The following is a 230,686-nucleotide window of genomic DNA, read 5'->3' on the forward strand; positions in this document are numbered from 1 at the left end:
TGACGCCGCGCATGCCCCATGCGGCCGACGTCAGCACGCTCGCCGCCAGTCGGTGAAGGTCCATCCCCTCACCCTGACGTCCCGCCGCGCACCGGGAGGTCACGGGCACTCTCTTGTGAAGAGGCCCAGGCAGCGGTCTCCCTGGGGAGGACACGACGACCGTCGACCCCGGTGTCACCGAATCCACACTCTTCGAGCCGAATCCACATCCCCGCGCGGCGCGGAATGTGGACTCGTCACGTGAAGTGTGGACTCACCCCAGGCGCGGTGCCCGGGTGTGTGGATTCACGAGGCCGTGTGTGGATTCACGAGGCCGTGTGTGGATTCACGAGGCCGTGTGTGGATTCACGACACGGCGCGACGGCGCGCGGCCGCCCGAGGCCCTACTGGAAGAGCGTCGCGAGCTGGTCGGATGCCGGCAGGTCGGTGTTGTCGATGGCTTCGCCGTTGATCGCGATCGTGGGGGTCGCGATGCCCGCCTGGCTCGGCTGGATCGGCGTCTGCTCGGTCATGTCGGCCACGAACTTGCTGTAGGTGCCGTCGTTGACGCAGGCGTCGATGCCCGACACGCCCACGCTTCCGGCGATCTCGAGGATCTGCGCGTCGGTGAGACCGGTCGAGCTCTCCGCCGGCTGGTTCGCGAACATCGCCTGCATGAACGGCACCGATGCGTCGGCATCGGCGACCGCGACGCAGTACATCGCGTTGGCCGAGCGCGTGGAGTACTCGGTGCCCTGGGAGAGGTGGTCGAGGATCGCGATCGGGTGGATGCCGAGGGTGATGGTGCCGTCATCGACGAGCGCCTGGATCGGCTCTCCGTACACCTGCTCGAACTGGTTGCAGATCGGGCACATGAAGTCGATGTAGGTGTCCATCGTCTGGTCGCCGTCGCCGACGAGGATGGCACCGGTCGTGGCGTCGATGTTCGACGCCTGCGGCGGCTCGCCCGGAGCATCCGAGGAGTTGTTCAGCGACACGACCAGCACGGCGACGAGCACCAGGGCGACCACGACGGCCACGCTCACCCAGATCGCGAACCAGTTCGTCTTGCGTCCCTGTGCTGCCATGACTCTTCCTTCTGGTCCGGGATGCGGCGGCATCCCCCTTCACTTCCCGGTGATCGCGTCAGGCGATCGGCTGCGGCGTCACGCCGAACCGTGCCAGCTCGGCCGCGCCGCCGTCGGGCGCGGTGAGCACCCAGATCCCGCCTTCGTGCACGGCCACGCTGTGCTCCCAGTGGGAGCCCATCGAGCCGTCACGGGTCGAGACGGTCCAGTCGTCGTCCTCCACGAACGTCGCCTGATCGCCGATGACGACCATCGGCTCGATCGCGACCGCGAGACCCGGCCGGATGTCCGCTCCCCTCTCGGGGGTGCGGTAGTTGAAGATCGAGGGAGACTCGTGCATGCGGCGGCCGATGCCGTGTCCCACATAGTCACGCAGGATCCCGTAGCCGCCCGCGGGGGCGTTCTCCTCGATGTAGTCCTCGATCGCCGCGCCGACCTCACCGAGATGGGATGCCGTCGACAGCGCAGCGATGCCCGCCCACAGCGAGCCGCGGGTGACCTCCGACAGTCGCTCGCGCTCGGCGATCACCTCGGGCCGCGACGCGTCGGGGATGACCACGGTGAACGCGGAGTCGCCGTTCCAGCCCTTGAACTCGGCGCCGGCGTCGATCGAGACGATGTCGCCGGGCTCGAGCACCCGGTCACCCGGGATGCCGTGCACGACCTGCTCGTTCACCGACGCGCAGATCGTGTGGCGGTAGCCGCGCACCATCTGGAAGTTCGACTTCGCGCCGCGCGAGGTGATGACCGCCGACGCTGCGGCATCCAGCTCCGCCGTCGTGACCCCGGGGGCGATCAGCGCGCGCACGGCCTCGAGGGCCGCCGCGGTGATGAGGCCCGGCTCCACCATCGCCCGCAGCTGCGCGGGCGACTTGTAGATCGAACGGCGAAGACCGACCACGACGCCGCTCAGACCGCCGCAGCGCGCACGAGACCGCGCGCATTGAGCGCGGTCAGGATGCGTGCTTCGATCTCGTCGAGCGAACCGACACCGTCGACCTCCGCGACGATCCCGCGGGCACGGTAGACGTCGAGGATCGGCGCCGTCTCACGCTCGTAGATGGCGAGACGGTTCGCGATGACCTCTTCGGTGTCATCGGTGCGCCCCTGCTCCTTCGCGCGCAGCGCGATGCGCGAGATGCTCTCGTCGCGAGGGACGCTCAGTTCGATGACGGCGTCGAGCGACTCCTCGCGGCCCTCGAGGTACTCGTCGAGGTGGGCGACCTGCGCGATGTTGCGCGGGTACCCGTCGAGGAGGAAGCCCCCGGCCGCGTCATCCTGCGCGAGGCGATCGCGCACGACCGCGCTCGTCAGCTCGTCCGACACCAGGTCTCCGGCCTCGATGATCGCCTTGACCTGGTTGCCCAGGTCGCTGCCGGCGGCCACCGCGGCGCGGAACACGTCGCCGGTGGAGATCGCCGGGATGCCGTAGGCCTCAGCGATGCGCACGCCCTGCGTGCCCTTGCCGGAGCCCTGCGGTCCCACGATCAGAAGTCGAACGCCGTGCTGTTCTGCCGTCATCGGAGGAGCCCTTCGTAATGGCGCTGCTGCAGCTGCGCGTCGATCTGCTTCACGGTCTCAAGACCCACACCCACGATGATGAGGATGGATGCGCCGCCGAACGGGAAGTTCTGGTTGGCACCCACCGTCGCCAGCGCGATGAGCGGGATGAGGGCGATGAGGCCGAGGTAGATCGAGCCCGGCAGCGTGATGCGCGTCAGCACGTAGTCGAGATACTCGGCCGTGGGGCGACCCGCGCGGATGCCGGGGATGAAGCCGCCGTACTTCTTCATGTTGTCGGCCACGTCGACGGGGTTGAACGTGATCGCGACGTAGAAGTACGTGAAGCCGACGATGAGCAGGAAGTACAGCGCCATGTACAGCGGGTGGTCGCCCGTGACGAGGTAGATCTGGATCCACGCCACCCACGCAGGCACGGCCTCGCCGGCCTGCGGCTGGTTGAACTGCGCGATGAGGGCGGGGATGTACAGCAGCGAGGAGGCGAAGATGACGGGCACGACACCGGCCATGTTCACCTTGATCGGGATGTACGTGTTGGTGCCGCCATACGTGCGGCGGCCGACCATGCGCTTCGCGTACTGGACCGGGATGCGCCGCTGCGACTGCTCGACGAAGACGACCAGCGCGACGACGACGATGCCGACGGCGAGCACGAGGAGGAAGACCTCGAAGCCGCGCGACTGGGCGATCGCCCACATCGAGGCCGGGAAGGCCGCAGCGATCGACGTGAAGATCAGCAGCGACATGCCGTTGCCGATGCCGCGCTCGGTGATGAGCTCGGCGAACCACATGATGAGGCCGGTGCCGGCGGTCATCGTGATGATCATGAGGAGCTGCGCCCACCACACATCGTTGGTGAGGAGCTGCTCGCACTCGGGAACGCCGGTGATCCCGAAGAGCTGGCCGCTGCGGGCCACCGTCACCAGCGTCGTCGACTGCAGCAGTGCGAGCGCGATGGTCAGGTAACGGGTGTACTGCGTCAGCTTGGCCTGGCCCGCCTGGCCCTCCTTGTAGAGGGTCTCGAAGTGCGGGATGACGACGCGCAGCAGCTGCACGATGATCGTCGCGGTGATGTACGGCATGACACCGAGCGCGAAGATCGACAGCTGCAGCAGTGCGCCGCCGGAGAAGAGGTTGACCAGCGACAGCAGACCCTCGGTGCCGGCCGACTGCCGAAGGCAGGACTGCACGTTGGGGAAGTCGACGAAGGGCGCGGGCACATGGGCACCGAGCCGGTAGATGGCGATGATCGCCAGGGTGAATGCGATCTTCCGGCGGAGGTCGGGGGTACGGAAGACCCGCGCGATGGCGCTGAACAAGGGGATGCCTCCAAGGGATACCGGCGCGCTCGGGGGCACGCCGTCATCCAGGGTAACCCAACGGGGGCCGGAGAAAACTCCGGCCCCCGTGGACTGTGATTACTTGACGGTGCCGCCGGCGGCGACGATCTTCTGCTCTGCCGAGCCGGAGACCTTGTCGACCGCGACGTTGAGCTTCACCGAGATGTCGCCGGTGCCGAGCACCTTGACCTTCTCGTTCTTGCGCACCGCACCCTTGGCGACGAGGTCGCCCACGGTGACGTCGCCACCGCTCGGGTACAGCTCCGCGAGCTTGTCCAGGTTCACGACCTGGTACTCGACGCGGAACGGGTTCTTGAAGCCGCGGAGCTTCGGGGTGCGCATGTGCAGCGGCATCTGCCCACCCTCGAAGCCGACCTTGACCTGGTAGCGGGCCTTCGTGCCCTTGGTGCCACGGCCGGCGGTCTTGCCCTTGGAGCCCTCACCGCGACCCACGCGGGTCTTGGCGGTGTTGGCGCCGGGGACCGGACGCAGGTGGTGCACCTTCAGCACGCCGGGGCGCGCAGCCGCGACATCCTTCTTCTCGGCGGCCTTGGGGGCAGCCTTCTTCGCGGGAGCCTTCTTCGCCGGAGCCTTCTTGGGGGCCTCGGCCTCGACGGCCTCGTTCTTCTCGGCCTTGTCAGCCATCAGTCGATCTCCTCAACCTTCACGAGGTGCGCGACGGTCTTGACGTAGCCGCGCGTCTGCGCGTCGTCGGGGCGGACGACCGAGTCGCCGATCCGCTTGAGACCCAGCGAACGCAGCGTGTCGCGCTGGTTCTGCTTCTCGCTCACCTTGGACTTGACCTGGGTCACCTTCAGGCGCGCAGCCATCAGACACCTGCCTTCGCAGCAGCCGCGGCCTCGGCCTCGGCACGGACGAGACGGGCGGGGGCGACCTGGTCGAACTCGAGGCCACGGCGCGCGGCGACCGCACGCGGCTCCTCGAGCTGCTTCAGGGCCTCCACCGTCGCGTGGACGATGTTGATCGTGTTCGACGAGCCCAGCGACTTCGACAGCACGTCGTGGATGCCGGCGCACTCGAGCACGGCACGCACCGGGCCACCGGCGATGACACCGGTACCGGCAGCGGCCGGACGAAGCAGCACGACACCAGCGGCGGCCTCACCCTGCACGGGGTGCGGGATGCTGGAACCGACGCGCGGCACGCGGAAGAAGTTGCGCTTGGCCTCTTCGACGCCCTTCGAGATGGCCAGGGGCACCTCGCGGGCCTTGCCGTAGCCGACGCCCACGACACCGTTGCCGTCGCCGACGACGACGAGCGCGGTGAAGCTGAAGCGACGACCACCCTTGACGACCTTCGACACACGGTTGATGGTGACGACGCGCTCGAGGAACTGGCTCTCGTTGCGGTCGCGGCCACCGCGGTCGTTGCGCGGGTTGCGCTCGCGACCGCCGCGACGGGCCTCGCGGGGCTCGCGCTCGGTGGCGGCCTCGGCCGGAGCCTCGGCAGCAGCCTGCTCGGTCACGATGTTCTCCTTGTTCTCGCTCACAGGTTCAGACCCCCTTCGCGGGCGCCGTCGGCGATCGCCGCGACCCGTCCCGCGTAGCGGTTGCCGCCGCGGTCGAAGACCACGTCGGTGACACCGGCAGCCTTGGCACGCTCGGCGAGGAGCTCGCCGACCTTGCGGGCCTTGGCCGTCTTGTCGGCGTCAGAGGCGCGGAGATCGGTCTCGAGGGTCGACGCCGATGCCAGCGTGTAGCCCTTGCTGTCGTCGACGATCTGCACGAAGACGTGACGCGACGAGCGGGTGACGACCAGGCGCGGACGGTCGGGGGTGCCGACGACCTTCTTGCGAAGGCGGGCGTGGCGACGCGCGCGCGCGTCGGACTTCGACTTCACAGCCATGCTTACTTACCAGCCTTTCCGGCCTTGCGCCGAACGACCTCGCCGGCGTAGCGCACACCCTTGCCCTTGTACGGCTCGGGCTTGCGGATCTTGCGGATGTTCGCAGCCGCCTCGCCGACGGCCTGCTTGTCGATGCCGCTCACGGTGAGCTTGTTGTTGCCCTCCACCGTCAGCGTGATGCCGGCGGGCGGCTCGACGAGCACCGGGTGCGAGAAGCCGAGGGCGAACTCGACGGCCGTGCCCTTCTGGGCGACACGGTAACCCGTGCCGACGACCTCGAGGCCCTTGGTGTAGCCCTGGGTGACACCGATGATGTTGTTGTTGATCAGGGTGCGGGTCAGGCCGTGGAGCGAACGCGACTCGCGCTCGTCGTCGGGACGGGTCACGACGACCTGGCCCTCTTCGACCTTGACCTCGAGCGGGCGCGCGACGGTGAGCAGCAGCTCGCCCTTCGGGCCCTTGACGGCGACATCCTGGCCTTCGACCGAAACGGTCACACCGGCGGGGATGTCGATCGGGAGACGTCCAATACGCGACATGTCAGATCACCACACGTAGGCGAGGACTTCCCCACCCACGCCCTTCTGCTCGGCCTGGCGGTCGGTGAGAAGACCGGAGGAGGTGGACAGGATGGCGACGCCCAGGCCACCGAGGACCTTGGGGAGCTCGGTCGACTTCGCGTACACGCGCAGACCGGGCTTCGAGACGCGCTTGATGCCGGCGATCGACCGCTCGCGGTTCGGGCCGTACTTGAGCGTCATGGTGAGGGTCTGGCCGACGCGGGCGTCGGTGATCTCCCACGCCGCGATGTAGCCCTCCTGCTTGAGGATCTCGGCGATGTGCGACTTCAGCTTCGAGCTCGGCAGCGACACGGTGTCGTGGTGCGCGGAGTTCGCGTTGCGCAGACGGGTCAGCATGTCTGCGACCGGGTCTGTCATTGTCATTTCGTGTTTCCTTCGTTCACCAGGTTTCGTACGCCGTTACACGACGGCCGACCTGTGGTGGGTGTGGGCCCGGATGACCCGGGCCCACAGGTAGGTCAGGACTGAGCGTCCTCGCTGCGGAACGGGAAGCCCAGGTGGCGCAGGAGCGCGCGACCCTCGGCATCCGTCGACGCCGACGTCACCACGGTGATGTCGAAGCCGCGCACGCGGTCGATCTTGTCCTGGTCGATCTCGTGGAACACGGACTGCTCCTGGAGACCGAACGTGTAGTTGCCGTGGCCGTCGAACTGCTTGCCCGAGAGGCCGCGGAAGTCGCGGATTCGGGGCAGCGCGAGGTTCACGAGGCGGTCCAGGAACTCCCAGGCGCGGTCACCGCGAAGGGTGACGTGCGCGCCGATGGCCTGGCCCTCGCGCAGCTTGAACTGCGCGATCGACTTGCGAGCCTTGGTCACGAGCGGCTTCTGGCCGGTGATCTTGGTGAGGTCGTCGATGGCGCCCTCGATCACCTTGCTGTCGCGAGCAGCCTCGCCGACACCCGTGTTCACCACGACCTTGACGAGACCGGGGATCTGCATGACGTTCTCGTAGCCGAACTCGTCCTGCAGAGCCTTCTTGATCTCGCCGTTGTACTTCTGCTTGAGGCGGGGCTGGATCTTGCCAGCCTCCACGGCAGTGGTGCTCATATTCAGAGGTCCTTGCCTGACTTCTTCGCGTAGCGCACGCGAACGTTGCGCTTCACGCCGTCCTTCGTCTGCTCCTCGACGCGGTGGCCGACGCGGGTCGGCTTCTTGGTCGAGGGGTCGACGAGCTGGACGTTGGAAATGTGGATCGGGGCTTCCATCGTCTCGATGCCGCCCGTCTTGGTGCCGCGCTGCGACTGGCCGACGCGGTTGTGCTTGGTGACGTAGTTCACGCCCTCGACGATGACGCGGTTCTGCTCGGCGAGGACCTCGAGGACCTTGCCCTGCTTGCCGCGGTCGCCGCCGCGCTCGGGCTTGGCGCCCGAGATGACCTGAACCAGGTCGCCCTTCTTGATCTTGGCCATGAGGGTCAGATCACCTCCGGAGCGAGCGAGACGATCTTCATGAACTTCTTGTCACGAAGCTCACGGCCGACCGGTCCGAAGATGCGGGTGCCGCGGGGCTCCCCGTCGTTCTTCAGGATGACGGCGGCGTTCTCGTCGAACTTGATGTAGGAACCGTCGGGACGACGGGTCTGCTTGACGGTGCGGACGATGACCGCCTTGACGACGTCGCCCTTCTTGACGTTGCCGCCGGGGATCGCGTCCTTGACGGTGGCCACGATGGTGTCGCCGAGACCGGCGTAGCGGCGCTGCGACCCACCCAGAACACGGATGGTGAGCAGCTCCTTGGCACCGGTGTTGTCGGCGACCTTGAGGCGGGACTCCTGCTGAATCACTTGGCCTTCTCCAGAATCTCCACCAGACGCCAGCGCTTGGTGGCGCTCAGCGGGCGGGTCTCATTGATGAGGACGAGGTCGCCGATGCCGGCGGTGTTGCCCTCGTCGTGCGCCTTGACCTTCGACGTGCGACGGATGACCTTGCCGTAGAGGGGGTGCTTCACGCGGTCCTCAACCTCGACGACGATCGTCTTGTCCATCTTGTCGCTGACGACATAGCCGCGGCGGGCCTTGCGGTAACCGCGGGCGTCGGCGTCACGCACGTCGTTCTCGGCGTGCTCGTGGCCTGCGACGACCTCGGTCGCCTCGGCAGCAGCCTTCTTCGTGGTGGCCATCACTCAGCCTCTTCCTTCGCGGCCTCGGAGGCGTCGTCCGCCTTCTTGGCCTTGGTCTTCTTCGCCTTCGTCGCGGTCTCGACGGGAGCGGGCGTGGCACGGATGCCGAGCTCGCGCTCGCGGATCACGGTGTAGAGCCGCGCGATGTCGCGCTTGACCGCACGGATGCGGCCGTGGCTCTCGAGCTGGCCGGTGGCCGACTGGAAGCGCAGGTTGAACAGCTCTTCCTTGGCCTTGCGCAGCTCTTCGACCAGACGCTGGTCTTCGAACGTGTCGAGCTCGCTGGGAGCGAGCGTCTTGGTGCCGATCGCCATTACGCGTCGCCCTCCTCGCGCTTGATGATGCGTGCCTTGAGAGGCAGCTTGTGAATGGCACGGGTCAGGGCCTCACGAGCGAGTTCCTCGTTGACGCCGGCGACCTCGAAGAGGACGCGACCCGGCTTGACGTTTGCGACCCACCACTCCGGCGAACCCTTACCGGAACCCATGCGGGTCTCAGCGGGCTTCTTGGTGAGCGGACGGTCGGGGTAGATGTTGATCCACACCTTGCCACCACGCTTGATGTGACGGGTCATCGCGATACGAGCGGACTCGATCTGACGGTTGGTCACGTAAGCGGGGGTGAGGGCCTGGATGCCGAACTCGCCGAACGACACCTTGGTGCCGCCGGTGGCCTGGCCCGAGCGACCCGGGTGGTGCTGCTTGCGGTACTTGACCTTGCGGGGAATAAGCATTACGCCGACGCTCCTTCTGCCACGGGGGCCTCGTTGCGACGCTCGCCACGGTCGCCGCGCGGGCCACGACGGTCGTCACGACGACGGTCGGACTTCGGCGCGTTGGCCTGCTCGCGCGCGAGCTCCTTGTTGGTGAGGTCGCCCTTGTAGATCCAGACCTTCACGCCGATGCGGCCGAAGGTGGTCTTCGCCTCGTAGAAGCCGTAGTCGATGTTCGCGCGCAGCGTGTGCAGCGGCACACGACCCTCGCGGTAGAACTCCGAGCGGCTCATCTCGGCGCCGCCGAGGCGGCCGGAGACCTGGATGCGGATGCCCTTGGCGCCGGCGCGCTGAGCGCCCTGCAGACCCTTGCGCATCGCGCGACGGAACGCCACGCGAGCAGAAAGCTGCTCGGCGATGCCCTGCGCGACCAGCTGAGCGTCGGCCTCGGGGTTCTTGACCTCGAGGATGTTCAGCTGGATCTGCTTGCCGGTGAGCTTCTCGAGGTCGGCGCGGATGCGCTCGGCCTCGGCGCCGCGGCGGCCGATCACGATGCCCGGGCGGGCGGTGTGGATGTCGACGCGGACGCGGTCACGCGTGCGCTCGATCTCGATCCCGCTCACGCCGGCGCGGTCCAGCTGCGTCTGCAGGAGCTTGCGGATCTTGATGTCCTCGGCCACGTAGTCGGCGTAACGCTGGCCCGGCTTCGTCGAGTCCGAGAACCACCGCGACACGTGGTCCGTGGTGATGCCGAGGCGGAAGCCGTAGGGGTTTACCTTCTGTCCCATTACTTGCTCGCCTTCTTGGTCTTGGCAGCCGGTGCCGTCTCAGCGACCTCGGGGGTCGACAGCACGACCGTGATGTGGCTCGTGCGCTTCTTGATCTGGAAAGCGCGGCCCTGAGCGCGGGGCTGGAAACGCTTGAGCGTCGTGCCCTCGTCGACGTACGCGTTCTTCACGTACAGGTCGGACTCGTTCAGGAACTCGTTGTCCTTGTCGGCCTTCACGCGAGCGTTCGCGATCGCCGAAGCGACGAGCTTGTAGATCGGCTCGCTCGCACCCTGCGGTGCGAACTTGAGGATGGCCAGGGCCTCCTCAGCCTGCTTGCCCTTGATGAGCGCAACGACACGACGAGCCTTCTGAGGGGTCACGCGGATGTGTCGCACGCGTGCGATGGACTCCACCATTTCTCTCTCCTCTTGCGTCCCCGCGTCAGCGGCGACGGCCCTTCTTGTCGTCCTTCACGTGGCCGCGGAAGGTGCGGGTGGGCGCGAATTCGCCCAGCTTGTGGCCGACCATGGTCTCGGTCACGAACACGGGGATGTGCTTGCGACCGTCGTGCACGGCGATGGTGTGACCCAGCATGGCGGGGACGATCATCGAACGGCGCGACCAGGTCTTGATGACGTTCTTGGTGCCGGCTTCGTTCTGCACGACCACCTTGCGAAGCAGGTGCTCGTCGACGAAGGGGCCCTTCTTAAGGCTGCGAGGCATCTTCCTCTAACTCCTACTTGCGCTTCTTGCCGGCGGTGCGACGGCGGACGATGTACTTGTCGCTTTCCTTGTTGGCGTGACGGGTACGACCCTCAGCCTGGCCCCAAGGAGTGACGGGGTGACGTCCACCGGAGGTCTTGCCCTCACCACCACCGTGCGGGTGGTCGACCGGGTTCATGGCGACACCACGCACGGTCGGGCGGACGCCCTTCCAGCGCTTGCGGCCGGCCTTGCCCCAGTTGATGTTCGACTGCTCGGCGTTGCCGACCTCGCCGATCGTCGCGCGGCAGCGCGCGTCGACGTTGCGGATCTCGCCCGAGGGCAGACGCAGCTGCGCGTACGGGCCGTCCTTCGCCACGAGGCGAACCGACACACCGGCCGAGCGGGCCAGCTTCGCGCCGCCGCCGGGGCGGAGCTCGATCGCGTGGATCACGGTACCGGTGGGGATGTTCTTCAGCGGCAGGTTGTTGCCGGGCTTGATGTCAGCCGACGGGCCCGACTCGACGATGTCACCCTGCGACAGCTTGTTCGGGGCGAGGATGTAGCGCTTCTCGCCGTCGAAGTAGTGCAGCAGCGCGATGCGCGCGGTGCGGTTGGGGTCGTACTCGATGTGAGCGACCTTGGCGTTCACGCCGTCCTTGTCGTTGCGACGGAAGTCGATGACGCGGTACTGACGCTTGTGGCCACCACCGATGTGGCGGGTGGTGATGCGGCCCTGGTTGTTGCGGCCACCGGTCTTGCTCAGCGGGCGGAGGAGCGACTTCTCCGGCGTCGATCGGGTGATCTCGGCGAAGTCGGCCACCGACGAGCCGCGGCGACCCGGGGTCGTGGGCTTGTACTTGCGAATAGCCATATCTCTAGTCCTCTATCCCGACCGTCAGCCGACTGCCGTGAAGATGTCGATGGTGCCCGACTTCAGGGTCACGATGGCGCGCTTGGTGTCCTTGCGCTTGCCGATGCCGAAGCGGGTGCGGCGGGCCTTGCCGACGCGGTTGATCGTGTTGACCGCGGCCACCTTGACGCCGAAGATCTTCTCGATGGCGAGCTTGATCTCGGTCTTCGAAGCGCGGGGGTCCACGAGGAACGTGTACTTGCCCTCGTCGATGAGCGAGTAGCTCTTCTCGGAGACGACCGGCTTCAGGATGATGTCGCGCGGGTCCTTGTTCACGGCGGTCATGCCGAGACCTCCTCGGTGACCGTCTTCGACGCGACGAAGGCGTCGTAGGCGGCCTTGGTGAAGACGATGTCGTCGGAGACGATCACGTCGTAGGCGTTCAGCTGGTCGAAGGTCAGCACGTGGACGTACGCGAGGTTGCGCACGCTCAGGATGCTGAGGTCGTCGTCACGGTCGATGACCACGAGGACGTTCTTGGTGGCGCCGAGACCGGCGAGCACCGCAGCAGCGGCCTTGGTCGACGGAGCGCCCTCGATGCCGAAGGACTCCACGACGTGGAGACGCTCACCGCGAGCGCGGTCGCTGAGCGAGCCCAGCAGCGCGGCGGCGATCATCTTCTTGGGGGTGCGCTGCGAGTAGTCACGCGGCTTCGGGCCGTGGACGATGCCACCGCCGGTCATGTGCGGCGCGCGGATCGAGCCCTGGCGGGCGTTACCCGTGCCCTTCTGCTTGAAGGGCTTGCGGCCGGCGCCCGAGACCTCACCGCGACGCTTGGTCGAGTGGGTGCCCTGGCGAGCCGCCGCGCGCTGCGCGACGACGACCTGGTGGATGAGCGGGATGTTCGTCTTGACGTCGAACAGGGCGGCGGGCAGCTCGATCGAGCCGGCCTTCTTGCCGTCTGCCTTCACGACGTCGAGCGCGAGAGTCGAGTCAGCCATGAGTTCAGGCACCCTTCACTGCGTTGCGGACGTAGACGATGCGGCCACGCGCGCCGGGGACGGCGCCCTTGACGAGCATGAGTCCCTTCTCGGCGTCGATGGCGTGCACCGTGAGGTTGAGGACGGTCACGCGCTCGCCGCCCATGCGGCCGGCCATGCGCATTCCCTTGAAGACACGGCTCGGGGTCGACGAGGCGCCGATCGAACCGGGCTTGCGGTGGTTGCGGTGCGCACCGTGCGAAGCGGAGACGCCCTTGAAGTTGTGGCGCTTCATGACACCCGCGGTGCCCTTGCCCTTGCTCGTGCCGACGACGTCGACGAGCTGGCCGGCCTCGAACGTGCCGTCCACCGTCAGCTCCTGACCGAGTGAGTAGTCAGCAGCATCCGCGGTGCGGATCTCGGTGAGGTGGCGACGCGGGGTCACGCCAGCGGTCTCGAAGTGGACCGTGAGCGGCTTGGTGACCTTGCGGGGGTCGATCTGGCCGTAGGCGATCTGAACGGCCTTGTAGCCGTCCTTCTCGGGGGTGCGGACCTGGGTCACGACGTTCGGCGCGATCTCGATCACGGTGACGGGAACGAGCTTGCCGTTCTCGTCCCAGACCTGGGTCATGCCGAGCTTGGTGCCGAGGAGGCCCTTTGAAACCTTGTTGTTGATGTCAGCCATGTCGAACCTCAGAGCTTGATCTCGATGTTGACATCGGCCGGGAGGTCGAGGCGCATCAGCGAGTCGACGGCCTTGGGCGTCGGGTCGATGATGTCGATGAGGCGCTTGTGGGTGCGCATCTCGAAGTGCTCGCGGCTGTCCTTGTACTTGTGGGGCGACCGGATGACGCACACGACGTTCTTCTCGGTCGGAAGGGGCACGGGGCCCACAACGGTCGCGCCCGCACGGGTCACGGTGTCGACGATCTTGCGCGCCGACGAGTCAAGGCCGGCGTGGTCGTACGACTTCAGGCGAATGCGGATCTTCTGTCCCGCCATTGTCTGCTCACTCTCTTTCTCGCGTCTTACCTCTCGAGTTCCCCGAGGGCATTGGACGCACGGTGACGCTTTCGCGCCAGGGCACTTCCACCGACTCCTGTCGGTGATGCTGCACCGCTGTTCTGATGTCACACCGGAAGCTCGCGCTCCCGGCTTGCGACTCTCACCCCGGCACGCACGAAGGCGAACCCTTGCGGGATATTGGGGGAAGTGTCGTTGTTCTTCTGCCCGCGGCCTAGGACCCTGCGCACAAGGCATCCGAAGATGCTGTCTGCTTCGCAGACGAGGCGCCGCCTATGCACTGCCCTGGCAGTGATCCTGCGCATGCCCGTGGGCACGCCGGAATGTGGAACCTGTCTAGTTTGCCAGAGCCTCGGGCGTGTCGCAAACTCGGGCGTGTCGCGACGGCCTATGCTCGGCTGCTTCCCAGCGAAACGCCGAACGGGCGGCCGTGCCGGAGCACGACCGCCCGTTCGAGCGAAGGGGATGCCGCTGTTACGAGGCGTCTGCCTGACGGCGACGCAGCGCCATCAGCGTGAGCGCAGCTCCACCAAGGATGGCGGCGCCACCGACTCCGATGGCGACGACGGGGATCTCTCCACCGGTCGCCGGAAGCGGGGCGGGCGTAGGCGTAGGCGTCGGCGTCACCGTCGGCTCAGGAGTCGGGGTCGGCTCCGGAGTCGGCGCGGGCTCAGGCGTGGGCGTCGGCTCGGGAGTCGGCGCCGGCTGAGGAGTCGGCGTCGGGGTCGGCTCGGGCGTGGGCGCCGGCTGAGGAGTCGGCGTCGGCGTGGGCTCCGGCGTCGGCGTGGGCTCCGGCGTCGGGGTCGGCTCCGGCGTGGGGGTCGGCGTCGGCGTCGGCTCCGGCGTGGGGGTCGGCGTCGGCTCCGGCGTCGGGGTCGGCGTCGGCTCCGGCGTCGGGGTCGGCGTGGGCTCCGGCGTCGGGGTCGGCGTCGGGGTCGGCGTCGGGGTGGGCTCCGGCGCTTCGCCCTTGCAGACGATCCAGTGCGAGACGTTCGACTGCTGTCCGCTCGAGTTCAGCGGCGACGCGTACGCGACGCCCGCCACCGGGTTCTCGACGACATTGTTCGAGACACTGCCGCCCTTGACGACCAGCAGCACCCACTGGTTTCCGAACCACGACGGGTTGAACGCACTGAGCGTCACGGCCTTTCCGCCGTTGGTGACCGCGCCGTGAGCGGTGTGATCGGACGCGTCGTGCTCGTAGCACTTCGCGTCAAACTCTTCGTAAAGGTCTTCCCAGTACGACGCGTGGTTGGTTTCAGGCGTCCAGTCCTGGACATCCACCAGCGTCCCCACGACTTCGGAGTCGGCCGCGATGGCCGGGATGACCGGGGCGACTACCAGCGCCGCGGCAGCCAAAGCCCCCGTCAGGACCTTGTACTTCTTCTTGATGCGCGCCTCAGGCACGTGTGTCTTCCCCAAACTGGCGCACGTAGCGCCCCTCTCCCAGCGGCACGCGGTCGCGTGCCGTTCCGGCGCCTGCGTCACCCGCCGCACCGTTGCTTCGGGAACACCGTGCACACCCTTGAAGCGGATGGCGTCCTCCCGACGAGCGTCGAGGAGCACGCCGACCTGCTGTCGCCCTTCGGGTGGGCGGTGGATCGCAGCGAACCCTTGCTCGTGCATCTTAGCGGCATCCAGACTCGCCGCGACGCGCGTTACGGGAGACCTGTGTGCGGACGCCTCCGGGGACCACACGCCGAACGGGCGGCCGTGCCGTAGCACGACCGCCCGTTGGAGCGGATGGATGCCGCTTACGAGGCGTCTGCGCGACGGCGACGCAGCGCCATCAGCATGAACGCGGTTCCGGCCAGGATGGCTGCGCCACCTGCTCCGATCGCTGCAACAGGGATCTCCCCGCCGGTTGCCGGGAGCGAACCAGGCGTCGGGGTCGGAGTCGGCTGAGGCGTCGGCGCGGGCTGAGGAGTCGGCGTCGGCGTCGGTGCCGGCTGAGGTGTCGGCGTAGGCGTCGGCGTGGGCTCAGGAGTCGGCGCCGGCTGAGGAGTCGGCGTCGGCGTCGGCTCAGGAGTCGGCGTCGGCGTCGGGTTCGGCACCGGCGTCGGCGTTGGAGTCGGCTCAGGAGTCGGCGTTGGAGTCGGCTCAGGAGTCGGCGTCGGCGTCGGCTCAGGAGTCGGCGTCGGCGTCGGGTTCGGCACCGGCGTCGGCGTAGGCGTGGGCTCCGGAGTCGGCGTAGGCGTGGGCTCAGGAGTCGGCGTAGGCGTGGGCTCAGGAGTCGGCGTCGGCGTCGGATACGGCGTCGGCGTGGGCTCCGGAGTCGGCGTCGGCGTCGGATACGGCGTCGGCGTGGGCTCAGGAGTCGGCGTGGGATACGGCGTCGGAGTCGGCGTCGGGTTCGGCTCAGGAGTCGGCGTCGGCGTGGGATACGGCGTCGGAGTCGGAGTCGGATACGGCGTCGGCGTCGGAGTGGGCGTCGGGTTCGGCGCTGGAGTCGGCGTCGGCGTCGGCGTCGGCGTCGGCGTCGGCGCGGGGACGTAATGCACCGAGTAGTGCGAGATGTCCTTGCCGCCGGGGTAGGAGATCACAACGGAGGTCATCGTCGGGTTCACCGAAACGGACACCGGCCCGAAGCCCTGGTTGGCGGAACCCGCCTTCACGCAATAGGAGTCGATGACCATCCCCGGGGGCGCGTCGACGGTGATCGTCTGCACGTTCCCCATGACGTCGATCTTCCCCGACGATAGCGGCCCACAGACCTGATCCGGTGGCGGATCGTCTGCCAGTGCCGCGCCGGCTCCCCCGAACACGAGAGCAGCGGCCAAGAGACCACTGACCAGAGAGCTCCGTCGAATACGCATTGCGTCCCCGCCTTCCCCAACTCATCGAGGCGTGACTGCGATCAACCGCGATCACCGCCCGTGCGCGCCAGCGCGCTGGTTGCCCGGCCCCAGACCGGATTAGCACACAAGCTACACCTCTTTCGGCGCGCCGCAACACCCCCCACATGAACCATCGAAGGCGCCGCCGGACACGGGGGTGGGGCTCGCTGAGCGAGCCTCACCCCCCTCAGCAGACCTCCTCTGAGACGGCGAGACCCCCACGCCGGCGGCGGACCAGGATCGCCACCGTGCCGGCCAGCATCGTCAGCAGTGCGAACACGATCGGGCCGGTCAGCGGCGACGAGCCGGTCGCCGGCAATGCCGACAGCATCACCACCGCGTCGTCCGAATCACGCCCGGTGTCGGTCGGGTCGCCGAAGGTGTAGTAGTCCACCACGGCGACGTTCGTGATGACACTCGCGGTCGCGCTCGCCCGCACCATGGCGGTGAGCGTGATCGTCGGCGCCTCCGACGGAGAAGCATTCGCTCCGACCGGCTGCAGGGGTCCGAAGAGGCCGCACTCGAGCGTGCCCCCGTAGCCCGCGGCATCCTGCCCGCTCACCACGCACGAGTCCCAGGTCGGGAACGCATCCGCGTCGCTCTCACCGGCCCAGGACACGTCGGTGATCCGGAGGTCTGCCGGGATCTCGTCGGTCACGACGACCCCCTCGGCGGCAGCGTCGTCGCTCACGTTCGCGACCGAAAGGTCGTATGTGAACGTCGCGCCCGGATCAGTGCGCTCGGCGCTCGCCGTCTTCTCGATCTGCACGTCACTGTGGCGGGCGACCTCGCATCCCGGAGTCTCCGGCGGGTACTGCGCTGAGAACGTGAGCACGGGGTTCACGGTGAAGGTCATCGTCGACGCGCCGCGCCAGGCGAAGTCGAGCGCGCTCGGGTCGAGGATCAGACCGTTGAACACGAACTCCTCCTGCTGCTCGGGCGTCATGACCGAGGTGGTGCCGGGCAGGTAGAACTGGAGCGGGCTCGACCCCGGAACGACGTCCGCCCGCGTCAGCGGTCGCCAGCCCGGGTAGTCGATCGCGACTCCGCTGGGGGTGAACTCCGCACCGGGCCACGGCTCGATGTGCGACCACGTCGCCGATCCACCGGGCTCGGTGAGCTCGACACTCTGCGGCTCGGTCGTGGCGGTGCCCGCATCGGGCGTCCACGAGAACGAGATGGGCTCGTCGATGAGGGCACTCGACTTGGCGACGTTCCAGCCGACGGCGGCGACGTCGCTGATGCACGAGATATACACGACCGCGGTGACATCGCGCACCGGGATCTGCTCGTCGTCGCAGTTGTTGGTGTCGTCGGAGTCGAGATCGGCCGCCACACACGCGGTGTTGGTCAGCTCCTCGAGCGGCGTCGGCGCCGGAGTGACCGCTTCACCCGGCTGCACATAGCTCACGTCGGGGCTCGATCCGGGGAGCAGTTCAACCGTGATGGTGATCGTCGCCACCCCGCCGACCGGCAGGCTGTCGATCGTCAGGTCCACGTCGCTGCCGACGTAGCCGGGCGCCGCGCCCCAGGTGAGAGTTCCCGGTTCCACCGTGAGGCCCGTGATCTGCAGACGGTCGTCGAGGTCGTCATCGGTCACGCGAACATTCGTGGCAGCGCGTGACCCGTTGTTGGTGACGGTGAGCACGTAGTCGAACGTGTCGCCGGGCTCCACGGAGGTCTCTCCGTCCGGGAGGGCCGAGGTCTTCTCGATGCTGACGTCGTCGAATTCGACGGTGCCACAGGCCTCGGCATCCACCGTGTCCTCGCCGACGGTCAGCTCGGCGGTGTTGACCACGCCGAGTCCGTCGGATTCCACGCACGGTTGCGCGGCGGCGCTCGTCACCGCGACGTTCGCGACCACGGTGTAGACGTCGTCGGTCATCCCGTCGAAGGGAGCGAGCGCCCGGTCGGTCGCGAGCTCGCCCGACAGCGACGTGCCGAGGTCGAAGGCGCCGCTGGTCGGGCCCGTCCACGACGCCGAGAGGTACTCGACGCCCTCGGCCGCGACGAGCGTGTCGGTGAGGTCGTAGGTGACCGGCACGACCACGGAGTTGTTGTGCACCGTGATCTCGTAGGTGACCGTCCACGTGCCGTCGTCGTTGCGCACGGAGTCGACCGCCGTCTTGTCGAACGTGTACCCCTGGTCGATGTGGTGGTTCACCAGCATGCACACCACGTTCTCGCCTTTACCGAGACCGCGGAGGGATGCCGCGCCCGGCGTGCTGTCGGTCAGCATGATCGTGCCGTCGGCATCGGACACGCACGACCACTCCCCCGCTTCGAACTCCGCCGCACCGGCGAAGGCGACCCGCAGCGTCTCACTGAGCGCGAAGGGCACACCCGCCACGACCTCGGTGGCGGCGACGTCACCGCCCTCCGGGTCGGTGACCGCGTCCCCGGCCGAGGGCGTGGCGAACAGCTGCCAGTTCGTGTCGGGCACGTCGGCACCCGTCACGTCCACGAGCTTGGCGAGCGCGATCGTCGGCAGCTCAGCCTCGTTGCGGAACTCGCACCGCACCGGCTGCGCCGGCATCACGAACGAGGCGCTCCGGGCCGCGGCGTCCGCATAGGTGGTGCCGTCATCGCCGATGCACACCAGCGTGCTGGTGTAGTCCGCCGCAGAACCTGCGACGACCGCGATCGTCTCGGTGATGTTCACTGTCTCGCCGATCGTCGCGTTGGCGAAGATCGCCGCGGCGGTGTCGGTCCATGCCCCTCGGTCGCCGTTGGCGGTCGAGATGCCCGCGCCGGTGCCGGCGCCCGAGATGTCGAGGTCCGCCGAATCGCCGGCCTGGCCGTTGACCCATGTCTTCACGACGTGCACGCGCTCGATCTCGGACGCGTTCACGAACGTGCAGGTGATGCCGGAGGCGGTGACGGTGAGTGTGAAGTCGCGCCCGCTGCCGTCGCCGGTCACCTCACCCGCGGTGCACGTGTAGATCGATCCGTACACGCCGACGCCGGAGACCGTCTCCGACATCTGGACGGTGTCGCCCAGGCGCACGGTGACCGACACGGTGTTGACCTCGTCCCGCTGGTCGGCGGTGCCGTCGGCGGTCGAGGTCGCCGCGGCATCCCCGATCCGCAGCTCGGCGGTGTCACCGGCGACGCCGTCGATCCAGCGCTTCTCCAGAACCACGGGCACGAAGACGGCCGTGTTGGTGAAAGTGCACTCGACGTCGGCGTCGGGCGCCGTGAAGGTCATCGCGCGGCCCGTGGTCGATCCGCCCACCGGCGCGCAGGTGAGCGCGGTCGTGTAGGTGCCGGTGTTCTCGGCGCCGAGCGTCTCGGCGACCGTCACCGACTCGCCGATGCGCACGCTGGCCGTGACCACGTCGTCGTCCGTCTGCAGGGCCGCGCCGTTCGACGTGGAGGTGCCCGTCTGGCCGGCGACAGAGAGTTCGGCTGTGTCACCGGCGAACGGCGCCACCCAGGCCTTGTTCACCGTCACATCGACAGTGCGCGCGGTGTTCGTGATCGTGCAGACGATCGACTCGGTGACCGTGAAGGACGGGATGTCCTCGCCGGTGCCGCTCGTGCCGTCGTCGCAGCTCCAGGTGGCGTCGTAGCGACCGGTGTTGTCATCGGAGAGGTCCTCGGACAGAGTCACCGAGTCCCCGAGCCGCACGCTCGCGGTCGCGACGTCCATGGTGTCGAGCCCATCGCCCTCCGGAGCGGTCGAGGTGGCATCCGCCGTCTCGGCGCCCTCGATAGAGAGCTCGGCCTCGTCGCCCAGGAACGCGTCGATCCACTGCTTCTGCAGGGTGACGGTCGCCCGCTCCGCCGAGTTCTGGAAGGTGCAGGTGACGTTCTGGTCGGGCATCGTGAGCACGAAGCCCGTGCCCGAACCCGACGCCCCGTCGGTGCACGAGTACTCGGCGCCGTAGGTGCCGGCACCGCCGAGCGTCTCGGAGAGGCCGGCGGTATCACCGACGCGCACAGTCACCACCGCGGTGTTGACGGTGTCGGTCTCGTCGGCGGCGCCTGTCGCGGTGGATGTCTCCGTCGACGTCGCGGTCGATGTCGCCGCGGTCAGCGTCGCAGTGTCGCCGGCGATCGCATCGATCCACCGCTTCTGCAGCGTGAGGGTGCGCTCGACCGCCGTGTTGGTGATCGTGCACTGCACGCCGTCGGCCGATGCGGGCCAGGCGGGCACGGTGAATCGTCCGGACGTGCCGGTGTTGCCCTCGACCACCGCACCCTCGCACGAGAGCTGCGAGGTGTAGCGGCCGGTGTTCGCGGCGCCCAGCGTCTCCGCGACCGAGAGCGCGGAGCCGGGCGGCACCGAGACCTGGATCGCGGGTCCGCCGGCCGGCGCCGTCGACGTGCCCGACGCGGCAGCCGCACCGGCGATGAAGAGGTCAGCGGTGTCGCCGTCGAACGCGTTCACCCACACCTTGGTGAGCGACACCGTCGCGTACGGGGTGTTCACGAACGGCAGTGCGACGGTCGCGATCGGGGTCTGGTCGGAGATCGTGATGGCCTGCGCGGAGGAGTCGAGCACGTAGCCCGCCGGCGCCGCCGTCTCGACGACCGAGTAGGTGCCGGTCGGAAGACCGACGACGCGGAAGGAACCCGCCACCGGGTCGACGTCGCGCCCGCTGTACCCCGGCGCGCCGGTGTTGTCGGTGACGGTGATCGGCGCGGCATCCAGATCCCAGGGAGCCGACGCGGCATCGCCACCGGTGGCGGTGAGCTGGAACGTCGCTCCACCCAGGGGCGAGCCCGCGCGGTCGTTCTTGAGCCACGTCGCCGCACCCAGCGGGTCGACGAACGTCACGGTCTGCGACTGCTCGATGCCGATGGTCACCTGCTGGCTCGCAGCCGACGGGAGCAGGTAGCCGGGCGGGGCCTCGGTCTCGGTCACGGTGTACGTGCCCGGTTTGACGGTGTTCGAGAACGAGAACGTGCCGTCGGTCGCGGTCGTGACCTCGATGGAACCGGTGCCGGTCGTCGGGTTGGGCGTCACAGTGAAGTCGGCGCCGGCCAGCGGCGCGCCGTCCTCGTCTTCCTTGCGGATCGTCAAAGAGCCGCACGTCGAGGGCGGGTCGACCGTGAGGGGGCCGACGAAACCCTTCAGGTTCCCGGTCGGCCCGGGGTTCTGTCCCGTGAAGCTGCGCGCGTAGACCGTGGCGTTCGCCGCGGCGGGGCAGCCGGGGCTGACGGCTCCGTTGGTGAGCTCGGTGATGTTGAAGCCGACCTCGAAAAAGCCTCCCGCCGGCACGACGTCGCCGAAGGGGCTCGTCACCTCGGTGGTGCTCACGGCGGCGACGAAGCCCTGGGTGCCGGTGGTGCAGTTGCCCGGGTAGAGCTCACGGTTGGAGTAGACGCACGTCTGCTCGAGGACGGGCGGGTTGCCACCCTGCGCGGTGACGTAGAACACCACGCCGCCTCCCGACCGATCGGGCTGCGGAACGCCGTTTCCGACGGAGACGCCGGCGTTGGTCACCTCGATGACGTAGCCGCCGGTGCCGCTGACCTGCTCGCGCTCCCACGCCAGGTTGAGGTAGTAGTTCGCGCCGATCGTCTGGGAGTAGGAGTACACGCGGATGAAGTCGACCTTCGGCGGGGTTCCTCCCCCGGAGGTCCATGTCGCGGGGTTGGAGTTGTCCCGCACCACGTTGTAGGTGCCGATGACGTCGGTCGAGTCGTCTGCGACGGTGAGCCAGTCCTGACCGCCGCAGGTGCCGGCGTCGTAGTCGCCGTCGATCTCGAACGTGCCGTTGAGGTCGCACGTCGCGAGCGCGAGAAGCGCGGGCGGCGCGGGTGCGAGGGCCGGCGTCTGCGTCGGGCTCGGCGTCGGCGTGATCGTCGGAGTGGGCGCGGGCGTGGGCGTCACCTCCGGCGTGGGCGTCGGCGTCACCTCCGGCGTGGGCGTCGGCGTCACCTCCGGCGTCGGGGTGGGGGTCGGGTCCGCCGTGGCCTCGGTCGCGGCATCCACCGTCGTCGTTGACGTCGCATCGACCGGCGGCGCCGCCTCGTCGGCGACCGCCGGCGTCAGTCCGGTGAAGACGAGCGCGCCCGACAGAAGAGTGGCGACCCCGCCCGCGTACCAGCGATGGCGCAGCGTGAGGCGTCGCCGTTCCAGGCGCCTCGCCCCCAGCGTTCGCCGTGTCGCCTGCCGCTCACCCCCCGCGCCCAGCGCGCGCGAAATGTCGTTGCCGTTGCTGCCCATTGCACATCTCCCCGTCGACGTCGACAGAGAATCCCCCAGCCGGGGACCTCCCCAAAGAGGCCCGTCCCGCCGCACACGCGGACTTCCCCGAGCCCACACAGCAGGACGCGCGCCCCATCGCAAACTAGCCGGGAGGGTGGACGTGGGTCAAGGAGCGGTGGAAGCACCCACCCTCCGACCTCTCAACGCGCGCCATCAGGACGCGGCGCGCGCGCCGTGATTCACAGGCGTGACGCACTCTGCGCCGCGATGGCGCGGTAGCGGGCGATGACCTTCTCGTCTCGCGCGGCGACCACCGCGCGGAGGATCATCGTCAGAAGCACACCGATCGTCGCGCCGATCGAGTTCGCGATGACGTCGCCGAGCGTGGCGTAGCGCGCCTCCAGCAGCTGCCGCTGCGCGAGTTCGATGAGCACCGAGAGCACAGGCCCACCCAGCAGCGCCAGAGCGGACCACCGGAGCGGGAAGAGGAGCCCGAACAGCACGCCCACCGGGATGAACAGCCCGATGTTGGCGGTGAACTCGATGAACGAGTAGTCCACCGCCGCCGGCACGCCGCGCTCGTGCATCTCGGAGATCGCGCGGTCGAGCAGCCCCTCGACCGGCTGGTCGATGGGGCTCGGCCAGAAGACGACGAACGCGAGGAACGTGCCGTAGCCGATCGCCAGCAGCCAGATCAGCGCGTGCCGGGCGCCGCTGGTGCTCGGGAGGTGCCCCCGGCCGGTCAGGACGCCGCCTCGGCCGCGGCCGGCGCCGCCTCTTCGGGGAACAACGACGAGCAGGAGTCCGCGACGGTGACGGGGGTCTGGGTGACGGTCGGGGAGAAGCGGGTCTGGAGCGGCCCGAGCTCGCCCTCCGGGAGAGTGCTCGTGAACGACACCGACTTGGTCTCACCCATCGGCACGATCACCGAGATGCTCTTGCCGTCGCGGCCTGCTTCGGAGCCGGTACGGGTCCAGCTGGCGAAGTCGCCCGTCTCAGGAGACGAGACCAGCGTGCCACCGGGCACAGCGTAGGAGACGACGTCGAGGAGCATGTCGGTGCGCGGAACCCCCAGGCTCGGGTTGCGCCACGCGAGCGTGTACTCGCTGAGGTCCCAGCCCGGGACGCTGCTGGTCATCGTGAGAGTGCTCGTCACCGTGCGCGCCGTCGGGTCGCACGACACATCGAGTGAGGTCGTGAGGTAGTACTCGAGCTTGCTGTACGAGGCGTTGTTCACCCACACACCGACCTGCGTGCTCTCGGTGTTGTCAGTCGTGAGCGCTCCATCGAGGTGGAACTCGTCACTGAGCGCCTGCTCTCCGTCGCGTGAGAACCACATGTAGATGCGCTGCTCTTCGGCGGCCTTCATGAGCTGCTCGATCATCGTTCCCGGATCCCAGTCACCCGAAGAGACGGCCGAGAAGACACTCGCGGCCACATCATTGAAGTACGCGTCGGCGGCCTTGCCGTTGGTGCCGAACCGCTCGTACGAGTCGCTGAGCAGAAGCTGCACGGCGTTGTCCGCGTTGATCTCGCTTCCGTCGTCCAGCTCGATCGGCCCGGTCGCCTCGAGCATGTAGGAGAGTACGACGGGATCGATGGAGATCACACCGTCGACATCGCTGTCGTTCGTCGTCTGCCACAGCGACCGGAACATCGCGGCAGTGGTCGGGTAGTCGGGTGTACGGCTGTAGTTCTGGGCGTACTTTGCGAAATCCCACTCGTACATGGCCAGAGTGGTGTCAGGCATCTCGTAGTCGAGCCAGCCCTTCACTCCGGCGGTGTGGAAGTCCTCGGACTGTTCATCGTCGCGCATCTCGATCTTGCCGTTGTCGACGGAGATCACGGCCGACGTCGCGGCATTGCCCCCGGTGGCGCGGATCTCGGCGTTGTTCTGGAAGAGCACGATGTACGTGCGCGGCTCATCCGAGCCGGCGAGCTGAAGCAGCGTGGGCAGGTACTTGTCGACAAGCCCGAGGGCCGGCCCCGCCTGCGTCATCACGTCGAGAAGCTGCCCGAGCGCGTCATCGACGACCGGCATCAGCGCCGATCGATCGATCGAGCTCACGTGGGCCTCAGCATCGGCGAACGCCGCCGTCACCGCCGGCATGATGCCGATGGCGCCGCGGAACGGCTCGAGATTGAGGCCGCCGCCCTTCACCTTGAGCTTGTCGAGCTGCACCGTGCCGAGCAGCTGGAGGGCCGGGGGCATGGCATCGCGCACCAGGATGTGCGTCGCCTCGGTCGCGCTCTTGACCGCCGCGATGTTCACTCCCACGCCGGGAACAGCTGCCGCGAGGTCCCAGAGGGGCCCCTGCACGATCGCGTCCGATTCCGTGGTGAGGGCGAGGACTTCGTTCGCCACCGTTTCGATCTGCGCCTGATCGCCCTTCGTGGCCAGCGACGGCACCGATGTGAGCTTGTCCTTGGCTTCGAGCAGGTTGTCGCGGACCGTGAGTGCCTGCATCCCGAAGATCGCACCCACCCCGCCGATCAGCAGGACGAACGCGAGGCCCGCACCGACAACCCACGGCCAGCGGCGTCGCCGCTGCGGCGCCGGCGCGTGATTGCCGGCGCGGCCGATGCGGTATCGCCCTGCGGGTTGCTTACTGGACACCAGTGGATGCTATCGAGCGCGGCCTGTGATCCCGCCGAGAGACGCGCTCAATGCGCCGTGTCTCCGGGGACGACCACCGCGCGGATGGTACGGAACAGGATCTGGATGTCCTGGGTGAACGACCAGTTCTCGACGTAGTACAGGTCGAGGCGGATGGCATCCTCCCACGACAGCTTCGAGCGACCGCTCACCTGCCAGAGGCCGCTCATGCCGGGCTTCACGAGCAGCCGTCGGTGCGCGGCATCGTCGTACAGCGCGACCTCGGCGGGCCGCTGCGGTCGGGGTCCGACGAGGCTCATCTCGCCGCGCAAGACGTTGAACAGCTGCGGCAGTTCGTCGATCGAGTGCCTGCGCAGGAAGCGCCCGACCGGGGTGATGCGAGGATCGTCGACCACCTTGAACAGCGGCTGGCTCGCTCCTTCGAGATCGAGGAGGCTCGCCAGCTGATCGTCGGCACCGCGCACCATCGACCGGAACTTCAGCATGCCGAACCGGTGTCCGTTCCGGCCGATCCGCTCCTGGTGATAGAGCAGCGGGCCGGCGCTGGTCGTCTTCACCGCGACCGCTGCGCCGATGAAGAACGGCGAGAGCACGACGATGAGCAGCACCGCTCCCACGATGTCGAAGGCGCGCTTCAGCACGCGGGGCACACCCTCCAGGCGCGGGTAGGCGACGTGGACGAGCGGGAGGCCCGCGACCGGACGTGCGTGGTAGCGCGGACCGGCGATATCGGTCATGGCCGGGGCGACGATGAACTGGATGTCGCGCTCGGCGAGATCCCAGCCCAGAACGCGCATCGACTGGGGGTCGAGGTCGTCAGCGCCGGCAAGGATCACCGTGTCCGCCCCGACTCGATCGATCGCCTCGATCGCGTGCGCGTAGTCGCCGATGACATCGATGCTCCCCGCGATGCGACTCTGCGTGCCGCGACTCGTGATCGCTCCGACGATGGCATAGCCGGTGCCTTCGGTGCGCTCGATCACCTGCACGATGTGCGCGACCTTCGCGCGGTCGCCGATGACGACAGCGCTGTCGAGGAAGGCGCCCCGACGTTGGTTTCGGCGCAGCCACTGCCGCCAGAGCCACCGCGAGAAGACCAGCAACCCCAGTCCGATCGGCGCTGCCGTGATGAACAGGGCCCGCGACAGGTCGGCTCGCACGAAGAAGCCGAAGAGGGCAACCGCTGCGTAGACGCCGATCGTGGCGTTCACGATGCCGCGATACTCGATCGAGCCGCTCCCCACGATGCGCTCGTCACGGGTGTCGAGCACCTCGAGCGCAATCAGCCAGACCACGGCGAGGCCCCCCATGACGAGCGGGTATCCGAGATTAGGGCCGTCGGGCCAGCTCACCACGGTGCTTCCCGACAGCGCCAGCGACCATGTGAACACCCCGAGCGTCGCGAAGACCACCGCCGCGTCCGTATAGAACAAGCGCTGCGCGTACCGGCGCGGCCAGCGGGTCTCGCGGCGCGCGCGCTCGTTCGTGGGGGGCATGTCGGGATCCAAGTTTAGGCCCGACCGTCCAGCCGCCGTGACCGCCGGGAACCGGCATCCACTCCCCCGGGCACAGGCGCGGGGTCAGTCGCGGCCGTAGATGTCTCGCGTGTAGACCTTGTGCGCCACGTCGTCGAGCACCTCGGTCGCCCGATTGGCGATGATCACGTCGGCGCGGGCCTTGAAAGCATCCAGGTCGCGGACCACTTCGGAATGGTAGAAGTCGGGCTCATCGAGGGTCGGCTCGTAGACGATCACTTCCACGCCCTTGGCCTTGATGCGCTTCATGATCCCCTGGATCGACGAGGCACGGAAGTTGTCGGAGCCCGACTTCATCACGAGGCGGTGCACGCCGACCGTCGCGGGGTTGCGGGCGAGGATGTCGGCGGCCACGAAGTCCTTGCGGGTGCTGTTGGCGTCGACGATCGCGGCGATGAGGTTCTGCGGCACTTCGGAGTAGTTCGCGAGCAGCTGCTTCGTGTCCTTCGGCAGGCAGTACCCGCCGTAGCCGAAGGAAGGGTTGTTGTAGTGGGTGCCGATGCGGGGGTCCATGCCGACGCCCTCGATGATCTGCCTGGCGTCCAGGCCGTGCACCGCCGCGTACGTATCGAGCTCGTTGAAGTACGCCACGCGCAGCGCGAGGTAGGTGTTGGCGAAGAGCTTGATCGCCTCCGCCTCCGTCGAGTCCGTGAGCAGCACCGGCACGTCGGCGTCGAGAGCGCCTTCGAGCAGCAGCTGCGCGAACCGCTGCCCCGCCGGGCCGCGGTCGCCCACGACGATCCGCGAGGGATGCAGGTTGTCGTAGAGCGCGCGGCCCTCGCGCAGGAACTCCGGCGAGAAGATGATCGTCGCGCCCGGGTGCTCGGCCACCATGCGTGCCGTGAAACCGACGGGCACGGTGGATTTGATCACGATCGTCGCGTCCGGGTTGATCTCCGCGACGGCGTGGATCACCGACTCGACCGACGACGTGTCGAAGTAGTTCGTCACCTCGTCGTAGTTCGTCGGCGTCGCCACCACGACGAACGCCGCGTTCGCGTACGCCCCCTCGGCGTCCAACGTCGGGGTCAGGTCGAGCTCACGGGTGGCGAGGTACTCCTCGAGCTCGGCGTCGACGATCGGCGAGCGGCGGCTCCGCAGCAGCTCGACCTTGTGCGGGTCGATGTCGACGGCGAACACCTCGTGGTGCTGAGCGAGGACGACGGCGTTCGACAGGCCCACATAGCCCGTGCCGACGATGGCGATCTTCATGCAGAAGAGCGTATCCCGGGCGGTCGACGCTCTCTGTCGGCCGGGGCCGGTGCCGAGGTCGGCCGAGTCGACGGGCAGCGCGCGGATAGACTCGGAACCCATGACACCGGCGCCTCGCATCTCGATCGTCATCCCGGTCTACAACGACGAGGAGTCCGTCGCCGTCGCGATCGAGAGCGCGCTGCGGCAGAGCCTCACCGCGATCGAAGTGATCTGTGTCGACGATGCCTCGACCGACGGCACGCCTGCCGTGATCGAGCGGCTCAGCGCGCGCGATGCGCGCGTGCGTCTCATCCGCCATGACCGCAATCTGTCCGCGCTGCAGTCGCGACGCACCGGGGTGCTGGCTGCGCAGGGTGAGTATGTCTTCTTCCTCGACGGTGACGATGAACTCGTCGAGGAGGCCGCCGAGAAGGCGCTCGCGCAGGCTGAGGCGACCGGCGCTGATCTCGTCGGATTCGGGGTCACGGTCGTCGAGAAGGACGGCCGCGTCGGCGGCGCCTACGAGCGGCGCCTGCAGCCGGTCCATCGCGAACTCGAGGGCTCCGAGGTGCTGCGCGGGCTGTTCCCCATCGGCACGCCCGCGCGCGGACAGCTCTGGCGATACATGTTCCGCACCTCGCTGCTGCGAGACGCGTACGCCCTCCTGCCGGATGACCTCGTGCTCCCGCGCGTCAACGACCTTCCGCTGATGTTCCTCGTCGCAGCCCTCGCGACCCGCTACGTGTCCACCGACGCAAAGCTCTACCGCTACCACTTCGGCCGCGGCGGCAGCGGCCACCGCGTCGACAGTGTGGAGCGCGCGGAGTTCTACACGTCGGCGATCGATTCGATCACGTGCATCCGACCGGCGGTGGAGCACCTCGCACGAATGCACGCCGACCCGGCGCTCCTCCGGGAAACCTTCGAGTCGGCGCGACTGTCGATCGTCGGGTACGTGTGCTTCCAGCTCATCGACCAGAGCGACAGCACGGTGCTCGATGCGGCCCTCGCCCACCTGCACACCGTCGCGTCCGCGCACGACATCGTGCACGCGGCGGCCCGCTTCTACCCGGCCACGCTGTCGACCCTGAAGTTCCATACCGAATGGCAGGGCCTTCCCGATCGGCCGGTGCGCAGCATCCTGCTCTCGACCTCGACCGTGCGCACGGGCGGAGTCTCCGCAGTCGTCGCATCGCAAGCGCGGTACCTGACCGAGGCCGGCTACCGCGTGACGGTGGTCGCACGCAACGGCGGGAGCGATGTCACCGTGCTGCCCGACGGCACAACTTTCGTCGAGATGACCAGCCGCAGCCTCGTCGAGAAGCTCGAGGAGTGGGCGGCGATCTGCCGTACCCACGAGGTCGACGTCGTCATCGACCACCAGGTGCTGTATCTGAACCACTGGCCTGAGTTCGCCCTCATGGCCCGCGCCGAAGGTGCGGCGACGATCGGGTGGATGCACAACTTCGTCGGCCGTCCGATCTACGACGGCAACGCGCGCCTCACCCTCATCGAGCGGTGCAGCAGCGCCCTTGTCCAGCTCGTCGTGCTGTCGCCCCTGGATGTCGCCTACTTCAAGCTGCGCGGCGTCGAACACACCGCGTACATTCCCAACCCCCCGTCGCCGCTGCTGCTCGAAGCCGCCCGCCACCGCGTGGGCAAGGCTTCTCCGGAGGGCCGGATCGAACTCGTGTGGTGGGGCCGCCTCGAGCAGCACACGAAGCAGGTGAGCGAGCTCATCGAGGTGGGAGCGCAGCTGCGAAAACTCGCGGTCGACTTCCGGCTCACCGTCATCGGGCCGGACTGGGACGAGATGACCGCGAAGCGCTTCAACGCCGAAGCGAGGCGTCGACGGGTCGGCGATCAGGTCGTCGCCGTGGGTCCGTTGCGCGGCGAGCGGCTCGTCGCCGCCATAGACCAGGCGGACGCCTTCGTATCCACGAGCATCATCGAGGGGTACCAGCTGACGATCGCCGAGGCTCAGTCGCGCGGGCTTCCGGTCTTCATGTATGAGCTTCCGTGGCTCACGCTCGTGCAGGACAACGCCGGTATCGTCGCTGTCCCGCAGGGCGACGCAGCGGGCCTCGCCCAGCACGTCGTCGACATCTTCGCGAATCCCGAGCGCTACCTCCGTCTGTCGCGAGCCTCCGTGGATGCCGCACACCGCGCCGTCTCGCACGATTTCGCGCACCTCTACCGCGGGGTGGTCACCGGCGCGCTCCCCGACGAGTTCTCGCCCGAGCCGACCCTCGCCGACGCCGAGCAGCTCCTCGGTCTGATGGTGTTCTTCGCTGAGCGCTCGCGGCGCCGCGGACGGCCGACTTCGACGAATGGCTCACCGCTCGGCGCTCGACTGTGGGATTCGGCCGCGCCGATCGGGCGGGCCACGCTCAAGCGACTGCCCGGGCTGCGCCCCCTCGCGCACCGCGCGAAGAAGTGGCTCGGTTCGAGCTAAGGAATGAGCGAAACGAGCGCGATCCCCGCGCCGGCGCCGACGGCGAGAAGAAGCGCGGACGCCGTGACGCCCAGGGCGACGATCTCGCGGCGGCTGCGCTCGCGCACGGAGCGATAGAACCTCTTGCGGCGCTTGATGTCGCGTGGGCTGTCATGAGGCTCGGAGCGCGGCGCGGATGCCGGAGTCGATGCCGGCGCCGGGGCCACGTCCGCCTCGGCGGGTCGCGCGGCGACTGTCGCCTTCGGCGTCCGCTTGGTCGGTGCGGTCGCCGTCCGCTTGCTGGCGGCCCCCGCTGATGCTGCGCCGACTGTTCCACCGCCCGGCTGCTTGGTCCACTTGACGTATTCGTCGATCACGTCCTTCGACGGGCCGTCAGCACGGAGCTCACCCTGGTGGATCCAGAGGACCCGCTCGCAGGTGTCGCGGAGCGATCCCGCGGAGTGGCTCACGATCATCACGAGACCGGCGCTGTCGCGAAGCTCGCGGATGCGCTCCTCGCTCTTGAGCTTGAAGCGGCGGTCACCGACGGCCAGCGCCTCGTCGATCAGAAGCACCGAGTGGGCTCGCGCCGACGCGATGGCGAAGCGAAGGCGTGCTCCCATTCCCGACGAATACGTGCGCATGGGGTGATGGATGAAGTCATTGAGTTCGGCGAAGTCGGCGATCTCGTCGACGTGCGCGGCGGCCTCCTCCGGGGTGAATCCCATCGCGAGCAGGCCGAGCTTGATGTTGTTCTCGCCAGACAATTCGGGGACGAGTGCGGCATTGACGCCGAGCAGCACCGGTCGATCGGCCGCCCAGATCGTGCCCTGCGACGTCGGAAGGAGCCCGCTCATCGCGCGGAACAGAGTCGACTTGCCGGAGCCGTTGTGGCCGATGACGCCGATCGTCTCGCCCTCGGAGGCCGTGAAGGTGACCCCGCGCAACGCGGGAACGGTCTTCAAGCCTCGGCCACCGCGCAGCGCGTTCAGGCTGAAAAGGCTGTCGCGAGCGCTCATGCGCTTGCCTGAGGCGTACACGCGGTAAGTGACGTGAGCGTCGTCGACGACCATCATCGGACGGGGTGCCGCCGCCGCGGCACCCGCTTCGCCACCCGGCAGAATGAGCTCACTCACTGAGTCCATACCTCGCCTCGGCCCTCCAGAAGTACACGACGCCGAACCCGATCGCGAGCACGGTCCACACCGGGGCGAGGATGACCGCCAGCTCGGGCGCGGGATGGTTTTCGAGCATGACGGCGCGCACCAGCGCGATGAAGTCGTAGGTAGGGATGCTGTGCGCGATCGTCAGTAGTACGGGATTGTCCGCGAACACCAGATCGACCTGGAAGAAGATGCTGCTGGCGTAGAACAGCACGCGGTTGATCGTGGGGATGAACTGCTGCACATCCCGCACCCACACCGACATGCGGGCGACGATGAGCGCGACACCGAGATTGAAGACCGCCATCATCGCCAGGATCGGAATGACGAGCAGCCACGACCAGCTGATCGGGATGCCGAAGACGAGCAGCAGGATGCCCAGTAGAACGGTGATCGGGATCATCCGCATGGCCTGTTCGGCGACCACCGAGACCGGGAGGAGGATGCGGGGGAAGCCAAGGCTCTGCACGAGCCTTGAGTTCCCGGTGATCGCGCGCGATCCGCCGCCGAAACACCCCGTGAAGAACTCGAAGACGAACACGCCCGTGATGATGTACGGCGCGAAGTCCGCGGGGCGCGCATCGCTCGACAGCACCACGCCGAAGATCGTGCCGTAGATGATCGCGGTCAGCAGGGGCTTGAGGACGATCCACAGCACGCCGAGCCGGTTCTGCAACAGCCCGCCGACGAGCCGGTAACCGGCCAGCGTGAGCGCGAAGCTCCGGCGACGCCAGGCCTCGGCGAGATAGGCGCCGAACGGCGGCCGGCGGCCGACTTCGAACAGTCCGTCAGCCGGGGCATGAAGGCGTGCATCCACCAAAGGAACTCGCTACCTCTCTGACCACCACGTACTTTCGTGGGACAGTCCCGCGAGCGCACAAAACACATCCGATCATACCTTGGTACCTGAGGTGAACCTGAGTCGAGCGGAGTCACCCGGCCGCGCAACCTAAGATCATCGAAGGCACCCCGCACGCTGGCGGCGCACGACATCTGCGCCGATAAGCAGGTCCTGTCTCGCCCCCAGACCATGGAGCTCCCATGCCGCACGCGCCCCGCGTCACGATCGTGATCCCCCTGCACAATGATGAGCCCACCGCCGCTGCGGCGATCGAGAGCTGTCTCGCGCAGACGGTGACGGACCTCGAAGTGATCTGCGTGGACGATGCATCCACCGATGGCACGACGGAAATCATCGATCGATACATGGCTCGCGACGCCCGCGTCCGGATGATCAGACAGGAACGCAACAGCTCCGCTTTCCAGGCTCGCCGCCTCGGAGTCCTCGCAGCTGCCGGCGACCATGTGATCTTCGTTGATGGCGACGACGAGCTCCTTCATGACGCGGTCGAGAAGTCGCTCGCCGCCGCCGATCGACACGGAGCGGACCTGGTCGGTTTCGCCATCGAAGTGATCAATCCCGAGGGCAAGGTCGTCGGCGGCTATCAGAATCGCCTCGCTCCGAAGCACGAGTCGCTCGTCGGTGACGAGATCTTGAGCGGCCTGTTCCCCGTGGATCAGCCGGCGCAAGGACAGCTGTGGCGCTACCTGTTTCGCACGACGCTTCTGCGGGACGCGTACGCCCGCCTTCCCGAGGATCTCGTCCTCCCCCGCGTGAACGACCTCCCGCTGATGTTCCTGGTCGCCGCAACAGCGTCGAAGTACGTGTCGATCCCGGATCGGCTCTACCGCTATCACTACGGGCGCGGTGGCAGCGGACAGTCCGTCGAGACGATCGAGCAGGCGAAGTTCTACGCGGAGGCAATCCGATCGATCGACAGCGTCGCACCCGCGGTGCGGGGGATCGCACGCAGGATCGGCGACCCCGGCCCGTTGCTCGACAGCTACGAGTCCGTCCGCCTGTCGATCATCGGCTACGTGTGCGCCTACCTCCTGAAGCACACGACCAGCGAGATCGCGCCCGCTGTGTTCGATCACCTGTACACGTGCGCGGAGCCCGCGGACATCGTCGTCGCGGCCGTCCGCTTCTACCCGGAGTGCCTGCCCGCGCTGAAGGCCCACTCCACTCCGGTCGACCTCGACCAGCGCAGGGTCAAGAGCGTGCTCCTCACAACGCGCACGCTGACGACCGGCGGAGTCTCCGGAGTGCTGCTCGCACAAGCTGACTTCCTCAAGCGGGCGGGGTACCGCGTCACGATCGTCGCACGGCGCTACGGGAGCGACCGGGATGCGGTACCCGACGGAGCGCATTTCATCGAGATGGTTGGTCGAGGCCTGCCCGAGCGACTCGTCGAGTGGGCCGAGATCTGTCGCTCGAACGACGTCGATGTCGTCATCGACCACCAAGTGCTGTACAGCCGCGACTGGCCCGAGTATGCCCTGATGGCTCGCGCCCTCGGAGTGGCGACGATCGGATGGATCCACAACTTCGCGGGGCGGCCGATCTACGACCTCAATGGGCTGCATGCGCTGCTCAAGGCGAATGCGCCGTTGCTGGAAAAGCTTGTGACGCTGTCACCGTTGGATGTCGCCTTCTGGAAGCTGCGTGGAGTCCCGCATGCCGTCTATGTGCCGAACCCGCCCTCACCTCTGCTTCTTCAATCCGCTGGAGTGCCGCGCCCGAAGCGGTTGGGCGAGGGCCGGGTCGAGCTGATCTGGTGGGGCCGCCTCGACGAGCACACCAAGCAGGTCAGCCAACTCATCGACGTGGCCGACCACCTGCGCCAACTGTCGTTCGACTTCCATCTCACGGTGGTCGGACCCGACTGGGGGGATTGGACGGCGTCCCGATTCAACGCGGAGGTTCGGAAGCGACGCCTCGATGCCCACATCGAGGCTGTGGGTGAGCGACGCGGCGAGCGCCTCATCGAGGCGATCGATCGCGCGGACGCGTTCGTGACCACGAGCATCATCGAGGGCTACCAGCTCACGATCGCCGAAGCGCAGTCCCGTGGCCTCCCGGTGTTCATGTACGAGCTGCCGTGGCTCACCCTCGTGCAGGAGAACGACGGCGTGGTGGCCGTAGCGCAAGGCGACTCGGGAGCGCTCGCGCGCGAGATCGCGTCGACTTTCGCTTCTCCCGATCGCTACACCGCCCTGTCAGAGGCGTCTATCGTCGCGGCGGACCGTGAGCTGTCGCACGACTTCGGACTCCTCTATGAGCAGGTGATCACCGGCACCCTGCCGTCCGCGTTCTCCCCCGAGCCCACGCTCGCGGACGCACGACAACTCGTGGATCTGATCGTGTTCTACGCCGAGCAGAACGCCGGCCTTCGCACCGAGGTCTCGGATCTGCGCAAGCGCGCGAAGTCCGGGGCGAAGCAGCGAGAGCACGCAGTGGAGAAGCCCGTCGGAGCTTCGCTGAAGCGCCGAGCGTGGCGCGCCGCAACGCCTTTGGGTCGTACGCTTCTGCAGGTCTTCCCCGGGTTGCGACCGCTCGTGCACCGCGCGAAGCTGGCGCTTCACCGACGGTAGGTCGGGGCGCACCTCACGTCAGCCCGCAGCAGCATCCATCGCCGCGTGGATGCGTTCCGTGAGTCCACGGAGATCCCTGCGAGCCTGTCGAACTGCGCGCTGGAGATCCGGGAGCACGGCCTCGAGCTGCGAAGCACGGGAAGCGAGTCCATCGTGGTGCCCGGTCAATGCGCCGACCCCGGCTGCATCGAGCAATCGCTGGATCTTCTGAGGATCGGCGGCCGTTCCCAGCGGGTATGCCCCCTCCGTCGCACCCATGATGAGCGCGTGAGCCCGATCGCTCACAACGACGAGCGAGCGTGCATACACGGCGCGCACATGCTTGTCCAGGTCGTCGTGACGAGTGCTCGCTGCCACCAGGTACTCACCGCCCAGCCGCTCCGCGAGTAGCACCGCACGGGGCGCATCACGCGCCACCTGCGCAACGGTCACGATGCGCCTGTCGGTGCGCACAGCCAGACCGCGGAGTTCCGCGATCCAGTCGTCCGTCGGCCACGGGCGGTCGAACCGCAGGGTGATCGCGATCAGCGGCCGATCCTCTGCCGTCGCCCAGATGGAGGGATCGCTGCCGAGCGCGAAGGCCCAGTCCGGAGCCACACCTCCGAAGCCCGCAGCCGCCTGGGACTCCGCGTCGCGCCACGACATGACTGCCGCGTCGCGGAGGGCAGAATCGAACACCACCCGAGAGGCGATGGCGGGGTTCTTCAGCCCGAGCCCCGCCGCGATGACGATCCCCCCGCGATTCGTCACGCGGCGCATCTCACCGGCACGCCGTGCGTGCGGGAACGGCATCTCGGGCTGAGGGTTGATCTCGCCCGCGTTCACCACATACACCGGATGCGCCGCCATGTCGGATGCCGCGAGCCAGGCACGTCGCTCTGGATAGAACGCCTCGTCGCTACGGAGCGGCACACCAGGCAGGTAGTCCGAGGTCTGCCCCTCGAGGTGCACGTGAAGCCTGGCACCGTTGCCGCGAAGTGCACGAAGGAGTCCGTCACGCAGTGCGGAGTCACCGAGATTGTCGTCCTGCCCCGCGGGGTGAACGAAGACATCCTGCACGTGAATCGCCTCCTCCCGATCAACCTAATATGGGTGGGTGGCCCCTCCTAATCGGCCGACGGACTCGTCGGCGACATTGGTCGTCCACGAGACCCATCGCCCCCCAGCGCCGATTCTCCGCTACATCGACCAGGTCGTCGGCGACGATTCGGACATCGAGTTCCGGTTCTCGCAGGGAGTGCTGACACGATTCGACGTGGACGTCGTTCACGTCGTGGAGCCCAACCTGGATCAGCTGCTCGGTACCCGCGGCGCCAGCGGTCTCCAGCGGGTCCTCGCCACCCTCGCCTTGAGAAGGAATCTCCGGCGGCATCGCATCGCTCTCGTTCGAACGCTCCCCGGAGTCGGCGAGCGGGTCTCGCGCGGTCGAGGGGAACGGCTTGCGCGGCGCATCCTCGACGGCGCGACCAGTGCATTCATCACCTTCGACGAGACGACACCGACACCGGATGCCGCTCGCACCACCGTGATCCCCCACGCGCACTTCCGTGAGCGCTTCGTCGGCTACCCGAGGGCGGAACAGATTCCCGGCCGGATCCTTTGTGTCGTGTCTGGCGCTCTCCCGAACTCCGTTCGGAGCATGCTCACGATCGCCAACCTCTCAGACGCCGCAGGTGTGACGCTGCGAATCGCAGGCGACGCGCCTGACGAACTCGGAATCGCCGTTCATTCCGCCATAGCTCGGTGTGCAGGGCTTGTATCGGCACGCCTCGAGCGCCTCTCCGACGGCGCGCAGGTGCAGGAGCTCGACGCAGCCGAACTCGTTGCGGTGCCGCAGGTCACCTCTCTCGAGGATCTACAACTCGTCTTTCTCGCCCTGTCGCTCGACCGCCCGGTCCTGACGCCCCGCACTGACCAGATGGCGGAACTGGCCGCCGCGGTCGGCCCGGGGTGGGTGAATCTCTGCGACGGACCCATCACCGCCCAGGACCTGGACGATGCGCTCGAGTGCATTCGCGGAGGCACCCCCCCGACGCGCCCAGACCTCGACGGGCGGGATCTCACCCGCACTCAGCAACTCCATGAGGCGGTGCTTCAAGGAGCTTTACGCGCGCCCGGTGACTAGCGCACGGATGCGTCGAGCACGATTCCGCAGGCGGTGCACTACGGATCTCAGCCCGTATGCTCCGACGCCTGAGATTGAGGCGCGCCCCCTGGTTGCGCGGGTTGCCACGACCTGCAGGCCAGAGGTTCCCCAGACGCGGATCACGTGGATCGGTGCCTCATTTTCTTTCCCCGCGTCCTTCACCGCGTCGCGGGGGACCTGAACGGGGAACTCCACCAGCCCCAGAGGAGTACGGAAGGTTGCCATCAGCATCCACCGTCGGTTCAGGACGTCCCGCGCCTTCCTCGTCGCGCTCACCCGTCCATCTGACTCGGTTCGACAGGCGAACCCGCGAGACATGACAGACTCATTGACCTCGCGCCAAAAGCGGAGCGCGGTGATCGTTGACTCCCGCTCGGGGCGAACGGTGAGACGGAGCTCGTCACCGACGATCGTCGCTTCCGTCACACCGGCGGAGAGGTAATCGTGCATGAATCGCTTAGGATCGCCCCCGACAGAATCGTCGTCAGCGCGGACGGTGCACAGTTCGCCCAGGCGTGTCACGACGAAGAGTGGCCCCTCAGGTTCACTTGCTACGTGGGCGGCCTCGATGCGCACCTGCTCATACACCACGCCGAACTGCGTTTTGATGCTCGCGAACACGCTGACAGGCTCCGCACCGAGTCGAGCGACGGGGTACCGGGCCACCAGCTTGCCACCCTCACCGCGCTTGATCGCCAGCTCATCGCGATGGCCAGCGCGCGCGAGGCTCACGCCCAAGATCTCGGCAGGCTCACCCGTCACCGCCAAGTGCAACGTGACTTCCTCACCCGCGTTGAAGATCGCTTCCATCGCCACGTGCGGCAACGCCGGCGGCTCAAGTCCGATGGCGCCCTCCCGAAGCATCAGCGCGACCTGCTGTTGCTCGGCGGTGGCACCATAACCACCGTCGCCCACGAAGAGCTCGCCAATCGTGCTCATCGAGCGGGCGAGGGCGACGGACAACTCGATGGACTGCGGTTCGAGGCCGCTGCTGATCGGATCGAGAACATGCTCAGCAAGGCCGGCCCGCAGGACGTCTCGAGGCGCACAGTCCGCCTCGACCAGGCGCTCCGCTTGGGCGAGCCATACCTCAGGCCGCGGCCACTTTCGCTGCTTCGGAAGGTCCTGCAGAGCGCCGGCGATCCTCGCTGCGCCCTCCCAGTCACCCATGGCAACCAGCGACCAGGCCCAGCGAACATTCGTGTCTGCCCCCGCGATCGCTTTGGAACCCACGAGTTCGACAATGCGGCTGACCCAGGATTCGATCCGGTGGAGGCTGTCGGGATCGACGCCCACCCAGCCCGCGCCGAGCAGAAACTTGCGGAGGTGCACCCAACCGTCGCGTGCGATCACAAGATCGTCGTACTCATCGAGCAATGCTGATGATGGGACGGATTTCACGAGCGAACGACATTCGACCTCTTGGGAAAGATAGCTCTCAAGGCTCGCCGCGGCACCTGCGCGTGATGACATGGAAGTGTTGCCCGGCCGGTCGCGATAGATGTAGACGATGTCCGTTATGACATCGATCGATTGGGCGCTCGTCAGCGCTTTCGTCATCGGCACGATGTCATTGGAGCGAGGAACCGACGGAAATCGAATCGCTTCATCGATCCACCACTGACGCCGGAACAGGCGATTCCAGCACGCTCGGTTCGAAATCAGAGACGGCTCGTCCGACAAAGTGATTCCTTCGCGCGCCGCATCGAACGCGCGCCACTTCCTCGTCGGGTGCCAGGTCTTTCCCAAGTGGTACTTGAAGAATCGTCCGACGACGAGGTCGGATCCGCTCCGGCGCGCCGAACCGATCATGGCCCTGTAGGCATCGCGGGGCACGATGTCGTCGCCATCGACAAATGCAATGTACTCACCGCGAGCAAGCTCGACGCCCTGATCACGTGCCTGCGCCCCGCCGCTGCCCAGCGCGGCTACCAGTCTGACGCGGGCATCTCGGCGCGCGATGCCTTCGACGATCTGAACGGTATCGTCGGTCGATCCATCGTCGATCACCAGGACCTCGATCGAAGCCCCTTCCTGGCGAAGGATCGAATCGACGCATTCGCCAACCCATAGACCGACGTTGTGTGTGGGGACGATGACGGAAATGTCGGGCACAGCTGCGTTCCAATTCATCCGAGGGCCACCTGCGCAGACACAGCCCGTTCAAGTAGCTCCAGGTAGGCGCGCGACATCTCGTACGGGGCATGCCGTCGGGCGAATGCGTTCGCATCGTTCGACTCGGGGGATACCGTCGACACGAGCTCTACAAGCAGATCGGCCAGCGCACGATCCGGGTTCCGCGCGGTGGAGTACGCGCGAACCCAGGTCTCGTCGCGATACTCCCGAGCGAGCGCCGTGTCATCGGGGACGACACACGCTCTGTCGAAAGTCGCCGCCAGCGGAACACTGCCTGAGTTCAGCACCTTGCGGTACGGCAAGGCGATCACGTCCGAGGCACGGAACCACTTCCAAAGGTCCGACGGCTCGACGAATGACGGATGCAGGATGAGCCTGGCACGCTTGGGAACCTCAGCCATGAAATCCACCGCGTCACGCGGTGCGAGTTTTCCTGCCACAAGAAGCGTGAGGTCCGGAACGTCAGCAGCGGCCAGGTCAGCCGCTCGGAAGAGTGCGTCCACCCCCTTGTACGGTCTTAGCTGGCCGACGAACCCGACAGTGGGTGTGCCTGGTGACACCCCAAGCGATGCGCGTGCCGCACGCGCATCGCGACCATCCTCGTAGATGCCGAGATAGCTCGAGTGCGGGAGCGTGAAGATCTTCGCGGCCGGCAGTGCGAACGAATGCCTGACGAACTCCTCAGTGTGATCATGAAGCTGAATGATCACATCGGCGATCGCGGCAAGATCGTTGGCGACAGCACGATCCGCCTCCGGATAGCGAGCGTCGTGTGCGACCTCATTGTGCACAGTCCAAAGGATTGTCACCCCACGGGATCGGAATTGCATCAGGAGGTCGCGGAATTCGATCCGTCGCTCGTGAGCATCCGCCTCGGAGTGCGCTCCAGCCGTGATCGGTGACGTCCAGTGCACGTGGACCGCGTCACCCGGTCGCAGCCTGGGCAGTTCGGAAGCAAGGCCGGGGATCCCCTTGTGCCCCGCAATGCTCCAGCCCGCTGCCTCCGCAGCAAGACTCAGCATGCCTAGGTAAGGATTTCCCTCCCAGGCTGGAAAGGGAACGAGCGTGCCTGCGCGGCGGGTCATCGAACCTCAAATCCCTTCGTGATGGCTCCGACCGAAAGGATCACCTGCGATCCTCGCTCCGGTCGCGAGCCGGGATCGCTCAGAGGCCTCAGCGCGCCGATGGTCACAGGAATCACCACGTCTCCGACCACAACCGACAATCGCCACCTGTCCTGTTCGCTGAGCGCAGACAGCGGAATCAGAAAGTCGAGATCCAGCCTCCATTGGACACGTTGCTGATCGAAGAGACGGTAGTCGACGTCCACGCGAAGGGAGTTGCTCTCGGACTCCAACCGAAGCACCAGGGTTCTCGGCCATCCGGCATCGATCGATGGCCCGGACAAGCCGATTCCGAGCAGAACCTCATCTGCAAGACCGCGCGAGAATGTCAGACTCGCTCTCGCCTCGTCCCCGCGCGTCGCGAGCGCTGAAGCTACCAAACCAAGTTTGCGAGCGGCCACAGCCGAGAGAAGCCGAGCGTCGTCGCCCGCCGCTTCTGCAACCAGTTCGGGGTTGACGATCGACACGTACTCGGCGGCACGAGCGACCTCCTGCGCCAAGCCCAGATCTGAACTGGCGCGAGCGGAGTCGAGGCGGAGGCTGAGGTCTCGCGCGAAGGACGCGGGATCCGGCGATCCCTCTTGGCGATGGATCGTTTCCTGCCATCCCATGAGGAGATGCGCAGGCACCGTATACGCCTCGGCACTCACCGCGATCGACTCACGGGGTTCGCCCTCCGTCGAGATCTCGGCGGAAGGCTGAGGAAAAGTGCTGTCCAGCAGATCAAGATCGATCGTCGGCGGCGGGTAGGCCTCGTCGCCGAGCGCCCGAGCGGCAGAGCCAGAGATCTTGGCGAACGGACGTCCCGTGCCTGCGAGGTAGTCACGCTGCTCGAACCGATTCGCGACGACGGGATCCGCGAAGAGCCGCGCGGGAACGTTCAATGACTCCGCGATCGCTACCGCCGTGACGCTGGCCGAAACGACCATGCTGCTTTGGACGATTGCGTGCAGCGTCTCAGACAGAGGGCCGACGCCTGACACGACCCGGACGTGCTCCGAGAAGGTCGCGTCTACGGAACTGCTAGGGCCGAGAAGCATTGCGCCACCCGTACGCCCATGACCAGACGCGTCCGACAGCTCCGGAACATACCTCGGGAGCAGCATCGCCGCGTCGCCGAACACCTTGGGTACTTCAAGTCCCTGCAGTAGCAGAGCATTTGCCGTCAAAGGTCCGCGCACGGCTCGCACATCGAGCATCGCGATCGGCTCCGAAAGGCCGTCAAGCCCGAGTCCCCAGAAGATGTCGCCCTCTTGCGCCGTCCGCACCGTGGCAGGATTCAGCAACCCACGCACCGGGGCCCTCCGACGCCACCCGATTCGCTCTACGAGCAGGTCGAAAACGGCGGCAGCGAAATCTCGCTCGAACATCCTCAACTGCCGAGCTGTTCCTCGACTTCTGCCACAAGTCGATTGCGAAGCTCCTCCATGAACTTGGTCGAGCGGTTCCTCAGCATGGCGACCTGCTCCGGAGCGATCGGGGCCGGTCCGCGCTCGCCGAAAATCTCGATGAGTCGATCCGAATCGTGGCTGGCGACCAGGTCGGAGCGGCCGATACGAGCCATGAAGTTGCGGTTCTTGTTCGTAGGCACGAGAACGATGGAGGGAATTCCATACATTGTCGCGACAACCGTGCCGTGGAATTTCATGCTGGCCAGTACCGTGCACTCGCCGATGGCCCGACTGAGATCGTTGAGGTCCTCGGAGTACACGACCTCCTTGTCGCTGACGTTCAGCGCCGGGGCGTTGGCCACATCACGTTTGCCGACGGAACCAGTTCCGAGAATGATGTGGCGGATGCGGAACCCGCGACTCTTCGCGTGTTCAGCGAGTTCCTCGAGTCGTGAGTAGTCATCGGGAGTATCGACGCGTCGTTGACGTGTGACGATTCCCAGGATCGGCGCCCCGGCGGGTTTCGATGCTGCCGGCAGGTCAAGTGAGCAGACGATATCCGGCTCGCTGAGAACGGGTGCAGTGGGCTCCAGCTTGGTGCGCACCCAATCTGCGCTGAAGTCGTCCCGCATTCCGATCATCCTCACATTCGGGTTGTTGAAGTACCGCGTGAGACGGTGGATGATGTGCGGCTTCTCCTGATGCTTTTCGGAGTTCTGATAGACCGGTACTCCGACCCCCGCAAGGTAGAGGGGCTTGCGCAGGTAGGTGGGATCGAAGTAGCGCGGATCCATGCTCCAGCGTTGCACCAGATCTCCGCCACCCATGACGATCGCGTCGACCTCGGCAACCTTGTCCTCAACCGGCCGACTGAAGTACGGCTTCGCCTCGAGGTCCGGAATGATCCGAATGTCGAAGCGGGAGCCGAGGTGCTGCTGAAAAACGTCCACGAAAAGCTCATCGCCATAATTGCCATGTCCGAAGAAACCGACGAGCCCGAGGGGGCGTCGTGTCTCCCCCGCACGGAAGCGTCGCAACTCCTCCGTAGCACCCGGGTCTGTCACGGGCGTCTCGGCGACCGCCCTCGACGCCGTCGAGGACGCCGAGACAGCGCCCGAATCGCCCTTCAAGCTGCCGATCTCTCGCCTCATCGATGCCAGGTCGCGCCGCGCCGACGCAAGATCTTCCTCGAGTCGTCGGGCTGCTGACGCCGTCCGCTCCGCCGCACGCCGGGCCTCGAGTGCTTCCGCCTTCTGCTCCTGGATGCGCGAGCGGCGGCTCACGAATTGGACCCTGACAACGACGCCGATGAGACCGAGCAGGAGTCCGAGCGCTGCGATCGCCCAGTCCACCCGTCCTGCCAACCCGAGGGCTGCAATCACACCCCCACCCACGAGAAACGCCGCGCTGATTGCGAGGTCGCGGGTAGACAAACGTGACATATGAATGACTCCTTCAGGGCAGGTCCAGCGCAAGAGGGATCCGACTGGGCAGATGGGGCGCGAAGCGATGAGGTCGCGCGGCGCATGGACCGCGCCAATCTTACAGGGTCACCTGTCCGCGGCCGGTCAGCGGCGACCTCTCGGCAGCCGGGCAAGTCACATGGGTGCGCGGCATCCGCCCCGGCGATCGCAGCGCTTCGTGCCGGTCATTCCGGATGAAGCGAGGCAAGGCGTTCGGCCAGGACCGGTGCGATCTCGCGCGAGTACGTCGCGGTGATGTGGTGCAGATCACGGTAGATCATGACGTCTCCTGCTACGAGGGGACATGTTCCCTCCACGCAATAGAGATCGCCCAGGTCGATGATCTGCGCAAGCTGGCTCGACTCTGCCGCCTCCGCGAGAATGTCCCGTGGCGCGAGGGCTGCGTGTTGCTCGACAGCGCAACCCTGGGCTTCAACGGCATCCTGTCCCGATCGCAGCACGCAGTCGAACGCAACCTGATCGACACGGGGGTTGTCAGCGAGCACCAGAATACGTGCGCCGAGATCGATCTGCTCTTGCCATGCTTCCACGTACAGCGCTTCCGCCGCGGCGGACTCGGATGCCGCCATCCCGGGAGCGCGTCGGGCCGTCATCAAGATGATGTCGAACGGATCCTCACGAAGCGCGGCATCGACGGCGGCACGTCGCGCATCACACTCGTCGGGCTCCGTCCCCGGGGCGCGCCATACGCAACCGTTTCCCACCCACGTGGAGATCTGCCATCCCCGCTCGCGCGCCACTGTTCGCAATCCGGGGATGAGCATGGCGGCGTGCGAGTCTCCAACAAGGGCGATGCGGATCGCTTCAGGATCGCTGGAGCCGAAGGTACATGTCTCAGGATCGGCGACCTTGTCGTACTCATAGCAGTCGAAGGCGTCGCCTGTATCCTCCAATACCTTTGCGACATCGGGGCGCACCGCCCGGCCCGCTATGGCTGCCTCACAAGCTTCGGACTTGAAGGCGCTGGCCCCGACGCACGGTTCACCGGCCGCGATCACAACCCCGGCCGCTTCAGTTGAAGAAGTGCGGAGTGTGGTCGCCGCTGTCGCGCCGCCGCCTGCCACCATCGCCACGACCGCCATCGCCGCCGCCGTTCCAAGCAAGGCGGTCCGTGGGCGTGAAAGCGGTCCCGACTTCACGCGCCGCAGCGGGCTCTCGACCCATCGATACGTCCCTGCCGCGAGCAGTAGCGTTGCGATCAGCATCAGTATCTTCACGGCCCAGTCCGAGGGAGCACCGAGGGCATAGGGAACGATGATGATGAGCGGCCAATGCCACAGGTAAATCGAGTAGGACCAGTCGCCGACTCTCTGCACAGGCGCCAGCTCCAACGCTGCCGACGGCGCCCAGCGAGCGGAGGGCTCATCGGCGGCGAGCACCGCAAGGGTGCCTGCGACCGGCAATGCTGCTGCCGCTCCCGGGAACGGAGTTTCACCGGTGATCACCACCGCGGACAGTGCGATCGCGCCCCAACCCAGCCATGCCAGCCCGGCGGTTCTGATCCTGCCCCTTAGCGGCCGTCTCTGAATCAGGAGGGCGAGGAGACCACCCGCGCCGAACTCCCATGCACGAACCGGGGTGGCGAAATACGCAAGCGAGGGGTCGATCGCGGTCAATGCGATCGACAGGGCGAACGCGGCACTGACGACAACCGCCAGCATCCATCCCACGACGGCGAGACTCGATCGCCGCAGGAGCTTTGCCAAAACGGCACCGCCGAGGATCATGACAGGCCACAGCAAGTAGAACTGTTCCTCGGTCGACAGCGACCAGAAGTGCTGAACAGGTGATGGGACGTTCTCCGCAGCCAGATAGTCCGTGCTCGCGGCGACCAGGTACCAGTTCTCGACATAGAACGTCGAAGCGATGACTTCCCCGATGAACTGACGCCAATAGGCGGCAGGCACCCAGACGAGGACTGCAATCGACGTCGCAAGCAACACAAGGAGTGATGCGGGGATCAATCGACGCGCGCGCCGAGCCCAGAACGAAGCGAGACGGACTCCTCCGGTCGCCTCAAGCTCACGCAGCAGATGCCCGGTGATGAGAAACCCTGAGATAACGAAGAAGACGTCGACGCCGACGAATCCGCCAGGAAGGCGATGCGGCCAGAGGTGATAGATGACGACGAGCAGGACCGCCACCGCTCGCAGCGCCTGAATGTCGGTCCGCACGGAAACTGAGCGGGTTTGTGAAGTCACGAGCCACTACGCTAGTGCAGTCCTCCGCTCGGTCCCTGAGCTATCGCTGACGGGATGCACTTGGCGATACCCACTGTCACCTATGTGGCTTCCATCGCCCTTCTTCCCCTCAGCCGGTGGTCCCGGATCCCATCTGACCTTCCGCGAATTTCTCCCCTGCCGCGATCCGGTCATCGGTCTCTTGTGGGACGCTTCCCGACAACGGTGTCGACGGATCGCCGCCCGTCCACAGGTCGATGGGAAACGCGTCCTGGAGCCCCTTCAGATCGTACGTGCCGCGTTCCACGCCGCCGAGCGCGATCGCTTCGCTCACATCGGCTGCGAACTGGACGTCATAGCGTCCCGTGCCCGCGTAGTAATCGAAGTACTTCAGGTAGTGCTCGCTCCGAGATCGCACGACACGCGCAGGTCGGCCGAACGCCTCAGCGACGACGACGCCGTGCAGAGATGATCCCACGATGAGCCGGCTGCCGGCGATCGCTCTGAGGACTTCGGCAATTGGGCGACGCGGGTCAATCACTCGCGAGTCTTCACCGGCCGGCTCCACGTCGTGGAAATTGGGGATGATCGTCACGTCACGTGTCGGCTCCGCGCGTGCGATTTCGACGAGGTCAGGCATGAACAGGGGCAGCAGCAACGCCGGGTCGCCGAAGACCGGGGGAACGTCGATGCCCTGTGCACGCAGTCGGCGGCGGGTAGCCGGCCCGCGGACGGCCCGCACATCAATGGGAGGTAACGAGCTGGACGCGACCTTCTCTTTGCCATTGATACCTGATCCCCAGACGACGTCACCCTCTCGAGCGAAGTGAAGGACCGACCCGACGGACAACAGGCGACGTCTGACTGCGGCCGACGTCGTCACCGCCAGACGGTCGAGCATGCCTGCCACAACCAACGGACCGATGAGATCGCCGAAGTTGTCGACCGATCGCGCGGTGCCATCGGCATCGCGCCGGACGGGGTTCCAGTGCACCGCCGCGATGCCCTGAACGTCAGTGTCGACTGTGCCCGGTGCTGATCCACGGCCCATCACGGGAGTCTAGCCACCGGGTACGCCTACCTACACCGCGCATCTCCACCGACGTCCCAACTGTCGGCGAGAAGTAGGCTGATCCGATGGCTAATGCGGCGACCGGGGTAAGACAACGCGCACGCGGCTCCACCCGCACGTTCGTCTCGCTCACCGGCCCCGCCGGCAATCTCGGCGATGCACTGATCCGCCGGGGCGGGCTGGACTGGTCTCGCGATACGTCCGACGAACTCGTGGTCTACACGGGCGACGCACCCGATGTGTGGCTGCGGCAGCTCGGTGTGCCCGCCGACGCGATCGTCCTGCGGTCCAAGAGCAGCGTGCCGCGATGGCTGTGGCTGCTCGCGACGGCCCGCCGACGCCCCGTGCTCGTCTTCGAGGCCGGGGAGATCCCGCTCGACCGCGGCAATGGCTTTCGCGAGCTGGTGTTCCTCGCCGAAACACTCCTGGTGCGTCTCAAGCGCGGCGTCGTGGTGCGGCCGCCCCGCGGCATCCGCGCCCCGACGAATCCCTCGGCGTGGCTTCACGCACGCGCGGCGCGCCTTTCGCAGATCGCACTGTGGCGGGATGCCGCGAGTGCGGCGATCGTCGGTGGCGGTCGGCTCGCCCCCGACATCGGCTTCGCTGCGGGGGTGCGCGCGGGCAGGGTGTGGGCCGACCGTGAGGAGCTCATCGTGAGTCTTCGCGGCGCGCGACCGCATCCGGATGAGGCGTGGCTGGAGGCGGTGCGTGCGATCGCTGCCGCGGAAGGGCTGCGGATCCGCACCGTGGTGCAGGTGCGCGAAGACGAGTCTCGGGCGCGCGAGCTCGCCGAGCTCCTCGGCGGCGTGTTCGAGCCGTGGGGCGACACCGACCCCGTCGCGCAGGAAGAACGGCTCCGCGAACGGTACGACAACGCGCGCCTCGTCATCAGCGATCGCATGCACGTGCTCGTCCTCGGCGCGCTCAGCGGCGCGGTACCCGCCGAGCTGGTGCCGCATCCGACGCGCAAGATCGCCGAGGCCTTCGCCACCGTGGGACTCGACGAGATCACCGTCGACGCCGGCAACGCAGACGTTGACGCCATGGCGCAGTTCCTGCACGCTCAGCTCACGCGGTCTGTCGAAGTGCGCGAGCGTGTCAGCGCCGCGCACCGTCAGCTCGCCGAACTCGAGACGGAAGTGCGCGCCGCCATCCGGGGAGCACGTGCGTGACACCGCGCCGCTTCCTGTTCCTCTCCCACAGCCACGCCTTCGGCGCCTTCCGCGTCGGCAGCCATCACTACGCGCGCACGCTCGCCCGCGCCGGCGCGGAGGTCGTGCACCTGTCCACACCGATCTCCCTCGCGCATCGTGTCACCGGCCGCGTGAGCCGGGATGCCGCAGCCGCGGCACCGCGAGGGCCGTACCGCGACGCCGACGGGGTGACCCACATCGTGCCGCGCACCATCGCGCCGCGGCCGTATGGGCCCTTCCGGGTGGCACGTGAGCTGAGCCGCCACGGCATCCCGCCCTCGTTCAACGCCGTCCTGCTCGATCAGCCGCTCCTCTGGGACGACTCCGTACGCTCCCTCACCCCCAGGCTCGTCTACCGTCCGACCGATCTCTACCCGTCGGGAGTGAAGGAGCAACGACAGCGGCAGATCGTCGCCGCGGCCGATGGCATCGTCGCGACCTCGGCAGAAGTTCTCCGTGCACTCGGCGGGATCCGCATTCCGTCTCTGGTCCTCGAGAACGGTGTGGATGCCGCGCACTTCGCTCCCACTGGTGCTCCCGCCGACGACCGTCCCACCACCTGTGTGTACGTGGGAGCGCTCGACGGCCGCTTCGACTGGCAGCAGCTCGCCGCGTGGGCGCGTGCGCGCGGCGACGTGCGGTTCGCCATCGCGGGACCGAAGACGACGCCTCCGCTCGAACTGCCGCCGAACGTCGACCTGCTCGGAGCGGTGCCGTATGCCCAGGTGCCGGCTCTGCTCCACAGCGCGCGCGTCGGACTGCTTCCGCTGTCCGACGACCCGCTGAACGCGGGCCGCAGCCCCATGAAGCGGTACGAGTACCTCGCCGCGGGACTCTCGGTCCTCGCGCGGGAGACGCCGGTGATCCGCCCTGATGAGGCCGCGGGCCTCTACACCTACGCGAGCGCGGACGACGCCGGCGACCTGCTCGAGCGCGCGCTGGGGCATCCTTCCCCGAACACGGCCGGAATGCAGCGCGCCGACGCGGAGTCGTGGGAGGCGAAGGCCGAGGCTCTGACGACATTCATCGAGGAGCTGCCGGCCCCCTGAGTCTGCGCACAGGCGCACCCGGGCTCAGGCCCGCCCCAGCACCCCCGACACGACCGCCGCCGTGCGACCCCAGTCGTACGTCCCGGCTGCGGGCGGATCCACCCGCCGGACCTCTGCGGCCGCCATGAGCAGAGCGGCTGCCCACTCCTCGGCGTCGTGCGCGGCATCCAGTGCCCAGCCGCGGTCGCCGACGATCTCGGCCACGGCCTCGCACCCACGCCAGAAGAGCACGGGCACGCCGCAGGCGATCGACTCGAGGGCGGGGAGGCCGAAGCCCTCCAGGGTCGACGGCATCACCGTCGCGGCCGCGCCGCGGTACAGCTCCGCGAGGTGCGCGTCGTCGATGCCGTGCACCGCGGTGACGCGGTCGAGCACGCCCAGACCCGCGGCCCGCGACTGCACGATGGATGCCTCGACCTCGGGCACGACGGCCGTCAGCCGCACGCCCGGGGCCAGCGCGAGCGCGCGGAGCACGACGTCGAGGTTCTTGTGCGACCGCACATTGCCGACGAAAACGACGTACGGGTCGAGGCCCGGCGCGGCCGGCCCCGCCGTGGAGAACGCCTCCGAGCAGCCGTTGCCGGCGTTGACGATGCGCACCGCGTCGTCACGCACCCACTCCCGGATCTCGCGGGCAGAGGTCTCCGAGACCGTGAGCACCACGCCGGCCCGACGCACGACGGTGCGCACCGGTCCCGCGTAGTACGCGAGGAACTTCGCGCGGCCGGGCCAGGGCAGCTTCGTCTGGATCAGGTCGTGGATCGTGAGGATCTGGCGCGGCGCGCGCACGAACGCTCCGTAGCCGGGCGAATAGACCAGATCACCCGCGGCCGTGGCCGGCACGGACCGGAACGCGTCCAGCGGCGAGTGCGGGCTGCCGTCGAGGCCCAGCGACGTCCATTCGAGCTCCAGCCGCGGCAGCACTTCGCGCGCATAGCGGCCGATCCCGTGCGCACCGCGATAGCGGTCGTCGACGAGGATCGTCACGAGGCGCCCGGCATCGCTGCGGAGGGGCTGAGGGATGCCGCCACCCAGGTTCGCACCCGGTCGACGAAGACGGGGGTGTCGAACTCGAAGGCGCGTGCGACACAGGCCTCCCGCGAGGCGGCGGCGGCTGTGGAGATCGCCGCACCGAGCTCCGCTCGATCCCACTCGCGCACGAGGGCGCCGGTGACGCCGTCGACGACGCTCTCCGCGGTTCCGCCGATCGCGTTCGCCACGACGGGGGTGCCGGCGGCCATCGCCTCGACCGGGATGATGCCGAAGTCCTCGATGGCGGGGAAGACCAGCGCGAGCGCGCGGCGGTAGAGCTCCCGCAGCAGGTCGCGCGACGGATTGTGCACGAACGTCACGGGCACGCCGAGGTCTTCGGAGAGCACGCGCAGGCGGGGCTCCTCCGGCCCGCTGCCGGCGAGCACGACGGGAAGACCCGCCACCGCGCCCGCCTCGATCACGCGCTCGAGGCGCTTGTACGACACGAAGCGCGAGACGCCGAGGAGGAATTCGCCCGGCAGCGCGGTCACCACCGCACGCTCGGGCGCGGACAGCTCTCCGCCTGAGGCTGCGAAGGCGGCGGCATCGATCGGCGGGTGGATGACGGTCGCCTCGCGCTCCCACGTGTCGGCGATGCGCTGGGCGATGAAAGCGCTGTTGGCCGCGATGGCGACCGGCTCCGCGGCGCGCCTTCGGTCGAGGGGCTTCAGCGGCGCGGAGATGGCGCGGGCAAGGGCGCTCTCGCCGCGGCCGTCGAGCTCCGGGGTCCAGACGTAACGCGCGGGAGTATGCGCGTACACGAGCTTCGGAGCGTGGCGGGCGGGGCCGCGGAAGCGGGCGTGATGGGAGAAGAGATGCGTGCTGCACAGCATCCACTCGGCGTCCCGCCGGGGAAGATGACGCCACACGGCCGGCATGAACGGCAGCGCGGCGGCTTTGCTCCGGCGCATCGGAGTGCGGGCGAGCAGGGTCTCCTCGACACCCGTGAAGCGGCCGTCGCTGTCGTTCCAGAGGCAGAAGCGCTCGGCGTCGGGGAAGGCGTCTGAGAGCACCTCGAAGACGTTCTCCGAGCCGCCGTGGCGCGCGAGCCACTCATGGATCAGGATGCCGGGCAACGTCGTGCTCCTGTGTTGTGGGGACGGATCAGCGAAGGGCCGGGTTCCGAAGAACCCGGCCCTTGCAGAGATCTCGATACGCGCGCTTCGCGCGCTACTCGATCTGAGTCGATGGCGGGTCAACGCTGCTTCGCAGCATTGACCCGCCCCGACTCACTTCAGGATCTTGGTGACGGTACCGGCACCCACGGTGCGGCCACCCTCACGGATGGCGTAGCCGAGGCCCTCCTCCATGGCGATCGGCTGGATCAGCTCGACCGTCATGTCGGTGGTGTCGCCGGGCATGACCATCTCGGTGCCCTCGGGCAGCGTGATGACGCCGGTGACGTCGGTGGTGCGGAAGTAGAACTGCGGACGGTAGTTCGTGAAGAACGGGTTGTGACGGCCGCCCTCCTCCTTGGACAGGATGTACGCCGTGCCCTCGAAGTTGGTGTGCGGGGTGACCGAACCGGGCTTCACGACGACCTGGCCGCGCTCGACGTCGTCACGCTTGGTGCCGCGCAGGAGCAGACCACAGTTCTCGCCGGCCCAGGCCTCGTCGAGCTGCTTGTGGAACATCTCGATACCGGTGACGATCGTCTTCTGCGTCGGGCGCAGACCCACGATCTCGACCTCCGAGTTGATGGCCAGGGTGCCACGCTCGGCGCGGCCGGTGACGACGGTGCCACGGCCGGTGATGGTGAAGACGTCCTCGACGGGCATGAGGAACGGCTTGTCCTTGTCACGCACCGGGTCCGGGATCGACTCGTCGACGGCTTCCATGAGCTCGACGATCTTCTCGACCCACTCGGCGTCGCCCTCGAGAGCCTTCAGGCCCGAGACGCGCACGACGGGGGCGTTGTCGCCGTCGAAGTCCTGCGACGACAGCAGCTCGCGAACCTCGAGCTCGACGAGCTCCAGGATCTCCTCGTCGTCGACCATGTCCGACTTGTTCAGCGCGACGAGCAGGTAGGGAACGCCGACCTGCTTGGCGAGCAGAACGTGCTCACGGGTCTGAGCCATCGGGCCGTCGGTGGCGGCGACCACGAGGATCGCGCCGTCCATCTGAGCGGCACCGGTGATCATGTTCTTGATGTAGTCAGCGTGACCCGGGGCGTCGACGTGTGCGTAGTGACGCTTCGGGGTCTCGTACTCGACGTGCGAGATGTTGATCGTGATACCGCGCTGACGCTCCTCGGGAGCCGAGTCGATCGACGCGAAGTCGCGCTGCACGTTGGTGGCCGACGGGTACTTGTCAGCGAGCACCTTCGAGATTGCGGCGGTGAGCGTGGTCTTGCCGTGGTCGACGTGACCGATCGTTCCGATGTTCACGTGCGGCTTGGTGCGCTCGAACTTGGCCTTAGCCACTGGGTCCTCCTCAGGACGTTCGTGTAGAGATTCCGGGCGCTGGATTGCGACCGGTTCTCTACGGGGATTCCTCCACCTTAGTGGAGAGGATCTGATGGTTCTTTGTGTGTATTGAGTTGTGATCGGATGCCGGGGCGCTGCGCCCCGCTCGCTCGCGCGACGAGCGCCCCGGCCTCCGCAGGGCTTACTCGCCCTTGGTCTTCTGGATGATCTCGTCGGCGACGGCGCGAGGAACCTCGGCGTAGCTGTCGAACTCCATCGAGTACACGGCGCGGCCCGAGGTCTTCGAGCGCAGGTCGCCGATGTAGCCGAACATCTCCGACAGCGGGACAAGCGCGCGGACGATCTTGATGCCCGAGCCGTCCTCCATCGACTGGATCTGGCCACGACGCGAGTTCAGGTCGCCGATGACGTCACCCATGTACTCCTCAGGGGTGCGCACCTCGACGGCCATGAGCGGCTCGAGGATCGTGGGGCTGGCCTTGCGGACAGCCTCCTTGAAGCCCATCGAACCGGCGATCTTGAACGCCATCTCGGACGAGTCGACATCGTGCGACGCGCCGTCGAGCAGCGTGGCCTTGACGCCGACCATGGGGTAGCCCGCGAGGACACCCACCTGCATCGCGTCCTGGAAGCCCTGGTTGGTGGGCTCGATGTACTCGCGCGGGATGCGGCCACCGGTGACCTTGTTCTCGAACTCGTACGTCTTGTCGGCCGTGAGCTCGAGGGGCTCGATCGCGAACTGGATCTTCGCGAACTGACCCGATCCACCGGTCTGCTTCTTGTGGGTGTAGTCGTGACGCTCGACGGCCTTCTTGATCGTCTCGCGGTAGGCCACCTGGGGCTTTCCGACGTTCGCCTCGACGCGGAACTCGCGCTTCATGCGGTCGACGAGGATGTCGAGGTGCAGCTCGCCCATGCCCTTGATGGTCGTCTGACCGGTCTCGGGGTTGAGCTCGGTGCGGAACGTCGGGTCTTCCTCAGCGAGCTTCTGGATCGCGAGACCCAGCTTCTCCTGGTCGGCCTTGGTCTTGGGCTCGATCGCGACCTCGATGACGGGCTCGGGGAACGTCATCGACTCGAGGACGACCGGGGCGGCCGGGTCGGCGAGGGTGTCACCGGTGGTGGTGTCCTTCAGGCCGATGACGGCGTAGATGTTGCCCGCGGTGACCGAATCGACCGGGTTCTCCTTGTTGGCGTGCATCTGGAAGATCTTTCCGATGCGCTCCTTCTTGCCCTTGGTCGAGTTGATGACCTGAGCGCCCGAGTCGAGGTGACCCGAGTAGACGCGGATGTAGGTGAGGCGACCGAAGAACGGGTGCACCGCGACCTTGAACGCGAGAGCGGCGAAGGGGTCGTTGGCGTCGGGGTGACGCTCGATGACGATCTCCTCGTCCTTGGGGTCGTGCGCCTCGATGGCGGGCACGTCCAGGGGCGACGGGAGGAAGTCCACGACCGCGTCGAGCATGGGCTGCACACCGCGGTTCTTGAACGCCGAGCCGCAGAGCACGGGGTAGATCGCGCCGGCGACGGTCAGCTTGCGGATGGCACCCTTGATCTCGGCGACGGTGAGCTCGCTACCGCCGAAGTACTTCTCGAGCAGAGCGTCGTCGGTCTCGGCGACGGTCTCGAGCAGCTTCTCGCGGTACTCGGCGGCCTTGTCGGCGAGATCGGCCGGGATCTCCTGGATCTCGTACTTGGCACCCATGGTCACGTCACCCTTGGCGTCGCCGGGCCAGACCAGTGCGCGCATCTCGACGAGGTCGATGACGCCGATGAAATCGTTCTCGGCACCGATCGGCAGCTGGAGCACGAGGGGCTTCGCACCGAGGCGGTTGACGATGGTGTCGACGGTGAAGTAGAAGTCGGCGCCCAGCTTGTCCATCTTGTTGACGAAGCAGATGCGGGGCACGTCGTACTTGTCGGCCTGACGCCACACGGTCTCGGACTGGGGCTCGACGCCCTCCTTGCCGTCGAAGACGGCGACGGCGCCGTCGAGGACGCGCAGCGAACGCTCGACCTCGACCGTGAAGTCGACGTGGCCGGGGGTGTCGATGATGTTGACCTGGTTCTTGTTCCAGAAGCAGGTCACGGCGGCCGACGTGATCGTGATGCCGCGCTCCTTCTCCTGCTCCATCCAGTCGGTGGTCGACGCACCGTCGTGGGTCTCGCCCAGCTTGTGGTTCACGCCCGTGTAGAACAGGATGCGCTCGGTCGTCGTCGTCTTGCCGGCATCGATGTGCGCCATGATGCCGATGTTGCGGACCTTGTTGAGGTCGGTGAGCACTTCTTGTGCCACGGGGGTGTCCTTACTTTTTCGGTGATCCGGCAACGGTGGTGCCGTGGGCGGATCCGGGTGTCGTGGGGGCGGTCGGCCGGGGGTATCGGTTGGACGCTGGGCGGCTGCTCGATCTCCGGTTCCGGCCGACCGCCGGAACGCTGATTACCAGCGGTAGTGCGCGAAGGCGCGGTTCGACTCGGCCATCTTGTGGGTGTCCTCGCGGCGCTTGACCGCGGCACCGAGGCCGTTCGAGGCATCCAGGATCTCGTTCTGGAGGCGCTCGGTCATCGTCTTCTCACGACGGCCCTTGGCGTAGCTGACGAGCCAGCGGAGGGCGAGCGTGTTGGCGCGGTGAGGCTTGACCTCGACCGGCACCTGGTAGGTCGAGCCACCGACGCGGCGCGACTTGACCTCAAGGGTCGGGCGCACGTTGTCGAGGGCCTTCTTGAGGGTGGCGACGGCGTCCTGGCCGTTCTTCGCCTCGACGCCGCGGAGGGCGCCGTAGACGATCGACTCGGCGAGCGACTTCTTGCCGTCGACGAGGATCTTGTTCACGAGCTGCGTGACGACAGGTGCACCGTAGACCGGGTCGTTGACCACGGGGCGCTTCGGGGCGGGTCCCTTGCGAGGCATCTAACTCAACCCTTCTTCGCGCCGTAGCGGCTGCGAGCCTGCTTACGGTTCTTCACGGCCTGGGTGTCGAGCGCACCGCGGACGATCTTGTAGCGGACACCGGGGAGGTCCTTCACACGACCTCCGCGGACGAGCACCAGCGAGTGCTCCTGCAGGTTGTGGCCCTCACCCGGGATGTAGGCCGTGACCTCGGTCCCGTTGCGGAGCTTCACACGAGCGACCTTGCGCATCGCCGAGTTCGGCTTCTTGGGGGTGGTGGTGTACACACGGGTGCACACGCCGGCCTGCTGCGGGTTCGACTTCAGGGCGGGCGCCTTGGTCTTCGAGACCTTGGGCGCGCGACCCTTGCGAACCAACTGCTGAATGGTTGGCACGTTCTCTCCTTGTCATGCTGCGCGGGGCCTCGCGGTCCTGCACAGCTGCTGCACGGTGACAGCGTTCGTGGGTCTCCCCCGCGGCATCCTTCGTCTTTCGATTCATGACGCCCCGGGCTCACGTGGATCCACCCACGCGGCAGGATGGTGCTGCGTGTGTTGTCGGTGGATATGCCGTGGGGGTGGGCCTGTTCGCAGGCCTGTCCCTGAGATGCGGCGCCCGGTCGAACCGTTCGACACGCCGAGGCACGTCGGACGGCGCGCACGTGCGCACACCCGCTCTATGATACCCGGGCCACCGGACGCGGGCAAACGCGCCCGGTGGCGGTCACCGCGCGCGGCGCAGCTCGGCGCGAAGGCCCCCTTCGGCGGGGTCCTCGATCCACGCGGAGGCGGCGACCACCGCGTCGAAGAGATCGACCATCAGCGGCTCCAGCTCGGCGAGTCCCGTCGCGAAGGTGGAGAGCACCACCGCTGCCCGACCGGGGACGGTGAGCCAGTAGTCCACGATCACCGTCGGCACCTGCGCGTGGGCGTCGCCCGGATCGTCGCCGGCCACCGACCGCGTACGACGGAGCACCAGTCCGTCGTCCTTCGCGAACACCGCTCCGCCGGCGGCGGCGAACCGCTCCCAGGGGTCGTCGATGGATGCGTCGCCGGTCGCCTCGCGCGCGAAGGCGCCCACGAGCGCGTCGGCGACGGCCGCGGCATCCACCTGTCCGCCGAGCGGGAGCAGAGGCCGGTACTCGGCGAGGGTCGACGCCAGCGCGATGCCGGCTCCGTCGCGCAGCGACAGGTGGAACTGCGTCGCGCCGGCGGCGCGGGCGCGCTCGGCGGCATCGGTGAGCCGCGCGCGCTGGCGGGCACGCGCGGTCGCCTGATCGTCGCGCCGGCCGAGCGTCTGGCGCACGAGCGCGGCGATCGAGGCGGACGCGTCGTCGGCGGTGGTCATCGGCACCGACCACCACTCCCCCGGAAGCCGATACGCGAGGGCGGGGCCGCTCATGCGGCCGAGGCCGCCAGCTGCTCCGGGGTGAGGGTGAGTCCCGGCCCCAGGTACTCGCCCTCGATCGGGATGTCGTCGCGATAGGTGCGCAGCGTGATCACACGCCCGCCGCCCGGAGCGGCCGCATCGAGTGCGGCGACCCGGAAGCGATAGGCCGTGTAGCCCGAGGCGTGCGCGGCGACGGCATCGACCGCGTCGCTGAGCACCGCGCCGATCCCCGCCAGCGCCGATTCGTCGAGGCCGAGGGTCACCGACAACGCTGTGGAGCCGGGGACGCCGGTGTTGGAGACGCCGATCGTGGCCTCCTCGACGCCCTCGATCTGGAGGAGGGCCTGCTCGAGCGCCGCGTCGTCGACCGCGGGCTGCGAGCCCGTCCGTGCGCAGCCGCCCAGCGCCACCATCAGCACCGCCGCAACGACCGCCACTGCCCACCGCGTCATCAGTCACCCCTCGTGTAGGCGTAGTCGAACGCCTGGATCCGGTTGCCATTCTCGTCGACGCTCGCCGGCGTGCCGAAGTAGTGCGACACCTGCACCCCGTCGTGCGACGGGTCGTCGGCGAGGAAGCGCCGGCCGGCGTCGCTGCCACCGTCGTCGACCTGCGTCTGCACCGTCGACTGGTACTTGTCGGCATTGTGGCCGAGGTCGCCGCCGGCGCCCTGCGCGGCGGGCACGTCGATCTTGTACCGATTCGGGTCGCCGGAGTGGTCGCCTTCCCACGAGTTCTCGGTGCGCGGCACCGGATCTGTGGAGTGGGAGACGTCGAGCACCTTGGTGTGCAGCGGGATGTCGAGGTCGTCGACCGACGACCCCGCCACCGCGATCGCGTCGACCCGGTAGGTGCTGCCGAACTCGGGGTCAGCGGCGAGATTGCCGGCGGTGATGCCGCCGAGGCTCCAGCCGGTGAGCATCACGTGGTCGCCCGGCTGGACGCCGGCGCGCCGCATCGCGTCGATGACCATCTTCTCGAGCTGGGTGCGCTGGTCCGGATCCATCTTCGCGACCACGTCGCTCGTCACGTCATTGCCGCTCGTGCCGCCCGGGGTCCACTGCTGCGTGCTCGGGATGTGCACGCGGTAGATGATCTCGCCGTCGGGACCGACGAACGGGATGACGCGCACGACCGATTCGTGATTGACCGAAGGATCGTTCAGGTCGAGATGACCGGCTTCGTCGATCTCCTTGAGGTCTTCGAACAGGGTGCCCATGGTGAACTCGTCGGGCAGGCGCACCGGCGAGCGGTCCACGAAGTCGGGGGTGCCCTGCTCCTCGGCCGAGGCGAGCACGATCACCGCGAGCAGCTCCGGGAAGGCCGCCAGCAGCGACACGATCGCGGCCTGCGTGAGGGCCTCCACCGGGTCCATGCCGCGCAGCAGATTCACGACGAACAGCAGCGCGAGCGCATTGAGCAGCAGGAACAGCCCGACCAGCACCCGGGTGAGCACGGCGGCCAGCACGACCAGGGCGAGGGTCACCAGTCCCGCGACGACCAGCAGCGCCGTCGTGATCAGCACGACCGCCAGCGCGAGAACGACCGCGAGCGCGGCGAGCGCGATCACCACCGCGGCCACCGCAGCCAGGACCACCAGGCCCAGCACGAGCACCGCCGCCAGGAGCACGAGCACCGCGGCCAGAACAGCGACGATCGCCGCCACGGCGGCCTCGAGCACCGTCACGACCGCCGCGAGCACGTCGGCGATGAAGTCGCCGACGTCGCGCAGCACACCTCCGACGTCGTCCCAGAACGAGTCGTTCAGGGCGCTGCCCTCGACGACGTCGTGGATGCGGGCGATCGCCCGCCGGGCGGCACGATCGCGATCGTCGATCGCCGCCCGGTACCGTCCGGCTGCGGCGCTCGCGGCGGACTCGTGCGCGGCCGCCGAGGCGGCGGCGCGGCTGATGCTGCGATCGAGGGCGCCGAGTTCGGCTGCGGTCGCGTCGGCGGACACGAGCATGCGGTCGAAACGCAGATCCGCCTCCCGCGCCTCGGCTGCGGTCTGCGCATCGGCGGCCGCCTCGCGGTCGGCGATCGCCTGTCGCGCGTCGCTCTGGGCCGTCTCCAGGGCCGCGGCGTAGTCCACGAGCGCCTCGCCGGTCTCGCGATAGCGCTCTTCCGCGCCGGCGACCTCCCCCGCGAGTGCGGACGCGTCGCGGCGCACGCGATCGATCGCGACACTCACCATCGCACCCGGCCGCGCGATCTCTCGCAGGGTCTGCGCCGCCGCGCGGATCGCGTCGGCCGTGTCGTCGTAGCGCCGGCCGGTGCGACGCAGCACGACCGGATCGCCGAGGATCGGATCCATCCCGCTCAGACCCCGCTGCCGCCGAGCGACCGGTCCAGCTGCGAGAACGCATCGTGGATCTCATCGAGCACGCCCGCGAGGGTGCCCAGGCTGTCGGACATTCCGCGACGGCGATCGTCCCACGTGGACGCGAACCGCTCCACCGTGCCGGCGAGCTCGTCGTGGCCGCACGCTTCGGCCGCGCGTCGCGCACTGTCGTCGGACGTGTCGAAGACGGTCCGGATGCGGCGAGCGCGCCGCGCGGTGGCGCCGATGGCCGCCAGATCCAGCCGGATCATCCCCGTCATCCCGCTCCCGTCCCGAACGGTCCCGCCGACCGCCCGGTCAGGCTACCGGCAACCCGCAGGGCCGCCCCATGGGGAGGACTCCCCATGGGGCGTCCTCACTCGCCGGAGCCGAGGTTGCCGGTCAGGCGCCCGTGGAACGCAGCGGTCGCCTCGTTCATGCCGCGGATCTCGACCCGGGTGCCGTGGCGCTCGTACTTGGTCGCGATCGCGTCGAGGGCCGCGACCGTGGAGGCGTCCCAGATGTGGGAGCGCGACATGTCGATGACGACGTGCGCCGGGTCGGCGGCGTACTCGAACTGCGTCGTGAGGTCATTGCTCGACGCGAAGAAGAGCTCGCCGTCGACCGTGTAGTGCGCAGTCGACGTGTCGTCGGAGACGGTGCGCGAGACCGAGGTGAAGTGCGCGACACGGCGCGCGAACAGCACCATCGCGGCGACCACGCCGAGGGCGACGCCGATCGCGAGGTTGTGCGTCCAGACCGTGGCGACGACGGTGACGAGCATGACGCCGGTCTCGCTCCAGGGCATCCGCTTCAGGGTCGACGGGCGGATGCTGTGCCAGTCGAAGGTCGCCACCGACACCATGATCATCACCGCGACCAGGGCCGCCATGGGGATGATCGCCACGATGTCGCCGAGCACGACGACGAGGATCAGCAGGAAGACGCCCGCCAGGAACGTCGAGATGCGCGTGCGGGCGCCCGAGACCTTCACATTGATCATGGTCTGGCCGATCATGGCGCAGCCGCCCATGCCGCCGAAGGCGCCCGACAGGATGTTGGCGACGCCCTGCCCCCAGGCCTCGCGGGACTTCCGGGAGTGCGTGTCGGTGATGTCGTCGACGAGCTTGGCGGTGAGCAGCGACTCGATGAGCCCCACGGTGGCGACCCCGAGCGCGAACGGCGCGATGATCCCGAGCGTCTCGAGCGTGAACGGGATGTCGAGCAGGAACAGCTCCGGGAGGCTCTCGGGCAGCGCGCCCTGGTCGCCGACGGTGGGCACCGAGAGCCCGAACACGACGGCGGCGGCCGTGACGAGCACGATCGACACGAGCGGCGCGGGCACCGCCCTGGTGAGCCGCGGCAGCAGCACGATGATCACGAGCCCCACCGCCACCATCGGATAGACGAGCCAGGGCACATCGATCAGCTGGGGCAGCTGCGAGAGGAAGATGAGGATCGCCAGGGCGTTCACGAAACCGACCATGACGCTGCGCGGAATGAAACGCATGAGCTTGGCGACGCCGAGCAGTGCGAGGACGATCTGCAGGATGCCGCCGAGGATCACCGTGGCCACGAGGTAGTCCATGCCGTACTCGCGCGCAATCGGCGCGACCACCAGCGCGATGGCGCCCGTCGCGGCCGTGATCATCGCGGGGCGACCTCCCACGAACGCGATGGCGACCGCCATCACGAACGAGGAGAAGAGCCCCACGCGCGGGTCGACGCCGGCGATGATCGAGAACGCGATCGCCTCGGGGATGAGCGCGAGCGCCACGACGAGCCCGGCGAGCACCTCCCGGGTGAGGATGCGGGGGCTGCGCAGGGCCTGCAGGACGGTCGGCTCGATGCGGTATCGGGTGGCGCTGTCGGGCGGAGGGATCACGGCGGTCATGGCGGACTCTCGTTGTGTATGTGGATGCCGGTGAAGGGGCGCGAATGCGCGGGAGGCGTGTTCCAGCCTAGAGAAGGCCGGGGATGCCGGCGGCTAGAGTGACCGAGGAGGCGACCGATGACCACCACCGAACCCCGCCGCTCGCCGGCGCTGCTGCGGGGATTGTGGTGGGCCGCCGACTACCTCTACGCGGGCAGACGCCAGCTCGCGATCCTCGCCCCGCCGTGGACGATCGGGCGGCCGCGGCCGGTGCCCGCGGCATGGCGCCGCGGCGGCGACGACCTCCCCGAGGTCGTGCTGATTCCCGGTGTGTACGAGCACTGGACCTTCCTGATCCCGCTCGGCGACGCCCTGAGCGCGGCCGGCCACCGCGTGAGTGTCGTGCACGGACTCGGGATCAACCGCGGCACCGTGGCGAGCACCGCGCATCGCCTCGGGGGCGTGCTCGCGCAGCATCCCTCCCCCGACGCGGGGCGCGTGATCGTGGCGCACAGCAAGGGCGGGCTCATCGCCAAGCACCTCCTCGTCGACCTCGAATCCGGCGGCGATCAGCTCGGCGTGCGGGGCGTCGTGGCGGTGTGCACGCCCTTCGGAGGCTCCCGCCTGGCGTCGGTGCTCGCGTGGGACCGCAGCATCCGCGACTTCCTCCCCTCCGACGCGACCATCCTCGCGCTGGGGCGCGCGACCTCCGTGAACGCGCGCATCGTGTCGGTGTTCGGGCCGTACGACCCGCACATCCCCGAGGGCAGCGCGCTCGACGGCGCGACGAATGTGCTCGTGCGCGCACCCGGCCACTTCCGGGTGCTCGGCGCGGCGGGCACCCACGAGGCCGTCATCGCCGGCATCCGACTTCTGACAGAACGGGAATAGATACCCCCTGGGGGTATGTTCGGAACATCATGGACGCTCACCAGAAGCACGACACGCACGCAGACCACGCGATGCACGCGGGCCACTCTCCGGGCGGCAGCGACGCCCCCGGCGGGCACGAGAGCCACGGCGGGCACGGCGGCCACCAGGGCCACGGCGACCACGGTGACCCCGGCGGGCACGAGGCCCACGGCGCCCACGGCGGGCACGGCGGCCACCAGGGTCACGGCGACCACGTCGCGCGGTTCCGGCGACTGTTCTGGATCATGCTCGTGCTCGCCGTGCCGGTCGTCGCGTTCTCCCCGATGTTCGCGATGCTCCTGGGCTACCCGCTCCCCGATGCGCTGTGGGTGACGTGGATCTCGCCGGTGCTCGGCACCGTGATGTACCTGTGGGGAGGCAGCCCGTTCCTCACCGGCGCCGTCTCGGAGCTGCGCTCGCGGGCACCGGGCATGATGCTGCTGGTCGCCACCGCGATCACCGTCGCGTTCGTCGCCTCGTGGGGCGCGAGTCTCGGCATCCTCCATCACGAACTCGACTTCTGGTGGGAGCTGGCGCTGCTGATCGTGATCATGCTCCTCGGGCACTGGCTCGAGATGCGCTCGCTCGCCCAGACCACCTCCGCGCTGGACTCGCTCGCAGCCCTCCTGCCCGATGAGGCCGAGCGCGTGGAGGGCGACGCGGTCGTGACGGTGGCGCCCGCCGACCTCGGCGTCGGAGACGTCGTCGTCGTGCGACCGGGCGGGCGCGTGCCCGCCGACGGCACCATCACGCAGGGCCGGGCGCAGGTCGACGAATCGATGATCACGGGCGAGTCGCGCCCCGTCGAACGCGGCGAGGGCGACCAGGTCGTCGCCGGCACCGTCGCCACCGATTCGGGGCTGCGGGTGCGGGTGACCGCCACCGGCGAGCAGACGGCGCTCGCCGGCATCCAGCGACTCGTCGCCGACGCACAGGCCTCGACCTCGCGCGCGCAGCGGCTGGCCGACCGCGCCGCCGCCTGGCTGTTCTGGTTCGCGGTCTCGGCCGCCGTGCTCACCGCGATCGTGTGGACCGCGATCGGACTTCCCGGTGACGCGGTCGTGCGCACCATCACGGTGCTCGTGATCGCGTGCCCCCACGCGCTGGGTCTCGCGATCCCGCTCGTCGTCTCGATCGCCACCGAGCGCGCCGCGCGCGCCGGCGTGCTCGTCAAGGACCGTCTGGCCCTCGAGACCATGCGAACCGTCGACGCCGTGCTGTTCGACAAGACCGGCACGCTCACCGCGGGAGCCCCCGCGGTCACCGCGGTGAGCGCCGCCGACGGCTTCGAAGACGATGAGGTGCTGGCGCTGGCCGCCGCGGCGGAGACCGACTCGGAGCACCCGCTGGCCCGCGCGATCGTCACGGCCGCGCAGGAGCGCGCACTGCGCGTTCCGCCCGCGCACGACTTCTCCTCGTCACCCGCGGTCGGCGTGACGGCCCGGGTGCAGGAGCGCACCGTGCGCGTCGGCGGCCCCGCCCTCCTGGCCGACGAGCAGGCCGGCGAGCTGGATGCCGCGCAGCCGTGGCACGACGAGGGCGCGACCGTGCTCCACGTCGTGGTCGACGGCGCGGTGGCGGGCGCCCTGCGGCTGAGCGACGCGGTACGGCCGGAGTCGCACGACGCGGTGGCGGCCCTGCGCGCCCGCGGCATCGAGATCGTGATGATCACCGGAGACGCCGAGCCGGTCGCCGCCGCGGTCGCGGGCGAGCTCGGCATCGAACGCTGGTTCGCCGGGGTGCGCCCCGAAGACAAGGCCGACGCGGTCGCCTCGCTCCAGCGCGAGGGCCGACGGGTCGCGATGGTCGGCGACGGAGTGAACGACGCGCCCGCGCTCGCCCAGGCCGATGTCGGTCTCGCGATCGGCGCGGGCACCGATGTGGCGATCGGGTCGGCCGGGGTCATCCTCGCCGGATCCGACCCGCGCGCGGTGCTGTCGGTGATCGAGCTCTCCCACGCGAGCTACCGCAAGATGCGGCAGAACCTGTGGTGGGCCGCCGGCTACAACCTGCTCTCGGTGCCCCTCGCCGCGGGCGTGCTGGCGCCGATCGGGTTCGTGCTGCCGATGTCGGTCGGCGCGATCCTGATGTCGGTCTCGACCATCGTCGTGGCCCTCAACGCACAGCTGCTGCGCCGCATCGATCTCACCCCAGTGACCCTCGCGGCGGACGCGGCACAGACCCGCGAAACGGTCACGGAGTCGGCCCGGCTCTGACCGAATGTCCAGGTAAAGCCTGGGAACCGTCCAGAATCACCGGTCAGGGTGGAGACTTCGCGTCCGGCCCGAGGGCGCGTCGCGCCGCGCTCGCGGCTGCCTCGACCCGAAGGATCCACCCTGTGCCCCACCCCTCGATGACCCGCGTCCAGCGCGCCCGCGCGCGCCGGCGCAACCGCTCGTTCCTCACCGCGTCGGTCGCCGTCGGCGCCGCCCTCACCGTCGTGCTGACGACCGGATCGGCCGCCGCGACGATGCCGGTCACGACCGCGGCATCCATCGCCTCGGTCGCCGCCCCCGTCGCCGCCGCACTCCCGGCCGCCCCGCAGCCGGTGACGCTCGACTCCATCACGGCGGAGGCCGAAGCCTCGGTCGCCGACGCGCGCGCCGCGCTGCGCGACGCCGCGGCCGTGACCGGAGAGGTGAACACCTCAGGGCTCGATCTCGGCACCGAGAGCACCGACATCGACGTGGCCGACCTGCGTGAGGCGATCCACCGCCTCGACGACCTCGACGTGCTGCCTGTTCTGCTGCTCCCGCAGATCGCCGAGGAGATCGCGGCCGAGACCGACGCCGTCTCAGCACGCGTCGACGCCCTGACCGAGCGCCTCGACGCCGCCCTCGAGAAGAAGGCGGCCGAAGAGGCCGCTGCCAAGGCCGCCGCCGAGAAGGCCGCCGCCGAGAAGGCCGCGGCGGAGAAGAAGGCGGCCGAGGAGGCCGCGCGCGCGGCCGCGCTGGCCGCCGCCAACACGCCCGACGGCGCCCGCGCCACCGCCCGCAGCATCGCCGCGTCGGAATACGGCTGGGGCGACGGCGAGTTCGCGTGCCTCGACTCGCTGTGGAACAAGGAGTCGAACTGGAACTACCAGGCCTACAACGCCTCCAGCGGCGCGACCGGCATCCCGCAGTCGCTGCCCGGCAGCAAGATGGCGACGGCCGGCGCCGACTGGCAGACCAACGCCACCACCCAGATCCGCTGGGGCCTCGGCTACATCGCCGCCGCCTACGGCTCCCCCTGCAGCGCCTGGTCGCACTCGGTCGCCACGAACTGGTACTGATCCGGGCCGATGAGAAGAGTGGATGCCGCACCCGGCGCGCGGGCGCGGCATCCACTCTTCTCTTGTCGTTTGCGGTTCTCTCGTCGTTTCCGGCGCTGCCGCCTCAGGACTCGGCGCGACGGCGCTGGTCCTCGCGGCCGACGGCCTGGACGACGATCTCGGACCGGCCCTTGCCGACGGCGACCGCGATCTCGTGCTTGCCCTCGGACAGCGCGACCCACTCATCGAGCCCGCGCGCGACCGGCTCGCCGTCGATCGTCCACTCGGCGCCCTCGATGTCCTCGGCGGACGCATCGAGCACCGACGCCCACAGACGCACCTCGACACCGGCCTGGTAGGTGTAGCCGTCCTTCGGGTGCTGGATGGTGATCGCGGGCTCGCGCTCGCGAACCCACACGCGCACCGGCTCGGACTCCGCCGACGCGAAGCCGTCGTGCGCCACCACCTGCAGATACCCCTCGCCGACCGGAAGCGTGCCGGTCGGCAGGCTCACCTTCTGCTCGGTCACCTCGGTGGCCACCGACGACCATTCCTCGCCGTCGCGGGAGTAGCGGATCCAGTACTCCTCGGCCGGCGAGGACTCCCACCAGACGCTGATGCCCTCGCGGAACTCCTCGGGCTCGGCCACTCGCACCCAGGGCTCCTCGCCCGACGCCTCCCGACGCCACACGGTCTCGCCCCGGGCGACGATCTCGAGCGCCGCCCCCGGTGCGACGTCGGGCAGGAAGGCCTGCGCGACGTACGACGCTGGGGGGCGACCGCCGGGCTTGTCGCCGCAGCCCCCGCAGCCCCCGGCGCTCGTGGTCAGGCGCACGACCTCGCCCGTGGCGATCACCTCGCCCCCTTCGTCGAGCAGCCGCACGGTGAACGGCGTCGCGCCGGCCGCGGGGAGCTGGGGATGGGCGGCGACGCGCGCCACCTGCACGCGCTCGCCGATCGTGCCGCCGTCGACGTGCACGATGACCGAGATCACGCGCTTCTTGTCGAGTGGTGGGAACACGGGCAGCTCCAGGTCGAAGTCGAACGGAGGCGGGTCGGGGATCGGGATCTTCGGGATCCGCGGCAGCTCCTCCCACACCAGATCGTGCCACCACGGCTCGTCGATGCCCACCGTGCGTGGCGAGAACTGCGCGTTGTCGGTGAGCCGGCCGTAGTTGTAGGGCGAGATCCACTTCGGCGTCGCGTATCCCATGACGTCGCGGAACGTCGCCGGCGACTTCACCGCGGCGGCGCTCACGTCGATGCCGTACTCGCCCGTGCGCCCCTGGGCCACGCCCGCGGGATCGTACGGCTCGTACGGTGGGAAGTTCGGGTCGGGATTCGGCGCCCCACCCGACGGCGCGTGCGGAAGACCTGCGGCGTGACCGGCCTCGTGCGCCAGCGTCCACGGCTGGTTGATCGGCCCGACCGCCACACCCCCGCCGCCGCAGCCGCCGACCGGCCCCATCGGCGTGCCGCTGGGCAGGAGGCCGTAGTAGATCCATCCCGGCTGGTTGCCGTCGGCCGTGCGCACGTTCGCGACCCGGGCGTGCAGGGCGTTCCATTGGGTGCCGCAGCCGCTCGGCGGGAAGGACGAATCCTGCAGGTGATTGGTCTGCACGAGGTTGCCGGCCACGCGGAACTGCGCGGTCGATTCCACCGGGAACAGCGACAGCGACGTGCCCGACATGTTCTGCAGATCGGCGAGCGTGGGAGCCGCCAGCTGCAGGTTCGGCGCATTGGGCGCCATGCTCGCCGGCCCGTTGTACGAGATCATCACGCCGGCCAGCCGCAGCGTCTGGCGAAGCGTCACCGACACGTTGATCGTGCGCTCCGCGGTGCGGTTCGCGGTCTTCACGCGCGCGATGAGCCTGAGGTTGCCGTACATGTAGGCCGCCGGGATCACGAAGTTCAGCGTTTCGCCGAGATCGCCGCGGATGCCCGCATACGTCGTCGAGAACGACGAGGGCACCGAGGTCATCGACGAACCGTGCGGCGACCGGGTGGTGACCGGCTTGTACAGCCAGCCGAACATGCGCCGCTGCACCTCGAGAGTGCCCGTGACGCTCGAGGCGCCGAACAGGCTCCCGACGTAGACCCGCACGAACGCGGGTTTGTGGGCCACGAGCCGCTGCGCGTTGTCACCCTGCCTGTCCGCGGGATCGGTCAGATGCTTCTCGGAGTCGTAGAACTGGACGGATTGATTCACCTCGATCCCACCGATCGTGAGCCCCAGTCGGAACACCAGGGACTCGGAGATTTCGGCGTCGAACGGCACTCGGAAGTCGAGATCGCCCACGATGCCACCCCTTTCTTGTGCGACAGCTCCCCCGATGGAGGAGGGCGCGGCGGGGTGGTCAGATACCGTTCAGGGGCGATGTGACGGCTCCGGCGACGTGCGTCACCGCACCATTCGGACACCGGCGATCAGCGCCCTTCGTCACCGGACCATGCGGGCATCGGTGATCCACGGCGCACCCGGGTCGACGACCTCGACCCCGTCGAAGGCGAAGCCGTTGCGACGGTAGAAGGCGATCGCACGAGGATTCTGCGCGGCGACCCAGAGGAGGGCCGGCCCCGGGCCGACGACGTCGTCGAGCAGCGCCTGACCGACCCCGGTGCCGTAGTGCGCGGCGCGCACGTAGAGGGCGAACAGCTGGAGCTGTCTCGTGGGCTCCTTGCCCGCGACGGCGATCGCGGTGCCCGCCCACCCGAACCCGATGAGCTCGTCGCCCGCTTCGGCGAGGCGGATCCGCGCATCGTCACCCGGGTGTGCGAGCACGAGGTCCCACATGCGGCGCCGACCCGCGATGTACTCCGGGGTGAAGAACCCTTCCGGGAGCAGGTGCGCGTATGCCTCACGCCACGTCGCGACGTGCAGATCGACCAGCGCGCCGGCGTCGTCGGGAACCGGGGCGCGGAGGGTGAAGCTCACCCGAACATCGTCGCGCCTGGGCGTTGGCGATGACATCCCGAAGTTCCTGCCGAGAATCACGAAAAGATAACGAGAAACCCTTGCCCGCCGTTACCTGGCCGTTATAGAGTGCTCGCACGGTAGTTGTTTTGCTGTGGCAGCTACCGGCATGTGATTGCAGGACACTCTTGGTGCAAGGGACAAGGGCCGGCCGGAAGCCTCTCCGACCGGCCCTTACTCTTGCCCGCGCACGGGGCGTGGCGTGGTGTGGGCTGTGGGGCCTGGGGGCGCGGGGCGCGTCGCAGAGGCGCGGGGCGTGGGGCGTGGCCACACGTGCGCGCCACTGTGCGGCATCCGCGCCATCGATCGGCAGCGCGGATGCCGCAACCTGCCGCGCACCCGTGACGAGACCGCCGCAACCTGCCGCGGACGTCGCAACCTGCCGCGCACCCGTGACGAGACCGCCGCAACCTGCCGCGGACGTCGCAACCTGCCGCGCACACGGGACTCGCCGGTGCGGGCGACCGCGCCGCGGCTCAGTCGGCGGAACCGCCCCCGCGCTGGGCGATGAGGCTCTGCGCGATCGACAGCTCCGCGAGCGCGCGCACCGCCTCCCACGTTCCGGGCTTCAGCTTCGCTGCCGTATCGACCGCTAGCGCGGCGTACGCTTCAGCGCGCCGGGCGGCCTCGTGTTCTGTGCTCACGAATGTGAACATACATGCGCGTGTTCCGCGCGCCATGCGGCGGTTCATACCGACACGCCCGCGAAGCCCTACTCTGGTTCGCATGACCGACCGCCGCCTGGCCGTGGATGCGTGGGAGAGCCTCTTCCGCGCGCAGTACGAGGTGTTCGCCGAGATCAGCGCCGACTTCGACGGCAGCGACCTCACGCAGGCCGAGTACGACGTGCTCCTCACCGTCACGCGCGCGCCCGAGATGACGGCGCGACTGCGCGATGTCACGCGCAACATGCTCATCAGCCAGCCGAGCGTCTCGCGGCTGGTCGACCGCATGGCCGCGCGCGGACTGCTGTCGAAGTGCAGCGATCCCGACGACGGCCGCGGAGCACTGGTGACCGCCACCCCGATCGGCGCGTCGGCGTTCCACGCGCTCGCGCTCTCCCACGGGCGTTCGATCGCGCAGCGCATGTCCGTGCTGTCCGACTCGGAACTCGCGGAACTCCAGGCCCTCACCGCGAAGCTGCGCGGGCGAGGACTCCGCGACTGACATGCAGAGAAGTGGATGCTCCGCCCGGCGCCGGGCGAAGCATCCACTTCTCTGGTCTGGGGGTTACTGCTCGACGGGCTGAGGCTCGTCGGTGGACTCGTGGGCGCGCAGCACTTCACCCTCACGCTCGGTGGAGACGGAGATCTTGCGCGGCTTGGCCTTCTCGCTCACCGGGATCGTCACGCTCAGCACGCCGTGGGCGTACGCAGCCGAGATGCGGTCGGTGTCGACGCCCTGGCCGAGGTTGAGCTGACGCAGGAAGGTGGCGGCTTCGCGCTCGCGGGTGATCCACTTCACGCCCTCTCCGCTGGGGAGCGTGCGCTCGGCACGGATCGTGAGCAGCTGGCCGTCCACGTCGATGTCGACCGAGCCCGGGTCGATGCCGGGGAGGTCGGCGGTCAGCACGTAGTGGTCGCCGTCGCGATAGAGGTCCATCGGCATGCGGCGCGGGCCGCGGCGCACGTCGAAGATGCCCGCAGCGAGGCGGTCGAGGTCACGGAACGGGTCATACGTTGCCATGGTCATCTCCTTGATGTCATGTGGTCGTGAAAGTTGAGTCGAGGCGGCTCAACTGGCATCGAGATTAGCACTCTCAGTGGGTGAGTGCTAACGCTTTGCGGGCCGATTCGCGCACGGCGAACACCGCCTCGTTGGCCGCGGTCGCCACTCATGCTCGTGGGGCGGCTTCTGCGGCATCCTGAGCCTCGACGACGCAGAACGCGACCCACGAACCGGCGGGCACCGACGGCCACTCGACCGTGGGGTGCCTCCTGCGGCATCCACACCCCCGCCCCCGCACAACGCGACCCACGAACCGGCGGGGCACCAACGGCCACTTGACCATGGGGCGCCTCCTGCGGCACCCACACCCCCGCCCCCGCACAACGCGACCCACGACCCTTGCGACAGTGGACACCCCGCTGCACGTGGGGCGCTTCCGGCAGGGTGGCGCGCGCCTCCCCGACCCTCCCCAGGCGGGGTCTCGGGCGGATTCCTCCACACCGGCCCCCGGGCGGCGCGCCGGGCCGTCCGGGGCGCGAAGGTAGGTGGATGCCGCGCCCCCGTCCGCTCCCCGCATCCCTCGGCACGACGTTCACCGTCGTCGAAGCGGCCGCCGCTGGGGTGAGTGCGGGGCGACTGCGCGCCGCGGATCTGGATCGGCCGTTTCGCGGCGTGCGGATCGCGCCCGACCCGATCGTCACGACCGCCGACGAGCCGACACCCACCGCGGACGAAGTCGCGCGTGCCACGACGCTGCGCCTCGCCGGCGCCGCGGCGAAGGTCGTGAGTCATCGCGCGTTCTTCGGGGGTCGCACCGCCGCCGTGCTGCACGGTCTCCCCGTCGATCCGGGGTCGCATCTCGTCGTGGGTGTCGTGCGACCGCACCGGCCTCCGCGGCGGCCGGGCGTGCGCGGGGTCAAAGTCTCCGATTCGCTGGTGCACGTCGTCGAAGTCGAGGGTCTGCGCGTGTCGTCACCGGCGAGCACGTGGGCGATGCTCGCGACCGAGCTGACCACGCGGGAACTCGTGCACGTCGGCGACGCGATCGTGCGGATCCCGCGCGACGAGCACGGCCGCCTCCAGCCGGAGAGCCGGCTCGCCACACCCGCGCAGCTGAAGAGCGCGGTGCAGGCGGGTCGCCGCGCCGGTGCCGCACGACTGCGCGACGCGCTCACGCTGATCCGGGTGGGCAGCGCGTCGCCTCTCGAGTCGGACTTCAGAATGGATGCCGCGCACGCCGGCCTGCCTCACTTCGAGCTCGACGTCGAGATCCTCGACGGCCGCGGCAGGCGTCTCGGCATCAGCGAGTTCGCGCATCGCCCGACGAAGACGGTGGTGGAGGTCGAGGGCGACCATCACCGAGTGAGCCGCAAGCAGTGGAACCGAGACATCGACAAGTACGCCGATTACGCCGCGGCGGGGTGGGAAGTCGTCCGGCTGACGTCGGCGCACATCCGCAGCGATGCCCCGCGGGCGACCACGATCGTTCGCGACGCACTGCTCCGCCGCGGCTGGGCACCGTCACCGTAGATTCCCCGCCTCTTCGTGGGGCGCATCGCGCGGCATCCACGCCTCACCACCCACACAACGCGCCCCACGAGCCCCCGCCCACAATGCCCACGAGCTTCGTGGGGCGCCCGGCGCGGCATCCACACCCCCGACCTCGCAGAGACCGCCCCACCAACGCAGCCCCAGGCGCACCCCGCCGCTTCATGGGGCGCATCGCGCGGCATCCAACGCCACCAACCCACACAACGCGCCGCACGAACCACCCGCTCACAATGCCCACGAGCCGCCCGCCCACAATGCCCGCGAGCTTCGTGGGGCGCCCGGCGCGGCATCCACACCCCCGACCCCGCAGAGACCGCCCCACCAACGCAGCCCCAGGCGCACCCGGCCGCTTCATGGGGCGCGTCGCGCGGCATCCAACGCCACCAACCCACACAACGCGCCGCACGAACCACCCGCCGGCGAAGCCCGCAAGCTTCATGGGGCGCATAGCGAGCGCGGCATCCAACGCCACCAACCCACACAACGCGCCCCACGAACCACCCGCCGGCGAAGCCCGCGAGCTTCAGGGGGCGCATAGCGAGCGCGGCATCCAACGCCGCCACTCCACACCACGCGCCCCACCAGCCCGCCCCGCGAGCCGCCCGCGCCGGCGTCAGCACTCGATGACGTTGACCGCGAGGCCGCCCTCGCTCGTCTCCTTGTACTTCGTGGACATGTCGATGCCGGTCTGGCGCATCGTCTCGACGACGGCGTCGAGCGAGACGAAGTGCGAGCCATCGCCGCGCAGCGCGAGGCGCGCGGCGGTGACGGCTGTCGAGGCGGCAATGGCGTTGCGCTCGATGCACGGGATCTGCACGAGCCCGCCGACCGGGTCGCAGGTGAGTCCGAGGTGGTGCTCCATGGCGATCTCGGCGGCGTTCTCGATCTGGCGGTTGGTGCCGCCCATCACGGCCGTGAGCCCGCCCGCCGCCATGGCGCACGCCGAGCCCACTTCGGCCTGGCAGCCGCCTTCGGCGCCCGAGATCGAGGCGTTCGCCTTGAAGAGCGACCCGAGTGCCGCCGCCGTGAGGAGATACCGACGGATGCCGCGCCGGCGGTTCGCGTCGGCGACCTGCGACTCATCCCACGACGCCACCTCCGACGGGCCGGCGACGTGGCCGTCATAGCCGAGCAGGGCGCTGCCCACGAGCTCTCCGTACGGCGTGACCGCGTTGCCGGAGCCGAGCCCCGAGTCGGCGAGGAAGCGCCACCAGTACATCGCGACGGCGGGCACGATGCCGGCGGCGCCGTTGGTGGGGGCGGTCACGACGCGTCCGCCGGCGGCGTTCTCCTCGTTGACGGCGAGCGCGAACGCCCCGAGCCACTCACCGGGAAGCTCGCGGCGCCCCTCGGACTCGGCCGCGTCGAGCTGCGCGCGGATGGCCGCGGCCCGCCGCTTCACCCCGAGTGCACCGGGCAGCACCCCGCGCGCATGCAGGCCCGATTCCACGCAGGACGCCATGGCGTCCCAGATCGCGTCGAGTCCCGCGGCGATCTCCTCGTCGGAGCGCAGCGCCTCCTCGTTCAGGCGTGCGGCCTCGGCGATCGTGATGCCGCGCTCGTCGCACAGTTCGAGCAGCTGCTCGGCGCTGGCGAAGTCCAGCGGGTAGGGGTGCGCCTGCACGCGCGGCGACTCCCCCTCGCGCCTGATGAACCCGCCGCCCACCGAGTAGTACGTCTCGCGCAGCACGAGTCCCTCGTCGCTGCCGGGCGCCGGGATGCCGCGCGCGTAGCCCGGCCCGGTGAGACGCACCCGGTCTTCGGCCACGCGGGCGGGGCCGGCATCCACCCGGTCCCATGCCTCGAGCACCATGCCGTTGGAGTGCGCGGGCAGCCGCGTACGCGGGACGAAGCGCACGTCGTCGCGGTGGAAGCCGATCGAATGGCGCTCCAGCAGCGAGAGCGCACGCCCGTCGCGCCAGTGCAGCCACGCGCCCCGCACCGCATCGGGGTCGACGGTCTCGGGCTCGTGGCCCTGCCAGCCGGCGACGACCGCGTCGGGGGTGCCGTGGCCGATGCCGGTCGCTCCGAGCGAGCCGTACAGCGCGCACGTGACGCGCTCGACGCGGTCGAGGAGGCCCTGCTCGCGCAGGCGGACGACGAAGTCACGGGCGGCCCGCATGGGTCCGACCGTGTGGGAGCTCGAGGGTCCTACACCGATGGAGAACAGCTCGAACGCCGAGACGTAGGCGCTCACTCCCCCAGGCTACGCCCCGCCGCGCACGCCCTCCCGTCGCGCACGCCCGCGGCACCCCGCGCCGCCGCGGATCCTCCCGTCGCGCACGCCCGCGGCACACCGCGCCGCCGCGGATCCTCCCGCCGCGCACGCCCGCAGCACCGCGGGCGCAGCCCGCGCGTCACGGCCGCTGGAACGCCACCAGCCCGACGGTGTTGCCCTCGGAGTCGCGCACGAACGCCTGCCATTCCTCGTGTCCGGCGGGCCCGAGCGTGTCATCGTCGTGCGTGAAGATGACGTGCGGGTGCGACACCACCTCCACCACGCCGTCGAGGCGCTCGAGGGCCTCGTGCACGTTGTCGACCTGCAGGTAGATGAGCGCCGACGGCGCGTTGCGATCGAGCAGAAGCCGCACCCCGTCGAGCTCGAAGAACAGCAGACCGGGCGGGTCGAACTGCGCCGTCGGCTCGCGCTGCAGCAACACCGTGTAGAACGCGGCGGCGCGTTCGAGGTCGTCGGCGTGCTGTGCGATCTGAACGAGTCTCATCGGGGCCTCCGGGCTCAGTGTAGGCCTCGCCCGGCGCAGTGGGTGTGGCTAGAGTGACGCGGAGAGCCGCCGACGCCGACACCGGGGATGCCGCATGACGAGCAGGATCATCGAGATCGAGGGATTGATCAAGCACTTCGGGAAGGCGGTGGCCCTCGACGGCCTCGACCTCACCCTCGACGAGGGCGAGGTGCGCGGATTCCTCGGACCCAACGGCGCGGGCAAGTCCACGACGATCCGCATTCTGCTGGGTCTCGTGCGACGCACCGGCGGCGCCGTGCGCCTGTTCGGCGACGACCCGTGGAGGCACGCCGTCGCCCTGCACCGGCGGCTGAGCTATGTGCCGGGCGATGTGGCGCTGTGGCCCCAGCTCACCGGCGGCCAGTGCATCGACCTGCTGGGCTCTTCGGGCGCCCCACTCGACCAGACGCGGCGGGCCGAGCTCATCGAGCGCTACGACCTCGACCCCTCCAAGCGCGTGCGCGACTACTCCAAGGGCAACCGGCAGAAGGTCGCCCTGGTCGCCGCCTTCGCGTCGCAGGCCGACCTGCTCATCCTCGACGAGCCGACCTCCGGCCTCGACCCGCTCATGGAGGAGGTGTTCCGCGAGTGCGTGCGCGAGCGCGCCGACGCCGGCGCCTCCGTGCTGCTGTCGAGTCACATCCTCGGGGAGGTCGACGCACTGTGCGAGAACGTGACGATCATCCGGCACGGCAAGGTCGTCGAAGCCGGATCGGTGGCCGAGCTGCGACGACTCTCCCGCACGACGGTGCACGCCGTCACGCGGGGACCGGCGCCGACCCTCGCGCATCCGTCGATCGCCAATCTCCAGTCCACTCCCACCGGCACCGGCACCGGCACCGAGCTCGAATTCACCGTCGATCCCGCGGCACTCGACGACGTGCTGCCGCCGCTGCTGGCCACCGGGGTGACCGCGCTCACCGTGCGCCCGCCGAGCCTCGACGAGCTGTTCCTCACCGCGTACGAGGGCGCGCGGTGACCGCGACCGCCGCCACGACCTCGGCGCGCGCTGCGCGGGCCTCCCGCCCGGGCAACGGCTTCGGCGCGATCCTGCGCATCCAGCTGCGCACCGGCTGGAAGGCCCTGGCGATCTGGGTGGTGGCGCTGATCGGCGGGTACCTCGCCACCGTGGCATCCATCGACTCGCTCTACGACTCGCCCGAGGCACTGCAGGGCTACGACGACACGGTCGCGAGCGACCCCGCGATGGCCGCGATCAACGGCACACCCTACGGCGCGGACACGCTGGGCGGCGTGGTCTCGAACGAGTTCGGCTTCATCGCGGCGATCGCGATCCCGCTCATGGGTCTGCTCCTGGTGGTCCGCCAGACGCGCGCGCAGGAGGAGATCGGGATGCTGGAGCTGCTGCGCTCGCGCGGCGTCGGCGCCCGTGCGCCGTGGACCGCGGCGGTGCTCCTCGCGCTCGTCGCGCTCGCCCTCGTGGGCGGCGGCATGGCGACCGTGCTCGTCGCGTACGGCGAGCCCGCCGACGCCGCGCTGCTCTACGGCGCGTCGATCGCGGGCCTAGGGGCGGTGTTCGCGGGCATCGCGACGCTCGTGGGCCAGCTGCTGCGGCGCTCGGGATCGGTGACCGGCGTCGGGATCCTCGTGCTGGGCGTCGCGTACGTGACCCGGGCCGCCGGCGATGTGCGCGACAACGGCTGGAAGTGGCTGTCGCCGCTGGCCTGGCAGCAGGAGACCCGGCCGTTCGCCGACGATGCCCGGGTGTGGCCGCTGCTGCTCGCGCTGGGTGTGGCGGCCGTGCTGATCGCGGCGGGACTGACCCTCGTCGGGGGTCGCGACCTGGGGTCGGCGATGGTCGCCTCACGCCCTGGTCCCGCCCGCGCGGGCGGCCTCACCCGGTCGACGTGGGGCCTCGCGCTGCGGGCGCACGCCTCCGCGGGCGCGGCCTGGATCTCGGGCTCGATCGCGGTGGGCGTGATCTTCGGCGCGTTCACCGACGACATCGCCGAGGCGATCGCCGCCAACCCCGCACTGTCGGCCGTGATGGGCGACGGCCAGGCGACCGAGGCCTACGTGGGCATCACGCTGATGATGCTCGTGCTGATGGCGATCGGATGCCTCGGCCAGAGCCTGGGCCGCGTTCGCGGCGAGGAGACCGGCGGGCGTCTCGAGCCGACGCTGGCCCGCTCGGTGTCGCGCCCCGGGTGGCTCGCCACGCACGCCGTGTGGATGGTGGTCTTCCCGTTGCTGGCACTGCTCGCCGGAGCGGCGGGGCTCGCACTCACCGCCGACGGCGAGGTCGACGACATCGTGGTCTCGGCGGTGGCCTATGTGCCCGCAGTGCTGGTCGCCCTCGGGATCGCCGTCGCACTGTTCGGTCTGCTCCCCCGGCTGACAGGACTCATCTGGCTGGTGCTCGGGTACATCGCGTTCGTCGCGATCCTCGGCGGCACGCTCGATCTGCCCGACTGGGCGATGAACCTCTCGCCCGTCTCGGCGATTGGCACCCTGCCCGTCGATGAGGTGGATGCCACAGTCGAGTGGCTCCTCGTCGGCATCGCGGTCGTGCTGCTGGCGGCCGGCTTCGTCGGCCTTCGCCGCCGCGACATCCCGCGCTGACCGCCGGCCGGATCGGTCGGCGCGCGTCCGCGCACTGCGGCTCGTGGGTCACCCCCGACGGGTTCGGGCGCGTGGATGCCACACCACCCGCCCCACGAACACCCGCCACACCCGCGCGCTACGGCTCGTGGGTCACCTCCGACGGGTTCGGGCGCGTGGATGCCACGCCACGCGCCCCACGAACACCCGCCACACCCGCGCACTGCGGCTCGTGGGTCACCCCCGACGGGTTCGGGCGCGTGGATGCCACGCCACGCGCCCCACGAACACCCGCCACACCCGCGCGCTATGGCTCGTGGGTCACCCCCGACGGGTTCACGCACGCAGAACCCACCAGAACTGCCCCACGAACCAAGGCGAGCCCGCGCTCACTCGCCGAGGAAGAACTCCACCGCCGCGAGCGGCCCGTCGAGGTGCGCGGTGGTGCCGCCCATCACGCGGGGCTGGGTGTAGGTCGGGTTGGGAACCACGTGACCGCCGCCCGCGACCGCGAACAGCAACACCGGCGCCTCGCCGTCGTAGCGCGTCGTCGTGACATCGGTGTCGCCGGCCGCGTCGGTGTTCGCGTACGGCGCCGACTCGGGCAACGAGGCGTCGCCGTTGCGGTCCGCGAGGAACGCAGCGCTCTCCTCGGCCGACAGCACGGCGCCGAGGCTGCCGCCGAACGTGCCGGCCACCCCGCCCTCGAAGGGATTGATCGGATCGGCGTCGCCGAGCACGATCATGGTCGGTACGGGCGTGCCCTCCCACACGCAGACGTCGTTCTCCCGCGCCGGGTAGGCGGCGGCGAAGGCCGCGACGCCCCGTACGAGCTGCGGCGCCTCCGTGGCGAGGCGGTAGGCGAGATGACCACCGTTGGAGAGCCCTGTCGCGAACACCTCGCGCGTGCTGGTGCCCTGCTCGACCGACAGGTCGTCGATCATCGCCTCGACGAACGCGACGTCGTCGATGTCGTCCATCCGCGCCGGGTACGGAGTCTCGGCGCGGCAGTCGTGCCACGTCTGCTCATACCCCTGAGGGTACACCGCGACGAATCCGCGGTCGACGGCCAGCTCGTCGAAGCGATAGCCGGTCGCGGCGCGCATGCCGGCGGCATCCATCCGGGATCCGTGGAAGGCGAACACCACGGGGGCGTCCTCCGGCAGGGCGGCGGGGACGACCGCGAGGTACTCCCGCGTCATGCCGTCGACCTCGACCGAACCGGTCACCACCTGCGCGTCGAGCTCGGGCTCGGCCGGCGCGGGCGCCCACAGGAACCAGGCCGCGAGCGCGCCCGCGATCAGCGCGAGCGCGCCCAGCACGGAGCCCACGACGATGAGGGCGCGCCGCAGCCGCCGGCGGGGCCGGGGCTTCAGGGTGTTCTCAACGGGGGCAGGGGTGACGTCGATATCGGTCATGACGGATCACCTCGGATGGATGCCGCGCACGGCGTCAGTCGAACGAGTTCGTCTGCAGCACGGTGAGCAGCACGGCCTGCACGCGGTCGCGCAGCGCGCTGCCGACGCCCGCCGGGTCGTCCTCGGCCGCGCTCTTGATCGCGGACGCGGTGCCGCTCGGGTTGAGCGCGGACAGCATCAGGTCGTTGCCGCCGAGGGCAGCCTGCACCGGGTCCATCCAGCCGCCGAGCACGGCGTCGGTGGTCACGAATCCCTCGAAGCCCCACTCGCCGCGCAGGACCTCCTGCAGCAGCTGCTCGTCGCCGCCGGCCCACACGCCGCCGATGTTGATGAACGACGACATCGCGCCGGAGACCTGGGCCTGCTTGACCGTGATCTCGAAGGGGCGCAGGTACAGCTCGCGCAGCGCCTGCTCCGAGGCGAACACGTTGATGCCCGAGCGCGCGTTGACCTCCTGGTCGTTGAGCACGAAGTGCTTCATCGTGGTGGGCACGCCGTTCTGCTCGGCACCGGCGACCATCGCGGCGCCCATGGTGCCGCTGAGCAGCGGGTCTTCCGAGAAGTACTCGAAGTCGCGGCCGCCCATCGCGGTGCGGTGCAGGTTCATGCCCGGCGCGTACCAGACGTCGATGCCGTACGCCGTCGCCTCGGTCGCCACCGACTCGCCGACCGCGTACGCGAGCTCGTCGTTCCACGTCGAGGCGATGACGATCTCCGACGGGTAGAACGCGGAGTCCAGCGGGCTGAACAGCGAGTTGAGGCCAGCGGGGCTGTCGAGCATCGTGATGGAGGGGATGCCGAGGCGGTCGACCGATGCGGTGAGGTAGGCGCCGTACGAGAAGAGGTCGGCCTGTTCGTCGAGCGTGAGCTGGTCGAGGAAATCGTCCCAGCGCGGGTCGTCGGCGTCGAGCCCCTTCAGGTCTTCGAGCATCAGGCCGTTGTCGGCCCCGTAAGTGGGGGCGTCGCCCGATGCGGGCACGACCTCCGGGTCCATGAGCGCGAGCAGCCCCTCGGAGGCCACCGTGTCGTCGCCGGGCGCGGTCGGGTAGGTGTTCCCCCAGTCGTCGCGCGACAGGTAGGTGAGGTCGCTCTCGACGTAGTCGAAGCGGCTCTCGAGTGCCGCGCCGGTCACCTCATCGGTGTCGTAGACGACGTCTTCGGCGATCTCGGTCTCGAAGGTGACGAGCGGGCTGTGCACGTCGCTGCTCACGGCGATGCGGTAGGCGCCGCCTTCGAGCACGTAGGCCCCGGCCTCGGTGCTCCACGACGACATGTCTCGCGTGGCGAAGGCCACCGTGAGCGTCTCGGACGCGCCCGGCTCGAGGAGGGACGTCTTCGCGTAGCCGGCCAGTTCGATCGCCGACTTCTCGATGCCGCCGTCGATGTACGGGGCGGAGAAGTAGACCTGCACGACCTCCTTGCCGGCGACGTCACCCGTGTTGGTGACGGTCACATCGACCGAGATCTCCTCGTCGCCGATGACAGGCTGGGCGGGATCCTGCTCGAACGTGGTGTAGCTCAGGCCATAGCCGAAGGGGTACTGCACGATCTCGTCGTACGCCTCGTCATCCTCGTACCGCGTCTCGTAGTAGCGGTAGCCGACGTAGATGCCCTCTTCATAGTCGAGGAAGGCGCGTCCGACGTTCTCGTAGGAGTGGTTGCCGAGGTTCTCGGTCGCGGGTGCCGTCTCCACGTCATAGGCGTACGTGTCGGTCAGGCGACCGGACGGGTTGACCTCGCCGGTGAGCACCTTCGCGAGCGAGACCGCGCCCTGCGGTCCGGGGGTGCCCATCCAGACGGCGGCCTTGATCTCGGGGTACTCCTCGAGGAAGCCGAGCTCCATCTGGTTGCCCGAGTTGATGATGACGACCACGTTCGGGATGCTCGCGGTGACCGTGTCCAGAAGCGCGGTCTGCGCGGCGGACAGTCGCAGCGTCTCGGCAGTGAAGTCCGAGCCCTCGGATCCGGAGTTGCCGAACACCACGAGCGCGGTGTCGGAGAAGTCGGCGGCCTGCGCCATCACGTCGTCGGTGAGGTAATCGGGGGCGGGCTCACCCTCGTCGCCGCCGAGAAGAGCACCGGCGATCTGCACGAACGCGTTCGACGAGCCCGTCTCGTGCTTCGCGCCGGCATCCTCCATCGCCGCGTACAGGTCGTGGTTGTAGTCGACCCCCTGCGCCTCGAGCGCCTCGTACAGCGTCGGCGCGCCCTCGCCGGCTGCGCCGCCGGAGCCGCCGCCACCCAGGCGGAGATTGAACGAGGCGAACGAGAAGACGTTCACGGCTCCGCCGGCGAGCGGAAGCACACCGCCGCCGTTCTCCAGGAGCACGATGCCCTCGTCGGAGACGGCCTCGGCGACCGGAACCGCTGCGTCGCGAGCGGCTGCCGCAGCGGCCGTGTCGTCGGTGAACGTGATCGAGGTCACGCGTCCGATCCCCGCGGCATAGGGGGCGATCAGCGCGACGATGCCGACGACGGCGACGGCCGCGATGCCCCAGCCGATCAGCCGACGCGGGCGGTTCTTGACGCGGCGGTAGGTGCGCTCCCGGCGCTTCATCGCCCGGCGCTCGGCCCGCGTCATCGAGGCGCCCGCGGCCTTGCGGTCGGCCTTCGCCTGCTTCTTGGCCGCCCGCGCGGCGGTACGGTCGGCGGCCTTCGCCGTGCGGCGCTCCTCGGGCGACATCGCCTTCAGCTCGGTGCGACGTGCGCGCTTGGCGGCCTTCTCCTCGGCGACCCGCGCGCGGGCCCCGGCGCGGAGTTCCTTACGTGTTGCCATGTCTCTCTCGGTTCGTGGTGTTCTCGGTGCGCAGCACACGGACAGCACCGTGCGGTGTGCGCGGCTATCGGATGATTCGGTGATTCGGGTGTCAGGGGGTCGTCGTGGCGCGCTCATCGCGCCGCGACCTTCTGCGGGTGTGCCAGGCCGACGCCGCGTGGCGTGCACCGCGCCAGAAGCGTCCGTTGACCATCAGGAGCAGTCCGTCGAGCATGTAGGCGTCGACGCGTCCGCCCGACATGCGTTCGACGGAGCGGAACGGCAGATCGAGGACGAAGAGGGCGTTGTTCGCGGCGTGCGGACGGCCGAGCGCCAGGAGCACGCGGCTCGTCGTGACGATCAGCCCGTGCAGCAGGCTCGCGAAGCCGCCGCGCCCGCGCGTCTGGGCGATGATGTCGTCGCGCGTCAGCGGGCGGGTGGTCGGCCACGACGCCGGGGGAAGCGCGCGACCGAGCAGCCGGGCGAACTCCGCGGCATCCACCTTCTCGACGTGGCCCGTGGCGTAGTGCGGGAGGTCGGCCGGCGCCCGAAGCGCGACCGGAGCACCGGGGATCTCGAGCGGGACGCGCAGGCGGATGTCGCGCGACGACGCGCCGGCGAGCACCGTGTACGCCCCCGGCGCGAGAGCCCAGTCGTGGATGCCCACGTCGTACACGTGGAATGCGTGCTCGGCGAGCGCGATCTCCACGATCGCGCTCTCACCCGGATCGAGTCGCACCGTGGCGAACCCGGCGAGTTCGCGCACCGCGCGGATCTGGCCGCGGGCAGCCTCGGGAGCCTCGGGAGCCTCCGGCGCCTCGAGGTAGATCTGCACGACCTCATCGCCCGCACGCTCGCCCGTGTTGGTGACGGTCAGGCGCACCGACGTCGCGTCGGCCTCGAGTCCCGAGTACGCGAACGTGGTGTAGCTCAGGCCGTGGCCAAAGGGATAGCGCACGGGCGCGCCGACCTTGTCGTAGTAGCGGTAGCCGATGTAGATGCTGTCGCGGTGCTCGCTGGTCGCCTCGGTGCGGGCGAAGGATGCCGCGCTCGGCACGTCCGCGTAGCGCAGCGGGTACGTCTCGGCGAGCTTGCCGCCGGGAACGGCGCGCCCGGTGAGCACGTCGGCGAGCGCCGGGCCGAGGCCCTGGCCCCCGAGATAGCCGAGCACGACGGCATCCACCTGGTCGGCGAACGGGAGCTCGACCGGGGCGCCGCCGGCCAGCACCGCCACGATCGGCACGCCCAGCGCCAAGAGCCGGCCGGTGAGCTCGAGCTGGTTCTGCGCGAGGCGCATGTGCGTGCGGTCGACGCCCTCCGCCTCGGCCGACTCGTCGAGGCCGAGGAACAGCAGCACGACGTCGGCGCGGGTCGCGAGCTCCACCGCCTTTTTCTGCAGCCAGCGGGACGCGCTGTCCCGACGGCGGAACCCGGGCTCGTACCCCACGATGTCGAGGCCGGAACGACGCAGGGCGTCCAGCGGCGCATCCACCCGCGTCGGGTTCACCAGCGAGCTGCCGGCGCCCTGGTAGCGGGGGCGCGCGGCGAAATCGCCGATCACCGCCACGCGGCCCGAGTGCGGGCCGAGCGGCAGCGTGCCGCGGTCGTTGGCGGCCAGCACGATCGAGCGGCGCGCGGCCTCGATCGCGAGCTCGTGGTGGAGGTCATGGTCGGCGCGGGGCGCGTCGGCGGAGGCGGTGCGCTCGATGAGCGTGAGCACCTCGTCGACGCGCGCGTCGAGGTCGGCCTCGTCGAGGTCGCCCGCTTCGACCGCGCGCACGATCTCGCGGTCGGTCACGCCGTCGGTGGACGGCATCTCCAGAGCGCTTCCCGCGCGCACCGCCGCGATCCGGTCGTTGTTGCCGCCCCAGTCCGACACGACGAGGCCGTCGAAGCCCCACTTCTCGCGCAGGATGCCGGTCAGCAGCTCGCGGTTCTCGTTCGCGTAGGTGCCGTTGACCTTGTTGTAGGCGCTCATCACGGTCCACGCGCCGCCCGCGGTGATCGCGATGCGGAAGCCCTCCAGGTACAGCTCGTGCATGGCCCGCTCGTCGACGATCTCGTCGATCGACATGCGATGCGTCTCCTGGCTGTTCACCGCGAAGTGCTTGGCACTGGCAGCCACGCCGCGGGACTGGATGCCGCGGATGAGCGCCGCCGCCAGCGAGCCCGACAGCAGCGGGTCCTCCGAGAAGTACTCGAAGTTGCGCCCGGCCAGCGGATTGCGCTTGATGTTCAGGCCCGGCCCCAGCAGAACGCTGACCCGCTCGGCCGCCGCCTCGGCGCCGAGGGCTTCGCCGACGCGACCGATGAGCGCGGCATCCCAGCTGTTTGCCAGCGTGGCCGCGGTAGGAAAGCACGTGGCCGGGATGCTGGCATTCAAGCCCAGATGGTCCGCGGCGCCGCCCTGCTTGCGCAGTCCGTGCGGGCCGTCGGTGAGCATGATCGACGGCACACCGAGCCGTTCGATCGGCTTGGTGTTCCAGAAGTTGGCGCCCGACATGAGCGATGCCTTCTCTGCGAGCGTCATCGCCTGGCGGGGGCGACGGATTTTCGCAGTACCCACCCTTACACTGTAAACGAAGTTCCACCACGTGGTGGACATACAAGGAGCCACCGTGCCCGAGCGCCGCACCGCCTCAGCCCGTCCCGACGGCTACGCGACCGGCCGCGCCACCAAGAAGGCGATCGTCGCGAAGGCGGCCGAGGCCTTCGCCCAGAAGGGCTTCTACGGAACGTCGCTGCGCAGCATCGCGAGCGCCGCCGGCGTCGACCACTCGACGCTGCTGCACCACTTCGGCAACAAGACGAACCTCATGCTCGCCGTCATCGAGTGGCACGACCAGCAGCAGCTGCGCGCCGAGTTCCCGAAGCGGATCAGCGCCGAGGCGCTCGTCGACGCATTCGTCAACGCCGCCGTGAGCAACCGCGACACCCCCGGCCTCGTACAGCTGCTGTCGACCCTCACCGCCGAGGCCGGAGCGCACGACCATCCCGCACGCGAGGTGCTCCAGCGGCGCCACCGGCGCTTGATCACCCTGTTCGCCTGGATGATCAAGCGCCAGCGCCACAAGCTCGAGCTGCCCGACGACGGCCTGTCGCCCGAGCAGCGCGCGTCGCTGGTCATCGCCACCTGGGATGGCCTGCAGCTGTTCGACGCCCTGCACCCCGGCGCGATCGACGTGCCCGCGATGGTCGGCCGCACCCTGCGCGAGGCGTTCGGGCTCGACGAGCCCCGCTGACCGCCGCCGGCGTTCGGGGGTCAGTGGCGACGGGTTCGCGTGGGTGGATGCCGCACCAAGCGCCCCACGACCAGAACGGCGATTCGCGCCCCGCCGCCGACGCGGCTACGACAGAACATCCTTCGTGACGAACCGCGCGATCGCGGCGGCCCCGAACACGAGGATGTACGCGCCCTGCAGCAGCGCGTTCCCCGCGAAGGAGTCCCACACGATCGGCGAGCGCAACAGGTCGCCGAAGTCGAGCCAGCGGTCAGTGAACAGCCACGGGTGCACGGCGTCGAGCTGCGGGATCGCCCCCACGATCTGCGCCGTGACCGCCAGCAGCGCGGTGGCCGCCATCGCGCCGATCGGCACGGTGGTCACGGTCGACAGGAACAGCCCGATCGCGGCGAGGCCGCTGAGCGACACCGCCACGTAGGCACCGATCGCGAGCAGCCTCAGCACGCCCTCGCCCATCGACACCTGAGCCCCCGACAGCAGGGTGATCGGCCCCACCGGGAACAGGATCCACCCCACGATCAGGCCGACGACGATCACCGTGAGCGTGGCGGCGAGGCAGAATACGATCGCGGCGACGTACTTCACGAGGAGCAGGCGCACCCGTCCGGCCGGCGCCACCAGCAGGTACCTCAGGGTTCCGTGGCTCGCCTCACCGGCGACGGCATCGCCGGCGGCGACGCTCACCGTCAGGGGCAGGAACAGCGGGATGGCGACCACCAGCGACGCGAGCGCCACGAACAGCCCGTTGCCGGTGATCTGATCGAGGAAGGCCGGGCCGCGGCCGGCGCTCGGCCCGCCGACCAGCCGCGTCGCCACGCCGAGCAGGACCGGGATGAGCGCGAGCGCCGCCAGCATCGCCGCGGTGCGCCAGCGCCGGAACTGCGTGGCGAGCTCGTCGCCGATGAGACCGAGGGTGCCGGACCCCGCGCCGGCGCGGCGCGACTCCGGCACCGGCGCGACCACGGCATCAGGCGACGACATCGAATCCCTCCCCGGTCAGCTCGACGAACCGCTCCTCGAGGGTCTCGCCGACGACCTCGAACCCGCGCACGCGCACTCCCGCCGTCACCAGCGCCGCGACAACGGCTTCGGGAGGCACCCCGTCCGTCATCACCCCGGTGATCAGTTCGGGGTCGGATGCCGCACCCCGCGCATCGAGCGCGACGCCGTGGTCCGCCAGAACGGCGTGCGCGGCATCCACATCGGGCGTCCGCACGTGCACGCGGCGGTCGGCGCCCGCGCGGCGGAACTCCTCCAGCGTGCCCTGCGCGACCAGCCGCCCGCCGCTCATCACGCCGACGTGGGTGCACAGCTGCTCCACCTCGGCCAGCAGGTGACTGGATACGAACACCGTCGTGCCGTCGGCGGCCAGCGAGCGCACCAGGGCCCGCACCTCGCGCGTGCCCTGCGGGTCGAGCCCGTTCGTGGGCTCGTCGAGCACGAGGAGCTCGCGGGGCATGAGCAGCGCGTTCGCGAGTCCGAGTCGCTGCTTCATGCCGAGCGAATACGCGTGCGCCTTCTTGTTCGCGGCGTGCGTGAGGCCGACTCGGTCGAGCGCCGCGGCGACCCGCGCCACCCGAGTGCGGGCGGAGGAATGCCGGTCGGCCGCATCGAACCGGTGCAGGTTGCGCGCGCCGCTGAGGTACGGCAGGAACGCCGGTCCTTCGACGAGGGCGCCGACGTGCGGCAGCACCGTGTCGAGGGCCCGCGGCATCGGGGCGCCCAGCACGTGCGCCTCGCCCCCGGTGGCGCGGAGGAGCCCCAGCAGCATCCGGATCGTGGTCGTCTTGCCGGAGCCGTTGGGGCCCAGGAAGCCGTAGACCGCGCCCCGAGGCACCGCGAGATCGACGCCGTCGACCGCGGTCTGCGCGCGGAATCGCTTGGTGAGACCGTGCGTCTCGATCGCCAGCTCGCCCCGCCCCGACGGGCTCACCGAGGGCGGGTTCGTCACCGGCGGTCCGTCAGCGTCCGGTCTGGGCTGCGTCGACGAGACGGGATGCCGGCACCGCACCCACCAGCACGCGGCCGTCATCGGTGAGCAGCACGCTCACCAGCGCGGTCTCGATCGCGCGGCCGCCCTCGACCGGGGTGGTGAGGCTCTCGAGCATCGCCTGCTGGTCGGGCGCCGGTGCGGCGTCGCCGCCTGCCTCCGGCGCCGCGATCTCGACCACGGTCGACCAGCCTTCACCATAGACGGCGGGCGCGGCATCCTCTCCCGTGCCCCGTTCCGGGTGCTCCCCGTCGCCGCGATCGTGACCGGCGATCTCCTTCTCGGCCACCGTCATCGCGTCGCTCGGCTCGAAGGCGAACACCGCGGGATCGGGCGCCGCGAAATCGACCTGCGTGAACGCGATCTCGAACGCGGGCTCGCCCGCTCCGCGCGCGGTGATGGATGCCGCGAGCGCAGCCCCGGTCTCGCCGTCGATCGCGAAGCGCACCTCACCGACGAGCGTGTCGGCGGTGCGCGGCACCATGATGAGCTCGTACACGTCGCGCCCGGCGACGCGCGAGTCGGTGCCCACCGACACCTCGGTGGTCTCGTCGAGTCGCGCGAGGGCCTCGTCGAGCATCGCGTCGGGAGTGGGCAGCGCGTCCTGCGCGCGCGGCTCGGTCGGCGAATCGCCGGGGGTATGCGTGACGCGGGTCGCCGTCTGCGTCTCGCTGTCGACGTACCAGACCTGCTCGGCCGCCCCGTCGACGTACACGTTGCGCTCGCCGAGCTGGTCGAGCACCTGCAGGCGGGCCTGCTCGCCGTCGAGGTAGACCTTCGCGGTGTGCGATCCGGTGAGGAGGGCGACGAGGTCGTCGAGGTCGGCCTCCGACGGGCCGTCGCCGCGCGCGTCGCCGGCGTTCCCGAGCGCGCCGGTCAGAGCATCCAGGTCGGGCAGGCCGAGCTCCGACGTCTGCTCGATCGTGCCGCTGAGGGCATCGACGTCGCTCTCGTGGGCGAACGCGATCAGTTCCTCGACGGTCTTGTCGGGCAGATCCACCGCACCGCTTGCCGCGATCGGCACGAAGATCGCTGCGGCCACCACGGCCGGCACCGCGACCGCCGCGCCCCACAGCGCGGGGCGATCGAGCGGGCGACGGTGACGGCTCATGCCCCCAGGCTACGCCGGTCTCGGCATCCCGTCTCGGGTCCCGGCGAACGCACAGGATGCCGCGCGCGGCCCGTCAATGCCCGGCGCGCACCGTCCGAGTCGCGCGGGGGCGCGTAGCGTTGGTGGGGCCGCCTCTCGGCCACCCGCGACCAGATCTCGGCAGGAAGCATCGCAATGGAGACACTCACCCTCGCCGTCGATCTCGGCGGTACGAAGGTCGAGGCCGCCCTCGTCACCGAGGACGGCGCCATCGTGCCCGGGTCCCGCCACCGTGCGCCGACCGGCCCTGCCGCCGGTGCCGCCGAGGTGGACGCCGCCGTGCGCGAGGTCGTGGTGCGCGCGAAAACGTCTGCCGACCGGCCGATCGCGGCTGCGGGCATCGGCAGCGCGGGACCGATCGACCGCGACGCCGGCACCGTCTCGCCGCTGAATCTGCCGCTCGACCGGTTTCCGCTCGTCGCCAGTGTGCGCGCCGCGATCGTGGACGACGTGCCCGCACACCTGGCGCTCGACGGAACGTGCATCGCCCTCGCCGAGGCGCGATTCGGAGCGGCGAGGGGCATCGCCGACAGCATGTCGATGGTCGTCTCCACCGGTGTCGGCGGAGGCATCATCCTGGGTGGCCGCCCGGTGCCCGGCGCCACCGGGAACGCCGGCCACATCGGACAGCTGCGTCTCTCGCCGAACGCTCCCCGTCACGGTGCGCGCGAGGGCACCGTGGAGGAGCTCGCCTCCGGGCCGGCTTCGGTCGCCTGGGCGCGCGAGCACGGGTGGATCGGCGACTCGGGCGAGGATCTGGCCCACGACGCCGCCGCCGGCGACCCCACCGCCCGCGCCGCGATCGAGCGGTCGGCCGAAGCCGTCGGCCAGGCCGTCGCGGGCGTGAGCGCCCTCCTGGACATCCGGCTGTTCGTGATCGGCGGCGGCTTCTCGTTCGCGGCGCCCGACTACGTGGAGCTCGTCGAGGCGGCCGCCCGCGCCGCCGCCGTGCTGCCCGGCGGACGGCACGTGCGCGCTGTGCGCGCCGGTCTCGGGAACGAAGCCCCGCTCGTCGGTGCGGCGTGCCTGGCGCAGGCGGCTGGAATCCCCGGCTGAGGCTGCGCACCGCGGGCGGCCGACGACCGTGACGCCGCCCGCAGGCGCGGCCGCCCCGTCGAGGCGACCTCAGCGGGGGGAAGCGGCGGCCGCCTCCACGCGCGCGCCCAGAGTCGCAAGGAGAGCGCGTGCCCCCCGCGCGGCGATCGCGACGCTCATGAGGGTCGGGTTGACCGTGTTCGCCGTCGGGATCGTCCCGTTGCCGCCGACGTAGAGGCCGTCGACGCCCCACACGCGCGAATAGGGGTCGGCGACCGACGTGCCGTCATCGGTCTCGCCGATGCGGGTCGTGCCCATGTAGTGCAGGCTCGAGCCGTTCGGGAGCAGTCGCGGCTCGGCGACGAAGTGCCCGAGCGTTCCGCCGGTGCGGCGCAGGCGCTCGGTGGCTGCGTCGATCTCGGCGATCTCCGCGTCGGTCAGCGCGTACTCGATGGTGAAGTTCGGCATCCCCCGGTAGTCGAGTTCGTCGTCGGAGAAGATGGCCCCGTCCTCGACGCGGGGACGCTTGCGTATGCCGTAGCCCATGTTCACGTAGCCCCAGCGGTTGTCCGCGTAGGCGGCGCCGGCCGGCATGGGGAACGGGGTGCTCTCGGAGTACATCACCTGCAGCGAGTACGGGTGGTCGGGCTCGGAGAAGGGGATGCGGTTGACCGCGGCGACGGGGTCCGCCGGATTGACGGAGCGGCGGGCCTTCTCGGCGTCCAGGTCCTCCTCGGTCGCGAAGCGGCGCATCGTGTCGGCATCGAGCGCGACGGTGGAGATGACCATGGGGTGCTCGGTGAGGTAGCGCCCGAGCGCGGTGGGGCGGATGCCGGATGCCCACAGCAGCTGGGGCGTGCGGAAGGCGTCTGCCGCTACGACGACGACATCGGCGGCGACGAAGGACGTCTCGTGCGTGCGGAGGTCTTCGACGGTGACCCCGGTCACGCGGTCGCCGTCGCGCTCCACGCGGCGCACCAGGGTGAGGTCGCGCAGCTCGAAGCGCTCGGCCAGGGGGTGCCCCGCTTCGATGAGCGATCCGAGCACCGCGTCGGCGCCGGCCCACCGCATCGTGCCGTCGGGCTGCGGGTCGCCGGCGACGGGGAGCGTCGACGGGCCGTAGCCGGCGGGCAGCTGACCGGCGTACTCCTCCTCGAGGAGGGCCCGGATCGCCTCGCCCACGGCCGAGTCGGCGAAGGCCGCACTCTGCACGTGGAGCAGCCGCCCGGCCTCGGCGATGAGTCCGTCCCACTCCGCGTCGGGGATGAACGGGATCCGCTCGCTGAACGACGGTGCGGGCGTCGCGCAGGTCCAGTGGGCGCCCTGACCGCCGACATTGGTCGCCGCGGCCGCCGCGGGGAAGGCCTGCGCGTGCGCGGCTCCCTCTCCCCCGAAGTCGAGGAGGTGGGTGCCGCCGCGGGCGGTGAACATGCCCTCGACGACGACGCCCGCCGGGATGCCGAGGCTCTCGCGGAACGCGCCGGCCTGCGGCCCCTGCGACATCTCGCGCGCGCGCTCCTTGTCGGCGGGATCGGCGATGTTCCGCACGCTCTCGCCCGGGATCGCCGTCAGCTGCGGTCCCGCTTCGAACATCACGACGCGCGCGTCGGACGAACCCTCGACGATGAGTCGGGCGTAGGCCGATCCGATGGGGCCGGATCCGACGACGGCGACGACGGGGGTGGTGCTCATGATCTCTCCTTCGAGAAGGCGGTCCGGGTCGAGGTCGGGGTTCATGCGCGACTCGGCGCTGCGGTGGCGGTGGATGGCTCGGGTTCGAGGCGATCCGACAGGGTGCCGCCGGGCAGCATGAGCGCGGCGACGATGCCGAGTGCGTAGACGGCGGACAGCGCGAGGAAGACCGGCGCGAGCACGTCGTGGTATATCGCGGCGACGTCCGCCTGGACGGCTGCCGAGGAGCTGTGGACGACCGCCGGAGTCAGCGACGCGGCATCCAGACCGGCGGGCAGTCGCGCGGCGACACCGAAGCCGATGACGCTGCCGATGACCGCCGTCGCGGTGGTCGCGCCGATCTGGCGCACGAGGTTCGTGGTCGCCGTGATGGCACCGATCTCGCCGCGCGACACCGCGCTCTGCACCACCGCGAGCACCAGGCTCATGAAGCATCCGGTGCCGAGTCCGACGACCGCCATCCCCGCTGCCGGGACCCACAGCGGTGCACCGTCGGGCAGGAGAGCCATGACGAACAGCCCCGCCGCCCCGAGCGAGGTGCCGATGATCGGATAGACCCGATAGTGGCCGGTCCGGCTGGCGAGGTGGCCCGTGACGAGGTTCGAGACCAGCATGCCGAACACCGTCGCGATCGGCACGAGCCCGGAGACCGTCGCCGATGTGCCGTAGGCCATCTGGAAGTAGGTCGGGAGGTAGGCCACCACCGAGAACAGCCCCAGGCCGATGATCGCCGAGAGTGCGACGCCGGCGGCGATCGTGCGGTTGCGGAAGGCGCGGAGGGGGACGATGGGCTCGTCGACGCGCAGCTCGATGACGAGGAATGCGGCGAACGCGACAGCGGCGATCACGAAGGCCGCGCCAGCGGTGAGGGATGCCGCGGGATCGACGATCCAGGTCACGCCGAGCACCAGCCCGACCATGGCGATCGTGAAGGTCACCGCCCCGGCGATGTCGAATCGAGGGCGGGCACCGGGTGCGATGTGCGGGATCGCGAACACGGCGATCCCCAGAGCGGCGAGACCGACCGGAACGTTGATCCAGAAGACCCACGGCCAGCCCCAGAAGTCGGTGATGAGGCCCCCGAGCACGGGACCGACGACGATCGCCACCGGGAAGGCCGCGCCGACGATCGCGAGCAGACGCGGCCGGTCGCGAGGCGGAGCCACGTACGCGACGATCGTGTGCGACATCAGCTGGAGGCCGGCCGAGCTCATCCCCTGCAGCACACGGGCGATGACCAGCTGGACCATGTCCTGACTGAAGCCGCACATCAGCGACGCCGCGATGAAGATGGCCAGCGAGACCAGGAAGACCCGTCGCGGTCCGACGACGTCGCCGAGCTTTCCGATCACCGGCAGCAGCACGGTCGCGGCGAGCGTGAAGCCGACGACGACCCACGCCATCTGCTCGAGGGCGCCCAGTTCGCCCGCGACGGTGGCGAGCGAGGTCGAGACGACGGTGTGATCGAGCGCTCCGAGGAACGAGACGGTCAGGAGGGAGACGACGAGGATGCGAAGTCTGAGAGGAGAGAGTGGCATTCGGCTTCGCCCGAGAGATCGGGCCGTCGACGCGACCAGGTGTGCCTGACGCGGGCCTTCCCGCGGCAGAACGGGTCTGGACTCAGACCCCGACGTCATCGTCGACATTACACCTTCTTCTGCCTGAAATCCACATAAGAGGTCACCGCTCGACCGGAGATGCGGCCCTGGCGATGCGATCCGCCATGATCTTCGCGCCGGCCGACGACGTCGAGCCGCCGTCGATCGGGATCTCGGCACCCGAGACGTACGTCGCAGCGTCGGAGAGCAGGAACGCGACGCCGGATGCGACTTCGTCCGCGTGCCCCGTGCGCTCCAGGGGCGTCGCCGCCAGCTGCGCCTCGCGCATAGCCGGCCCCGCGCTCGCGGTCATCTCGGTCTCGATGAAACCGGGATGGATGATGTTGACCCGGATTCCCCGCGGACCCAGCTCAGTCGCGGCGACATGGGTCAACCCCCGCAGCGCCCACTTCGAGGTCGTGTAGGCGACCGGGTAGTGCCCGTTGAGCGCCGCCGAGGAGCCGACGTTCACGATCGACGAGCCGTCGCCCATGAGTGGCGTCAGTGCCTGGATGCCGAGCATGGCCCCCGTGACGTTGACGGCGAGGACGCGATCCCAGTCGGCGCGCTCGACGGCTCCCAGCCGCGCACGGTGGGTGATTCCGGCGTTGTTGACGAGGCCGCGCAGCCGCTCGTCACCGAGCCGTTCGCGCAGTTCGCCCGCGAGCCGCGCCCACGCGCTCTCGTCGGCGACGTTGAGCCGCCGGTACTCGATCGTCGTGTCGGCGAAGGCTGTGGGCGCGGCATCCACGATGTCGGTCGCCACCACCTGCGCGCCGCACTGCGCGAGGAGCAGGGCCTCGGCCAGGCCCTGACCCCGCGCGGCACCGGTGACGACGATCACGCGACCGTCGAGTCCGGGTAGCCTCATCGCGTCACTCGTGGGAGATCGCGATCTGCTCGGGCTCGAGCTGGACCGCCCAGCCCTCGATCGTGCCGGAGTTCTCGTACTCCTCGATCTGCAGGATCTGGCGACCGCGGTCGACCGAGTGCGGCAGCGACGAGGTGACGAAGGCGGCGACGGTGAGCCACGCGTTCTCCTCGAAGGCGATGCCCTCCAGCACCAGCACGTTCGCGTCGACGACCGCGCGGGTGCCGGCCGCGGCGCGGGGGGATGCCGCGCCCACCGCGCGTGCGCCGTTGACCTTGTTCGCCGCGACGATGCCCGCCGCACCTTCGTCGACGACGAGCACGCCGAAGGCGTCGACGCCGGCGTCCTGGTCGGTCACGACGGCCTGACCGACGCGGATCGCGTAGATCGGGTAGTCGTCGCCCGGGTCGATCTCGTCCGAGCCGTGCCAGACGACCTCGTGGCCGGCCGCGCGCGCGCGTGCCTCCAGCGACCGGCCGAGCTCGTAGCCGCTGCTGTCGGCGGCGAAGTGGATGCGTGTCATGATCCGTGTCCCTTCCGAAGGCTGCAGGTCACACCGGGGGCGCGACGTACAGGCCCTTGTCGATGTCGTTGAACGACTCGCGGGCGATCAGTTCGCTCATCGCCTGCGCGGTGCCCCACTGGTCCTGGCTGGAGACCTGGGTCATGTCGAGCCGGTGCGGCTCCCACGTCTCCTCGTCGAGCACGGCGAGTTCGGTCGTGTACTCGATCGTGTTGCCGGCGGGGCTCAGGAAGTACGCGAACGTGTTGTCGCCGGCGTTGTGGCGACCGGGGCCCCAGATCATGCGCGCGCCGGAGCGCAGGATCTTGCCGGCGCCGCGCATCCACTCCTCGATGCCGCGCATCTCGAATGACAGGTGGTGCAGCGAGTGGTGCGGGCCCTGCGCGATCGCGAGCGAGTGGTGCGTCGCATTGCAGCGCATGAAGTGCATCATGGGGCCGCCGTCGGGCCGCACGAGCGAGTCCGAGATCGAGAAGTCGAGATGCTCGATGTACCAGTCGGCCGACTGCTGGAGGTTGGCGGAGTTGAACACGACGTGGGAGAGCTTCGCCGGAATCGGCTCGCGCTCGCGGATCTTCCGGGCTTGGCGGGTCTGGTAGCCCACCGAGAACTCGAGCACGCGGCCGTCGCCGTCGAACACGCGGAAGCCGTAGCCGCCCTCGAAGCTCGCCAGGTCCTGAGGCTCGTGCACGAACTGCACACCCTCACCGCGGAGCTTGTCGGCGAGCTTGTGCAGGTCGTCGCGGCTCGCCACGGCGAACCCGACGAGATCGATGCGCTTCTCGCCGTCACGCAGGCGCAGGATGTAGGGCTCGTCGGAGCCTTCGGCGGCGAGATAGCTGAGACCGTCGCCGGAGTGGACCTCGGTGAGGCCCCAGTACTTCTTGAAGAAGTCGCGCTCCTCCTCGAAGTTCGGCACGGCCAATGCGGCGTAGCGCAGGTGGGAAACGAGTCGTTCCGTCATCGTCGATCCCTCTTTCTTGATTCAGTTCGTGATGCGGTGCCGATCGCGCGGGCGCGCGACGGCGGCAGGAAGCTCGGGAGCGGGCACGACGGCGCCGACCTTCGCGGTCAGATCTCCGATGCCCTCGATGCTCATCGAGACCTCGTCCCCCTCGACGAGCGGGGCCGGGGTGAGCGAGCCGTTGCGGCCCCACAGCTCGCCGAGGCACCCGCCGTTTCCGACGGTGCCGGATCCGAGGACGTCGCCGGGGACGACCCGGGAGTTGCGCGACGCGTAGGCGACGAGCACCGGGAACGGCCAGCCCATGTTCGAGACGAGGTCCTCGCCGATGAGGTCGCCGTTGATGCGCACCTCGGCGCGCACCGCGAGGAAGCCGTCGTCGTCGAGGTAGGGCTCGAACTCGTCGGCCGTGACGATCCACGGGCCCAGCGACGTGCCGAAGTCCTTGCCCTTGGCGGGGCCGAGCCGCACCTTCATCTCGCGGCCCTGCAGATCACGCGCCGACCAGTCGTTCATGATCGTGTAGCCGAAGACGTGGGATGCCGCGGCCGCGGCCGTCAGGTTGGCACCGTCCGATCCATCCACGCCGCCGATGACGGCGGCGAGCTCCAGTTCGAAGTCGAGACGCTGCGTGACCGGCGGGCGCACCGGCTCGCCGGGCCCGAGGATCGTGTGGGGGTTCGTGAAGTAGAAGGTGGGGGCCCGGTACCACTCGTCGGCGACGTGGCTCGTGCCCTCGACGCCGGCGGACACGCCCTCGACATGCTCCTCGAACGCGACGAAGTCGCGGACCGAGGCGGGGACGACGGGCGCGAGGAGCGTGACCTCGGCGAGCGGCACGGCCTCGGTCGGCGCCTGCTCGAGGGCCTGCGCACGGAGCGCGTGCGCGGCATCCAGTCCTCGCTGGAGCACGGCGGCGACCGTCAGCGACTCGGGGAACGACACGACCGAGTCGCCTTCGACGAACCCCTCGCCGACCTCGCCGGCGTGGATCCAGCGTGCGATCCTCATGCGCGGACCGCCGTCGGGAGCAGGGCGTCCGCATTGCGCGACAGGATCCGCTGCTGGATCTCGACGGGCAGGCCCGCGGCGCGCAGGAAGCCGACGGGGTCGTCGAGTCCCATGTCGAACGGGTAGTCGCTGCCCAGCACGATCTGCGACGCCCCGGCGTTCTCGATGAGGTGGCGCAGCGCCATCGGATCGTGCACCACCGTGTCGAACCAGATCTTCCTGAGGTACGAGGACGGCTCGTGCTCGCACTGCCGCGCGTCCGGTCGCACCCGCCACGCGTGGTCGCTGCGACCGATGGCGGTCGGGAGGTATCCGCCGCCGTGGGCGGCGACGACCTTCAGCGCCGGATGCCGGTCGAGCACACCCGAGAAGATGAGGTGCGACAGCGCCACCGCGTTCTCGGCCGGTTGGCCGACCGTATTGGCGAGGTAGTACCGGTCGAGTCGCTCGTCGAGCGAGCAGCCGAACGGGTGCAGGAAGACGATGGCGCCGAGCTCCGCCGCCCGCGCCCAGAACGGCTCGAGGCGTTCGTCGGACAGCTCGACGTCGCCGGCGAACGACGAGATCTCGACACCGGCGAGTCCGTGGCCGAGCACCGCGTCTTCGAGGGCCGCCACGGCGCGATCGGGATGCTGCAGCGGCACGACGCCGAGTCCGACGAGGCGCTCGGGGGCCAGCGCCACATGCTCGGCCACCAGGCGGTTGGTCTCCGCCGCGACCCACACCGCGAGGTCCTCGTCGGCCCACGGGTAGAAGTGGTTCGGCGACACCGACACCCACTGGCGGTCCACGCCCTGGCGATCCATCTCGGACAGTCGCACGTTCACGTCGGTGAGCCTCGGCACGCGCGCGCCCACCATCGGGCCGGAGACGGCGAGGCTCGCGGCCCCATTGCGGCGCAGTTCGAGCGCGCCGGCCTCCGCGACCTGCTGCGGTGCGCGACGCTCCACCTCGGCGTGGAGACCGGGGAGGAGCAGATGCGCGTGGACGTCGGTGATCATGCCGGCTGCGCCATCTGCTGGGAGATGCCGAAGATCAGGCCGCCGGCATCGGCGTCGCGGTTGTGCTCGATCTGCCACTGGCCGAGCTGCACCGACGCTTCGACCACGGCGGTCGCACGCGGCAGACGGCGGGCGTGGAAGACGTCCCACAGGCTCTGGTCGATGCCGTCGGCGGCGACCAGCAGCTCCGTCAGCACGAGCGCGTCTTCGAGCGCCTGCGCAGCACCCTGGGCGATCGTGGGCGGGCAGCTGTGCGCGGCATCCCCGATGATCACCACCCGGCCCCGGTTCCACGGCTCCTCGACGATGTGCTTCGTGAACCACGTGTAGTTCACGTGCGCGCCCGATGCGAGGCTCTCGCGGATCGACGCCCACGGGCCGTTGTACGCCCTCGACTCGTCGAGCATGATCTGCACGGCCTCCTCGTCGCTGACGCCGAAGCGATCCTGCGCCTCCTCGACGAGGAAGGCGTACATGGTGTCCTCTCCGGTCGGCGTGTAGCCAGCGATGTAGACGGGACCGCCGTAGTACAGCTCGCTCGTGGTGACCTCGGCGGGCCGGGCGACGAACGCACGCCAGATGCCCATGCCCGTCGACTCCGGCTTCGTCTCGATGCCGATGAGGTCGCGCACGGTCGAGTTGAGGCCATCCGCGCCGACGAGCAGGTCGTACGTGCCGGCGGACTCCTCGTTCACGAACACCTCGACGCCGTCCTCACCGTCGGCGAGACCGGTCACCCTCGCGCCGAAGCGAACGGTCGCACCGACCTCCGCGGCGCGCGCAACGAGGATCTGGGCGAGGTCGGGACGATACATGCCCCCGCACGCGGGGTAGTCGGGACCGCCCGTCTGCACCTCCGGCAGAGCGGCGACGACCTGCGCGTCGGGACCCGGCGCACGCAGGTTCAAGCCCTCGAAGAAGTAGCCCTTCTCCTTGACGGCGTCCCACACGCCCAGGGTGTCGAACGCACGGAGGGCGTTGCCCTGGAGGGTGATGCCGGAGCCGAGGGCGCTGAGCTCGGGCTTGGCCTCGAAGACGTCGACGGTCACCCCCGCCTTGGCGAGCTGGATGGCGGTGGCGAGTCCGGCGGCGCCCGTGCCGGCGACGGCGACCTTGGTGACTGCGGTCATGTCAGAACCTCTCTGTTCTTGCTGTGGCTGTGTTGCTGTGTGCGGGGGTCGGGTCAGAGGATGGCGACCGGGTTGATCGGCGACCCGACCGCGCCGGTGATCTTGAGCGGCGCCGCCGAGAGCAGGAACTCGTATCGTCCCTGCGCGGCGCACGCCTCGGCGAGTTCGTCGAGGTCCCACAGTTCGCCGACGGTGAGTCCCATGTTGGGGATGACGACCTGGTGCAGCGGCTGGAACGACGGCACGTCGAACTCGTTGGGGCGCACCTCGAAGCCCCATGTGTCGGTCGCGATCGCGGCGATCTCGGTGCGGTGCAGCCACGCGGCCGTCGTCAGCGACAGACCCGCCGAGGGGCCGCCGGCGTACTCGCCCCAGCCCTCGCGCCGCGCGCGCGTGAGGCGCCCCGTGCGCACCAGCACGATGTCGCCGCGGCCGACGGTGACTTCCGCGGCGGTGGCGGTCGCGTCGAGGTCGGCGGCGCTGATGGCGTAGCCGTCCTCGAGCTCACCCGCCTCGGGGCGGAGGTGGCGGGCGACGTCGAGCAGCACCCCGCGCGAGACGATCACATCGGCCGCGTGCTCGATTCCGGTGATCGCGTCGCCCAGGCTCGTGACGACCTCGCCCGCGCGTCGCCCGTTCCAGGCGAAGCCGTTGTCGAAGATGTGCCCGAGGCCGTCCCATTGCGTCGAGCACTGCAGCGGCATCGCGATCACATCGTCCGCTCCGCCGATGCCGTGCGGGAACCCCTGGGTGCCGCGCTCGGCGTCGGTGCCCGTGTCGAGCATGGTGTGCACCGGATTGGTGCGCCGGCGCCACCCCTTCTGCGGGCCGTCCATGTCGAACGACTGCGAGAGCGAGATCACCCGTCCTTCGCGGACGAGGGATGCCGCGGCCACCCGCTGCTCGCCGGTGATGAAGTTCAGCGTGCCGAGCACGTCGTCCTCACCCCAGCGCCCCCAGTTCCGGTAGGCCTCCGCGCGGGCGCGGATCTCGGCATCCGGATTCTGCCGATCGATCTCGGCAGGGATCTCGGACGGGTTCACGCCGCACCGCCGGGAGCGACGCAGCGGACGACCTGCGCGCCCAGCCCCGTGATCGAGCCGGTCATGACGTCGCCGTCGCGCAGGAACCGCTTCCAGTGCTGGCCGTTGCCGGCCGGGCTGCCGGTCAGCAGGATGTCGCCCGGGAGCAGGGGCATGGTCTGCGAGGCGCCGGAGACGAGCGCGGCGATGTCGAACAGCAGATCGTCGGTGCTGCCGTTCTGCATGACCTGCCCGTTGAGCTCGAGGGTGACGGTGACCGCTCCCCCGTCGACGAACGGCGCCGGCACGAGGAAGGGGCCCGTCGGCAGGAAGCCGGGGGCGTTCTTGGAGCGGTACCAGTCGGTGCCGATCTCCTTCATGTCCTTGCGGAAGACGAGGTCGCGGGTCGTGATGTCGTTCACGATCGTGTAGCCGGCGACATGTGCCATGGCATCGTCACGTGAGACCTGGAACGCTTCGGCGCCGATCACGATCGCCAGCTCCAGCTCCCAGTCGTGCACGTCGCTGTACGCGGGGAGCACGAGCGGCACGTCATCCCCGACGACGCAGGCCGGCAGCCCGATGAAGAAGTACGGCTCGCCGTTGGCGGCGCGGTCGTCCATCATCGTGGCAGCGAACGCGCGCGCCTCGTCCGGCGTGCGGTCGGTGTTGTTCGTGAGGCCGGCCGCGACCAGCTCGATGACGTGCTGCCGGTAGTTCGCTCCGGCCTGCAGCACCTGGCGCGGCTGGACCGGCGCGGTCAGTGTCACATCGGCGAGCGGCATCCAGTCGTCGCCCGGAGACGCGGCGACCGCGGCGAGGCGGTCCCAGTCGGGGGCGGCCAGGAAGTCGTTGAGCTCGACCGCTCCGAGCTGATCGGGCGTGAGGGGCCGGATGCGATCACCGGCCACGAGTCCGAGCTGCACGGAAGTGCCCTCGCGGTATCGCGCGAGGGCGAAGGGGGCTGCGGGCCCAGTCGACGTCATCGTCCGTCCTTTCCAGTACTCATCCACTATTCGTCGGGATTAGACATAAGGGAAGTGGATTGTGCCAATAGCAGGAATCAGCTTCACTGATACAGCTCGGCCGAGCTCGCCGCCCTGGCACGCTCGGCGAGGGCGGCGTCGTGCCGCCACTGCGAGAGGTCGTCGATGGCGGCGCCCTCCTCGAGGGCGGCCACCGCTCTGCGCAGCGCCAATCGCGCGGGCGCCTCCCATCGGCGCGGGAGCACGAGCTCTCCGGCCGGGGTGGCCCGTGTCACCGTCGCGGCGATCCCGTCCGTCACCACGTCGACCCGCTCGGGAGCCACGGAGGTGGCTCGCAGACGCAGGATGCCGCGCGCGTCGAGCCGCTCCGAGCCGATCAGCACCGCACCACCGCCGTCGTAGGCGAGGTCCACGAGCGCAGAACGATCGTCCCCGGCGGCCGCGTGCATCGCGAGGTCCGCCCCGGCGATGACGCGCGCCCAGCCGACGGCGTCCACCAGGGCCGCGCGCAGGCCGCCGCGCGGCGCCTGCAGCTGCACGGTCACGGCAGCCGGCCTACCGGAGGAAGCGGCATCCGCAGCCGCGTCGGCGCGCAGCCCCCGTCGGGAGAAGACGATCGGCGCCGCGCATCCGGCGAGCGCATCGAGGTCGCCGCTCGCGGAGTCCGGAGCGTCCACCACGACGGCGCGCGCGCCGGACGCCACCGCATGCAGGACGGTCCGCGCCCACCCCGCCGCGCCCCGGACCACGGCGATCGAGTCGGCGGCGTCGGAGAGCGCAGCCGTCGCGGGAAGTTCTGCGACGGCAGCCCGGTATTCGTCGAGGTCCGTGCGCACGCCGATCATGCGGACGCCCCGGCGAGGATCGCGGCTGCGGCGTCGTCCGCGATGTCGATGGCGAAGTGGGCGTCCGCGCGGAGGTCCTCGTGGTCGACGGGCGCCTGCCCGTCGATCGCGGATGCCAGCGCCCGCCACTCGGCGAGGTAGCCGTCCTCCGGGTGTGCGGCATAGACGGTCTCCCGGGTGCCGTCCCCGTAGGCGCGCACCCGCGCGCTGCCGCCATGGACGAACGACGGCGGGAAGTCGATCTCGAACTGGTCGGTGGTCGTCCCCACGGTCATGCGCCATTGCGCCTCCGCCCCGGCTGGGAGCAGCGCCGCCGTCAGCTGCACCAGCACCTCGCCCGCGCGCAGCCCGATCGCGCATCCGATCGGCGCAGGGACGAGGCGCGCGAAGACCACCTCGGGCTCATGCGGTGCGAGGTCGCGCACGAGAGGCAGATCGTGGATCAGCAGGCCGAGCACGAGCTGGCGCATGATGCCTGCGCGGACGTGGCGATCGGTCAGATCGCGGGCCGGTCGGGAAGCGGCGATCGGCGCGGGCTCCGTGACGAGCTCGTGGTAGCGGATGTTGGGCGGCAGGGCCGCGGTGACGGAGACGGTTCGGATGCGACCGCCCGCGGCGACGTGGTGCCTGGCGCTGCCCCACGCGGGATCGAAGAGGTGGTTCGTGCCCACGACGAGGGCGACGCCGGCGGCCTGTGCGGCATCCACGACGGCGTCGGTCTCGGCGTGCGTGAGCGCGAGGGGCTTCTCGCACAGGATCGCCCGCTTGCCGGCCGCGATGGCCGACAGCACCTGCTCGGCATGCCGGTGCGGAGGGCTGGCGACGACGACGACCTCGACACCGGGATCGGCCAGCAGGTCGTCGACGCCATGGGACCACGCGGCGCCGGCGCGCTGAGCGAGGGCCCGCGCGCGGCCGCTGCCCGCATCACTGACGTGCACGACGTCGAAGCGCCGGCCCAGGCGCGCCACCGTGGGCATGTGCAGAGCTGCCACACCTGGACCCGCCCCGATGATCCCGACTCCTGTCACCACAGCCTCCTCGCCGACACTCACGAGGTTACGTGGGAAGCTCACTAAAGTTGCCTCGGTTGTGGCGATAGTACGTATCAATGTGCGCGATAGTGTGCCTATGTTGTGTCAGAATCAACCATGGCCAGCGAGTCAACCCTGCGATTCGGCGCACAGACCGACGAAGTCACGAGTCTCCTTCGCATCGTCAACATGGTGCGGACAGGCGAGGCGTCGACGCGTCCCGAGATCGGACGCTTGACCGGCCTCGGCCGGGGGGTGGTGACGCAGCGGGTCGACCAGGCGATCGCCATGGGGTTCCTGGAGGACGGCGAGTTCGGCCCCTCCTCGGGCGGACGCGCTCCCCGCACGCTGCGGTTCCGCTCGAACGCCGGCCGCATCGTCGTCGCCGCTCTCGGCGCCCTGCACTTCCACATCGGCATCGCCCATCTCGACGGCGACGTCGTGGACCAGAAGCATCAGCAGTGGGACATCGCCCGCGGCCCCGCAGACACGCTCGACGAAGTCCTCGCGGCCGTCGACGAGCTGCTCGACCGCACCGGCGATGCCCCCGTCTGGGCGGTCGCCGTCGGCGTCCCCGGTCCGGTGGATTTCACCACGGGCCGCCCCGTGGCTCCGCCCATCATGCCGGGCTGGAACGGCTTCGACGTGCGACGTCGCTTCGAGCAGCATCTGAATGCACCGACCTGGGTCGACAACGATGTGAATCTTCTGGCGCTCGGCGAGCGCGCACGTCGCGGCGCGCACGACACGAACCTCATCTTCTGCAAGATCGGGTCGGGCATCGGGGCCGGACTCCTCTCGCAGGGCCACCTCCACCGGGGTACCAACGGTGCCGCGGGCGACATCGGCCACGTGCGCGTGCGCGACTCCAACGCCGCCTGCCGCTGCGGCAAGGTCGGATGCCTCGAGGCAGTCGCCGGCGGCTGGGCAATGGTCCGTGATGCCGAGCAGCGGGTCGCCGACGGCGCCTCGGGCCGTCTCGCACTCGAGGAGCAACCGCTCTCGCCGGAGATCATCGCGAAGCACGCCGAGCACGGCGACGCACTCTCGATCGCGCTGGTGCAGGAGTCCGCGCATGTCGTGGGTGAGGCGATCGCGACGCTCGTCAACGTCTTCAACCCGGGCGTGATCGTGATCGGCGGCGCCGTCGCATCGGCGGGCGAGATCTACCTGGCCGAGGTGAGGCAGCGCGTGTACGAGCTGTCCCTTCCGCTCGCGACGCGCGACCTCACGATCGCGCAGTCGCACAACGACCCGGCGGAACCGGTCCGCGGCGGGGCGGAGCTGGCGCGGGAGCAGCTGTTCGAGGTCACTTTCCCCCGCTGGTTCGCCGACGGGCGTCCGACGATCGACGCCGTGCGCGGAGCATCCTGACACTTCTTCCTTAAAGCGACATAAGCAGGTAGATTCCTGTCTTATGACGAATTCGACCCTGCGCGACGACGCGCTGAGGATCACCGACGACGGCTTCGAGTTGCGGGTCGGCCTGCCGTGGATCCGCTCACTGCCCATCGAGAGCCTGCGCGACGTGTCCCTCCGGATCGATGGCGAGAGCGTCGACGTGCACGTCGATGCCGCTGACGCGTCGTGGTGGCACGTGCAGGACCGCATCGCGCTGCACAGCGACGAGGCCATCCGCCCCGGCCCGCACGAAGTGACGGTGTCGTTCGCGCTCGCGATCCCCTACCTTCCGGCGGGACCGGACGGCCCGCTCGTCCTCCCGTTCCGGGACGCGCGTCGCCTCGTCGCGCGAGCCGGCGACGCACCCCCGGCCACACCGGCGCGCGCCGCCGATCGAGAGGAGCCCGCGTTCGCTCCCGCGGCAGGGCTCGCTCCGGGATGGACGCTCGCCGCCTCGGCGTTCAACTGGACACCCGAGGTGGCCCGCGCCGATCGCTCGGCGGCGGAGATCGCTGTCGATGTGGTCGCCGGCGGTACGGCCGACACCATCGAGATCGAGGCCGGGCAGGTGTGTCGCGAGTTCCCCACCCCGGGAGATCGGGAGATCGACGACCTCCGCGATGCGCTCGCCTCGCACGGCGGACGCGCCTCGATCGTGGGGGCGAGCATCGACGACTGGACCCCCGACGGGCGGCGGCGCACCGACGACGAGCGTCTCGCGTTCCTCGTGCCCCAGCTGGAGGCGGCCGCGCGCCTGGGTGCCGTCGGCGCGCGGGTCCCGCTCGGGCAGGCGGGACCGGCCCTGCTGCACCGGCTCCTCCCGATCCTCCACGACCTCGACATCACCCTCTTCGAAGAGGCCCAGGGACACCAGACGCCGGATGCCGCGGCATCCGGTTTCGCCGACATCGCCGAGCTGGATGATCCGCGCATCCGCGTGCTGATCGACATCAGCATGCTCATGCCCGCACTGCCGGTCACCTACCTGGAGCGCCTGCGGGCGCACGGACTGCCCGAGGACTTCGTCCGCCTGCTCGAGACGCAGTGGCGCGATCCGTCGACCCAGGGCGCCGTCGTCGAGCTGCTGCGCTCGGGCGCCGTGCCCGGTTCCGCGCACACGCTCTTCATGGACATGCTGGTGCGGTTCGGACGATCGGAGGCCGCAGACCTGCGTGGCGTGCTGCCGCTGGTGAGCGGCATCCATCTGAAGTTCTGGGACCTGGACGACGAGGACGGACGCGTGTCGACGCCGATCCGCCGCGTCGGCGAGGAGCTTCGCGCCGCGGGCTTCACCGGGACGCTCTGCAGCGAATGGGGCGGCCACGAGTGGCTCGATGAGCACCCGACCGAGATGACGCGTGCCCACCTCGCCCTCGCGCGCGGGGAGCTCGCGGCATCCTGACGCGATGATGCCCGGCCCCCGATCACGGGGAGCCGGGCATCATCTCGCGCAGGCTCAGCCCTGGCCGTTGTAGTACGGCCAGGGCAGGAACCGCCGCTCGCCCCGACGGTCGGGTCCGTCGAGGGAGACCTCGCCCGTGGCCGCCCATTCGACTCCACGCGGGAACATGCGGATGAACTCGATCCGGCGGAACGTGTCGATGTCGTGCCCGATGGTGATCGTGAACGACCGGCCCGCTCCGTACTCGTTGATCCACGCGATGGGCTGGTCGGTGTTCATGCCCGGCAGCGCCGCGATGCCCTCGGGCGGGATCGCCACGGGATAGTGCGACATCGGCCACATCGGCGCCTTCTCGTACGACTCGAGATCGTCGAACGTCGTCAGCAGCACCCGCGCACCGTCGAGGATCTCGACGCCGGTGAGGATGTCGTCGCCCGTCACGGTCCACCGCGCGCTGATGCCGTCGGTGATGGGATGCCGCGGCTCGACCGTGTCGAGCTGCGCCTCACCCCACGGCCGCGGCCGCAGGCCGCCCGCGACGGTGAGCCGCGAGCCCCGCATGACGTTGTATTCGTCGGGGTAGCCCCAGTCGTCCTCCTGCGCGGCCGAGCCGTGGAACCACACGATGCCCTTGCCGTCGTCGTGCACGAACTTCAGGAGCGCGGCATCCGTCTCGGCGCCGAACCCGACGGCCTTCTCGTGGTAGCCGTCGCGGCCCTCGAAGACGACGATCACGACGTCGTACTTGTCGATGATCTCCACCCCGAGGCCGCGCGGATCCTCGACGACGCGCACGCGGAAGCGTCCGGTGTCCTCGAGCAGCGTGGTCAGCCAGGTGTTGTGCTGGCGGAAGCTGCGGAACTCGTTGTCGTGCTCGCGGGTCATGTGGCCCGACAGGATGAGGACGTTCAGCACGTCCGTCATCACGCCGCCCTTCCACCCTCCACGATCGGCCGCAGCACCCGCTGCACGTACCAGCCGCTCACCATGGCACTCTCGGCGGGGTGCGGACTCTGGTCGGATTCGACCACGATCCACCCCGTGTAGCCCGACGCGGCGACCGCGTCGGCGAACGCCTCGAAGTCCACCAGTCCGCCCTCATCGCTGGGTTCGAAGAACCACCGCTCGATCTGGCGGGCTCCGCCTTCGGTGCGGACGAACTGCTCCGCGTGCGGGGTGAGCGCCTCGGCCTCGTCGACGACGTGACGTGCGTTCTTGAGCTGGATGTGCCGCACGCGGTCGGCGTGCGCGCGGAAGAAGGCGACGGGGTCGATCCCGGCGACCGCGAGCTCGGCGGTGTCCACCGCGAGGCCCACGAACTCCGGATCGGTGGCTGCCAGCAGGCGATCGATGCCGTCGGCGAGCCGCAGCGCCGAGAGGAAGTCGACGTGCAGCGCCAGGCGCACGTCATCCTCGGCGATCCGCCGACCCACCTCGTCCCACAGGCGCGCCAACGTCGCGATCTGCTCGTCGCTCAGGGCGCCGGTCTGCCAGGCAGAGCCGGCAGCGCGGACCACGAGCACCTCTCCGCCGAGCCGCTGCAGCGCGTCGGCGAACCACAGCGCGGTGGCGACGATCCGCTCGCGGGCGTCGGGGTCCAGCGGATCCGGCCCGCGCCCCATCTCCACATCGAAGCCGACCGAGGGGTCGTAGACGTAGCTGCTGACCGCCTCCAGAGCGCAGTCCCCCAGGAACGACCGCAGACCGTCGAGCGAGCCATACAGGTGGGTGATCTCATCGGGGCTTCCGAACGGCTCCCACGGCCCGAAGCTCACGGCCGTCAGCTCGACACCGCTGAAACCGCTGATCGAGATGGTCTTGAAGGCCCGTTCGTGGTCGCGCTTGCGCACGAACGCGTCGATGTTCGTGTCCCACTGATTGAGGGCGTACCCCCATCGGATGCCGGTCACTCCGCGCCCTCCTGGTAGATGCCGTCGAGCACGTTCTTCGCGTACCAGCGCGCGATCGCGGTGCTCTCGGCGTAGTCACCGCCCAGCTTGTCGGCCTTGTCGTGCTCGACGCTGATCCAGCCGGAGTATCCGTGATCGCGCACGGAGCGCATCATCGCCTCGAAGTCCACGAGACCCTCGGCCGTGCCCATCTCGTAGAACCACTTCTCGGTGGTGACGGCCGAGAGCTCGGCATCCGGCCAGAGACGGTAGTCCTCGTTCACGTCCTGGGTGCGCGTGTCCTTGAAGTGGAACCCCGTCACCCGTTTGTGGTGCGCCTCGTACACGTCGACCGGATCGACATCCGCGATGCAGTGCTGGGCGGTGTCGACGAAGAACTTCACGAATGCCGGGTCGGCATAGTCGTAGAACGTGTCGATCTGCGCGCGGGTGCGGATGCCGCCGTAGAACTCGTGGTGGCAGGTCAGGTTCACGCCGTACTGCTGCGTGATCTCGCCGACCTTGCCCCACACCTCGGCGGCGTGCTTGAGCCCGTCGTCGCTGACTCCGACCTCGTCGAAGAAGCGTGAACCCGGCATCACGATGATGTTGTCGAGCTGGATGCCGGACCACCGGTCCATCGTGACCTTGAAGTCCTCGAGGATCGTGTCATGCGTCGCCGGGACCTCGGGGGCATAGCGCTCGGGGCTGTAGTACACGCCGTGGAACGTGTTCACGATGCGCTCGAGGCCCTGCTCCTGGACGAACTCCTGGTAGTTCGCGACGGAGCCGTACTGCTCGAGGATCTGCCAGTACCGGAAGTCGAACGTGTCGATCGCGTCGAATCCGACGGCCGCGACCTGCCTCAGGAATCGGGTCATCGCGCGGCGCGACTGCCACTGATCGATGGGACCGGCGGGCCCCTGGCTGCGCCAGTGGTCCATGTAGCTCCACTTGACCCTCGGGGGGCCCGTCGGCGTGGACGACGTCATCGTGTAGCTGCTTTCTTGCGTGTCGGATGTGTAGGTGCGGGATCGCTACCTGGTCGAGAACGCGGCGTCGAAGGCGGCGTGAGGGGGCATGATCTCGGCGAGGTCGCGCACGAAGGCGATGGCCTGCTCGGCACCGACGAGGCGGTCCATGCCGGCGTCCTCCCATTCGACGCTCGTCGGGCCGTCGTAGCCGATGGCGTTGAGCGCACGGAACAGCGGATTCCACTGCACGGCGCCGTGGCCGGTCGAGACGAACGTCCACCCGCGCCGAGGGTTCGCCCACGGAAGGTGCGACCCGAGCACGCCGTTTCGGCCGTCGAGGTTCGTGACGGACTCCTTCACGTGCACGTGGAAGATGTGCTCGGCGTAGTCGAGGACGAACGCGACCGGGTCGAGCTGCTGCCAGATGAAGTGCGACGGGTCGAAGTTGAACCCGAACACTCCCGGGCGGCCGATCGCCTCGAGCGTCGCCTTCGACGTCCAGTAGTCGTAGGCGATCTCCGACGGGTGCACTTCGAGCGCGAACCGCACGCCGGCCTCCTCGAACACGTCGAGGATCGGGGTGAACCGGTCGGCGAAGTCCTGGTAGCCGGCTGCGATCATCTCGTCGGAGGCAGGCGGGAACAGCGCCACGTACTTCCAGATCGACGACCCGGTGAAGCCGGTGACCGTCTTCACCCCGAGCGCAGCGGCGAAGCGCGCCGTCATCTTCAGCTCCTCGGCCGCGCGCTGCCGCACGCCCTCCGGGTCGCCGTCGCCCCACACGCGGTCGTTCAGGATGTCGCGGTGGCGCTGATCGATCGGGTCGTCGCACACGGCTTGACCGGCGAGGTGGTTCGAGATCGTCCACACCTTCAGACCGTTGCGCTCGAGGATGTCGAGGCGCGACTGGACGTAGGCGGCGTCATCCCACCGCGACACGTCGATGTGGTCGCCCCAGCAGGCGATCTCGAGGCCGTCATAGCCCCACTCGCCGGCGAGGCGGGCGACCTCCTCGAACGGCAGGTCGGCCCACTGGCCGGTGAACAGCGTGATCGGTCGAACCATGGCTTCCTCCGTGGATCGTGTCAGACCGCCGGGACGACCGCGGCGCTGCGGGTCCAGGCGGAGTCGTTGGATGCGGAGCGCTCGACCGCGTCGAGCACGCGCTGCACCGAGAGTCCGTCGGCGAACGACGGGTGGGGCTCGGCGTCCTCGGCGATGGCTGCCACGAGGTCGACGACCTGGTGGCTGAACCCGTGCTCGTAGCCGAGCATGTGACCTGCGGGCCACCACGCCGAGACGTAGGGGTGCGAGGCCTCGGTGACGAGGATCTTCGTGAAGCCCTGACGATCGCCGGGCTCGGTGCGGTCGTAGAACTGGAGGGTGTTGAGGTCCTCCAGGTCGAATCGGAGCGCGCCCCGGTCGCCCGAGACCTCGATCGACAGCGCGTTCTTGCGGCCGGTCGCGAAGCGGGTCGCCTCGAACGAGACGAGCGCGCCTCCGGAGAGGCGGCCCGTGAACAGCGCCGCGTCGTCGACCGTGACGTCGCCGTACTCGGAGGTCGCGGTGCCGAGCAGGCCGACACGCTCGCCGAGGATCGGGCGGCGGGTGACGATCGTCTCGATCGTCCCCGAGACGGCGTCCACGGTCTGGCCGGTGACGAACTGGGTCATGTCGATGATGTGCGCACCGATGTCGCCGAGCGCCCCCGAACCGGCGGTCTCCTTCTTCAGACGCCAGGTCAGCGGTCCTTCCGGATCCACGAGCCAGTCCTGCCGGTACGCGGCACGCACCTGCTGCACCGTGCCCACGACACCTTCCGCGATGAGGTTGCGCATGTGCGTCACCGCGGGAACCCGGCGATAGGTGAACCCCACCATCGCCTTCACGCCGTTCTCGGCGGCGCGAGCCGCGGCATCCGCCATCGCCTCCGCCTCCTCGACCGTGTTGGCCAGCGGCTTCTCGCACAGCACGTGCTTGCCGGCCTCGAGAGCCGCGATCGCGATCTCCGCGTGAGAGTCACCCGGCGTCACGATGTCGACGATGTCGATGTCGGGGCGCGCGATGACCTCGCGCCAGTCGGTCGCCGACTCCGCCCAGCCCCACGTGTGAGCAGCCTCGGCCACCGCGTCGGCGTTGCGGCCGACGATCACGGCCATCTCGGCCTCGGCGGGCAGAGCGAACATGCGCGGCGCCTGGCGCCAGCCCACCGAGTGGGCCGACCCCATGAAGCCGTACCCGATCATGGCGACGCGGAGGGTCGTCATGCCAGCACCAGCTCGCGCTCGACCGGCACGCGGTTGGTGACGTAGCGACCGGGACCGCCGTCGACGCCGGGCATGATCTGCATGTACAGCAGACGCATCGTGAGCACCACCTCGACGGTGAGCTTCTCTCCCGCTTCCGGCGCACGGCCGAGATCGATGACGACCTCGGGCTTGTCGGCGACGAACCAGAGCGTCTCGGACTGCTCGGGCAGCTCCTCGATGCGGTACTCGCGCCCCTCGAGCACGAACCGCAGCTTCTCTGCGGGGATCTCGATGCCGTCGACCGTCGCGGCGACGCCATCGACAGCCGACAGCCACAGGCTCCGGTACCAGGGCAGCTGAACCGAGACGGCGATCCCGTCGCCGGTGCGACGGACGTCGCTCTCGGAGAAGAGGGAGTTGTGGGTGGCCATGGCCTGTCCTTACTTGAACGTGTCCTCGAACGTGTCGTGCGCAACCGGCGGCACGGGCTCGAGCTTCTGAACGGTGGTCGGGCTGTACGGGTGGTTCGTCGACGGCACCGGCTCGTCCGCCGGCGGCATGAAGACGGGCTTGCCGTCGTCGCCGAAGTACATGAGGTCGAGGTCGAAGGCGCCCTGGTTCTTCAGGCCGAAGCTCACCCAGTTCTCCTCGAACGGCGCGCGGGCCAGCTCGTAGCAGCGGAACTTCCAGAACTTCCACTCGCCGTCCTGCTTGAGGAAGTCGATCGCGTACTTGCACCACACCCAGTGCGCCCAGACCTTCTTGCCGAGCACCTCATCGGGCGAGTACATGTCGGGGAAGGCCTTGGCGACCTCGGGATCGGTGAGTCCCGATTCGGTGCCGGCCATGAGCCAGACCCCCTTCGCGGTCTGCCCGTCCGCGGCGACCTCGATCACCGGCGTGGTCGTCGCGTGCAGAATGAGCTTCCCCTCAGGGGTGGGCCGGCCGCGGTGATAGCGCGTGACGCTCTCCCACGTCGTGTACTGGCCGGCGTTGGTGTAGCGGGCCCGGATGCCGGGAGTCCCCTCCTTCACCCACAGCGGGATGATCTGCTCGTCCTGGAACGCGTTGTGCAGGTGCATGTAGCGGTTGAACAGGTTCTCGACCTGGCCGCGGTCCTCGGCGCGCTGCGCGAGGCGCTGGGCGTCGGCGACCTGCTCACGCAGGCGCGCGACCTCGGCTGCGAGCTCCTCGACGGTGCTCGTGACGGTGATGTCGGACATTCTCTCTCTCCCGGGATTTCAGACGGTCGCGGATGCCGCGGCCACGGTCTCTTCGATGGCACGGCGCATGAGCACGTGCTGCTTCTTGACGAGGTCGATCGGGTCGGCCTCGCCGAGGTCGCTGAACGCGTGCCCCTCCCACTCGCTCGAGAGATACCCGCGATAGCCGCCCTCGACGAACTGCCGCACGATGCGCGGGATGTCCATCGCCGGCTCGTCGCCGTTCTCGTCGATGTCGTAGAACTTGGCGTGCACGTGGAAGGTCTGCGGCATGATGTCGAGCCACTCCTCCGCCGGCACGAGACCGTGCATGTTGAAGGCGAGGCGCGTGAACGGTCCGAAGCGGAGGAAGTCGAATCCCTCGGAGGTGAGGAAGTCCTCGAACTCCTGGTTGCGCACGTGCATCGGCAGCGGCTTGCGCCAGATCTCGTCCATCACCGGGAAGTACGTCTCCGGCATCCCCATCTGACGCAGCGTGCCGAGCAGTCGGGGCGAGAGGCTGTGCATCGTCGACGAGAAGTCCGCCGTGAACCCGAGCCGGTCGGAGCCCAGCTCCGCATACAGTTCGCGGATCTGCATCACCTTGGGGCTGTTGGGTCCCTCGGGGGCGTGGATCTCGTACGCCAGGCGCTGGTCGTACTTCTCGGCGAGGGGCAGGAGGCTGCGCAGCAGCTCCTTGCCCGCCGAGCGGATCACGACGGTCTGGAACCCGAGCGTGTTCGCGGTCTTGAGCTGCCGGGCGAAGAAATCGTGCTCCTCCTCCGGCGTCATGTCGCGGTCCTTGCGGCGCCCCATGTCGAGGTTCGTGCCCACGGCGCTCGCCTCGAGGCCGTACTTCTCGAGGGAGTCGAACCACAGGGTGACGAAGTCGGCGTCGACGTCGGGGTAGGTGCGCAGCAGCTGCGCGATGTTGAACTCGACACCGGGCCCGATGCCGTTCTCCGCGACCGCGGCGATGAGCGTCTCGGGCGTGTACACGCCCGCGGCGAACTCGCTGGTCATCGAGTACAGCGTGGTTCCCAGCTGGATGCCGGTCCCGGCGATGCCGTCGGAGGTCATGCGTTCGTTCCCTTCAGAAGTGCGTGCGAGAGGTGGTGACCGAGCGCCGCACGGGCCTCGTCGGCATCCGTGATCATGCGCGATCCCGCGTTCCCGGCAGCCGAGCGCTGCACAGCCTGCTCAGCGGCGATGATCTCGAACGGCGACTCCCAGTGGTTCCAGTGCCAGCCCTCGTATTCGCTCGAGACGGCACCGGAGTACCCGTTCTCGACCAGCAGCGTGATGAGGTCGCGCACCGGCACGCTCGGCTCTTCGCCGTGCTCGTCGATGCCGAAGAACTTGCCGTGCACGTGGCGGATCCACGGCATGATCTCGAGCCAGTCGTCGACACGGGCGGGGCCGAACAGTCCCGTGCCGTTGATGCCGAAGTCGATGCCGAGGTCGGGGCGGCCGTTCTGCGCGGCGAGCCCGATGAACGAGCCGAAGCGCTTGCCGTGCTCGGCCTGGTCGGCCGGCGGGCCCTGCTCGTAGTAGGTGTTCCAGAGGTCGACGACCTTGCCGAGCAGCTCCTCCGACGCGCCGCGGCGACGGTAGGCCTCGATCAGCGACGGCGCGAAGCCCGAGACCGTCGCGCCCCAGTCCATCGTGAAGCCGAGGAACGGCGATCCGACCTTCTCGTAGCGGTCGCGCAGCGCCAGGATGCGCGGATGCGACGCGTACTGGTCGGCGTGCACCTCCAGGGCCAGAGTCACGCCGTGCTTCTCGGCGATCGGGGCGAGCTGCTCCATCGAGTCGGGCGTGATCGAGATCTGCACACGTGCGATCGGGAAGCCGAGCTTCGCGGCCGCCTCGATCTGCCGGGTCATGTACGCGATCAGCTCATCCTGGTTCAGCAGTCGATCGCGGTGGATGCCGATGTCGGCGTTGACCGCGAGGCTCGTCGTGACCAGGCCCGTCTCGGCGATCAGGTCGCGGAACTCCCCCGCGTACCGGTCGTCGATCTCGGGGAAGCCGCGGAAGCTCGAGAAGCCGATGATCTCCAGGCCCGGGCCGTACCCGTCGGCGGCGACCTTGCGGATGAGACCTTCGAGGTCGTACTCGCGGCCGTGGAAGGCGCGCGTGAAGCTGTAGAGGGTCACACCCTGGATCGGGGTTCCGAGCGCGGTCATGCCGCCACCGCCTTCTTGGCCGTCATCTTCTTGGTGTCGTGCTCCTCGATGTGGAGCGTCTCGGTGTCGGAGATGATGATGTACGGGATGTAGAGCGTCAGATCGACCGTCACCTCGTGCTCGGCATCCGGGTCGATCTCGAGGTCTCCCGAGAGCACCGCCGAATCCGCGGGGAACCACCACTCGTCGACGTTGGTCCTGAGCTCGTCGAACGTGAACTCGGATCCGTTCATCTGCCAGCGCAGCGACTCGACCGGTGCGGCGACGCCGTCGACCGTGAGGCCGGCGCCGGCGATGCAGGAGCCCGGAAGAGCCCGGTACCACGGGATGCGAACCTCTACTCGCGTGCGGGGGCCGTCTGCGCCGAGCGTGCCCTGCTCGATGATGCGATCGGGGATCATCCCAACCTCCTGACTACTTTGTCCTTGTTTCTACACTCTAATGTTGCTTTTTGACGTAAGTCAAGAAGCGATCTCGCGGGCGATGCGGCGTGCACCCCGCACCGCGAGCGCGACCGCGGTCAGCGTCGGGTTGCACGCCGTCGCCGTCGGGATGACGCCGTTGCCGGCGACGAAGACGCCCGGGGCCGCCCACACCTCGCTGTCGGGCGAGCACACGCTCGTGCCGTCGTCGGTGGGGCCCATGCGCACGCTCCCCTGGTAGTGGAGCGACGAGCCCAGGGGCATCGTGAAGGGCCGCTCGTCCAGCGGCTCGCCGACGGCGGTGCCGAGGCGCACGATCTCGGCGCGAGCGCGGGCGAGCACGTCGTGATCGCGCTCGGTGAGCGTGTAGTGGATGGTCATCGCCGGCATCCCGTACGCGTCGACCTCCGTGTCGCTGAAGTCGACCCGGTCGGCTTCCTGCAGATCCTTCGCGCAGAACAGGCCGAGTCCGACGATCGAGCCCGGAACCACCGGGTCGTCTTCGGCGAGCGGGACCGGAGACGCATCGAGCTGCATGATCTGACCGTGGAAGGGCATCGCGTCGGTGAACGGCACCCAGCTCACACCGCTCTGCTCGCTCAGCCCCGTCGAGCCGGTGCGCTGCGCGGCGTCGGCTGCCGCGGCATCCCGAACGCGCGACGCGAAGACCACCTGCGCCTGGTCGTTGAGATACCGGCCGAGGGCGGCGGGCCGGATGCCGGATGCCCACAGCAGCTGCGGAGTGCGGAGGGCGTCGGCGGCGACGACCACGAATCGAGCGGCCACCCGGTGGACCTCACCGGTCGCACGATCCGTGACCTGCACCCCGGCGGCACGACCGTCCGACACCAGCACCCGCGTGACGAGCGACTCGTCGAAGAGAGTGAAGTTCGGGTTCGAGCGGGTCGGCTCGCCGAGCACGATGTCAGAGCCCGACCAGACGAGGTTGCCGTCCTCCCGGCGGTGCACCGCCAGCGGCATCCGCTGCACGCGCGCCGTGGCGGGGCGGCCGTCGTCGACGGCGGCGGCGAGGCGGTCCCGCACGAGCGCGGCGTAGGGCGACGCGTCGAAGGCGTCGGTGGTGACGCCCAGAAGCCTCTCCCCCTCGCCGAGGATCTCGTCGAGGTCCTCGAGGAATCCGATCCGCTCGCTCTCGTTCGGGCGGGGGCAGGCGCCTGTCCAGTGGGCGCTCATGCCGCCCACGTTGCTCGACATGGCGGCGACCGGCAGACCGTCCTCGCCGTCGACCTGGTAGCCGCGATCGAGGAGGAAGGTTCCGGGGCGCGCCCGGCGCTGGCCGCTCTTGACGGCGCCCGGCCCGTTCACGGTCTCCGCACCGGCGCCGGGGCCTTCCGACAGCTCCTGCGCCCGCGCACGCGCCACGGGGTCGGCGATGTTCTTGACATGCGCCCCGGGCGGATCCGAGACGGTCGGGCCGACCTCGAACATCGCGATGACGGCATCCGGGGCCCGCTCACTCAGGATCCGTGCGAAGGCGGCCCCGGTCGGGCCGCTGCCGACGATCGCGACGTCGACCTGATCCGGGTAGCGGCGGGCGGTCATGCCGTCGCCGCCAGTTCGACGATGCGCGCCACGGATGCCGCGGACTCCTGCGTCGGGTAGTACTCGAGGCCGATCGGACCGTCGTAGCCGGAAGCGCGGAGGATGCCCAGCCGCTCGGCCCAGTCGAGCGATCCCGAACCGGGCTCACCACGGCCGGGGGTGTCGGCGAGCTGCACGTACGCGATGAGGTCACCGGCGTTCGCGAGCTCCGCGGCCATGTCCTCTCCTTCGACGGCGGAGTGGTAGATGTCGTAGAGCACGCCGAAGAACGGCGAATCGACACCTCGGGCGACGTATGCCGCCTCGGCCGTGCGGTCCAGCAGCGAGCCGGGGTGGTCGACACGGACGTTCACCGGCTCCAGCACGAGGGTGACGCCGGAGCCGTCGATCTGGGCGATCGCCTTCTGGTAGATCTCGATCAGCTTGTCGAGCTGCACCTGGCGCTTCCACCCGCCGAAGCCGGTGCCGCTGCCGACGACGATGCGGGGCGTGCCGAGGAACTGGGCGATCGCCACGCCCTCGTCGAGCTTGCGGAAGAACTCCGAGTGATCCCACGGCGGGATCATGAACTGCGTCCGCGGCTCGCTCAGCTGAGCGGTCAGCTGCGTGCCCGTCTCTTCGAGCGCCGCCTTCAGCGCGGGCAGATCCTTCGGCTGCGACGGAGCATCGACCCCGGTCGGCCCCCACATCTCGACCGCGGTGAAGCCGGCCGCCGCCGCGGCGCGCACACGGTCGTGATACTCACCCGCCTCCGTGAAGAGCAGTTCGATGTTGGGTGCGAGCTGAAACATGGACCCTCCAGGCCTCGATTCTGGGAATGTGTGGGCGACGTGCGGGGGAGGATGATCCGCCACCCGCTCGACGATCCGGCCGCCCCCGAATCGTTGGCTTCGCGTCAGCCCTTCAGACCGCCCGCGAACCCCTGGATGAACTGCTTCTGGGCGAACATGTAGAACGCCAGGATCGGGATCATCGAGATGATGACGACGGCGAAGATCTTGTTCCACGCCGACACGAGGCCGCCCACGTACGTGTACATCGCAACCGGAAGGGTCTGGGTCGTCGATCCGCCGAGGAAGATCAGCGAGTTGAAGAAGTCGTTCCAGACGATGAGGCCGGCGAGGATCGCCACGGTGCCCGTGGCGGGCGCCATCAGCGGCAGCACGACCCGGAAGAACGCCTGCGTGGGCGTGGCGCCGTCGATCACCGCGGCCTCCTCGTACTCGGTGGTGAGGCCGCGGAAGAAGCTGGCGTAGAGGAACACCGACAGCGGCAGCAGGATGCCGATCCAGAGGAGGATCATGCCGAGATGGTTTCCCGTGAGGCCCAGGGAGCGCGCCCCGATGTAGAGCGGCACCGTCCCCAGCTGCGCAGGCAGGATGATCGCGATGAGCACGAGGTAGAACGTGAAGTTCGTCCAGGTGCGCGTGCGTCGCGTGATCACGTACGCGGCGATCGATCCGAACAGCACGAGTCCCGCAACCGCACCGGCGGTGATGATCACGCTGTTGAGGATGCTCATCGGGATGCTGTTGCGCCCGGTGGAGGTCAGCACCTCGACGAACGCGCTGAAGTCGATCGACGTGGGCGGTGCGACGGCGCTCGACGTGAACGCCTCCTGGTCGGTCTTGAGCGAGGTGACGATCAGGATGTAGAAGGGGAGCAGCCCGATGAGCGTGATCAGCCAGATCAGGACTTCGCGAACCGCGGTGAGCTTGGTGTAGCGGAACATCGGGTCAGCTCCTTCCGACCGCGTCGCGGTCACGGGTCGCGTACTGCTGCAGGATGGCGAACGCCAGGATGATGACGGTCAGCACGAGCGCGAGCGCCGAGCCGAAGCCGAACTGACCGAGCGCGAAGGCCTGCTTGTAGACCTGGGTGGCGAGCGTCTCGGTGGCGCCGGCGGGACCGCCGCCGGTGAGCGCGAGGATCTGGTCGAAGATGCGCAGCCCCTGGATGATGCCGAGGGTGGTGGCGATCGCGATCGACGGACGGATGGCCGGAACCGTGACCGCCCAGAAGCGCTGCCAGAGGTTCGCCCCGTCGAGGGCGGCCGCTTCTTCGATCTCGATCGGCACCGAGGCGAGCCCCGCGAGGTAGATGACCATCGTGAAGCCCGTCTGCTGCCAGACGACCGTGATGAGGATGGCCCAGATCGACCAGGTCGGATCGGCGAGCCAGACCTTCTGGAACTCCTCGAGGCCGAGCGCGCCGAGGAAGCCGTTGAGCGGCCCGTTGAACTGGAAGATGAACTTCCACACGTACGCCACCGCCAGCGGGCTCAGCACAACGGGCATGAACAGCAGCGTGCGCAGGATGTACCGGGTCTTCAGCGTGCGGTTGATCGCGAGGGCGAACAGGAGTCCGATCACATTGGTGAGCAGCACCGATCCGATCGCGAGGAAGAGGGTGTTCCACACCGAACCCAGCAGCGTGGGGTCCTGGAAGATCCGGACGAAGTTGTCGAACCCGATGAGTTCCCAGTCCCCGAGCCCGGTCCAGTTCGTGAACGCGAAGAAGCCGCCCGTGAGCGTCGCGACGTAGTGCACGCCGATGACCAGCACGATCGCCGGCAGCGCCCACCACCAATGGCCGTAGCTGATCAGCGGTTTGCGTGCGCGGTCGTGCTTGCGCGGAGTGCGTCGCGCCTCCGGTGGGACGGTGAGTGTCCGCGTGGTGTCGTGGTCGATCGTCACTGTCATCTGCCCTCTGACCTCGTCGTCGCGCACCCCAGCCGCGGGGTGCCTGGAGCAACTATCACACACTTGTGTCAGAAGCACACATTAGTGATAGCGATATCGGATATAAGTGGGCGAGACATCCGTCCGGCCGCCGACCTCCTTCTCACGGGACCGCGCAGGCCCGCAGTGGTTCATCGGCGAGCGGATCACCGTGACTATGGGTGCATATAAGCACCACTAATGTCGAAATCATGCGTATGTGTGCAACGCTGGTCGTACGGCCGCTGAAGGCCGATGCCAGCCCCGCTGGCGACGACGACGTCACTGAAAGGGTCGACATGTCACAGCAAACATTCCCGCGACCGCTCCGCTGGTCGCTGCTCGCAGCTCCCGTCGCGGGCGCACTCGTCCTCGCCGGGTGCTCCGGCAGCGGCGACAGCGGCAGCTCGGACGAGCCGGAGGCAGGCGCCGGCTTCACCGTCATGGTCGCCCAGGCCAACGACGCCGACGACTTCTACGCGCAGACGCTGTCGAAGTTCTCGGAGGAGACCGGCATCGAGGTGGAGGTCATCCCCTACCCCTCCGACTCGTACAACACGCAGGTCACCACACAGCTCCAGGCAGGCAACGCCGCCGACATGATGATCCTCGCACCGGGCACCGGTCAGCCGATCTCCGTCGTGACCCTCGCCGAGGCCGGCTTCCTCGCCCCGCTCGGCGGCGCCTCGGCCGACGTGGTCCCCGCGGACTCGACCGCCCAGTACGAGGTCGACGGCGAACTCTACGCGCAGCCCACCGCGCTCATCCCGGTCGGTCTCGTCTACAACGACGGCGCCGCCGACGCCGCCGGAATCTCCGAGTACCCCGCCAGCTACGAGGACATGCTCGAGGCGTGCGCCACCGCCCGCGACGGCGGCCTCAGCTTCACCGTGCTGGCCGGCGCGATCCCCTTCAACACGGGTCTCATGTCGATGCTCATCTCGGCGACCCGCGTGTACGAGGGCACGCCCGACTGGAACGAGCAGCGTGCGGCCGGCGAGGTCACCTTCGCCGACAGCGACGGCTGGCAGGAGACGCTCGAGGACATCGTCGAGATGAACGAGTCCGGCTGCTTCCAGGACGGCGTCGCCGGCGGCACGTTCGACAACATCACCGCGGGCCTGGGGGGCGGCACGTCGCTCTCCGCGGCGGTCCCGGGCAACGCCGCCACCTCGATCGGCGAGGCCGCGGGCACGGACCTGACCGTGCGCTCGTTCCCGCCGGCGGACGGACAGAGCGACTACGTGCTCGCCTCGGCGAACTACGCGTGGGCCGTCAACGCCGAGGCGGATGAGGCCAAGCAGGAGTCGATGCAGCAGTTCCTCGACTGGGTCTCGACCCCCGAGCAGGCCGTCGCCTTCGCGGAGCTCTCGGGCGCCGTCCCGATCGTCGGCGGCACGCCCGACAACCTGCTCGCACCGTACGCCCCGATCGGCTCGCTGATCGAGTCCGGCGCCACCGCCGGCATCCCGAACGCGGCGTGGCCGAACCCGGCTGTCTACGACGCGCTCGGCGTCGGCGTTCAGGGCCTGCTGACCGGACAGAAGACGGTCGACCAGGTGCTCGAGGAGATGGATGCCGCGTGGGGCTGATCCGCGCATGACCCACAGCTGACCAGCTGAAGACCGCTGCCGCCCGGGACCCGTCCCGGGCGGCAGCCGTTCGCCTCGCTCCCTGTCCTTCCCCCACCCGCCCCGACCGGAGTCCGCCATGAACCCCAGCACCCGCGTCGAGCGCCTGCTTGCACGGATGACGCTGTCCGAGAAGCTCGGACAGCTCCAGATCGTCTTCCGCCCCCGGCTCTCCGACGCGGCGCAGCTCGTGCGCGACGGGATCGGCTCGGTCTTCTGGCCGCGATCGGCGGCGTCGGTCAACGCGCTCCAGCGCGTCGCGGTCGAAGAGACCCGGCTGAGGATCCCCGTGCTGGTCGGTCTCGACGTCGTCCACGGCCAGCGCACGATCAGTCCGGTGCCGCTCGCCCAGGCCGCATCGTTCGATGAGGCGCTGGTCGAGCAGCTCGCCGCACTCGCCGCCGCCGAGGCGCGCTCCGGCGGTGTGACGTGGACGTTCTCGCCCATGGTCGATGTCTCTGCGGACCCGCGCTGGGGACGGGTGGCGGAGGGCTTCGGCGAGGATCCGCACCTGACCTCGCGGCTGGGCGCGGCGATGGTGCGCGGATATCAGGGTTCCGCACTGTCGGAGCCGACCTCTATCGCGGCGACGGCCAAGCATTTCGTCGCGTACGGTCAGCCCGAGGGCGGGCGCGACTACAACGGCGCCGACGTCTCGGAGCGACGGCTCCACGCCACGTACCTGCCCCCGTTCCACGCGGCAGTCGATGCCGGGGTCGCCTCGGTCATGGCCTCGTTCAACACCGTCGCGGGGCGTCCCATGCACGCGCACCGCGGCCTTCTCACCGGCACCCTGAAGCAGGAGTGGGGCTTCGCAGGCGTCGTCGTCGGCGACGCCGACGGCGTGCGGAACCTCATCCCCCACGGCGTCGCCGCCGACAGCCCCGACGCGGTCACCATCAGCTTCGACGCCGGGCTCGACGTCGAGATGGGGGGCCTCGTCTCGGAGGTCGAGGCGGCCGTGCGCTCGCGACTGGACCATCGTCGGGTCGACGACGCCGTCACCCGCGTGCTCATGCTGAAGGAGTCGCTCGGCCTCTTCGACGATCCGTACGTCGACGCCGCCGCCGAGATCACCGCGCCCTCGGCGCCTGCGCGCGCGCTCGCACGTCGCGCCGCGGCGCGAGCGTGCGTGCTCCTGAAGAACGACGGCACCCTTCCACTCGCTCCGGCGCGGCGTGTGCTGCTGACCGGTCCCTATGCGGAGTCGACCGACCACCTCGGCGCGTGGACGCAGTCCTTCGGAGCCCCCGCGGGCCGCATCGCCGACGCCTTCCGCGCGCGTTACCCCGACTCCCTGGTCGACGTGGTGCCGGGCACCGGATTCTTCGACGGCGACGACGCCGACCTCGCCGAGGCGTCGCGGGCGGCACGCGCGGCCGACCTCGTGGTGGTCCTGGTGGGAGAGCCGAGCGCACTGTCGGGAGAGGCCGCGTCGCGCAGCGATCTGCGCCTCCCGGGGCGGCAGGAGGAGCTGATCGCCGCCATCGCGGCATCCGGAACCCCTTTCGTCGTGGTCCTCGAGAACGGCCGGCCGCTCGTCGTCGCGGACTGGATCGATCGGGCGCCCACGGTCGTCGAGGCCTGGCACGGCGGCACCGAGGCCGCGTGGGCGATCGTCGACGTGCTGTCAGGCGATGAGGAGCCGGCCGGCCGGCTGCCGATGTCGTTCCCGCGATCGGTGGGACAGATCCCGATCCCGTACGCGCATGAGAACACCGGTCGGCCCGCGACGGTGCGCGGCCGCATGGAGCTGCATTCGGCCGACATCGGCCTCCAGGGCCCCGACAACGTGCAGGAGAAGTACACCTCCAAGTACCTCGACCTGGACCTCGGGCCGCAGTTCGCATTCGGTCACGGATCGGGCTACACGACATTCGCCTATGAAGGCGCGCAGCTTTCCGCCGGCGCGATATCGACGGCAGCGCTCGCGGAGGGCGCGACCGTGCGTCTCGACATCGACGTGGTCAATACCGGTGAGCGCGACGGCGACGAGGTGGTGCAGGTGTACGTGCGCGACGTCCTCGCGAGCCTCGCCCAGCCCGTGCGTCGTCTCGTCGCCTTCGAGCGTCGTGCGGTCGCCCGAGGCGAGCGCGCCCGGTTCCGGTTTGAGATCGGTGCAGATGAGCTCGCCCTGTGGATGCCGGGCACGGGCTGGATCGTCGAACCCGGCGTGTTCGAACTCCATGTCGGCGGAGCTCTGGACCGCACCACGCGCGTCGATCTTCGCGTGGTGTGACGGCTCCTCCCACACTGCGGCGGATCACTCTCACGAAGCTCTCGGCTGTGTCCATCAGCCGGATTGATACGCTGGGTGCACGTGGGCGTCAGCAGCCCCGACGCCCTACCCGAGGAGCACACCGACGTGTCTGACCTGGCCCCGCTCTCGCGGCTCGACCTGAACCTTCTGGTGTCGCTCGACGCGCTGCTCACCGAGCGCAGCGTCACGCGGGCCGCCGAGCGACTCCACCTGAGCCAGCCGGCGCTGAGCGCCGCGCTGGCGCGGCTGCGCACCCACTTCAACGATCCGATCCTCGCCCGCCGCGGGAACACTTACGAACTCACCCCGTTCGCCGCGCGTCTGATCGAGCACACGGCCACCGCCCTGGAGGCCGCGCGACGCGTCTTCGACAGTCAGGCGACCTGGACCCCCACCGCATCGACCCGGGAGTTCTCGGTATACGGCTCGGACTACGCTTTCGCGACGATCGGCGCCGCGATCTCCAAGCTCGCCGCCGAGCGGGGACTCGGCATCACGTTCCGTTTCATGCTGCACTCGCCCACGATCGTCGAAGACGCACCCGTCCGGCTGCGATCGGCGGACGCGATGATCATGCCCCACGGATTCCTGAGCGACCTCGCGTACGTCGACCTCTGGAACGATGACTGGGTCGCGATCATCGCGAACGACCACCCCGACGTCGAGGACACGCTCACGATGGAGCACCTGGCGACATTGCCGTTCGTGATGACCTATCACGCGAGAAGCGCCTTCACTTCGGCGGGGAGGCAGATTCAGCAGCTCGGCGTCGAGATGCGGGTGGAAGCCGTGGTCGAGAGCTTCATCGCCATGCCGCTGTTCGTCGCGGGCACCCGACGCGTCGGCGTCGTCCAGCGCGCTCTCGCTCCGATCGCCGCGCGCATGGGCGGTGTGCGGATCGTGCCGCTTCCGTTCTCGGCCACACCGCTGGTCAATGCCCTCTGGTGGCATCCGGTGCACGCGCGCGATCCCGAGCACGCGTGGATGATCGAGCTGTTCACCGAGGCCGGACGCATCGTCGAGCGGGAGGCGCACGCACTCACCCCGGCGTGACGCCGGGAGTTCAGCCGAGGCTGCGGTAGCGCACGTCGCGGAACCGGGCCGCGCCCTCGCCTGCGGCATAGAGCGCGGGGCGCAGGCTCAGCAGGTCCCCCATGGTGTTGGCGTGGTAGCCGGATGCCTCGTACCGCACGCCATGGCGGATCCACTCGCCGCCGGGCACCCGGTACCAGCCGGTGACGATGTGCTCCTGGTTGGTCAGGCGCAGCGTGATGCGATCGGTCGCCGGCGCCGGTTCGCGCCAGTGTGTTCGGATGCCGCCCGAGTAGCTCAGCATTCCCTCGCCGTCGATCCCCATCCCGCAGAACAGGCGGCTGTTGAAGAAGAGGAGCAGGCCCGCCTCGAGCGCTCCGTCGTGTCGAGCGAGCTCGACGTCGACCTCGATCTCGTACGCGTGATCTCCAGCGAGGATGGCCAGCGGTGATGCGTCACCCGGCCCCGTGCCTTTGCCGCGCATCACGAGCCCGTCATCCAACGACGTGCGCTCGAGCTCACGAGGCGCGGGCGCATGGAACGACCACCGGTCGCCCAGCCGCAACGACGAGAAGTCGTCGTGGAAGCCGGTGTCGCGGCGCTGCAGCCCCGCTCCGATGGGCGCGGTCAGCTCGCCGCCCAGGTCGACGGCGGGAGCGACCGGCCAGGCGTCGTCGTTCCAGGTGATCGGCTCGAGCAGGATCTGGCGGCCGAGCGTGCGGTAACCGTTCTCGTAGCCGTGCGACACCATGAACCACTTGCCCGCCGGGCCCGGGACGATCGTCGCGTGTCCGCGCGACCACCAGGCCTCGTCGGCGGAGCGGGTGCGCGCGATCGGGTTGCCGGGATGGTTCTCCCACGGGCCGTGCACCGACCGCGAGCGCGCGACGATCACCATGTGGCCGGTCGCCGGGCCGGCGGTGCCGCCCACGGCGCTGATGAGATAGAACCAGTCGTCGCGGCGGAGCAGCTTCGGCCCCTCGAGCGCGTACGCCTCGGTCACCCAGTCGTCGGGGTGACGCCAGCCGTCGTAGACCTGCTCCACGTCCCCGACCGTCGACAGGCCGTCGTCGGCCAGGCGCACGCGCCGGACGCCGCTCATGAAGAGGTAGCGGTGGCCGTCCTCGCCGACGACGTGTCCGGGATCGATCGCCCACCGGATGCCGAGATCGATCGGATCGGACCACGGGCCTGCCATCGAGTCGGCGTGGATCACGAAGATCGCCGGCTCCGTGAGCTCCGACCAGGGCGCCGGGATGAACGGGATGTAGATGAAGTAGCGGCCGTCGTGCTCGGCGATGTCGACGGCGAAGGTGCTCCCGATCGGGTTCGGCAGCGCGGAGGTGACGTACTCCCAGTTGACGAGATCGGTGGAGCGATAGAGCAGCAGTCCCGGTGCCGCCTCGAACGACGAGTAGGTCATCCAGTACTCATCGCCGACCTTGATGATCGCCGGGTCGGGCCGGTCGCCGGGGAGGATCGGGTTCGTGAACGTCGTCATGCGCGGGAGATCCATTCTTCGACGACCGACGAACGCGCGAACCGGTCGGCGATCCGCAGATAACCCGCCGGGCTGGGGTGGAGGCCGTCGGGAAGCTCCGCGATGTCGTCGGGACCGAACAGCTCCAGTCCGTCGAGATAGAACAGGGCCGGATCCTCCACCGCGCGCGCCTCGACCACCTCGCGCAGGATCTCGCGGATCGAACGGAGGGTGAGCGGCGCGCCCATGAAGTCGGCCGGCGCGTCCGGAGTTCCGCGCCGCTCCCCCGTCTCGGGGTCGGTGACGGTGGGGCCGGGAGTGTCCTCGTGCATGGGGCAGAGGATCGGCGAGATGACCAGGATCGGCGCCGTCGGAGCGCCGTCGCGGATCGTGTCGAGGAATCCGTGCAGCGCGGGGATGAACGTGCGTCGCTTCATCGTGTCGGCGCCGACGATGTTGATGCCGATCTTCAGACTGAAGAGGTCGGCGCCGGAGTCGCGCATCGCCCGCGCCGTGAACGGGTCGAGGTGGGCGTTGGCGGCGAAGCCGAGGTTCGTCACGTCCAGATCGAGCTGCCCGGCCGCAGCCACCGGCCACACCCCGAGCGGCGTCTCCGCCTCGATGCAGTGGCTGATCGAGCTGCCGTGGTGCCACCAGCGGAGCTGGTCGAGTGGCTCCGCTGGATGAAGCGGAGCGTCGGCGCGCACGTCGCTGATCTCCACGGCTTCCGTCTGAGGAAGCCAGATCGCCACCCGGCGTTCGCGTCCGCCGCTGTCGCCCAGGTCGAAGCGGACCGTGGCGGCTGCGCCCTTGACGAACCGCCGACCGTCGGGGGCCAGATGCAGCTCGGAGCCGCCCGTCGTCCGGCCATCGCCGACGAACCGACCATCGACGGTCGCCGAGAAGACCGACCACCGCTCCTGCTCGGGCAGCCACGGCAGGTACAGCCCCGTGGTCTCCGCCGTGAGCTCGATCCACGTCGCCGCCGTGCGGAACTCGCAGCGCACCCCGGAGGCCTGCTCCGAGGCGATCCGCATCCAGTCCCCGTCGAACTGCGCTCGCGCGCTGAGGGGCAGGCGGATCGGCGTCAGTCCGGTCTCGCGCGCGTCGATGTCGACGGCTCCACGCAGGCTGCGGCTGACCAGTTCGGCGATGTCGTGATTCATCTCAGCGCATTCTCTGTAGATAGCGATGCGTGGCGTGTTCAGGGGGCGCGGAGCCAGTCCGCGATCGCGTCGATCGTGGGCAGCGCCGTCGGGTCGGCGGGCTCGTTGATGTGTCCGTGCTCGGCACCCGGCTCCAGATACAGGGAAACGGGCACCCCCACGTGCTCGAGCTGCTGCGCGAAGGCCTCCCCCGACGGCCGCAGATCGTCGCGCTCGCACACGAAGATCAACGTCTCGGGAAACCCGTGCCCGTCGCCGAGCCCGGCGAAGGCGTGCGGATCGGCGAGCGCCTCGGGCGAGCCCGCGTAGTTGAGCGTCAGCTGGCCGTGCGGCGACTCGGGGTCGACCTCCGCCGATGCTGCGGGCCCGTTGGGGTGCAGCACGGGGTAGACGAGCACGAGCCGTTCGGGCAGCGGGGCGGCGGCATCCCGCAGCCTCGTCGTGGCACCCGCGGTCAGCGCACCTCCCGCCGATGCACCGCCGAGGGCGAGGCGCTCGGGCGCGACCCCGATCAGCTCAGCGGAGTTCGCCCGCGCGAACGACCACGCGGCGATCACGTCATCGGACGGGACCGGGTGGTGAACGCCGGCAAGGCACTTCCGGTAGTCGACAGCGATGACCGGGATGCCTCGTGCCGCGAGCTCCAGGGCGACCCAGTTCGACTCGGGCATGTCGAGATGACCGCCGATGAACGCGCCGCCGTGCACCCAGACGAGGCCGGTGCCCGTAGGCGTCGCCGAGGCGTCGCGGTAGGTGCGCACCGGCACCGGACCGTGCGGACCCGCGATCTCGAGGTCGCGCATGACGACCGATCCCAAGTGCGGGAAGCGGCGGACGAGCGAGGCGGTGTCGATGTCGGGGCGCGGGTCGGCGGGTTCGCCGTGCTCCGCCAGCCACGCCAGCGCCTCGGGAACGGGGAGCCGGCGGAAGTCCGGGAGGGCGTCCTGCTCGGTGTCGGTCACGACTGGTCCTCTCCGGTGGATGACGGACGGAGCAGGCGGATGCGCACCGCTCCCACTGAATCGATCGGAAGGAGGCGAAGTCGTTCGTCGCCGTTGAGCTCCCGGCCTTCGCCGAGCCGGTCGTCTTCGAAGACCAGCTCGTGCACCGCGTCGATCTCGACCTGCCCGTCGACGTCGAAGTCCAGAGTCATCCCCTGACCGATCGCGATGAAGACGTCCTGCGTCTCGCGGACGATGAGAGCGAACGGCCGCTCCTCTGCCGGAGCGGGGATCAGCGCGTGCGGCGCAGTCTCCATCGGCAGATCGATCGTCGGCGGCGGCGCCTGGACTCCGGCATCCAGCAGCATCCGTCGAAGAAGAGCCAGCGACCCGCGGAAGGTGATCCCGACATCGCCGAGTTGGCGGCGCTCTTCCTCGACGTCGGGATCGATCACCGCCGCCGTGAGGGAACCCTGTGTCCGAGCGTGAGCGAGGAGCGGCTCGAAGGCGGCGAGGAAGCGCAGCGTCGTCGCGATCTGGCCGTGTTCGCGCACATCGTCGATACCGAACGCCGACCACCCGACGGCGCCATGGACGCCGACCGCGCGGACGAGTTCGGCCGCACTGAGTCGGCATTCCGGGACGAACAGTGTGTTCGCGTCGGCGTAGGCGCGCATCGCGGGTTCGGTGTCGGTGACGTAGATGTCTGGCGAAAGCATCGCCAGTGACGGGGCAGCTGCCTGCCACACATCGAGCACCCGCGCCCCGGGCCCTCCGCTGGGGTACTGACCAGCGCGGTCCTGCCCGGGCTGCGGGCCGAGCCAGGCATTGGCGTACGTGGGTGTCGCCAGGTGACGCCGCACGCGCTGGGAGAGCTCCTCCGCATGCGATGCGAACGCCCACGCCATGAACAGCTCCTCGGCCTGCCAGTCGTCGCCGAAGACCTCTGGCCAGGTCCCTCCCTCACGGGCGCCGGCCTCCCGCCAGAGACGGCCCGCATGGGACGTCGCGGGATCGGCGGCAACGGCGAGGCCCAGGAGCGCCTCAGGGACGGGAGACCGCCACGCGGCTTCAGCGCCCGAACTGCGGTCGCGACTGTCCGCCAGGATGCCGACCTCATTCTCGATCTGAAGCAAAGGCACCACATCCTGCGCGCCGAGCTCGGCGATGTGCTGCGCGAGCGCCTCGACCGCGGCCGCGTCGGCCGACGTGAGCGCGGGCGAGAACACCGACAGGACCGGCTTCGGAGTCGCGCCCTCATAGGTGAACGCAGTGGCGGCGCGCTCTTCGACCGCCGCACGAGGGAAGCGGGCGCGATCCGCTCGCACCCAGGTCGGCGCGTACGTCGAGGCCGCGTTCTTGTAGGCGCCGAACCACAGCAGCACAAGCCGCAGCCCGGCGCTGCGCGCACTCTCGACCAGGTGGTCGACGAGCGCGAAGTCGAAGATCCCTTCCTCGGGCTCGAGCTGGCCCCAGCTCACCGGGGCGATGACGGTGTTCGTATGAAGGCGTCGCACGTGCGCGAGCGCGTGCGTGATCGATGCGAGCGTCGATGCCGACGAGTTGTGCAGCTGTCCGCCGAGCAGCAAGCGTGACTCGTCACCCTGGACCAGCTCGCCGACGGCGTGGGTGCGGAAAGTCCAGGCCCCGGTCATGCCGGCTGCCACGCCCGCATCGCGGAGCGGATGAGGTCGTGCTGCCTGCGGACCAGCAGCAGCGGGTCGACCTCGCCGAGCTCGGCGAAGGCGTGGCCCTCCCACTCGCTCGACCAGTAGCCGCGATAGCCGTTCTCGACGAATACGCGCACGTGCTCCGGATAGTCGATCGCGGGCTCCTCGCCCGACTCGTCGATGTCGTAGAACTTCGCGTGGACGTGCTTGATCTGCGGCATGATGTCGGCCCACTCGCGGGGATCGACGTGGCCGTGCATGTTGAACGCGAGGTGCGCGAAGGCGCCCAGGCGACCGGGATCGAAGTCTCGACCCTTGAGGTAGCCGATGAACTCCTCCTGCCGCTCCCGCATGCTCGCATCGGTCGCCCAGATGCGCTGGAGTGTGTCGATCGCCTCGTCGTCGAGCCCGGCGCGCGCGACCGCACGCAGCAGTGTCGGCGACATCGCGTGCATCGTCGACGAGAAGTCGGCGACGAAGCCCAGGAGCGGCGAGTCGAGCTCGGCGTAGGTCTCCCGGACCTTCATGATCGGGTCGGCGTTCGGCCCCATCGGCGCGTGGATCTCGTAGGCGAGCGTGAGGTTGTCGCGTTCCGCGATCGGCAGCAGGCGGCGCAGCAGCTCGGGCTTGGCCGACTGGATGCGCACTAGCGGGAAGCCGAGCTTCTTCGCGCCCTCGAACATGAGCTTCGAGAACTCGAACTCCTCGTCGGGCGTCATGTCGCGGTCGCGGCGGCGGCCCATGTCGAGGTTGGCGCCGAACGAGCTCGCCGTGAACCCGTGCCGGTCGAACGCGGCGCGCCACTGCGCGACGAAATCGTCGCCGACGACCGGATAGGTCGGCACCACCTGCGACGCGACGATCTCGATGCCCGGCCCGATGCCGAGCTCTGCCACACGGTCGAGCAGACCGTCGAAATCGAACCATCCCGCGCGGAACTCCGCGGAGGCCGAATACAGCGTGAGACCCAGGTGGAACGGGTCCGCGTCGGTCGCCGGCGGCGGAGGAGAGACGTCCGACACCTGCACCGGAGGCGCGGCATCCCGATCCGTCGCCGTGAGCGCGAGGGTCTGACGCACCACGTTCGGCACGTACATCCCGGGCCCGCCGTCCTCACCCGGTGCGATCTGCATGTAGGGAAGACGGAGCATTCCGAAGATCGTGACCTCATGCGCGTCACCCAGCGTGATCGGCGTCTCGCGCGCCGCGACCAGCAGCGGATGCCGCTGCAGGAACCACAGTGTGTCGCTCTGCTCGGGCAGCTCGTCGAGGGCATACGACGTGCCGTCGAGCTCGAAGCGCAGGTCATCGGCGGGCACCTGCTCGCCGTCGATCCAGACCTGCAGGGTCGACACCGACGAGAGCCAGAGGCTGCGATACCAGGGCAGCGTCAGCGAGAGCGCGAAGCCGTCGGGATGCACCCGGAGGCTGTCTTCGGCGATGAGTCCGTTGGGCATGGTGCTGTGTCCTTGCGGGTCAGAGCTGCGACGCGATGCGGCGGATGAGGGAGTGCTGGCGTCGCACCTGCTCGATCGCACGCCACGGGTCGCGTTCGCCCTCGTACTCGCTGGAGAGGTACCCCGTGTAGCCGGCGTCCGTGAGCGCGCGCAGCACCGGCTCCCAGGGGATCTGCTGGTCTTCGAGGTTCTCGTCGATGTCGTGGAACTTCGCCTGGATGAACACGACGTACTCCGCGATCCCCGCGATGTCGGCGGGATCGACGGCGATGCCGTCGAGGAACGCCGGGCGACGGCCCGGGAGCTCGCCCGGCTTCATCGGAATCGGGCGGTCCTGGAAGATCCCGGTGTCGAGCAGGAGCCCGAAGTGCTTCGTGCCGGTGCGCTGGATGAGGTCGATGTAGTCGTCGACCACCTCGTGCTTGATCGGCGTCGGCGAGTGGATCTCGGGGCAGATGATGACGTCGAGCTCCGCGGCCAGATCGAGCGACCGCTCGACGGCCTCGGTCCACGCCGGGTGCGGCACGAGGTCGCTCGAGACGACGCCGATCTTGGGGCGGACGAACCGGAATCCGAGCCGCCGTGCCAGCTTCAGGTCGCGCTGCAGCATCCCGGCGGCTTCGAGGGCGGTGAGGTCCCTCGCGTTCGGTCCGCTCGAGTGCAGGCGGGTGTCGATCCACGAGCCGTAGTTGGTGGGTTCGAGCGAGTACTTCTCGAGGAGGCCGAACCAGGAGTCGATCCATGCGGTCGACGGGTTCGGGTAGTTCGCGACGTGGCCCTCGCCGAGGATTTCGACGCCGGTGGCTCCGACATCCGCCACGTGCGCGAGCGCCGTCTCGAGATCCATCACGGTGCCGAAGTCGTGCATGAAGCTGTAGAGGCTCACGCCGTACTGGAACGGGCCGCCGTCGCCCTCCGGCGAGAGGGTGATGCGACGCGTGATCCGGTAGGTCGACGGCTGGTGCTCGAGCGGGATGTACGACATCCGCAGGCGCAGCTCGACGGTAACTTCGTGGATGCCGGCCGGCAGGCCGCCCTCGAACGGAACGGTGATGATCGCGGCGTCTTCGAGGGGCCAGCGCACCCCCTCGGAGTCCCACAGCTGCTGGAGCGTGTAGGTGCGGCCCTGCAGCGTCCACAGCGGAACATCGTGGGCGACGTCGACGAGGCCGCCGACCTTGACGGAGACGCCATCGATGAGCGAGGCCGCCATGCCGCGATAGGACGGCATGCGCAGCCGCAGCTGGAAGCCGGTGACGCGGTCGCCCTCGCGGACGTTGCGGAAGCCGATGGACTGGAGGATCTCTCGTTCGAGAAGCATCGATGCCCTCTTCTGTGTGTTGCGGACCAGCACGACGGCGACGTCGGCACGAGGCCTCCACAGGCCTGGATCGAGGCTATCCCGTTTTCGCCTGATTCGCACATAAGTAGGCGCAATCAACACATAACGAGCGGTGATGCCAGCGCCTTGTGCGCTCCCCGGCGACCGATTAGATTTCAAATCCGAACAATAGTTTTGATTCTAAATCAGCCTCCCTGGTCCATCGACGGACGAGCCGGATGCTGCTCAGAGAGGATTACGCCATGGCAGAGCCGATGAAGATCCTGATCGTCGGTGCCGGTATCGGCGGTCTGACGACCGCCTCGGCCCTGGCCCGCATCGGTGCTCAGGTCGAGGTCATCGACATCAAGCCCGACAACAGCGTCGCCGGCGTCGGCTTCGGCCTCCGCATCAACGGCTTGCGGGCGCTGCGGGACATCGGCCTGCTCGAGAAGTGCCTCGAGATGGGCCACCCCGCACCGGGGATCGACAACTACGATTCCGACGGCAACTTCCTGAGCAACATGAGCTACGGCTCGCAGGACGAAGGCCTCCCGGGATGCGTGACGATGGCGCGAGTGGCCTTCCTCGAGATGGCCGCGCAGCACGCCCTCGACAACGGCTGCACGATCCGCATGAATACGACAGTCACCGACCTGAACCAGGACGACAGCACGGTCTCGGTGACCTTCAGCCGCGGCGACCGCGCCGATTTCGACCTGGTCCTCGGCTTCGACGGCATCAACTCGCAGATCCGGCGCGATCACTTCGGCGAGAAGTACGATCCCCGCCCCGTGGGCGGCGTGGCGTGGCGCGCGGCCCTTCCCAACCGGCGCAAGATCATGCAGCCGATCATCTGCCAGGGCTATGGGGGCAAGATCATGCTCACGCCCCTGTCAGAGGACACGATGTACATGGTGCTCACCGTGGCAGAGGAAGGCCGCCCTCGATACGACTCGACCAAGATGGCCGAGATCATGCACGATCGAGCGGTTGCGCTCACCCGTGGATCCGAGTTCCTGGCCGACGCGCTCGAAGACGTCCGTCACTCCGAGAATGTCGCGTACACGCCCTACTCGACGGTCTGGGTGCCGTACCCGTGGTTCCGGGGCCGCGTGATGATCATGGGCGACGCCGCACACGCCATGACGCCGTACCTCGGGTCGGGCGCCGCGATGAGCATCGAGGACGGAGTGGTCCTCGCCCAGGAGCTCGCGAAGGACCAGTCGCTGCTCGATGCGCAGCTGAACTTCATGAAGCGCCGTCTGCCGCGCGTGCGCGCGGTCCACGATCGCTCGATCGAGTCGATGCTCGAGGAGTTCGACTCCGTGACGCCGGAGACGTTCCGCGATCGCGTCGAGTATCTCCGCCACGACGAGCCGATCGCGAACGAGTACGCGAACCGCCTGCTGCGGATGCCCTACTGACCGGCCGAACCCGCCCCTTCGTCACTTAGGAGATCCTCGTGTCGCAAACCCACGAATCGTCCCCCGCCGCCGCTGCCGCGCCGGCTTCCTCCACGCGGGCGCTCATCGTCGACGCCGGTGACGAGAGCGCGTTCCGGCCACTGAACGGCGTGGGGGGCATCCCCGGTCCCGTCGACAGCTACCCGCAGTTCCCCGACATGACGCCGCTGTGGCGCGAAGCGGGGGTGACGGTGGTGCGCTCGTTCGACTGGGTCTCCCGTCTCGACACGCGCAACAACCCGACGAGCCTCTTCCCCGATTGGGGCGCCGACGTCGACGACCCCGCGAGCTACAACTTCGGCCCCACCGACCAGTGGGTCGAGGCGGTGCATTCCATCGGCGCCGAGGTCATGTTCACGGTGGCCAGTTCGATCCCCTCGAACAAGCTGCCGGCGGAGGATGTCGAGGTGTACGGGCGCGTCGTCGAGCACATCGTGCGCCATTACTCGCAGGGGTGGGCGGGAGGGCCGTCCCAGCCCATCCGGATCTACGAGTTCGGCGACCAGCCCGACTTCGGACCGCTGCACTTCGCGGGACGCCCCGAAGAGTTCTACGAGATGTACCGGGCGTTCTGCGAGGCAGTACACCGCGTCGACCCCTCGCTCACGGTCGGGGGCCCGGCCACCGCCTTCCCTCTGGAGGTGGACGCGCCGTACCGGGAGGGCTTCCTCGAGTTCGTGCGCGAGAACGACCTGCCCCTGGACTTCTTCTCCTTCCTCTGGTTCACAGACTCCAGCCGCGATCCACTCGACTACCGATACGTGTCCGAGAAGCTGCGCGCGCTGGTCGACCGCCACGGATTCACCGACACCGACCTGACGCTGTGCTACTGGAACTACCTCGGAGTTCCCAGCAACACCGCCCCGGCGGAGGAGAAGGGCGCGTTCCAGGCGGCAACCGCGATCTATATGCAGGACACCGTCATCGACCACGCCTTCTTCTTCCGCGCCGACAGCGGGCGCGATCCGCACTACGGCTTCGTCGACCCCGGAGGCGTCGGCGCGACGGACGGCACTCCCGACGAACGGTCCCAAGCGCTCGCCCTGGCCGGACGGGCGCTCACGGGTCGCCGACTGGCGGTCACCGGCGGGGACGAGTCGGGTCTCGCCTGTGCTGCCGGTCGCGACGGCGACGTGGTGCGCGTGCTCGTGGCGAACTACGTCGCCCCCGATACGGCGCTGACCGAACGGGCAGAGGATCGCTTCACCTTCCGCATCCCGATCGGCGAGCAGCGCATCGAACTCGGCTTCGACCTTCCGCCGCAGCGCCGTGATCTCGCGTCGGCGGGAGTGACGTCAGCCGGCATCCACATCCGCAACCTCCCCTGGGCGGGGCATTCTGTGAGCGTTACGCGCACCTCGTCGTCAGGAGTGGTGGACGGCCCCCATGAGGCACAGGTCTCCGACTCGGGCGAGATCCAGCTCGACCTCGAGCTCGCACCTCAATCGGTGTTCCTTCTCGAGCTTCGGGCCCGCTAGCCGGAGGACCGGCGAGCCTCGGTTGCGCAGGCGACAGCCCCGCTGTGAAAGCGACCCGCATGAGAACAATTGCTCCGGGCGATGGGTAGGCTCCGACGATGGACGGCGGGCGAAGCGGAGGGACGATGGCGAAGAGATCGACCGTGAACGGCGTGACGGAGCCCAAGCAGCAGCGCAGTCGCGACTCGTTCGCGAAAGTGCGCTCCGCCGTGCTGCAGCTGCTTCAGGAACGCGGCACCGGGCAGTTCTCCCTCGCCGAGGTGAGCGCCGTTGCCGGACTCTCCGTCGGGTCCATCTATGGCCGGGTTTCGAGCAAGGCGGAGTTGCTGAGGGCTGTGCAGAGCGAAGAGTTCGATCGGCTCGACGCCCACACCGAGAGTCACGTCAGCAGCGCTGCCGCCGGCGCGGAGACCTTCGAGCAGGCGACGAGCGCGATCGTGACCGTCTACGCGGAGATCCTGCGGAAGAACCGCGAGCTGCTGTCGCCGTTCTTCCTGCTCGGCATCGAGGATCGCGCGATCCTCGACCGAGGGCGGCAGTCCGGCGACGCAGGGCAGGCGGTCTTCGTCCGCGCTCTTCTCGCCGCAGCCGAGGAGCACGACGTGGAGCTGACGGAAGCGCGCGCGGACTGGGCGTTTGAGATCTTCTACAGCCTGTGCGTGCGCTATCTCGGCCTCGGCGTCGCGACGACGGCCAGCCCCGACAGCGATTACGACTGGAATGAACTCCTCAGGCGCCTCGCCGACACGGTCCACCTGATCCTTGCATCTGCCTGACGGCGAAGCCGGCGAGCGATCCGCGGATCATCCGCGTCGGTCGGCGCTGGCCGCGTGCAGCGCGGCCTCGAACGAGGCCACCGAGCCGCCGCACGTGTCGAGCGCCGCCGCGTCGAGCGCGAGCTCGAGCCCCGACGGGGTCCGCGCGAACACCGCCGGCGAGCCCGCCTCGGCGACCGCCGCACGCAGCTCGTCATCGAGCTCGTTCAGGTGCCGCAGCTCGAACGGCACTCCCAGCCGGGCGACCATGGCATCCCACTCCGGCTTGCGGCGCCACGAATGCGTGACATCGCACAAGCCGCAGTGGGCCGTGCCGAGCATGTGCCCGACGAGGTATCTGAGCTCGCCGATCGGACCGCCGTCGGCGTGATAGACCCCGACGTACCCGGATTCGCGCTCGCTGGTCACCGTGCCATTGTCCCCCGGGAGAGGGCGGGCGGGGGCCGCTCTCGGGCACCGGCTCACCGCGGCTCGCCGCCCGGCGGGTGCGGTCACGTCGCCTCGCGCGACATCCGCCACGAGCGCGCGCAGGATGGCGAGGACACCCGTGACCGAGATCGAGGGGATCGGCGCAATCACCCAGCGGTTCCACGCCTGACGGGCTCCCGGGAGCGCCGCGGCGGCTACGCCACGGTCACTTTCAGAACACGCCGTCGATCGCGCCGATGGCGGTCACCTGCACGCGCGGCCCGTCAGAGCCGAATATCGTCCGCGTCTTGTCCGTCCACGACGGCCACTCCCCCGTCGCTGACACGCGCACCGTGTACTCGCCGGGCGGAAGCTCGGGGCCGATGAACCGCACGCCTTCGTTCGGCTCGAGGCTGTACCAATCGATCAGCTGCGATACGTGCGTGGTGCCACCGGACATGATCTCGACCCGTGCATAGCCGCTGTGCCGGTCGGTGCGTCCGCTGACGATGACACGCCCGCCGCTCACCGCCGCCGCTACCGCCTCGCCGCCCTGCGCGAGCGGGCCGTCGATCCGGGCGTCCGCACTCTCGCTCACCGATGCGCGCGTGAAGGTCGCGGAGTCCCACGCCGGCCAGTACTCCGGCAGAAGCATGTCTCCGCCCCGCGCGACCGGCTGCCAGACGTACGTGGCAGCCGAGGCCTGGTGCGGGAAAGACCACCGATCACCCATGAAGAGATGCTCGATGCGCCCGTCGCGCTCGAGACGGAGCACGAACGTCGCCTGCGAGTTGTGCGTCAGCGTTCCGATCGGCGCAACCGTCCCGGACGGCACCCACGGACCGGAGAGTTCGTCCGCGGTCATCACGACGTTGTCGTTGCGTTCCCAGCTGGTCTTGCGGGAGAAGATCAGGTGGTAGCGGCCGTCGCGCGCGAACATCGCCGGAGACTCCCCGCCGGGGGCGATTCCGCTCGCGACCTTCTCGACCGCCGCACGATAGTCGCCGCGCAGCCGATAGATGTCGCCTTCGTGGACGAGGAGATACCCTTCACCGTCGTCGTCCTGGAACGTCCCGATGTCCCAGCGACGGATCGGCTGACCATCGAAGCGGAGCGGCCCCTCGAAGGAGTACTCCCCTGCGATCTCGTCGCTCGTCGCGATGCAGGTGTGGGGATCTGTGTAGCCGAGATCGTCGGCGTGCATGAACATCACGAACTGCCCGGTCGCCGGCGACCGCATGACCTTGACCCGCTCGCCGATCCGCCCGGGGCCGAGCAGCCCCGTCTGCTGCCGCGGCAGCACGATCCTCTCGAAGGTCCAGGTGGCGAGATCGGTCGACGAGTAGCAGGAGAAGCCGATGAAGGTGTTCTCGTCGTCGGTCTTGTACTCGCCGAAGAGATACCAGCGACCCTCGTGCTCGACGATGCAGCCGCCGTGCGCATTGACGGGCAGCCCCCGATCGTCGAACCAGGGGACACCGTTGACCACGAGGGGAGGCATGGCTCGAGCGTAGCGGGATGACGCTTTCCCTATGGCGGCGCTCCAGGTCGCCGGAAGTCGGGCCCGGTGGCATCCTTCTGCAGATCAGAGGGAATACGGACCTACCGTCGATGCCTCTGCGACGGTAAGCCAGCGGTCGTCCCGCGGTCACGGCAACCGAACCGAAGAAACACGAAAACCCGCGGAACTCCGCGGGTTTCTCGTTCAGTACTGTCTCAACACAGTGCGCGCCCGAAGGGACTCGAACCCCTAACCTTCTGATCCGTAGCAGTACGGTCACACCCCGTTCTCCCGCGGAATTCCGCGGATCTCGGCGTGTGGTGCACACATCGCCATGGCGAGCTGTGACGCGATGAGTGCGGCCGCGACCTGGCGCGTCCGCCATCAGAGGTCGTTGTCGAGGATCTCGCGAACACGACTCGAGAGGACGGGAAGGTCGTCGCGGATGGTTGCCCAGACGATGCCGAAGTCGACCGAGAAGTAGCCGTGCGCGACCGCATTGCGCATCTGGTACGCGGCCGCGAAAGGAATCTCGGGATGCTGCGCCACGAACTCGGGATACCCGACTTGGATCCGACGGCACGCTTCGCCAATCACCTCGATGTTCCTGATGACACCGTCCTGCACCAGCTCATCAGCCTCGAACTGAGACGCGTCCATGGCACGGGTGTACTGCTGGATCCTCTCCACCGCGACGACGATGTGGTCGAGGAAGTCCGCCAGCCTGGGCGCCGTCACACCGGAACCGCTTCAGCCACCACCACGTCACGGAACCGCTCCGGCAGGGCCCGCGGGGTCACGACGTCCACCTCAACTCCCAGCAGCTCGAGCAACTCATGCCTGATGGCGCCGATATCCATCAACGTCGTCTCCGCCGTCGGGTCGACGATGAGGTCAAGATCGCTCGACTCAGTATCCGCACCGCGGGATGCCGATCCGAAAACCCGAGGATTAGACGCCCGGTGCGCGGCGACGATCGCACGCACCGCGTCACGATTCGCATCCAACGCCATCGACGGCCTCATCACGCACCCCCTCGCGGCCAGTGTAGCCACCCGCCACAATCGACAGCACCCGAAACAGATGGCGACGGAGCCCGCAACGCGCACCCCCACCGCGCCGCACCCCGTCCGGGTCAAACGTGCAGCGAAGTCGGCATACTCCTCACACATTGCGGCATGACCCTGGCGCTCGCCGGCCGACCGTTCTGCGGGCACCGCCCGATAAGGGATCGGACCGCGCGCGGAGACGAAGCGTCCCGCGGTCTCGTTCGGATGGAGTCTGATAAACCGGCAACGCGGTCGAGAACGAACAAGATCGCGATGTCGCCGACAAGCTCCACACGCACACCACCGTGACCGAGCACGCCAGCATCCCGTGGGCGGTCTATGCCGAGGCCTCGGGCCACGCTTCGGGAGTCGTCAGAGATGTCCTGAGACATCACAAGCACATCGTGCTCCGGGCGGAGTTCTCGTGCACACATTGGTGCACACATGTGGGTGTCGTCCTGTGGCGCCACGGCGTGCGCGACCTCGTCGGGCACACACACCCAGTGACACGAAAACCCGCGGGCTGCCGGTCGATTCTTCGGGTTCGCCGTCAGGACGCGAATCGCTCAACCTTCTGACCGAAATCAGACGGATGCTGCGGTCCCCGCTGAATTCGTCCATCGAATCGATTCGGGCACCAATCGCAGGGACGAGCGGTCACCCCAGAAACACGAAAAACCCGCGGAACTCCGCGGGTTTTTCGTTCAGTACTGTCTCAACACAGTGCGCGCCCGAAGGGACTCGAACCCCTAACCTTCTGATCCGTAGTCAGATGCTCTATCCATTGAGCTACGGGCGCTTGCCGTCACGCTCTCGCGCAACAAGAGATTAGCTTACTCGACCGGCGCGCAGAGCGCGAATCGGCGCCAGGGCCCGGGCGCGTCGCCGCGCGTCGCCCGTCAGGAGTCCAATTCGCTGAGGTCGACGCCCGACTGCCGCTTCGCCTTGCCCTCGCCGTGCGAGGGGGTGGATGCCTTGCCCGGCGCGCCGGGTGCGGCATCCACTGCGTCGTCATGCGCCCGCCGATGGGCGGCGAGCCGCGGCAGGTCGATCAGTCGCAGGGACTGCATGCGCGCCGCCCGCATGGTGGCGTAGTCGGGGTCGAGGTCGGGGCGCATCGCCTCGACCTTGAGCCGCCGCTGCAGGTTGGACTCGACGTCGCCCCACGCGGCATCCCTCGACTGCTCGACGATGCCGCGGACCGCCTTCTCATCGCCGGCCAGGCGGCGCAGCTCCTTCGCGACGCCGCGGTACTGCCCCTGGCGCTTGCGCAGGTTGCGGGTGTCGCGGTCGCGGTAGTCGTGCGTGCCGTCGGGATCGCTGAACTTGCCCCACGCCTTCTTGCGTTGCCGGCGCGCCAGTTCGGCGGCGGCCTCCTGCTCGGCGGCGAGAGCCAGAAGCGTCTCGCGCGCGAGGGGCGCGAACCGCTCGATGTCGAACGGCGCATCGTGGGAGATCGTCTCGACGAGGATGTGGTTGCGCACCGCGAGGCGCGCCGCGGCAGACGCAATCGAGACGCCCTCGGCGATGGCATCCGCCGTCTTCACCATCCGCTCCTCCACAGTTGAGGCTACCGGTACGGGAAGGCCCTCCCGGTCAGCGACAATGGATGCCGGCCGCCGGCGCCCGACCGGCACGGCCGAATCTGGGAAAGAGGATGGACGTGGCACGAGCCCGACAGCTGGACGTGCGAGGGCGCACGACCGTGATCACCGGTGCGGCGAGCGGCATGGGAGCCGAGACCGCACGCGAACTCGATCGGCGCGGGGCGCGCCTCGCGCTGCTGGATCGCAACGCCGACGGCCTCGCCGCACTCGCCGAGACGCTCACGGGCACCGGCCATACCGTTCACGCGATCGACCTCACCGACGACGCCGCCGTGCTCGCCCTCGCCGGCGAGATCACCGCGGCGCACCCGCAGGTGCAGGCGCTCATCACGTGCGCGGGGTCGTCGATGCTCGGCGACATCACCCAGCTCACCATGGACGAGATGCGCTGGCTCATGGATGTCAACCTCTGGGGCACGGTCAACATCACCCAGGCGCTGCTTCCTGCGCTGCGCGCGCAGTCGGCCGCTCACATCACCCACCTCGTGTCGATCTACGGCCTCGCCGCCCCCGCGGGGCGGATTCCCTACGCGATGACGAAGTACGCGGTGCGCGGCTTCACGGAATCGCTGCGGCATGAGCTCGAGAACACGAACGTGACCGTCGGTGCGGTGTACCCAGCCGGGGTCAAGACCGGGATCATCCTGCACGGGCGCTACGCCGCGGCCCTCGACCCCGCGATCGCGCAGCGGGCGGCAGCCGCGCAGGCGGCGATGTACCACACCGAGCCCGCGACGGCCGGGCGCATGATCGCCGACGCGACCGTGCGCCGGCGCGTGCGCACCATGATCGGTCGCGAGGCGCGACTGGTCGACGTGCTCACCCGCCTCACACCGTCGCACTACTGGGGCGCGATGCGGCGGCCGCTGCGCGAGGCGATCGACACGACGACCCCGGTGGGCTGAGTCAGCGCCGCACCCGCGTTTAGCAACCCCGCGCACCCGACGCAACCCCCTGCTCGCACCGCCCGGGCCGACGTAGCGTGAAGTCGACGTCATTCCCCGAAAGGAGCGAATCATGGGTTTCATGGACGACGCCAAGGAGACCGCCGAGGCCGCAGGCCAGAAGATCAAGCGGACCTGGGAGGACACCACGGACCGCATCGGCGACAAGACCGATGAGCTGAAGGCCGACGCCGAGGTGAAGAAGGCAGAGGCAGAGCGCGACTCGGTGAAGGCGCGCAACGAAGCCAAGGAAGAGCTGCGCGACAACTGACGCACAAGACCCGCCGCGCACAGCGGCGCCATGCGGAGGGCCTCGGAGAGTACTCGGGGGCCTTCTGTCTTGCCCGCCGGGGCTCCGCCCGGCGGGCTCGTCTGTATCAGCCCTCGATCGCGGCGATCCGCCACGAGGCGCTCGTCGACGCCCCCGGCTCGAGCACGATGAGACCGGCGTCGTAGTCGTACCCGTCGGCGTTGAACGCGTCGGGGGCGCAGGTCATCGGCTCGACCGCGAGGCCGAGACGGCTCTGTGCGGCATCCGGCTTGTCGGCGGTGTGCACCTGCACCCACGGGCACGCGGTGTCCCACATCATCTCCACCCCGGCGCCATCGGCGCCGGTCACGCGCACCGCGGTCGTGCCGTCGGCGTCGCGCGCGAGTCCGGTGTAGGCGTGGTCGATCTCTGCGGTGCCGATCGCGCGCGCGGTGCGGAAGTCGAAGCGCGCCGGGTCGACGGCATCCACGGCCTGCAGGCCGGTGGGGATCAGCCGGTCGTCGGTGACGGCCAGCACCTGTGCGGCGGGCAGCTCGAGCGTCCACTCGTCGACCTTGCCGGGGCCGGCGACGAGGTACGGGTGGGGGCCGGTGCCGAACGGCGCCGGCTCGTCGCTCTCGTTGATGGCCGTCACGGTCTGCACGAGACCCTCCGAGTTCAGCGCGAAGGTCGTCTGCACCGTGATCCGCCAGGGGTACTGGGTCTGCGCGGGGATGGTCGCCGCCAGGGTCACGTGGCTCGGTCCCTTGTCGATCGCCTCGTAGTCCAGCCACACCGCCAGGCCGTGCAGGGCGTGCGCGCGGGCGGGCTCGGTCAGCGCGAGCTGACGGGCGACACCGCCGAAGGTGTAGCGGCCGTCCACGACGCGGTTGGGCCACGGCGCGAGCGTCACGCCGCGGTGCGCGGGACGCACCTCGTCGGCCTCGAACGGCACGACCAGGTCACGCCCGCCGAAGGTCAGCGTGCGCAGTGTCGCACCGACGCTGGCGATGCAGGCCTCGTAGTCTCCCGCGCGGAGCGCGTGCTGAGTGCCGGAGGTCGGGATTCGTGCCATGAGTGGGTGTCCTTGCCGTCGTGCCGGGCTCGGTGCCGGGAGCGGTCCCACCGAGCCGTCCCCCAGTATGCCTCCGGACGATGCTGTCCGCACATTCGGCCGTCATCCGGACAACCGATGAGTGGATGCTCCGCCCGGCCACGCGGCCGGGCGGAGCATCCACTCAGATGCCGCCCGCGAGGCGGTAGTAGGCCTGGTTCCACCGCAGCTCGCGCTGGAACCCACGGGTCGTGGTGTCCTCGTCGATGACGACGAGCTCGGTCTTCGCGATCTCGGCGAAATCGCGGAAGACCTCGATGCCGACCGCCGTCGTCATCACCGTGTGGTGCGCGGCGCCGGCGGCCAGCCAGCAGGCGGCGCTCGTCGCGAAATCGGGCGCGGGCTTCCACACCGCGCGGCCGACCGGGAGCTTCGGCAGATCGGGGGCGTCGACGTTCTCGACGACGTTGGCGACGAGCCGGAACCGGTCGCGCATGTCGCTCATCGCCACCACGAGCGCAGGTCCGGGGTCGGCGGTGAAGACCAGTCGCACCGGGTCTTCCTTGCCGCCGATGCCGAGCGCGTGCACCTCGAGGCGCGGCTTGGCCGTGGTGAGCGAGGGCGAGACCTCGAGCATGTGGGCACCGAGGATGCGCTCCGCACCGGGCACGAGGTCGTAGGTGTAGTCCTCCATGAGGCTCGCGCCGCCGGGGAGACCCGCGCCCATCACGTTGGCGACGCGCACGAGGATCGCGGTCTTCCAGTCGCCCTCGGCCCCGAAGCCGTAGCCCTCGGCCATGAGGCGCTGCACCGCGAGCCCCGGCAGCTGCTTCAGCGCGCCGAGGTCCTCGAACGAGGTGGTGAAGGCGCCGAACCCACCCTCCTCGAGGAAGGAGCGCAGGCCGATCTCGATCGCCGCGCCGTCGCGCAGCGACGAGGCCCGCTCGCCGCCCGGCAGCAGCTCGGGCGCCACGTCGTAGAGCTCGACGTACTCGGCGACCAGGGCGTCGATCTGCGCGTCGGTGGCCGCCTCGACGGCATCCACCAGTTCGTTCACACCCCAGGTGTTGACCTGCACGCCGAAACGGAGCTCGGCCTCGGTCTTGTCGCCCTCGGTGACGGCGACGTACCGCATGTTGTCGCCGAAGCGCGCGAGCTTGAGGGTGCGGGATGCCGCCCACCCCGCCGCAGCGCGCTGCCAGTCCTCGATCTGCCCGGTGACGGCCGGGTTCGAGACATGGCCGACGACGGTCTTGCGCGCCACCCCGAGGCGGGTCTGGATGTACCCGAACTCGCGGTCGCCGTGCGCGGCCTGGTTGAGGTTCATGAAGTCGAAGTCGATGTCGGCCCAAGGCAGCTCGACGTTGGCCTGCGTGTGCAGGTGCAGCAGCGGCTTCTGCAGGGCGTCGAGGCCGGAGATCCACATCTTGGCGGGACTGAAGGTGTGCATCCACGCGATCACGCCGATCACGTGGTCGAGCGCGTTCACCTCGAGGGCGAGACGGCGGATGCTCTCGGAGTCCTTGAGCACCGGCTTCCAGACCACCTTCACCGGCAGGCCCGAGAGGCCGTCGGCGACGGCCTGGGACTGCGCGGCGACCTGGCGGAGCGTCTCCTCGCCGTAGAGATTCTGGCTGCCGGTGACGAACCAGATCTCGTAGTGGTCGAGCGTCGTGGCGAGCGGGGTGCGGGTCATGGTTGTTCCTTCGGTGGATGCCGGCGGACGCCGGTCACGGTGATGTCAGAGGGATGCGACGGAGCCGTCAGAGGGATGCGATGGCGGCGCGCTCGACGGCGAGGCCGGCGCGATAGCGGTCGAGGTAGGCGGCGAAGCCGGCGACGTCTGCCGGATCGGGGTGCGCGGTGTCGACCGCAGCGCCCGCGAAGACGCGTTCGTCGAGATAGTCCGCGAGAGCGGTCGACTCCGCGTGCGCGAGGTAGGCGGCGAGCACCGCGATGCCCCACGCGCCGCCCTCGGAGGCGGTCTCCCCCACCGCGACGGGTGCGTCGAGGGCGCCCGCGAGGAAGCGCTGCGCGACCCCGGCCGTACGGAACATCCCGCCGTGCGCGAGCATGCGGTCGATCCCGACGCCCTCGCCCGCCAGCACCCGCATGCCGAGCGCGAGCGTGCCGAAGACGCCGTAGAGCTGCGCGCGCATCGCGTTCGCGAGCGTGAAGGAGCTGTCGGGCGTGCGCACGAACAGGGGCCGCCCCTCGGCGGTGCCGGCGATCGGCTCCCCCGCGAGGTGGTTGTAGGCCAGCAGACCGCCGGCGTCGGCATCGCCCGCCAGCGCCTCGCGGAACAGCACGTCGAACACCGCGTCGGCGTCCATCGGCGCGCCGGCGGCGTCGGCGAAGCGCGTGAACATCCCGGCCCACGCGGCCAGCTCGCTCGCGCCATTGTTGCAGTGCACCATGGCGACCGGGTCGCCCGCCGGGGTCGTCACGAGATCGAGCTCGTGGTGCTGCTCGGACAGCGGATGCTCGAGTACGACCATCGCGAAGATGCTCGTGCCCGCGCTGACGTTCCCCGTGCGCGGGGCGACGGCGCCGGTCGCGACCATGCCGGTTCCGGCGTCACCCTCGGGGGGACAGAACGGGATGCCGGCGCGCAGCGCCCCGCTCGGATCGAGCAGCGCCGCTCCGGCGTCGGTGAGGGTGCCGGCCGGCGCGCCGGCGGAGAGCACCTCGGGCAGCAGGTCGCGCAGCGGCGCGGTGAGGGCCGAGCCCTCGACGAGCTCGTCGTACTGCGCGAGCATCCGCTCGTCGTAGCCACCGGTCGCGGAGTCGATCGGGAACATCCCCGAGGCGTCACCCACGCCCAGCACGCGGCGCCCCGTGAGTCGCTCGTGCACGTAGCCGGCGAGCGTCGTGAACGACGCGATCCGCGACACGTGCGGCTCGTCGTCGAGCACCGCCTGGTGGAGATGGGCGATCGACCAGCGGAGCGGGATGTTCGTGCCGAACAGCTCGGAGAGGGTGGCCGCCGCCGGGCCGGTCGTGGTGTTGCGCCACGTGCGGAACGGCACGAGCAGCTCGCCGGCCGCATCGAAGGCGAGGTAGCCGTGCATCATCGCGGAGACGCCGATCGCCCCGGTCGTGGCCGGCGCGACGCCGTGGCGCGACACGGCGTCGGCGACGAGGTCGGCATACGCGGACTGGAGGCCGGACCAGACCGCGTCGAGCGGGTAGGTCCACATGCGGTCCTCGAAGGAGTTCTCCCAGTCGTGGCTGCCCACCGCGAGCACGATCGCCGGATCGTCGGCGTCGACCAGGCACGCCTTGATGCGGGTCGAGCCGAACTCGATGCCGAGCGCCGTGCGCCCCGCGGCGATCGCCTCAGCGCTCATCGCGCCTCCTCCCCGTCGCGGCGGTCATCCGAGGTCTGCCCGTAGACGTTCTGGTACCGATTGAACAGCGCGTCGATGCGGTCCTGCGGGATCGGGATCAGCGGCCCGGCCTCGCGCGCGAGGTGCACCGTGCGGGCGGCGTCTTCGCACATGACCGCCGCCTTGACGGCATCCTTCGCACTCACGCCGATGGCGAAGGGGCCGTGGTTCTGCATGAGCACGGCCCGGCTGCGATGCCCGCGGAGCGTCTCGACGATGCCACGGCCGATCGAGTCGTCGCCGATGATCGCGAACGGCCCGATGGGGATCGGGCCGCCGAACTCGTCGGCCATGCCGGTGATCACGCACGGGATCTCCTCGCCGCGCGCGGCCCACGCCACCGCGTAGGTCGAGTGGGTGTGCACGACGCCGCCGACCTCGGGCATGTTCCGGTAGACGTACGCGTGCGCGGCCGTGTCGCTCGAGGGGCTGCGATCGCTGCCGGGCGTGCCGGGGATCACGGCGCCGTCGAGATCGCACAGGATCATGTTCTCGGCAGCCAGATCGTCATAGCTCACGCCGCTCGGCTTGATCACGAACAGATCCGCACCCGGCACGCGCCCCGACACGTTGCCGCCGGTCCACACCACGAGGCCGTATCGCACGAGCTCCCCGTGCAGGCGCGCGACCTCGGCGCGCACATCGGCGATGGATGCCTCGATCTCGGGGCTGAAGCTCGTCACGGGGTCCTCCGTCGGTCTCGTGGATGCCGCGCGCTGCCGCGCGCTCGAGGATTGATGTTACCGGTAACACGCGCTTCGCGCACCCCACGATCGCGGCACCTTCCGGCATCCGCGCCACTTCACCGCACCCCACCCACGACCGCGGCACCTTCCGGCATCCGCGCCACTTCACCGCACCCCCACCCCACGACCGCGGCACCTTCCGGCATCCGCGCCACTTCACCGCACCCCCACCCCACGACCGCGGCACCTTCCGGCATCCGCGCCACCGATCAGTGCAGCGGATGCCGCATCCTGCCGCAGACGGGTGACCGAGCGCCGCGGCGCGGCCCGGGGCCGCGGCACCTCAGCGCGGCGCGGCCGTCGAGGCCCGCACGCGCAGCGCGGGAGCCGCGGGCGCGACGGAGTCGCCGCTCAGCACGGCGGCGACCACGCGGCGCGCCTCGCCGTCGAGATCGAGACCGACCGTCGTGAGCGCGGGCGTATAGAACGCCGCGTCGGGGGTGTCGTCGAATCCGGTGACGCTCACGTCGCGCGCGACCGACACCCCTGCCGCGCGCAGGCCCGCAGTGAGGCCGAGCGCCATCTGGTCGTTGGCGACCGCGACCGCGGTCGGCCCCTCGGGCGACGAGATCGCGGCCGCGACGTCGGCGGCGAGCGCGGCACCGGCTGCGGCCGTCCAGTCGCCGCTCCACCGCGGCCCCGGCATGACTCCGGCCGCCTCGAGCGCCCGATCGACGCCCGCGTCACGTGCGACCGCTTCGATCCAGTCGGCCGGGCCGGCGATGCGCGCGATGCGCCGATGCCCGAGGGCGAGCAGGTGCTCGACGGCGAGGGCCGCCCCCTCGGCCTGGCACGCAGCGCCCTCTCCCGCGTGCAGGGCCGCCAGCGGCACGTCCGGGTGGGCGGCCGCGAGCGCAGACAGGCTCCCGGCGTGCGGCGCGATCACGATGAGGCCGTCCACGCCCTGCGTGAGGAGCCGCCGGGCTGCGGCATCCACCGATACGGCGTCTCCGGCGTCGGCGTAGGCGGTCGCCGTCCAGCGCCCGGCCTCGCGCGCGGCCGCGTCGACGGCCGCGATGCCTGCGGAGGGTCCGTACAGCGTGGCGTCCGAGGCGATCACGCCGAGGGTCCGCGTCGTGCGCGTGCCGAGTGCGCGGGCCGCGTTGTTGACGCGGTAGTCGAGGGCGGCCATCGCTGCGCGCACCCGCTCCCGCGTCTCCGGGCGGATGTTCGGGTGATCGTTGATCACACGCGAGACCGTCTGCGTCGACACGCCTGCCAGGCGCGCCACCTCGCGCACGCCGACCCGTCGGGGCTCCGCCTCGCTCATGGCCCTCAGGCTAGTGCGCCGCGCGGCGCCGGATGCGCACCACGGCACGACGCCGGCGCACCTCGAGGCGGAATGTGATCCCTCACTTTCGGCGACCGCGCGGCATTCACGCCCGTGTCCTCAACGCCTGACATCCCGGCGTGTTATCGAACTGTTACCGCTCACATCCTGGCGCAAGGAGAAATGTTAGGGCTAACATCTGGGGTGTCCGGGCGGCATCGACGCCGTCCCGCGCATCACAGACTCCGGCGCTGAAGCCGGACCCGAACGAGGAGGTTGTGGGAGTGAAGCACAAGATTCTTGGTGGCATCGCACTGCTGGGAGCGATGGCACTGGCAGCGACAGGCTGCTCCAGCTCGAGCGGCGGCAGCGCCGACGGCAGCAGCGACGGCGAGATGATCACGGTCGGCTTCGCGCAGACCGGCTCGGAGTCGGGGTGGCGCAGCGCCAACACCGAATCGATGAAGGAGGCCTTCTCCGAGGAGAACGGGTTCGAGCTCATCTTCAACGCCGCCGACAACGACGCGGCCGCGCAGATCTCCGCGGTCCGCGACTTCATCAGCCGCGGCGTCGACGCGATCGTCATCGCGCCCATCGTCGAGGACGGATGGGACGACGTGCTCCAGGAAGCGAAGGATGCCGGCATCCCCGTCGTCCTCGAAGACCGCACCGTCAGCGCCTCCGACGACCTCTTCGCCAGCTGGGTCGGCCTCGACTTCAAGAAGGAAGGCGTGATGGCGGGCGAATGGGCCGCCGAGACCTTCGGCGACACCCCGACGAAGATGGTGGTGCTCGAGGGCACGACCGGCTCCGCGCCGGCGAACGACCGCGCCGAGGGCTTCGCCGAGGCCATCGAGGGAACCGGCATCGAGACCATCGACTCGCAGACCGGGGAATTCACCCGCGACGGCGGCAAGACCGTCATGGAGGGCTTCCTCCAGAAGTACGGCGTCGACGGCATCGACCTGCTGTACGCCCACAACGACGACATGGCGCTCGGTGCGATCGAGGCCATCGAGGCGGCCGGCGGCGTGCCCGGCGAGGACATCCAGATCGTCTCGATCGACGCCGTCAAGGACGGGATGCAGGCCCTCGTCGACGGCAAGATCAACTACATCGTGGAGTGCAACCCGCTGCTGGGCGAGCTCGCGGCGGGGCTGGTCACCGACGTGCTGGCCGGCGAAGAGGTCGAGAAGGAGGTCTTCGTCGAGGACCAGGTGTTCGACCGCGAGGCCGCCGAAGCCGTCATCGACTCGCGCCCGTACTGAGTGGACCGGGTTCGCCGGGGGCCGTCGTCGGCCCCCGGCGAACCCCGCGCCCAGCCCGGCGCACTCGCGCCGCGCCCTGCGAACCCGACACGAAAGCGAATCCATGACCGTCGCCTCCGACACCGCCGCCGACGCCGTCGTCGCGCTGCGCGGGATCACCATCCGCTTCCCCGGCGTGCTCGCGCTGGACGGCGTCGACTTCTTCCTGCGCCCCGGCGAGATCCACTCGCTCATGGGCGAGAACGGCGCCGGCAAATCCACGCTCATCAAGGCGCTCACCGGCGTCTACCCCGTCGATGCCGGCACGATCTCGGTCGGCGGCGTCGACCGCGTGTTCGGCGGCACCGCCGATGCTCAGGATGCCGGGATCTCGACCGTCTACCAGGAGGTCAACCTCTGCCCGAACCTGTCGGTCGGCGAGAACGTCATGCTCGGCCACGAGCCGCGCCGACGCGGTCGCATCGACTGGGCGGCCGCCCACCGGCTCGCCGCGGGTCATCTCGCGAGCCTCGGCCTGCACATCGACACCCGGTCCACCCTGGCGAGCCACTCCCTGGCCATCCAGCAGCTCATCGCGATCAGCCGGGCGATGGTGCTCGAAGCGAAGGTCCTGATCCTCGACGAGCCCACCTCCAGCCTCGATCGCGGCGAGGTGGAGCAGCTGTTCGCCGTCATGCGGAGCCTGCGCGATCAGGGAGTGGCGATCCTGTTCGTCAGCCATTTCCTGGATCAGGTCTACGAGGTCTCCGACCGCATCACGGTGCTGCGCAACGGGCGGCTGGTCGGCGAGTACGCCGTGCACGAGCTTCCCCGCGATCGCCTGGTGAGCCGGATGATCGGCCGCGAGCTCGACGAGCTCACGGCCCTCTCGCAGTCGGCGGGGCGCCCGATCGACCGGTCGGGCACCCCGGTGCTGCGCGCTGCGGGCATCGGGCGCCGGGGGTCCTCGCGGCCGCCGACCTCGACGTCCACCCGGGCGAGGTCGTGGGCCTGGCCGGTCTCCTCGGCTCGGGGCGCACCGAGCTGGTCCGCCTCCTGGCGGGCGCCGATCGCGCAGACGAGGGCGTGGTCGAGGTGCACGGGGAGGTGACCCGCATGACCTCGCCGCGCCACGCGATCGACCGCCGCATCGCCTATTCGTCCGAGGACCGACGGGGCGAGGGCATCGTCGCCGACCTGACGGTGGCCGAGAACATCGTGCTCGGCCTCCAGGCGAAACGCGGATGGATGCGACCCCTGCGCAAGCCCGAGAAGGATCAGCTCGTCTCCGAGTACATGACGGCGCTCGGCGTGCGCCCCGCCGATCCGGAGGCGCTCGTGCGGAACCTCTCCGGCGGCAACCAGCAGAAGGTGCTGCTCGCGCGGTGGCTGGCGACCGCGCCCGAGCTTCTCATCCTCGACGAACCCACGCGCGGCATCGATGTCGGCGCCAAGGCCGACATCCAGCGGAAGGTCGCCGAGCTCGCCGCAGGCGGACTGTCTGTCATCTTCATCTCATCGGAGCTCGAAGAGGTGCTTCGATTGGCTCAGCGCATCTCCGTCATGCGCGACCGCCGCAAGATCGGCGAACTCGACTCCGCCCAGGTCGACGTCGACCGCCTCATCGACTACATCGCCAACGAAGGCGAGAGGAGCACACCGTGAAGAAGATCGCGACGCACCGGCTGTTCTGGCCGGTCCTCGCCCTGCTCACGCTCATCGCGATCAACACCGCGGCCCGGCCGCAGTTCATCTCGATCACCGTGCGCGACGGGCAGCTGTACGGGCCGCTCATCGACATCCTGCGCAACAGCGCACCCCTCATGCTCGTCGCGCTCGGGATGACGGTGGTGATCGCCACCCGCGGGATCGACCTGTCGGTCGGCGCGATCATGGCCGTCTCGGGCGCCGTCGCCCTGACCGTGATCGACACCTCCGGCTCACCGGGCGCGCTCGGCACCGTCTTCGTGGCGCTGCTCGTCGCGCTCCTGGTGGCCCTCGTGCTCGGCGCGTGGAACGGGTTCCTGGTGTCGGTGCTCGGCATCCAGCCCATCATCGCGACCCTCGTGCTGATGCTCGCCGGGCGCGGGGTGGCGCTGCTCATCACCGACGGCTTCATCACGACGGTGACCAGCGCGCCCTACAAGTTCATCGCCACGGGGTACGTTCTCGGCCTTCCCTTCGCGCTCTTCATCTCCGCCGCAGCGGTGGCGGTCATCGCCCTCGTCGAGCGGCGCACGGCGCTGGGCATGCTCACCGAGGCGGTCGGCATCAACCCGGCCGCCAGCCGCCTCGCCGGCGTGCGAGCTCGCGGCATCGTGTTCGGCGCCTACGCGGCCAGCGGCCTGTTCGCCGGCATGGCGGGGGTGCTCTACAGCTCGAACATCATGGCGGCCGACGCGAACGCCACGGGGCTGTACATCGAGCTGTACGCGATCCTCGCCGTCGTGCTCGGAGGGACCTCGCTGATGGGCGGCAAGTTCACGATCGCGGGCACCGTGGTCGGCGTCTTCACCATCCAGACGCTCGAGTCGACCATCCTCTTCCTCGGCGTTCCGTCGGCGCAGGCGCCGGTCTTCTTCGCCGTCGTGGTCATCATCGTGGTGCTCGTGCAGTCCCCGCGGCTGCACCGGCTGGTGCGCGGCGCGTTCGCGCGGCGGGCTCAGCGACATGACGACGATGGCCCCGGCACTCCCGCACCGCAGAACCCGATCCCCGTGGAGGTGGCATCGTGACCACGGACGTGCAGACGTCGACTCCCCGCCCCGCGCTGCGGGAGCGGTATGCCACCTTCATGAGCCGGCACTCGGCGCTCATGCCCACCTTCGCGGCGATCGCGATCCTGGTGGTCCTGCTCGTGGGCGCCCAGCTCGCCTTCGGCAACTTCCTCTCGCCGCGCAACATGTCGGCGCTGCTGTTGAACAACGCCTACCTGGTGATCCTCGCTGTCGGACTCACGTTCGTGATCCTCACCGGCGGCATCGACCTCTCGGTGGGGTCGGTCATGGCGTTCACCGGCATCCTGTGCGCGAAGCTGCTCGGCGACGGAATGCCGGCCCTGGTCGCCGTGCCCGCGATGCTGCTCGGCGGAGCGCTGATCGGGCTCCTCATCGGGGTGCTGGTGCAGTACTTCGACGTGCAACCGTTCATCGCGTCGCTCGCCGGCCTGTTCCTCGCGCGCGGACTCGCGTTCGTCGTGAGCCTCTCCTCGATCCGCGTCGAGGACCCGGCCGTGCTGTGGCTGCAGCGCACGCGGTTCACCGTCGGCGACTGGTACATCACGCCCACCGGCATCCTCGCGCTCCTCGTCGTCGCCGTCGGGGTGTACATCACCCAGTGGACGCGCTTCGGGCGCACCATCTACGCGATCGGCGGCAACGAGCAGTCGGCGCGCCTCATGGGCCTTCCGGTGGCGCGCACCAAGGTGCTCGTCTACGTGGTCTGCGGGCTCTGCAGCGCCCTGGCAGGACTGGTCCTCACCGCCTTCTCCGGTGCCGGCTACCCGCTGAACGGCGTGGGAACCGAGCTCGACGCCATCGCCGCCGTGGTGATCGGCGGCACGATCCTCACCGGCGGCTCCGGGTATGTGCTGGGCTCGCTCATCGGCGTGCTGGTCTACGGCGTGATCAAGACGATCATCGCCTTCGAGGGTGCGGAGCCTTCGTGGACGCGCATCATCATCGGCGGTCTCCTGCTGGTCTTCATCGTCGTCCAGCGGGTGATCGTGGCGCGCTCCGATCGCCGACGCTAGGCGGCCAGCCGTGAACGGCCGCGCTCGTCCCTCACGCGATAATGGCGGGATGGACGAGCGACGGCCGCTCATGGAGCTCAGCGCAGCGACGGTCCGGTTCGGCGCGGAGACCGCGCTCGACGACGTCGCGTTCCGGGTGTTCCCCGGCGAGGTCCACTCGCTCATGGGCGAGAACGGCGCCGGCAAGTCCACCCTGATCAAGGCGCTGACGGGCGCCCTCCAGCTCGACCGCGGCACGATCCGCCTCGACGGGAGCGTCGTGCGGTTCGCCTCGCCCGCCGACGCCCTGCGGGCGGGCGTGAGCACCGTCTACCAGGAGATCGACCTCCTGCCCAACCTGACCGTGGCGGAGAACATCTGCCTCGGCCGCGAACCGCGCCGATTCGGGGCGATCGACGTCCGTCGCATGCGCGAGCGCGCCGCCGCCGTGCTGGCCGAACTCGGGCTCACCATCGACCCCGCCTCCACGCTCTCGCACCACTCGCTCGCCGTGCAGCAGCTGGTCGCCATCGCGCGAGCCATTTCGATCGACGTCAAGGTGCTCGTGCTCGACGAGCCGACCTCGAGCCTCGACGTCGATGAGGTGGGAGAGCTCTTCCGCGTCGTGCGCGAGCTGACCCAGCGCGGCGTCGGCGTCGTCTTCATCTCGCACTTCCTCGACCAGGTGTACGAGATCGCCGACCGGATCACGGTGCTGCGGGGCGGGCGCCTGGTCGGCGAGTACGTGCCGTCCGAACTGCTGCGCATCGATCTCGTCGAGAAGATGCTCGGCCGCAGCGCGACGGGCATCGGCGTGCGCGCGCGGGGCGATCTGCCCGCCGACGACGAACCGGCGCCCACCTATCTGCGCGGCCGCGGGGTGAGCGTGTCGCCCGGTATCGTCGACGCCGATGTCGAACTGCGCGAAGGAGAGGTGCTGGGCGTCGCCGGGCTCCTCGGCTCCGGGCGCAGCGAGCTGGCACGGGCGCTCACCGGCATCGACCGTCTCGAGGCCGGCATCCTGACCGTCGCCGGGCGCGAGCGCCAGGTCGGCTCCGCGCGCCGGGCGATCTCGATGGGAGTGGTCTACTCCTCGGAAGACCGCCGCGGCGAGGGCATCGTCGCCGACCTCAGCGTGCAGGAGAACATCACCCTCGCGCTGCAGGCGGAGCGCGGGATGCTGCGTCGCATGCCCGCGCACCGGCAGCGCGAGCTCGCGCTGAGCTGGATCGACGCTCTCGACATCCGCCCCGCCGATCCCGACCGACCGGCCGGCACCCTGTCGGGCGGCAACCAGCAGAAGGTGCTGCTCGCGAGGCTCCTCGCGCTGTCGCCCCGCGTGCTCGTGCTCGACGAGCCGACGCGGGGAATCGACGTCGGCGCGAAGGTCGAGATCCAGAACCTCGTCGCCGAGCTCGCGGACAACGGCCTGTCGGTGATGTTCATCTCGGCCGAGCTCGAGGAGGTGCTGCGGGTCGCTTCCCGCGTCGCGATCCTGCGGGCGGGCCGGATCGTCGAGACGCTTCCCGCCGAGTCCCTCACGGTCGACTCGCTGCTGGCGCTGGTCGCCCAGGCGGAAGACCCCGACAGCGAGGACCGGCCGTGACCGACGAGAAGCCGGCACGGTCGGCGAACATCTTCGACGTCGCGCGCCTGGCGGGCGTGTCGCATCAGACCGTGTCGCGCGTGCTCAACGACCTGCCTAACGTGCGGCCGGCCACCCGCGCCCGCGTCGAGCAGGCGATCGCGCAGCTGCGCTACAGTCCTTCTCCCGCGGCGCGCGCGCTGGTCACGCGGCGCACGCGGACCATCGGCCTCGTCGCGCCCAACGTCACCGACTACGGACCCACCTCGATCGCGATGTCGTTCACGGTCGCCGCCCGCGCCGAGCGCTACAGCGTGGAGACCGTGAGCGCGCCCGACTCCGACCCGGCCTCGGTGCGCGATGCCGTCGAGGGCCTGCTGCGCCAGCGCGTGGATGCGATCGTGCTCGTCGTCGTCGACACCGGCGTGCTCGAGCTCGTGCGGGGCCTCGACCTCAGCATTCCGCTCGTCGCGTCGGCGTCGACGGCGCGACGCAGCCCGCTCATCGTGTCGATCGATCAGTATCGCGGCGCGCGGGCGGCGGTGCGCCATCTCGTGGACCTCGGCCACACGCGGATCCTCCACCTCGCGGGACCGCAGCGCGCCCCCGACGCCATGGAGCGGGTGCGCGGGTGGCGCGACGAGCTCGCGGCGCACCGCCTGGAGGCCCGGGAGCCGCGACACGGCGACTGGACGGCGGCAAGCGGGTACCGCCTGGGCGCGGAGCTTGAGATCCCGCCCGGCACCGCCGTGTTCGCCGCCAACGACAACATGTCGATCGGTCTGCTCTCGGCGCTGCGCGAGCGCGGCGTGCGCGTGCCCGAGGACGTGAGCGTGGTGGGCTTCGACGACGTTCCCGAAGCGGGCTACCTCTACCCCGCGCTGACGACCGTGCGCCAGGACTTCGCCGCGCTCGGCGAGCTCATGATGCAGAAGGTGCTCATCGCCGTGGAGGAGCCCGATGGCGTCACCGAGGACACCCCGCTGCCGACGCACCTGATCGTGCGCGCGTCGACGGCACCACCGCCGCCCGGCCTCTGACCCGACTCCCAGACAGCTCCGCTAGACTGCCGGGGCCATCTGCGATGTGCATCACCTGGTCCGTGTGGGACGAAGGCGGCACTCCCCCGCCGCCTCCCGGTGGGACACCCACGATCAGGATCCCTTCGATGCACAGCACCACCACGTCCACCGCGCAGCGTCCGCCGGGCCTGCTGCGCGAAGCCGGCCTCTCGTACTTCCCCGTCGCCCTCGTCGCGCGCCTGCCGTTCGCGATGATGGTCGTCGGCATCCTCACCCTCGTCGTCTCGGCGCGCGAGTCGCTCGCTCTCGGCGGGCTCACCTCGGCGATGACGGGCCTGGGCACCGCACTGTTCGGGCCGCTGATGGGCGCCGCCGCCGACCGGTTCGGCCAGCGCCGTGTGCTTCTGGTGACGGGCACGGTCAACAGCCTCCTGCTCATCGCGATCGCCTGGCTCGCGTTCGCGCCGGTGAAGGATGCCGCGCTGCTCGCCGTCGCGTTCGGCATCGGCGCGACCATGCCGCAGGTCGCGCCCCTCTCGCGCAGCCGCCTCGTCGCGATCATCGGACGCACCTTCCGCGGCGAGCGCCGCAGCAAGGTGCTCAACGGCACGATGGCCTACGAGTCCGCCGCCGATGAGGTCGTCTTCGTGTTCGGCCCGGTCGTGGTGGGCCTGCTCGCGACCACGCAGGGCCCCGCGGCCCCCGTGATCGGCGCTGCCGTGCTCGCGCTCGTCTTCGTCACCGCGTTCGCGCTGCACCCGACCGCGCGCGCGCCGCGCGACACCGCCGGAAAGGCCTCGGCCGCCGCACCGGCGATCGACCTCGTGCGTCCGCGGGTGCTCATCCCTGTCGTGGGCACCCTCGGCATGGGGCTGTTCTTCGGCGCGATGCTCACCTCGCTCACGGCGTTCATGGCCGACCGCGGCGTTCCCGAGCAGGCGGGGCTGGTCTACGGGGCGATGGGCATCGGCTCGGCGGCGCTGGCGCTCAGCGTCGCCGCCTTCCCGACGCGGTTCACCCTCAGCGCGCGCTGGCTCACCTTCGGCGCCGTGCTCGTAGTCGGCGCCGCCGCCGTGCCGCTGGCGCAGGATGTCGCGGGCATGGCCGCGTGCCTGCTCGTCGTGGGCATGGGCATCGGCCCGACCCTGGTGACGCAGTACAGCCTGGCCGCGGAGGCGAGCCCCGCGGGCCGCTCGGCGACGGTCATGACGATGCTCGGCTCGGCCGTGGTCGTCGGCCAGTCGGCTTCGTCCGCCCTCGTCGGCATGGTCGGCGAGAACGTCGGCACGCGCGCGGCGCTGCTCGCCCCGATGCTGGCGGCCGCCGTCGTGCTGGGCGCCGCCATCGCCCAGGCATCGCTCTCCCGCCGCGAGCGCCTCGCCGTCGCGGCCTGACAGTGATGATGGTGGTGGTGGCACCGCGCCGACCCGGCCGCGCCGACCCGGCGCCCCGCACACCCCGGAGCCGTGGCAGGGTGGAGGAATGCGCATCGCCCTCACCGGATCGACCGGCAAGCTCGGCGCGGTCGTCGCCCGCGAACTCCGCGACGCCGGATACGACGTCACCGGACTCGACGTCGTCGGTCCGCGCGGTCCCGGCTTCGTGCAGGTCGACCTGACCGACTACGGCCAGGTGGCCGACGCCCTCGCCGGAACCGACCGCACGCCCGGCTTCGACGCCGTCGTGCACCTCGCGGCCATCCCCGCGCCCGGCATCCGCACCGACGTGGCCACCTTCCACAACAACATGGCCGCGACCTTCAACGTCTTCTGGGCCGCGGTGCGGCTGGGCATCCGCCGCATCGTCTACGCCTCGAGCGAGACCGTGCTGGGGCTGCCCTTCGACGTGCCGCCGCCCTACATCCCCGTCGACGAGGAGTACGCGCCCCGACCGGAGTCGGTCTACTCGATCGTGAAGACCCTCGAGGAGCAGCTGGCGCGCGAGCTCGTACGCTGGCATCCCGATCTCTCGATCACCGGGCTGCGCTTCTCGAACGTGATGGTGCCGGCCGACTACGCCGAGTTCCCGGACTTCGATGCCGACGCCCGCACCCGCAAGTGGAACCTCTGGGGCTACATCGACGCCCGCGACGGCGCGCACGCGATCGACCGCGCGCTGCAGACCGCGCCGCGGGGCTTCGAGCCGTACATCATCGCCGCCGCCGACACCGTCATGTCCCGACCCAACGCCGAGCTGATCGCCGAGGTGTTCCCGGGGGTGCCGGTGACCCGCGAGGTCGAGGCGCACGAGACCCTGCTGTCGATCGAGAAGGCCCGCCGCGTGCTCGGCTACGCCCCGACCCACTCCTGGCGCGACCACGCCGGCTGACCGGATCCGCCATGTCCGAAGACCCCCGCGTCGCCGCCGCGAGATACCGCCTCGAGCAGCTCGCGGGTGAAGACATGGCCGGGAACGAGGGCGAGGAGAGGGTGGATGCCGCACCCACGGCACCCGCGGCATCCACGTCGCCGCTCGACCCCGCGAGGCAGCCGACCGCCACCGACCGGGCCGCCTACGTCGAGACGGCGATCCAGCAGGCGATCCGGCGCGGCGATTTCGACGATCTTCCCGGAGCCGGCAAGCCGATCCCCGGCCTGGGCACGAGCCACGACCCGGACTGGTGGATCCGCCGCAAGATCGAGAGCGAGAAGCTCACCGGTCTCGGCCCGCCCGCGCTGACCCTGCGGGTCGAGAGCGCCGAGCTCGACGCGCGCCTGGACGCGCTCGCACGCGAGACCGACGTGCGGGACGCGCTCGAGGACTTCAACCGGCGCGTGCGTCACGCGCGCATGCAGCTCCAGGGCGGCCCCCCGGTGGTCACCCCGCTGCGCGATGTCGACGCCGAGATCGCCGCGTGGCGCTCCCGGCGCGACGAGAAAGCGCGCCGCGTCGCCGAGGCAGAAGCTGCCGCCGTCGCTGTGCGGGATGCCGTGCGCCGGCGTCCGTTCGGCCGACGGCGCCGTCGCAGCACCGGCGCCGACAGCGACGACGCCTGAGCCTGCTCAGCGGGTCGGGTTCGTCGCCCTGCCTTCGAGCCACAGCCGGTCGGTCGGGTCGGAGTGCGTGCCGCCCGAGTTCACGTGCTTGGGGTCGATCTGATCGCCCTTGGTGATGACGTGCACGAGGGCCATCGCGTGACCGCGGCCGAGACCGTAGTCCTCGGCGAGCCATTGCACGATGGGCGTCGACTTCGTGGACGCGTCGAAGCCCTTCTCGTGGGCGAGGTCGATGAACTGGCGGGGCGTGAGCCCGGTCTTCTCTTCGATGTTGTCGAGGTACGCCTGGAACGACATCGTGCCCTCCTTCGCGGGAATGTCCCCGCGAGCAAGAGTGGCAGACCCCGCCGACATCCGCATCGGCCATGATCGACGCATGACCCGACACTGGAGCCCGCTCGCGTTCGTCTACCTCGCACTCTCACTCGCGGGGCTGATCGGCACGTGGTGGTTCAACGCGCTCGCGATCGTGCAGATGCGCGATTTCATCGGTGATCTGGTCACCGGCGGCCCGGCGGTCTCGAGCATCGCCGTCGACCTGCTGGTCGTCGCCGCCGCCGGCAGCGTGTTCCTCATCGTCGAGGCGCGCCGCCTCGGAATGCGCTTCGGCTGGCTGTACGTGCTCGGCTCCGGATTGACGGCCTTCGCGTTCACGTTCCCGCTGTTCCTCGCGATGCGCCAGCGGCGCCTCAACGAGCTCGATGACATGTCATCGCCGGAGGACGACGGTCCGGCCTGATCAGACCGGCGCCGACGCTTCGGCCGCCCGGCGCGCCGGGAACAGGGACAGCACGAGCACCCAGGCCAGCAGGGCGCCGACCACCTGCGCCCCGATGAACGGCAGCACGGATGCCGGGGCGATGCCGGCGAAGGTGTCCGACACCGCGCGCCCGATCGTGATGGCCGGGTTCGCGAAGCTCGTCGACGACGTGAAGAAGTACGCGGCGCCGATGTACGCGCCCACGGCCGGCGCGGCGAGCGCGCCGCGACCGGTGCGCGCCAGCGCGAAGATCACGAGCACGAGCCCCGCGGTGGCGACGACCTCGGCGAACAGGTGGGGCCCGGTGGCGCGGTCGGTCGTGCTCAGGGTCGTCGGCACGGCGAACATGGCGTTGGCGAGCACCGCCCCGGCGAGGCAGCCGACGATCTGCGCGGGGATGTAGCCCGCGACCGCGCGCCAGGTGCGCCCGCCGGTCAGCGCGTCGACGAGCGAGACGACCGGGTTGAAGTGGGCCCCGGAGACCGGGGAGAACACGGCGATCAGCACCGCGAGGCCGAGGGCCGTCGCGAACGCGTTCTCGAGCAGGGCGAGACCGGTGTCGGCGGGAGAGAGGGTCTGAGCGGCGATTCCGGATCCCACCACGACCGCCGCCAGGCCCGCACTCCCGAGGAACTCCGCGGCCAGCGCGCGCCACGACGGCGCGGTCACGGGGCGACCAGCGTCTGCGCGATGCGCTCGAGGCTCCCGGGCACCAGGCGGTAATACGCCCAGGTGCCGCGCTTGGTGCGCGTGAGGAACCCCGCCTCGGTGAGCACCTTGAGGTGGTGCGAGACGGTCGGCTGGCTGAGCCCGACGGGCTCGATCAGGTCGCACACGCACGCCTCGGCGCCGTCGGTGGACGCCACGATCGAGAGCAGTCGCAGGCGCGCGGGATCGGCGAGGGCCTTCATCGTGTGCGCCAGCTGGTCCGCGTCGGCCGCGCTCAGCGGCTCCCGCACGAGAGAGGTGCAGCAGGTCGGCGCGGCCGCGTCGGGGCCGCTCACGTCGGTGAGCTCGAGTTCGATCACGCATCGATGGTAATCGATATTGACAACCATCGATACCCTGCCGCATACTCGATCCGCATCGACGGACATCGATGAAAGGCGACCGATGACCCTCCTCACCCTCTCCCCGACCGCGATCGTCACGGAGCATCCGCGGCTGACGGCCCTGCCCATCGCCATCATCGGCGGCGGGCCGGTGGGGCTCGCGGCCGCTGCGCACCTTGCCGATCGCGGCATCGACTTCGTCCTTCTCGAACAGGGCCAGGGCGCTGCCTCCGCGGTCCGCGAGTGGGGGCACACGCGGCTCTTCTCGCCATGGCGCCACCTCGTCGATCCCGCCGCGCGTCGGCTGCTCGAGGCGGCCGGGTGGCGGCATCCCGATCCCGATGTCGCCCCGACCGGCACGGCTCTGGTCGAGGACTACCTCGCACCTCTCGCCGCCCTCGACGGCCTCGCCACCCGCGTGCGGTACGGCGTCACCGTGACGGCGGTGGCGCGCGAGGGCATGGACCGCTCCCGCACCCGCGGGCGCGCAGCGGCGCCGTTCGTGCTGCGCACTCGCACGGCGGACGGCCTCGTCGACGAGTTCACCGCGCGCGCGGTGATCGACGCGTCGGGCACGTGGCGCAGCCCCAACCCGCTCACCTCGAGCGGACTCGACCTGCTCGGCCTCGACGAGATCGCCGATCTCGTCTCCCCTCCCCTGCCCGATGTGCGCGGGCGCGATCGCGCCCTCTTCGCGGGGCGGCACACCACCGTGGTCGGGGCGGGCCACTCGGCCGCGAACACGCTGCTCTCGCTGGTGCACCTCGCGCGGGAGGCGCCCGGCACCCGCGCGACGTGGCTCATCCGCAACTCGCACGCCGCCCGTGTCACCGCGTCCGCCGACGACGAGCTGCCCGGTCGCGCCGCGCTCGGCAGCCGACTCGACCGCGCCATCGCCGCGGGGCTGGTCGACGTCGTCGACGGGTTCGAGATCCGCCGCGCGCACCGCGAGGGCGGTGCGGCCGTGGTCGCCGGCGCCCGGCGCGGCGAGCCCGCCTCGCACGTGACCGATCGCGTCGTCACCGCCACCGGGTTCCGCCCCGATCTGTCCGCGCTGCGCGAGATCCGCCTCGATCTCGATGACATCGTCGAGGCGCCCCGGCGCCTCGCCCCGCTCATCGACCCGAACGTGCACTCGTGCGGCACCGTGGAACCGCACGGCTTCCGCGAGCTCGCGCAGCCGGAGCCCGGCTTCTTCATCGTGGGCATGAAGTCGTACGGCCGCGCGCCGACGTTCCTCCTGGCCACCGGCTACGAGCAGGTGCGCTCGGTGACCGCGTGGCTCGCCGGCGACACCGAGGCCGCCGAGCGCATCGACCTCGTGCTCCCCGCCACCGGCGTGTGCTCCACCGACACCGGAGGGTCTGGATGCTGCTGAGCGGCGTGCGCGCGATCCCGCGCCCCCTCCCCGGCGCCACCCCCTCGCAGGGCGTGGCACTCTGAGAGGGTGAGGGCACCGGCATCCACTCTGCGCGAGCGCATGCTGAGCGCGCTCTCGGGGGATCCGCACGGCACTCCGGCCTGGGTGCGCACCCTCGCCGAGGGCGACGACGCGGGGCTGTTCGCCGACGGCGGGGCGGTGTGGACGGTGCACGCGGGAACGGGCACCTTCGTCGCCGGCATCCGCGCCCTGCTCATGCAGGCGCTGCACCCCGGGCCGATGGCCGGCGTGCAGGACTGGTCGCGCTACCGCGACGATCCGCTCGGGCGCCTCACCGGCACCGTGCGGTGGATCATCTGCGTCACCTACGGCTCCCGCCCCCAGGTCGAGCGCGAGACCGCACGCGTCACCCGTCTGCACGAGCGCGTCACCGGCACGTTCGTCGACGGCGCCGGCGCCGAGCGCGCGTACACCGCCGAGACCGCCGATCTCGTGGAGTGGGTGCACCTGGCCTTCGCGGATTCGTTCCTCGCCTGCCACCGGCGCTGGGGCGCGCCGATCCCCGGCGGCCAAGACGCGTACGTGCGCGAGTGGGCCCGGGCCGGGCGCCTCATGGGCATGACCGCGCCGCCGGTGACGGCGGCCGAGCTCGACGCGCGACTGACCGGCTATCGCGACCGGGGCGAACTGCGCGGCGACGAGCGCGTGCGCGAGGTCGTGCGGTTCCTGCGCCGGCCGCCCTTCCCGGGGACGATGGGCCTGGCCTACCGGTTCCTGTTCGCCGCGGCCGTCGCGACGATCCCGCACCCCTATCGGCGCCTGCTCGGCGTGCGCCGGTGGCCGATCCCGGTGATCACCGCGACGCGGATCATCCTCCGCCGCGCGCAGCGCAGTCTCGACGAGGGTCCGCGCGCGCAGGACTTCGCACGAGAGCGCCTCCGCCGCCTCCGCCGCCTCAGCTGAGCGTGTCGAGGATGCCGGTCAGAGTGTCCATCGTCGTCAGGGGGCTGACGATCGCGAAGCGCAGCACGGGCTCGCCACGGTGCGAACTCGGCACGACGAAGCCGACCTGGTCGTCGAGCAGCCGATCGGACCACGCGGCGTAGTCGGCGAGGCTCCAGCCCTCGCGCCGGAAGACCACGACCGACAGCTGCGGATCGCGCACGAGCGACAGGCCCGGCCGCCGCCCGATCTCATCGGCGATCTCCCGGGCGAGGTCGATGCCGTGGGCGATGGCCGCGCGGTACATCTCGGTGCCGTGCGTGGCGAGGGAGAACCACAGCGGCAGCCCCCGGGCGCGACGGGTGAGCTGCACGCCCAGGTCGCTCGGGTTCCAGTCGGCCGACCCGGTGAGCGTGTCGAGGTACTCGGCGTGCTGCGTGTGCGCGAGACGCGCGCGGTCGGGTTCGCGGTAGATCAGCGCGCAGGCGTCGAACGGCGCGAACAGCCACTTGTGCGGATCGACGATGAGCGAGTCGGCGTGCTCCACGCCGGCGAACACGGCGCGCATCTCGGGCACCAGCATCGCCGCGAGCCCGTAGGCCCCGTCGATGTGCAGCCAGACGCCCCGGTCGCGGGTCACCTCGGCGATCGAGGAGATGTCGTCGACGATGCCGAAGTTCGTCGTCCCCCCGGTCGCGACGACCGCGAACACGGCGTCACCGTGGGCATCGAGCGCCGCGGCGACCGCGTCGCCGTGCAGGCGTCCGTCGTCGCCGACCGGCACGCCGACGGCATCCACATCCATCACCGCGGCTGCCGAGGCGATCGAGGAGTGCGCCTCGGCGCTGCACACGACGACCCAGCGCGCCGGGTCCGCGACTCCGGACTCCCGGTGGCGCCGCCGCGCGGCATCCCGGGCCGTCACGAGCGCCGAGAGGTTGCCGATCGTGCCGCCCTGCATGAAGACGCCCCCGGCGCCGGCGGGAAGCCCGAACTCGGCCGCGAGCCAGTGCAGCACCTCGTTCTCGGCGAACACGGCGCCGGAGCCCTCCATCCAGGAGCCGCCGTAGACGGAGGATGCCGACACCACGAGGTCGAACGCGATCGCGGCCTTCGTGGGGGCCGAAGGGATGAACGAGAGGTACGACGGATGATCGGTGGTCACGCAGGCGGGCGCGAGCACGTTCTCGAACAGGGCCGTCGCCCGCCGCGCGCCGATGCCGTCGCGCGTGATCGATCCCGACGCGAGGCGGGAGAGCTCACGGGGCGTGAGCGGCTTGTCCAGCGGCACGTTCTCGTAGACGGCACGGCGCTGGGCGTAGTCGAGAACGATGTCGACGGTCGCGTGGGTCTCGTCCGAGTTGGCGTGCATGCGGTCAGCCGGCACAGGTGCGTTCACGGGCTCTCCTTCGGGTCACTCAACGGTAGAGAGCGGGGGTGCCAGAATCAACAGCAGCGATCCCGCATCCGAAGAGTGGAGAAACGACCCGATGACACGCTTCCCCCGGTGGGTGTTCTCCCACGGCGACGAGCCCGATGCCCGCTTCACCCTCGCGAACGAGCGCACCTTCCTGGCGTGGATCCGCACCTCGCTCGCGCTGCTGGCAGGCGGCGTGGCGCTCGAGGTGCTCGGGCTCGACCTGCAGCCCGCCTTCCGGCTGACAGCGTCGCTCGTGCTCGTCGCGTCGGGCGCCCTCACGCCGGTGCTCGCCTGGATCGGCTGGGGTCGCACCGAGCGCGCCCTGCGGGTCGGCCGGCCCCTCCCCGCTTCGCTGCTCGGCCCGACGCTGACCGTGACCGTGACGGTCGCCGCCCTGCTCGTGGTGCTGGCGATACTGGTGCGCTGACGCCGTGGTGCTGTTCGACCCGGGGCTCCAGCCCGAACGCACCGAGCTCGCGTGGCGGCGCACCGCGCTGTCGTTCGCGGTCGGGTCGCTCGTGGCGATGCGGCTGCTGCCCGATGTGCTCGGCAGCGCCTGGTGGGCCCTTCCGGGACTCGCGGGCCTGGTCGCCTCGGGCTGGGTGTGGGACGCCGCGCGGCGTCGGGCGACCCGGGTGAACCGGGCGCTCGTCGGCGGCGGCGACGGACCGGCGCCGGGCGGGCGGCCGTCCCTTCCGGACGGCACGGTGCCCTTCGCGCTGGCGCTCATCGTCACCGCCGCGGCGCTGGTCGGGGTCGTCGCCCTCTTCGCGGCGGCCGCCATCCTCGCGTGATCCCCGCGCAGACCCCCGACGCTCAGCCCCGGAAGTCCTCCGGATCGACGCCGTCGAGGAACCGCCGGAACTCCGACACGCTCTCATCGGGGTCGGGCTCGGCATCCTCCTCGTCGGATTCGGTCGGATCGATGATGGCGCCTTCCACCCACACGGCCTCCGCCACCGACAGGGCGACCCCGGTGCGCACGGCCAGCGCGATCGCGTCGGAGGGCCGCGCGTCGAGCACGACAGGCCCGCTGTCGCGGCTCAGCACCACCTCGGCGTAGTACGTGCCGTCCACCAGCCGCGTCACGTCGACATGATCCAGTTCTGCGCCGAGGGCCGTCACGGCGCTCAGCAGCAGATCGGCCGTCAGCGGACGCGGCGGGTTGCGCCCCTCGACCGCGAGCAGGATCGCTGTCGCCTCCTGCGGGCCGATCCAGATCGGGAGCACGCGCCCGGTGGCCCCCTCGACGGGCTTGAGCAGCACGACGTGCTGCTGCGCGGCATCCACCGCGAGGCCGGCGACCCTCACCTCGATCATCGCGCCTCCCTCGACTGGCCCCTTTCGCCCACTCTATGTCGATGGATGCCGCCGGTGGCGGCCCTTTCCGGTCGGGCCCCGCTCGACGAGCGGGTACCCTTGCCCGAGTGAGTGAAGACCGTCCGTATACCGTGGCCACCGACGGAGCGTGCAAGGGCAATCCCGGCCCCGCCGGGTGGGCGTGGGTCGGTGAAGACGGGCACTGGGCGGCCGGGTCGGTCCCAAGCGGCACGAACAACATCGGCGAGCTTCTGGGGCTGCTCAAGGCCATCGAGGACCACGCCGATGTGCCCCACCTCGTCGTTCAGGCGGATTCGAAGTACGCCATCGACACGTACTCGTCATGGATGGACGGCCACCGGCGCCGCGGCTGGAAGACCTCGTCGGGCTCGCCGACGAAGAACCGCGACCTGCTCGAGAAGCTCATCGCCGCCCGCGACGCGCGACGCGCGGCCGGACTGCCCGATGTGGTGCTGCAGCACGTGCGCGGCCATTCCGGGCACGTGCTCAACGAGTGGGCCGACGAGCGCGCGGTGCGTGCTTCGACCCACGCCGCCAAGGGCATCGAGAGCGCCTGGTCGTCTCTCGGCGGCAAGGACAAGCTCGACGTCTCGCGCGCGCCGTAGCGCGGCGCAGCGCCGCGTGGCGCCGTCTGCCGGCGCGAGGTCGTCGCCCGCGGCTGTGCCGCCCGCGATTCAGGCTTTGAGGGCGAGCAGTCGCTCGGTGTCGCCGAACACCTCGAGCCCCGCGCACGCCGCGACGCCCTCGAGCAGCACACGACCGTCCGGGTCCCGATGGCGCACGTGCACCTGCGCGTCGAGCGTCTCTTCCACCCGGCGGTGCATCGCGGTGCGCAGCGGGGCGTGCAGCAGACCTCCGCGCACCCGCTCGGCGTCGAGTTCGAGCACCCCGTCGGGGCCTTCCACCGCCCAGCGCACGTGCGAGTCGGTGATCTCGAGCCGGCGCTCCCGCGACCGGTTGTACGTCGTCCATCGGTGGAGGCGACCGTCGTGGCGGAAGCCGATGATCGAGCCACGGAACGAGCCGCCGAGCCACGGGATGATCGCCACCGAGGCGATGAGCGACGCATCCTCCCCGTCACCGGTGGTCGCGTCGACATGGTTGCTCGCCAGCCACACGTATCCCGCGGGGAACGCCTGCCCCCAGTCCTTCTCGATGTAGCCGCGCCCGCCCTCGAACGAGCGCGTCTCCCCCTCGACCTCGATGGTCCCCGCGAGGGAGTGCCCGAACGACACGATCCCGTGGAAGCACTCCATGAAGGGCACCAGGCCGTACCAGCCCATGATCCCGGGCTCGCGCACGGTCACCGGCCACGGCTGCAGCGGCGTGGTGAACGCGATGCGCCCGCGCAGCTGCGGCAGGTCGAGCACGGCGCCCGACGAGGTGAAGCGGTTCGGCCCCACGCGCACATCGAAACCGTCTGCCGCCGCCGCGAAGTCCCCGAGCGGATACCGGTGGTACCACGACCTTCCGGTCATGCCGTCGAGCACCTGCACGAACGCCTCGTCGTCGGTCGTTCCCGCCGCGTCCAGCCCGCGGAAAACCCCCGGGATGACCGCCCACCGCTGGGCGCGGTCGGCGCTGACCAGCTTGACGTACCAGCCTTCGAAGAACCCCTTCCGCACGCCGTCGCCGTGGAACGCTTCGGGATGCCGCACCCCGCGCAGCCACGCGACCGGTGAGCGCATCGGCACCTCCCTCGAGTCGATCGCCGTACAGCGGATCCGTCGGGCCCATCCTGTCAGCCCGCGTCGCCGGACGCACGGGGTTCCGCCGGCCCCTCGCCGGATGATGGACTGGGCGCATGGCAGAGACCGAGCATCGCAGCATCCACCCCGTCGCGCTCGTCACCGGGGCCTCATCGGGAATCGGGCTGGCCACCTCGCTGGCCCTGATCGACCGCGGGTGGACGGTCTACGGCGCCGCGCGCCGCGTCGACCGGATGGAGGCGATCACGGCCGCGGGCGGCATCGCCGCCGAACTGGACATCACCGACGACGCGCAGATCGCGGCGCTCGTGGCCCGCATCGAGGTGGAGCAGGGACGCCTCGATGTGCTCGTGAACAACGCCGGCTACGGCTCGTACGGCGCGCTCGAGGACGTGCCGATGGAGGAGGCGAGACGACAGTTCGAGGTGAACCTGTTCGGGCTCGCCCGGCTGACGCAGGTCGCGCTTCCGCTCATGCGATCGCTCAACCGCGCCCGCATCATCAACATCTCCTCGATCGGCGCCCATATCTACGAGCCTCTCGGCGCCTGGTACCACGCCACGAAGTTCGCGGTCGAGGGATTGAGCGATTCACTGCGCCTCGAGCTCGCCCCGCACGGCATCGACGTCGTCATCGTCGCGCCGGGGTCGATCCGCACGGAGTGGGCGTCCATCGCGCGCGAAAGCGCGGTGGCGCACTCGGGCGAGGGCCCCTACGCCGAGCAGGCGCACGGCCTCGCCGAGAACTACCGCCGGATCGACCGCTCCCGCTTCGCTGCGACGCCGGAGACCGTGGCGGCCACCATCGTGCGCGCGGCAACGGTGTGGCGCCCGCGCACGCGGTACGCCACACCGAGGTCGGCAGGACTCATCATCGCCGCGCGCCGGCTCCTGCCCGACCGCGTGCTCGACCGGGTGCTGTCGCGGATCGCGGGCTGACCGGCTGGCCCTCAGCCCAGATCTGTCGGCACGCCGTCCTCCAGCCAGCGGATCTTCTCGCGCACCGACGGCGGCGCCGAATCGACCGCCCGACGCAGACCGTCGATCCCGTCGGCGAAGTGGCTCCACCCGTCGTAATGGGCGGGCACCGCCACCCGGGGCTGGAGCAGTTCGATCAGCTCCATCGCGTCGGCCCCGGTCATCGTGTAGCGCAGCAGACCGGTGAGCCCGAACCGCACGCCGCCGACATTGACGATCGCGACGTCGACGGCCATCGCCGACGCCGTGCGCCTGACGTCAGCGGTCAACACGGTGTCGCCCGTGACCCAGAGCGCCATCCCGTCATCGCCCGTGCGCCGCACGGCGAAGCCGATGACGTCGCCGACGATCGGGTGTGAAAGCGGCGGACCGTGGCGGCACGGTGTCGCCGTGATGGTCAGGTCGGGCCGCCCGTCGCCTGCCAGATGAGTGGATGCCGCCGGCGCCAGCCCCACCGCCTGCGGCAGCCCCAATCGGCGCGCCCCGCTCTCGGTGGTGATCACGTGGGTGGCGCTGCGCAGCAGCGCCCGGCCGGCCTCATCGAGGTTGTCCGCGTGATGGTCATGGCTGACGAGGGCGATGTCGACGGGGAGCATCGCCTCGGCAGGGAGGGCGGGGCCGAGGGTCTTCACGCTCGAGGTGCCGAACGCGAAGCGGTACCGATGGCCGGGTGGATCGAAGGTCGGGTCGATGACAAGACGCCACCCGTCGAGTTCGACGAGCAGCGTCGGTCCGCCGATGCGCGTGACGTGCACGCGCTCATGCTAGAGCCTGCGCTGTTAACGCGAAATGGCCACCCTGCGTTGGGTGGCCATTTCGGTAATGGAAGTCCGGCGGTGTCCTACTCTCCCACAGGGTCCCCCCTGCAGTACCATCGGCGCTGAGAGGCTTAGCTTCCGGGTTCGGGATGGGACCGGGCGTTTCCCTCTCGCTATGGCCGCCGAAACACTATTGATGTTTCCGGTGTGCAATAACAAAAGATGTTGTTGTTGCGGTGTCCCGACCGTACATCGGGAACCACTCAGTGGACGCGAGCACCATAAACGGTGTGTTATCAAGTCATCGGCTTATTAGTACCAGTCAGCTGCACGCATTGCTGCGCTTCCACATCTGGCCTATCAACCCAGTAGTCTGGCTGGGAGCCTCTCACCCCGTAGGGTATGGAAGTCTCATCTTGAGGCCGGCTTCCCGCTTAGATGCTTTCAGCGGTTATCCATCCCGAACGTAGCTAACCAGCGGTGCACTTGGCAGTACAACTGGCACACCAGAGGTTCGTCCAACCCGGTCCTCTCGTACTAGGGTCAGATCCTCTCAAACTTCCTACGCGCGCAGCGGATAGGGACCGAACTGTCTCACGACGTTCTAAACCCAGCTCGCGTACCGCTTTAATGGGCGAACAGCCCAACCCTTGGGACCTACTCCAGCCCCAGGATGCGACGAGCCGACATCGAGGTGCCAAACCATGCCGTCGATATGGACTCTTGGGCAAGATCAGCCTGTTATCCCCGAGGTACCTTTTATCCGTTGAGCGACAGCGCTTCCACAAGCCACTGCCGGATCACTAGTCCCGACTTTCGTCCCTGCTCGACCTGTCAGTCTCACAGTCAAGCTCCCTTGTGCACTTACACTCGCCACCTGATTGCCAACCAGGTTGAGGGAACCTTTGGGCGCCTCCGTTACTTTTTGGGAGGCAACCGCCCCAGTTAAACTACCCACCAGGCACTGTCCCTGAACCGGATCACGGTTCGAAGTTAGATATCCAGAGTGACCAGAGTGGTATTTCAACAATGACTCCACGAACACTGGCGTGTCCGCTTCATAGTCTCCCACCTATCCTACACAAGCCACACCGAACACCAATACCAAGCTGTAGTAAAGGTCACGGGGTCTTTCCGTCCTGCTGCGCGTAACGAGCATCTTTACTCGTAATGCAATTTCGCCGAGTTCGCGGTTGAGACAGTTGGGAAGTCGTTACGCCATTCGTGCAGGTCGGAACTTACCCGACAAGGAATTTCGCTACCTTAGGATGGTTATAGTTACCACCGCCGTTTACTGGGGCTTAAATTCTGAGCTTCGCCTTGCGGCTGACCCGTCCTCTTAACCTTCCAGCACCGGGCAGGCGTCAGTCCGTATACATCGTCTTGCGACTTGGCACGGACCTGTGTTTTTAGTAAACAGTCGCTACCCACTAGTCTCTGCGGCCCCCACACGCTTTCGGAGCAAGTCCTAATACGCGGAGGGCCCCCCTTCTCCCGAAGTTACGGGGGCATTTTGCCGAGTTCCTTAACCACGATTCTCTCGATCTCCTTGGTATTCTCTACCTGACCACCTGAGTCGGTTTGGGGTACGGGCGGCTAGAACCTCGCGTCGATGCTTTTCTTGGCAGCATAGGATCACCCACTTTTCATCCGCATCGTGTCTCAGCCTGTATGAGTCGCGGATTTGCCTACGACTCGGCCTACGCACTTGCCCCGGGACAACCATCGCCCGGGATGGGCTACCTTCCTGCGTCACACCTGTTAATACGCTAACCGCACCAGCATGGGGTCGAGCGTTCACCACCACCGCCTCACCCCGAAGGGATCCGCTGCATGACGGCTAGGACTCTTAGCACCACTGGATTGATTGGGGCGGTTCTTCGCCGGTACGGGAATATCAACCCGTTGTCCATCGACTACGCCTGTCGGCCTCGCCTTAGGTCCCGACTTACCCAGGGAAGATTAGCTTGACCCTGGAACCCTTGGTCTTTCGGAGGACGTGTTTCTCACACGTCTTTCGCTACTCATGCCTGCATTCTCACTCGTGTCGCGTCCACGGCTGGGTCACCCCGCCGCTTCACTCGCGACACGACGCTCTCCTACCCATCAACACGGCTGGACCACGAAGGCCTACCAATAATGTCAATGCCACAACTTCGGTGGCGTGCTTGAGCCCCGTTACATTGTCGGCGCGGAATCACTTGACCAGTGAGCTATTACGCACTCTTTCAAGGGTGGCTGCTTCTAAGCCAACCTCCTGGTTGTCTGAGCAACTCCACATCCTTTCCCACTTAGCACGCGCTTAGGGACCTTAGTTGGTGGTCTGGGTTGTTTCCCTCTCGACTATGAAGCTTATCCCCCACAGTCTCACTGCTGCGCTCTCACTTACCGGCATTCGGAGTTTGGCTGACGTCAGTAACCTGGTCGGGCCCATCGGCCATCCAGTAGCTCTACCTCCGGCAAGAAACACGCAACGCTGCACCTAAATGCATTTCGGAGAGAACCAGCTATCACGAAGTTTGATTGGCCTTTCACCCCTATCCACAGCTCATCCCCTCAGTTTTCAACCTAAGTGGGTTCGGCCCTCCACGACGTCTTACCGTCGCTTCAGCCTGGCCATGGATAGATCACTTCGCTTCGGGTCTAGGACACGCGACTGAATCGCCCTATTCAGACTCGCTTTCGCTACGGCTACCCCACACGGGTTAACCTCGCCACGTATCGCTAACTCGCAGGCTCATTCTTCAAAAGGCACGCTGTCACACCTACCAGGGGTGCTCCAACGGTTTGTAAGCAAACGGTTTCAGGTACTATTTCACTCCCCTCCCGGGGTACTTTTCACCTTTCCCTCACGGTACTTGTCCGCTATCGGTCATCTGGGAGTATTTAGGCTTATCAGGTGGTCCTGACAGATTCACACGGGATTTCTCGGGCCCCGTGCTACTTGGGATACTCTCCACGCTGCGTCACGCATTTCGGTTACGGGGCTGGCACCCACTCTGGCCGGCCTTTCAAGACCGTTCACCTATACACACGCATCACGTCCACTGCTCGGCAGAACAGTACGGAAAGTCCCACAACCCCCAACATGCAACTCCTGCCGGATATCACACACACTGGGTTTAGCCTGATCCGGTTTCGCTCGCCACTACTAACGGAATCGCGGTTGCTTTCTCTTCCTGTGGGTACTGAGATGTTTCACTTCCCCACGTTCCCTCTACCCGCCCTATATATTCAGGCGGGAGTCACCAGGCACGCACGCGCCCTGGCGGGGTTTCCCCATTCGGACACCCTCGGATCAAAACTTGCTTATCAGTTCCCCGAGGCTTATCGCAGATTGCTACGTCCTTCTTCGGCTCCAGATGCCAAGGCATCCACCGTTTGCTCTTAAAGACTTGAAATCACATGAGTTGAATCAAAAACCCGACCCGACCCCAAAAGGGCCGGAATCAGAAATTGACTAATGATCTTTAAGATCATCTTTCACGAACCAAGCCCGAAGACCTGGTTCGAAGATGCTCGCGTCCACTGTGTAGTTCTCAAAGTACGGGCGGTACCCACCCCCACAACCAGCAAAAAAAACCGGCAGCAAGAATGGGCCCAGAGGAAAGGAACACACCATCCGAAGACAATGCGCATCCGGTCCCTCAGGACCCAACAGCGTGCACGCCCCACCCAACAGAGCCCAGAACCTTCCAACCACCGAAATGGCGTACTAACTCCAAACCCCCCAGGAAGAGGCCTCGTCAAATGTTCCACCCATGAGCTACCGGCAGACACATTCGGTCTGATCCGGCGCCTGGACACCCACCACCCCAAAAGGCGATGACTGCCAGATGCTCCTTAGAAAGGAGGTGATCCAGCCGCACCTTCCGGTACGGCTACCTTGTTACGACTTAGTCCTAATTACCGATCCCACCTTCGACAGCTCCCTCCACAAGGGTTGGGCCACCGGCTTCAGGTGTTACCGACTTTCATGACTTGACGGGCGGTGTGTACAAGACCCGGGAACGTATTCACCGCAGCGTTGCTGATCTGCGATTACTAGCGACTCCGACTTCATGAGGTCGAGTTGCAGACCTCAATCCGAACTGGGACCGGCTTTTTGGGATTCGCTCCACCTCACGGTATTGCAGCCCTTTGTACCGGCCATTGTAGCATGCGTGAAGCCCAAGACATAAGGGGCATGATGATTTGACGTCATCCCCACCTTCCTCCGAGTTGACCCCGGCAGTATCCCATGAGTTCCCACCATTACGTGCTGGCAACATAGAACGAGGGTTGCGCTCGTTGCGGGACTTAACCCAACATCTCACGACACGAGCTGACGACAACCATGCACCACCTGTTCACCAGTGTCCAAAGAGTTCCGTATCTCTACGGCGTTCTGGTGTATGTCAAGCCTTGGTAAGGTTCTTCGCGTTGCATCGAATTAATCCGCATGCTCCGCCGCTTGTGCGGGTCCCCGTCAATTCCTTTGAGTTTTAGCCTTGCGGCCGTACTCCCCAGGCGGGGAACTTAATGCGTTAGCTGCGTCACGGAATCCGTGGAATGGACCCCACAACTAGTTCCCAACGTTTACGGGGTGGACTACCAGGGTATCTAAGCCTGTTCGCTCCCCACCCTTTCGCTCCTCAGCGTCAGTTACGGCCCAGAGATCTGCCTTCGCCATCGGTGTTCCTCCTGATATCTGCGCATTCCACCGCTACACCAGGAATTCCAATCTCCCCTACCGCACTCTAGTCTGCCCGTACCCACTGCAGACCCGAGGTTGAGCCTCGGGATTTCACAGCAGACGCGACAAACCGCCTACGAGCTCTTTACGCCCAATAATTCCGGATAACGCTTGCGCCCTACGTATTACCGCGGCTGCTGGCACGTAGTTAGCCGGCGCTTTTTCTGCAGGTACCGTCACGAATTGCTTCTTCCCTGCTAAAAGAGGTTTACAACCCGAAGGCCGTCATCCCTCACGCGGCGTTGCTGCATCAGGCTTCCGCCCATTGTGCAATATTCCCCACTGCTGCCTCCCGTAGGAGTCTGGGCCGTGTCTCAGTCCCAGTGTGGCCGGTCACCCTCTCAGGCCGGCTACCCGTCGACGCCTTGGTGAGCCATTACCTCACCAACAAGCTGATAGGCCGCGAGCCCATCCCCAACCAAAAAATCTTTCCCACCACAGACCATGCGATCGTGGTGCATATCCGGTATTAGACGCCGTTTCCAGCGCTTATCCCAGAGTCAGGGGCAGGTTGCTCACGTGTTACTCACCCGTTCGCCACTGATCCACCCAGCAAGCTGAGCTTCACCGTTCGACTTGCATGTGTTAAGCACGCCGCCAGCGTTCATCCTGAGCCAGGATCAAACTCTCCATAAAGAAAAAATGCATACACAACCGGGAAAACGATCATGCAGCGAGTTCGAACTGACCAAAAACGAATATCAAACTGACATCCATACGCCAACCCAAAAAGGATTGGACTTTGATCCAAAGGAATTCACTCACCAGCCAAAAAGACTGGACGAGGAAAAAAATTGGCATTTGACAAGTGCACGCTGTTGAGTTCTCAAGGATCGGACACACCTGCAGCTCAGCCTCTCAGCCTCGCCCACAGGGCAACTTCCTTCTCCGCTCACCGCCGGGCGACTGCCTGTCGGTTTCGAGCTGAGGTTCGTTCGCCGCTTGATGGGGCGGGGCTTCAGCCTCACCGTCTCCCGTTTGGGGCGAACTCGGAATACATTACGCCGATCCGGCGCACTCGTCCAATCCAGGCCGCATCCCGGGCGTGTCGCGCCGCGCGCGGGCGCTCACCTCGCGCGATACGGGCGATAGACGAAGCGCACGGCCACGATCCCGTGGTCGCCGGTGCCGGCATCCCGGTGATCCTCGTCGTCGAGGTGGTCGTTCTGGATCGACAGGCCGTCGAACAGCCACAGCCGCTTCTTGCTGTTGTCGTAGAACTGTTCGCTGACCAGGACATGATCGAGCGACTCCCGCAGATCGTCGTGCACATGCGTGTAGTAGACGTCGCGGGTGTCCCGGTACTCCTGCAGGGTCTGCGCCGTGTACAGGCCGACGTCGGCGCCCCCTCTTGAGTCGCCGACGAGGTAGTTCGGCTGCTCGGTGAGGATGTTCACCGTGTTGCTGTGCTGCCCGTCGTTGATGTCGCCCAGCACGATGACGGGGGTGACCGTGCCCTTCATGGTCTGAGTGAGCAGCACCCGAAGCGCGGTGGCCTCGGCGGTGCGCTGGATCGTCGCCAGCGCCGCCCCGATGGCGGTCGTGTGGAAGCGGTACGCGTCCGGATCGGCTTCGAACCATGGCTCCGTGTCGATGCGGATGGGCAGCTTCGACTTCAGGTGCACCACGTACACCTCGGTGTGCGGGTGGTCGTCGCGCAGCGCGACGCGCAGCCGCAGCACGGGCCTCGCGAACCGCGGGATCGACACCCGGATGCCGGGTGCCTGCGGATCGTGCGGGGTGTTGGACTCCAACCGGAGCGCCTCGGGGAACCGCTCGATCCACTCCGCTTCGCCCACGAGGAGCCCCTTGCGCACGAGCGCGGCCGTGACGATGTGCCCTCCATCGGCGGCGTCGGCGACCAGGTCGTACTCGTCGGCCATGCCGGCCGCCTCGAGCACCGCCGCGGCCGCGTCGCGATGCCACAGCTCCTGGAGCCCGACGATGTCGGCGTCCAGGGCGCGCAGGCGCCCCGCAGTCCAGGCGATCTTGCGGGCGAACTCCCCGTCGGTCCACGGCCGCTGGCCCGGGTTCATGCGCCGGCCCGGCAGCTGCAGGTTGTACAGGTTGAAGGTCGCCACGCGGAAGCGCTGCAGGTTCATGGATGCCTCCCGCCCCGTACGAGCGCCGAGTCACGCCCCGTGATACGGCGGGTGCGGCATCCCGCGCACATCAGTCCGCGCCGGCCGGCCGGAACAGCCCCGCCGAGCCCATCACCGTGTCCGGCTCGAGACGGATCACGACGCGGCGCGGATTCACCCGCGGCGGCCGGTACCGCTGGGCGTAGAGGCGCTCGGCCCGCGCGACCGCGGCCGGATCCCGCTCGATGCTCGCCCGTCCCGCGATGCTGATCCACTGCGGGCCCGCCACCTGGGCGACCGTCGCCCGTGCGTCCCGCTCGATGTTGCGGACCTTCTGGCTGCCGTCGCTGGTGATCACCCGCACGATGCCGTCATCGACGGTGAAGCCGACGGCGACCACGTGGATGGCTCCGGTCGGTCCCATCGTCGACAGCGTCGCGAGGTGCCGCTCGGCGAGGAACTCCGCACCGGCGGACGTCAGGAGGTCGGCTGTCACGCCGCGAAGACTCGTCATCACGTCGAGGCTAGACCGTGCGCTCGAAGTCACACGAGCATCGCGCCGAACATCAGCGTCGTCAGCCGCCCAGCAGCGCGGCGATCGCGCGCCGGGTGAGGTCGCGCCGGTCGCCGACTCCGCTCCAGCGCACGAGCGAATGCGCGTTCAGGCCGTCGACCATCGCGAGGATCTGCCAGGCGAGGGCGGCCGCCTCCCCGGCATCGACGTCATGGAACACCCCTGCGGCCGCGCCGTCGACCACGATCTGCTCGATCGCCTGCTGCCAGGCATCCATCTGCCGGCGCACCTCCGCGGCGAGCGCATCGCTCCCCCGGCCGAGCGCCCACGCCTGCACCCACACGAGCGTGACGTCGTCGCGAGTGCCGTCGAGAAGGGTGTCCAGCAGCAGCGACATCCGGGCGCCTGGCTCCGGCACGTCGGCCAGCAGCGCGCGGATGTCGGCGAGCTCGGCCCCCACGATCGCTGCGAAGGTCTGCGCGACCAGATCGTCCATGCTCGGCGCGTAGTGGGCGACGAGCCCGGATGCCACCCCGGCGCGCGCAGCGACGGCCCGAAGGGTCACGGCGGCGAGGCCCTGTTCGAGCGCGATGGCGCGAGCGGCCTGCTCGAGCTCGGCGCGGCGCTCCTCGGGGCGCTTGCGGGTGCGCGGCGACGCGGCTGTTGACGACATGCCTTCGATTCTGTACCGTGAGTCCGGTATTGATCAACCGCTCAATAGCAGTACCGGACGAATCGGAGTCGACATGGGTTGGCGGATGCCGGCGGAGACCGCCCCGCACGAGCGCACCTGGATGGCCTTCCCCCGTGAGGGCCAGACCCTCGGCGAGGGAGCGGCCGACCGCGAGGCGGGCTACGCCGCATGGAGCGCGGTCGCTCGCGCCGTGGCCGAATTCGAGCCGGTCTCCATGCTCGTCGACCCGAGCGAGACCGCCCGGGCGCAGGACCTGCTCGGCGGGGTCGTCGAACTGATCGAGACCCCGGTCGACGAGTTCTGGATGCGCGACCACGGCCCCACCTTCGTCGTCGACGACGAGCGCCCGGGCGTGCTGGGCGCCGTCGACTGGATCTTCAACGGCTGGGGCGCGCCCGAGTGGGCGCAATGGCAGCTCTCCGCCGAGCACGCGCGCACGATCAGCGGCCTCGTGGGCGCCGAGCTGGTGAGCTCGACGCTCGTGAACGAAGGGGGCGGCATCCACGTCGACGGCGACGGCACGGTGCTGCTCACCGACACCGTGCAGCTGGACCCCCGGCGCAACCCGTTCGCCGATCGCGCCCGCGTGGAGGCCGAGATGGCGCGCACCCTCGGGGCGACCAAGGCGATCTGGCTGCCGCGCGGCCTCACCCGCGATTACGACGAGTTCGGCACGAACGGTCACGTCGACATCGTCGCGACCCTCGCCGCACCCGGGCGCTTGCTGCTGCACAGCCAGCCCGACGCCGCGCATCCCGACCACGCGGTGACCGCCGAACTGCGCGCGCTGCTCGAAGACGAGACGGATGCCGCCGGCCGCACGCTCGAGATCATCGACGTCCCCGCACCGGCCACCCTGCGCGACGACGAAGGTTTCGTGGACTGGAGCTACATCAACCACCTCGTCGTCAACGGCGGTGTCATCGCCTGCGGCTTCGGCGAGGACAAGGCGGACGCCGCCGCACGGGACATCCTCGCCGAGGCGTACCCCGGTCGGACCGTGGTCACCGTCGACGCCCGCGAGATCTTCGCGCGGGGCGGCGGCATCCACTGCATCACCCAGCAGCAGCCGAAGGCGGTCTCCGCATGATCGACGTCGTAGAGATGGGGATCGCCGATCTGCGGGCAGCCCTCGAAGGGGGCACCACCACCGCGGTCGACCTCGTCGAGGCCTACCTCGCGCGCATCGACGCGTATGACGCACCCGGCACGGCGACCGCACTCAACGCGATCGTCGTGCGCAACCCCGAGGCGCGGGCCGAGGCGGCCGCGTCCGACGCCCGCCGCGCGGCCGGGCGCACGCTCGGCCCGCTCGACGGCATCCCCTACACCGCGAAGGACAGCTACCTCGTGAAGGGGCTCACCGCGGCGTCGGGCTCGCCGGCGTTCGCCGCCCTCGTGGCGCAGCGCGACGCCTTCACCATCGAGCGCCTGCGCGGCGGCGGCGCGATCTGCCTGGGCCTGACGAACATGCCCCCGATGGCGAACGGCGGCATGCAGCGCGGCGTGTACGGCCGCGCCGAGAGCCCCTACAACGCCGAGTACCTCACGGCGCCCTTCGCATCGGGCTCGTCGAACGGATCGGGCACCGCGACGGCGGCGAGCTTCGCGGCGTTCGGCCTCGGCGAGGAGACGTGGTCCAGCGGCCGCGGCCCCGCCTCGAACAACGGACTGTGCGCGTACACGCCCTCGCGCGGGGTGATCTCCGTGCGCGGCAACTGGCCGCTCGTGCCCACGATGGATGTCGTCGTGCCGCACACCCGCACGATGGCAGACCTTCTCGAGGTGCTCGAGGTCATCGTCGCCGACGACCACGACACCCGCGGCGACTTCTGGCGCCGCCAGCCGTGGGTGACCATCCCCGTCGCGAGCACCGTGCGCCCGGACGCCTACCCGGCGCTGGCCGGAGAAGGCGCCGCCGCGCTGCAGGACCGCCGCATCGGCATCCCGCGCATGTACATCAACGCCGATCCCGAGGCCGGCACCGCCGATGATCCGGGCATCGGCGGCCCGACCGGTCGCCGCGTCGAGACCCGGGCGAGCGTCGTGGAGCTGTGGGATGCCGCGCGCCGCGACCTGGAGGCGGCCGGCGCCACCGTGGTGGAGGTCGACTTCCCGGTCGTGTCGAACTACGAAGGCGACCGCCCCGGCGCCCCGACGATCGCCACACGCGGTCTGGTCACCCCGGAGTACCTGCACCACGAGATCGTCGATCTGTCGGCGTGGGCGTGGGACGACTTCCTCGCGGCGAACGGCGACCCCGCGCTGCACACGCTCACCGTGGTCGATGGCGCGACGATCTTCCCGCACCCGCCGGGTGCCCTCCCCGACCGGTACACCGGGTTCGATGACGACATCGCCGAGTATCCGGACTGGGTGCACCGTCATCCCGAGGTGCGCGAGGTGACCGACATCCCCGAACTCGAAGCGGGTCTGCACGGTCTCGAGCAGACGCGCCGCGTCGACCTGGAGGAATGGATGGACGGCCTCGGACTCGATGCCGTCGTGTTCCCCGCCGTCGCCGACATCGGTCCCGCCGACATGGACGTGAACCCCGCCTCCGCGGATCTCGGCTGGCGCAACGGCACCTGGATCGCCAACGGCAACCTGGCCCTGCGCCATCTCGGCATCCCGACCGTGACCGTTCCGATGGGTGTGCTCAGCGACATCGGGATGCCGGTGGGCCTGACCTTCGCGGGTCGCGCGTACGACGACACGGCGCTGCTGCAGCTCGCCGCCGGCTTCGAGGCGACGGGCTCCCGCCGCACCGTGCCGCCGCGCACACCGCGGCTCTGAATCGTTGCAGGGGCGCCGTGTTCTCATCCGAGCGTTAAGAAGCGGCCTTCTTTCGGGCTCGCGCTGCCAGAAGAAGGGCATGAGTTCGCCGTAGGTTCGACGGCATGACCTCCACGCCGCTCGCTCCGGGCTCCGCCGGCACCCCTGCCGACCGAGCTCCGGTGCGGGCGGCGTACTTCGTGTCCGACAGCACCGGCATCACCGCCGAGACGCTCGGCAACGCCCTGCTCGCGAACTTCCCCGGCTTCACCTTCGTGCGCCACACGATCCCGTTCGTCGACTCGCCGGAGGGCGCGGCGAACGTCGTGCGCGACATCGCCGCGGCGCACGGGCGCGGCCTCGCCCCGATCGTGTTCACGACGACGAAGGACGCCGCCGTCGACAGCGTGCTGGCCGCCGCGCCCGCGACCCGCATCGACCTGCTCGGCGGCCATCTCACCGATCTGGAAGGCGCCCTGGGCACCACCGCGTCGGAGCAGCTCGGCCAGTTCCACACCGTCGGCGACACCGAGCGCTATTTCGCCCGCATGCGCGCGGTCGAGTACGCGATCGAGCACGACGACGGGCAGAGTTCGCGCGCCCTCGACCTCGCCGACGTCATCATCATCGCCCCGAGCCGGTGCGGCAAGACGCCGACGACGATGTACCTCGCCCTGCAGTACGGACTCCTCGTCGCGAACTACCCGCTCACCGACGACGACTTCCCCACCGACGGGCTCCCGCGCCTGGTCGCGCCGTACGGCGCACGCTGCTTCGGGCTGACGACCACACCGCTGCGCCTGAGCCAGGTCCGTCACGAGCGCCGGCCGAACTCCACCTATTCGAGCCTCGCGCAGTGCACCCTCGAGCTGCGCCGCGCCGAGGAGCTGTACCGGCGCACCCGTGTGCCCTTCCTGAACTCATCGACCAAGAGCGTCGAGGAGATGTCGGCCGTGATCCTGCAGACCCTGAAGGTCCGGCCCTGACCGTCGGCACCCGCCGGCATCCACCCACCCCCGCGCACCACCTCGCGAAGGAGACTCCCGTGACCAACATCCTGTGGTTCGACCGCATCGGCATGGCCGACCTCCCCCAGGTCGGCGGCAAGAACGCCTCGCTCGGCGAGATGGTCTCGCATCTGTCCGACCTCGGGGTGCGGGTTCCCCGCGGATTCGCGACGACGGCCGACGCGTTCCGGCGCTTCCTCGCGCACGATGGCCTCGCCGACCGCATCGAGGACGCTGTCGCGCGGCTCGATGTCGACGACGTGGCGGCACTGACCCACGTCGGCACGGAGATCCGCGCGTGGATCGAGCAGCACCCGCTTCCGCCGGAGCTCGAGACCGACATCCGGGCCGCGTACGCGGAACTGGTCGCCCAGGACGCCGAGCCCGATACCGTCACCTGGGCGGTGCGCTCCAGCGCCACCGCCGAGGATCTTCCCGACGCCTCGTTCGCGGGACAGCAGGAGACGTTCCTCAACGTGGGAGGCGTCGATAACATCCTCGACGCCGTCCGGCGGGTGTTCGCGTCGCTCTACAACGACCGCGCCATCGCCTACCGGGTGCACCACGGGTTCGACCACGCCGAGGTCGCGCTCTCGGCCGGCGTGCAGCGCATGGTCCGCTCCGACGTGGGGTCTTCGGGCGTGATGTTCACCGTCGACACCGAGTCCGGCTTCGACCAGGCCGTCTTCGTGACCAGCTCGTACGGACTGGGCGAGGCGGTCGTGCAGGGCGCGGTGAATCCCGACGAGTTCTACGTCTCCAAGCCGGCGCTGCGGGCCGGCCGGCCCGCGATCCTCAAGCGGTCCGTGGGCGAGAAGGCCGTCGCCATGCGCTACACCGACAGCCGGGAGGCGGGCGCCAGCACCGCGTTCGTCGATGTCGACGTCGCCGACCGCGGGCAGTTCTCGATCACGGATGCCGACATCGAAGACCTGGCGCAGCAGGCGCTGGTCATCGAGGACCACTACGGCCGCCCGATGGACATCGAGTGGGGCAAGGACGGCGTCGACGGACAGCTCTACATTCTGCAGGCCCGCCCCGAGACGGTGGTGTCGCGGGCCTCGGCCAACGTGATCCGCCGGTTCCGCCTGCACGAGCGCGGAGAGGTCGTCGTCGCCGGTCGTGCGATCGGGCAGCGCATCGGCGCCGGCCGCGTGCGTGTGCTCAGCGACGTGTCGCAGATGAGCGCCTTCCAGCCCGGCGACGTGCTCGTCGCCGACATGACCGATCCGGACTGGGAGCCGATCATGAAGCGCGCGGCCGCGATCGTCACCAACCGCGGCGGGCGCACCTGCCACGCGGCGATCATCGCCCGTGAGCTCGGCATCCCCGCCGTCGTCGGTGCGGGAGACGCCACCGCGATCCTCCGCGACGGCCACGAGGTCACGGTCTCGTGCGCCGAGGGCGACACCGGCTTCGTCTACGCGGGCCTGCTCGACTTCGCCGAGGAGGAGACGCACCTCGACTCGATGCCCGCCGCGCCCGTGAAGATCATGATGAACGTCGGCACCCCGGATCAGGCGTTCTCCTTCTCCCGCCTCCCCCACGCCGGCGTCGGCCTCGCACGCCTCGAGTTCATCATCAACCGTCAGATCGGCATCCACCCCCGCGCGCTGCTCGAATTCGACTCGCTCCCCGCCGACCTGCGCGCCGAGGTCGCCGATCGCATCGCCGCGTACGAGTCGCCCCGCGACTACTTCGTCAAGCGGGTCGCGGAGGGCGTGTCGATGATCGCGGCGGCCTTCGCCCCGGAGCCGGTCATCGTGCGGATGAGCGATTTCAAGTCGAACGAGTACGCGAACCTCATCGGCGGCGAACTCTACGAGCCGCACGAGGAGAACCCGATGATCGGCTACCGCGGGGCGTCGCGGTACATCTCCCCCGACTTCCGGGCCTGCTTCGACATGGAGTGCGAGGCGCTGCGATACGTGCGCGACGAGATGGGCCTCACGAACGTGCAGGTGATGGTGCCGTTCGTGCGCACCGTCGGCGAGGGCCACGCGGTCGTGGAGCTGCTCGCCGAGAACGGACTGCGGCGCGGCGTCAACGACCTCAAGGTCATCATGATGTGCGAGCTGCCGACCAACGCGCTGCTGGCCGACGACTACCTCGAGTTCTTCGACGGCTTCTCGATCGGATCGAACGACATGACCCAGCTCACGCTCGGGCTCGATCGCGACTCGTCGCTCGTGGCCGCCACCTTCGACGAACGCGACCCGGCCGTGCTGAAGCTGCTGTCGATGGCGATCGAGGCGTGCCGCCGGCACGGCAAGTACGTCGGCATCTGCGGTCAGGGGCCCAGCGACCACCCCGACCTCGCCGTCTGGCTCGTCGAGCAGGGCATCGCCTCGGTGTCGCTGAACCCCGACACGGTCGTGGACACGTGGCTGGCGCTGGCACGCATCGAGGCGGAGAAGACGGTGGATGCCGCACCCGGCGCGGTTCCGGCGACGTAGGCACGCCGGCTCGGCGCCGGCGGGGGTGCCGGCGCCGACCGCGTCAGTGCGGGACCGGGTGTGAGCGCTCCAGCGCCGCGCCCTCCACATCGACGTCGGGCAGGATGCGGTCGAGCCACTTGGGCAGCCACCAGGCGGCATCCCCGAACAGGTGCATGAGAGCGGGCACGAGCACGAGGCGCACCACGAACGCGTCGAAGAGCACGCCGATCGCGAGGCCGAACCCGAGCGGGCGGACCATGCCGAGATGGCTGAACACGAAGCCGCCGAACACCGCCGCCATGATGATCGCCGCGGCCGTGACGACCGCGCGGCCGCCGCGCACACCGGCGACGACGGCTTCGCGCGCCGGGATCTTGTGCACGTACGCCTCGCGCATGCCCGAGACGAGGAACAGCTGGTAGTCCATCGCGAGGCCGAACAGCACTCCCATGATGATGATCGGCGCGAAGCTCAGCACGGGCCCCGGGTCGTGCACGCCGAACAGGGAGGAGAGCCAGCCCCACTGGTAGATCGCGGTCACGGCACCGAGCGCCGCGAACAGCGACAGCACGTAGCCGGCGGTCGCGATGAGAGGGACCAGCAGCGACCGGAACACGACGATCATGATGATCAGCGACAGGCCCACCACCACCGCGAGGTAGATCGGAAGGGCATCGGCGAGCTTCTCGGAGACGTCGATGTTGCCGGATGCCTGCCCGGCCACGCCGAGGGTGATGTCTCCCTCCAGCGGCGACAGGCCACGCAGCTCGGCGACCAGCGCCTCGGTCGATTCGCTCACCGGACCGTCGGCGGGCACCACCTGGAACGCGAACACCGTGCCGTCGTCCGAGACGGCGACCGGCGCCACCGCGACGACGTCGTTCTGCTCGGCGAGCACGCCGGCGATCTCCACCTGCATCGTGAGCTGGTCGTCATCGGCGACCGCATCGGGAGTCTCCGCGACCACGAGGAGCGGGCCGTTCTGCCCCGCGCCGAATTCGGCTTCGACCGTCTTGAAGGCCCCGTACTGGGTCGTGTCGGTCGCCTCGCTCGAGCCGTCGGGAAGAGCGAGACGCATCGACAGCGCGGGGATGGCGATCACGAGCAGCCCCACGATCGCGAGCGCCGCCGCGCCGAGCGCGCGCGGCGTGCGCATGGCGCGCAGCGGCTTGCGGGTGTGGTGCGGGTGGCCGATCTCGGCGCGGGCCCGGCGGCCGAGGACCCGGAGCTTCATGAGCCCGAGCATCGCCGGAGTGAAGGTCACCGACACGAGAACGGCCACGAGCACGCACGCGGCACCGACCACTCCCATCACACCGAGGAACGGGATGCCGGTGACCAGCAGCGCCACCAGCGCGATGATCACGGTCGACCCGGCGAAGACCACCGCGTTGCCGGCGGTGCCGTTGGCGAGTCCGACCGACTCCTCCACCGGCATCCCGGCCAGCACCTGCTTGCGGTGACGGTTGAGGATGAACAGCGAGTAGTCGATGCCCACCGCGAGCCCCAGCATCACACCGAGCACCGGCGTCACCGACGACATGTCGACGACCCCGGAGAACGCGAGCGAGCCGACCACGCCCACCCCGACGCCGATGATCGAGTTGATCAGCGGGGCGACGGCGGGCAGCAGCGCGCGCATCATCACGATCAGGACGATCCCCGCGATGAGGAAGCCGATGACCTCCCCCGGGCCGACGAGCCCGTCGGTGCTCGCGGTGATCGTCGACGAGTAGTCGAGGCTCACGCCGTCGATGTCGGCGCCGTCGAGGATCTCGGTGACGTCGTCCTTGACCGACTGCTGCAGATCGAACATGGTGTCGTCGAACGAGATGGCGCCGAGCGCCGTGGCGCTGTCGTCGGCGACGAGCGTGATCTCCTCCGCGAAGCCCACCAGTCGCTCGCCGTCCTCCAGCTGCGCAGACTGGGACTCCACCTCGGCGCGGCCATCGGCCAGCTGGGTTCGACCCGCATCGAGCTCGGCCCGGCTCGCGTCGAGCTGCGCCTGCTGCGCCTCGAACTGCGCGGCGGCCTGGGTGAAGAAACCGGCGGCCTGCGCGTCGGCGATCGCCGCGTCGAGCTGCTGCTGACCCGCGTCGAGCTGCTGCTGCGCGGCGTCGAGCTGCGACTCGGACGCGTCGAGCTGCGCGGTGGCATCGGCGAGCTGCGCCCGACCGTCGCTGAGCTGCTGAGCCTGCGCCGCCCGCTCGGCCTCGGTTGCGAAGGGATCGGTCACCGACGCGACCCCGTCGACGTCTTCGACCTCGCCGAGCAGGTCGCCGATGGCGTCCTCCTGGGCCGGTGTGAAGGCGGCGCCGTCCTCGGTCGAGAAGACCACGGTCGCGGTGGCGCCGGTGAGGTCGGGGAAGGTGTCGGTGAGCGCCTGGTTCACCCGATCGGTCTCGGTGCCCGGAATGCTGAAGCTCGAGGCGAGCCCACCCCGAAGGCGAGGAAAGCGCCGACGGCGAGCACCAGGATCGTCACCCAGCTGAGGACTACGGTCCATGCGCGGCGTGCCGCGAAGCTGCCGATGCGGAAGAGGAGATTCGCCACGGGGATGCCTTTCGAACCGGGGGACGATCAGACGCGCCGTCGAGCCGACCGACAGCCTATCCGACAGTTGTCGGAGAGGCGAAACCTGGCAGAATCACGGAATGGATCCCCGCGTCGCGCGCACCCGTCAGCGCCTTCAGCAGGCGCTGCTCGACCTCGCGGGCGAACGCCCGCTCGACGAGATCACGATCGGCGACATCACCGAGCGCGCCGAGGTGAATCGCAGCAGCTTCTACCAGCACTACGGCGACAAGGACTCACTGCTCGCCGACGCCCTCGAAGCCGTGCTGGATGCCGCGGCCGCGCCGCTGCGGGCGACCGCGGCGCAGGGCGAGGAGGTCGGCATGCCGCCGGAACTCGAGGAGTACCTGCGTCACATCGCCGACAACATCGCGCTCTATCGTCGCGTGCTCGGACCGCACGGATCGGCGGTCGTCGCCGCACGACTGCGGCGACGAGTCGAACTCGTCGTCCGCGAGACGATCGGGGCGGATGCAACCGGAGCGCTCGAAGACGTGCCGCTCGATGTCGTGGGCGCAGGAATCGCGGGCACGGCACTCGGGGTGATCTCGGCGTGGGTCGAGCACGACCCGCTGCCACCCGTCGATGTCGCCGCACGATGGCTCGACACCGTGCTGCGCGCACCCGCCCGCATGCTGCGATGAGCGCGCGTGCGGGGGCGGCGGCGCCGCCCGCACGCACGCGCGTTAACGCGAAATGGCCACCCTGCGTTGGGTGGCCATTTCGGTAATGGAAGTCCGGCGGTGTCCTACTCTCCCACAGGGTCCCCCTGCAGTACCATCGGCGCTGAGAGGCTTAGCTTCCGGGTTCGGGATGGGACCGGGCGTTTCCCTCTCGCTATGGCCGCCGAAACACTATTGATGTTTCCGGTGTGCAATAACAAAAGATGTTGTTGTTGCGGTGTCCCGACCGTACATCGGGAACCACTCAGTGGACGCGAGCACCATAAACGGTGTGTTATCAAGTCATCGGCTTATTAGTACCAGTCAGCTGCACGCATTGCTGCGCTTCCACATCTGGCCTATCAACCCAGTAGTCTGGCTGGGAGCCTCTCACCCCGTAGGGTATGGAAGTCTCATCTTGAGGCCGGCTTCCCGCTTAGATGCTTTCAGCGGTTATCCATCCCGAACGTAGCTAACCAGCGGTGCACTTGGCAGTACAACTGGCACACCAGAGGTTCGTCCAACCCGGTCCTCTCGTACTAGGGTCAGATCCTCTCAAACTTCCTACGCGCGCAGCGGATAGGGACCGAACTGTCTCACGACGTTCTAAACCCAGCTCGCGTACCGCTTTAATGGGCGAACAGCCCAACCCTTGGGACCTACTCCAGCCCCAGGATGCGACGAGCCGACATCGAGGTGCCAAACCATGCCGTCGATATGGACTCTTGGGCAAGATCAGCCTGTTATCCCCGAGGTACCTTTTATCCGTTGAGCGACAGCGCTTCCACAAGCCACTGCCGGATCACTAGTCCCGACTTTCGTCCCTGCTCGACCTGTCAGTCTCACAGTCAAGCTCCCTTGTGCACTTACACTCGCCACCTGATTGCCAACCAGGTTGAGGGAACCTTTGGGCGCCTCCGTTACTTTTTGGGAGGCAACCGCCCCAGTTAAACTACCCACCAGGCACTGTCCCTGAACCGGATCACGGTTCGAAGTTAGATATCCAGAGTGACCAGAGTGGTATTTCAACAATGACTCCACGAACACTGGCGTGTCCGCTTCATAGTCTCCCACCTATCCTACACAAGCCACACCGAACACCAATACCAAGCTGTAGTAAAGGTCACGGGGTCTTTCCGTCCTGCTGCGCGTAACGAGCATCTTTACTCGTAATGCAATTTCGCCGAGTTCGCGGTTGAGACAGTTGGGAAGTCGTTACGCCATTCGTGCAGGTCGGAACTTACCCGACAAGGAATTTCGCTACCTTAGGATGGTTATAGTTACCACCGCCGTTTACTGGGGCTTAAATTCTGAGCTTCGCCTTGCGGCTGACCCGTCCTCTTAACCTTCCAGCACCGGGCAGGCGTCAGTCCGTATACATCGTCTTGCGACTTGGCACGGACCTGTGTTTTTAGTAAACAGTCGCTACCCACTAGTCTCTGCGGCCCCCACACGCTTTCGGAGCAAGTCCTAATACGCGGAGGGCCCCCCTTCTCCCGAAGTTACGGGGGCATTTTGCCGAGTTCCTTAACCACGATTCTCTCGATCTCCTTGGTATTCTCTACCTGACCACCTGAGTCGGTTTGGGGTACGGGCGGCTAGAACCTCGCGTCGATGCTTTTCTTGGCAGCATAGGATCACCCACTTTTCATCCGCATCGTGTCTCAGCCTGTATGAGTCGCGGATTTGCCTACGACTCGGCCTACGCACTTGCCCCGGGACAACCATCGCCCGGGATGGGCTACCTTCCTGCGTCACACCTGTTAATACGCTAACCGCACCAGCATGGGGTCGAGCGTTCACCACCACCGCCTCACCCCGAAGGGATCCGCTGCATGACGGCTAGGACTCTTAGCACCACTGGATTGATTGGGGCGGTTCTTCGCCGGTACGGGAATATCAACCCGTTGTCCATCGACTACGCCTGTCGGCCTCGCCTTAGGTCCCGACTTACCCAGGGAAGATTAGCTTGACCCTGGAACCCTTGGTCTTTCGGAGGACGTGTTTCTCACACGTCTTTCGCTACTCATGCCTGCATTCTCACTCGTGTCGCGTCCACGGCTGGGTCACCCCGCCGCTTCACTCGCGACACGACGCTCTCCTACCCATCAACACGGCTGGACCACGAAGGCCTACCAATAATGTCAATGCCACAACTTCGGTGGCGTGCTTGAGCCCCGTTACATTGTCGGCGCGGAATCACTTGACCAGTGAGCTATTACGCACTCTTTCAAGGGTGGCTGCTTCTAAGCCAACCTCCTGGTTGTCTGAGCAACTCCACATCCTTTCCCACTTAGCACGCGCTTAGGGACCTTAGTTGGTGGTCTGGGTTGTTTCCCTCTCGACTATGAAGCTTATCCCCCACAGTCTCACTGCTGCGCTCTCACTTACCGGCATTCGGAGTTTGGCTGACGTCAGTAACCTGGTCGGGCCCATCGGCCATCCAGTAGCTCTACCTCCGGCAAGAAACACGCAACGCTGCACCTAAATGCATTTCGGAGAGAACCAGCTATCACGAAGTTTGATTGGCCTTTCACCCCTATCCACAGCTCATCCCCTCAGTTTTCAACCTAAGTGGGTTCGGCCCTCCACGACGTCTTACCGTCGCTTCAGCCTGGCCATGGATAGATCACTTCGCTTCGGGTCTAGGACACGCGACTGAATCGCCCTATTCAGACTCGCTTTCGCTACGGCTACCCCACACGGGTTAACCTCGCCACGTATCGCTAACTCGCAGGCTCATTCTTCAAAAGGCACGCTGTCACACCTACCAGGGGTGCTCCAACGGTTTGTAAGCAAACGGTTTCAGGTACTATTTCACTCCCCTCCCGGGGTACTTTTCACCTTTCCCTCACGGTACTTGTCCGCTATCGGTCATCTGGGAGTATTTAGGCTTATCAGGTGGTCCTGACAGATTCACACGGGATTTCTCGGGCCCCGTGCTACTTGGGATACTCTCCACGCTGCGTCACGCATTTCGGTTACGGGGCTGGCACCCACTCTGGCCGGCCTTTCAAGACCGTTCACCTATACACACGCATCACGTCCACTGCTCGGCAGAACAGTACGGAAAGTCCCACAACCCCCAACATGCAACTCCTGCCGGATATCACACACACTGGGTTTAGCCTGATCCGGTTTCGCTCGCCACTACTAACGGAATCGCGGTTGCTTTCTCTTCCTGTGGGTACTGAGATGTTTCACTTCCCCACGTTCCCTCTACCCGCCCTATATATTCAGGCGGGAGTCACCAGGCACGCACGCGCCCTGGCGGGGTTTCCCCATTCGGACACCCTCGGATCAAAACTTGCTTATCAGTTCCCCGAGGCTTATCGCAGATTGCTACGTCCTTCTTCGGCTCCAGATGCCAAGGCATCCACCGTTTGCTCTTAAAGACTTGAAATCACATGAGTTGAATCAAAAACCCGACCCGACCCCAAAAGGGCCGGAATCAGAAATTGACTAATGATCTTTAAGATCATCTTTCACGAACCAAGCCCGAAGACCTGGTTCGAAGATGCTCGCGTCCACTGTGTAGTTCTCAAAGTACGGGCGGTACCCACCCCCACAACCAGCAAAAAAAACCGGCAGCAAGAATGGGCCCAGAGGAAAGGAACACACCATCCGAAGACAATGCGCATCCGGTCCCTCAGGACCCAACAGCGTGCACGCCCCACCCAACAGAGCCCAGAACCTTCCAACCACCGAAATGGCGTACTAACTCCAAACCCCCAGGAAGAGGCCTCGTCAAATGTTCCACCCATGAGCTACCGGCAGACACATTCGGTCTGATCCGGCGCCTGGACACCCACCACCCCAAAAGGCGATGACTGCCAGATGCTCCTTAGAAAGGAGGTGATCCAGCCGCACCTTCCGGTACGGCTACCTTGTTACGACTTAGTCCTAATTACCGATCCCACCTTCGACAGCTCCCTCCACAAGGGTTGGGCCACCGGCTTCAGGTGTTACCGACTTTCATGACTTGACGGGCGGTGTGTACAAGACCCGGGAACGTATTCACCGCAGCGTTGCTGATCTGCGATTACTAGCGACTCCGACTTCATGAGGTCGAGTTGCAGACCTCAATCCGAACTGGGACCGGCTTTTTGGGATTCGCTCCACCTCACGGTATTGCAGCCCTTTGTACCGGCCATTGTAGCATGCGTGAAGCCCAAGACATAAGGGGCATGATGATTTGACGTCATCCCCACCTTCCTCCGAGTTGACCCCGGCAGTATCCCATGAGTTCCCACCATTACGTGCTGGCAACATAGAACGAGGGTTGCGCTCGTTGCGGGACTTAACCCAACATCTCACGACACGAGCTGACGACAACCATGCACCACCTGTTCACCAGTGTCCAAAGAGTTCCGTATCTCTACGGCGTTCTGGTGTATGTCAAGCCTTGGTAAGGTTCTTCGCGTTGCATCGAATTAATCCGCATGCTCCGCCGCTTGTGCGGGTCCCCGTCAATTCCTTTGAGTTTTAGCCTTGCGGCCGTACTCCCCAGGCGGGGAACTTAATGCGTTAGCTGCGTCACGGAATCCGTGGAATGGACCCCACAACTAGTTCCCAACGTTTACGGGGTGGACTACCAGGGTATCTAAGCCTGTTCGCTCCCCACCCTTTCGCTCCTCAGCGTCAGTTACGGCCCAGAGATCTGCCTTCGCCATCGGTGTTCCTCCTGATATCTGCGCATTCCACCGCTACACCAGGAATTCCAATCTCCCCTACCGCACTCTAGTCTGCCCGTACCCACTGCAGACCCGAGGTTGAGCCTCGGGATTTCACAGCAGACGCGACAAACCGCCTACGAGCTCTTTACGCCCAATAATTCCGGATAACGCTTGCGCCCTACGTATTACCGCGGCTGCTGGCACGTAGTTAGCCGGCGCTTTTTCTGCAGGTACCGTCACGAATTGCTTCTTCCCTGCTAAAAGAGGTTTACAACCCGAAGGCCGTCATCCCTCACGCGGCGTTGCTGCATCAGGCTTCCGCCCATTGTGCAATATTCCCCACTGCTGCCTCCCGTAGGAGTCTGGGCCGTGTCTCAGTCCCAGTGTGGCCGGTCACCCTCTCAGGCCGGCTACCCGTCGACGCCTTGGTGAGCCATTACCTCACCAACAAGCTGATAGGCCGCGAGCCCATCCCCAACCAAAAAATCTTTCCCACCACAGACCATGCGATCGTGGTGCATATCCGGTATTAGACGCCGTTTCCAGCGCTTATCCCAGAGTCAGGGGCAGGTTGCTCACGTGTTACTCACCCGTTCGCCACTGATCCACCCAGCAAGCTGAGCTTCACCGTTCGACTTGCATGTGTTAAGCACGCCGCCAGCGTTCATCCTGAGCCAGGATCAAACTCTCCATAAAGAAAAAATGCATACACAACCGGGAAAACGATCATGCAGCGAGTTCGAACTGACCAAAAACGAATATCAAACTGACATCCATACGCCAACCCAAAAAGGATTGGACTTTGATCCAAAGGAATTCACTCACCAGCCAAAAAGACTGGACGAGGAAAAAATTGGCATTTGACAAGTGCACGCTGTTGAGTTCTCAAGGATCGGACACACCTGCAGCTCAGCCTCTCAGCCTCGCCCACAGGGCAACTTCCTTCAGCCGAGTCCCGCATCAGACTGGCGCTTCGACCCGGACATCTCCGGTTCAGTGGTCCCTAGCCTGACTCGAGGTCGGACGATCCAGAACGCGGTCATCTGTCGATGATCTCGATCTGGGGGGTGTTCCCACTTGAGGGGGCGGGGCTCTCGCCTCTCCGCTCTTCCCTTTGGGGCGAACAAGAAATACTTTACGTGGCACCGGCCCACCCGTCGAATCGAGCCCGCATCCCGGGCGTGTCGCCCGTGTTTCCGGGGATGGGCCCAGACGTAGGCTGTGGAGGCACCCGAGGAGGACGCTGTGACCGACACGACACTTGCGACGCCGACCACCGCCCAGATCCTGGCCGAGCTGGCCGATCTCGCGGACGCACGGATCGGCGACGTGAACGCACGCCATGGCGACGACCACGCGGTGAACCTCGGCCAGCTGCGCGCGATCGCCAAGCGCCTCAAGGTGCAGCCCGACCTCGCGCTCGCCCTGTGGGCGACCGACGACTCGGCCGCGAGGCTCCTCGCCATCCTCATCTCCCGTCCGCGCACCTACGCCCTCGCGGATCTCGACCGCATGCTCCGCGAGGCCCGCACGCCGAAGGTCCACGAGTGGCTCGTGAGCTACATCGTGAAGAAGAGCCCTCACGCAGAAGCGCTGCGCATCGCCTGGCTCGCCGACGGCGACCCGATCGTCGCGAGCGCGGGATGGACCCTGACCACCGAGCGCGTCGCCAAGAAGCCCGAGGGGCTGGATCTCGACGGCCTGCTCGACCGGATCGAGGTCGAGATGGCGTCGGCGCCCGATCGCCTGCAATGGGAGATGAACCACACGCTGGCGCAGATCGGCATCTCGCACCCCGACCGACGTGCCCGCGCGATCGACATCGGCGAGCGGCTCGAGGTGCTCAAGGACTATCCGACCCCGCCGAACTGCACCTCCCCGTTCGCTCCCGCCTGGATCGCGGAGATCGTGCGACGCCAGGACGCCACTCGCTGAGCCGCGCCATGTCCGCCGACCGCGCTTCACGCCCGCGACTGCTCTACGTGGAGGACGAGCAGGAGATCGCGGCGATCGTCGTGGAGCTGCTCGCGGAGGACTACGACGTCGATCACGCTCTCACCGGCGAAGACGCCGTGCGCCGCGCGCTGTCACGCCGATACGACGTGATGGTGGTCGATCGCCGGCTGCCGGGAATGTCCGGACTCGACGTGCTCGAGGCGGTGCGCACGGCGAGGATCGCCACGCCGGCGATCATGCTCACGGCGCTCGGCGCGCTCGAGGACCGCGTCAGCGGGCTCGACGGCGGCGCCGACGATTACCTCGTCAAGCCGTTCGACATCGAGGAGCTGCGCGCCCGCCTGCGCGCGCTCCAACGCGGACGCGGCGCGGGCGACCGGCGCGAGCTGGGCGACTGGGTGTTCACGCCGCACTCGCTCGCGCTCTACTCGCCTGTCGAGGGACGCATCGCCCTCACCCAGGCCGAGACCGACCTGCTGGAGCTTCTCACCTCCAGCCCCGAGCACGTGTTCAGTCGCGAGGAGATCCTCAGCAGCGTGTTCCCGGGCGGATCGGCCGCCACGGTCGACACCTACGTGCACTACATCCGCCGGAAGTCCACGCCCGAGATCATCGACACGGTCCGCGCGCGGGGCTACCGGAGCGGAACGCCGCGATGAATGGGCGTGACGACCTCGCAGCGTCCGACCGGGCGCGCGTGCAGCGGTCCGCCCTGCGGGTGGGCCTGTGGGTGGGCCTCGCGTCGGCGGGTGTGGTCGCCACGGTGACCTCCGTCACCGTCGCGGTGATGCTCGCGTCGTCGCAGACCGACCGCCGGCCGCCGCGCTTCGGCGGGGACGACGGTGCCGGCTTCCCGGAAGGAGGCCCGGGCGCGCGCCGCGTCGTCGATCTCGACGACATCCTTCCGATCGCCCTCGTGCTGGGGGTGCTCGGGGTCATCGCCCTCGGGTTCATCGCGTGGTACGCCGCGCGGCGGGCATCCGCACCGCTCGCGCAGGCGCTGGAGGTGCAGCGCGCCTTCGTCGCCGACGCGAGCCACGAGCTGCGCACACCGCTGACCACGCTCACCAGCCGCATCCAGCTCGCACAGCACCGGGCCGCGCGCGGCGGCGACGTCGGCGGAGTGCTGGGCGATCTGCAGCGCGACGCCGCGGTGATGGATGCCGTGCTCACCGACCTGCTCGTCACGGCGGAGGCCGCCGGGACGCAGACGGGAGACGACGCGGCGGTGACCAGCGTGGCCGATGCCACCTCGGACGCGGTGCGTGTGATCTCGCCTCCCGCGGAGGATGTCGGCGTGGTGATCGACGTGGATGTCGCACACGCGCCGCCCGTCGCGGCCGACCGCATCGGGCTGGGGCGGGCCCTGACCGCGCTCCTCGACAACGCCGTGCGCCATGCACCCCGCGGCAGCCGGGTCGCCGTCTCCGCGGTCGCGGCGGGTCGCAGCGTCGAGATCCGCGTGGCCGATACCGGGCCGGGCATCGCCGCGGCCGATCGCGAACGCGTGTTCGAGCGCTTCACCCGCTCGACGCCGCCCGAACCGAACACGCGCCGCGGGTTCGGGCTCGGTCTCGCACTCGTGCGCGACATCGCGACGCGATTCGGGGGCTCGGTGCGGGTGGAGGAGAACTCCCCCACGGGAGCGGTGTTCGTGCTCACCCTGCCCCGGCGCGAACGTTAGTCCGCCGTCGCTGAACGCCGGCTATCGGCTCGTTATGAGTTCGCCCAGAGCACCCGACTCTTTGAGAGACCTTGGAATCGCCCGGGGAGAGTCGGGGCATGTCCGAGAACACCGAACCCCGCGATCCCGCCGACGAGAGCCCGGCGGCCGACACGCCGCCGACCCCGACCGCCCCGACGACGCCGGTGTCGTCCGATCCCGGTGCGACACCGATCCCGCCGCGCCCACCCGCCCCCGAGGCCTCCTCGGCCGCCCCCGCGACGGCACCGGCAGCCCCGCAGGCTGCGGCTGCGGCATCCACTCCCTGGTACCGCCGCCTGTGGGTGCAGGTGACCGCCGCCGCCGTGGCCGGCGTCGTGCTGCTGGGCATCGGCTTCGGCGCAGGATGGGCGACCGCTCGCGGTGTCGGCGGGTTCGACCGCGCCGGCTTCCAGGAGCAGAACATGCCGGGCGCGCCCGGCGACGGCTTCGGCGACCGGCGCGGCCCCGGGTTCGGCGACGACAGCCAGCAGCGTGAAGACCGGCACGGCGATCGCGGGTGGAACCACGACGACGATGACGACGACGACGACACCACCACGGACGACGACACCCCAGATGACGGCTCCACCGACGACGGCTCCACCGACGATGACTCGAGCGGCACCTGATCCTCGCTGGCGCGCGGGCGCTGAACGCGGTGGGACCTCCGACCCTGTACGCGCGGCGTATCGAGGACCAACCTCGATATAACCCAGCGGAAAGGACCGGACTGATCATGAGCGTTCAGACGACCGCACGGCCGACCCCGGTCGGCGTGCGCACCGACGACGAGGCGGCCAACCCCTATCTCGCCTCCCCTGCTCCCGAGCAGCCGTCGCCGGCAGCGCTGGGGGTGGAGGAACTATCGACCGGCGAGTGCTGGCGCCTCGTGGAGTCGACCCCGCTCGCACGACTCGCGGTGTCGACTCCCGACGGACAGCCCGACGTGTTCCCCATCAACTTCACGGTGCACGCCGGACGCATCTACTTCCGCTCGGCACCGGGCACCAAGCTCCGGCGGCTCTCCGAAGACGCATCGGTGGCGTTCGAGGTCGACGGCGCCGACGAGCGCTTCCATTGGAGCGTGGTCATCCACGCCGAGGCGGAGCGCATGGACAGCGACGACGACATCGTGGCATCCGGCGTGCTGGGGCTGGCCACAGCGAGCCCCACGGCGAAGAACGACTACGTGAGCCTGACCCCGGTCACCGTGACCGGTCGACGGTTCCGTCGGCGCCCCGAGCGGGCCGCGCACGACACCAAGCCGGTCGTGATCCCGCACCGCGCTCCGCTGCGCTGAGCCGGCCGCACATCCCGCGCCGATGGTCAGGGGGCGTGCGCGTGCAGACAAGCCCCCGATGAGGAGAGGGGTCATGCTGGGACGCAGGATGGAGGATCCCGCCATGTCCCAGACCCCGCACCACGGCCCCGCCCTCGTCGACGCCCACGACGACCTCCCGACGGCTGCTGCCCGTCACCCTCTCGATCCGCTCACGGCCGACGACATCGAGCGCACGCGTGAGATCCTCGTGAACGCGGGGCTTCTCACGGAGTCCACCCGCGTGCCGATGCTCCTCCCCTACGAACCCGACAAGTCCGAGATGGCCGATTTCCGGGCCACCGGCCGCGCGGTCGATCGCCGAGTGGATGCCACGCTCCTGGACACTTCGACGGGAGCGGTCACCGAGGTCGTCGTCTCCGTCACGCGCGGCGACGTCCTCACCCGACGCGAACATGATCCGGCGGCGGCCCCCTACGGCCAGCCGCAGTATCTCTTCGAGGAGTACGAGCGGGCGGCGGCCATCGCCAAGGCCTCCCCCGAATGGCAGTCGGCGATGACCCGGCGAGGTCTGGCCGACCGGATGGAGCTGGCGTTCTGCTCGCCCCTGGCCCCCGGCTTCGTGGGTCGCGCGAACGAGGTGGGCCGCCGCGTCATCCGTTCGCTGACCTTCCTGCGCGACGCGGAGGACGACATCCCGTGGGCTCACCCCGTCGAGGGCCTGATCGTCCACATCGACCTCATCGAGAACCGCGTCATCGGCGTCGAGGACGAGGGAGACGTGCCGGTGCCGAGCGGCAGCGGCAAGTACACGCCCGATGCCGTCGGGCCGGCGCGCGAATCGCTCAAGCCGATCGAGATCATCCAGCCCGAGGGGCCGAGCTTCCACGTCGACGGGTCGTTCGTGCAGTGGGAGAACTGGACGATGCGCGTCGACTTCAACGCGCGCGAAGGCCTCGTGCTCCACGACGTGGCGTTCGACGGGCGCTCGATCCTCACCCGCGCGAGCGTGCCCGAGATGGTCGTGCCCTACGGCGACACGAGCCCGACCCGCTTCTGGATCAGCTACTTCGACGCCGGTGAGTATCTCCTGGGCAAGAACGCGAACCACCTCGAGCTCGGCTGCGACTGCCTCGGGGTCATCCGCTACTTCGACGGCTTCGTGGCCGACGACCACGGGCACCCGGTGCGGATCCCGAACGTGGTGTGCATGCACGAGGAGGACTACGGCATCCTCTGGAAGCACACCGAACCCGGTGTCGGTGCGGAGGTGCGTCGCTCGCGTCGCCTCGTCGTGTCCTACTTCTCGACGATCGGCAACTACGACTACGGCTTCTACTGGTACTTCTACCTCGACGGCTCGATCCAGGTCGAGGCGAAGGCGACGGGCATCGTGTTCGTGGGCGGCGGCATCCCGGGGACGACGAATCGCCACGCGCCCGAGATCGCGCCCGGTGTGTTCGCTCCCGTGCACCAGCACCTGTTCAGCGCCCGCCTGGACGTCGCGATCGACGGCGAGGACAACCGGCTCGTGGAGATCGACGCCGCACGCATCCCGATGGGCGAGGACAACCCCTTCGGCAATGCGTTCACGTGGAAGGAGACGCCGCTGACCAGCGAGCTCTCTGCGCGACGCGAGGCCGACACCTCCGTCGCCCGCGTATGGGAGGTGCAGAGCGCGTCGAAGAGGAACCACATCGGCAAGCCGACGGCCTACCACCTGCTTCCGCAGCCGACGGCGCTGCTGATGGCCGACCCGGCCTCGACGGTGGCCGCACGCGCCGCCTTCGCGACCAAGCACCTGTGGGCCACCGCCTTCGACCGCGACGAGCGCTGGCCCGGCGGCAGGTACCCGAACGCGCACCAGGGCGGCGCGGGCCTGCCCGCCTACACCGCAGACGACCGGTCGATCGACGGCGAGGACCTCGTGCTGTGGCACACGTTCGGTCTCACGCACGTGCCGCGCCCCGAGGACTGGCCCATCATGCCGGTGGACTACGCGGGGTTCTGGTTCAAGCCCTACGGGTTCTTCGACGTGAATCCGGCGATGGACGTGCCCGAGTCCTCCCAGGCCCACGCGCGCGCGCCACAAGGCGGGTCGGGATGCTGCGGCGGCGGCGCCTGCGAGTGCGGGCACTGACATGCCGGCCGACCTCGTCCTGCGCGGCGGAACCATCCTGACGTTCGCCGACTGGAGTCCCGGATCCGACCCGGGCCACACCACCGCGATCGCGATCGGCGGTGGCGAGATCACCGCCACCGGAGACGCCGCACTGCGCGAGATCGGGCGTCGGACGCGTGTGGTGGAGCTGGCGGGCCGCACGGTGCTCCCCGGTGTGAACGACACGCACCTCCATCTCGTCTGCTACGCGATGGCCCGATACGGACTCCTCGATGTCTCCGCGCGGGTGATCGGCGACTGGTCCGGTCTCGCCGACGTGCTCACCGCCGAGGCGATCGGTGCCGACGGGTGGATTCGGGCGCAGGGGTGGGACGCGTCGGCGCTCGGACGCCCCGGAACCGCGCGCGACGTCGATGCGGCCCTGCGCGCGCACGGACTCGAGCATGTCCCCACCGCCCTGTTCGATCGAACGGGCCACCAGCTGCTGGTCGGCACGGCCGCGCTGGAGCGGATCGGCGTGGACGCCGAGACACCGGATCCGCCGGGCGGGGTCGTCGCGCGCGAGGACGGGGTCCCGACCGGCGTGTTCACCGACAGCGCGACGGCGCTCGTGCTCACGGCGATGCCGCCGGTGTCGCGGGACGCACTGCGGGATGTGCTCCGGCGTGCACAGCAGGACCTCCTCGCGCTGGGGATCACCTCCGCCACCGATCCCGGCATCGGACCGGGGCACACGACCCTCTTCGACGGCTCGCCCTCGCCCCTCGCCCTCGAGGCGCTCGCGTCACTCGCCGACGACGACGAGCTGCACGTGCGCACGACGGTGCTGCTGACGTTCAGCGGAACGGGCGGAGAGAGCGTCGACACCGTGCGGGAGGGTCTCGACGGCCCCCTGCCGTCGCTGGTCCCCGACCGCATCGACCCTCGCACGCTGCGGGTGGCCGGGGTCAAGGTCTTCGCCGACGGCATCCAGCGCAGCGGCACGGCATTCCACCGCGACCCGTACGGGCCGCACGGCACGAGGGGGTCGCTCGCGGTGGCCGGCGCAGACGATGACGAGCGCTCGGACACCCTGCGCGGCATCCTGCGCGAGATCGGCGCGCGCGGGTGGCAGGCGGGCATCCACGCGACCGGTGACGCGGCATCGGACGAGGTGGTCGAGGCGCTGCGCGCCCTCCCCGAAGGCGACCGCGGAGCACTCCCGTACATCATCCACGGCGACTTCCTCACGGCGGAGGGCATGCCCGCCCTCGCCCGGGACGGGATCGGCTGGACCGCTAATCCGGTGATCTCCCGCATGGTGTGCGGCATCGGCCTCGATCTGCTCGGCCCCGAACGCCAGAGCGTGCGCCAGCCGCTGGGCTCCGCACTGCGGGCGGGCGTGACCGTCACGCTGTCGTCGGATGCCCCGGTGGTCAGCCCGGACTGGCGCGAAGCGGCGATCACGGCCGTGCAGCGCGCGCAGATCGACGGTGCCCCGCGCCCGGGAGACGACGAGGCGGTGAGCCTCACCGACGCCATCGCGATGATGACCGTGCTCGCCGCGCGACTCGATGGCGCGGCCGATTTCAAGGGCCGCCTGGCCCCCGGGTTCGCCGCTGATCTCATCGTCCTCTCAGACCGGCTCCCGGACTCCGACCGGGTCGACCGGCTCCGTGACCTCGCCGTCGACATGACGGTGGTGGACGGAGTGGTGCGCTGGGAGCGCGCCCGCTGACGCGCTTCCGCGAAGTCAGCGCTGCGCGCCGCTGCGCGTGCGCAGCCGGTCGATCAGGTCGTCGAGAGCGGCGATCTGGCGCTCCTGCGTCGCCGTCTCGGGCATCAGCAGGCACATGATCTGGAGGCCGGCGTTCATCGCCGAGATCTGGTCGATCACCACGTCGGGATCGACGTCGTCGCCGATCTCCCCGTCGTCGCGCGCCTGATCCAGGAACGTGCGCATCTGGGCGCGCCAGTTCGACGCGTTCTCGCGGTGCGCCGTCCACAGCTCGCGGTTCTGCACGGCTCGGTCCCAGAACGCCACGACCACGCGGGCCTCCTGGACCTGCTCCCGGCGCATCGGCATGATCTCGAGGCACAGGGCGCGCAGGGCCGCGAGGCCGCGCTCGTCCCGCAGTTCGTCGGCCGCGCGCGCGTTGGTGCGCGTATGCGCACGCACGAAGGCCGCGGCGAGAAGACTCTCCTTGTTGGGGAAATAGCGTTGCAGCGCCCCATGCGCGAAGCCCGCCTCGGCGGCGATCTCGCGCATCGTCGCGCTCTCGAACCCGCCGCGCTCGATCAGGCGCCAGGTGGCGTCGACGATGAGCTCGCGGCGCTCGTCGTGGTCAACGATCTTCGGCACGTCCTCGTCCTCGCTTCTGTCGGTGAGCCGACGGTATCCCACATCCTATTCGTCTCCAAGTGGTTACGTATCGTTATGCACTCGTAACACACGGGGAGCAGAATCAGGGGTAGTTTTTAGTCACCAGTTGGTGACGAAAGCGAAGAAGCCCGTCTCCGAGCCGGGTTTCGATGACGTCCCCCGGTTCACCGAGGGCTGCTCCACCCCGCACCGCTCATCCCATGCGAAGGAGTCGCACATGACCACGCCCCACCGCCGTCTCCGCACGGCCTCGACCCTCCTCGCGGCCGGCGCCGCACTCGTCCTCACCCTCGCGGGCTGTTCCGCAGGCGCGAACGGCGCCGGCGCAGACAGCGACGCAGAAGGCACCACGACGCTCAAGGTCGCCACGATCGGCCTGCTCTCCGACGGCGCCCTCCAGCTCGGCATCGAGCAGGGGTTCTTCGCCGAGGAGGGTCTCGAGATCGAGACCTCGATCGTCGCGAACCCGCCGGCCGGCCTCGCCGCCGCGCAGAGCGGCCAGGTCGACATCGCGTACGCGCCCAGCATCCCCCTGCTCAACGCCCTCAACCAGGGCGTGCCGCTCCAGGTGGTGGCAGCGGCCGACGGGTACGCCGAGAACGCCGCCGAAGAGTCAGACCCGGCCGAGATCGACGACACCGGCCTGTACGCCAGCCCCGACTCGGGAATCACGTCGATCGAAGACCTCGCCGGCGCGACCGTCGCGGTGCCCGCCCGCCAGGCGCAGCTCGAGGTCACGATCGCGAACGCCGCCGTCGACGCCGGCGTCGACCCGGCCACCATCAACTGGGTGGTGCTCGACTTCACCTCTGCGGTGTCGGCGCTGGCCAGCGGAACCGCCGATGCGGCCGGACTGGTGTCGCCCTTCACCGGGCAGGCGGCGGCGGCCGGCTCGCCGGTGCTGGCCTATCCGGGGCTGGAGTTCTTCGAGGAGGGCGCGGTGGGCCTGTGGACCGCGGGCGAGTCGACGGTCGCAGCCAAGGCCGACGCCATCGCCGCCTTCCAGCGCGCGATCGCCAAGACCAACGCCTACGCGAACGAGAACTCCGCGGCAGCCGTCGAAGCCGGCATCGCCTACACCGAGTCGTCGATGGCGCCCGACGAGGTGACCGTGCCCTACTGGCCCACCGAGGTCACCGACGCCGAGCTCAGCCGGGTGAACGACAAGCTCGTTGCCCTCGGCTACCTCCCCGGCACCGTGGACCTGGACGGCGTCATCCTCGCGCCGTGAGCCGCGCCGAGGCATCGCCCACTCGATCGGACCTCACCCGGTGATCACATGAACACCTCACTTCGTCAACTCCTCGTCGGCGCGGCCGGCGTCGCGACAGCGGTCATGCTCTGGCAGGCCGCCGCCGCGGTCGGCCCGCTCGCCGACTCCCCCCTGCCGACGGCGTTCGACTCCATCGCCCAGGCCCTCGCACTGGTCGGCACGCCGGAGCTGTGGGAGGCGACCGCGAGCACCCTCGCGATGGCCCTCGGCGGTCTCCTCGGCGCGACGATCGTCGGCATCGCCTTCGGCATCGGCATCGGGGTCTCGCCGCTCCTTCTGCACGCGACGCGTGTGCCGCTGGAGTTCCTCAAGCCCATCCCGCCGATCGTCATCCTCCCGGTCGTCGTGCTCGTGCTCGGCCCCACCTGGGAGATGGGCACGTTCCTCGTGTTCTTCGGCTGCGTCTTCGCGATCACGATGCAGACCTCGGCCGGGGTGTTCGACACCGACCCGGTGGCCCTCGCCACGAGCCGGTCGTACGGCATGGGCCGCGGCGAGATCCTCCGCCGTGTCGTTCTGCCCAGTGCCCTGCCCTACATCGGCACCTCGATCCGGGTGGCCGCTCCCACCGCGCTGATCATCGCCGTCGTCGCCGGCCTCCTCGGCGGGGGGCCCGGTCTCGGCCAGAGCCTCCTGCTGGCGCAGCTGTCGGGCGACCAGGCGCAGCTGTTCGCGTACGTTCTGGTGCTCGGCGTGCTCGGGCTGATCGTGCAGGGTCTCAGCCAGTGGGGCGAGCGCCGCCTCCTGCACTGGCACCCCCAGTACCGGAAGGCGGTGGTCTGATGACCACGCTCCTGCCCACCCGTCCCATCGCCCTGCGACGCAAGACGGCACGCTCACCGCGCCGCCGCGCGCCGCGCTGGCTCCTCGTCGCGGCCGAGGTCGCGGTTCCGCTCCTGCTGCTGGCGGCGTGGTGGATCGCGTCGGCGAACTCGACCAATACGTTCTTCCCTCCGCTCCAGGTCATCCTCGAACGCCTCGTCGCGCTGTCTCAGACGCCGCAGTTCGCCGTGAACGTGGGGTCGTCGCTGCTGAACCTGGTCATCTCGTTCGCGCTGGCGAGCGTGATCGGCGTGGTGCTCGGCAGCCTGCTCGGCCTCATCCGGCCGCTCGCCTGGTTCGTGGAGCCGACCCTCCACTTCTTCCGCGCGATCCCACCGGTGGCGCTGGTGCCGATCTTCGTGTCGCTCATCGGCTTCGGCAACGAGACCCGCATCCTCTCCATCACCCTCGCCGCGCTCTTCCCGACGCTGATCGCCGCGATCGACGGCGTGCGCGCCGTGGATCCGATCACGAACATGGTGACGCGGGTGTATGGCATCCCCGCCTGGCAGCGGTTCTGGCAGGTGGTCCTCCCGGCGGCGAGCCCCCGGGTCTTCTCGGGCATGCAGGTGAGCCTGCAGGTCGCCTTCATCGTGATGATCGCGAGCGAGATGCTCGGGTCGTCGACCGGACTCGGGGCGGCCACGCTCCTGGCCCAGCAATCGTTCGCGATCGCCGACATGTGGGCGGGGATCCTCCTGCTCGGCGTGATCGGCTACGCCTCCTCCGCGCTCTTCGCGCTCCTCCGACGCCGCGTGCTGCGTTGGTACATCGCTTCTCAGCAGATGGGAAAGGACTCATGACCACCATCGATTCGCGCCCCGACGCCCCCGTTCGCCTCTCGGTCTCGGGCCTCGCCAAGTCGTACCCCACCAAGAGCGGACCGCTCGAGATCATCGCCGACCTCACGTTCGACGTGTACGCGGGAGAGATCGCGTGCATCGTCGGGCCGTCGGGCATCGGCAAGACGACCCTCCTGAAGTGCCTCGCCGGCCTGCAGCCGGCGACCTCGGGCACCGCGGCGATCGACGGACAGGTGATCGACGGGCCGCCCGACGACCTCGCGCTCGTCTTCCAGGAGTACACCCGCTCGCTGATGCCCTGGCTCACCGTCGAGCGCAACGTGGTGATGCCGCTCAAGCACCTGCACCTGCCCGCTGCGGAACGCGCCGAGCGCGTCTCGAGCGCCATCGAGGCGGTCGGTCTGGCCGGCGCGGAGGCGAAGTACCCGTGGCAGCTCTCGGGCGGGATGCAGCAGCGCGTCGCCATCGCCCGCGCGATCGCCTACCGCCCCGACGTGCTCATCATGGACGAGCCCTTCGCCTCGGTCGACGCCCAGACCCGCTTCGAACTCGAAGACCTCTGCCTGCGCATCCGCGAGGAGTTCGGCATGACCATCGTGGTGGTCACGCACGACATCGACGAAGCCGTCTACCTGTCGGACCGGGTCATCGTGCTCGGCGAGAAGCCGGCCCGCGTCACCCGCATCCTCGATGTCGCCATCGCCGAGCCGCGCGACCAGATCACGACGCGCGCCGAGCACCGGTTCACCGAGCTGCGCACCGAGATCCTCGAGCTGATCCGGAAGGTCCGATAGTGGATGCCGCGGCACGCGGCTACGAGCGGTTCGGCGGGGTCGTGGGCGAGGTGACCTCCGCGTCGCAGCCGTGGTGGCCCGCTCCCCCGGCACCCACCGGCCCGAACGTGGTCGTGATCCTCGTCGACGACCTCGGCTTCAGCGATCTCGGGGCCTTCGGCGGCGAGATCGACACCCCGCACATCGACCGGCTCGCCGAGACCGGGTACACGTTCACGAATTACCACACCGCCCCGATGTGCTCGCCGTCGCGCGCGGCGCTGATGACCGGCCTCAACCCCCACCGGGCGGGGTTCGGCTACGTCGCCCACATCGACCCGGGATACCCCGGCTATTCGTGCGAGCTGCCGGCCGACGCGCCCACCCTCGCCGAATCGCTGCGGGCCGGCGGCTACGCGACGTTCATGGTGGGCAAGTGGCACCTCACCGTCGAGTCCCGGCTGCACGACGGGGCGGAGAAGTCGTCCTGGCCGCTGCAGCGCGGGTTCGACCGCTATTACGGCTGCATGGACGGCTTCACCTCGCTCCATCATCCGCACCGACTGGTCTCCGACAACTCGGTGGTGGAGGCCACGGAGTTCCCCGACGGGTACTTCCTCACCGACGATCTCACCGATCGCGCGATCGGCATGATCGACGACCTGCGCCAGAGCGATGCCGCCAAGCCCTTCTTCCTGTACTTCGCGCACACGGCGGTGCACGGCCCGATCCAGGCCAAGCCCGCCGACATGGAGAAGTACCGCGGACGCTATTCCGACGGATGGGACGCCCTGCGCGCGCAGCGCTTCGCCCGCCAGCGCGCACGGGGCATCGTGCCCGCGCAGGCCGTGCTGCCCGACGCCGCGTTGCCGGAATACGCCGGCATCCCCGCCTGGGAGGATCTGTCGGCACAGGACCAGCTGCTGTTCGCCCGCCACATGGAGGCGTACGCGGCGGCGGTCGACGAGATCGACCAGAGCGTCGGACGGCTGACGGCGGCGCTCGAGGCGCGCGGCGAGCTGGAGGACACCCTCATCGTCATCACGAGCGACAACGGCGGCACCGCGGAGGGCGGCCCGTCGGGCACCCGCAGCTACTTCGCCCAGTTCGGCATCGAGCACCCCGTGCCGGCGGGCTGGGAGACCGACATCGCCCGCGACCCCGCACTGATCGGCGGCCCACGGGTGTTCAGCCACTACCCGGCGGGGTGGGCGCGCGTCTCGAACACGCCCTTCCGCGCCTTCAAGGGATCGACCTACGAGGGCGGCGTGCACGCCCCGCTGATCGTCTCGTGGCCGGCCATGCCCGAGGTGGATGCCGGATCCCTGCGTCACGGCTACGCCTTCGTCTCCGACCTCGCCCCGACGATCCTCGACCTCGTCGGGGTGGAGCGATTGGCCGCCCGCGGTGGTCTCGACGCCGTGGAGCCCGATGGGCGCAGTTTCGCGACCTCGCTCCTGCGCACCGACGGACGCGGACGTGCCGCGCAGCTGTTCGAGTGCGGGGGCGAGCGGGCGCTCTACCGCGATGGGCTGAAGGCGGTTCTTCCGCTGTCCGACGACCCGAATGCGGCGCAGCGCTGGGAGCTCTACGATCTCGCCGACGACCCGACCGAGACGCGAGACCTCGCGGCCGACCGGCCCTACGCCGTGCGCCAGCTCGCGACCGCGTGGCGGGCCGAGGCGTGGCGCAGCACCGTCTTCCCCCTGGAGGACGACCGAGGACTCAACGACGTGCGGCCGGAGACCGAGCTCGCGCTGTCGCAGCCGGTGCGGCTGCAGCCGTTCCGTCCACCGCTCGAACGCTTCCGTTCGGCCAGGCTCACCGTGCTCCGATCGTTCGAGGTCGAACTCGACCTCGAGAACGCCGCCCACGGCGACGGGGTCCTCATCGCGCACGGCGATCAGGGCGGTGGGTATCTCGCCGCCCTCCTTGACGGGCGGGTCCGGCTGTCCTACAACGCGTACGGCCGCATGCACCGCGCGACTGCCGAGACGCGGATCGCCGATCGAGCACATGTCGTGCTGGAGATCACCGAACAGCCCGAGCTGCGCTGCAGCTATCGCGCACGGGTGGACGGCGTCGAGGTCGCACGGATCGACGGGGTGCCCATGCTCGTCGGCATGGCGCCTTTCACCGGGATCAGCGTCGGCTACGACTACGGCAGCCCGGTCGACTGGGACCTCCACGAGCAGCACGGCGCCTTCCGGCTGACCGGCGCCGAGCTCACCGGCGTCCGGTGGGTGCCCGGCGAGCGCTCCGCGTTCGATCCCATCGTCATCCGGTCTCTGGGAGAGGCGCTCGCACATGTCGGCGACTGAGATGCGCGCGGGCGCGACGGTCGAATCGGCCCCGGCTTTCGATCTCGCCGCGTTCCGCGCGGCCGTGAGCGATTCCTTCGTGCCGCTGCGGGTGAGCACCGCGCACCCGGCGTCGTTCCGGGGCAGCATCCGCGGAACGACGGCTGACAGCATCCACCTCACCGAGGTGCGGGCCACCGACCACGCCGTCGAGCGCACCACCGACCTCATCGCCCGCGACGACCGCGCGTTCTACAAGCTGAGCCTCATGGTCGCCGGCAGCGGCATGCTCGTCCAGGACGACCATGAGACGGTGCTCGCGCCGGGCGACCTGGCCGTGTACGACACGAGCCGGCCGTACGCGCTGGTCTTCGACGACACCATGCGCACCATCGTGCTCATGGTGCCCCGGCATGGGATCGGCGTACCGCCGTCGCAGATGCGGGAGCTGACCGCCACCCGGCTGGGCGGAGCCGACGGTGCGGCCGCCGTCGTCGCGTCCTTCCTCGCCCAGCTGTCCGCCCAGGCGGCGCAGCTTGCCGCGCCGACGCGGGCGCGGCTCATGCGCAGCGCCCTCGATCTGGCGACGACGCTCTTCCTCGATCGCCTGGGACCGGCGGCCGTGGACGACCCGCACACCGCCCTGCTGCAGCGGGTGCACACGCACATCGACCGGCACCTCGGCTCCCCGGAGCTGACCCTCTCCTCGATCGCCGCGGCGCACTTCATCTCGACGCGGCACCTGCAAGGTCTCTTCCACGACCAGGGCACCACGGTGTCGTCGTGGATCCGGCAGCGCCGCCTCGAACGGTGTCAGCGCGATCTCGCCGACCCGGCCCTGCGGCACGTGCCGCTCTCGGCGATCGGGGCCACCTGGGGTTTCGTCGAGGCCGCGCACTTCAGTCGCACCTTCAAGGCCGCGTACGGGGTCTCGCCCCGCGCGTTCCGCGCCGCGCACTGACCGCCGCGCCCGGTTGACGGGCGCGCCGCGGCGCAGCATCCATCCGTGCAAGAGAAAGGCATCGACCATGACCACCAACCTCTCCGACACCACCACCTGGCTTCCGCTCGACGGCCTCGCCCCGGGGTTCGATGCGAGCCGCGCACCGCTGTCGCCGGCGCTGCGGGGGCGCACGTTCACCACCGTCGCCGAAGACGGCGCGCGCTCGGCCTGCACGATCACCGCCGACACCGAGGTGTTCGAGGTGGACGACGCTCTGTTCTACGTCGAGTTCGGCGTGCGCGACGACCCGGACGAAGCGCGCTCGCTGGTACTGGACCTGCGCGGCGGCCACGCCCTGTCGATCGTCAGCCGGCTGCGCACGCCGGGTGCGGGCACGACGGCGGTGGGGCAGACCTTCACCGCGCTGCGGATCGACGGGGTCGAGCCGACCGCGCCCGCCCCCGCGCCGACGAACGAACTGCTCGGTCGGCGGGTGCTGTGGGTCTACTCCGAGCACCACGCGTACGAGCACGTGTATCTCTCGCCGCACTGGTACTCGTGGCACTGCCTCGCCGGTCCCGAGCGGGGACTCGCCGACACCGACGAGGTGTCGATGTGGCAGCTGCGCCCCGGCATCCACGTCTTCGCATGGCGCGAGAAGGTGATCCCGTGCGGATCGGTCACCATCGCCGATCACCGCAGCGCCCACGCCCTGCGGTCCCACGGCATGCTGTTCGGCCTCGCCGAGAACGGGATCGACCGCACCCACTTCACGTTCGGGGCGCGCGGCCGCCTTCTCTCGACCACCGCGCACCCCCCGGCCTTCGACCCCTACGAGGCGGCCGAAGCCTCCTGAGGCACGGTGTCGCCCTCCCCGAGGTGCGGGAGATCGGCCTCCTCGGCGCCGTGGCCGATCTCCCGGTAGACCTCGGGGCGCGCACGGCGCAGCCACAGCGCCCAGAACACCGCCCCGGCGGCGGGCACCAGGAGCACCGCCGGGAGGATGAAAGTGGTCGGGGTGGATTCGGGCTGGCCGAGGAGCACATCCCAGTTCAGGAGGATGAGCACCCAGACGGTCCCCAGAGCGAGCGCGGACACGACCGGGGCGACCACGCGCGCTCCGATGCCGACGTCGCGGGGCGCGCGGGCGAAGAAGCCGATGACCGCGAGCGAGACCAGCACCATGAGCAGGACGAGTCCGAAGGCCCCGAGGTTGGTCAGCCACGTGAACAGCGTGAGCACCGGGTAGGGGCCGGCCGCGGCATCCCACCCGGTCTCCCCCACGACGAACGCCGCCAGCACGACGACGGCCACCACGGTCTGGGCGACCGAGCCCGCCCACGGCGCACCGCTCTCGCGGCGCACGCGGGCGAGCCCCCGCGGCAGCACGCCCTCACGACCCAGCGAGAAGGCGTAGCGCGCCACGGCGTTGTGGAAGCTCACCACGGCGGCGAACACGCTGGTGATGAACAGGATCGACATGATGTCCACCCAGATCTCGCCCAGGTTGGCGACCACGATGTCGAAGAACAGCGGCGGGCCGGCCTCCTCCGGGGAGATGCCGGTGGGGTCGAGGATCTTGTCGGGTCCGATGCCGACCGCGAGCGCCCAGGTCGACAGTGCGTAGAAGACGCCGATCACGCCGACGGCGAGGAAGGTGGCGCGCGGGATCGTGCGGCGCGGGTCGCGTGATTCCTCGCCGTAGAGGGCTGCCGACTCGAATCCCATGAAAGCCGCGATGCCGAAGGCGAGCACCGCGCCCACTCCCGGCACGAACAGCGCAGCGGGCGAGAGGGGCGCCGCGGTGAGGCCCTCGGCGGGGTTGGCGAAGGCGACGACGTCGAAGACGATCACGACGGCGAACTCCAGCGCCACGAGCACGCCCAGCACCTTGGCCGACAGATCGACGCGGTTCACCCCCATGATCGCCACGATCACGACGGCGACCGCGACGGGGATCCACCACGGCACCACCGCCCCGGTCTTCGACTCGATGAACAGCGAGACCTGGAAGCCGAGCATCCCGTAGATGCCGATCTGCATCGCGTTGTAGGCGATCAGGGCGAGGATGCTGGCGCCGACGCCGACCGGACGGCCGATGCCCTGCGCGATGTAGGCGTAGAAGGCTCCGGCGTTGGTGATGTAGCGACTCATCGCGGCATAGCCGACCGCGAACACGGCGAGCGCGGCAGCCAGCACCACGTAGCCGAACGGGATGCCGAGCACGTGGGTGACCGAGAACGCGCTGGTCGCTCCCCCGGCCACGACCGTCAGCGGCGCCGACGCGGCGACGATCATGAACGCGACCGAGAGCACCCCGAGGCGCCGATGGGCCGAGGTTCTCGTTGCGGGGACTGTGGTGGTCATGTGGGCCATCTCCTTCGCTGGCGACGGCGGGCCGCTGCGCCCGCGCACTTCGATGGTCGCGCGCGGCGCCCGCGCAGAGGTTGCCCGTCGATGCACGGGCCTTGACCCTCCGAGCCCACTTCTCGAATCGGCGCGAATCGTATATGATCTGTGCATCCCGCGTCTCAACGAGGTGACCCGATGATGCCCAGCCTCTCCGCACGCGCCCGCCCCGAGCCCGGCGCCGCGACCATCGACCTGAGCGCGTTCCGCGCGGCCGTCGACGATTCCTTCGTTCCCCTGCACGTGAGCTCCGCCGGGCACGAGTCCTTCCGTGGCGCCCTCCGCGCCGCGAGCTTCGACGGCATCCACCTCACCGAGGTCACCGCCTCGGCGCACGCCGTCGAGCGCACCTCAGACCTGATCGCACGCGACGACCGCGCCTTCTTCAAGGTGAGCCTCATGCTCGCCGGCCGGGCGCTGCTCGTGCAGGATCGCCGCGAGACCGTGCTGTCTCCGGGAGACCTCGCCGTCTACGACACGAGCCGGCCCTACTCCCTGGTCTTCGACGAGTCGATGCGCACCATCGTGCTCATGCTCCCTCGCGAGGCGCTCGGGGTGCCGAGCACCACGATGCAGCAGCTCACGGCCGTGCGCTTCTCGGGCGACGAGGGAATGGGCGCGATGATCGCTCCCTTCCTCTCGCAGCTCTCCGGCGCCGTCGACGGGCTTCCCGAGGCCACCGGGGCCCGTCTGTCCCACGCCGCGGTCGACCTCGTCACGACGCTCTTCCTCCACGAGCTCGGCACCGCGGCGTCGACCGCAGACCCGCACGACGCGCTGCGCCGCCGCATCCACGAGTACATCGACGCGCACCTGTCCGAGGCGGACCTGAGCCCGGGCACCATCGCGCGGGCGCACTTCATCTCCACCCGCCACCTGCACGGGCTCTTCCAGTCCGAGGGCACGACGGTCTCGACCTGGATCAGGCAGCGACGGCTCGAGCAGTGCCGTCGCGACCTGCTCGATCCCGCATGGGGCCACCAGCCGGTCTCGAGCGTCGGCGCCCGCTGGGGCTTCCCCGATGCCGCGCACTTCAGCCGCACCTTCAAGTCCGCCTACGGCGTCTCTCCGTCGGCCTATCGCGCCGGCCGCTGACCCGCACGACAGCGGGGGCCGGACGCCCCCCATGCATCCGACCCCCGCTTCCCGAGTTCAGGCTCAGCCGCTGATCACCTGCGGCACCCCCACCGCCTTGAGTCCCTCGACACCGAACTCGAGTCCGTAGCCGGAGGCCTTCACGCCGCCGAACGGCACCAGCGGGTGCAGCCCTCCGTGCTGATTGATCCAGACGGTGCCCGCCTGCAGTCGCGGCGCCACCTCGAGGGCCTGGGCGCGGTCGCCCCAGACCGAGGCGCCGAGCCCGGCATCCAGCCCGTTGGCGCTGGCGATCGCCTCCTCGACGTCGGAATACCGGATGATCGGGAGGGCGGGCCCGAACTGCTCCTCGTCGACCAGCGCCACGCCGTCTGCGACGTCGACGACCAGCGTCGGCTGGAAGAAGAGCTCGCCGAGCTCGGGCGCGGGAGCACCGCCGGTGACGACGCGGCCGCCGGCGGCGACGGCGTCGTCGACGAGCCGCTTCACGATGTCGAACTGCGCGCGGTTCTGGAGCGGGCCGAGCACGTTCTGCTCGTCGAGGCCGTTGCCGATCGGCGTCTGCTCCACGACCGCGGCCAGCGCCGCGACCACCTCGTCGTGGATCGACTCGTGCACGTACAGCCGCTTGAGGGCGGCGCACGTCTGTCCCGTGTTGATGAAGGCGCCCCAGAAGAGATCCTGGGCGATCGCCTGGGCGTCGGCTCCGGGCAGCACGATGCCCGCGTCGTTGCCGCCGAGTTCGAGGGTGAGGCGGGCGAGGTTGCCCGCCGAGCTCTCGATGATCTTGCGCCCGGTCGCAGTCGAACCGGTGAACATCACCTTCGCGATGTCGGGATGCGACGCCAGGCGCGCCCCCGCCTCGCGGTCTCCCGAGACGGCGATGAGCACATCGGCGGGCAGCACCTCGTTCATCACGGCGACCATGGCGAGCACGCTCAGCGGCGTGTACTCGCTCGGCTTCACGACCACCGTGTTGCCCATCCGCAGGGACGGCCCGATCTGCCAGATGCCGATCATGAGCGGCCAGTTCCACGGACCGATCGCACCGACGACTCCGGCGGCCTTGTAGAAGAGGCTCGCGCGCCCGGACTCGTCGTCGACGATGGTCTGCGCCTCGAGGGGCGTCGTCGCGTTGGTGCGCAGCCAGGCCGCGCACGCGCCCAGCTCGAATCGGGCGTTGGGGCCGTTGAGAGGCTTGCCCTGCTCGCGGGACAGGAGGCGTGCCAGTGCCTCCGCGTTCTCCTCGATGGCGTCGGCGGCGCGCAGGAGGATCGCGCTGCGCTCCTCGTGGCCGAGCGCCTCCCAGGCTGGCTGCGCGGCCTTCGCGCGGGCGACGGCGTCATCGAGGTCGGCGACCGTGTGGAGGGGCGCCCGGCCGATCACCTCGCGGGTGGCGGCATCCGGAACATCGCGGCCCTGACCGTCGGGCGCCTGCACCCGGTCGATCAGACGCTGCTCATCGGCGACCAGAGCGGTATCGGACATCGGTGTCTCCTTCGGATCGCCCGCACGTTCATCGCCGCGGGGTGAGTCCAGTGTCCGCGGGCGTCAGGGGCGGCGTCTTGACCGCCCGCGCCGGCGACATGTCTGAACGCGAACGCTTGCCTCGCGACTCTGGCGGTACGCCGGGCTCCCGTGGTCGAGTGAGTGCGGGTGGCGACGGGCCGCCCGCGGAGGCTCACATCGACATCGCGCTCACGCTGCACGCCGGGGCTCTGGTCCCCACCGCGATCGGCACCTGCTGCCTGGCCGCGGACCGGCGCCGCGTGCGATTGCCCGAGCTGGCCGCCTCGCTGCTCATGCTGCTGGCGATGCTCGACGTATGGCTGACGGGGTGGGTGGCGGGCGTGTACTGGGCCGCGGCGCTGATCGGCGGCGCCCTCGCGCTGGCGGCGTGGCGCCGACCGCGCCGCCGCCTCGCCGGGGATCGCGGGGAGCGCCCGATGCTCGCGCACACGACGATCGGCATGATCGCGATGGCGATGCTCCTGGTGACGATGGTCGCCGCGCACCCGGAGTCTGCCGGTTCGCACGCGCACGCGCACGGCGGAGTGCCGATCGACGCGCTCGTGCTGGCGGGCTGCGCGGCGTACGCCGTCTCGTCGGCCGTCCTCGCCGCCCGCATGACGCGCAGGGGCGAGCGCGCTCAGGTGCTCACGATGGGCATCGCGGTGCTCATGATGGCGGCCGCGACGCTCGCCTGACGCTAGAGCGCGCCCGGCGGCACCCGCTCCCCCGCGCGCCACACGGCGGCCGTGAGGGGCACGCCGGGTCGGTAGGCCAGGTGGGAGATCGACGGCGCGTCGAGCACCTGGAGGTCGGCGCGGCCGCCGACGCGCAGCATGCCGACCGCGTCGGCCGTGTCGGCGACGCCCAGGGCGATCGCGCCACCCCGGGTCGCGGCCCACACGGCCTCCTCGATCGTGAGGTGCATCTGCAGCACCGCCGTCGCGACGCAGTACGGCATGGAGGTGGTGTAGCTGGTGCCGGGGTTGCAGTTGGTCGCGATGGCGACCGTGGCACCGGCATCCCACAGGCGACGGGCGGGTGCGAGCGGCTCCCGGGTCGACAGATCGCACGCCGGGAGCACGGTGGCGACCGTGTCGGAGGCGGCGAGCGCGTCGATGTCGGCGTCGGTGAGGGCGTTGCAGTGGTCGACGCTCGCCGCGCCCAGTTCGACGGCGAGCGCGACGCCGCTACCGTGGCCGAGCTGATTGCCGTGCACGCGCAGGCCGAGCCCGGCGCGACGCCCGGCCTCGAGCACCTCGCGGGACTGGTCGACGTCGAAGGCGCCGCGCTCGCAGAACACGTCGATGAACTGCACCCAGGGCGCGACCGCGTCGAGCATCGGGCCCGTCACGAGGTCGAGGTAGGTGCGCGCATCGACGCCCTCGGGCACGACGTGCGCGCCGAGGAAGGTGACGACGTCGGCTTCGGCGGCGGCGATGCGCGCCGAGGCCTCCTCCGAGGCGACGTCGAGGCCGTAGCCGGTCTTCGTCTCGATGAAGGTGGTGCCCTGACGCAGCGCCTCGGCGCGCAGGCGGGCGAGGGTGGCGGTCAGCTCGGCTTCAGACGCCGCGCGGGTGGCCCGCACCGTGGTCGCGATGCCCCCGGCCGCATACTTCTGCCCCGCCATGCGCGCCTCGAACTCGGCGGACCGGTCGCCGGCGAACACCATGTGCGTGTGCGAGTCGACCCAGCCTGGCAGCACGGCGCGGCCTTCGAGCGAGACCGACTCATCGGCGGCGGGGGCGTCGGCGGCCTGTCCGATCCAGGCGATGCGGTCGCCCGCGATGATCATCGCGGCATCGCGCAAGCGCGGCTCCCCGGGGGCGTGCGTCGTCAGCTCGCCGATGCCGGTGAGCAGCAGGGTGCGTGTCATGCGGGGTCCTCCGGGCGGGCGAAGTCGGTGAGGGCGTCGGCGAGCAGCCGGGCAGGGTCCTCGGCGCGCTTCCCGGCGGCCGAAGGGGCGAGGATGCCGCGCTCGGCGCGCACGACGCCGCCGACCACCACGCGGGCGACGTCGGCCGCGGTCGCGGCCAGCACGATCTGGGCGGGGTCCGCCCCGGTCGTGCGCACGGAGGCGCGGTCGATCTCGACGAGGTCGGCGGCGCCGCCGACCCGGATGCCGCCGGCACGCCCGAGCGTCGCATATCCGTCGACCGTCAGCGCCGTCGTGAGCTCCGCCGGGCTGAACCGGCCGCGCCGCCCCGATGCGAGCCGCTCCCCGGCCTCCAGCCCGCGCGCCTCCAGAAGCGGGTCGACGACGGCGTTCTGGTCGGAGCCGAGCGCGATCCGGGCGCCGGCGTCGGCGAGCCGCCGCGCCGGTCCGACCCCGTCGCCGAGATCGGCCTCGGTGGTCGGACACATCACGACGGTGACGCCCGCGTCGCCGAGCATCCGCACGTCGTCGTCGGTCAGATGGGTCGCGTGCACAGCGCTCAGTCGCGAGGACAGCGCGCCGGCGCGGGCGAGCACACCGGTGGGGGTGAGGCCATGCGCCCGCAGGCAGTCGTCGTTCTCCTGCGGCTGCTCCGAGAGGTGCACGTGGAGGGGCACATCGCCCGGGAGTCCCCGCACGATCTCGGCGATCGCGTCCGGCGGCACGGCGCGCACGGAGTGGATCGCCGCCCCGAGCATCACGCTCTCCGGCAGCGCGTCGCGCAGCGCGTGCCAGCGGGCGAGCCAGCGCGCGGCGGTGCCGTCGCCGAAGCGGCGCTGGGCGGCCGTCAGCGGCTGTCCGATGCCGCCCGCGAGGTAGCAGGTGTCGAGCAGGGTGAGCCGGATGCCGACGCTGTCGGCGGCGGCGGCGAGGGCGAGCTCCATCGCGTGGGCGGGCGCGTACGGGGTGCCGTCCGGTCGGTGGTGCACGTAGTGGAACTCCCCCACCGCGGTCCACCCGGCCGCGAGCATCTCGCCGAAGACGCCGAGCGCGAGGCGGTGATACGCCTCGGGGTCGAGCCGGCCGGCCGCCGCGTACATCTGCTCGCGCCAGCGCCAGAAGTCGCCGCAGTCGTCGTGGGTGCGGCCGCGCAGCACCCGGTGGAAGGCGTGCGAGTGCGCGTTGCCCGCGCCGGGGATGACCAGGCCGAGCCGCAGATCCCCTGGCTGCGCCGCGGCATCCCTCTCCACCCGCTCGATGCGACCGGCGGCGCCGATCTGCAGCCGCACCCCGTCGACCGCGACGCCGTCGACGAGCGCCGTCTCGCAGTGGATCGCGGTCGTCGCACCGATCGTCACAGCAGTCCTCGCAGCACCTCGGTGAGCGCCACGACGCCCGCGACGCAGTCATCGAGCGTGGCATGCTCCTCGGGCGAATGCGAGACGCCGGTCGGGTTGCGCACGAACAGCATCGCGGTGGGAACGTGCCCGGCGAGCACGCCCGCGTCGTGACCGGCGCCGGTGGGCAGGGCCGGGACACCGCCCAGCGAAGCGGCGAGGCGATCGCGCAGCGCGGGATCGAACACGACCTGCCCGCTCCACGACTCCTCGATCACTCGCGCCTCGCATCCCTCCGCGGCCGCGGCCTCCTGCGCGCGGGCGGTGATCTCGGCAACGAGCGCGCGGGCGTCGCCGTCGAGGTCGCTGCGGGCATCGAGCCACGTCGAGACCCGTGACGGGATCACGTTGGTGCCGCCGGGCACCGCCTCGATGCGACCCACGGTGGCGCGGTCGTCGGCGCGCGCGGCGTCGCGGATCGCGAGGATGCCGCGGGCTGCGGCCACCATCGGGTCGCGGCGGTCGCCCATGCGAGTCGCTCCGGCGTGGTTGCCCTCCCCCGTGAAGTCGATGCGCCACCGGCCGTGGGCGAGGATGCTCGAGGCCACCGCGAGCGGGCCGCCGAGGTCGATGAGCCCGCGCCCCTGCTCGACGTGGAGCTCGATGAACACCCCGATCCGGGCGAGCGCCTCGTCGTCGCGGCCGACCCGGCGGGGGTCGAGTCCGTGCGCGGCCGCCGCCTCGGCGAAGCTGACGCCGTCGGCGTCGGTGAGCGCGCGTGCGCGGTCGGCCGAGATCGCGCCGGTGAGCAGGCGCGATCCCAGGCAGGCGACACCGAAGCGCGACCCCTCCTCCTCGGCGAAGACCACCACGGCGCACGGCCGCGTCGGCCGCACCCCCTCCGCCTGCAGCAACGCGATCGCATCGAGCGCGCTCACCACGCCCAGCGGACCGTCGAACTCGCCGCCGCCGGGGACCGAGTCGAGATGGGAGCCGACGACGACGGCATCCCGCCCCGGCGCGCCCCACCACGCCCAGATGTTGCCGTTGCGGTCGGTTTCGACATCGAGACCCACCGCGGCGGCACGCGCGACGAACCACTCCCGCAGCTCGAGCTCGGGGGCGGCCCAGACGTGCCGCGAGTAGCCGCCGCGGGAGGCGTCGCGCCCGACGTCGACGATCTCATCGAGACCGGCGAGGCGCCCGTGCGCCACGGCGACCGCGGGCGTGGTCACGCGTTCTCCTCCATGGGGATGCGCAGGCCGCGCTCGCGCGCCACCTCGCGGGCGCGCTCGTACCCGGCGTCGGCGTGGCGCATGACACCGGTGCCCGGGTCGTTCACGAGCACCCGCTCGATCTTCTCGGCGGCCAGCGCCGATCCGTCGGCGACCACGACCTGGCCCGCGTGGATCGAACGGCCGATCCCGACCCCGCCGCCGTGGTGCAGCGAGACCCACGTCGCTCCCGAGGCGGTGTTCAGCAGCGCGTTCAGCAGCGGCCAGTCGGCGATCGCGTCGGAGCCGTCGGCCATCGCCTCGGTCTCGCGGTACGGCGAGGCGACCGAGCCGGAGTCGAGGTGATCGCGTCCGATCACGATCGGCGCGGACAGCTCGCCCAAGGCGACCATCTCGTTGAACTTCAGGCCCGCGAGGTGGCGCTCCTTGTAGCCGAGCCAGCAGATGCGCGCGGGCAGGCCCTCGAAGTGCACCTTCTCGGACGCGCCGGCGATCCAGCGGCGGAGCTTCGCGTTCTCGGGGAACAGCTCGAGGATCGCGCGGTCGGTCGCCGCGATGTCGGCCGGATCGCCCGAGAGAGCCACCCAGCGGAACGGGCCGAGGCCCTCGGCGAACAGCGGCCGGATGTAGGCGGGCACGAAGCCCGGGAACTCGAACGCCCGGTCGTAGCCGCCGAGCTTCGCCTCCGCGCGGATCGAGTTGCCGTAGTCGAACACCTCGGCACCGGCATCCTGGAATCCGACCATCGCGGCGACGTGCTTCGCCATCGAGGCGCGCGCGGCGGCGGTGAAGCCCTCCGCGTCGGCGGCGGCGCGGGCGTGCCATTCGTCGACGCCGATGCCCTCTGGCAGGTAGCTGAGCGGGTCGTGCGCGGAGGTCTGGTCGGTCACGATGTCGATCGGGATGCCGCGCTCGAGCAGCTCGGGGAACACCGTCGCCGCGTTGCCCACGAGCCCCACCGACAGCGCGCGGCGTTCCGCCTTCGCGGCGAGCACGCGTTCGAGCGCGTCTTCGAGGTCGTCGGTCATCTCGTCGAGGTAGCCGTGGTCGACGCGGCGCTGCAGGCGGGCGGGATCGACGTCGACGATGAGCACCGCGCCCTCGTTCATGGTCACGGCGAGGGGCTGGGCGCCGCCCATGCCGCCGGCGCCGCCGGTGAGGGTGAGGGTCCCGGCGAGCGTGCCGCCGAAGCGCTTGTCGGCCACGGCCGCGAAGCACTCGTACGTGCCCTGCAGAATGCCCTGTGTGCCGATGTAGATCCACGATCCGGCCGTCATCTGGCCGTACATCGTGAGCCCCTCCTGCTCGAGGCGGCGGAACTCGGGCCAGGTCGCCCAGTCGCCGACGAGGTTCGAGTTCGCGATGAGCACGCGCGGCGCCCACTCGTGGGTGCGGAAGACACCCACCGGCTTGCCCGACTGCACGAGCAGCGTCTCGTCCAGCTCGAGGGTCTCCAGCGTCCGCACGATCGCGTCGTACGCCTCCCAGCTGCGGGCGGCCCGGCCGGTGCCGCCGTACACGACGAGGTCGTCGGGGCGCTCGGCCACCTCGGGGTCGAGGTTGTTCATGAGCATGCGCAGCGGGGCCTCGGTGGCCCAGCCCTTCGCGGTGATCTCAGAGCCGCGCGCGGCGCGGACGGGGCGGGGCAGGTGCTCGGTCATCTCAGGTTCCTTCGGTGCGGCGGTGCAGCGGGGCGGTTCGGCCGGGTCAGGCCAGGGTGTCGATCGCGGACTCGGCGGCGTCGCGCAGTCCGCCCGCGGCGACCTCCTCGACGACCGCCTCGATCTCGGGCGACAGGAAGCGATCGGGGCCGGGGCCGGCGACGCGCGTGCGGATGCGGGCGACCACGGCCGCAGTCGCCGGGGCCGGGGCGAGCGGGGCGCGCAGGTCGAGGGCGCGGGCGGCGGTCATCGCCTCGATCGCCAGCACGCGCGTGAGTCCGTCGATCGCGCGGCGGAGCTTGCGGGCCGCGGCCCACCCCATCGAGACATGATCCTCCTGCATCGCCGACGACGGGATCGAGTCGACCGAGGCGGGAGCGGCCAGGCGCTTGAGCTCGGACACGATGCCCGCCGAGGTGTACTGGGCGATCATGAAGCCGGAGTCCACACCCGCGTCGTGGGCGAGGAACGCCGGCAGGCCGTGGCTGCGGGCCGGGTCGAGCATGCGGTCGGTGCGGCGCTCGGCCATGCTGGCCACGTCGGCCACCGCGATGGCGAGGAAGTCCAGCACGTACGCGACCGGCGCGCCGTGGAAGTTGCCGTTCGACTCGACGCGGTGATCGAGCGTGACGACGGGATTGTCGATGGCGGAGGCCAGCTCGCGGTCGGCGACGACGGTCGCGTGGGCGATCGTGTCGCGTGCGGCGCCGTGCACCTGGGGCGCGCACCGCAGCGAGTAGGCGTCCTGCACGCGCGTGCAGTCCTCGCCGCGGTGGCTGGCGACGACGGCCGATCCCGCCAGCACGCGGAACATGTTGGATGCCGCGGCCCGCTGCCCCACCTGGGGACGCAGCTGCTGCAGGTCGTCGGCGAACACGGCGTCGGTGCCCAGCAGCGCCTCGACGCTCATCGCCGCGGTGATGTCGGCCGTGGTCGCGAGCATCCGGAGGTCATGGAGGGCCAGGGACAGCATCCCGAGCATGCCGTCGGTGCCGTTGACGAGGGCGAGCCCCTCCTTCTCGGCGAGCACCACGGGGGTGATGCCGGCCGCGGCGAGCGCCTCGGCGGCGGGCATCGCGGTGCCGGCCGCATCGCGCACCTCCCCCTCGCCCATGACCGCGAGCGTGCAGTGCGACAGGGGGGCGAGGTCGCCCGAGCAGCCGAGCGACCCGTACTCGCGCACGATCGGGGTGATGCCGGCGTTCAGCAGCGCGGCGTAGGTCTCGGCGGTCTCGAGGCGCACGCCGGTTCGGCCGGTCAGCAGCGTCGACAGCCGCAGCAGCATGAGCGCGCGGACCACCTCGCGCTCGACCTCGCCGCCGGAGCCGGCCGCGTGCGAGCGGATGAGGCTCTGCTGCAGCTGCGTGCGCTTGTCGCTGTCGATGAAGGTCGTCGCGAGGGCGCCGAACCCGGTGGAGATGCCGTAGTGCGCAGCCGGGTCGTTCGCGAGCTCCTCGATCGCGCGCCGACTGGCGAGCACGGCCGCCCGCGCGTCGGCACCGACCTCGACGCGGGCGTCGTGGCGGGCGACGGCGACGACGTCGTCGATCGAGACGGGGCCGATGCCGACGACGACAGAGGTGCGGAGCATGGTGGAGGACTGCATGCTTCCATCACACGCCCTCCCGCCGCCATCGATGGGTCGTCACGGTGGATTTCTGTCTCATATGTGAGACAGTGAGGATCGTGGATGCCGCGCTCGCGGCATCCACTCGGAGAACCCATGAGCGCACCGGCCGCCCACCAGACCCTCGCCATCCTGCGGCACCTCTCGGTGCAGCGCGGGCCGGTCACCGCGGCGAGCATCGCGGCCGCGCTCGGACTGCCCCGGTCGACCGCGTACCGCCTCCTCGGCGTGCTCGAGGAGCACGGGTTCGTACTGCACTTCCCGGAGGCGCGGCGATACGGCATCGGCCTCGCGGCCTTCGAGATGAGCTCGGGATTCTCGCGACAGGAGCCGCTCACTCGGCTCGGCGGTCCCGTGCTCGCCGGGCTCGTCGACCGTCTCGGCGAGAGCGGGCACCTCGCCGTGCTGCACGGGCGCGACGTCATCTACCTGATCGAGGAGCGTGCGCCGCGGCGGCCCTCGTTGGTGTCCGACGTCGGGGTGCGGCTGCCGAGCCACCTCACCGCGAGCGGGCTGGCGATGCTCGCCGACCTGCCGAAGGCCCAGGTGCGGGCGCTCTTCCCCGACGCGACCGCCTTCGCCCAGCGCACGGAGCAGACCGTGGGGAGCTATTCGGCGCTCGCGCGGCGACTCGTGGATGTGCGAGCCCGCGGCCACGCCACCGAGGACGGCGAGGTCACCCCCGGGCTGTCATCGGTCGCCGTCGCGGTGCACGACCACGCCGGGTGGCCGGTGGCGAGCATCGCCGTGACCTTCGACTCCGACGTCGGCGAAGGTGTGGTCGACACGATCGTGGACGGAGTGGGCGCCGCGGCCGCCGACCTCTCCCGGCGGGTGCAGGGGCGCCCGGGCGGCACCCGCGCCTGACCCGTCACGGGCGGGGAGTCACCGATGCCGCCGGCCCCACTTGGGCACCAGCGTCCAGAACACGAGCAGCACGACGACCGCGACGCCCAGCGCGACGAAGCCGGCGACGCGGCTCACGGCCACGTCGAAGATCAGGCTCACCACCCCCGCCGCGAGCAGCGAGACGACGACGAGCAGGGCGACGAGCACTCGGTTGCCCGAGCGCACCAGCTCGGGCTTGCGGTGCCGGCCGAACGCCTGTCGATGCATGATGATCGGGGCGAGCCCGAGCACGGTGGCGCACCCGGCGAGCACGACCAGCACGAGATACAGGCCGACCTCGTACGGCTCGAGCTCGCGGAAGGTCGGCTGGAAGGCGACAGCCAGGAGGAATCCCGTGAGGATCTGGGTGCCGGTCTGCACGGCGCGCAGCTCCTGCAGCACATCGTCCCAGTTGCGATCGGCCTTCTCCTCCACCGACTCCTCGCGGCCGGCACCGCGAACATCCCCGGTCGCCCGTCGCGTCCCCGCCCTCCCGGGGGAGGCGTCGCCGGGCCTCGAGCTCCTTCCACCGGGCATCGCCGCGCTCCTCTCTGCCGCTGTCGCCCAGCAAACCACGGCCGCCCGATGCGCTGAAGAGGCTTGACACGCACCGGCGGTGCACCCTCGCACACCCGGGACACCGCTGCCGCCGTGGGCTACATTGCTCCCATGTCCTCCCTCGAGGCATCCGGGAGCCGGGCGCGGGGTTCGTCGTTCGCGGAGATCCGCGCGCACGTCGACGCGCTCGCGCTCGTCGACCATCACATTCACAGCGTCTTCGCCGGCGCGGTCGACGCCGATCTGTTCGCCTCCGCCCTCGCCGAGACAGCCGCCGTCGCCGGGCCCCGGGTGTTCGACTCGCCGCTGGGGATGGCGGTGCGCCAGCACTGCGCGCCGCTGCTCGGGCTTCCGGCGTTCTGCACCGGCGAGGACTACGTCGCGCAGCGCCGGCGCCTCGGCGAGGATGCCGTCGACCGCACCCTCCTGCGCGCCGCGGGGGTGGAGCGGATGCTGGTCGACGGCGGGTACGCCGGCGACCGGCTCCGCGACGATGCGACGCTCGCCGAGATGGCGGACGCCCGCGTCGAGCGAGTGGTGCGGCTGGAGGCGGTGGCCGAGCAGGTCGTGCGGGGGGCGATGCAACGGCCCGGCGGAGATCTGCTCGAGACCCTGCACCGCGAACTCGAGCGGCAGAGCGCGGGTGCGGTCGGCTTCAAGTCGGTCGCGGCCTATCGCACGGGCCTCGCGCTGCCTCCCGCGCCCCCGCCGCGTACGGAGGTCGCAGCGGCGGCCCACGCCTTCGTCGAGGAGGCGCGGCGGTCCGGGCGGGTGCGGCTGGCCGACCCGGTGCTCATCCATCACCTCCTCTGGTGGGCGGTGGCCGACGGCCGGCCCCTGCAGCTGCACGTCGGCCTGGGCGACCCCGACCTGGTGCTGCGCCGGGCGAACCCGCTGCTGCTGCAGGAGTTCCTGCACGCGACCGCCGCCCTGCCGACCCGGATCATGCTGCTGCACTGCTACCCGTTCCACCGCGACGCCGGAAGCCTGGCGCACATGTATCCGCACGTGTACGTCGACGTGGGCCTTGCGATCACGCACCTGGGCGCGGGTGCGACCGCCGTCGTGCGGGAGTCGATGGAGCTGACCCCGTTCGACCGGCTGCTGTATTCGAGCGACGCCTGGGGGCTGTCCGAGCGGGTGTACCTGGGCGCACGGCTCTGGCGCGACGCCACGGCGACCGTGCTCGCCGAGCGGGTCGCGGACGGCTGGCCTTTGGACGAGGCCCTTCGGCTCGGCGCGATGATCGGCCGCGACAACGCCCGTGCGGCGTACGGGCCGGCATCCCCTCCCTCGCTCCCGCCCCTGCCCGAGCCCCTGCCCGAGGAGGCACGGCGATGACCGAACCCGCCGCAGACCGCTTTCCCCGCGCATCGTTCGTGGTCGGCTCGATCGTCGACTACGCGGGCGTCGCCCGCGCCAAAGCCGTTCCCCGAACGCGGCTCGACGCGTTCGCGACGGCGGGCATGGGAGCCTCGCCGAGCTGGAACGTCTTCTGCGCCGACGATCAGCTCGCCTTCACCCCGGAGATCTCGGTGGTCGGCGACCTGCGGCTGCGCATCGACGAGTCGAACCTGCGCGATGTCGGCGACGGTGTCGTCTGGGCACCGGCCGACGTCTTCGATCAGCACGGCGCTCGCTCCCCGCTGTGCACGCGCGGCATCCTCGAGCGCGCGATCGGCGCCCTCGCCGCCGACGGCATCGTCGCACGGGTGGGGCACGAGCTCGAGTTCGTGCTCGTCGGTGCGACGCCGCCCGGCCCCTGGTCCGCCTACGGCCTCGGGTCGGTGCTCGAGCGCGCGGGGTTCGCGGGCGACCTGCTCGCCGCCGCGCACACGGCGGGGCTGGAGATCGAGCAGCTGCACGCCGAGTACGGACCCGACCAGTTCGAGATCTCGCTGGCGCCCCGCGATCCGCTCGGCGCGGCCGATGACGTCGCGCTTGCGCGTCTGCTCGTCAGCCGGGTCGCCCGCGCGCACGGCCTGCGCGCCTCGTTCTCGCCGGTGCCCTTCGCCGGCGGGGCCGGCAACGGCGCGCATCAGCACCTCTCGCTCGTGCGCGACGGGGTGCCGGTGCTGTCCGGCGGGCCGGGGGTGCACGGTCTGCACCACGACGGGGAGGCGGCGATCGGCGGCATCCTCCACCATCTTCCCGACGTGATGGGCGTGCTGGCCGCGTCGGCACTGTCGGGCCTGCGCCTGCAGCCGGGCATGTGGTCGGGCGCGCACTGCTGCTGGGGGCTGGAGAACCGCGAGGCAGCGGTGCGGCTGTGCGCGGCGACGGCCGGCAATCCGCACGGCGCGAGCATCGAGGTCAAGCCGATCGATCCGTCGGCGAACCCCTACCTGTCGTCGGCCGTGATCCTCGGGATGGCGCTCGACGGCATCCGTCGGCGGCTGCCGCTCGCCGAGGACGTGCCCATGAACCCTGCCGAGCTGTCGGACGAAGCACGGGCGCGGGCGCAGGTGACGCTCCTGCCGACCGACGTGCCCGAGATGCTCGCGCGCCTGCAGGCGTGCGCGGTGGCCCGCGACGTGCTCGGGGATGCCGCCATCGGCGCCCTGGTCTCGGTGCGGTCGGCGGAGCACACCGCCTACGCCGAGAAGGAGCCCGCCGAGGTCGCGGAGCGCCTCCGATTCGCCTGGAGCGCGTGAGGCTCCCCGCCGGTCGGTCGTCGCGACGGATCGGCGACGGCGCTCACCCGTGCTGGAGCCAGGTGGTCTTCCAGTCCGTGTAGTTGTCGAACGCGTGGCGTGACAGGTCGCGGCCGAAGCCCGACTGGCGGAAGCCGCCGAACGGCGTCGTCAGTCCGAGCGCGTCGACCGTGTTGACCGACACGGTGCCGGCGACCAGGCGCTCCGACACGCGGTGCGCGCGCGAGAGGCTCGTGGTCCACAGCGAGGCGGCCAGGCCGTAGTCGGTCGCGTTGGCCAGCGCCACCGCTTCGTCCTCCGTGTCGAACGCGAGCACCGCGACGAGCGGGCCGAACACCTCGTCGCGGTGAAGCTCGTGCTGGGCGGCGAGGCCGGTCACGATCGCGGGACGCAGGTACGCGTCGGATCCGGTGATCGTCACCCGCTCGCCGCCGGCCACGAGCGACCCGTCCCGCGCGGCCAGGTCGATCGCGGCGCCCACGGCGTCGGCGTGGGCTCTGCTGATGAGGCTGCCGTTGCCCGGCGCCCCCGCGAGCGGGTCGCTGGGCTCGTAGGCCTGCGACGCGGCGACGAGGAGCTCGACGAATTCGTCGTGCGCCGATCGCTCGACGAGGATGCGCGAGTTCGCCGAGCAGACCTGCCCCTGGTTGTAGAACGCGCCGAAGGCCGCCTTGGCGGCCGCCGCCTCGAGGTCGGCGTCGGTGAAGATCAGGTTCGAGCTCTTGCCCCCGGCCTCCAGCGCGAGGCGCTTCATGTTCGAGGAGCCGGCGTCGATCATGAGCTGCTTGGCGACCGCGGTCGACCCGGTGAAGGCGAGCACGTCGATGTCGGGATGCCGCGCGATCCGGCCCCCCGTGGTGGATCCCTTCCCCGGCACGACGTTGAGCACGCCCGCGGGGATGCCGGCCTCGAGGGCGAGGTCGGCGAGGCGCAGGGCGGTCAGCGACGTCTCGGTCGCGGGCTTGAGCACGACGCTGTTGCCGGCGGCCAGCGCCGGGGCGAGCTTCCACGCGGCGATCTCGAGCGGGTAGTTCCACGGCACGATCGCGCCGACCACGCCTAGCGGTACGCGGCGCACGAGCGCCGTCGAGCCGGGCGGCGTCGCCGGGATCTCGTCGTAGCGCTTGTCGGCGAGCTCCCCGTACCAGCGGAACGTCTCGGCGGCGCCGGGCACGTCGACCGTGAGGGTCTGCGCGATCGGCTTGCCCGAATCCAGCGTCTCCAGCAGCGCGAGCTCCTCGAGGTCGCGCATGATGAGGTCCGCGAGCCGGATGAGCGCGCGTCCGCGATCGGCGGCGCCGGCCCTGCTCCACCGGCCGCCGTCGAACGCGCGTCGCGCGTGGGCGACGGCGGCGTCGACGTCGTCGACGGTGCCCGCGGCGAGCTGCACGAGAGGGGTGAGGGTTCCGGGGCTGACCGCCGCGATCGTGCCCCCGTCGGAGGCCTCGACCCGGTGTCCGCCGATGACGGCGCGCCCGTCGATGTGCAGTTCGAGGCTGCGCGCCGCCCAGTCGATGGTGGTCATGAGGCGTCCTCCTGGGGGGTCGAGGTGACGACGTCGACCGCGGTCCACGCCATGAGCACGGCCGCATCGAGCATCGCCCGCTCGGCCGCGCCGCCGACGCACGCGGCGGCGAACTCCTTCTGGTGGTTTCCGTACGGCAGCGAGTCGATGCCGATGTACGGGTGGATCGCCGGCACCAGCTGCGACACGTTGCCCATGTCGGTCGACGCGCGGTTCATGCGCCCCGCCACCGCGGGATCGGCGAACACCCGCCCGCGGGCGAGCGCGTTGCGGCGATAGGCCGCGAGCGCGCGCTCGTCGGTGCGGAAGTCGGCGTAGGGAGCGGACTCGGGCGTGATGCTCAGCGTCGCGCCGGTGGCCAGCGCTCCCGCCTCGAAGCAGCGGTTCACGCGCTCCTCGAGCCGGGCGAGCTCCTCGAGCGAGTTCGCCCGCACGTACCAGCGCCCCTCCGTGCGCTCGGGGATCGCGTTGGGCGCGAACCCGCCCAGCGTCTGGATGCCGTGCACCCGCGTGTCTTCCGGGAGCTGCTGGCGCAGCATCCCGATCGCGACCTGCGCGATCACGAACGCGTCGTTCGCGTTGACGCCCTGATCGGGGTACGCCCCGGCGTGGGCCGAGACCCCGTCGTACGCGACGTGGCTGTGCGCGACCGCGAAGGGCCGGGCCTCGGCCACATCGACGGGCGCCGGGTGCACCATCATGGCCAGGTCGAGGTCGGTGAAGGCGCCGGCGTCGATGAGCTCGATCTTGCCGCCCCCGCCCTCCTCCGCCGGCGTGCCGTACACCCGCACGGTGATGCCCAGCTCGTCGGCGATCTTCGCCAGCGCGATGCCCGCGCCCACAGATCCCGCCGCGATGAGGTTGTGGCCGCAGGCGTGTCCGAGCCCGGGGAGGGCGTCGTACTCGGCCATGAGCCCGATCGTGATCGGGCCCGAACCGGCTTCTGCCAGCAGCGCCGTCTCGTAGCCGAGGTAGCGCGGCGTCACGCGGAACCCGGCGTCGGCGAGCGCCTCACCCACCCAGGCCGCGGCGCGATGCTCCTCCCAGGCCGTCTCCGGGTGGGCATGCAGCGTCTCCGAGAGCGTGATCAGGTCGGCGGATGCCGAGAGCACGGCCGCGTCGGCGACGCGCTTGAGCGCCTCACTCATCGCCCGGCACCCCGTACGAGGGCGCGGCGCCGGGGTGGAGCGCCCGGGTGACGTAGTCGTCGCGCTGCGGCATCCACAGGTCGAGCAGTTCGCCTAGCTCGGCGACCGGGTCGCCCTCGGTCCAGTCCACGCGCAGGTCGGTGACGCGCCAGCCGGCGTCCCGCACGACGGCGAGACCCGCAGAGTGCACGGGGCCGGCCTCGCCGCCGGCGTCGGCCGCGGCGCGCATCGCCGCGAGCAGCCGGTGCTCCAGGTCTCCCGTTGCCGCCGCGAACGCATCGACCATGGCCTGCGGGATGCCCTCGCCGGCGAGCATGTTGCCTCCGGCCGCGACGCCGTCGCCGACCGCGGCGCCGAAGATGCCGAGGGCGCGCTCACCGGAGAACGCCGCCGCGCGGCCCTCGTCATCGACGACGAGCAGCTGGCGGAACGCGATGTCGTCGGCCTGGCCGGTGACGGCGTCGAGCGCGGCCTGCGCCGGGACGCCCGCGCGCAGCCGATCGAGCAGGAGCGGGCCGAGCCGCGGGTCGGTGACGTTCTGCGAGTTGACGGCGCCCACGCCGTCGGCGAGGTTCACGCACCGGGCGGCGACCGCCGGCGACGACGAGCAGATGGCGGAGCCGAAGGCGCCCGTCGCGTCGCGGGCGACCAGGGAGAAGGTCACGAGCGGTCCTCGGCGGGGGTGCTGATGACGGCCGTGGCATCGATCTCGACGAGCCACTCGGGGCGGGCGAGCGCGCTGACCACGAGGCCGGTCGACACGGGGAAGACCCCCTTCAGCCACCGACCCATGACGCGGTACACGGGCTCCCGGTAGCGCGGATCGATGAGGTACACGACGACCTTCACGATGTCGTCGAGGGACGACCCGGCCTCTTCGAGGAGCATCGCGATGTTGGCCATCGCCTTCTCGGCCTGCGCCTCGACGTCGCCGATGCCGACCGACTCGCGGGTCTCGAGGTCCTGCCCGATCTGGCCGCGCAGGTACACGACGCCGCCCGCGACGACCGCCTGGCAGAGGTCGTTGTCGAGGTTCTGCTCGGGGTAGGTGTCCTTGGTGTTGAACGGACGGATGCGGGTATGGGTGGTCATGAGCGGACTCCGGATGAGGCGAGCACGGTCTCGCCGGCCGGGTCGGCGGCGAGAGTGGGGGAAGCGGGGGCGGCCGACGCGGGCCGGTACGCGGTATAGCCCTGCTGGATCGCGATCTGGTCGGCGATGTAGCGCGCGTCGTGCCACACGCCCCAGATGAAGCTCGATCCGCGGCGGGACTGCCACGGCAGCCCGAGGAAGTAGAGACCCGGCACGACGGACACGCCGCGGTGATGGCGGGGGCGTCCGCGCTCGTCGAAGGCGTCGAATTCGAGCCACGCGTAGTCGACCGCGAAGCCGGTCGCCCAGATGATCGAGGTGATCCCCGCCGCCGCGAGGTCCAGCTCGAGGATCGGGTCCGTGATGCACGCGGCATCCGGCGCCATCACGCGGGCCTCGGGCTCTTCGGGCAGGTCGAGACCGGTGCGCGCGACATAGGCATCGGCCTCATCGAGCAGCTCGAGGTAGTTGGCGTCGCCATTCGCGATGTTGCGGGCGAGGTCGTCGGCGAACCGCATCGTGCCGTCCTCGTACCCCCCCGCGCGCCCGAGCAGGGTGATCCCCTCGTGCGCGAGGCGGCGGAAGTCGACCGTGTGCCCGCCGCGCGCGCCGCTCACGGCGATCGTGACGTGCTCGGCGCCGGCGCGCGGCGCCGCAGCCTCCCACTGGCCGAGCACGCCGAGCCACCAGCAGAAGTCGCGGCCGCGGTACCGGCGCGGCGGCCGGTCGTGCGGACCGACCGCCAGGAACACGGAGCGGCCCGATCGGCGCAGCTCGTCGGCGATCTGCACGCCCGACGACCCGGCTCCGACCACGAGCACCGCCCCCGCGGGCAGCTGCGCCGGGTTGCGGTAGCCGCTCGAGTGCAGCTGGTGGATGCCGGCGTCCTCCGGCACCACGGTCGGAATGACGGGTCGTTGGAACGGCCCGGTAGCGGCGACGACGTAGCGCGCCTCGATGACACCCGCCGAGGTCTCCGCCACGAATCCCGGGCGCCCGTCGGCGCGGCGCACCGCGGTGACCTCGACGCCCTCGCGCACCGGCGCCGCGATCATGTCGGCGTACGCGGTGAAGTAGTCGGCCACCTCGTCCTTGGTGGCGAAGCCGTCGGCGTCACCCGCGAACGCGAGGCCGGGGAAGCGGTCGTGCCAAGCAGGGCCGTTCGCAACCAGCGAGTCCCACCGGCCGGTGCGCCAGCGCTCGGCGATGCGGTCGCGCTCTACGACGATGTGCGCGATGCCGCGGCCGGTCAGATGCTCGCTCATGGCGATGCCGGCCTGGCCGGCACCGATCACCAGCACGTCGGTCTGTTCGCTCGACATCGCAGCCTCCCTCTCGCCGACGGGATTCGCGTCGGCCATCTCAGGCTAGAAACGCGAAGTACATCTGTACAGATGAGATTCCCGTCGCACTGCATCACCTGAGTTGATACTGTCGTCGTATGGCGCGTCTCACCCGCCCCGACATGACCCTCGTGCAGCTGAGGTACTTCGTGACCGCCGCGAATCGGCGCTCGATGACCGAGGCCTCACTCGACCTGCACGTCGCCCAGTCGGCCGTCTCCACGGCGATCGCGCAGCTGGAACGGGGGCTGGGCGTGCAGCTGTTCGTGCGCCAGCGCAGCAAGGGCTTGGCTCTCACCGATGCCGGCGAGCAGCTGCTGCGCGATGCGCGGTCGCTGCTGGCCCAGGTGGACGAGATGACCGACACCGTGCGGGGGCGGCACTACGACGTGCGCGGCACGCTGCGCCTGGCCTGCTTCGTGACCCTCGCCCCGTTCGTGCTCCCCCGGCTCATCTCCCGGGTGCGGGCCGAGCACCCGCGCCTGCGCATCGAGATCATCGAGGCCGACGTCGACGGCACGGTGGAGCTGCTGCTGAACGGAACGGTCGAGGCGGCCATCGCGTACGACTTCGGCCGCGCGCACGACCTCACCTTCGACCACCTGTACTCGTCGCCGCCGCACGTGATCCTGCCGTTGGAGCATCCGCTCGCTGACCGCGAGACCATCGCGCTGCCCGAGCTGGACGGCCAGGATCTCGTCCTGCTCGACATCGCGCATTCGCGCGAGTACTTCCTCGGCATGCTGGCCGCGGCCGGCGTCGAGCCGCAGATCCGCTACAGCTCACGCAGCTACGAGACGGTCCGCTCGCTCGTGGCGCGCGGCGAGGGCTACTCGATCCTCAACCACATGCCGCGGTCTCCGCTCACCTACGACGGCGGAGAGCTCGCCGCCGTTCCGATCGCGGGCGACGTGCCTCCGCTCGACGTGTGCTTCGTGCGCGTCACCGAGGTGCGCCCGACCGCGCGCGCCCGGATCATCGGCGACCTCGCGCACGAGCTGTTCGCCGCACCGGCCTGAGCCGCGCCGCTTCAGCAGTGGCAGGCGCCCTCGCCCGAGTGGCACGACCCGGCGGCCTTCTCCGACGGCGGCACGTCGAGCGCCGGGTTGCGGTCGAAGAAGCCTGTCGGCTTGAGGGTGAACCCGGTGTAGTCCACGGGCATGATCGGCCAGTCCTCCACCCGCGGGAAGTGCGTGAGACCGAAGCTGTGCCACAGCACGATGTCTTCGCCGTCGATCGGCCGATCGGCCTGGATGTACTCGGGAAGCCCGGGCGATCCGATGCTCTGGTTGACGAAGTCGCCCGCGGGGAACCTCTCGTCCTCGGCGAACCGCGTCACCCAGAGGTGGTCGGTCGCGAAGGCGGCACGACGGCTGATCGACGAGTCGTCCGCGGCGGCCAGGGTCGGCTGCCCCTCGGGGAACAGGGTGTACGCCACCGGCTCGCCGACCACGTTGACGTTCTCCGTGTTCACGATCTCCCAGACGCGACCGAGCGACCCGTCGGCCTTGCGGCGGGCCTCCGACTCGACATCGAGAACGCGGCGCGACCGGGTGAAGGCGTTGCCATGCGGGTTGCCTTCGCCCTTCGGCAGGCGCTTCAGGTCGAGCTCGTGCACGGCGTTGCGGTCGCCGTCGACGGCCATGTCGAGGCGCGCGCAGAAGATGTGCTGGTGGAAGGGCGCCCCGAGGCCCGGTGCGATCTCCGATGCGTAGGGGTAGCCCTTGCCGGGGTAGCGGGCGGTGAAGACGATGCCGGTGGCCTTCGCCTCGAACTGGATGGTGCCGTCGAGGGAGAAGTACCAGTAGAAGCCGTAGTCGTAGTTGCCGACGGTCGTGAAGAAGCTCACCACGAGCCGACGCTGCCGACGGGTCGACTTGTGCCCCGCCCACTCGTCGGTGTGCTTCCAGAGCAGACCGAAGTCCTCCTCGTGGATGCAGATGCCCTGCGTGATCTCACGCGGATTCCCGAAGTCGTCGGCGACCACCGGGGAGAGGTAGGTGATCTCGCCGAGGCAGTCGCACCCGAGCTCGAGCGAGTTGGCGTCACGGCCGACGAGGTACTCGCCGGTGTCGAAATAGTTCTGCCACGAGCGGTACGGGGCGGGGTCGCCGTAAGGGACCACCATCTCGGCGATCGAGGCGCGATCGATGACCGAACGCCGGCGTCCGCCGTCCGCGAAGCCGATCCGGCTGAGAACCAGTCCCTCGCGCGCGTCGAATCCGACGTGCAGGTCCCACTTCTGCCAGCTCAGCACGTTTCCATCCAGCGAGAAGCTCGGTCCCTCGGGCTGCGTGATCTGCAGCGGCTTGAGGTCGGTGCGGAGGGGCCCGGTCAGCTCCGGCGACTCGAAGTTCCCGGGGGTGATCGGGTCGTCCGACGGGCCATCGTCGATGATGCGCACGACGCGGCGCTCGATCATGTCGACGAAGGCCACCAGCTGGTCGACCGGGTTGCCCCATGCGTACTGGCCGGGCTCGCGCTGCACGAAGGCGAGACCGCGCAGGAGCCTCCGGCCCTCCTCGCCCTCGTAGTCGAAGATGCCGGCCGACAGCGGGGCGACGCGCACCTCATCGGGGCGCAGGCCCCGGGCGGCGAGCGCGGCCTGCCAGCCCTCGTCGGCGGCCAGGATCGACTCGATGGCCTCGAACTCCTCCAGCAGCACCGGCGCCTGCCCGACGAGGGTCGGATCGACGGCCGTCGCCGAGACCGTGCGGCCGGCGGTCAGGTCGACCACGATGTCGGAGGTCTCCCCCGTCGCGGTGTCGAGGAGGATCGCCCGCGCCTCACGGGGGGCGACCGCACCCGACCGCAGCAGCGCCTTGGCCGGCTCCTTGAGCGAGAGGTAGGTGACGCGCACAGTGTCGCCCAGGTGACCCTCGGCGGCCAGGTGGTCGCGAGCGGCGACGATCTCGTCCGCGCTCAGCGGGTCGAGCGGGTGGGTGCGCCGTTCGGTGGCGACGAGCGAGGTGTTCACGAGGCTCTCCGTTCACGTCGGTGCGCGGCGCGCGGAATGCGCGTGACGCCACTGACAGAGTCGAGTACACCCCACCTCTGTTGCGCGCGCCAATACCGGTGCGCGGTGCACTGGATCAAGAGAAGTGATCTGCGCCGCTCGCGGCTTCGATCGAGTGGATGCCGCGAGCGCGGCATCCACTCGTCATCAATTTCTGTGATGCACCGCGTCGAATACGTGAAGTTCCCAGATGAACGCTCGACGCCCACCATGGGGGACAGCGCGATTCGCGCCCTCCATCACCGGTTCTGATGCCGAGAAGAGAGACGACCATGAGCGACACGTCGACGACGACGCAGAGCCTCGTCCAGTTCGAGACGCGGCACATCATGCCCATCCCCGAGAGCGAGCGCACCGGATCCGTCCGCTCGCTGTTCGCGATCTGGGTGGGGATCAACATGCTCCCCCTCACCGTCGTGACCGGCGCGATCGCCACCGGCGCGTTCGGCCTGTCGATCGGATGGAGCATCGTCGCCATCCTCACCGGCAACCTCATCGGCGCCTTCGGCGCCGCCCTGCACGCGTCGCAGGGACCGCACCTCGGCGTGCCGCAGATGCTCCAGGCGCGGGCGCAGTTCGGGTTCTACGGCGGAAGCCTGCTGGCCTTCATCGCGCTGCTCATGTTCCTGGGCTTCTTCGCGAGCATCCTCGTCGTCGCGAAGGACTCGCTGCTCGCCGTGTTCCCAGACCTGGACCCGGTCGCGGTGATCGTCGTTTTCGCCGGGGTCGGCATCGTCATCGCCGTGTACGGCTACGACCTGCTGCGCAAGGCCATGGTCGTGCTCTCGGTCGTCATCGCCGCGGTCGTCGTGATCGCCATGGTGATGCTCTGGTTCCAGCCTGCCGTCA

The 230,686-nt window shown here is 69.4% G+C and carries 197 protein-coding genes, 1 tRNA gene, 6 rRNA genes and 1 pseudogene (2 of these 205 only partly in view); 66 read left to right on the top strand and 139 right to left on the bottom strand.

The window, feature by feature from the left end; genetic code table 11:
• From HQM25_RS13755 to HQM25_RS13910, 32 genes are all read right to left on the bottom strand, one after another.
• On the bottom strand, positions 1-64 hold the 5' end (the start) of the coding sequence (locus tag HQM25_RS13755; protein WP_172990751.1) for a hypothetical protein. 956 nt of this gene lie to the left of the window's left edge; the window shows 64 of its 1,020 coding nt (coding positions 1-64); its start codon is at positions 62-64; the stop codon falls past the left edge of the window.
• Between the two features lie 319 nt (positions 65-383).
• The gene (locus HQM25_RS13760) at positions 384-1,067 is read right to left on the bottom strand and encodes a DsbA family protein (RefSeq protein WP_172990752.1); all 684 of its coding nucleotides are present in this window, start codon (positions 1,065-1,067) and stop codon (positions 384-386) included.
• Positions 1,068-1,125: 58 nt separating this feature from the next.
• On the bottom strand, positions 1,126-1,968 hold the full coding sequence (gene map, locus HQM25_RS13765; RefSeq protein WP_172990753.1) for a type I methionyl aminopeptidase: 843 nt from the start codon (positions 1,966-1,968) through the stop codon (positions 1,126-1,128).
• Between the two features lie 8 nt (positions 1,969-1,976).
• The gene (locus HQM25_RS13770; protein WP_172990754.1) at positions 1,977-2,588 is read right to left on the bottom strand and encodes an adenylate kinase; all 612 of its coding nucleotides are present in this window, start codon (positions 2,586-2,588) and stop codon (positions 1,977-1,979) included.
• A complete protein-coding gene (gene secY, locus HQM25_RS13775) occupies positions 2,585-3,907 on the bottom strand; it encodes a preprotein translocase subunit SecY (protein ID WP_172990755.1) in 1,323 nt (440 codons plus the stop codon). Before secY ends, HQM25_RS13770 begins: the two co-directional genes overlap by 4 nt.
• Positions 3,908-4,006: 99 nt before the next feature.
• On the bottom strand, positions 4,007-4,573 hold the full coding sequence (rplO, locus tag HQM25_RS13780; RefSeq protein WP_172990756.1) for a 50S ribosomal protein L15: 567 nt from the start codon (positions 4,571-4,573) through the stop codon (positions 4,007-4,009).
• On the bottom strand, positions 4,573-4,758 hold the full coding sequence (rpmD, locus tag HQM25_RS13785; RefSeq protein WP_023954062.1) for a 50S ribosomal protein L30: 186 nt from the start codon (positions 4,756-4,758) through the stop codon (positions 4,573-4,575). Before rpmD ends, rplO begins: the two co-directional genes overlap by 1 nt.
• On the bottom strand, positions 4,758-5,438 hold the full coding sequence (gene rpsE / locus HQM25_RS13790) for a 30S ribosomal protein S5 (RefSeq protein ID WP_172990757.1): 681 nt from the start codon (positions 5,436-5,438) through the stop codon (positions 4,758-4,760). The genes rpmD and rpsE overlap by 1 nt, the downstream gene beginning before the upstream one ends.
• Positions 5,435-5,794: a 50S ribosomal protein L18 gene (gene rplR, locus HQM25_RS13795; RefSeq protein WP_172990758.1), complete on the bottom strand. Its 360-nt coding sequence runs from the start codon at positions 5,792-5,794 to the stop codon at positions 5,435-5,437. Before rplR ends, rpsE begins: the two co-directional genes overlap by 4 nt.
• Before the next feature lie 2 nt (positions 5,795-5,796).
• Entirely contained in the window at positions 5,797-6,333 is a 537-nt protein-coding gene (rplF, locus tag HQM25_RS13800) for a 50S ribosomal protein L6 (protein WP_172990759.1), read from the bottom strand.
• 6 nt (positions 6,334-6,339) lie between these two features.
• Positions 6,340-6,738, bottom strand: coding sequence for a 30S ribosomal protein S8 (gene rpsH, locus HQM25_RS13805; RefSeq protein WP_172990760.1), 399 nt, complete (start codon positions 6,736-6,738; stop codon positions 6,340-6,342).
• 95 nt (positions 6,739-6,833) lie between these two features.
• Positions 6,834-7,421 (bottom strand): 50S ribosomal protein L5, encoded by a 588-nt coding sequence (rplE, locus tag HQM25_RS13810; protein ID WP_172990761.1) that lies wholly within the window; start codon positions 7,419-7,421, stop codon positions 6,834-6,836.
• A 2-nt stretch (positions 7,422-7,423) separates the two neighbouring features.
• Positions 7,424-7,783 (bottom strand): 50S ribosomal protein L24, encoded by a 360-nt coding sequence (rplX, locus tag HQM25_RS13815; protein ID WP_172990762.1) that lies wholly within the window; start codon positions 7,781-7,783, stop codon positions 7,424-7,426.
• Between the two features lie 5 nt (positions 7,784-7,788).
• Positions 7,789-8,157 carry a 50S ribosomal protein L14 gene (gene rplN / locus HQM25_RS13820; RefSeq protein WP_172990763.1) on the bottom strand — a complete coding sequence of 123 codons (369 nt, stop codon included), beginning with the start codon at positions 8,155-8,157 and terminating at the stop codon, positions 7,789-7,791.
• Positions 8,154-8,492: a 30S ribosomal protein S17 gene (gene rpsQ / locus HQM25_RS13825; RefSeq protein WP_172990764.1), complete on the bottom strand. Its 339-nt coding sequence runs from the start codon at positions 8,490-8,492 to the stop codon at positions 8,154-8,156. The genes rplN and rpsQ overlap by 4 nt, the downstream gene beginning before the upstream one ends.
• Complete coding sequence (gene rpmC, locus HQM25_RS13830; protein WP_172990765.1) at positions 8,492-8,806, bottom strand: 50S ribosomal protein L29; 315 nt, start codon at positions 8,804-8,806, stop codon at positions 8,492-8,494. The genes rpsQ and rpmC overlap by 1 nt, the downstream gene beginning before the upstream one ends.
• Positions 8,806-9,225, bottom strand: coding sequence for a 50S ribosomal protein L16 (rplP, locus tag HQM25_RS13835; protein ID WP_018171451.1), 420 nt, complete (start codon positions 9,223-9,225; stop codon positions 8,806-8,808). Before rplP ends, rpmC begins: the two co-directional genes overlap by 1 nt.
• The gene (gene rpsC / locus HQM25_RS13840; protein ID WP_172990766.1) at positions 9,225-9,992 is read right to left on the bottom strand and encodes a 30S ribosomal protein S3; all 768 of its coding nucleotides are present in this window, start codon (positions 9,990-9,992) and stop codon (positions 9,225-9,227) included. Before rpsC ends, rplP begins: the two co-directional genes overlap by 1 nt.
• Entirely contained in the window at positions 9,992-10,390 is a 399-nt protein-coding gene (gene rplV / locus HQM25_RS13845) for a 50S ribosomal protein L22 (protein ID WP_172990767.1), read from the bottom strand. Before rplV ends, rpsC begins: the two co-directional genes overlap by 1 nt.
• A 25-nt stretch (positions 10,391-10,415) precedes the next feature.
• Positions 10,416-10,697 (bottom strand): 30S ribosomal protein S19, encoded by a 282-nt coding sequence (rpsS, locus tag HQM25_RS13850; RefSeq protein ID WP_168912871.1) that lies wholly within the window; start codon positions 10,695-10,697, stop codon positions 10,416-10,418.
• A 13-nt stretch (positions 10,698-10,710) separates the two neighbouring features.
• Entirely contained in the window at positions 10,711-11,550 is an 840-nt protein-coding gene (rplB, locus tag HQM25_RS13855) for a 50S ribosomal protein L2 (protein WP_172990768.1), read from the bottom strand.
• A 24-nt stretch (positions 11,551-11,574) separates the two neighbouring features.
• Positions 11,575-11,874 (bottom strand): 50S ribosomal protein L23, encoded by a 300-nt coding sequence (gene rplW, locus HQM25_RS13860; RefSeq protein WP_172990769.1) that lies wholly within the window; start codon positions 11,872-11,874, stop codon positions 11,575-11,577.
• Positions 11,871-12,530 (bottom strand): 50S ribosomal protein L4, encoded by a 660-nt coding sequence (gene rplD / locus HQM25_RS13865; protein WP_172990770.1) that lies wholly within the window; start codon positions 12,528-12,530, stop codon positions 11,871-11,873. The genes rplW and rplD overlap by 4 nt, the downstream gene beginning before the upstream one ends.
• 4 nt (positions 12,531-12,534) lie before the next feature.
• Positions 12,535-13,194: a 50S ribosomal protein L3 gene (gene rplC / locus HQM25_RS13870; protein WP_172990771.1), complete on the bottom strand. Its 660-nt coding sequence runs from the start codon at positions 13,192-13,194 to the stop codon at positions 12,535-12,537.
• A gap of 8 nt (positions 13,195-13,202) precedes the next feature.
• Positions 13,203-13,511: a 30S ribosomal protein S10 gene (gene rpsJ / locus HQM25_RS13875; protein ID WP_013584016.1), complete on the bottom strand. Its 309-nt coding sequence runs from the start codon at positions 13,509-13,511 to the stop codon at positions 13,203-13,205.
• 495 nt (positions 13,512-14,006) lie between these two features.
• Positions 14,007-14,939 carry a hypothetical protein gene (locus HQM25_RS17635; protein WP_217275149.1) on the bottom strand — a complete coding sequence of 311 codons (933 nt, stop codon included), beginning with the start codon at positions 14,937-14,939 and terminating at the stop codon, positions 14,007-14,009.
• A gap of 347 nt (positions 14,940-15,286) precedes the next feature.
• Entirely contained in the window at positions 15,287-16,210 is a 924-nt protein-coding gene (locus tag HQM25_RS13885) for an LPXTG cell wall anchor domain-containing protein (protein ID WP_217275150.1), read from the bottom strand.
• Positions 16,211-16,556: 346 nt separating this feature from the next.
• Positions 16,557-22,547: a SpaA isopeptide-forming pilin-related protein gene (locus HQM25_RS13890; RefSeq protein WP_172990772.1), complete on the bottom strand. Its 5,991-nt coding sequence runs from the start codon at positions 22,545-22,547 to the stop codon at positions 16,557-16,559.
• A gap of 221 nt (positions 22,548-22,768) precedes the next feature.
• The gene (locus tag HQM25_RS13895) at positions 22,769-23,329 is read right to left on the bottom strand and encodes a VanZ family protein (RefSeq protein WP_172991675.1); all 561 of its coding nucleotides are present in this window, start codon (positions 23,327-23,329) and stop codon (positions 22,769-22,771) included.
• Entirely contained in the window at positions 23,272-25,146 is a 1,875-nt protein-coding gene (locus tag HQM25_RS13900) for a DUF4012 domain-containing protein (protein WP_172990773.1), read from the bottom strand. Before HQM25_RS13900 ends, HQM25_RS13895 begins: the two co-directional genes overlap by 58 nt.
• A gap of 47 nt (positions 25,147-25,193) precedes the next feature.
• Entirely contained in the window at positions 25,194-26,642 is a 1,449-nt protein-coding gene (locus tag HQM25_RS13905; protein ID WP_172990774.1) for a sugar transferase, read from the bottom strand.
• An 84-nt stretch (positions 26,643-26,726) separates the two neighbouring features.
• Positions 26,727-27,893, bottom strand: a complete 1,167-nt coding sequence (locus HQM25_RS13910; protein WP_172990775.1) for a nucleotide sugar dehydrogenase — start codon at positions 27,891-27,893, stop codon at positions 26,727-26,729.
• Between the two features lie 100 nt (positions 27,894-27,993).
• On the opposite strand from HQM25_RS13910, the gene HQM25_RS13915 reads away from it, so the two are divergent.
• Complete coding sequence (locus HQM25_RS13915) at positions 27,994-30,330, top strand: glycosyltransferase (protein ID WP_172990776.1); 2,337 nt, start codon at positions 27,994-27,996, stop codon at positions 30,328-30,330.
• On the opposite strand, the gene HQM25_RS13920 is transcribed toward HQM25_RS13915, so the two are convergent.
• Together HQM25_RS13920 and HQM25_RS13925 are read right to left on the bottom strand one after the other, a co-directional pair.
• On the bottom strand, positions 30,327-31,454 hold the full coding sequence (locus HQM25_RS13920; protein ID WP_172990777.1) for an ABC transporter ATP-binding protein: 1,128 nt from the start codon (positions 31,452-31,454) through the stop codon (positions 30,327-30,329). The genes HQM25_RS13915 and HQM25_RS13920 overlap by 4 nt on opposite strands.
• Positions 31,438-32,289 carry an ABC transporter permease gene (locus HQM25_RS13925; RefSeq protein ID WP_254359699.1) on the bottom strand — a complete coding sequence of 284 codons (852 nt, stop codon included), beginning with the start codon at positions 32,287-32,289 and terminating at the stop codon, positions 31,438-31,440. The genes HQM25_RS13920 and HQM25_RS13925 overlap by 17 nt, the downstream gene beginning before the upstream one ends.
• Positions 32,290-32,513: 224 nt before the next feature.
• On the opposite strand from HQM25_RS13925, the gene HQM25_RS13930 reads away from it, so the two are divergent.
• The gene (locus HQM25_RS13930) at positions 32,514-34,907 is read left to right on the top strand and encodes a glycosyltransferase (protein WP_172990779.1); all 2,394 of its coding nucleotides are present in this window, start codon (positions 32,514-32,516) and stop codon (positions 34,905-34,907) included.
• Positions 34,908-34,925: 18 nt separating this feature from the next.
• Here the strand turns inward: HQM25_RS13930 and HQM25_RS13935 are convergent, their stop codons facing one another.
• Positions 34,926-35,966, bottom strand: coding sequence for a polysaccharide pyruvyl transferase family protein (locus HQM25_RS13935; protein ID WP_254359352.1), 1,041 nt, complete (start codon positions 35,964-35,966; stop codon positions 34,926-34,928).
• A gap of 76 nt (positions 35,967-36,042) precedes the next feature.
• On the opposite strand from HQM25_RS13935, the gene HQM25_RS13940 reads away from it, so the two are divergent.
• A complete protein-coding gene (locus HQM25_RS13940; RefSeq protein ID WP_172990780.1) occupies positions 36,043-37,032 on the top strand; it encodes a hypothetical protein in 990 nt (329 codons plus the stop codon).
• Here HQM25_RS13940 and HQM25_RS13945 read toward each other — a convergent pair.
• The 6 genes from HQM25_RS13945 to HQM25_RS13970 all read right to left on the bottom strand — a co-directional run bounded on the left by HQM25_RS13945 (position 37,012) and on the right by HQM25_RS13970 (position 46,419).
• The gene (locus HQM25_RS13945; protein WP_172990781.1) at positions 37,012-39,168 is read right to left on the bottom strand and encodes a glycosyltransferase family 2 protein; all 2,157 of its coding nucleotides are present in this window, start codon (positions 39,166-39,168) and stop codon (positions 37,012-37,014) included. The genes HQM25_RS13940 and HQM25_RS13945 overlap by 21 nt on opposite strands.
• Before the next feature lie 14 nt (positions 39,169-39,182).
• The gene (locus HQM25_RS13950) at positions 39,183-40,274 is read right to left on the bottom strand and encodes a glycosyltransferase (RefSeq protein WP_172990782.1); all 1,092 of its coding nucleotides are present in this window, start codon (positions 40,272-40,274) and stop codon (positions 39,183-39,185) included.
• Entirely contained in the window at positions 40,271-41,683 is a 1,413-nt protein-coding gene (locus HQM25_RS13955) for a hypothetical protein (RefSeq protein ID WP_172990783.1), read from the bottom strand. Before HQM25_RS13955 ends, HQM25_RS13950 begins: the two co-directional genes overlap by 4 nt.
• A gap of 2 nt (positions 41,684-41,685) precedes the next feature.
• Positions 41,686-43,146, bottom strand: coding sequence for a polysaccharide pyruvyl transferase family protein (locus HQM25_RS13960; protein WP_172990784.1), 1,461 nt, complete (start codon positions 43,144-43,146; stop codon positions 41,686-41,688).
• Positions 43,147-43,352: 206 nt separating this feature from the next.
• Positions 43,353-45,389: an acyltransferase family protein gene (locus HQM25_RS13965; RefSeq protein ID WP_172990785.1), complete on the bottom strand. Its 2,037-nt coding sequence runs from the start codon at positions 45,387-45,389 to the stop codon at positions 43,353-43,355.
• 109 nt (positions 45,390-45,498) lie between these two features.
• Complete coding sequence (locus HQM25_RS13970; protein ID WP_172990786.1) at positions 45,499-46,419, bottom strand: polysaccharide pyruvyl transferase family protein; 921 nt, start codon at positions 46,417-46,419, stop codon at positions 45,499-45,501.
• A gap of 86 nt (positions 46,420-46,505) precedes the next feature.
• Between HQM25_RS13970 and HQM25_RS13975 the strand changes: the two genes are divergently transcribed.
• Complete coding sequence (locus tag HQM25_RS13975; protein ID WP_172990787.1) at positions 46,506-47,612, top strand: polysaccharide pyruvyl transferase family protein; 1,107 nt, start codon at positions 46,506-46,508, stop codon at positions 47,610-47,612.
• Positions 47,609-48,682, top strand: coding sequence for a glycosyltransferase (locus HQM25_RS13980; protein ID WP_172990788.1), 1,074 nt, complete (start codon positions 47,609-47,611; stop codon positions 48,680-48,682). Before HQM25_RS13975 ends, HQM25_RS13980 begins: the two co-directional genes overlap by 4 nt.
• Positions 48,683-48,706: 24 nt before the next feature.
• Here the strand turns inward: HQM25_RS13980 and HQM25_RS13985 are convergent, their stop codons facing one another.
• The 11 genes from HQM25_RS13985 to HQM25_RS14035 all read right to left on the bottom strand — a co-directional run bounded on the left by HQM25_RS13985 (position 48,707) and on the right by HQM25_RS14035 (position 60,633).
• Positions 48,707-49,669 carry a glycosyltransferase family 4 protein gene (locus HQM25_RS13985; protein ID WP_254359353.1) on the bottom strand — a complete coding sequence of 321 codons (963 nt, stop codon included), beginning with the start codon at positions 49,667-49,669 and terminating at the stop codon, positions 48,707-48,709.
• Positions 49,666-50,790 carry a glycosyltransferase gene (locus HQM25_RS13990; RefSeq protein WP_172990789.1) on the bottom strand — a complete coding sequence of 375 codons (1,125 nt, stop codon included), beginning with the start codon at positions 50,788-50,790 and terminating at the stop codon, positions 49,666-49,668. Before HQM25_RS13990 ends, HQM25_RS13985 begins: the two co-directional genes overlap by 4 nt.
• A gap of 153 nt (positions 50,791-50,943) precedes the next feature.
• Entirely contained in the window at positions 50,944-52,137 is a 1,194-nt protein-coding gene (tuf, locus tag HQM25_RS13995) for an elongation factor Tu (protein ID WP_141929814.1), read from the bottom strand.
• A 184-nt stretch (positions 52,138-52,321) separates the two neighbouring features.
• Positions 52,322-54,436: an elongation factor G gene (gene fusA / locus HQM25_RS14000; protein WP_172990790.1), complete on the bottom strand. Its 2,115-nt coding sequence runs from the start codon at positions 54,434-54,436 to the stop codon at positions 52,322-52,324.
• Positions 54,437-54,580: 144 nt separating this feature from the next.
• Positions 54,581-55,051 carry a 30S ribosomal protein S7 gene (rpsG, locus tag HQM25_RS14005; protein ID WP_106816549.1) on the bottom strand — a complete coding sequence of 157 codons (471 nt, stop codon included), beginning with the start codon at positions 55,049-55,051 and terminating at the stop codon, positions 54,581-54,583.
• Between the two features lie 5 nt (positions 55,052-55,056).
• On the bottom strand, positions 55,057-55,425 hold the full coding sequence (gene rpsL / locus HQM25_RS14010; protein ID WP_135063305.1) for a 30S ribosomal protein S12: 369 nt from the start codon (positions 55,423-55,425) through the stop codon (positions 55,057-55,059).
• Between the two features lie 328 nt (positions 55,426-55,753).
• The gene (locus HQM25_RS14015; protein ID WP_172990791.1) at positions 55,754-56,431 is read right to left on the bottom strand and encodes a hypothetical protein; all 678 of its coding nucleotides are present in this window, start codon (positions 56,429-56,431) and stop codon (positions 55,754-55,756) included.
• Positions 56,428-56,871, bottom strand: coding sequence for a hypothetical protein (locus tag HQM25_RS14020; protein ID WP_172990792.1), 444 nt, complete (start codon positions 56,869-56,871; stop codon positions 56,428-56,430). The genes HQM25_RS14015 and HQM25_RS14020 overlap by 4 nt, the downstream gene beginning before the upstream one ends.
• On the bottom strand, positions 56,871-58,733 hold the full coding sequence (locus HQM25_RS14025) for a hypothetical protein (protein WP_172990793.1): 1,863 nt from the start codon (positions 58,731-58,733) through the stop codon (positions 56,871-56,873). Before HQM25_RS14025 ends, HQM25_RS14020 begins: the two co-directional genes overlap by 1 nt.
• Before the next feature lie 5 nt (positions 58,734-58,738).
• Positions 58,739-59,020 (bottom strand): hypothetical protein, encoded by a 282-nt coding sequence (locus tag HQM25_RS14030; protein WP_217275151.1) that lies wholly within the window; start codon positions 59,018-59,020, stop codon positions 58,739-58,741.
• A 95-nt stretch (positions 59,021-59,115) separates the two neighbouring features.
• Complete coding sequence (locus tag HQM25_RS14035; protein ID WP_172990795.1) at positions 59,116-60,633, bottom strand: SulP family inorganic anion transporter; 1,518 nt, start codon at positions 60,631-60,633, stop codon at positions 59,116-59,118.
• Positions 60,634-60,750: 117 nt separating this feature from the next.
• Here HQM25_RS14035 and HQM25_RS14040 point away from each other — a divergent pair, with 117 nt between their 5' ends.
• The 3 genes from HQM25_RS14040 to HQM25_RS14050 all read left to right on the top strand — a co-directional run bounded on the left by HQM25_RS14040 (position 60,751) and on the right by HQM25_RS14050 (position 64,798).
• Positions 60,751-61,503 (top strand): esterase/lipase family protein, encoded by a 753-nt coding sequence (locus tag HQM25_RS14040; RefSeq protein ID WP_172990796.1) that lies wholly within the window; start codon positions 60,751-60,753, stop codon positions 61,501-61,503.
• 29 nt (positions 61,504-61,532) lie between these two features.
• Complete coding sequence (locus HQM25_RS14045) at positions 61,533-63,740, top strand: heavy metal translocating P-type ATPase (RefSeq protein ID WP_172990797.1); 2,208 nt, start codon at positions 61,533-61,535, stop codon at positions 63,738-63,740.
• Between the two features lie 122 nt (positions 63,741-63,862).
• Positions 63,863-64,798 carry a phospholipase gene (locus tag HQM25_RS14050; protein ID WP_254359354.1) on the top strand — a complete coding sequence of 312 codons (936 nt, stop codon included), beginning with the start codon at positions 63,863-63,865 and terminating at the stop codon, positions 64,796-64,798.
• Positions 64,799-64,901: 103 nt separating this feature from the next.
• On the opposite strand, the gene HQM25_RS14055 is transcribed toward HQM25_RS14050, so the two are convergent.
• The 3 genes from HQM25_RS14055 to HQM25_RS14065 form a co-directional block, all read right to left on the bottom strand.
• Positions 64,902-67,076 (bottom strand): M66 family metalloprotease, encoded by a 2,175-nt coding sequence (locus HQM25_RS14055; protein ID WP_172990798.1) that lies wholly within the window; start codon positions 67,074-67,076, stop codon positions 64,902-64,904.
• A gap of 141 nt (positions 67,077-67,217) precedes the next feature.
• The gene (locus HQM25_RS14060) at positions 67,218-67,712 is read right to left on the bottom strand and encodes a GNAT family N-acetyltransferase (RefSeq protein ID WP_254359355.1); all 495 of its coding nucleotides are present in this window, start codon (positions 67,710-67,712) and stop codon (positions 67,218-67,220) included.
• Between the two features lie 515 nt (positions 67,713-68,227).
• A complete protein-coding gene (locus HQM25_RS14065; RefSeq protein ID WP_172990800.1) occupies positions 68,228-68,395 on the bottom strand; it encodes a hypothetical protein in 168 nt (55 codons plus the stop codon).
• Between the two features lie 82 nt (positions 68,396-68,477).
• On the opposite strand from HQM25_RS14065, the gene HQM25_RS14070 reads away from it, so the two are divergent.
• Entirely contained in the window at positions 68,478-68,918 is a 441-nt protein-coding gene (locus tag HQM25_RS14070; protein WP_172990801.1) for a MarR family winged helix-turn-helix transcriptional regulator, read from the top strand.
• 63 nt (positions 68,919-68,981) lie between these two features.
• Here HQM25_RS14070 and HQM25_RS14075 read toward each other — a convergent pair whose 3' ends face one another.
• Positions 68,982-69,437 (bottom strand): Hsp20/alpha crystallin family protein, encoded by a 456-nt coding sequence (locus HQM25_RS14075; protein WP_172990802.1) that lies wholly within the window; start codon positions 69,435-69,437, stop codon positions 68,982-68,984.
• 531 nt (positions 69,438-69,968) lie between these two features.
• Between HQM25_RS14075 and HQM25_RS14080 the strand changes: the two genes are divergently transcribed.
• Complete coding sequence (locus HQM25_RS14080) at positions 69,969-70,949, top strand: hypothetical protein (protein ID WP_172990803.1); 981 nt, start codon at positions 69,969-69,971, stop codon at positions 70,947-70,949.
• A 634-nt stretch (positions 70,950-71,583) separates the two neighbouring features.
• On the opposite strand, the gene HQM25_RS14085 is transcribed toward HQM25_RS14080, so the two are convergent.
• On the bottom strand, positions 71,584-73,167 hold the full coding sequence (locus HQM25_RS14085) for an L-serine ammonia-lyase, iron-sulfur-dependent, subunit alpha (protein WP_172990804.1): 1,584 nt from the start codon (positions 73,165-73,167) through the stop codon (positions 71,584-71,586).
• A 160-nt stretch (positions 73,168-73,327) separates the two neighbouring features.
• Positions 73,328-73,693, bottom strand: coding sequence for a VOC family protein (locus tag HQM25_RS14090; protein WP_172990805.1), 366 nt, complete (start codon positions 73,691-73,693; stop codon positions 73,328-73,330).
• A gap of 94 nt (positions 73,694-73,787) precedes the next feature.
• On the opposite strand from HQM25_RS14090, the gene HQM25_RS14095 reads away from it, so the two are divergent.
• The gene (locus tag HQM25_RS14095) at positions 73,788-74,693 is read left to right on the top strand and encodes an ABC transporter ATP-binding protein (RefSeq protein WP_172990806.1); all 906 of its coding nucleotides are present in this window, start codon (positions 73,788-73,790) and stop codon (positions 74,691-74,693) included.
• Positions 74,690-76,297: an ABC transporter permease gene (locus HQM25_RS14100; RefSeq protein ID WP_172990807.1), complete on the top strand. Its 1,608-nt coding sequence runs from the start codon at positions 74,690-74,692 to the stop codon at positions 76,295-76,297. Before HQM25_RS14095 ends, HQM25_RS14100 begins: the two co-directional genes overlap by 4 nt.
• A gap of 368 nt (positions 76,298-76,665) precedes the next feature.
• Here the strand turns inward: HQM25_RS14100 and HQM25_RS14105 are convergent, their stop codons facing one another.
• The 3 genes from HQM25_RS14105 to HQM25_RS14115 all read right to left on the bottom strand — a co-directional run bounded on the left by HQM25_RS14105 (position 76,666) and on the right by HQM25_RS14115 (position 83,015).
• Complete coding sequence (locus tag HQM25_RS14105) at positions 76,666-77,694, bottom strand: alpha/beta hydrolase family esterase (protein WP_172990808.1); 1,029 nt, start codon at positions 77,692-77,694, stop codon at positions 76,666-76,668.
• A gap of 34 nt (positions 77,695-77,728) precedes the next feature.
• Positions 77,729-80,470, bottom strand: coding sequence for a glycoside hydrolase family 3 N-terminal domain-containing protein (locus tag HQM25_RS14110; RefSeq protein WP_172990809.1), 2,742 nt, complete (start codon positions 80,468-80,470; stop codon positions 77,729-77,731).
• 91 nt (positions 80,471-80,561) lie between these two features.
• Positions 80,562-83,015 (bottom strand): glycoside hydrolase family 3 C-terminal domain-containing protein, encoded by a 2,454-nt coding sequence (locus tag HQM25_RS14115; RefSeq protein ID WP_217275152.1) that lies wholly within the window; start codon positions 83,013-83,015, stop codon positions 80,562-80,564.
• Between the two features lie 52 nt (positions 83,016-83,067).
• Between HQM25_RS14115 and HQM25_RS14120 the strand changes: the two genes are divergently transcribed.
• Positions 83,068-83,691 (top strand): TetR/AcrR family transcriptional regulator, encoded by a 624-nt coding sequence (locus tag HQM25_RS14120; protein WP_172990810.1) that lies wholly within the window; start codon positions 83,068-83,070, stop codon positions 83,689-83,691.
• Positions 83,692-83,796: 105 nt separating this feature from the next.
• On the opposite strand, the gene HQM25_RS14125 is transcribed toward HQM25_RS14120, so the two are convergent.
• The 3 genes from HQM25_RS14125 to HQM25_RS14135 are packed head-to-tail and all read right to left on the bottom strand — an operon-like array spanning position 83,797 to position 86,792.
• Positions 83,797-84,672 (bottom strand): ABC transporter permease, encoded by an 876-nt coding sequence (locus HQM25_RS14125; protein WP_172990811.1) that lies wholly within the window; start codon positions 84,670-84,672, stop codon positions 83,797-83,799.
• Positions 84,659-85,642: an ABC transporter ATP-binding protein gene (locus HQM25_RS14130; RefSeq protein WP_254359357.1), complete on the bottom strand. Its 984-nt coding sequence runs from the start codon at positions 85,640-85,642 to the stop codon at positions 84,659-84,661. The genes HQM25_RS14125 and HQM25_RS14130 overlap by 14 nt, the downstream gene beginning before the upstream one ends.
• A 10-nt stretch (positions 85,643-85,652) precedes the next feature.
• On the bottom strand, positions 85,653-86,792 hold the full coding sequence (locus HQM25_RS14135) for a LolA family protein (protein WP_172990813.1): 1,140 nt from the start codon (positions 86,790-86,792) through the stop codon (positions 85,653-85,655).
• A gap of 174 nt (positions 86,793-86,966) precedes the next feature.
• Here HQM25_RS14135 and HQM25_RS14140 point away from each other — a divergent pair, with 174 nt between their 5' ends.
• Positions 86,967-87,887: an ROK family protein gene (locus HQM25_RS14140; RefSeq protein ID WP_172990814.1), complete on the top strand. Its 921-nt coding sequence runs from the start codon at positions 86,967-86,969 to the stop codon at positions 87,885-87,887.
• A 69-nt stretch (positions 87,888-87,956) separates the two neighbouring features.
• On the opposite strand, the gene HQM25_RS14145 is transcribed toward HQM25_RS14140, so the two are convergent.
• The 12 genes from HQM25_RS14145 to HQM25_RS14200 all read right to left on the bottom strand — a co-directional run bounded on the left by HQM25_RS14145 (position 87,957) and on the right by HQM25_RS14200 (position 100,585).
• Entirely contained in the window at positions 87,957-89,558 is a 1,602-nt protein-coding gene (locus HQM25_RS14145) for a GMC oxidoreductase (protein WP_172990815.1), read from the bottom strand.
• A gap of 41 nt (positions 89,559-89,599) precedes the next feature.
• Entirely contained in the window at positions 89,600-91,096 is a 1,497-nt protein-coding gene (locus HQM25_RS14150; RefSeq protein WP_172990816.1) for an MFS transporter, read from the bottom strand.
• A 142-nt stretch (positions 91,097-91,238) separates the two neighbouring features.
• Positions 91,239-92,027 (bottom strand): SDR family NAD(P)-dependent oxidoreductase, encoded by a 789-nt coding sequence (locus HQM25_RS14155; RefSeq protein ID WP_172990817.1) that lies wholly within the window; start codon positions 92,025-92,027, stop codon positions 91,239-91,241.
• A gap of 4 nt (positions 92,028-92,031) precedes the next feature.
• Entirely contained in the window at positions 92,032-92,550 is a 519-nt protein-coding gene (locus HQM25_RS14160) for an RpiB/LacA/LacB family sugar-phosphate isomerase (protein ID WP_172990818.1), read from the bottom strand.
• Between the two features lie 28 nt (positions 92,551-92,578).
• Positions 92,579-93,514, bottom strand: coding sequence for a VOC family protein (locus HQM25_RS14165; RefSeq protein WP_172990819.1), 936 nt, complete (start codon positions 93,512-93,514; stop codon positions 92,579-92,581).
• Between the two features lie 21 nt (positions 93,515-93,535).
• Entirely contained in the window at positions 93,536-94,525 is a 990-nt protein-coding gene (locus HQM25_RS14170; protein ID WP_172990820.1) for a fumarylacetoacetate hydrolase family protein, read from the bottom strand.
• Positions 94,522-95,526 (bottom strand): amidohydrolase family protein, encoded by a 1,005-nt coding sequence (locus HQM25_RS14175; protein ID WP_172990821.1) that lies wholly within the window; start codon positions 95,524-95,526, stop codon positions 94,522-94,524. Before HQM25_RS14175 ends, HQM25_RS14170 begins: the two co-directional genes overlap by 4 nt.
• Entirely contained in the window at positions 95,523-96,656 is a 1,134-nt protein-coding gene (locus HQM25_RS14180) for an FAD-dependent monooxygenase (RefSeq protein ID WP_172990822.1), read from the bottom strand. Before HQM25_RS14180 ends, HQM25_RS14175 begins: the two co-directional genes overlap by 4 nt.
• 53 nt (positions 96,657-96,709) lie before the next feature.
• Complete coding sequence (locus HQM25_RS14185; RefSeq protein ID WP_172990823.1) at positions 96,710-97,699, bottom strand: cyclase family protein; 990 nt, start codon at positions 97,697-97,699, stop codon at positions 96,710-96,712.
• Entirely contained in the window at positions 97,696-98,664 is a 969-nt protein-coding gene (locus tag HQM25_RS14190; protein WP_172990824.1) for a fumarylacetoacetate hydrolase family protein, read from the bottom strand. The genes HQM25_RS14185 and HQM25_RS14190 overlap by 4 nt, the downstream gene beginning before the upstream one ends.
• A gap of 83 nt (positions 98,665-98,747) precedes the next feature.
• Positions 98,748-99,509 (bottom strand): hypothetical protein, encoded by a 762-nt coding sequence (locus HQM25_RS14195; RefSeq protein WP_172990825.1) that lies wholly within the window; start codon positions 99,507-99,509, stop codon positions 98,748-98,750.
• A complete protein-coding gene (locus HQM25_RS14200; protein ID WP_367948274.1) occupies positions 99,506-100,585 on the bottom strand; it encodes a Gfo/Idh/MocA family protein in 1,080 nt (359 codons plus the stop codon). Before HQM25_RS14200 ends, HQM25_RS14195 begins: the two co-directional genes overlap by 4 nt.
• Positions 100,586-100,660: 75 nt before the next feature.
• Here HQM25_RS14200 and HQM25_RS14205 point away from each other — a divergent pair, with 75 nt between their 5' ends.
• Together HQM25_RS14205 and HQM25_RS14210 are read left to right on the top strand one after the other, a co-directional pair.
• Positions 100,661-101,917: an ROK family protein gene (locus HQM25_RS14205; protein WP_172990826.1), complete on the top strand. Its 1,257-nt coding sequence runs from the start codon at positions 100,661-100,663 to the stop codon at positions 101,915-101,917.
• Between the two features lie 43 nt (positions 101,918-101,960).
• Positions 101,961-103,346 carry a restriction endonuclease subunit R gene (locus tag HQM25_RS14210; RefSeq protein WP_254359361.1) on the top strand — a complete coding sequence of 462 codons (1,386 nt, stop codon included), beginning with the start codon at positions 101,961-101,963 and terminating at the stop codon, positions 103,344-103,346.
• Positions 103,347-103,400: 54 nt separating this feature from the next.
• On the opposite strand, the gene HQM25_RS14215 is transcribed toward HQM25_RS14210, so the two are convergent.
• The 14 genes from HQM25_RS14215 to HQM25_RS14280 form a co-directional block, all read right to left on the bottom strand.
• The gene (locus HQM25_RS14215; RefSeq protein WP_172990827.1) at positions 103,401-104,270 is read right to left on the bottom strand and encodes a ThuA domain-containing protein; all 870 of its coding nucleotides are present in this window, start codon (positions 104,268-104,270) and stop codon (positions 103,401-103,403) included.
• Entirely contained in the window at positions 104,270-105,256 is a 987-nt protein-coding gene (locus HQM25_RS14220) for a sugar phosphate isomerase/epimerase family protein (RefSeq protein WP_172990828.1), read from the bottom strand. The genes HQM25_RS14215 and HQM25_RS14220 overlap by 1 nt, the downstream gene beginning before the upstream one ends.
• Positions 105,253-106,227 carry a sugar phosphate isomerase/epimerase family protein gene (locus tag HQM25_RS14225; RefSeq protein WP_172990829.1) on the bottom strand — a complete coding sequence of 325 codons (975 nt, stop codon included), beginning with the start codon at positions 106,225-106,227 and terminating at the stop codon, positions 105,253-105,255. The genes HQM25_RS14220 and HQM25_RS14225 overlap by 4 nt, the downstream gene beginning before the upstream one ends.
• Before the next feature lie 45 nt (positions 106,228-106,272).
• On the bottom strand, positions 106,273-107,274 hold the full coding sequence (locus HQM25_RS14230; RefSeq protein WP_172990830.1) for a sugar phosphate isomerase/epimerase family protein: 1,002 nt from the start codon (positions 107,272-107,274) through the stop codon (positions 106,273-106,275).
• A 20-nt stretch (positions 107,275-107,294) separates the two neighbouring features.
• Positions 107,295-108,476 (bottom strand): Gfo/Idh/MocA family protein, encoded by a 1,182-nt coding sequence (locus HQM25_RS14235; protein ID WP_172990831.1) that lies wholly within the window; start codon positions 108,474-108,476, stop codon positions 107,295-107,297.
• A complete protein-coding gene (locus HQM25_RS14240; protein WP_172990832.1) occupies positions 108,473-108,889 on the bottom strand; it encodes a C-glycoside deglycosidase beta subunit domain-containing protein in 417 nt (138 codons plus the stop codon). The genes HQM25_RS14235 and HQM25_RS14240 overlap by 4 nt, the downstream gene beginning before the upstream one ends.
• A gap of 9 nt (positions 108,890-108,898) precedes the next feature.
• Positions 108,899-109,681: a nuclear transport factor 2 family protein gene (locus tag HQM25_RS14245; protein WP_172990833.1), complete on the bottom strand. Its 783-nt coding sequence runs from the start codon at positions 109,679-109,681 to the stop codon at positions 108,899-108,901.
• 18 nt (positions 109,682-109,699) lie between these two features.
• The gene (locus HQM25_RS14250) at positions 109,700-110,740 is read right to left on the bottom strand and encodes a sugar phosphate isomerase/epimerase family protein (protein WP_172990834.1); all 1,041 of its coding nucleotides are present in this window, start codon (positions 110,738-110,740) and stop codon (positions 109,700-109,702) included.
• A complete protein-coding gene (locus tag HQM25_RS14255) occupies positions 110,737-111,849 on the bottom strand; it encodes a sugar phosphate isomerase/epimerase family protein (protein WP_172990835.1) in 1,113 nt (370 codons plus the stop codon). The genes HQM25_RS14250 and HQM25_RS14255 overlap by 4 nt, the downstream gene beginning before the upstream one ends.
• The gene (locus tag HQM25_RS14260) at positions 111,846-112,250 is read right to left on the bottom strand and encodes a C-glycoside deglycosidase beta subunit domain-containing protein (RefSeq protein ID WP_172990836.1); all 405 of its coding nucleotides are present in this window, start codon (positions 112,248-112,250) and stop codon (positions 111,846-111,848) included. The genes HQM25_RS14255 and HQM25_RS14260 overlap by 4 nt, the downstream gene beginning before the upstream one ends.
• Before the next feature lie 60 nt (positions 112,251-112,310).
• The gene (locus HQM25_RS14265; protein ID WP_172990837.1) at positions 112,311-113,834 is read right to left on the bottom strand and encodes a GMC oxidoreductase; all 1,524 of its coding nucleotides are present in this window, start codon (positions 113,832-113,834) and stop codon (positions 112,311-112,313) included.
• Positions 113,831-114,625, bottom strand: a complete 795-nt coding sequence (locus HQM25_RS14270; RefSeq protein WP_172990838.1) for a TIM barrel protein — start codon at positions 114,623-114,625, stop codon at positions 113,831-113,833. Before HQM25_RS14270 ends, HQM25_RS14265 begins: the two co-directional genes overlap by 4 nt.
• 104 nt (positions 114,626-114,729) lie before the next feature.
• Positions 114,730-115,566, bottom strand: a complete 837-nt coding sequence (locus HQM25_RS14275; RefSeq protein WP_172990839.1) for a carbohydrate ABC transporter permease — start codon at positions 115,564-115,566, stop codon at positions 114,730-114,732.
• A gap of 4 nt (positions 115,567-115,570) precedes the next feature.
• Positions 115,571-116,536, bottom strand: coding sequence for a carbohydrate ABC transporter permease (locus HQM25_RS14280; protein ID WP_172990840.1), 966 nt, complete (start codon positions 116,534-116,536; stop codon positions 115,571-115,573).
• Positions 116,537-116,853: 317 nt separating this feature from the next.
• Between HQM25_RS14280 and HQM25_RS14285 the strand changes: the two genes are divergently transcribed.
• From HQM25_RS14285 to HQM25_RS14295, 3 genes are all read left to right on the top strand, one after another.
• Complete coding sequence (locus HQM25_RS14285; RefSeq protein ID WP_172990841.1) at positions 116,854-118,146, top strand: ABC transporter substrate-binding protein; 1,293 nt, start codon at positions 116,854-116,856, stop codon at positions 118,144-118,146.
• Positions 118,147-118,264: 118 nt separating this feature from the next.
• Positions 118,265-120,424, top strand: coding sequence for a glycoside hydrolase family 3 N-terminal domain-containing protein (locus HQM25_RS14290; protein ID WP_172990842.1), 2,160 nt, complete (start codon positions 118,265-118,267; stop codon positions 120,422-120,424).
• Between the two features lie 126 nt (positions 120,425-120,550).
• Positions 120,551-121,498 carry a LysR family transcriptional regulator gene (locus tag HQM25_RS14295; RefSeq protein ID WP_172991682.1) on the top strand — a complete coding sequence of 316 codons (948 nt, stop codon included), beginning with the start codon at positions 120,551-120,553 and terminating at the stop codon, positions 121,496-121,498.
• 10 nt (positions 121,499-121,508) lie between these two features.
• Here HQM25_RS14295 and HQM25_RS14300 read toward each other — a convergent pair whose 3' ends face one another.
• Genes HQM25_RS14300 through HQM25_RS14325 form a run of 6 tightly spaced genes read right to left on the bottom strand, consistent with a single transcriptional unit; the run spans position 121,509 to position 129,512 of the window.
• The gene (locus HQM25_RS14300; protein ID WP_172990843.1) at positions 121,509-122,978 is read right to left on the bottom strand and encodes a family 43 glycosylhydrolase; all 1,470 of its coding nucleotides are present in this window, start codon (positions 122,976-122,978) and stop codon (positions 121,509-121,511) included.
• Positions 122,975-124,123: a GDSL-type esterase/lipase family protein gene (locus tag HQM25_RS14305; RefSeq protein WP_172990844.1), complete on the bottom strand. Its 1,149-nt coding sequence runs from the start codon at positions 124,121-124,123 to the stop codon at positions 122,975-122,977. The genes HQM25_RS14300 and HQM25_RS14305 overlap by 4 nt, the downstream gene beginning before the upstream one ends.
• Positions 124,124-124,161: 38 nt before the next feature.
• The gene (locus HQM25_RS14310; RefSeq protein ID WP_172990845.1) at positions 124,162-125,085 is read right to left on the bottom strand and encodes an alpha/beta hydrolase; all 924 of its coding nucleotides are present in this window, start codon (positions 125,083-125,085) and stop codon (positions 124,162-124,164) included.
• Positions 125,082-126,719 (bottom strand): DUF5597 domain-containing protein, encoded by a 1,638-nt coding sequence (locus HQM25_RS14315; RefSeq protein WP_172990846.1) that lies wholly within the window; start codon positions 126,717-126,719, stop codon positions 125,082-125,084. The genes HQM25_RS14310 and HQM25_RS14315 overlap by 4 nt, the downstream gene beginning before the upstream one ends.
• Positions 126,716-128,191, bottom strand: coding sequence for a C-glycoside deglycosidase beta subunit domain-containing protein (locus tag HQM25_RS14320; protein ID WP_172990847.1), 1,476 nt, complete (start codon positions 128,189-128,191; stop codon positions 126,716-126,718). The genes HQM25_RS14315 and HQM25_RS14320 overlap by 4 nt, the downstream gene beginning before the upstream one ends.
• A 19-nt stretch (positions 128,192-128,210) precedes the next feature.
• On the bottom strand, positions 128,211-129,512 hold the full coding sequence (locus HQM25_RS14325; RefSeq protein ID WP_172990848.1) for a C-glycoside deglycosidase beta subunit domain-containing protein: 1,302 nt from the start codon (positions 129,510-129,512) through the stop codon (positions 128,211-128,213).
• 263 nt (positions 129,513-129,775) lie between these two features.
• Between HQM25_RS14325 and HQM25_RS14330 the strand changes: the two genes are divergently transcribed.
• From HQM25_RS14330 to HQM25_RS14340, 3 genes are all read left to right on the top strand, one after another.
• Complete coding sequence (locus HQM25_RS14330; protein ID WP_172990849.1) at positions 129,776-130,939, top strand: FAD-dependent monooxygenase; 1,164 nt, start codon at positions 129,776-129,778, stop codon at positions 130,937-130,939.
• A 38-nt stretch (positions 130,940-130,977) separates the two neighbouring features.
• Complete coding sequence (locus HQM25_RS14335) at positions 130,978-132,456, top strand: GH39 family glycosyl hydrolase (protein ID WP_172990850.1); 1,479 nt, start codon at positions 130,978-130,980, stop codon at positions 132,454-132,456.
• 143 nt (positions 132,457-132,599) lie between these two features.
• Entirely contained in the window at positions 132,600-133,232 is a 633-nt protein-coding gene (locus tag HQM25_RS14340) for a TetR/AcrR family transcriptional regulator (protein WP_172990851.1), read from the top strand.
• A 27-nt stretch (positions 133,233-133,259) separates the two neighbouring features.
• Here HQM25_RS14340 and HQM25_RS14345 read toward each other — a convergent pair whose 3' ends face one another.
• From HQM25_RS14345 to HQM25_RS14370, 6 genes are all read right to left on the bottom strand, one after another.
• Entirely contained in the window at positions 133,260-133,640 is a 381-nt protein-coding gene (locus HQM25_RS14345; RefSeq protein WP_172990852.1) for a hypothetical protein, read from the bottom strand.
• A gap of 232 nt (positions 133,641-133,872) precedes the next feature.
• The gene (locus HQM25_RS14350; protein WP_172990853.1) at positions 133,873-135,141 is read right to left on the bottom strand and encodes a family 43 glycosylhydrolase; all 1,269 of its coding nucleotides are present in this window, start codon (positions 135,139-135,141) and stop codon (positions 133,873-133,875) included.
• A gap of 384 nt (positions 135,142-135,525) precedes the next feature.
• Positions 135,526-135,879: a HepT-like ribonuclease domain-containing protein gene (locus HQM25_RS14355; RefSeq protein ID WP_217275153.1), complete on the bottom strand. Its 354-nt coding sequence runs from the start codon at positions 135,877-135,879 to the stop codon at positions 135,526-135,528.
• A complete protein-coding gene (locus HQM25_RS14360; RefSeq protein ID WP_254359363.1) occupies positions 135,876-136,154 on the bottom strand; it encodes a nucleotidyltransferase family protein in 279 nt (92 codons plus the stop codon). The genes HQM25_RS14355 and HQM25_RS14360 overlap by 4 nt, the downstream gene beginning before the upstream one ends.
• Before the next feature lie 762 nt (positions 136,155-136,916).
• Positions 136,917-136,989 (bottom strand) — tRNA-Arg (locus tag HQM25_RS14365).
• 100 nt (positions 136,990-137,089) lie between these two features.
• Entirely contained in the window at positions 137,090-137,740 is a 651-nt protein-coding gene (locus tag HQM25_RS14370; RefSeq protein WP_172990855.1) for an asparagine synthase, read from the bottom strand.
• Between the two features lie 113 nt (positions 137,741-137,853).
• On the opposite strand from HQM25_RS14370, the gene HQM25_RS14375 reads away from it, so the two are divergent.
• Together HQM25_RS14375 and HQM25_RS14380 are read left to right on the top strand one after the other, a co-directional pair.
• Positions 137,854-138,702 (top strand): SDR family NAD(P)-dependent oxidoreductase, encoded by an 849-nt coding sequence (locus tag HQM25_RS14375; RefSeq protein ID WP_254359365.1) that lies wholly within the window; start codon positions 137,854-137,856, stop codon positions 138,700-138,702.
• A 112-nt stretch (positions 138,703-138,814) separates the two neighbouring features.
• On the top strand, positions 138,815-139,012 hold the full coding sequence (locus HQM25_RS14380; protein WP_172990857.1) for a hypothetical protein: 198 nt from the start codon (positions 138,815-138,817) through the stop codon (positions 139,010-139,012).
• A 106-nt stretch (positions 139,013-139,118) separates the two neighbouring features.
• Here the strand turns inward: HQM25_RS14380 and HQM25_RS14385 are convergent, their stop codons facing one another.
• From HQM25_RS14385 to HQM25_RS14405, 5 genes are all read right to left on the bottom strand, one after another.
• Positions 139,119-140,066, bottom strand: coding sequence for an aldose 1-epimerase family protein (locus tag HQM25_RS14385; RefSeq protein WP_172990858.1), 948 nt, complete (start codon positions 140,064-140,066; stop codon positions 139,119-139,121).
• A 163-nt stretch (positions 140,067-140,229) separates the two neighbouring features.
• Positions 140,230-141,741, bottom strand: a complete 1,512-nt coding sequence (gene araA, locus HQM25_RS14390) for an L-arabinose isomerase (RefSeq protein WP_172990859.1) — start codon at positions 141,739-141,741, stop codon at positions 140,230-140,232.
• Positions 141,742-141,808: 67 nt separating this feature from the next.
• The gene (locus HQM25_RS14395; protein ID WP_172990860.1) at positions 141,809-143,395 is read right to left on the bottom strand and encodes a xylulokinase; all 1,587 of its coding nucleotides are present in this window, start codon (positions 143,393-143,395) and stop codon (positions 141,809-141,811) included.
• On the bottom strand, positions 143,392-144,117 hold the full coding sequence (locus HQM25_RS14400) for an L-ribulose-5-phosphate 4-epimerase (protein WP_172990861.1): 726 nt from the start codon (positions 144,115-144,117) through the stop codon (positions 143,392-143,394). The genes HQM25_RS14395 and HQM25_RS14400 overlap by 4 nt, the downstream gene beginning before the upstream one ends.
• Before the next feature lie 346 nt (positions 144,118-144,463).
• Positions 144,464-145,450 carry a LacI family DNA-binding transcriptional regulator gene (locus tag HQM25_RS14405; RefSeq protein WP_172990862.1) on the bottom strand — a complete coding sequence of 329 codons (987 nt, stop codon included), beginning with the start codon at positions 145,448-145,450 and terminating at the stop codon, positions 144,464-144,466.
• A gap of 326 nt (positions 145,451-145,776) precedes the next feature.
• Between HQM25_RS14405 and HQM25_RS14410 the strand changes: the two genes are divergently transcribed.
• The 9 genes and pseudogenes from HQM25_RS14410 (at position 145,777) to HQM25_RS14450 (ending at position 156,030) form a co-directional block, all read left to right on the top strand.
• Entirely contained in the window at positions 145,777-146,718 is a 942-nt protein-coding gene (locus HQM25_RS14410) for an ABC transporter substrate-binding protein (RefSeq protein WP_172991684.1), read from the top strand.
• 103 nt (positions 146,719-146,821) lie between these two features.
• A pseudogene (locus HQM25_RS14415) lies at positions 146,822-148,362 on the top strand (sugar ABC transporter ATP-binding protein).
• On the top strand, positions 148,359-149,432 hold the full coding sequence (locus HQM25_RS14420; RefSeq protein ID WP_172990863.1) for an ABC transporter permease: 1,074 nt from the start codon (positions 148,359-148,361) through the stop codon (positions 149,430-149,432). The pseudogene HQM25_RS14415 and the gene HQM25_RS14420 overlap by 4 nt, the downstream one beginning before the upstream one ends.
• On the top strand, positions 149,429-150,448 hold the full coding sequence (locus HQM25_RS14425) for an ABC transporter permease subunit (RefSeq protein ID WP_254359368.1): 1,020 nt from the start codon (positions 149,429-149,431) through the stop codon (positions 150,446-150,448). Before HQM25_RS14420 ends, HQM25_RS14425 begins: the two co-directional genes overlap by 4 nt.
• Positions 150,449-150,497: 49 nt before the next feature.
• A complete protein-coding gene (locus HQM25_RS14430; protein ID WP_172990864.1) occupies positions 150,498-152,033 on the top strand; it encodes a sugar ABC transporter ATP-binding protein in 1,536 nt (511 codons plus the stop codon).
• Positions 152,030-153,052: a LacI family DNA-binding transcriptional regulator gene (locus HQM25_RS14435; RefSeq protein WP_172990865.1), complete on the top strand. Its 1,023-nt coding sequence runs from the start codon at positions 152,030-152,032 to the stop codon at positions 153,050-153,052. The genes HQM25_RS14430 and HQM25_RS14435 overlap by 4 nt, the downstream gene beginning before the upstream one ends.
• A gap of 128 nt (positions 153,053-153,180) precedes the next feature.
• Entirely contained in the window at positions 153,181-154,428 is a 1,248-nt protein-coding gene (locus HQM25_RS14440) for an MFS transporter (protein WP_172990866.1), read from the top strand.
• Between the two features lie 88 nt (positions 154,429-154,516).
• Positions 154,517-155,362, top strand: coding sequence for an NAD-dependent epimerase/dehydratase family protein (locus tag HQM25_RS14445; RefSeq protein ID WP_172990867.1), 846 nt, complete (start codon positions 154,517-154,519; stop codon positions 155,360-155,362).
• Between the two features lie 11 nt (positions 155,363-155,373).
• The gene (locus tag HQM25_RS14450) at positions 155,374-156,030 is read left to right on the top strand and encodes a DUF1992 domain-containing protein (RefSeq protein ID WP_172990868.1); all 657 of its coding nucleotides are present in this window, start codon (positions 155,374-155,376) and stop codon (positions 156,028-156,030) included.
• A gap of 6 nt (positions 156,031-156,036) precedes the next feature.
• Here the strand turns inward: HQM25_RS14450 and HQM25_RS14455 are convergent, their stop codons facing one another.
• The gene (locus HQM25_RS14455) at positions 156,037-156,327 is read right to left on the bottom strand and encodes a DUF4287 domain-containing protein (protein WP_172990869.1); all 291 of its coding nucleotides are present in this window, start codon (positions 156,325-156,327) and stop codon (positions 156,037-156,039) included.
• A gap of 79 nt (positions 156,328-156,406) precedes the next feature.
• Here HQM25_RS14455 and HQM25_RS14460 point away from each other — a divergent pair, with 79 nt between their 5' ends.
• Positions 156,407-156,769 (top strand): DUF2834 domain-containing protein, encoded by a 363-nt coding sequence (locus HQM25_RS14460; RefSeq protein WP_172990870.1) that lies wholly within the window; start codon positions 156,407-156,409, stop codon positions 156,767-156,769.
• Here HQM25_RS14460 and HQM25_RS14465 read toward each other — a convergent pair whose 3' ends face one another.
• Together HQM25_RS14465 and HQM25_RS14470 are read right to left on the bottom strand one after the other, a co-directional pair.
• Positions 156,770-157,459, bottom strand: a complete 690-nt coding sequence (locus tag HQM25_RS14465; protein WP_172990871.1) for an aquaporin — start codon at positions 157,457-157,459, stop codon at positions 156,770-156,772.
• Complete coding sequence (locus tag HQM25_RS14470; protein ID WP_438803636.1) at positions 157,456-157,815, bottom strand: ArsR/SmtB family transcription factor; 360 nt, start codon at positions 157,813-157,815, stop codon at positions 157,456-157,458. Before HQM25_RS14470 ends, HQM25_RS14465 begins: the two co-directional genes overlap by 4 nt.
• 88 nt (positions 157,816-157,903) lie before the next feature.
• Between HQM25_RS14470 and HQM25_RS14475 the strand changes: the two genes are divergently transcribed.
• Together HQM25_RS14475 and HQM25_RS14480 are read left to right on the top strand one after the other, a co-directional pair.
• A complete protein-coding gene (locus tag HQM25_RS14475; protein ID WP_172990873.1) occupies positions 157,904-159,220 on the top strand; it encodes an FAD-dependent oxidoreductase in 1,317 nt (438 codons plus the stop codon).
• Positions 159,221-159,322: 102 nt separating this feature from the next.
• Positions 159,323-160,186 (top strand): oxygenase MpaB family protein, encoded by an 864-nt coding sequence (locus tag HQM25_RS14480; RefSeq protein WP_172991686.1) that lies wholly within the window; start codon positions 159,323-159,325, stop codon positions 160,184-160,186.
• Here the strand turns inward: HQM25_RS14480 and HQM25_RS14485 are convergent.
• The gene (locus HQM25_RS14485; protein ID WP_172991687.1) at positions 160,179-161,537 is read right to left on the bottom strand and encodes a pyridoxal phosphate-dependent decarboxylase family protein; all 1,359 of its coding nucleotides are present in this window, start codon (positions 161,535-161,537) and stop codon (positions 160,179-160,181) included. The two genes, HQM25_RS14480 and HQM25_RS14485, sit on opposite strands and share 8 nt — an antisense overlap.
• Before the next feature lie 118 nt (positions 161,538-161,655).
• On the opposite strand from HQM25_RS14485, the gene HQM25_RS14490 reads away from it, so the two are divergent.
• Positions 161,656-162,012 (top strand): YidH family protein, encoded by a 357-nt coding sequence (locus HQM25_RS14490; RefSeq protein WP_172990874.1) that lies wholly within the window; start codon positions 161,656-161,658, stop codon positions 162,010-162,012.
• A 4-nt stretch (positions 162,013-162,016) separates the two neighbouring features.
• Positions 162,017-162,379: a DUF202 domain-containing protein gene (locus HQM25_RS14495; protein WP_172990875.1), complete on the top strand. Its 363-nt coding sequence runs from the start codon at positions 162,017-162,019 to the stop codon at positions 162,377-162,379.
• A 22-nt stretch (positions 162,380-162,401) separates the two neighbouring features.
• Here HQM25_RS14495 and HQM25_RS14500 read toward each other — a convergent pair whose 3' ends face one another.
• A complete protein-coding gene (locus tag HQM25_RS14500; RefSeq protein WP_172990876.1) occupies positions 162,402-162,905 on the bottom strand; it encodes a bifunctional nuclease family protein in 504 nt (167 codons plus the stop codon).
• A gap of 131 nt (positions 162,906-163,036) precedes the next feature.
• Here HQM25_RS14500 and HQM25_RS14505 point away from each other — a divergent pair, with 131 nt between their 5' ends.
• Positions 163,037-163,531 (top strand): ribonuclease H family protein, encoded by a 495-nt coding sequence (locus tag HQM25_RS14505; protein ID WP_438803637.1) that lies wholly within the window; start codon positions 163,037-163,039, stop codon positions 163,529-163,531.
• Positions 163,532-163,600: 69 nt separating this feature from the next.
• Here the strand turns inward: HQM25_RS14505 and HQM25_RS14510 are convergent, their stop codons facing one another.
• Complete coding sequence (locus HQM25_RS14510; protein WP_172990878.1) at positions 163,601-164,614, bottom strand: tocopherol cyclase family protein; 1,014 nt, start codon at positions 164,612-164,614, stop codon at positions 163,601-163,603.
• A gap of 116 nt (positions 164,615-164,730) precedes the next feature.
• On the opposite strand from HQM25_RS14510, the gene HQM25_RS14515 reads away from it, so the two are divergent.
• A complete protein-coding gene (locus HQM25_RS14515) occupies positions 164,731-165,573 on the top strand; it encodes an oxidoreductase (RefSeq protein ID WP_172990879.1) in 843 nt (280 codons plus the stop codon).
• Between the two features lie 11 nt (positions 165,574-165,584).
• Here HQM25_RS14515 and HQM25_RS14520 read toward each other — a convergent pair whose 3' ends face one another.
• From HQM25_RS14520 to HQM25_RS14550, 7 genes are all read right to left on the bottom strand, one after another.
• Positions 165,585-166,367 (bottom strand): MBL fold metallo-hydrolase, encoded by a 783-nt coding sequence (locus HQM25_RS14520; protein ID WP_172990880.1) that lies wholly within the window; start codon positions 166,365-166,367, stop codon positions 165,585-165,587.
• Positions 166,368-166,440: 73 nt separating this feature from the next.
• Positions 166,441-166,557 (bottom strand): 5S ribosomal RNA (gene rrf, locus HQM25_RS14525).
• Between the two features lie 105 nt (positions 166,558-166,662).
• Positions 166,663-169,771, bottom strand: a 23S ribosomal RNA gene (locus HQM25_RS14530).
• Between the two features lie 446 nt (positions 169,772-170,217).
• A 16S ribosomal RNA gene (locus HQM25_RS14535) occupies positions 170,218-171,741 on the bottom strand.
• The 16S, 23S and 5S rRNA genes sit together here, the layout of an rRNA operon.
• Positions 171,742-172,172: 431 nt before the next feature.
• Positions 172,173-173,207 carry an endonuclease/exonuclease/phosphatase family protein gene (locus HQM25_RS14540; protein ID WP_172990881.1) on the bottom strand — a complete coding sequence of 345 codons (1,035 nt, stop codon included), beginning with the start codon at positions 173,205-173,207 and terminating at the stop codon, positions 172,173-172,175.
• A gap of 70 nt (positions 173,208-173,277) precedes the next feature.
• Positions 173,278-173,700, bottom strand: a complete 423-nt coding sequence (locus HQM25_RS14545; protein ID WP_172990882.1) for a pyridoxamine 5'-phosphate oxidase family protein — start codon at positions 173,698-173,700, stop codon at positions 173,278-173,280.
• A 61-nt stretch (positions 173,701-173,761) separates the two neighbouring features.
• Positions 173,762-174,373, bottom strand: coding sequence for a TetR/AcrR family transcriptional regulator (locus HQM25_RS14550; protein ID WP_172990883.1), 612 nt, complete (start codon positions 174,371-174,373; stop codon positions 173,762-173,764).
• Between the two features lie 73 nt (positions 174,374-174,446).
• Between HQM25_RS14550 and HQM25_RS14555 the strand changes: the two genes are divergently transcribed.
• The 4 genes from HQM25_RS14555 to ppsA all read left to right on the top strand — a co-directional run bounded on the left by HQM25_RS14555 (position 174,447) and on the right by ppsA (position 180,632).
• A complete protein-coding gene (locus HQM25_RS14555; protein ID WP_172990884.1) occupies positions 174,447-175,484 on the top strand; it encodes an agmatine deiminase family protein in 1,038 nt (345 codons plus the stop codon).
• Entirely contained in the window at positions 175,481-177,190 is a 1,710-nt protein-coding gene (locus tag HQM25_RS14560; RefSeq protein WP_172990885.1) for an amidase, read from the top strand. The genes HQM25_RS14555 and HQM25_RS14560 overlap by 4 nt, the downstream gene beginning before the upstream one ends.
• A 104-nt stretch (positions 177,191-177,294) precedes the next feature.
• Positions 177,295-178,155, top strand: a complete 861-nt coding sequence (locus HQM25_RS14565; RefSeq protein WP_172990886.1) for a pyruvate, water dikinase regulatory protein — start codon at positions 177,295-177,297, stop codon at positions 178,153-178,155.
• 92 nt (positions 178,156-178,247) lie between these two features.
• Entirely contained in the window at positions 178,248-180,632 is a 2,385-nt protein-coding gene (gene ppsA, locus HQM25_RS14570) for a phosphoenolpyruvate synthase (RefSeq protein ID WP_254359703.1), read from the top strand.
• A 43-nt stretch (positions 180,633-180,675) separates the two neighbouring features.
• On the opposite strand, the gene HQM25_RS14575 is transcribed toward ppsA, so the two are convergent.
• Positions 180,676-183,006 carry an MMPL family transporter gene (locus tag HQM25_RS14575; RefSeq protein WP_254359374.1) on the bottom strand — a complete coding sequence of 777 codons (2,331 nt, stop codon included), beginning with the start codon at positions 183,004-183,006 and terminating at the stop codon, positions 180,676-180,678.
• A 262-nt stretch (positions 183,007-183,268) separates the two neighbouring features.
• On the opposite strand from HQM25_RS14575, the gene HQM25_RS14580 reads away from it, so the two are divergent.
• A complete protein-coding gene (locus tag HQM25_RS14580) occupies positions 183,269-183,832 on the top strand; it encodes a TetR/AcrR family transcriptional regulator (RefSeq protein WP_172990888.1) in 564 nt (187 codons plus the stop codon).
• A gap of 91 nt (positions 183,833-183,923) precedes the next feature.
• Here HQM25_RS14580 and rrf (HQM25_RS14585) read toward each other — a convergent pair.
• The 3 genes from rrf (HQM25_RS14585) to HQM25_RS14595 form a co-directional block, all read right to left on the bottom strand.
• A 5S ribosomal RNA gene (rrf, locus tag HQM25_RS14585) occupies positions 183,924-184,039 on the bottom strand.
• A gap of 105 nt (positions 184,040-184,144) precedes the next feature.
• Positions 184,145-187,253, bottom strand: a 23S ribosomal RNA gene (locus HQM25_RS14590).
• Positions 187,254-187,698: 445 nt separating this feature from the next.
• Positions 187,699-189,222 (bottom strand): 16S ribosomal RNA (locus HQM25_RS14595).
• Between the two features lie 549 nt (positions 189,223-189,771).
• Here HQM25_RS14595 and HQM25_RS14600 point away from each other — a divergent pair.
• The 7 genes from HQM25_RS14600 (at position 189,772) to HQM25_RS14630 (ending at position 197,305) form a co-directional block, all read left to right on the top strand.
• The gene (locus HQM25_RS14600; protein WP_172990889.1) at positions 189,772-190,461 is read left to right on the top strand and encodes a DNA alkylation repair protein; all 690 of its coding nucleotides are present in this window, start codon (positions 189,772-189,774) and stop codon (positions 190,459-190,461) included.
• Between the two features lie 8 nt (positions 190,462-190,469).
• Positions 190,470-191,141: a response regulator transcription factor gene (locus tag HQM25_RS14605; RefSeq protein WP_172990890.1), complete on the top strand. Its 672-nt coding sequence runs from the start codon at positions 190,470-190,472 to the stop codon at positions 191,139-191,141.
• Entirely contained in the window at positions 191,138-192,166 is a 1,029-nt protein-coding gene (locus tag HQM25_RS14610) for a sensor histidine kinase (protein ID WP_172990891.1), read from the top strand. The genes HQM25_RS14605 and HQM25_RS14610 overlap by 4 nt, the downstream gene beginning before the upstream one ends.
• 98 nt (positions 192,167-192,264) lie before the next feature.
• Positions 192,265-192,816 carry a hypothetical protein gene (locus HQM25_RS14615; RefSeq protein ID WP_172990892.1) on the top strand — a complete coding sequence of 184 codons (552 nt, stop codon included), beginning with the start codon at positions 192,265-192,267 and terminating at the stop codon, positions 192,814-192,816.
• A gap of 107 nt (positions 192,817-192,923) precedes the next feature.
• A complete protein-coding gene (locus HQM25_RS14620) occupies positions 192,924-193,487 on the top strand; it encodes a pyridoxamine 5'-phosphate oxidase family protein (protein ID WP_172990893.1) in 564 nt (187 codons plus the stop codon).
• 103 nt (positions 193,488-193,590) lie between these two features.
• A complete protein-coding gene (locus HQM25_RS14625; protein ID WP_172990894.1) occupies positions 193,591-195,606 on the top strand; it encodes a primary-amine oxidase in 2,016 nt (671 codons plus the stop codon).
• Between the two features lies 1 nt (position 195,607).
• Positions 195,608-197,305, top strand: a complete 1,698-nt coding sequence (locus tag HQM25_RS14630; RefSeq protein ID WP_172990895.1) for an amidohydrolase — start codon at positions 195,608-195,610, stop codon at positions 197,303-197,305.
• A 15-nt stretch (positions 197,306-197,320) separates the two neighbouring features.
• Here the strand turns inward: HQM25_RS14630 and HQM25_RS14635 are convergent, their stop codons facing one another.
• Positions 197,321-197,929, bottom strand: a complete 609-nt coding sequence (locus HQM25_RS14635; RefSeq protein WP_172990896.1) for a TetR/AcrR family transcriptional regulator — start codon at positions 197,927-197,929, stop codon at positions 197,321-197,323.
• Between the two features lie 238 nt (positions 197,930-198,167).
• On the opposite strand from HQM25_RS14635, the gene HQM25_RS14640 reads away from it, so the two are divergent.
• The 7 genes from HQM25_RS14640 (at position 198,168) to HQM25_RS14670 (ending at position 205,720) form a co-directional block, all read left to right on the top strand.
• Entirely contained in the window at positions 198,168-199,181 is a 1,014-nt protein-coding gene (locus tag HQM25_RS14640; protein ID WP_172990897.1) for an ABC transporter substrate-binding protein, read from the top strand.
• Positions 199,182-199,229: 48 nt separating this feature from the next.
• The gene (locus HQM25_RS14645) at positions 199,230-200,006 is read left to right on the top strand and encodes an ABC transporter permease (protein ID WP_172990898.1); all 777 of its coding nucleotides are present in this window, start codon (positions 199,230-199,232) and stop codon (positions 200,004-200,006) included.
• Positions 200,006-200,848: an ABC transporter permease gene (locus HQM25_RS14650; protein ID WP_172990899.1), complete on the top strand. Its 843-nt coding sequence runs from the start codon at positions 200,006-200,008 to the stop codon at positions 200,846-200,848. Before HQM25_RS14645 ends, HQM25_RS14650 begins: the two co-directional genes overlap by 1 nt.
• On the top strand, positions 200,845-201,642 hold the full coding sequence (locus HQM25_RS14655; protein ID WP_172990900.1) for an ABC transporter ATP-binding protein: 798 nt from the start codon (positions 200,845-200,847) through the stop codon (positions 201,640-201,642). The genes HQM25_RS14650 and HQM25_RS14655 overlap by 4 nt, the downstream gene beginning before the upstream one ends.
• Positions 201,642-203,942, top strand: coding sequence for an arylsulfatase (locus tag HQM25_RS14660; RefSeq protein WP_254359375.1), 2,301 nt, complete (start codon positions 201,642-201,644; stop codon positions 203,940-203,942). Before HQM25_RS14655 ends, HQM25_RS14660 begins: the two co-directional genes overlap by 1 nt.
• A complete protein-coding gene (locus HQM25_RS14665) occupies positions 203,929-204,882 on the top strand; it encodes a helix-turn-helix domain-containing protein (RefSeq protein WP_254359377.1) in 954 nt (317 codons plus the stop codon). Before HQM25_RS14660 ends, HQM25_RS14665 begins: the two co-directional genes overlap by 14 nt.
• A gap of 67 nt (positions 204,883-204,949) precedes the next feature.
• The gene (locus tag HQM25_RS14670; RefSeq protein WP_172990901.1) at positions 204,950-205,720 is read left to right on the top strand and encodes a MoaF C-terminal domain-containing protein; all 771 of its coding nucleotides are present in this window, start codon (positions 204,950-204,952) and stop codon (positions 205,718-205,720) included.
• Here the strand turns inward: HQM25_RS14670 and HQM25_RS14675 are convergent.
• Positions 205,696-207,231 (bottom strand): APC family permease, encoded by a 1,536-nt coding sequence (locus tag HQM25_RS14675; RefSeq protein ID WP_254359379.1) that lies wholly within the window; start codon positions 207,229-207,231, stop codon positions 205,696-205,698. The two genes, HQM25_RS14670 and HQM25_RS14675, sit on opposite strands and share 25 nt — an antisense overlap.
• Before the next feature lie 180 nt (positions 207,232-207,411).
• On the opposite strand from HQM25_RS14675, the gene HQM25_RS14680 reads away from it, so the two are divergent.
• A complete protein-coding gene (locus tag HQM25_RS14680; protein WP_254359381.1) occupies positions 207,412-208,368 on the top strand; it encodes a helix-turn-helix domain-containing protein in 957 nt (318 codons plus the stop codon).
• 63 nt (positions 208,369-208,431) lie between these two features.
• Here HQM25_RS14680 and HQM25_RS14685 read toward each other — a convergent pair whose 3' ends face one another.
• Positions 208,432-209,856, bottom strand: coding sequence for an aldehyde dehydrogenase family protein (locus tag HQM25_RS14685; RefSeq protein WP_172990903.1), 1,425 nt, complete (start codon positions 209,854-209,856; stop codon positions 208,432-208,434).
• A gap of 158 nt (positions 209,857-210,014) precedes the next feature.
• On the opposite strand from HQM25_RS14685, the gene HQM25_RS14690 reads away from it, so the two are divergent.
• A complete protein-coding gene (locus HQM25_RS14690) occupies positions 210,015-210,575 on the top strand; it encodes a hypothetical protein (protein WP_172990904.1) in 561 nt (186 codons plus the stop codon).
• A 2-nt stretch (positions 210,576-210,577) separates the two neighbouring features.
• On the opposite strand, the gene hutI is transcribed toward HQM25_RS14690, so the two are convergent.
• Genes hutI through hutH form a run of 5 tightly spaced genes read right to left on the bottom strand, consistent with a single transcriptional unit; the run spans position 210,578 to position 217,592 of the window.
• Positions 210,578-211,753, bottom strand: a complete 1,176-nt coding sequence (gene hutI, locus HQM25_RS14695; protein WP_172990905.1) for an imidazolonepropionase — start codon at positions 211,751-211,753, stop codon at positions 210,578-210,580.
• Complete coding sequence (locus HQM25_RS14700) at positions 211,750-213,111, bottom strand: formimidoylglutamate deiminase (protein ID WP_367948276.1); 1,362 nt, start codon at positions 213,109-213,111, stop codon at positions 211,750-211,752. The genes hutI and HQM25_RS14700 overlap by 4 nt, the downstream gene beginning before the upstream one ends.
• Positions 213,108-214,325, bottom strand: coding sequence for an allantoate amidohydrolase (locus HQM25_RS14705; RefSeq protein ID WP_254359383.1), 1,218 nt, complete (start codon positions 214,323-214,325; stop codon positions 213,108-213,110). Before HQM25_RS14705 ends, HQM25_RS14700 begins: the two co-directional genes overlap by 4 nt.
• Positions 214,322-215,986 (bottom strand): urocanate hydratase, encoded by a 1,665-nt coding sequence (gene hutU / locus HQM25_RS14710; protein WP_172990906.1) that lies wholly within the window; start codon positions 215,984-215,986, stop codon positions 214,322-214,324. The genes HQM25_RS14705 and hutU overlap by 4 nt, the downstream gene beginning before the upstream one ends.
• A gap of 46 nt (positions 215,987-216,032) precedes the next feature.
• On the bottom strand, positions 216,033-217,592 hold the full coding sequence (gene hutH / locus HQM25_RS14715; protein WP_217275154.1) for a histidine ammonia-lyase: 1,560 nt from the start codon (positions 217,590-217,592) through the stop codon (positions 216,033-216,035).
• Positions 217,593-217,709: 117 nt separating this feature from the next.
• Between hutH and HQM25_RS14720 the strand changes: the two genes are divergently transcribed.
• A complete protein-coding gene (locus HQM25_RS14720) occupies positions 217,710-218,480 on the top strand; it encodes an IclR family transcriptional regulator (RefSeq protein WP_172990907.1) in 771 nt (256 codons plus the stop codon).
• Positions 218,481-218,498: 18 nt separating this feature from the next.
• On the opposite strand, the gene HQM25_RS14725 is transcribed toward HQM25_RS14720, so the two are convergent.
• Positions 218,499-218,936 (bottom strand): DUF6328 family protein, encoded by a 438-nt coding sequence (locus tag HQM25_RS14725; protein ID WP_172990908.1) that lies wholly within the window; start codon positions 218,934-218,936, stop codon positions 218,499-218,501.
• A gap of 234 nt (positions 218,937-219,170) precedes the next feature.
• On the opposite strand from HQM25_RS14725, the gene HQM25_RS14730 reads away from it, so the two are divergent.
• Entirely contained in the window at positions 219,171-220,400 is a 1,230-nt protein-coding gene (locus HQM25_RS14730) for an amidohydrolase family protein (RefSeq protein WP_172990909.1), read from the top strand.
• Positions 220,397-221,713, top strand: coding sequence for a glutamine synthetase family protein (locus HQM25_RS14735; RefSeq protein ID WP_172990910.1), 1,317 nt, complete (start codon positions 220,397-220,399; stop codon positions 221,711-221,713). The genes HQM25_RS14730 and HQM25_RS14735 overlap by 4 nt, the downstream gene beginning before the upstream one ends.
• A gap of 43 nt (positions 221,714-221,756) precedes the next feature.
• Here HQM25_RS14735 and HQM25_RS14740 read toward each other — a convergent pair whose 3' ends face one another.
• Genes HQM25_RS14740 through HQM25_RS14760 form a run of 5 tightly spaced genes read right to left on the bottom strand, consistent with a single transcriptional unit; the run spans position 221,757 to position 226,800 of the window.
• Positions 221,757-223,238: an aldehyde dehydrogenase family protein gene (locus HQM25_RS14740; RefSeq protein ID WP_172990911.1), complete on the bottom strand. Its 1,482-nt coding sequence runs from the start codon at positions 223,236-223,238 to the stop codon at positions 221,757-221,759.
• Positions 223,235-224,386 (bottom strand): M20 family metallopeptidase, encoded by a 1,152-nt coding sequence (locus HQM25_RS14745; protein WP_172990912.1) that lies wholly within the window; start codon positions 224,384-224,386, stop codon positions 223,235-223,237. The genes HQM25_RS14740 and HQM25_RS14745 overlap by 4 nt, the downstream gene beginning before the upstream one ends.
• Entirely contained in the window at positions 224,379-225,050 is a 672-nt protein-coding gene (locus HQM25_RS14750) for a DUF1028 domain-containing protein (RefSeq protein ID WP_172990913.1), read from the bottom strand. Before HQM25_RS14750 ends, HQM25_RS14745 begins: the two co-directional genes overlap by 8 nt.
• Positions 225,047-225,478: a RidA family protein gene (locus tag HQM25_RS14755; protein WP_172990914.1), complete on the bottom strand. Its 432-nt coding sequence runs from the start codon at positions 225,476-225,478 to the stop codon at positions 225,047-225,049. The genes HQM25_RS14750 and HQM25_RS14755 overlap by 4 nt, the downstream gene beginning before the upstream one ends.
• On the bottom strand, positions 225,475-226,800 hold the full coding sequence (locus tag HQM25_RS14760; RefSeq protein ID WP_172990915.1) for a flavin-containing monooxygenase: 1,326 nt from the start codon (positions 226,798-226,800) through the stop codon (positions 225,475-225,477). The genes HQM25_RS14755 and HQM25_RS14760 overlap by 4 nt, the downstream gene beginning before the upstream one ends.
• A 119-nt stretch (positions 226,801-226,919) precedes the next feature.
• On the opposite strand from HQM25_RS14760, the gene HQM25_RS14765 reads away from it, so the two are divergent.
• Positions 226,920-227,840 (top strand): LysR substrate-binding domain-containing protein, encoded by a 921-nt coding sequence (locus HQM25_RS14765; protein WP_172990916.1) that lies wholly within the window; start codon positions 226,920-226,922, stop codon positions 227,838-227,840.
• Positions 227,841-227,851: 11 nt separating this feature from the next.
• On the opposite strand, the gene HQM25_RS14770 is transcribed toward HQM25_RS14765, so the two are convergent.
• Complete coding sequence (locus HQM25_RS14770) at positions 227,852-229,798, bottom strand: primary-amine oxidase (protein WP_172990917.1); 1,947 nt, start codon at positions 229,796-229,798, stop codon at positions 227,852-227,854.
• Between the two features lie 311 nt (positions 229,799-230,109).
• Between HQM25_RS14770 and HQM25_RS14775 the strand changes: the two genes are divergently transcribed.
• Positions 230,110-230,686: the 5' portion of a purine-cytosine permease family protein gene (locus HQM25_RS14775; protein WP_172990918.1), read on the top strand. The gene runs 839 nt beyond the window's last position; only the first 577 of its 1,416 coding nucleotides appear in the window; it begins with the start codon at positions 230,110-230,112; its stop codon lies beyond the right edge, outside the window.

The sequence above is a fragment of the Microbacterium hominis genome, from assembly GCF_013282805.1.
Lineage (GTDB): Bacteria > Actinomycetota > Actinomycetes > Actinomycetales > Microbacteriaceae > Microbacterium > Microbacterium hominis_B.

Excerpts from the sequence above, each read along its gene's own strand:
- HQM25_RS14210 (WP_254359361.1), top strand. The coding sequence starts at position 101,961 with ATGACGAATTCGACCCTGCGCGACGACGCGCTGAGGATCACCGACGAC.
- HQM25_RS14280 (WP_172990840.1), bottom strand. The coding sequence starts at position 116,536 with ATGACAGTGACGATCGACCACGACACCACGCGGACACTCACCGTCCCA.
- rplB (WP_172990768.1), bottom strand. The coding sequence starts at position 11,550 with ATGGCTATTCGCAAGTACAAGCCCACGACCCCGGGTCGCCGCGGCTCG.
- rpmD (WP_023954062.1), bottom strand. The coding sequence starts at position 4,758 with ATGGCTGCGCGCCTGAAGGTGACCCAGGTCAAGTCCAAGGTGAGCGAG.
- HQM25_RS14645 (WP_172990898.1), top strand. The coding sequence starts at position 199,230 with ATGAACACCTCACTTCGTCAACTCCTCGTCGGCGCGGCCGGCGTCGCG.
- HQM25_RS14270 (WP_172990838.1), bottom strand. The coding sequence starts at position 114,625 with ATGTTTCAGCTCGCACCCAACATCGAACTGCTCTTCACGGAGGCGGGT.
- HQM25_RS14075 (WP_172990802.1), bottom strand. The coding sequence starts at position 69,437 with ATGGCAACGTATGACCCGTTCCGTGACCTCGACCGCCTCGCTGCGGGC.
- HQM25_RS14675 (WP_254359379.1), bottom strand. The coding sequence starts at position 207,231 with ATGACCACCACAGTCCCCGCAACGAGAACCTCGGCCCATCGGCGCCTC.
- HQM25_RS14605 (WP_172990890.1), top strand. The coding sequence starts at position 190,470 with ATGTCCGCCGACCGCGCTTCACGCCCGCGACTGCTCTACGTGGAGGAC.
- HQM25_RS14215 (WP_172990827.1), bottom strand. The coding sequence starts at position 104,270 with ATGACGGACGTGCTGAACGTCCTCATCCTGTCGGGCCACATGACCCGC.
- HQM25_RS14290 (WP_172990842.1), top strand. The coding sequence starts at position 118,265 with ATGAACCCCAGCACCCGCGTCGAGCGCCTGCTTGCACGGATGACGCTG.
- HQM25_RS14030 (WP_217275151.1), bottom strand. The coding sequence starts at position 59,020 with ATGACGGGGATGATCCGGCTGGATCTGGCGGCCATCGGCGCCACCGCG.
- HQM25_RS14125 (WP_172990811.1), bottom strand. The coding sequence starts at position 84,672 with ATGTCGTCGCCTGATGCCGTGGTCGCGCCGGTGCCGGAGTCGCGCCGC.
- HQM25_RS14275 (WP_172990839.1), bottom strand. The coding sequence starts at position 115,566 with ATGTTCCGCTACACCAAGCTCACCGCGGTTCGCGAAGTCCTGATCTGG.
- rplV (WP_172990767.1), bottom strand. The coding sequence starts at position 10,390 with ATGGTGGAGTCCATCGCACGCGTGCGACACATCCGCGTGACCCCTCAG.
- HQM25_RS14205 (WP_172990826.1), top strand. The coding sequence starts at position 100,661 with ATGGCCAGCGAGTCAACCCTGCGATTCGGCGCACAGACCGACGAAGTC.
- HQM25_RS14405 (WP_172990862.1), bottom strand. The coding sequence starts at position 145,450 with ATGAGCGAGGCGGAGCCCCGACGGGTCGGCGTGCGCGAGGTGGCGCGC.
- HQM25_RS14025 (WP_172990793.1), bottom strand. The coding sequence starts at position 58,733 with ATGGATCCGATCCTCGGCGATCCGGTCGTGCTGCGTCGCACCGGCCGG.
- HQM25_RS14640 (WP_172990897.1), top strand. The coding sequence starts at position 198,168 with ATGACCACGCCCCACCGCCGTCTCCGCACGGCCTCGACCCTCCTCGCG.
- HQM25_RS14720 (WP_172990907.1), top strand. The coding sequence starts at position 217,710 with ATGAGCGCACCGGCCGCCCACCAGACCCTCGCCATCCTGCGGCACCTC.
- HQM25_RS14485 (WP_172991687.1), bottom strand. The coding sequence starts at position 161,537 with ATGCACGCCAACTCGGACGAGACCCACGCGACCGTCGACATCGTTCTC.
- hutH (WP_217275154.1), bottom strand. The coding sequence starts at position 217,592 with ATGCAGTCCTCCACCATGCTCCGCACCTCTGTCGTCGTCGGCATCGGC.
- HQM25_RS14745 (WP_172990912.1), bottom strand. The coding sequence starts at position 224,386 with ATGAGTGAGGCGCTCAAGCGCGTCGCCGACGCGGCCGTGCTCTCGGCA.
- HQM25_RS13910 (WP_172990775.1), bottom strand. The coding sequence starts at position 27,893 with ATGAAGATCGCCATCGTCGGCACGGGCTATGTGGGCCTGTCGAACGCC.
- HQM25_RS14480 (WP_172991686.1), top strand. The coding sequence starts at position 159,323 with ATGCTGAGCGCGCTCTCGGGGGATCCGCACGGCACTCCGGCCTGGGTG.
- HQM25_RS14440 (WP_172990866.1), top strand. The coding sequence starts at position 153,181 with ATGCACAGCACCACCACGTCCACCGCGCAGCGTCCGCCGGGCCTGCTG.
- HQM25_RS13890 (WP_172990772.1), bottom strand. The coding sequence starts at position 22,547 with ATGGGCAGCAACGGCAACGACATTTCGCGCGCGCTGGGCGCGGGGGGT.
- HQM25_RS13950 (WP_172990782.1), bottom strand. The coding sequence starts at position 40,274 with ATGACCCGCCGCGCAGGCACGCTCGTTCCCTTTCCAGCCTGGGAGGGA.
- HQM25_RS14015 (WP_172990791.1), bottom strand. The coding sequence starts at position 56,431 with ATGAGCGGCCCCGCCCTCGCGTATCGGCTTCCGGGGGAGTGGTGGTCG.
- HQM25_RS14240 (WP_172990832.1), bottom strand. The coding sequence starts at position 108,889 with ATGGCCACCCACAACTCCCTCTTCTCCGAGAGCGACGTCCGTCGCACC.
- HQM25_RS13915 (WP_172990776.1), top strand. The coding sequence starts at position 27,994 with ATGACACCGGCGCCTCGCATCTCGATCGTCATCCCGGTCTACAACGAC.
- HQM25_RS14385 (WP_172990858.1), bottom strand. The coding sequence starts at position 140,066 with ATGGCACGAATCCCGACCTCCGGCACTCAGCACGCGCTCCGCGCGGGA.
- HQM25_RS14225 (WP_172990829.1), bottom strand. The coding sequence starts at position 106,227 with ATGACGTCGTCCACGCCGACGGGCCCCCCGAGGGTCAAGTGGAGCTAC.
- HQM25_RS14040 (WP_172990796.1), top strand. The coding sequence starts at position 60,751 with ATGACCACCACCGAACCCCGCCGCTCGCCGGCGCTGCTGCGGGGATTG.
- HQM25_RS14670 (WP_172990901.1), top strand. The coding sequence starts at position 204,950 with ATGACCACCAACCTCTCCGACACCACCACCTGGCTTCCGCTCGACGGC.
- araA (WP_172990859.1), bottom strand. The coding sequence starts at position 141,741 with ATGACCCGCACCCCGCTCGCCACGACGCTCGACCACTACGAGATCTGG.
- HQM25_RS14560 (WP_172990885.1), top strand. The coding sequence starts at position 175,481 with ATGATCGACGTCGTAGAGATGGGGATCGCCGATCTGCGGGCAGCCCTC.
- HQM25_RS14180 (WP_172990822.1), bottom strand. The coding sequence starts at position 96,656 with ATGACCGCAGTCACCAAGGTCGCCGTCGCCGGCACGGGCGCCGCCGGA.
- HQM25_RS14545 (WP_172990882.1), bottom strand. The coding sequence starts at position 173,700 with ATGACGAGTCTTCGCGGCGTGACAGCCGACCTCCTGACGTCCGCCGGT.
- HQM25_RS14245 (WP_172990833.1), bottom strand. The coding sequence starts at position 109,681 with ATGTCCGACATCACCGTCACGAGCACCGTCGAGGAGCTCGCAGCCGAG.
- HQM25_RS14170 (WP_172990820.1), bottom strand. The coding sequence starts at position 94,525 with ATGAGGATCGCACGCTGGATCCACGCCGGCGAGGTCGGCGAGGGGTTC.
- HQM25_RS14460 (WP_172990870.1), top strand. The coding sequence starts at position 156,407 with ATGACCCGACACTGGAGCCCGCTCGCGTTCGTCTACCTCGCACTCTCA.
- rpmC (WP_172990765.1), bottom strand. The coding sequence starts at position 8,806 with ATGGCGATCGGCACCAAGACGCTCGCTCCCAGCGAGCTCGACACGTTC.
- rplC (WP_172990771.1), bottom strand. The coding sequence starts at position 13,194 with ATGGCTGACATCAACAACAAGGTTTCAAAGGGCCTCCTCGGCACCAAG.
- HQM25_RS14450 (WP_172990868.1), top strand. The coding sequence starts at position 155,374 with ATGTCCGAAGACCCCCGCGTCGCCGCCGCGAGATACCGCCTCGAGCAG.
- HQM25_RS14665 (WP_254359377.1), top strand. The coding sequence starts at position 203,929 with ATGTCGGCGACTGAGATGCGCGCGGGCGCGACGGTCGAATCGGCCCCG.
- HQM25_RS14070 (WP_172990801.1), top strand. The coding sequence starts at position 68,478 with ATGACCGACCGCCGCCTGGCCGTGGATGCGTGGGAGAGCCTCTTCCGC.
- HQM25_RS13770 (WP_172990754.1), bottom strand. The coding sequence starts at position 2,588 with ATGACGGCAGAACAGCACGGCGTTCGACTTCTGATCGTGGGACCGCAG.
- HQM25_RS14655 (WP_172990900.1), top strand. The coding sequence starts at position 200,845 with ATGACCACCATCGATTCGCGCCCCGACGCCCCCGTTCGCCTCTCGGTC.
- HQM25_RS14455 (WP_172990869.1), bottom strand. The coding sequence starts at position 156,327 with ATGTCGTTCCAGGCGTACCTCGACAACATCGAAGAGAAGACCGGGCTC.
- HQM25_RS14765 (WP_172990916.1), top strand. The coding sequence starts at position 226,920 with ATGGCGCGTCTCACCCGCCCCGACATGACCCTCGTGCAGCTGAGGTAC.
- HQM25_RS14445 (WP_172990867.1), top strand. The coding sequence starts at position 154,517 with ATGCGCATCGCCCTCACCGGATCGACCGGCAAGCTCGGCGCGGTCGTC.
- HQM25_RS14045 (WP_172990797.1), top strand. The coding sequence starts at position 61,533 with ATGGACGCTCACCAGAAGCACGACACGCACGCAGACCACGCGATGCAC.
- HQM25_RS14095 (WP_172990806.1), top strand. The coding sequence starts at position 73,788 with ATGACGAGCAGGATCATCGAGATCGAGGGATTGATCAAGCACTTCGGG.
- HQM25_RS14190 (WP_172990824.1), bottom strand. The coding sequence starts at position 98,664 with ATGACGTCGACTGGGCCCGCAGCCCCCTTCGCCCTCGCGCGATACCGC.
- HQM25_RS14230 (WP_172990830.1), bottom strand. The coding sequence starts at position 107,274 with ATGGTTCGACCGATCACGCTGTTCACCGGCCAGTGGGCCGACCTGCCG.
- HQM25_RS14510 (WP_172990878.1), bottom strand. The coding sequence starts at position 164,614 with ATGCGCTCACCGGTCGCGTGGCTGCGCGGGGTGCGGCATCCCGAAGCG.
- HQM25_RS14160 (WP_172990818.1), bottom strand. The coding sequence starts at position 92,550 with ATGACACGCATCCACTTCGCCGCCGACAGCAGCGGCTACGAGCTCGGC.
- HQM25_RS14360 (WP_254359363.1), bottom strand. The coding sequence starts at position 136,154 with ATGGCGTTGGATGCGAATCGTGACGCGGTGCGTGCGATCGTCGCCGCG.
- HQM25_RS14145 (WP_172990815.1), bottom strand. The coding sequence starts at position 89,558 with ATGAGCACCACCCCCGTCGTCGCCGTCGTCGGATCCGGCCCCATCGGA.
- rplR (WP_172990758.1), bottom strand. The coding sequence starts at position 5,794 with ATGGCTGTGAAGTCGAAGTCCGACGCGCGCGCGCGTCGCCACGCCCGC.
- HQM25_RS14475 (WP_172990873.1), top strand. The coding sequence starts at position 157,904 with ATGACCCTCCTCACCCTCTCCCCGACCGCGATCGTCACGGAGCATCCG.
- HQM25_RS14540 (WP_172990881.1), bottom strand. The coding sequence starts at position 173,207 with ATGAACCTGCAGCGCTTCCGCGTGGCGACCTTCAACCTGTACAACCTG.
- HQM25_RS14150 (WP_172990816.1), bottom strand. The coding sequence starts at position 91,096 with ATGCCACTCTCTCCTCTCAGACTTCGCATCCTCGTCGTCTCCCTCCTG.
- HQM25_RS13920 (WP_172990777.1), bottom strand. The coding sequence starts at position 31,454 with ATGGACTCAGTGAGTGAGCTCATTCTGCCGGGTGGCGAAGCGGGTGCC.
- HQM25_RS13960 (WP_172990784.1), bottom strand. The coding sequence starts at position 43,146 with ATGTCACGTTTGTCTACCCGCGACCTCGCAATCAGCGCGGCGTTTCTC.
- HQM25_RS14620 (WP_172990893.1), top strand. The coding sequence starts at position 192,924 with ATGAGCGTTCAGACGACCGCACGGCCGACCCCGGTCGGCGTGCGCACC.
- HQM25_RS14650 (WP_172990899.1), top strand. The coding sequence starts at position 200,006 with ATGACCACGCTCCTGCCCACCCGTCCCATCGCCCTGCGACGCAAGACG.
- HQM25_RS13885 (WP_217275150.1), bottom strand. The coding sequence starts at position 16,210 with ATGGGGAACGTGCAGACGATCACCGTCGACGCGCCCCCGGGGATGGTC.
- rpsQ (WP_172990764.1), bottom strand. The coding sequence starts at position 8,492 with ATGGCCACCACGAAGAAGGCTGCTGCCGAGGCGACCGAGGTCGTCGCA.
- HQM25_RS14330 (WP_172990849.1), top strand. The coding sequence starts at position 129,776 with ATGGCAGAGCCGATGAAGATCCTGATCGTCGGTGCCGGTATCGGCGGT.
- hutI (WP_172990905.1), bottom strand. The coding sequence starts at position 211,753 with ATGACACGCACCCTGCTGCTCACCGGCATCGGCGAGCTGACGACGCAC.
- HQM25_RS14755 (WP_172990914.1), bottom strand. The coding sequence starts at position 225,478 with ATGACCACCCATACCCGCATCCGTCCGTTCAACACCAAGGACACCTAC.
- HQM25_RS14155 (WP_172990817.1), bottom strand. The coding sequence starts at position 92,027 with ATGAGGCTACCCGGACTCGACGGTCGCGTGATCGTCGTCACCGGTGCC.
- rplX (WP_172990762.1), bottom strand. The coding sequence starts at position 7,783 with ATGGCCAAGATCAAGAAGGGCGACCTGGTTCAGGTCATCTCGGGCGCC.
- rpsS (WP_168912871.1), bottom strand. The coding sequence starts at position 10,697 with ATGCCTCGCAGCCTTAAGAAGGGCCCCTTCGTCGACGAGCACCTGCTT.
- HQM25_RS14490 (WP_172990874.1), top strand. The coding sequence starts at position 161,656 with ATGACACGCTTCCCCCGGTGGGTGTTCTCCCACGGCGACGAGCCCGAT.
- HQM25_RS14735 (WP_172990910.1), top strand. The coding sequence starts at position 220,397 with ATGACCGAACCCGCCGCAGACCGCTTTCCCCGCGCATCGTTCGTGGTC.
- HQM25_RS14140 (WP_172990814.1), top strand. The coding sequence starts at position 86,967 with ATGGAGACACTCACCCTCGCCGTCGATCTCGGCGGTACGAAGGTCGAG.
- HQM25_RS14500 (WP_172990876.1), bottom strand. The coding sequence starts at position 162,905 with ATGATCGAGGTGAGGGTCGCCGGCCTCGCGGTGGATGCCGCGCAGCAG.
- HQM25_RS13760 (WP_172990752.1), bottom strand. The coding sequence starts at position 1,067 with ATGGCAGCACAGGGACGCAAGACGAACTGGTTCGCGATCTGGGTGAGC.
- HQM25_RS14430 (WP_172990864.1), top strand. The coding sequence starts at position 150,498 with ATGGACGAGCGACGGCCGCTCATGGAGCTCAGCGCAGCGACGGTCCGG.
- HQM25_RS14565 (WP_172990886.1), top strand. The coding sequence starts at position 177,295 with ATGACCTCCACGCCGCTCGCTCCGGGCTCCGCCGGCACCCCTGCCGAC.
- HQM25_RS14515 (WP_172990879.1), top strand. The coding sequence starts at position 164,731 with ATGGCAGAGACCGAGCATCGCAGCATCCACCCCGTCGCGCTCGTCACC.
- HQM25_RS14555 (WP_172990884.1), top strand. The coding sequence starts at position 174,447 with ATGGGTTGGCGGATGCCGGCGGAGACCGCCCCGCACGAGCGCACCTGG.
- HQM25_RS14740 (WP_172990911.1), bottom strand. The coding sequence starts at position 223,238 with ATGACCACCATCGACTGGGCGGCGCGCAGCCTCGAACTGCACATCGAC.
- HQM25_RS14300 (WP_172990843.1), bottom strand. The coding sequence starts at position 122,978 with ATGACGACGTTCACGAACCCGATCCTCCCCGGCGACCGGCCCGACCCG.
- HQM25_RS14265 (WP_172990837.1), bottom strand. The coding sequence starts at position 113,834 with ATGACCGCCCGCCGCTACCCGGATCAGGTCGACGTCGCGATCGTCGGC.
- HQM25_RS14260 (WP_172990836.1), bottom strand. The coding sequence starts at position 112,250 with ATGATCCCCGATCGCATCATCGAGCAGGGCACGCTCGGCGCAGACGGC.
- HQM25_RS14550 (WP_172990883.1), bottom strand. The coding sequence starts at position 174,373 with ATGTCGTCAACAGCCGCGTCGCCGCGCACCCGCAAGCGCCCCGAGGAG.
- HQM25_RS14235 (WP_172990831.1), bottom strand. The coding sequence starts at position 108,476 with ATGACGACCCTCCGCGTCGCCATGATCGGGTACGGCTTCATGGGGTCG.
- HQM25_RS14685 (WP_172990903.1), bottom strand. The coding sequence starts at position 209,856 with ATGTCCGATACCGCTCTGGTCGCCGATGAGCAGCGTCTGATCGACCGG.
- HQM25_RS14680 (WP_254359381.1), top strand. The coding sequence starts at position 207,412 with ATGATGCCCAGCCTCTCCGCACGCGCCCGCCCCGAGCCCGGCGCCGCG.
- hutU (WP_172990906.1), bottom strand. The coding sequence starts at position 215,986 with ATGACCGAGCACCTGCCCCGCCCCGTCCGCGCCGCGCGCGGCTCTGAG.
- rplD (WP_172990770.1), bottom strand. The coding sequence starts at position 12,530 with ATGGCTGACTCGACTCTCGCGCTCGACGTCGTGAAGGCAGACGGCAAG.
- HQM25_RS14255 (WP_172990835.1), bottom strand. The coding sequence starts at position 111,849 with ATGACCGCGCTCGGAACCCCGATCCAGGGTGTGACCCTCTACAGCTTC.
- HQM25_RS14035 (WP_172990795.1), bottom strand. The coding sequence starts at position 60,633 with ATGACCGCCGTGATCCCTCCGCCCGACAGCGCCACCCGATACCGCATC.
- HQM25_RS14380 (WP_172990857.1), top strand. The coding sequence starts at position 138,815 with ATGGGTTTCATGGACGACGCCAAGGAGACCGCCGAGGCCGCAGGCCAG.
- HQM25_RS13970 (WP_172990786.1), bottom strand. The coding sequence starts at position 46,419 with ATGGGCCGTGGATCAGCACCGGGCACAGTCGACACTGACGTTCAGGGC.
- HQM25_RS13955 (WP_172990783.1), bottom strand. The coding sequence starts at position 41,683 with ATGTTCGAGCGAGATTTCGCTGCCGCCGTTTTCGACCTGCTCGTAGAG.
- rplE (WP_172990761.1), bottom strand. The coding sequence starts at position 7,421 with ATGAGCACCACTGCCGTGGAGGCTGGCAAGATCCAGCCCCGCCTCAAG.
- HQM25_RS14175 (WP_172990821.1), bottom strand. The coding sequence starts at position 95,526 with ATGATCACCGACGTCCACGCGCATCTGCTCCTCCCCGGTCTCCACGCC.
- rplP (WP_018171451.1), bottom strand. The coding sequence starts at position 9,225 with ATGCTTATTCCCCGCAAGGTCAAGTACCGCAAGCAGCACCACCCGGGT.
- HQM25_RS14370 (WP_172990855.1), bottom strand. The coding sequence starts at position 137,740 with ATGGTGAAGACGGCGGATGCCATCGCCGAGGGCGTCTCGATTGCGTCT.
- ppsA (WP_254359703.1), top strand. The coding sequence starts at position 178,248 with ATGGCCGACCTCCCCCAGGTCGGCGGCAAGAACGCCTCGCTCGGCGAG.
- HQM25_RS14615 (WP_172990892.1), top strand. The coding sequence starts at position 192,265 with ATGTCCGAGAACACCGAACCCCGCGATCCCGCCGACGAGAGCCCGGCG.
- rpsJ (WP_013584016.1), bottom strand. The coding sequence starts at position 13,511 with ATGGCGGGACAGAAGATCCGCATTCGCCTGAAGTCGTACGACCACGCC.
- HQM25_RS14325 (WP_172990848.1), bottom strand. The coding sequence starts at position 129,512 with ATGCTTCTCGAACGAGAGATCCTCCAGTCCATCGGCTTCCGCAACGTC.
- HQM25_RS14135 (WP_172990813.1), bottom strand. The coding sequence starts at position 86,792 with ATGAGCCGTCACCGTCGCCCGCTCGATCGCCCCGCGCTGTGGGGCGCG.
- HQM25_RS14110 (WP_172990809.1), bottom strand. The coding sequence starts at position 80,470 with ATGGCAACACGTAAGGAACTCCGCGCCGGGGCCCGCGCGCGGGTCGCC.
- rplW (WP_172990769.1), bottom strand. The coding sequence starts at position 11,874 with ATGACCGCCGTGAACAAGGACCCGCGCGACATCATCCTGAAGCCGGTC.
- HQM25_RS14285 (WP_172990841.1), top strand. The coding sequence starts at position 116,854 with ATGTCACAGCAAACATTCCCGCGACCGCTCCGCTGGTCGCTGCTCGCA.
- HQM25_RS14090 (WP_172990805.1), bottom strand. The coding sequence starts at position 73,693 with ATGAGACTCGTTCAGATCGCACAGCACGCCGACGACCTCGAACGCGCC.
- HQM25_RS14610 (WP_172990891.1), top strand. The coding sequence starts at position 191,138 with ATGAATGGGCGTGACGACCTCGCAGCGTCCGACCGGGCGCGCGTGCAG.
- HQM25_RS14105 (WP_172990808.1), bottom strand. The coding sequence starts at position 77,694 with ATGACCGATATCGACGTCACCCCTGCCCCCGTTGAGAACACCCTGAAG.
- HQM25_RS14305 (WP_172990844.1), bottom strand. The coding sequence starts at position 124,123 with ATGAATCACGACATCGCCGAACTGGTCAGCCGCAGCCTGCGTGGAGCC.
- HQM25_RS14020 (WP_172990792.1), bottom strand. The coding sequence starts at position 56,871 with ATGACGCGGTGGGCAGTGGCGGTCGTTGCGGCGGTGCTGATGGTGGCG.
- HQM25_RS14395 (WP_172990860.1), bottom strand. The coding sequence starts at position 143,395 with ATGAGCGCTGAGGCGATCGCCGCGGGGCGCACGGCGCTCGGCATCGAG.
- HQM25_RS13905 (WP_172990774.1), bottom strand. The coding sequence starts at position 26,642 with ATGCCCCCCACGAACGAGCGCGCGCGCCGCGAGACCCGCTGGCCGCGC.
- HQM25_RS13975 (WP_172990787.1), top strand. The coding sequence starts at position 46,506 with ATGGCTAATGCGGCGACCGGGGTAAGACAACGCGCACGCGGCTCCACC.
- rpsH (WP_172990760.1), bottom strand. The coding sequence starts at position 6,738 with ATGACAATGACAGACCCGGTCGCAGACATGCTGACCCGTCTGCGCAAC.
- HQM25_RS14195 (WP_172990825.1), bottom strand. The coding sequence starts at position 99,509 with ATGATCGGCGTGCGCACGGACCTCGACGAATACCGGGCTGCCGTCGCA.
- HQM25_RS14350 (WP_172990853.1), bottom strand. The coding sequence starts at position 135,141 with ATGCCTCCCCTCGTGGTCAACGGTGTCCCCTGGTTCGACGATCGGGGG.
- HQM25_RS14580 (WP_172990888.1), top strand. The coding sequence starts at position 183,269 with ATGGATCCCCGCGTCGCGCGCACCCGTCAGCGCCTTCAGCAGGCGCTG.
- HQM25_RS14250 (WP_172990834.1), bottom strand. The coding sequence starts at position 110,740 with ATGACCTCCGACGGCATCGCCGGGACCGGCATCCAGCTGGGAACCACG.
- rplF (WP_172990759.1), bottom strand. The coding sequence starts at position 6,333 with ATGTCGCGTATTGGACGTCTCCCGATCGACATCCCCGCCGGTGTGACC.
- rplO (WP_172990756.1), bottom strand. The coding sequence starts at position 4,573 with ATGGCTGACAAGGCCGAGAAGAACGAGGCCGTCGAGGCCGAGGCCCCC.
- rpsG (WP_106816549.1), bottom strand. The coding sequence starts at position 55,051 with ATGCCTCGCAAGGGACCCGCCCCGAAGCGCCCCGTGGTCAACGACCCG.
- HQM25_RS14165 (WP_172990819.1), bottom strand. The coding sequence starts at position 93,514 with ATGACGGAACGACTCGTTTCCCACCTGCGCTACGCCGCATTGGCCGTG.
- HQM25_RS14315 (WP_172990846.1), bottom strand. The coding sequence starts at position 126,719 with ATGACCGGGGCCTGGACTTTCCGCACCCACGCCGTCGGCGAGCTGGTC.
- HQM25_RS14760 (WP_172990915.1), bottom strand. The coding sequence starts at position 226,800 with ATGTCGAGCGAACAGACCGACGTGCTGGTGATCGGTGCCGGCCAGGCC.
- HQM25_RS14080 (WP_172990803.1), top strand. The coding sequence starts at position 69,969 with ATGCCGCGCCCCCGTCCGCTCCCCGCATCCCTCGGCACGACGTTCACC.
- HQM25_RS13930 (WP_172990779.1), top strand. The coding sequence starts at position 32,514 with ATGCCGCACGCGCCCCGCGTCACGATCGTGATCCCCCTGCACAATGAT.
- HQM25_RS14630 (WP_172990895.1), top strand. The coding sequence starts at position 195,608 with ATGCCGGCCGACCTCGTCCTGCGCGGCGGAACCATCCTGACGTTCGCC.
- HQM25_RS14410 (WP_172991684.1), top strand. The coding sequence starts at position 145,777 with ATGGCACTGGCAGCGACAGGCTGCTCCAGCTCGAGCGGCGGCAGCGCC.
- HQM25_RS14730 (WP_172990909.1), top strand. The coding sequence starts at position 219,171 with ATGTCCTCCCTCGAGGCATCCGGGAGCCGGGCGCGGGGTTCGTCGTTC.
- HQM25_RS14320 (WP_172990847.1), bottom strand. The coding sequence starts at position 128,191 with ATGCCCAACGGACTCATCGCCGAAGACAGCCTCCGGGTGCATCCCGAC.
- rpsC (WP_172990766.1), bottom strand. The coding sequence starts at position 9,992 with ATGGGACAGAAGGTAAACCCCTACGGCTTCCGCCTCGGCATCACCACG.
- HQM25_RS14625 (WP_172990894.1), top strand. The coding sequence starts at position 193,591 with ATGTCCCAGACCCCGCACCACGGCCCCGCCCTCGTCGACGCCCACGAC.